The organism is Algoriphagus halophilus (genome assembly GCF_900129785.1).
Lineage (GTDB): Bacteria > Bacteroidota > Bacteroidia > Cytophagales > Cyclobacteriaceae > Algoriphagus > Algoriphagus halophilus.
In genome coordinates this window covers 1-230,686 of the sequence record NZ_FSRC01000002.1, presented here as the reverse complement: position 1 = coordinate 230,686, position 230,686 = coordinate 1, and the positions used below count along the sequence as shown (strand labels likewise).

210 protein-coding genes and 3 tRNA genes (1 of these 213 cut by a window edge) are annotated in these 230,686 nt (G+C 39.5%); 105 read left to right on the top strand and 108 right to left on the bottom strand.

The features are described from left to right. Together BUR11_RS12990 and BUR11_RS12985 are read left to right on the top strand one after the other, a co-directional pair. A protein-coding gene (locus BUR11_RS12990) for a VOC family protein (protein WP_159439227.1) crosses the window boundary here: on the top strand, window positions 1-290 show its 3' portion. Its footprint begins 913 nt before the window's first position; 290 of the gene's 1,203 nt are visible here — the last part of the coding sequence; its start codon lies off the left edge, out of view; the stop codon is at window positions 288-290. A 203-nt stretch (window positions 291-493) separates the two neighbouring features. Next, window positions 494-2,176 carry a DUF885 family protein gene (locus tag BUR11_RS12985; RefSeq protein WP_074225423.1) on the top strand — a complete coding sequence of 561 codons (1,683 nt, stop codon included), beginning with the start codon at window positions 494-496 and terminating at the stop codon, window positions 2,174-2,176. Between the two features lie 66 nt (window positions 2,177-2,242). Here BUR11_RS12985 and BUR11_RS12980 read toward each other — a convergent pair whose 3' ends face one another. The 13 genes from BUR11_RS12980 to BUR11_RS12920 form a co-directional block, all read right to left on the bottom strand. Then, on the bottom strand, window positions 2,243-3,022 hold the full coding sequence (locus tag BUR11_RS12980; RefSeq protein WP_084560979.1) for a Spy/CpxP family protein refolding chaperone: 780 nt from the start codon (window positions 3,020-3,022) through the stop codon (window positions 2,243-2,245). A gap of 13 nt (window positions 3,023-3,035) precedes the next feature. Continuing rightward, window positions 3,036-3,347, bottom strand: a complete 312-nt coding sequence (locus BUR11_RS12975; protein ID WP_074225422.1) for a hypothetical protein — start codon at window positions 3,345-3,347, stop codon at window positions 3,036-3,038. Next, window positions 3,337-3,831 (bottom strand): RNA polymerase sigma factor, encoded by a 495-nt coding sequence (locus BUR11_RS12970; protein WP_074225421.1) that lies wholly within the window; start codon window positions 3,829-3,831, stop codon window positions 3,337-3,339. Before BUR11_RS12970 ends, BUR11_RS12975 begins: the two co-directional genes overlap by 11 nt. Before the next feature lie 87 nt (window positions 3,832-3,918). Next, entirely contained in the window at window positions 3,919-4,596 is a 678-nt protein-coding gene (locus BUR11_RS12965; protein ID WP_074225420.1) for an outer membrane beta-barrel protein, read from the bottom strand. 35 nt (window positions 4,597-4,631) lie between these two features. Beyond that, on the bottom strand, window positions 4,632-7,403 hold the full coding sequence (locus BUR11_RS12960) for a TonB-dependent receptor (RefSeq protein ID WP_074225419.1): 2,772 nt from the start codon (window positions 7,401-7,403) through the stop codon (window positions 4,632-4,634). A 40-nt stretch (window positions 7,404-7,443) separates the two neighbouring features. After that, the gene (locus BUR11_RS12955) at window positions 7,444-10,104 is read right to left on the bottom strand and encodes a carboxypeptidase regulatory-like domain-containing protein (RefSeq protein ID WP_074225418.1); all 2,661 of its coding nucleotides are present in this window, start codon (window positions 10,102-10,104) and stop codon (window positions 7,444-7,446) included. A gap of 81 nt (window positions 10,105-10,185) precedes the next feature. Beyond that, window positions 10,186-10,386 (bottom strand): hypothetical protein, encoded by a 201-nt coding sequence (locus BUR11_RS12950; RefSeq protein ID WP_074225417.1) that lies wholly within the window; start codon window positions 10,384-10,386, stop codon window positions 10,186-10,188. 11 nt (window positions 10,387-10,397) lie between these two features. Beyond that, window positions 10,398-11,936, bottom strand: a complete 1,539-nt coding sequence (gene gltX, locus BUR11_RS12945; RefSeq protein WP_074225416.1) for a glutamate--tRNA ligase — start codon at window positions 11,934-11,936, stop codon at window positions 10,398-10,400. Between the two features lie 169 nt (window positions 11,937-12,105). Continuing rightward, entirely contained in the window at window positions 12,106-12,396 is a 291-nt protein-coding gene (locus BUR11_RS12940; protein ID WP_074225415.1) for a hypothetical protein, read from the bottom strand. A gap of 478 nt (window positions 12,397-12,874) precedes the next feature. After that, a complete protein-coding gene (gene rplS, locus BUR11_RS12935; protein WP_008198488.1) occupies window positions 12,875-13,240 on the bottom strand; it encodes a 50S ribosomal protein L19 in 366 nt (121 codons plus the stop codon). A gap of 84 nt (window positions 13,241-13,324) precedes the next feature. Continuing rightward, complete coding sequence (gene trmD / locus BUR11_RS12930; protein ID WP_074225414.1) at window positions 13,325-14,008, bottom strand: tRNA (guanosine(37)-N1)-methyltransferase TrmD; 684 nt, start codon at window positions 14,006-14,008, stop codon at window positions 13,325-13,327. Between the two features lie 3 nt (window positions 14,009-14,011). Continuing rightward, complete coding sequence (gene rimM, locus BUR11_RS12925) at window positions 14,012-14,542, bottom strand: ribosome maturation factor RimM (RefSeq protein ID WP_074225413.1); 531 nt, start codon at window positions 14,540-14,542, stop codon at window positions 14,012-14,014. 15 nt (window positions 14,543-14,557) lie between these two features. Next, window positions 14,558-15,136 (bottom strand): 30S ribosomal protein S16, encoded by a 579-nt coding sequence (locus BUR11_RS12920; protein WP_074226123.1) that lies wholly within the window; start codon window positions 15,134-15,136, stop codon window positions 14,558-14,560. A 264-nt stretch (window positions 15,137-15,400) separates the two neighbouring features. Between BUR11_RS12920 and BUR11_RS12915 the strand changes: the two genes are divergently transcribed. Then, window positions 15,401-15,472 (top strand) — tRNA-Arg (locus tag BUR11_RS12915). A gap of 66 nt (window positions 15,473-15,538) precedes the next feature. Here BUR11_RS12915 and BUR11_RS12910 read toward each other — a convergent pair. The 10 genes from BUR11_RS12910 to BUR11_RS12865 all read right to left on the bottom strand — a co-directional run bounded on the left by BUR11_RS12910 (window position 15,539) and on the right by BUR11_RS12865 (window position 27,085). Continuing rightward, window positions 15,539-17,485, bottom strand: coding sequence for an amylosucrase (locus tag BUR11_RS12910; RefSeq protein WP_074226122.1), 1,947 nt, complete (start codon window positions 17,483-17,485; stop codon window positions 15,539-15,541). Between the two features lie 20 nt (window positions 17,486-17,505). Beyond that, complete coding sequence (locus tag BUR11_RS12905) at window positions 17,506-18,987, bottom strand: MFS transporter (protein WP_074225412.1); 1,482 nt, start codon at window positions 18,985-18,987, stop codon at window positions 17,506-17,508. A 270-nt stretch (window positions 18,988-19,257) separates the two neighbouring features. Beyond that, a complete protein-coding gene (locus tag BUR11_RS12900; RefSeq protein WP_074225411.1) occupies window positions 19,258-20,139 on the bottom strand; it encodes an SMP-30/gluconolactonase/LRE family protein in 882 nt (293 codons plus the stop codon). 117 nt (window positions 20,140-20,256) lie between these two features. Beyond that, a complete protein-coding gene (locus BUR11_RS12895) occupies window positions 20,257-21,144 on the bottom strand; it encodes a sugar phosphate isomerase/epimerase family protein (protein ID WP_074225410.1) in 888 nt (295 codons plus the stop codon). Between the two features lie 12 nt (window positions 21,145-21,156). Next, on the bottom strand, window positions 21,157-21,960 hold the full coding sequence (locus BUR11_RS12890) for an SDR family NAD(P)-dependent oxidoreductase (RefSeq protein WP_074225409.1): 804 nt from the start codon (window positions 21,958-21,960) through the stop codon (window positions 21,157-21,159). A gap of 1 nt (window position 21,961) precedes the next feature. Further along, entirely contained in the window at window positions 21,962-22,996 is a 1,035-nt protein-coding gene (locus BUR11_RS12885; RefSeq protein ID WP_074225408.1) for a zinc-binding dehydrogenase, read from the bottom strand. 3 nt (window positions 22,997-22,999) lie between these two features. Continuing rightward, complete coding sequence (locus tag BUR11_RS12880) at window positions 23,000-23,707, bottom strand: orotidine 5'-phosphate decarboxylase / HUMPS family protein (protein ID WP_074225407.1); 708 nt, start codon at window positions 23,705-23,707, stop codon at window positions 23,000-23,002. Window positions 23,708-23,869: 162 nt separating this feature from the next. Further along, complete coding sequence (locus tag BUR11_RS12875) at window positions 23,870-25,207, bottom strand: PEGA domain-containing protein (RefSeq protein WP_074225406.1); 1,338 nt, start codon at window positions 25,205-25,207, stop codon at window positions 23,870-23,872. Window positions 25,208-25,300: 93 nt separating this feature from the next. Next, on the bottom strand, window positions 25,301-26,371 hold the full coding sequence (locus BUR11_RS12870; protein ID WP_074225405.1) for a dipeptidase: 1,071 nt from the start codon (window positions 26,369-26,371) through the stop codon (window positions 25,301-25,303). A 3-nt stretch (window positions 26,372-26,374) separates the two neighbouring features. Continuing rightward, the gene (locus BUR11_RS12865; RefSeq protein WP_074225404.1) at window positions 26,375-27,085 is read right to left on the bottom strand and encodes an SAM-dependent methyltransferase; all 711 of its coding nucleotides are present in this window, start codon (window positions 27,083-27,085) and stop codon (window positions 26,375-26,377) included. A 99-nt stretch (window positions 27,086-27,184) separates the two neighbouring features. On the opposite strand from BUR11_RS12865, the gene BUR11_RS12860 reads away from it, so the two are divergent. Then, complete coding sequence (locus BUR11_RS12860; RefSeq protein WP_234982166.1) at window positions 27,185-28,513, top strand: amidohydrolase family protein; 1,329 nt, start codon at window positions 27,185-27,187, stop codon at window positions 28,511-28,513. Between the two features lie 44 nt (window positions 28,514-28,557). On the opposite strand, the gene BUR11_RS12855 is transcribed toward BUR11_RS12860, so the two are convergent. Together BUR11_RS12855 and BUR11_RS12850 are read right to left on the bottom strand one after the other, a co-directional pair. Next, a complete protein-coding gene (locus BUR11_RS12855) occupies window positions 28,558-29,316 on the bottom strand; it encodes an alpha/beta fold hydrolase (RefSeq protein ID WP_074225402.1) in 759 nt (252 codons plus the stop codon). A 106-nt stretch (window positions 29,317-29,422) separates the two neighbouring features. Next, on the bottom strand, window positions 29,423-30,142 hold the full coding sequence (locus tag BUR11_RS12850; RefSeq protein ID WP_074226121.1) for a pyridoxine 5'-phosphate synthase: 720 nt from the start codon (window positions 30,140-30,142) through the stop codon (window positions 29,423-29,425). Window positions 30,143-30,201: 59 nt separating this feature from the next. On the opposite strand from BUR11_RS12850, the gene BUR11_RS12845 reads away from it, so the two are divergent. From BUR11_RS12845 to BUR11_RS12835, 3 genes are read left to right on the top strand one after another with little or no spacing between them, the layout of a single operon-like run. After that, window positions 30,202-30,654: a GatB/YqeY domain-containing protein gene (locus BUR11_RS12845; protein WP_074225401.1), complete on the top strand. Its 453-nt coding sequence runs from the start codon at window positions 30,202-30,204 to the stop codon at window positions 30,652-30,654. 1 nt (window position 30,655) lies between these two features. After that, on the top strand, window positions 30,656-31,201 hold the full coding sequence (locus tag BUR11_RS12840) for a CvpA family protein (protein ID WP_074225400.1): 546 nt from the start codon (window positions 30,656-30,658) through the stop codon (window positions 31,199-31,201). After that, window positions 31,185-31,751 carry an anthranilate synthase component II gene (locus BUR11_RS12835; RefSeq protein ID WP_074225399.1) on the top strand — a complete coding sequence of 189 codons (567 nt, stop codon included), beginning with the start codon at window positions 31,185-31,187 and terminating at the stop codon, window positions 31,749-31,751. The genes BUR11_RS12840 and BUR11_RS12835 overlap by 17 nt, the downstream gene beginning before the upstream one ends. Before the next feature lie 2 nt (window positions 31,752-31,753). Here the strand turns inward: BUR11_RS12835 and BUR11_RS12830 are convergent, their stop codons facing one another. Both BUR11_RS12830 and BUR11_RS12825 read right to left on the bottom strand, forming a co-directional pair. After that, complete coding sequence (locus BUR11_RS12830) at window positions 31,754-32,407, bottom strand: LolA family protein (protein WP_074225398.1); 654 nt, start codon at window positions 32,405-32,407, stop codon at window positions 31,754-31,756. A 35-nt stretch (window positions 32,408-32,442) separates the two neighbouring features. After that, window positions 32,443-34,827, bottom strand: coding sequence for an FtsK/SpoIIIE family DNA translocase (locus BUR11_RS12825; RefSeq protein ID WP_234982165.1), 2,385 nt, complete (start codon window positions 34,825-34,827; stop codon window positions 32,443-32,445). Between BUR11_RS12825 and BUR11_RS21275 the strand changes: the two genes are divergently transcribed. Next, a complete protein-coding gene (locus BUR11_RS21275; RefSeq protein ID WP_234982164.1) occupies window positions 34,811-34,984 on the top strand; it encodes a hypothetical protein in 174 nt (57 codons plus the stop codon). The genes BUR11_RS12825 and BUR11_RS21275 overlap by 17 nt on opposite strands. A 29-nt stretch (window positions 34,985-35,013) precedes the next feature. Here BUR11_RS21275 and BUR11_RS12820 read toward each other — a convergent pair whose 3' ends face one another. From BUR11_RS12820 to xerD, 4 genes are all read right to left on the bottom strand, one after another. Continuing rightward, window positions 35,014-36,054, bottom strand: a complete 1,041-nt coding sequence (locus BUR11_RS12820; RefSeq protein WP_074225396.1) for a quinone-dependent dihydroorotate dehydrogenase — start codon at window positions 36,052-36,054, stop codon at window positions 35,014-35,016. A gap of 106 nt (window positions 36,055-36,160) precedes the next feature. Next, window positions 36,161-36,709, bottom strand: coding sequence for a hypothetical protein (locus tag BUR11_RS12815; RefSeq protein ID WP_074225395.1), 549 nt, complete (start codon window positions 36,707-36,709; stop codon window positions 36,161-36,163). Window positions 36,710-37,097: 388 nt separating this feature from the next. Then, window positions 37,098-37,664, bottom strand: a complete 567-nt coding sequence (locus BUR11_RS12805; RefSeq protein WP_074225393.1) for a TlpA family protein disulfide reductase — start codon at window positions 37,662-37,664, stop codon at window positions 37,098-37,100. A 56-nt stretch (window positions 37,665-37,720) separates the two neighbouring features. Next, a complete protein-coding gene (gene xerD, locus BUR11_RS12800; RefSeq protein ID WP_074226120.1) occupies window positions 37,721-38,626 on the bottom strand; it encodes a site-specific tyrosine recombinase XerD in 906 nt (301 codons plus the stop codon). A gap of 244 nt (window positions 38,627-38,870) precedes the next feature. On the opposite strand from xerD, the gene aroQ reads away from it, so the two are divergent. The 4 genes from aroQ to BUR11_RS12780 all read left to right on the top strand — a co-directional run bounded on the left by aroQ (window position 38,871) and on the right by BUR11_RS12780 (window position 41,621). Next, entirely contained in the window at window positions 38,871-39,284 is a 414-nt protein-coding gene (aroQ, locus tag BUR11_RS12795; protein WP_074225392.1) for a type II 3-dehydroquinate dehydratase, read from the top strand. Window positions 39,285-39,296: 12 nt separating this feature from the next. Then, window positions 39,297-40,352 (top strand): aminotransferase class V-fold PLP-dependent enzyme, encoded by a 1,056-nt coding sequence (locus BUR11_RS12790; RefSeq protein WP_074225391.1) that lies wholly within the window; start codon window positions 39,297-39,299, stop codon window positions 40,350-40,352. Between the two features lie 174 nt (window positions 40,353-40,526). Then, a complete protein-coding gene (locus BUR11_RS12785; protein ID WP_074225390.1) occupies window positions 40,527-41,117 on the top strand; it encodes a MarC family protein in 591 nt (196 codons plus the stop codon). Between the two features lie 36 nt (window positions 41,118-41,153). Beyond that, on the top strand, window positions 41,154-41,621 hold the full coding sequence (locus BUR11_RS12780) for a ribonuclease H family protein (RefSeq protein WP_074225389.1): 468 nt from the start codon (window positions 41,154-41,156) through the stop codon (window positions 41,619-41,621). A gap of 55 nt (window positions 41,622-41,676) precedes the next feature. Here the strand turns inward: BUR11_RS12780 and BUR11_RS12775 are convergent, their stop codons facing one another. The 4 genes from BUR11_RS12775 to yihA form a co-directional block, all read right to left on the bottom strand. Then, the gene (locus BUR11_RS12775; RefSeq protein ID WP_074225388.1) at window positions 41,677-42,798 is read right to left on the bottom strand and encodes a sugar phosphate isomerase/epimerase family protein; all 1,122 of its coding nucleotides are present in this window, start codon (window positions 42,796-42,798) and stop codon (window positions 41,677-41,679) included. Between the two features lie 83 nt (window positions 42,799-42,881). Further along, entirely contained in the window at window positions 42,882-43,181 is a 300-nt protein-coding gene (locus tag BUR11_RS12770; RefSeq protein WP_074225387.1) for a hypothetical protein, read from the bottom strand. 37 nt (window positions 43,182-43,218) lie between these two features. Continuing rightward, the gene (locus BUR11_RS12765; RefSeq protein ID WP_074226119.1) at window positions 43,219-43,641 is read right to left on the bottom strand and encodes a DUF5606 family protein; all 423 of its coding nucleotides are present in this window, start codon (window positions 43,639-43,641) and stop codon (window positions 43,219-43,221) included. A 39-nt stretch (window positions 43,642-43,680) separates the two neighbouring features. Beyond that, a complete protein-coding gene (gene yihA / locus BUR11_RS12760; protein ID WP_074225386.1) occupies window positions 43,681-44,292 on the bottom strand; it encodes a ribosome biogenesis GTP-binding protein YihA/YsxC in 612 nt (203 codons plus the stop codon). 121 nt (window positions 44,293-44,413) lie between these two features. Between yihA and ubiE the strand changes: the two genes are divergently transcribed. The 8 genes from ubiE to BUR11_RS12720 all read left to right on the top strand — a co-directional run bounded on the left by ubiE (window position 44,414) and on the right by BUR11_RS12720 (window position 50,996). Then, a complete protein-coding gene (gene ubiE, locus BUR11_RS12755) occupies window positions 44,414-45,136 on the top strand; it encodes a bifunctional demethylmenaquinone methyltransferase/2-methoxy-6-polyprenyl-1,4-benzoquinol methylase UbiE (RefSeq protein ID WP_074225385.1) in 723 nt (240 codons plus the stop codon). Then, a complete protein-coding gene (gene porT / locus BUR11_RS12750) occupies window positions 45,085-45,891 on the top strand; it encodes a type IX secretion/gliding motility protein PorT/SprT (RefSeq protein WP_074225384.1) in 807 nt (268 codons plus the stop codon). The genes ubiE and porT overlap by 52 nt, the downstream gene beginning before the upstream one ends. 102 nt (window positions 45,892-45,993) lie before the next feature. Continuing rightward, window positions 45,994-46,752, top strand: coding sequence for an SDR family NAD(P)-dependent oxidoreductase (locus tag BUR11_RS12745; RefSeq protein WP_074225383.1), 759 nt, complete (start codon window positions 45,994-45,996; stop codon window positions 46,750-46,752). Then, complete coding sequence (locus tag BUR11_RS12740) at window positions 46,749-47,516, top strand: M15 family metallopeptidase (RefSeq protein WP_074225382.1); 768 nt, start codon at window positions 46,749-46,751, stop codon at window positions 47,514-47,516. The genes BUR11_RS12745 and BUR11_RS12740 overlap by 4 nt, the downstream gene beginning before the upstream one ends. 38 nt (window positions 47,517-47,554) lie before the next feature. Continuing rightward, window positions 47,555-48,289: a ThuA domain-containing protein gene (locus BUR11_RS12735; RefSeq protein WP_074225381.1), complete on the top strand. Its 735-nt coding sequence runs from the start codon at window positions 47,555-47,557 to the stop codon at window positions 48,287-48,289. 77 nt (window positions 48,290-48,366) lie between these two features. Beyond that, the gene (locus tag BUR11_RS12730) at window positions 48,367-48,948 is read left to right on the top strand and encodes a NifU family protein (protein ID WP_074226118.1); all 582 of its coding nucleotides are present in this window, start codon (window positions 48,367-48,369) and stop codon (window positions 48,946-48,948) included. A 14-nt stretch (window positions 48,949-48,962) separates the two neighbouring features. Next, on the top strand, window positions 48,963-50,036 hold the full coding sequence (locus tag BUR11_RS12725; RefSeq protein WP_074225380.1) for a DUF3810 domain-containing protein: 1,074 nt from the start codon (window positions 48,963-48,965) through the stop codon (window positions 50,034-50,036). Window positions 50,037-50,096: 60 nt separating this feature from the next. Further along, on the top strand, window positions 50,097-50,996 hold the full coding sequence (locus tag BUR11_RS12720; RefSeq protein WP_074225379.1) for a M23 family metallopeptidase: 900 nt from the start codon (window positions 50,097-50,099) through the stop codon (window positions 50,994-50,996). A gap of 2 nt (window positions 50,997-50,998) precedes the next feature. Here the strand turns inward: BUR11_RS12720 and BUR11_RS12715 are convergent, their stop codons facing one another. Next, on the bottom strand, window positions 50,999-51,895 hold the full coding sequence (locus BUR11_RS12715) for a DMT family transporter (RefSeq protein ID WP_074225378.1): 897 nt from the start codon (window positions 51,893-51,895) through the stop codon (window positions 50,999-51,001). Between the two features lie 106 nt (window positions 51,896-52,001). Then, window positions 52,002-52,991 (bottom strand): tRNA dihydrouridine synthase DusB, encoded by a 990-nt coding sequence (dusB, locus tag BUR11_RS12710; protein WP_074225377.1) that lies wholly within the window; start codon window positions 52,989-52,991, stop codon window positions 52,002-52,004. A 38-nt stretch (window positions 52,992-53,029) separates the two neighbouring features. Here dusB and BUR11_RS12705 point away from each other — a divergent pair, with 38 nt between their 5' ends. The 6 genes from BUR11_RS12705 (at window position 53,030) to BUR11_RS12680 (ending at window position 57,642) form a co-directional block, all read left to right on the top strand. After that, the gene (locus BUR11_RS12705) at window positions 53,030-53,974 is read left to right on the top strand and encodes a CPBP family intramembrane glutamic endopeptidase (protein WP_074225376.1); all 945 of its coding nucleotides are present in this window, start codon (window positions 53,030-53,032) and stop codon (window positions 53,972-53,974) included. Further along, window positions 53,958-54,164, top strand: coding sequence for a putative signal transducing protein (locus BUR11_RS12700; protein WP_074225375.1), 207 nt, complete (start codon window positions 53,958-53,960; stop codon window positions 54,162-54,164). Before BUR11_RS12705 ends, BUR11_RS12700 begins: the two co-directional genes overlap by 17 nt. Next, complete coding sequence (locus BUR11_RS12695; protein ID WP_074225374.1) at window positions 54,148-54,987, top strand: phosphatidate cytidylyltransferase; 840 nt, start codon at window positions 54,148-54,150, stop codon at window positions 54,985-54,987. The genes BUR11_RS12700 and BUR11_RS12695 overlap by 17 nt, the downstream gene beginning before the upstream one ends. Window positions 54,988-55,057: 70 nt before the next feature. Next, a complete protein-coding gene (locus BUR11_RS12690) occupies window positions 55,058-56,335 on the top strand; it encodes a Glu/Leu/Phe/Val family dehydrogenase (RefSeq protein WP_074225373.1) in 1,278 nt (425 codons plus the stop codon). Window positions 56,336-56,408: 73 nt separating this feature from the next. Next, window positions 56,409-57,068 carry a phosphatidylserine decarboxylase family protein gene (locus BUR11_RS12685; protein WP_074225372.1) on the top strand — a complete coding sequence of 220 codons (660 nt, stop codon included), beginning with the start codon at window positions 56,409-56,411 and terminating at the stop codon, window positions 57,066-57,068. A 70-nt stretch (window positions 57,069-57,138) separates the two neighbouring features. Further along, window positions 57,139-57,642: a hypothetical protein gene (locus tag BUR11_RS12680; RefSeq protein ID WP_074225371.1), complete on the top strand. Its 504-nt coding sequence runs from the start codon at window positions 57,139-57,141 to the stop codon at window positions 57,640-57,642. On the opposite strand, the gene BUR11_RS12675 is transcribed toward BUR11_RS12680, so the two are convergent. From BUR11_RS12675 to BUR11_RS12655, 5 genes are read right to left on the bottom strand one after another with little or no spacing between them, the layout of a single operon-like run. Continuing rightward, window positions 57,639-58,112 carry a Clp protease ClpB gene (locus BUR11_RS12675; protein ID WP_074225370.1) on the bottom strand — a complete coding sequence of 158 codons (474 nt, stop codon included), beginning with the start codon at window positions 58,110-58,112 and terminating at the stop codon, window positions 57,639-57,641. The genes BUR11_RS12680 and BUR11_RS12675 overlap by 4 nt on opposite strands. Next, a complete protein-coding gene (locus BUR11_RS12670) occupies window positions 58,109-58,621 on the bottom strand; it encodes a hypothetical protein (RefSeq protein WP_143185988.1) in 513 nt (170 codons plus the stop codon). Before BUR11_RS12670 ends, BUR11_RS12675 begins: the two co-directional genes overlap by 4 nt. 56 nt (window positions 58,622-58,677) lie before the next feature. Continuing rightward, window positions 58,678-59,361, bottom strand: coding sequence for a tRNA (5-methylaminomethyl-2-thiouridine)(34)-methyltransferase MnmD (gene mnmD, locus BUR11_RS12665; protein ID WP_074225368.1), 684 nt, complete (start codon window positions 59,359-59,361; stop codon window positions 58,678-58,680). Continuing rightward, entirely contained in the window at window positions 59,358-59,840 is a 483-nt protein-coding gene (gene ispF, locus BUR11_RS12660; RefSeq protein WP_074225367.1) for a 2-C-methyl-D-erythritol 2,4-cyclodiphosphate synthase, read from the bottom strand. The genes mnmD and ispF overlap by 4 nt, the downstream gene beginning before the upstream one ends. Further along, entirely contained in the window at window positions 59,837-61,078 is a 1,242-nt protein-coding gene (locus BUR11_RS12655; protein ID WP_074225366.1) for a M16 family metallopeptidase, read from the bottom strand. The genes ispF and BUR11_RS12655 overlap by 4 nt, the downstream gene beginning before the upstream one ends. A 203-nt stretch (window positions 61,079-61,281) precedes the next feature. Here BUR11_RS12655 and bshC point away from each other — a divergent pair, with 203 nt between their 5' ends. The 10 genes from bshC to BUR11_RS12600 all read left to right on the top strand — a co-directional run bounded on the left by bshC (window position 61,282) and on the right by BUR11_RS12600 (window position 77,650). Continuing rightward, a complete protein-coding gene (gene bshC, locus BUR11_RS12650; protein ID WP_074225365.1) occupies window positions 61,282-62,841 on the top strand; it encodes a bacillithiol biosynthesis cysteine-adding enzyme BshC in 1,560 nt (519 codons plus the stop codon). Then, on the top strand, window positions 62,838-63,410 hold the full coding sequence (locus BUR11_RS12645) for a 5-formyltetrahydrofolate cyclo-ligase (protein WP_074225364.1): 573 nt from the start codon (window positions 62,838-62,840) through the stop codon (window positions 63,408-63,410). The genes bshC and BUR11_RS12645 overlap by 4 nt, the downstream gene beginning before the upstream one ends. Before the next feature lie 26 nt (window positions 63,411-63,436). Beyond that, window positions 63,437-63,934 carry a hypothetical protein gene (locus BUR11_RS12640; RefSeq protein ID WP_084560976.1) on the top strand — a complete coding sequence of 166 codons (498 nt, stop codon included), beginning with the start codon at window positions 63,437-63,439 and terminating at the stop codon, window positions 63,932-63,934. 576 nt (window positions 63,935-64,510) lie between these two features. Then, window positions 64,511-67,708 carry a SusC/RagA family TonB-linked outer membrane protein gene (locus BUR11_RS12630; protein WP_074225362.1) on the top strand — a complete coding sequence of 1,066 codons (3,198 nt, stop codon included), beginning with the start codon at window positions 64,511-64,513 and terminating at the stop codon, window positions 67,706-67,708. Between the two features lie 19 nt (window positions 67,709-67,727). Next, window positions 67,728-69,371 carry a SusD/RagB family nutrient-binding outer membrane lipoprotein gene (locus tag BUR11_RS12625; RefSeq protein WP_074226116.1) on the top strand — a complete coding sequence of 548 codons (1,644 nt, stop codon included), beginning with the start codon at window positions 67,728-67,730 and terminating at the stop codon, window positions 69,369-69,371. Window positions 69,372-69,390: 19 nt separating this feature from the next. Further along, entirely contained in the window at window positions 69,391-70,335 is a 945-nt protein-coding gene (locus tag BUR11_RS12620) for a hypothetical protein (protein WP_074225361.1), read from the top strand. A 464-nt stretch (window positions 70,336-70,799) separates the two neighbouring features. After that, complete coding sequence (locus tag BUR11_RS12615; RefSeq protein ID WP_074225360.1) at window positions 70,800-73,592, top strand: 2-oxoglutarate dehydrogenase E1 component; 2,793 nt, start codon at window positions 70,800-70,802, stop codon at window positions 73,590-73,592. A gap of 69 nt (window positions 73,593-73,661) precedes the next feature. Next, window positions 73,662-75,188, top strand: coding sequence for a 2-oxoglutarate dehydrogenase complex dihydrolipoyllysine-residue succinyltransferase (gene odhB, locus BUR11_RS12610; protein WP_074225359.1), 1,527 nt, complete (start codon window positions 73,662-73,664; stop codon window positions 75,186-75,188). A 148-nt stretch (window positions 75,189-75,336) separates the two neighbouring features. Continuing rightward, window positions 75,337-76,734: a dihydrolipoyl dehydrogenase gene (lpdA, locus tag BUR11_RS12605; RefSeq protein WP_074225358.1), complete on the top strand. Its 1,398-nt coding sequence runs from the start codon at window positions 75,337-75,339 to the stop codon at window positions 76,732-76,734. Between the two features lie 142 nt (window positions 76,735-76,876). Next, a complete protein-coding gene (locus tag BUR11_RS12600) occupies window positions 76,877-77,650 on the top strand; it encodes a Rossmann-like and DUF2520 domain-containing protein (RefSeq protein ID WP_074225357.1) in 774 nt (257 codons plus the stop codon). Here the strand turns inward: BUR11_RS12600 and BUR11_RS12595 are convergent. The 5 genes from BUR11_RS12595 to BUR11_RS12575 all read right to left on the bottom strand — a co-directional run bounded on the left by BUR11_RS12595 (window position 77,647) and on the right by BUR11_RS12575 (window position 83,874). Next, window positions 77,647-78,501, bottom strand: a complete 855-nt coding sequence (locus tag BUR11_RS12595; RefSeq protein ID WP_074225356.1) for a pirin family protein — start codon at window positions 78,499-78,501, stop codon at window positions 77,647-77,649. The two genes, BUR11_RS12600 and BUR11_RS12595, sit on opposite strands and share 4 nt — an antisense overlap. A 67-nt stretch (window positions 78,502-78,568) precedes the next feature. After that, the gene (locus BUR11_RS12590; RefSeq protein WP_074225355.1) at window positions 78,569-79,861 is read right to left on the bottom strand and encodes a Zn-dependent hydrolase; all 1,293 of its coding nucleotides are present in this window, start codon (window positions 79,859-79,861) and stop codon (window positions 78,569-78,571) included. 122 nt (window positions 79,862-79,983) lie between these two features. Then, on the bottom strand, window positions 79,984-80,985 hold the full coding sequence (locus tag BUR11_RS12585) for an acyl-ACP desaturase (protein WP_074225354.1): 1,002 nt from the start codon (window positions 80,983-80,985) through the stop codon (window positions 79,984-79,986). Between the two features lie 264 nt (window positions 80,986-81,249). Beyond that, window positions 81,250-82,137 (bottom strand): NHL repeat-containing protein, encoded by an 888-nt coding sequence (locus BUR11_RS12580; protein ID WP_074225353.1) that lies wholly within the window; start codon window positions 82,135-82,137, stop codon window positions 81,250-81,252. 6 nt (window positions 82,138-82,143) lie between these two features. Continuing rightward, window positions 82,144-83,874, bottom strand: coding sequence for an alpha/beta hydrolase-fold protein (locus tag BUR11_RS12575; protein WP_074225352.1), 1,731 nt, complete (start codon window positions 83,872-83,874; stop codon window positions 82,144-82,146). A gap of 173 nt (window positions 83,875-84,047) precedes the next feature. Between BUR11_RS12575 and BUR11_RS12570 the strand changes: the two genes are divergently transcribed. The 4 genes from BUR11_RS12570 to BUR11_RS12555 all read left to right on the top strand — a co-directional run bounded on the left by BUR11_RS12570 (window position 84,048) and on the right by BUR11_RS12555 (window position 90,821). Further along, a complete protein-coding gene (locus BUR11_RS12570; RefSeq protein ID WP_074225351.1) occupies window positions 84,048-85,295 on the top strand; it encodes a dipeptidase in 1,248 nt (415 codons plus the stop codon). An 84-nt stretch (window positions 85,296-85,379) separates the two neighbouring features. Then, a complete protein-coding gene (locus BUR11_RS12565; protein ID WP_074225350.1) occupies window positions 85,380-85,883 on the top strand; it encodes a hypothetical protein in 504 nt (167 codons plus the stop codon). Between the two features lie 172 nt (window positions 85,884-86,055). Beyond that, entirely contained in the window at window positions 86,056-89,406 is a 3,351-nt protein-coding gene (locus BUR11_RS12560; RefSeq protein WP_143185986.1) for a DUF1553 domain-containing protein, read from the top strand. Window positions 89,407-89,408: 2 nt separating this feature from the next. Further along, a complete protein-coding gene (locus tag BUR11_RS12555) occupies window positions 89,409-90,821 on the top strand; it encodes a DUF1501 domain-containing protein (protein ID WP_074225348.1) in 1,413 nt (470 codons plus the stop codon). Window positions 90,822-90,825: 4 nt separating this feature from the next. Here BUR11_RS12555 and BUR11_RS12550 read toward each other — a convergent pair whose 3' ends face one another. After that, entirely contained in the window at window positions 90,826-92,382 is a 1,557-nt protein-coding gene (locus BUR11_RS12550; RefSeq protein WP_159439226.1) for an FG-GAP repeat domain-containing protein, read from the bottom strand. Window positions 92,383-92,481: 99 nt separating this feature from the next. Here BUR11_RS12550 and BUR11_RS12545 point away from each other — a divergent pair, with 99 nt between their 5' ends. Both BUR11_RS12545 and clpB read left to right on the top strand, forming a co-directional pair. Next, window positions 92,482-93,951: a c-type cytochrome domain-containing protein gene (locus BUR11_RS12545; protein ID WP_074225346.1), complete on the top strand. Its 1,470-nt coding sequence runs from the start codon at window positions 92,482-92,484 to the stop codon at window positions 93,949-93,951. 227 nt (window positions 93,952-94,178) lie between these two features. Continuing rightward, window positions 94,179-96,797: an ATP-dependent chaperone ClpB gene (clpB, locus tag BUR11_RS12540; RefSeq protein WP_074225345.1), complete on the top strand. Its 2,619-nt coding sequence runs from the start codon at window positions 94,179-94,181 to the stop codon at window positions 96,795-96,797. 61 nt (window positions 96,798-96,858) lie between these two features. Here the strand turns inward: clpB and BUR11_RS12535 are convergent, their stop codons facing one another. After that, on the bottom strand, window positions 96,859-97,611 hold the full coding sequence (locus BUR11_RS12535) for a carboxypeptidase-like regulatory domain-containing protein (protein WP_074225344.1): 753 nt from the start codon (window positions 97,609-97,611) through the stop codon (window positions 96,859-96,861). A 74-nt stretch (window positions 97,612-97,685) separates the two neighbouring features. Between BUR11_RS12535 and BUR11_RS12530 the strand changes: the two genes are divergently transcribed. After that, window positions 97,686-97,868 carry a CPXCG motif-containing cysteine-rich protein gene (locus BUR11_RS12530; protein WP_074225343.1) on the top strand — a complete coding sequence of 61 codons (183 nt, stop codon included), beginning with the start codon at window positions 97,686-97,688 and terminating at the stop codon, window positions 97,866-97,868. A 38-nt stretch (window positions 97,869-97,906) separates the two neighbouring features. On the opposite strand, the gene BUR11_RS12525 is transcribed toward BUR11_RS12530, so the two are convergent. From BUR11_RS12525 to BUR11_RS12500, 6 genes are all read right to left on the bottom strand, one after another. Continuing rightward, the gene (locus BUR11_RS12525; RefSeq protein ID WP_074225342.1) at window positions 97,907-98,323 is read right to left on the bottom strand and encodes a carboxypeptidase-like regulatory domain-containing protein; all 417 of its coding nucleotides are present in this window, start codon (window positions 98,321-98,323) and stop codon (window positions 97,907-97,909) included. A gap of 69 nt (window positions 98,324-98,392) precedes the next feature. Further along, on the bottom strand, window positions 98,393-100,621 hold the full coding sequence (locus BUR11_RS12520; RefSeq protein ID WP_074225341.1) for a S9 family peptidase: 2,229 nt from the start codon (window positions 100,619-100,621) through the stop codon (window positions 98,393-98,395). A gap of 161 nt (window positions 100,622-100,782) precedes the next feature. Then, the gene (locus BUR11_RS12515; RefSeq protein WP_084560975.1) at window positions 100,783-101,145 is read right to left on the bottom strand and encodes a carboxypeptidase-like regulatory domain-containing protein; all 363 of its coding nucleotides are present in this window, start codon (window positions 101,143-101,145) and stop codon (window positions 100,783-100,785) included. An 80-nt stretch (window positions 101,146-101,225) separates the two neighbouring features. Beyond that, complete coding sequence (locus tag BUR11_RS12510) at window positions 101,226-103,403, bottom strand: DUF5916 domain-containing protein (RefSeq protein WP_074225339.1); 2,178 nt, start codon at window positions 103,401-103,403, stop codon at window positions 101,226-101,228. Between the two features lie 64 nt (window positions 103,404-103,467). Beyond that, a complete protein-coding gene (locus tag BUR11_RS12505; RefSeq protein WP_074225338.1) occupies window positions 103,468-105,867 on the bottom strand; it encodes an outer membrane beta-barrel family protein in 2,400 nt (799 codons plus the stop codon). A gap of 187 nt (window positions 105,868-106,054) precedes the next feature. Further along, a complete protein-coding gene (locus tag BUR11_RS12500) occupies window positions 106,055-107,035 on the bottom strand; it encodes a calcium/sodium antiporter (protein WP_074225337.1) in 981 nt (326 codons plus the stop codon). A gap of 199 nt (window positions 107,036-107,234) precedes the next feature. Between BUR11_RS12500 and BUR11_RS12495 the strand changes: the two genes are divergently transcribed. After that, window positions 107,235-107,816 carry a DsrE family protein gene (locus BUR11_RS12495; protein ID WP_074225336.1) on the top strand — a complete coding sequence of 194 codons (582 nt, stop codon included), beginning with the start codon at window positions 107,235-107,237 and terminating at the stop codon, window positions 107,814-107,816. A gap of 242 nt (window positions 107,817-108,058) precedes the next feature. On the opposite strand, the gene BUR11_RS12490 is transcribed toward BUR11_RS12495, so the two are convergent. The 6 genes from BUR11_RS12490 to BUR11_RS12465 all read right to left on the bottom strand — a co-directional run bounded on the left by BUR11_RS12490 (window position 108,059) and on the right by BUR11_RS12465 (window position 118,149). Further along, entirely contained in the window at window positions 108,059-108,844 is a 786-nt protein-coding gene (locus BUR11_RS12490) for a hypothetical protein (protein WP_074225335.1), read from the bottom strand. Continuing rightward, window positions 108,841-110,238: a mercuric reductase gene (locus BUR11_RS12485; protein ID WP_074225334.1), complete on the bottom strand. Its 1,398-nt coding sequence runs from the start codon at window positions 110,236-110,238 to the stop codon at window positions 108,841-108,843. The genes BUR11_RS12490 and BUR11_RS12485 overlap by 4 nt, the downstream gene beginning before the upstream one ends. 124 nt (window positions 110,239-110,362) lie before the next feature. Next, on the bottom strand, window positions 110,363-110,944 hold the full coding sequence (locus tag BUR11_RS12480) for a hypothetical protein (RefSeq protein WP_074225333.1): 582 nt from the start codon (window positions 110,942-110,944) through the stop codon (window positions 110,363-110,365). 109 nt (window positions 110,945-111,053) lie between these two features. Then, entirely contained in the window at window positions 111,054-113,978 is a 2,925-nt protein-coding gene (locus BUR11_RS12475; RefSeq protein ID WP_074225332.1) for a S9 family peptidase, read from the bottom strand. Window positions 113,979-114,307: 329 nt separating this feature from the next. Next, the gene (locus BUR11_RS12470) at window positions 114,308-116,005 is read right to left on the bottom strand and encodes an amidohydrolase (protein ID WP_074225331.1); all 1,698 of its coding nucleotides are present in this window, start codon (window positions 116,003-116,005) and stop codon (window positions 114,308-114,310) included. 56 nt (window positions 116,006-116,061) lie between these two features. Continuing rightward, complete coding sequence (locus BUR11_RS12465) at window positions 116,062-118,149, bottom strand: T9SS type A sorting domain-containing protein (protein ID WP_074225330.1); 2,088 nt, start codon at window positions 118,147-118,149, stop codon at window positions 116,062-116,064. Window positions 118,150-118,238: 89 nt separating this feature from the next. On the opposite strand from BUR11_RS12465, the gene BUR11_RS12460 reads away from it, so the two are divergent. Continuing rightward, window positions 118,239-119,534 (top strand): UDP-N-acetylmuramoyl-tripeptide--D-alanyl-D-alanine ligase, encoded by a 1,296-nt coding sequence (locus tag BUR11_RS12460; protein ID WP_074225329.1) that lies wholly within the window; start codon window positions 118,239-118,241, stop codon window positions 119,532-119,534. 50 nt (window positions 119,535-119,584) lie between these two features. Further along, window positions 119,585-120,262, top strand: a complete 678-nt coding sequence (locus tag BUR11_RS12455) for a DUF2461 domain-containing protein (RefSeq protein ID WP_074225328.1) — start codon at window positions 119,585-119,587, stop codon at window positions 120,260-120,262. On the opposite strand, the gene BUR11_RS12450 is transcribed toward BUR11_RS12455, so the two are convergent. The 7 genes from BUR11_RS12450 to BUR11_RS12420 all read right to left on the bottom strand — a co-directional run bounded on the left by BUR11_RS12450 (window position 120,257) and on the right by BUR11_RS12420 (window position 123,622). Next, window positions 120,257-121,066: a Cof-type HAD-IIB family hydrolase gene (locus tag BUR11_RS12450; protein WP_074225327.1), complete on the bottom strand. Its 810-nt coding sequence runs from the start codon at window positions 121,064-121,066 to the stop codon at window positions 120,257-120,259. The two genes, BUR11_RS12455 and BUR11_RS12450, sit on opposite strands and share 6 nt — an antisense overlap. 89 nt (window positions 121,067-121,155) lie before the next feature. Then, window positions 121,156-121,428: a hypothetical protein gene (locus tag BUR11_RS12445; RefSeq protein ID WP_074225326.1), complete on the bottom strand. Its 273-nt coding sequence runs from the start codon at window positions 121,426-121,428 to the stop codon at window positions 121,156-121,158. A 17-nt stretch (window positions 121,429-121,445) separates the two neighbouring features. Continuing rightward, window positions 121,446-121,880 (bottom strand): hypothetical protein, encoded by a 435-nt coding sequence (locus BUR11_RS12440; RefSeq protein WP_074225325.1) that lies wholly within the window; start codon window positions 121,878-121,880, stop codon window positions 121,446-121,448. 26 nt (window positions 121,881-121,906) lie between these two features. Further along, window positions 121,907-122,332, bottom strand: a complete 426-nt coding sequence (locus BUR11_RS12435) for a hypothetical protein (protein WP_074225324.1) — start codon at window positions 122,330-122,332, stop codon at window positions 121,907-121,909. Between the two features lie 186 nt (window positions 122,333-122,518). Further along, window positions 122,519-122,592, bottom strand: a tRNA-Ala gene (locus BUR11_RS12430). 99 nt (window positions 122,593-122,691) lie between these two features. Continuing rightward, a complete protein-coding gene (gene recR, locus BUR11_RS12425; protein WP_074225323.1) occupies window positions 122,692-123,318 on the bottom strand; it encodes a recombination mediator RecR in 627 nt (208 codons plus the stop codon). 10 nt (window positions 123,319-123,328) lie between these two features. Beyond that, the gene (locus tag BUR11_RS12420) at window positions 123,329-123,622 is read right to left on the bottom strand and encodes an ATP-dependent Clp protease adaptor ClpS (RefSeq protein WP_074225322.1); all 294 of its coding nucleotides are present in this window, start codon (window positions 123,620-123,622) and stop codon (window positions 123,329-123,331) included. Window positions 123,623-123,674: 52 nt separating this feature from the next. Between BUR11_RS12420 and BUR11_RS12415 the strand changes: the two genes are divergently transcribed. Continuing rightward, window positions 123,675-125,117, top strand: a complete 1,443-nt coding sequence (locus tag BUR11_RS12415; protein ID WP_074225321.1) for a sodium:solute symporter — start codon at window positions 123,675-123,677, stop codon at window positions 125,115-125,117. Here the strand turns inward: BUR11_RS12415 and BUR11_RS12410 are convergent, their stop codons facing one another. Next, window positions 125,118-125,456, bottom strand: a complete 339-nt coding sequence (locus BUR11_RS12410) for an MGMT family protein (RefSeq protein ID WP_074225320.1) — start codon at window positions 125,454-125,456, stop codon at window positions 125,118-125,120. It lies immediately after the preceding gene. Continuing rightward, on the bottom strand, window positions 125,437-126,330 hold the full coding sequence (locus BUR11_RS12405; protein ID WP_074225319.1) for a mechanosensitive ion channel family protein: 894 nt from the start codon (window positions 126,328-126,330) through the stop codon (window positions 125,437-125,439). The genes BUR11_RS12410 and BUR11_RS12405 overlap by 20 nt, the downstream gene beginning before the upstream one ends. A 59-nt stretch (window positions 126,331-126,389) precedes the next feature. Here BUR11_RS12405 and BUR11_RS12400 point away from each other — a divergent pair, with 59 nt between their 5' ends. The 3 genes from BUR11_RS12400 to BUR11_RS12390 are packed head-to-tail and all read left to right on the top strand — an operon-like array spanning window position 126,390 to window position 127,996. Beyond that, window positions 126,390-127,067: an SDR family NAD(P)-dependent oxidoreductase gene (locus BUR11_RS12400; protein WP_074225318.1), complete on the top strand. Its 678-nt coding sequence runs from the start codon at window positions 126,390-126,392 to the stop codon at window positions 127,065-127,067. Window positions 127,068-127,078: 11 nt separating this feature from the next. Beyond that, on the top strand, window positions 127,079-127,540 hold the full coding sequence (locus BUR11_RS12395; RefSeq protein WP_074225317.1) for a nuclear transport factor 2 family protein: 462 nt from the start codon (window positions 127,079-127,081) through the stop codon (window positions 127,538-127,540). Continuing rightward, window positions 127,541-127,996 carry a hypothetical protein gene (locus BUR11_RS12390; protein WP_074225316.1) on the top strand — a complete coding sequence of 152 codons (456 nt, stop codon included), beginning with the start codon at window positions 127,541-127,543 and terminating at the stop codon, window positions 127,994-127,996. Here the strand turns inward: BUR11_RS12390 and BUR11_RS12385 are convergent. Continuing rightward, a complete protein-coding gene (locus tag BUR11_RS12385; RefSeq protein WP_074225315.1) occupies window positions 127,993-128,409 on the bottom strand; it encodes an META domain-containing protein in 417 nt (138 codons plus the stop codon). The two genes, BUR11_RS12390 and BUR11_RS12385, sit on opposite strands and share 4 nt — an antisense overlap. A gap of 415 nt (window positions 128,410-128,824) precedes the next feature. On the opposite strand from BUR11_RS12385, the gene thrA reads away from it, so the two are divergent. Genes thrA through thrC form a run of 3 tightly spaced genes read left to right on the top strand, consistent with a single transcriptional unit; the run spans window position 128,825 to window position 133,515 of the window. Further along, window positions 128,825-131,275: a bifunctional aspartate kinase/homoserine dehydrogenase I gene (thrA, locus tag BUR11_RS12380; protein ID WP_074225314.1), complete on the top strand. Its 2,451-nt coding sequence runs from the start codon at window positions 128,825-128,827 to the stop codon at window positions 131,273-131,275. Continuing rightward, complete coding sequence (locus BUR11_RS12375; protein WP_074226115.1) at window positions 131,275-132,213, top strand: homoserine kinase; 939 nt, start codon at window positions 131,275-131,277, stop codon at window positions 132,211-132,213. Before thrA ends, BUR11_RS12375 begins: the two co-directional genes overlap by 1 nt. A gap of 3 nt (window positions 132,214-132,216) precedes the next feature. After that, window positions 132,217-133,515: a threonine synthase gene (gene thrC / locus BUR11_RS12370; protein WP_074225313.1), complete on the top strand. Its 1,299-nt coding sequence runs from the start codon at window positions 132,217-132,219 to the stop codon at window positions 133,513-133,515. Window positions 133,516-133,521: 6 nt separating this feature from the next. On the opposite strand, the gene BUR11_RS12365 is transcribed toward thrC, so the two are convergent. Then, window positions 133,522-134,496 carry a polyprenyl synthetase family protein gene (locus tag BUR11_RS12365; RefSeq protein ID WP_074225312.1) on the bottom strand — a complete coding sequence of 325 codons (975 nt, stop codon included), beginning with the start codon at window positions 134,494-134,496 and terminating at the stop codon, window positions 133,522-133,524. A gap of 157 nt (window positions 134,497-134,653) precedes the next feature. On the opposite strand from BUR11_RS12365, the gene BUR11_RS12360 reads away from it, so the two are divergent. The 3 genes from BUR11_RS12360 (at window position 134,654) to BUR11_RS12350 (ending at window position 137,951) form a co-directional block, all read left to right on the top strand. Next, on the top strand, window positions 134,654-135,133 hold the full coding sequence (locus BUR11_RS12360) for a DUF4199 domain-containing protein (protein ID WP_074225311.1): 480 nt from the start codon (window positions 134,654-134,656) through the stop codon (window positions 135,131-135,133). A 78-nt stretch (window positions 135,134-135,211) separates the two neighbouring features. Further along, window positions 135,212-136,909, top strand: coding sequence for a 1-acyl-sn-glycerol-3-phosphate acyltransferase (locus BUR11_RS12355; protein WP_074225310.1), 1,698 nt, complete (start codon window positions 135,212-135,214; stop codon window positions 136,907-136,909). Beyond that, window positions 136,887-137,951, top strand: coding sequence for an NAD(P)H-dependent glycerol-3-phosphate dehydrogenase (locus tag BUR11_RS12350; protein WP_074225309.1), 1,065 nt, complete (start codon window positions 136,887-136,889; stop codon window positions 137,949-137,951). The genes BUR11_RS12355 and BUR11_RS12350 overlap by 23 nt, the downstream gene beginning before the upstream one ends. Window positions 137,952-138,020: 69 nt before the next feature. Here BUR11_RS12350 and BUR11_RS12345 read toward each other — a convergent pair whose 3' ends face one another. Together BUR11_RS12345 and fbp are read right to left on the bottom strand one after the other, a co-directional pair. Then, a complete protein-coding gene (locus BUR11_RS12345) occupies window positions 138,021-139,196 on the bottom strand; it encodes a PQQ-dependent sugar dehydrogenase (protein WP_074226114.1) in 1,176 nt (391 codons plus the stop codon). A gap of 74 nt (window positions 139,197-139,270) precedes the next feature. After that, on the bottom strand, window positions 139,271-140,305 hold the full coding sequence (gene fbp, locus BUR11_RS12340) for a class 1 fructose-bisphosphatase (protein ID WP_074225308.1): 1,035 nt from the start codon (window positions 140,303-140,305) through the stop codon (window positions 139,271-139,273). Window positions 140,306-140,361: 56 nt separating this feature from the next. On the opposite strand from fbp, the gene BUR11_RS12335 reads away from it, so the two are divergent. Both BUR11_RS12335 and BUR11_RS12330 read left to right on the top strand, forming a co-directional pair. Then, window positions 140,362-141,639, top strand: a complete 1,278-nt coding sequence (locus tag BUR11_RS12335) for an aspartate kinase (RefSeq protein WP_074225307.1) — start codon at window positions 140,362-140,364, stop codon at window positions 141,637-141,639. Between the two features lie 69 nt (window positions 141,640-141,708). Then, window positions 141,709-142,827 carry a Gfo/Idh/MocA family protein gene (locus BUR11_RS12330; RefSeq protein ID WP_074225306.1) on the top strand — a complete coding sequence of 373 codons (1,119 nt, stop codon included), beginning with the start codon at window positions 141,709-141,711 and terminating at the stop codon, window positions 142,825-142,827. 8 nt (window positions 142,828-142,835) lie between these two features. Here BUR11_RS12330 and BUR11_RS12325 read toward each other — a convergent pair whose 3' ends face one another. From BUR11_RS12325 to BUR11_RS12315, 3 genes are read right to left on the bottom strand one after another with little or no spacing between them, the layout of a single operon-like run. Beyond that, window positions 142,836-143,342, bottom strand: a complete 507-nt coding sequence (locus tag BUR11_RS12325) for a GNAT family N-acetyltransferase (RefSeq protein ID WP_074225305.1) — start codon at window positions 143,340-143,342, stop codon at window positions 142,836-142,838. Further along, the gene (locus tag BUR11_RS12320; RefSeq protein ID WP_074225304.1) at window positions 143,332-144,207 is read right to left on the bottom strand and encodes a fructosamine kinase family protein; all 876 of its coding nucleotides are present in this window, start codon (window positions 144,205-144,207) and stop codon (window positions 143,332-143,334) included. The genes BUR11_RS12325 and BUR11_RS12320 overlap by 11 nt, the downstream gene beginning before the upstream one ends. Then, window positions 144,200-144,685, bottom strand: coding sequence for a low molecular weight protein-tyrosine-phosphatase (locus BUR11_RS12315; protein WP_074225303.1), 486 nt, complete (start codon window positions 144,683-144,685; stop codon window positions 144,200-144,202). Before BUR11_RS12315 ends, BUR11_RS12320 begins: the two co-directional genes overlap by 8 nt. A 191-nt stretch (window positions 144,686-144,876) precedes the next feature. Here BUR11_RS12315 and BUR11_RS12310 point away from each other — a divergent pair, with 191 nt between their 5' ends. From BUR11_RS12310 to panB, 4 genes are all read left to right on the top strand, one after another. After that, a complete protein-coding gene (locus BUR11_RS12310) occupies window positions 144,877-146,127 on the top strand; it encodes a 3-deoxy-D-manno-octulosonic acid transferase (RefSeq protein WP_074225302.1) in 1,251 nt (416 codons plus the stop codon). Then, window positions 146,117-147,040, top strand: a complete 924-nt coding sequence (gene rsgA / locus BUR11_RS12305) for a ribosome small subunit-dependent GTPase A (RefSeq protein ID WP_074225301.1) — start codon at window positions 146,117-146,119, stop codon at window positions 147,038-147,040. The genes BUR11_RS12310 and rsgA overlap by 11 nt, the downstream gene beginning before the upstream one ends. A 61-nt stretch (window positions 147,041-147,101) precedes the next feature. After that, window positions 147,102-147,593: a phosphoribosyltransferase family protein gene (locus BUR11_RS12300; RefSeq protein ID WP_074225300.1), complete on the top strand. Its 492-nt coding sequence runs from the start codon at window positions 147,102-147,104 to the stop codon at window positions 147,591-147,593. Window positions 147,594-147,596: 3 nt separating this feature from the next. After that, window positions 147,597-148,418 carry a 3-methyl-2-oxobutanoate hydroxymethyltransferase gene (panB, locus tag BUR11_RS12295; RefSeq protein ID WP_074225299.1) on the top strand — a complete coding sequence of 274 codons (822 nt, stop codon included), beginning with the start codon at window positions 147,597-147,599 and terminating at the stop codon, window positions 148,416-148,418. Window positions 148,419-148,471: 53 nt separating this feature from the next. Here panB and BUR11_RS12290 read toward each other — a convergent pair whose 3' ends face one another. From BUR11_RS12290 to BUR11_RS12270, 5 genes are all read right to left on the bottom strand, one after another. Continuing rightward, window positions 148,472-149,680 carry a glycoside hydrolase family 57 protein gene (locus tag BUR11_RS12290; protein WP_074225298.1) on the bottom strand — a complete coding sequence of 403 codons (1,209 nt, stop codon included), beginning with the start codon at window positions 149,678-149,680 and terminating at the stop codon, window positions 148,472-148,474. Then, on the bottom strand, window positions 149,677-150,966 hold the full coding sequence (locus BUR11_RS12285; protein WP_074225297.1) for a glycosyltransferase family 4 protein: 1,290 nt from the start codon (window positions 150,964-150,966) through the stop codon (window positions 149,677-149,679). The genes BUR11_RS12290 and BUR11_RS12285 overlap by 4 nt, the downstream gene beginning before the upstream one ends. Window positions 150,967-150,976: 10 nt before the next feature. Then, window positions 150,977-152,893 (bottom strand): amylo-alpha-1,6-glucosidase, encoded by a 1,917-nt coding sequence (locus tag BUR11_RS12280; protein ID WP_074225296.1) that lies wholly within the window; start codon window positions 152,891-152,893, stop codon window positions 150,977-150,979. 339 nt (window positions 152,894-153,232) lie between these two features. After that, window positions 153,233-153,309: transfer RNA gene (locus BUR11_RS12275), tRNA-His, on the bottom strand. A gap of 77 nt (window positions 153,310-153,386) precedes the next feature. Further along, on the bottom strand, window positions 153,387-154,730 hold the full coding sequence (locus tag BUR11_RS12270) for a dihydroorotase (protein WP_074225295.1): 1,344 nt from the start codon (window positions 154,728-154,730) through the stop codon (window positions 153,387-153,389). A 47-nt stretch (window positions 154,731-154,777) separates the two neighbouring features. Between BUR11_RS12270 and BUR11_RS12265 the strand changes: the two genes are divergently transcribed. Then, window positions 154,778-156,151: a DEAD/DEAH box helicase gene (locus tag BUR11_RS12265; protein ID WP_074225294.1), complete on the top strand. Its 1,374-nt coding sequence runs from the start codon at window positions 154,778-154,780 to the stop codon at window positions 156,149-156,151. Window positions 156,152-156,190: 39 nt separating this feature from the next. Here the strand turns inward: BUR11_RS12265 and BUR11_RS12260 are convergent, their stop codons facing one another. Then, window positions 156,191-157,687, bottom strand: a complete 1,497-nt coding sequence (locus BUR11_RS12260) for a M28 family peptidase (protein ID WP_074226113.1) — start codon at window positions 157,685-157,687, stop codon at window positions 156,191-156,193. Between the two features lie 275 nt (window positions 157,688-157,962). On the opposite strand from BUR11_RS12260, the gene gcvP reads away from it, so the two are divergent. Continuing rightward, window positions 157,963-160,860, top strand: coding sequence for an aminomethyl-transferring glycine dehydrogenase (gcvP, locus tag BUR11_RS12255; RefSeq protein ID WP_074225293.1), 2,898 nt, complete (start codon window positions 157,963-157,965; stop codon window positions 160,858-160,860). Between the two features lie 51 nt (window positions 160,861-160,911). Here gcvP and BUR11_RS12250 read toward each other — a convergent pair whose 3' ends face one another. The 3 genes from BUR11_RS12250 to BUR11_RS12240 form a co-directional block, all read right to left on the bottom strand. Continuing rightward, complete coding sequence (locus BUR11_RS12250; RefSeq protein WP_074225292.1) at window positions 160,912-161,220, bottom strand: hypothetical protein; 309 nt, start codon at window positions 161,218-161,220, stop codon at window positions 160,912-160,914. 91 nt (window positions 161,221-161,311) lie between these two features. Beyond that, entirely contained in the window at window positions 161,312-162,190 is an 879-nt protein-coding gene (lipA, locus tag BUR11_RS12245) for a lipoyl synthase (RefSeq protein ID WP_074225291.1), read from the bottom strand. A 54-nt stretch (window positions 162,191-162,244) separates the two neighbouring features. Then, on the bottom strand, window positions 162,245-162,973 hold the full coding sequence (locus BUR11_RS12240) for a hypothetical protein (protein ID WP_200800408.1): 729 nt from the start codon (window positions 162,971-162,973) through the stop codon (window positions 162,245-162,247). A gap of 71 nt (window positions 162,974-163,044) precedes the next feature. Between BUR11_RS12240 and BUR11_RS12235 the strand changes: the two genes are divergently transcribed. Together BUR11_RS12235 and sdaAA are read left to right on the top strand one after the other, a co-directional pair. Continuing rightward, window positions 163,045-163,449, top strand: a complete 405-nt coding sequence (locus BUR11_RS12235; protein WP_074225290.1) for an OsmC family protein — start codon at window positions 163,045-163,047, stop codon at window positions 163,447-163,449. Window positions 163,450-163,487: 38 nt separating this feature from the next. Beyond that, on the top strand, window positions 163,488-164,396 hold the full coding sequence (gene sdaAA / locus BUR11_RS12230) for an L-serine ammonia-lyase, iron-sulfur-dependent, subunit alpha (protein WP_074225289.1): 909 nt from the start codon (window positions 163,488-163,490) through the stop codon (window positions 164,394-164,396). On the opposite strand, the gene BUR11_RS12225 is transcribed toward sdaAA, so the two are convergent. From BUR11_RS12225 to BUR11_RS12205, 5 genes are all read right to left on the bottom strand, one after another. Then, a complete protein-coding gene (locus tag BUR11_RS12225; RefSeq protein WP_074225288.1) occupies window positions 164,385-164,843 on the bottom strand; it encodes a hypothetical protein in 459 nt (152 codons plus the stop codon). The two genes, sdaAA and BUR11_RS12225, sit on opposite strands and share 12 nt — an antisense overlap. Continuing rightward, entirely contained in the window at window positions 164,840-165,778 is a 939-nt protein-coding gene (locus BUR11_RS12220; protein WP_074226111.1) for a calcium/sodium antiporter, read from the bottom strand. Before BUR11_RS12220 ends, BUR11_RS12225 begins: the two co-directional genes overlap by 4 nt. Window positions 165,779-165,786: 8 nt before the next feature. After that, window positions 165,787-166,437, bottom strand: coding sequence for a uracil phosphoribosyltransferase (upp, locus tag BUR11_RS12215; RefSeq protein WP_074225287.1), 651 nt, complete (start codon window positions 166,435-166,437; stop codon window positions 165,787-165,789). A 60-nt stretch (window positions 166,438-166,497) separates the two neighbouring features. Beyond that, window positions 166,498-167,790 (bottom strand): OmpA family protein, encoded by a 1,293-nt coding sequence (locus BUR11_RS12210; protein WP_074226110.1) that lies wholly within the window; start codon window positions 167,788-167,790, stop codon window positions 166,498-166,500. A gap of 120 nt (window positions 167,791-167,910) precedes the next feature. After that, window positions 167,911-169,191 carry an OmpA family protein gene (locus tag BUR11_RS12205; protein ID WP_074225286.1) on the bottom strand — a complete coding sequence of 427 codons (1,281 nt, stop codon included), beginning with the start codon at window positions 169,189-169,191 and terminating at the stop codon, window positions 167,911-167,913. 172 nt (window positions 169,192-169,363) lie between these two features. Here BUR11_RS12205 and BUR11_RS12200 point away from each other — a divergent pair, with 172 nt between their 5' ends. From BUR11_RS12200 to BUR11_RS12160, 9 genes are all read left to right on the top strand, one after another. Continuing rightward, complete coding sequence (locus tag BUR11_RS12200) at window positions 169,364-170,272, top strand: M20/M25/M40 family metallo-hydrolase (protein ID WP_074225285.1); 909 nt, start codon at window positions 169,364-169,366, stop codon at window positions 170,270-170,272. Between the two features lie 10 nt (window positions 170,273-170,282). After that, on the top strand, window positions 170,283-170,819 hold the full coding sequence (hpt, locus tag BUR11_RS12195) for a hypoxanthine phosphoribosyltransferase (RefSeq protein WP_074225284.1): 537 nt from the start codon (window positions 170,283-170,285) through the stop codon (window positions 170,817-170,819). Between the two features lie 15 nt (window positions 170,820-170,834). After that, entirely contained in the window at window positions 170,835-171,407 is a 573-nt protein-coding gene (locus tag BUR11_RS12190; RefSeq protein ID WP_074225283.1) for an adenylate kinase, read from the top strand. 72 nt (window positions 171,408-171,479) lie between these two features. Next, window positions 171,480-172,475: a GTPase ObgE gene (obgE, locus tag BUR11_RS12185; RefSeq protein WP_074225282.1), complete on the top strand. Its 996-nt coding sequence runs from the start codon at window positions 171,480-171,482 to the stop codon at window positions 172,473-172,475. A gap of 76 nt (window positions 172,476-172,551) precedes the next feature. Further along, window positions 172,552-173,118, top strand: a complete 567-nt coding sequence (locus tag BUR11_RS12180; protein ID WP_074225281.1) for a nucleotide exchange factor GrpE — start codon at window positions 172,552-172,554, stop codon at window positions 173,116-173,118. Window positions 173,119-173,125: 7 nt separating this feature from the next. Beyond that, window positions 173,126-174,235 (top strand): molecular chaperone DnaJ, encoded by a 1,110-nt coding sequence (gene dnaJ / locus BUR11_RS12175; protein ID WP_074225280.1) that lies wholly within the window; start codon window positions 173,126-173,128, stop codon window positions 174,233-174,235. Window positions 174,236-174,316: 81 nt separating this feature from the next. Next, the gene (locus BUR11_RS12170; protein ID WP_074225279.1) at window positions 174,317-175,204 is read left to right on the top strand and encodes a hypothetical protein; all 888 of its coding nucleotides are present in this window, start codon (window positions 174,317-174,319) and stop codon (window positions 175,202-175,204) included. A gap of 18 nt (window positions 175,205-175,222) precedes the next feature. Beyond that, a complete protein-coding gene (locus tag BUR11_RS12165) occupies window positions 175,223-176,116 on the top strand; it encodes an ABC transporter ATP-binding protein (RefSeq protein ID WP_074225278.1) in 894 nt (297 codons plus the stop codon). After that, the gene (locus BUR11_RS12160; protein ID WP_074225277.1) at window positions 176,109-177,419 is read left to right on the top strand and encodes an ABC transporter permease; all 1,311 of its coding nucleotides are present in this window, start codon (window positions 176,109-176,111) and stop codon (window positions 177,417-177,419) included. Before BUR11_RS12165 ends, BUR11_RS12160 begins: the two co-directional genes overlap by 8 nt. A 46-nt stretch (window positions 177,420-177,465) precedes the next feature. Here the strand turns inward: BUR11_RS12160 and BUR11_RS12155 are convergent, their stop codons facing one another. After that, entirely contained in the window at window positions 177,466-177,936 is a 471-nt protein-coding gene (locus tag BUR11_RS12155; protein ID WP_074225276.1) for a Dps family protein, read from the bottom strand. Between the two features lie 143 nt (window positions 177,937-178,079). Here BUR11_RS12155 and BUR11_RS12150 point away from each other — a divergent pair, with 143 nt between their 5' ends. Both BUR11_RS12150 and BUR11_RS12145 read left to right on the top strand, forming a co-directional pair. Next, the gene (locus BUR11_RS12150) at window positions 178,080-179,315 is read left to right on the top strand and encodes a sensor histidine kinase (RefSeq protein ID WP_074225275.1); all 1,236 of its coding nucleotides are present in this window, start codon (window positions 178,080-178,082) and stop codon (window positions 179,313-179,315) included. A 273-nt stretch (window positions 179,316-179,588) separates the two neighbouring features. Further along, window positions 179,589-181,169: a peptide chain release factor 3 gene (locus tag BUR11_RS12145; RefSeq protein ID WP_074225274.1), complete on the top strand. Its 1,581-nt coding sequence runs from the start codon at window positions 179,589-179,591 to the stop codon at window positions 181,167-181,169. A gap of 42 nt (window positions 181,170-181,211) precedes the next feature. Here BUR11_RS12145 and ade read toward each other — a convergent pair whose 3' ends face one another. After that, window positions 181,212-182,834 carry an adenine deaminase gene (ade, locus tag BUR11_RS12140; protein ID WP_074225273.1) on the bottom strand — a complete coding sequence of 541 codons (1,623 nt, stop codon included), beginning with the start codon at window positions 182,832-182,834 and terminating at the stop codon, window positions 181,212-181,214. Window positions 182,835-182,965: 131 nt separating this feature from the next. Here ade and cmk point away from each other — a divergent pair, with 131 nt between their 5' ends. The 9 genes from cmk to BUR11_RS12095 all read left to right on the top strand — a co-directional run bounded on the left by cmk (window position 182,966) and on the right by BUR11_RS12095 (window position 190,737). Continuing rightward, window positions 182,966-183,673, top strand: a complete 708-nt coding sequence (cmk, locus tag BUR11_RS12135; protein ID WP_074225272.1) for a (d)CMP kinase — start codon at window positions 182,966-182,968, stop codon at window positions 183,671-183,673. After that, window positions 183,654-184,550, top strand: a complete 897-nt coding sequence (locus tag BUR11_RS12130; RefSeq protein ID WP_074225271.1) for a 4-hydroxy-3-methylbut-2-enyl diphosphate reductase — start codon at window positions 183,654-183,656, stop codon at window positions 184,548-184,550. The genes cmk and BUR11_RS12130 overlap by 20 nt, the downstream gene beginning before the upstream one ends. 137 nt (window positions 184,551-184,687) lie before the next feature. Further along, window positions 184,688-186,040: a Na(+)-translocating NADH-quinone reductase subunit A gene (locus BUR11_RS12125; protein ID WP_074225270.1), complete on the top strand. Its 1,353-nt coding sequence runs from the start codon at window positions 184,688-184,690 to the stop codon at window positions 186,038-186,040. Window positions 186,041-186,044: 4 nt separating this feature from the next. Then, window positions 186,045-187,247 (top strand): NADH:ubiquinone reductase (Na(+)-transporting) subunit B, encoded by a 1,203-nt coding sequence (locus BUR11_RS12120; protein WP_074225269.1) that lies wholly within the window; start codon window positions 186,045-186,047, stop codon window positions 187,245-187,247. Further along, window positions 187,234-187,998 (top strand): NADH:ubiquinone reductase (Na(+)-transporting) subunit C, encoded by a 765-nt coding sequence (gene nqrC, locus BUR11_RS12115; RefSeq protein WP_074225268.1) that lies wholly within the window; start codon window positions 187,234-187,236, stop codon window positions 187,996-187,998. The genes BUR11_RS12120 and nqrC overlap by 14 nt, the downstream gene beginning before the upstream one ends. Window positions 187,999-188,028: 30 nt before the next feature. Beyond that, window positions 188,029-188,712 carry an NADH:ubiquinone reductase (Na(+)-transporting) subunit D gene (locus tag BUR11_RS12110; RefSeq protein ID WP_074225267.1) on the top strand — a complete coding sequence of 228 codons (684 nt, stop codon included), beginning with the start codon at window positions 188,029-188,031 and terminating at the stop codon, window positions 188,710-188,712. A gap of 16 nt (window positions 188,713-188,728) precedes the next feature. Next, window positions 188,729-189,340, top strand: a complete 612-nt coding sequence (gene nqrE, locus BUR11_RS12105; protein WP_074225266.1) for an NADH:ubiquinone reductase (Na(+)-transporting) subunit E — start codon at window positions 188,729-188,731, stop codon at window positions 189,338-189,340. 132 nt (window positions 189,341-189,472) lie between these two features. Beyond that, entirely contained in the window at window positions 189,473-190,096 is a 624-nt protein-coding gene (locus tag BUR11_RS12100) for a 3-keto-disaccharide hydrolase (protein ID WP_074225265.1), read from the top strand. A gap of 80 nt (window positions 190,097-190,176) precedes the next feature. Then, a complete protein-coding gene (locus BUR11_RS12095) occupies window positions 190,177-190,737 on the top strand; it encodes a DUF502 domain-containing protein (RefSeq protein ID WP_074225264.1) in 561 nt (186 codons plus the stop codon). 35 nt (window positions 190,738-190,772) lie between these two features. On the opposite strand, the gene selD is transcribed toward BUR11_RS12095, so the two are convergent. The 7 genes from selD to BUR11_RS12060 form a co-directional block, all read right to left on the bottom strand. Continuing rightward, window positions 190,773-191,813: a selenide, water dikinase SelD gene (gene selD / locus BUR11_RS12090; RefSeq protein ID WP_074225263.1), complete on the bottom strand. Its 1,041-nt coding sequence runs from the start codon at window positions 191,811-191,813 to the stop codon at window positions 190,773-190,775. Further along, window positions 191,785-192,840, bottom strand: coding sequence for a tRNA 2-selenouridine(34) synthase MnmH (gene mnmH / locus BUR11_RS12085; RefSeq protein ID WP_074225262.1), 1,056 nt, complete (start codon window positions 192,838-192,840; stop codon window positions 191,785-191,787). Before mnmH ends, selD begins: the two co-directional genes overlap by 29 nt. A 67-nt stretch (window positions 192,841-192,907) precedes the next feature. Further along, on the bottom strand, window positions 192,908-193,228 hold the full coding sequence (gene trxA / locus BUR11_RS12080) for a thioredoxin (protein WP_074225261.1): 321 nt from the start codon (window positions 193,226-193,228) through the stop codon (window positions 192,908-192,910). Window positions 193,229-193,359: 131 nt separating this feature from the next. After that, window positions 193,360-197,646 carry a DNA polymerase III subunit alpha gene (gene dnaE, locus BUR11_RS12075; protein ID WP_074225260.1) on the bottom strand — a complete coding sequence of 1,429 codons (4,287 nt, stop codon included), beginning with the start codon at window positions 197,644-197,646 and terminating at the stop codon, window positions 193,360-193,362. A gap of 88 nt (window positions 197,647-197,734) precedes the next feature. After that, window positions 197,735-198,379, bottom strand: coding sequence for a 16S rRNA (guanine(527)-N(7))-methyltransferase RsmG (gene rsmG, locus BUR11_RS12070; RefSeq protein ID WP_074225259.1), 645 nt, complete (start codon window positions 198,377-198,379; stop codon window positions 197,735-197,737). Next, window positions 198,379-198,990, bottom strand: coding sequence for an RNA polymerase sigma factor (locus BUR11_RS12065; RefSeq protein ID WP_074225258.1), 612 nt, complete (start codon window positions 198,988-198,990; stop codon window positions 198,379-198,381). The genes rsmG and BUR11_RS12065 overlap by 1 nt, the downstream gene beginning before the upstream one ends. Continuing rightward, window positions 198,981-200,117, bottom strand: a complete 1,137-nt coding sequence (locus tag BUR11_RS12060) for a glycosyltransferase (RefSeq protein WP_074225257.1) — start codon at window positions 200,115-200,117, stop codon at window positions 198,981-198,983. The genes BUR11_RS12065 and BUR11_RS12060 overlap by 10 nt, the downstream gene beginning before the upstream one ends. 122 nt (window positions 200,118-200,239) lie before the next feature. Between BUR11_RS12060 and tgt the strand changes: the two genes are divergently transcribed. From tgt to BUR11_RS12045, 3 genes are read left to right on the top strand one after another with little or no spacing between them, the layout of a single operon-like run. Then, window positions 200,240-201,370, top strand: a complete 1,131-nt coding sequence (gene tgt / locus BUR11_RS12055) for a tRNA guanosine(34) transglycosylase Tgt (protein ID WP_074225256.1) — start codon at window positions 200,240-200,242, stop codon at window positions 201,368-201,370. Window positions 201,371-201,373: 3 nt separating this feature from the next. Then, window positions 201,374-202,447 (top strand): LptF/LptG family permease, encoded by a 1,074-nt coding sequence (locus tag BUR11_RS12050; RefSeq protein WP_074225255.1) that lies wholly within the window; start codon window positions 201,374-201,376, stop codon window positions 202,445-202,447. Beyond that, a complete protein-coding gene (locus BUR11_RS12045) occupies window positions 202,448-203,362 on the top strand; it encodes a DMT family transporter (RefSeq protein WP_074225254.1) in 915 nt (304 codons plus the stop codon). Here BUR11_RS12045 and ispE read toward each other — a convergent pair. Further along, on the bottom strand, window positions 203,359-204,168 hold the full coding sequence (gene ispE, locus BUR11_RS12040) for a 4-(cytidine 5'-diphospho)-2-C-methyl-D-erythritol kinase (RefSeq protein ID WP_074225253.1): 810 nt from the start codon (window positions 204,166-204,168) through the stop codon (window positions 203,359-203,361). The two genes, BUR11_RS12045 and ispE, sit on opposite strands and share 4 nt — an antisense overlap. A 530-nt stretch (window positions 204,169-204,698) precedes the next feature. Here ispE and ilvD point away from each other — a divergent pair. From ilvD to truA, 11 genes are all read left to right on the top strand, one after another. Then, window positions 204,699-206,378: a dihydroxy-acid dehydratase gene (gene ilvD / locus BUR11_RS12035; protein ID WP_074225252.1), complete on the top strand. Its 1,680-nt coding sequence runs from the start codon at window positions 204,699-204,701 to the stop codon at window positions 206,376-206,378. Window positions 206,379-206,382: 4 nt separating this feature from the next. After that, window positions 206,383-208,077 carry a biosynthetic-type acetolactate synthase large subunit gene (gene ilvB, locus BUR11_RS12030; protein WP_234982162.1) on the top strand — a complete coding sequence of 565 codons (1,695 nt, stop codon included), beginning with the start codon at window positions 206,383-206,385 and terminating at the stop codon, window positions 208,075-208,077. A 9-nt stretch (window positions 208,078-208,086) separates the two neighbouring features. Continuing rightward, window positions 208,087-208,587, top strand: coding sequence for an acetolactate synthase small subunit (gene ilvN, locus BUR11_RS12025; protein ID WP_074225251.1), 501 nt, complete (start codon window positions 208,087-208,089; stop codon window positions 208,585-208,587). A gap of 188 nt (window positions 208,588-208,775) precedes the next feature. Then, entirely contained in the window at window positions 208,776-209,819 is a 1,044-nt protein-coding gene (gene ilvC / locus BUR11_RS12020; RefSeq protein WP_074225250.1) for a ketol-acid reductoisomerase, read from the top strand. An 18-nt stretch (window positions 209,820-209,837) separates the two neighbouring features. Further along, on the top strand, window positions 209,838-211,346 hold the full coding sequence (locus BUR11_RS12015; RefSeq protein WP_074225249.1) for a 2-isopropylmalate synthase: 1,509 nt from the start codon (window positions 209,838-209,840) through the stop codon (window positions 211,344-211,346). A 4-nt stretch (window positions 211,347-211,350) separates the two neighbouring features. Continuing rightward, entirely contained in the window at window positions 211,351-212,760 is a 1,410-nt protein-coding gene (gene leuC, locus BUR11_RS12010; protein WP_074225248.1) for a 3-isopropylmalate dehydratase large subunit, read from the top strand. Between the two features lie 10 nt (window positions 212,761-212,770). Beyond that, complete coding sequence (leuD, locus tag BUR11_RS12005; RefSeq protein WP_074225247.1) at window positions 212,771-213,361, top strand: 3-isopropylmalate dehydratase small subunit; 591 nt, start codon at window positions 212,771-212,773, stop codon at window positions 213,359-213,361. A gap of 6 nt (window positions 213,362-213,367) precedes the next feature. Further along, window positions 213,368-214,954, top strand: a complete 1,587-nt coding sequence (locus BUR11_RS12000) for an alpha-isopropylmalate synthase regulatory domain-containing protein (RefSeq protein WP_074225246.1) — start codon at window positions 213,368-213,370, stop codon at window positions 214,952-214,954. Further along, window positions 214,923-215,990 carry a 3-isopropylmalate dehydrogenase gene (gene leuB, locus BUR11_RS11995; protein ID WP_074225245.1) on the top strand — a complete coding sequence of 356 codons (1,068 nt, stop codon included), beginning with the start codon at window positions 214,923-214,925 and terminating at the stop codon, window positions 215,988-215,990. The genes BUR11_RS12000 and leuB overlap by 32 nt, the downstream gene beginning before the upstream one ends. Before the next feature lie 180 nt (window positions 215,991-216,170). Continuing rightward, window positions 216,171-217,376 carry a CehA/McbA family metallohydrolase domain-containing protein gene (locus BUR11_RS11990; RefSeq protein ID WP_074225244.1) on the top strand — a complete coding sequence of 402 codons (1,206 nt, stop codon included), beginning with the start codon at window positions 216,171-216,173 and terminating at the stop codon, window positions 217,374-217,376. Window positions 217,377-217,420: 44 nt separating this feature from the next. Further along, window positions 217,421-218,206 carry a tRNA pseudouridine(38-40) synthase TruA gene (gene truA, locus BUR11_RS11985; RefSeq protein ID WP_074225243.1) on the top strand — a complete coding sequence of 262 codons (786 nt, stop codon included), beginning with the start codon at window positions 217,421-217,423 and terminating at the stop codon, window positions 218,204-218,206. 68 nt (window positions 218,207-218,274) lie between these two features. Here truA and BUR11_RS11980 read toward each other — a convergent pair whose 3' ends face one another. The 7 genes from BUR11_RS11980 to BUR11_RS11950 form a co-directional block, all read right to left on the bottom strand. Further along, window positions 218,275-218,772, bottom strand: a complete 498-nt coding sequence (locus BUR11_RS11980; protein WP_074225242.1) for a GNAT family N-acetyltransferase — start codon at window positions 218,770-218,772, stop codon at window positions 218,275-218,277. Window positions 218,773-218,853: 81 nt separating this feature from the next. Beyond that, the gene (locus BUR11_RS11975) at window positions 218,854-220,221 is read right to left on the bottom strand and encodes a Gfo/Idh/MocA family oxidoreductase (protein ID WP_074225241.1); all 1,368 of its coding nucleotides are present in this window, start codon (window positions 220,219-220,221) and stop codon (window positions 218,854-218,856) included. 100 nt (window positions 220,222-220,321) lie between these two features. After that, a complete protein-coding gene (locus BUR11_RS11970) occupies window positions 220,322-221,689 on the bottom strand; it encodes a Gfo/Idh/MocA family protein (protein WP_074225240.1) in 1,368 nt (455 codons plus the stop codon). A gap of 114 nt (window positions 221,690-221,803) precedes the next feature. Next, window positions 221,804-222,193 carry a hypothetical protein gene (locus tag BUR11_RS11965; protein WP_234982161.1) on the bottom strand — a complete coding sequence of 130 codons (390 nt, stop codon included), beginning with the start codon at window positions 222,191-222,193 and terminating at the stop codon, window positions 221,804-221,806. Window positions 222,194-222,313: 120 nt separating this feature from the next. Further along, the gene (locus BUR11_RS11960) at window positions 222,314-222,802 is read right to left on the bottom strand and encodes a hypothetical protein (protein ID WP_143185982.1); all 489 of its coding nucleotides are present in this window, start codon (window positions 222,800-222,802) and stop codon (window positions 222,314-222,316) included. Window positions 222,803-222,894: 92 nt separating this feature from the next. Continuing rightward, on the bottom strand, window positions 222,895-223,965 hold the full coding sequence (locus BUR11_RS11955) for an Ldh family oxidoreductase (RefSeq protein WP_074225237.1): 1,071 nt from the start codon (window positions 223,963-223,965) through the stop codon (window positions 222,895-222,897). A gap of 75 nt (window positions 223,966-224,040) precedes the next feature. Next, complete coding sequence (locus BUR11_RS11950) at window positions 224,041-224,988, bottom strand: Ppx/GppA phosphatase family protein (RefSeq protein WP_074225236.1); 948 nt, start codon at window positions 224,986-224,988, stop codon at window positions 224,041-224,043. A gap of 259 nt (window positions 224,989-225,247) precedes the next feature. Between BUR11_RS11950 and BUR11_RS11945 the strand changes: the two genes are divergently transcribed. The 5 genes from BUR11_RS11945 to BUR11_RS11925 all read left to right on the top strand — a co-directional run bounded on the left by BUR11_RS11945 (window position 225,248) and on the right by BUR11_RS11925 (window position 230,238). Beyond that, window positions 225,248-226,831, top strand: coding sequence for an acyl-CoA carboxylase subunit beta (locus tag BUR11_RS11945; protein WP_074225235.1), 1,584 nt, complete (start codon window positions 225,248-225,250; stop codon window positions 226,829-226,831). Window positions 226,832-226,869: 38 nt separating this feature from the next. Continuing rightward, on the top strand, window positions 226,870-227,934 hold the full coding sequence (locus tag BUR11_RS11940; RefSeq protein WP_074225234.1) for a M42 family metallopeptidase: 1,065 nt from the start codon (window positions 226,870-226,872) through the stop codon (window positions 227,932-227,934). Window positions 227,935-227,995: 61 nt separating this feature from the next. Further along, on the top strand, window positions 227,996-228,760 hold the full coding sequence (locus BUR11_RS11935) for a helical backbone metal receptor (protein ID WP_074225233.1): 765 nt from the start codon (window positions 227,996-227,998) through the stop codon (window positions 228,758-228,760). Window positions 228,761-228,883: 123 nt separating this feature from the next. Beyond that, entirely contained in the window at window positions 228,884-229,645 is a 762-nt protein-coding gene (locus tag BUR11_RS11930; RefSeq protein ID WP_074225232.1) for a 3-keto-disaccharide hydrolase, read from the top strand. Further along, entirely contained in the window at window positions 229,642-230,238 is a 597-nt protein-coding gene (locus BUR11_RS11925; protein WP_074225231.1) for a 3-keto-disaccharide hydrolase, read from the top strand. The genes BUR11_RS11930 and BUR11_RS11925 overlap by 4 nt, the downstream gene beginning before the upstream one ends. Window positions 230,239-230,686 lie beyond the last annotated feature (448 nt).

Below are 230,686 nucleotides of genomic sequence, written 5' to 3'. Positions count from 1 at the left end.
ATTATAAAGACATTCTTCCAATGGAAAATTTCATGACTCAGAATCTCGGTTTGGAATTGTCTGCGGATCAGGGTTGGGCAAAAATATATCGTCTATCGGATAATAGTTATGTGGGTTTGGTAGACGAAATGCGTGGGATGAACTCTTTTTCTGAAGAAAAATTAGTGGAAGTAAAAATTGGATTGTCTGATTCGGATGGATGGGAAACCTATCTTAAAAAGAAGGATTCTGACTCCACACGTAGGTCTAATACTTTCAGCGATTTGGGTGGGTATCTATTTCGCTTTTAAAGCATCAATCCATTCATAATCAGGAGGTAGTATACTTGTTGGCCTGCTTCATTTTAATTCATGTCATCTAGAGTTCTACAGTTTTGACTTAATCATACATGAAAAATTTTTTCCTAAAAACTGAAAAAATGACGCTTATCAAATATTCCCCGAGTTTCGGATCAAATGAATTAATTTAAGGAATTAACCTAACCATCAACCAAATGAAGAAAACACTACTACTCGTATTATTGAGTATGGTTTTGAATAGTATATCTGCCACAGAACTAGTTCAGACCATTGAAACTTACCAGGCTGACTGGGGTGCTTTGAGGAGGTTATACACGAATAACTTGTCTCTTGAATACTTTGATCGAATTGAAGAATTCAACACCAACTACCTAAATGACTTAAATAAGTTGAATTACAATAGCCTATCTGAAGACGGCAAGATTGATTACGTCTTGTTCAGAAATTTTTTGGAAAAGGAATTGGCTGAATTAGATCTGGAGCGAAGAGCCTTTGAAGAAATTTCTTCCGTGGTGGCTTTTGGAGCGCCGCTTGAAGAGTTTGCGGTAGGAAGGAGAAGAGCGAAAACTCCGGATTCCCAAGCCTTGGCAGCTACGTGGAATGAGGTAGCCAAAAAAGTAGATGCTCAATTAGCAGCACTTCCTAGTATGCCAAAATATACCAGTTGGCAAAAAGCAGATTTGGCTGCAGAAGCGGTTGAACGATTGAATAGAGTAGTTGGAGAAGCTTACTCCTACTATTATGATTATGATCCCATGTTTACTTGGTGGATGCCTGAACCTTGGAAAAAACTGGATGAAAGCATGAAGGCTTATGCCAAAGCATTACGTGGGCATTTTACCAATTCTGTGAAGGATGATGGAAGTGGGATTATCGGAAAACCTATTGGGCGTGAGGCATTATTGAATCAGTTGGCCTTCGAAATGATTGCTTATAGCCCGGAAGAATTAATCGCAGAAGCAGAAAAGCAATTTGAATGGTGTGAGGCAGAAATGCTGAAAGCATCTAACGAATTGGGATTTGGCGATGATTGGAAAGCTGCCTTGGAGATGGTCAAAGAGACGTATTTGCCGGCCGGGGAATGGCCTGCAGAGGTGATTCGACTAGCAGAAGAAGCTACCGAATATGTAGAAAAAAATGACTTGGTGACCGTGCCTCCAATGGCAAAAGAAACTTGGAGGACCACCATGATTTCTGCTGAGAGACAGCGAGTAAGTCCCTTCTTCTTGGGAGGTGAGACCATTCAGATTTCCTATCCTACTTCTGAGATGAGCCATGAAGAGAAAATGATGAGCATGAGAGGGAATAATCCTCATTTTTCAAGGGCAACAGTGCAGCATGAATTGATTCCTGGACACCATTTACAGCAGTTTATGAATCAAAGAAACATGACGCATAGGAGGATGTTCAGAACTCCATTTTGGACAGAAGGATGGGCTTTGTATTGGGAGTTTGTTCTTTGGGACAGAGGTTTTCCAAGAGATGCGAAAGATAAAATCGGGATGCTATTTTGGAGAATGCATAGATGCGCCAGAATTATCTTCTCCTTGAGCTATCATCTGGAAGAAATGACTCCACAAGAATGTATTGACTTGTTGGTGGATAAAGTAGGGCACGAAAGAGCCAATGCGGAAGCGGAAGTCAGAAGATCTTTTGAAGGAAGATATGGTCCGCTTTATCAAATTGCCTACATGATTGGGGCGTTGGAAATTTACTCTATGAGAGACGAAGTGGTCAATTCTGGTAAAATGGGAGAAAAGGAATTTCATGATTTGATTTTAAGTCAGAACGCCATGCCAATTGAAATTTTGAGGGCGAAAGTGACTGGGAATCCTTTGAAGAGGGATCATAAAGCTAGTTGGAAGTTTTTGGATTAATCAAATCTCCCTCATAAAAAAGGAACCCATTTGGGTTCCTTTTTTTAATTATAAATCAACCAAATATTATTTAGGCTCGTTTTTAAGTTTGATGACGATAGCACCATTTTTAGCTTTTTCTCCAAACTTTTCAATAGCTGCATCGCCTTTTAACACAGAGATACTTTCAATGTTATTCGGTTCGATATCCTTAATTTCTTTGATGGGTTTCATGCCGTTTTTTGTATCTAGAAAATACATTGGCTCATTCCCATCTTTGGCGCTGCCTGCTACACGAACTGATACACTAGGGCTTACTGCGCCTCCTCCCTTGATGCTTGTGGCTGCTGGATATCCGATCACTTTTGTTTGGGAAAGACCATTTTGGCCGAATTGAATGGCTTGTCCTCCTGTCATCGACTGGACACCAGAAACTCTACCAAAAATTAAATTTGGGGAAGATTGAAGACTTTCTTGCTGCTCTTCGGTCAACTCATTTTTAATGGAGACCAGGTTGTCCAATTGCAATTTCTTCAACTGGTTTTCCAATTTCAGCACTGCATCCATCTGTTTTTGGACTTCCGCTTGATCGATTTTCGGTTGATCCAGTAAGTTTTTCAATTTTAAAGTGGCCGCATCTAAGTCCCATTTAAGTGTGCTGAATTCTCCGGCATTTTTGCTGTAGGCTTTTTTGATATTGGCGACCTGAGCATCTGTTAGCTCCAATTCTTCTCGCATTCCCATGATTCTATCAGCAGAATATAGATTCCTTTGGAAAATATCCTGATTGGAATAAACAGAGGTGGCTACCTGCCCCTGGGCCATTCCGGCACCTAGGATAAAAAAGAGGATGAGTAGGTATTTCATAATATAAGTTGGTTTAGAAGTCAGTAAGTAAAGAGGCAGTGGGAGATTCCCAAACATCCAAATAGGTAGTTTCTTCAATGATAAATTCTTGTTCATTGTTTTCATCTTCCTGAAGTGTGATAATTAAAACTTCTTTCGGTGCTTCAGGAATTGGTTGAGGCTCGTTCATAATCAAGCCTAGCAATGCCAAAGAGGCTGCAATCCCCGCCGGAATCCAGAAATTGATTTTTCTTGTTTTATAGCTTGGGTAAGGAGGGATTTCCAATTGTTGATCTTGCTCCTTCATATTTTCAAAAAACCTTTTCAGTTCTGCGTTATCTTCCATAGTGCTCCTGTGTTTGGGTTTTTGTAATGATTTCCTTGAGTTTCTTTTTACCGCGATCGTAATGTGTTCTTGCGGTTCCTAGTCCGATTTGTAGAACTTCGGCACTTTGCTCTATTGTCATCTGATGATAAAATACCATCAGTAGTACCTCCTGTTGCATTTTGGGTAATTTCTTGATTAACCCTTGGTAATCCGTCTGATCCATTTCCTCCTGTACATCTGGTACTTCATAGGACTCTTCCAAGGATACCAATTTGCCGGAGGCCCTTAATTGATCTATGGAAGTATATCGAATAATTGAGAAAAGCCAAGTCTTTGCCTTATCAATATTTTTCAGCTTTGCTTTTCCTTCTAAGATTTTTAAATAAACCTGTTGAAGAACATCCTTGGCTAATTCGTCATCAAATGAACAGCACTGCCTTGCCCAGATGTAAGCATCCCTGTGGTAGGTTTGGAGAATATGGTCAAGTTGCTGGCGATTCATTTACATAGGTTAGTCGGATATTATTCGGGATATATGACAATGGGTTTAAAAAAAATAAAAAGTTTCAGCCAATTCTTATCAGCTGAATTATTTTGGTGTCACTTTCACCTTGGCATCCTTGATTTGAAAAAGGTATGCAAGAGTGAATTCCAAAGTGGTGAAATTTAAATCAAAGATCCTTTCTTGGGATTCTGGATTGGTAAAATCATAACCAAACCGTACCTCTCCAGCAATGGTACTTTTACCAAAAAGTTTAGAAATACCTGCGCCGGCGCTTAGTCCATACATTAATTTTTTTGGATTGTCATCGGCCCCTCCATAAGTGGGGATTTCAGGAGGCGAGCTATCTATAATATCCCTCTGGATATCATTTGCACTCAATAAGTAACCAAGATGTGGTCCGAATTTGATTTGAAATCTTCCGGATCTTCCTATAAAGAAGCTCGCCATCATGGGTATTTTCAGGTAATCAAGCTGAGTTTCATTGCTCAAAATAGCCCCTTCTGTATCTGTAATGCTCTGGTTGTAACCAGTAGACAGATATTGAACATTCAATTCAATTCCTGCATTTTTTGCATTGAAATGTTCGAAAACAAAAGCGAAAGTAGGAGCAGAGAGTCCGTCAACGGAAATGCTTCTGATATTCAAGGCAGGGATGTAAGAAAAGGAGGAGGTGGTATATCCTCCTTTGATTCCAATACTTGTCTGTGCGTTTAGAGAAAAGGAACTGATCACAAGGACCAATGCCAAAATAATTCGGTTCATGCTCAAAATTAAAGAAATCCAACTAGCACTCGTAATTATTTGGAATTGATCGTAAAAGAACCGGATAATCCCTGTCCATTTACCCCTAGGCCTTTTACATATACACTCATAGGGCCTCCATTCTCATTGGTGTAAAAGGTGATGGTGACTGTTCCATTATCATCCGTAACTAAATATGGATTCCAGTATAAAGTTTGTCTTTTGTCAATCAAGTCAGGATCGTTTTCCTGCGAATAATCCATTACATAAATGGGCTTATAAGTGGTATAACCTTCGACAGTATAAGTATTCAAGCCTTCTCCAGACATCAATGGATTTTCTGCATTGGGATCATATTCCTTCAGATAAACAGCAATTACACCATTTCTACCCTGATCACCTAGCATAGATACCGTTCGAGTTACCACTTCCACTCGGTCAATGTCCTGAACATTAATATTCCTTAAATTATCAGCAGCGGTAGTAGCACCTGTTTGTGCCAATATTGTTCCATTCACCATTACTAATGGCTCTAGGTTTCCATTTGCTGAAACAGCACCTCCTCTCAACCTGATTTGTTGCTGTCCAGAGGCTCCCGCTAAGGTTACTCGCATACTTGGAACATTCCCTGCCAAACTATTGACCAAATCAGCGGTATTGCCAGTGGCCATTAATTTTTCTCCGGGTACAATATAGTTTGGAGTGCCATAGAGGGCTTTTTTCTCAGTTTTTTCTTTTGCTTCTTCTTCCTCGGGAGCATCTTCTTGTTCTTCTAATAACGGTGGTTCAGGTCTGATAGAAGTGGATACGGTTTCCTTTTTTGGGAAATATGCATTCGTTGGAAGTGCTACTGGCGCCTTTAAATCATCTATTAATTTTACGGTGCCTGCTGTATTTCCTTTTTTGTCCGTGGCTTTAAATGCAAGTTTTAAAGGGCCGTAAAACTCCATTTCTTCCATTGTGAATTCTCCATCTCTATTGGATTCTAGGTCCACCATTCCCTCAAAATCGTTGACAAAGGCCGTAATCAAGGCAGAAGTGGGTTTGCCTTTATCATCGGTTACAAAGCCCTCCAAGGAAAGAGATTTTTCTACCGGATAAGTAAAACGGTCCAATCCCATGCTGGATGGAATGGATTCAAGTTGGAAGTCAGTACTGATATTACTTGTTTCCTCAATAGGTAAAACCTGTGTTTGATCTACTACAGCCACAGAAATATTGGAAGAAAGAGGCATCTGTTTTTCAGAAAGCGTTTTAATTGTCAAAGTGACTTTTTCTTTTTTTCCATAATCCTCCTTATCGGCCGTTACCGCGATTCCAGTAGGCTCTCGAAATTCTCTGGATTCAAATTCTACCACTCTTTGGTAAGGAGTTAGTATGCTGACAGGTTCCACAAAATAATGGTTAGGGCCATAATTTTTTTGCCAATTGGTATAGGCTCTTAAGAAATAATTTTCCTGAGAAAGCGTGTCAGGAAGTGAGAAATTTCCAACAGCAATCCCATCTCGTATTGGAAGCTTCTTTTCAATAATCAAATCTCTATTTTGATTAATCACTTCTACATACAATACCTTGCTAAGTTCATCCCGTAAGTATGGATTCCCATATTTAAAATAGGCCTTTAAATAGAGTTGATCTCCCGCGTAGTAGTAAGGTTTGTCTTTATGGACAAACACTTTCTCCTGATAATTTGCGGCTGTTTTTTCTAAGTCTTGAAGTTGGATGGCTTTCTCTGCATCATAATCCAAAGGAAGTAGAGTAGAAATTCTTTTCCGATCCATATCTCCTGAGAATACCAAATCCTGAGGGTTTAAGACCATTCCGTTTTCCTTGACACGCACCGTGTTTTTATACACTTCTAACCAGGAAACAGGGTAAGGAGCATCCTTATAAGTGTTGACTTGAGAATATCCTTTTTGGTAGTGAATCTCAATTCTTCCTTTCAAATTGATCAAATACTCACCCTCTTTATTTGGAGCAGGTGTGACCAAATTATCTGGTTTGTAAGGCACTACTGATTTACCCAATTCGTTTGCGAAAATATCTGAGCGCATATTCATGGACGGAGACCCTCCTGGTTTATCACCGTAGAGGAAGAATCCTTCTTTTTCTTGATCACCAGTGATCATCGCTCGAAACATATTCATTGGAGATTTTCTGTAGACCTCAGCTCGGTTATTTTCCCAGGTACTACGTTGATCCTCTGTTTCTGGAACCATTTCTTCGAATCTGGCAGCACCAGCGATTCTATAGTTGGTAGGAGAGTCAAAAAACTCTTTTAAGTCAAAGCTGATTTTGTAGCCTAAATAATTATTGGTGATTTCTAAAGGAATCCCAGCCGTGGCTTGGAACGTGTTTTTCTCTTCGGGTTCAGGGAAATCGATCACCCAAGGGTTTTCAATAGTTGACTTACTGGCAATTTCGTCATTCCCTAAAAAGAGATTTTCAAATTTTCTAAGGTCTCTTTCCCAACTTTTGTCTCTAGAGGCTTTGATTTCCACATCGCTCAATTCCTGAGCAAAAGGTTGCATATTTAAGTTGACTGTGGAAGTGCCTCCTGGGTTGAGTGTTATTTTTTTGGTTTCAGCTACATAGCCGATAAAGGAGAATCCAATTTCCAAAGGGCCTGGTTCCAGATTTGAAAGAACGTATTTCCCATCCATGTCAGTGACTGTAGCGATGGTCGTATTATTGATAAATACATTACAAAAAGGCAAGGTTTCACCTGTTTCCGCATCAGTGACGACTCCAGTGACTGTGCCTGATTGGGCAAGAACCAAAAAGTGAATTCCAAGGAATACGAATAGGGTTGTTAAAATGAACTTCATGTTCTTTGTTTATAGTTGGGGTTTAAACTTTAAAAGTAAGCTATTGTTGATTAATGACGAATTTACCTTCCACCGGTTGTCCATCTGCTGTAATTCCTTTGATTTCCACCCACATTGGCGCAGCTGATTCTGAACTTTTAAATTGAATTGCTTGGGATAGTTCTTCTGTATTGGTGATTACTTCTGGATTCCAATACAAGGTAGGTTTCAACCCCCTCAACAAAGGATTGAGCTGTTGTTCCTCCACCACTTCTTGAAAAGATTTTTGTTGTTGAAATCCTTGAAGTTTGAAAGGAGTAAAATTATTTCTGATGGCGTCATTCGCCTTTTGAAGTTCTTCTCCAGTTTTCATGAAAATAGAGATAATGCCATTTCTTCCTGCTTCACCTAACATAGGGACGGTTCTTTTGATGACTTCCACTCGCTCAATAGCAAAGACATTGATTCCGGATATAATATCCGTTGCGGTACGGCCGGCAGGACTCCCCCCGCCGATCATAGGTCCTGATGGAGGATTCACAGGTACACCATCAATCATAACCAAGGGCTCACCTCCGTTTCTAAATCTGATGGATGGAGGGTTTCCAGTAACGCTCATTCCAGCCACCTGGCCTGCTAATAAATAAATGAATTGAGATGTGCTGCCATTCAATTGTAATTTGCTAGGGTCAACAGAACTATCAGGCTGTCCATAAATCATGGGGCCTGTTGGATCTGATTTCTCCTCATCAATCACAAATTCATCCAACAAAATCTCGCCCTGCTCCATGTTAGCCTGTATTTCCTGTGCCGTCAAAGGAGGAACATTATTGGATGTCAGTTTTGGGAAATTAAAATGAGTGAGAGGGCCCTCTAGGTGATAATCTTCTACTTCCAATGATATTTGCCTGATTGGAAAACCTTCTTTCGAAGTACCTTGTACCGCAATTTCAAATTCACCTTCAAAGGAGAGCTGAGGGATTTCAAATTCTCCATCCTTCCCAACTTTATACTTTTCTATGTTTCCCAATCCATTGATTAAGGCAGTTACGTTCCCTTCTATGGGGTTCTTATCAGTGTCCTGGATTTCTCCTTTTACAGTAAATCTACTTTCTATAGGATATTGGTATTTGGTGAAGTCCGTGTCAATTGGAACAGGAGAGAGCTCAAAACTTTCCTCAATGGTTTTTGAAGAGTTTACAGGATTACTTTGACTTAAATCCAATACCCTGATCGCTAGATCAGAAGCAATGGGTCTTCCCTGATCATCTCGAACCATTACATTTAAGTTGACTAGTTCTCCTGCCTGATATACTTGTTTGTCTGAAAAGATACTTACTTTTTTTGCCAGTGTTTCGGGAGTTGAGTTCAATGGTCTTAAGCTGGGATCTAGAATTTGAATAGGAAGTATTGTTCCTTGATGATTACCATAATTAAGGCTCCATGAGGTATAGGCCCTTATGAGATAATTTTGCTGATTCAGCCCTACAGGCAATTCTATTGAACCGAATGCTTTACCCTGGTTAATCTTGAAGATTTCATGGATTTCCTGGTAGCCTGTTGTATCTAAAATTTCTATGTGGAGTACTTTGCTCAATTCTGGTCCCAATAATGGGTTGGCATAAATCATATTGGCTTTGAAAAATAATGTCTCCCCTTTTAGGTAATGACTTCGATCCGTCTGCAAAAACACTTTTTCTTGCATGACTTGGGCATTCTTTTCAATGTTGGCCAATTGAAGGGTTTTTTCGCCATTGAAATTTCTTGGCAATTGATCTAAGGGATGGATCTCTGAAAAGCCTCCCTCTAGCATCAGCTGATCTTCAAAAACCACGGCTCCTTCAGACCTTACGGGAAGCTGGTCATCAGAATAACTAATCGATCCTTTTCCTTGGATAATAAAAGGCTTAGGAAAGGTTAAAAGATATTCTCCCGGATATTTACCAAAGGCTACCTGAATTCCTTCAGGTTCGTCCGAAGTACTGATTTCTCCAGTCAGCATTTGCCTTAATGTGAAAGCTGGGGAATTCAAGAAAATCTTTTCCCGCTCTGAATTTCTTGCTTCAATTAATTCAGGTACCTCATTGATTAAATCCAAGAAGGCAAGTTCGATTTGATCAGTTGAAATTGGGTCTTCAAGAGATTGAGGTTGGTCAAAATACAAGGTGAAAAGGAAGCCCGTTTGATCATTGATGAAAATCAGGTATCCATTGGTGTCGACCATCAGCTCATTTGAATTATCCTTTTCAAAAAACAGCAATCCTTCCGGGTTTAGAAGCCGTAGCTGATTCTGATACTTGCTGGTGAATAAAAAATGGGAGGTAAAATCTTCTATTAATTTCTCTCTCTTTTTTTCTGTCAATTTTAAGGCAGGAGGAGCCATTATTTTGGTAGGCAAAAGCGAAAAGTCAAAGTTGGGTACCTGTGTTTTCTTAAGCTCTATGACTTGTTGAATTTTCTCAAAACCTTCACCGATCAATGCAATTTCCCACCTTCCGGCAGGCATATTTGGAATAGTGAAGCGGCCTAGGGAATCTGAAAAAGTTTGGAAGGTAGAATTAGGGACAAAAACATGAATGTCTTTCAGGGCTTGCCCGGTTGATTCATCTGTGATTGTACCTGAGAAGTTGATATTTTGCCCGTAGAGGTGTAATGGAGCAATTAAAAAAAGAATACAAAAGAAAATTCGTCTAGAAGACCAAAAATGAATATTTCGAAACATTATGACAATTTAGTTTTCTAAATAAAACAAAAAAGCTCCAAATAGGAGCTTTTAGTTATGTTAAAATTTATTAGTGAAATTTCATTCTTTTTTACCTTCATCTGTGTCCAGATCATCTCTGTCTTTCAGCTTCTTATCTTCTACATTCTTATTTAAGAATTCATTGATTTTATCAATGGAAAAGCTGGATGAAATTTCTCCAAATGAATTAATGTCCATTTTGAATCCTTTCAAATCTTCATGCACTTTTGGATCGGTATCTTTCTTCTTTTTTTTGGCCATCGTCTTATGGTTTAGGCAATTACTGGAAGTGTATTTAACGCAAATTGAATGCGGTTGGACACTTCTTGAGCACCTAAAATAGCAAAAACTTCCATCAAATCCGGCCCAGCTCCCGATCCAGTTACTGCAAGTCGTACTGCTTGCATTACTTTCCCTAGCTTAATGCCTTCTACTTCTGCGGAGGCGCCCAACATGGTTTTGGCCGTTTCTGCGTCAAAAGTTCCTTCATAATGGGTAATTGCTTCGGAATAGTGTGTCAATACTTTTACAGCATCTCCATTCCACTTTTTAGCGGCTACGTCTTCATCGAATGAAGTTAAAGGAACAAACAAGAATTTACTTTCATTCCATAGATCCTGAGGGAAAGTTATCCTGCCTTTGGTTAATCCGGCTGCTTGTTCTGCCACTTCTTGTTTTAATTCAATTCCTTCTTTGGAGGCATCTTCAATGATGTAATTGGCAAGTTCCTGGTCACTTTTAGCTCTCAAGTATTGCTCATTGTACCATTTAGCTTTTTCTATATCAAACTTGGTTCCTGATTTGCCAATTCGTTCTACTGAGAACGCTTCTACTAATTCTTCTAAAGAAAATAGTTCTCGATCATCGCCTGGGTTCCACCCTAGGAATGCTAAGAAATTTACAAATGCATCAGGTAAATATCCTTGCTCTCTAAATCCAGCAGCAGTCTCTCCTGTTTCTTGATTCTCCCAATTCAATGGAAATACAGGGAATCCTAGCTTATCTCCATCTCGCTTGGAAAGTTTTCCGTTTCCATTGGGCTTTAATAAAAGAGGTAAGTGAGCGAATTGAGGCATGGTATCTTCCCAGCCAAAGAACTTATACAACAACACGTGTAATGGAGCCGAAGGCAACCATTCTTCTCCTCTGATGACATGGGTAATTCCCATTAGATGATCATCCACGATATTTGCTAAATGGTAGGTAGGCATTCCGTCAGACTTCATCAAGACTTTGTCGTCCAAGGTGCTGGAATGGACCATCACCCAACCACGGATCATGTCGTTTAATCTTACCTCTTCTTTTCTAGGGATTTTTACTCGTATTACGTAAGGATCTCCTGATGCTAATCTTGCTTTTACTTCTTCTTCAGGAAGAGTAAGCGAGTTCTTCATCTGAGTTCTAGTGATACTATTATATTGGGGTTGAACTACCCGAGCAGCGGTTAGACGCTCACGCATCGCTTCCAACTCCTCAGACGTATCAAAAGCATAATAAGCATGGCCAGCTTCCACCAAATCCAACGCATATTGCATGTAATCAGCTTTTCGTTCTGATTGTCTATAAGGTCCGCAGTCTCCAGGTTTCCATGGGCTTTCGTCAGCAGATATTCCTAACCAAGCCAATGATTCCTGAATGTATTTTTCAGCGCCGGGAACAAATCTCATTTGGTCTGTGTCCTCAATTCTCAACAAAAACTTTCCTCCCATTTTTCGGGCAAAAAGGTAATTGTAAAGGGCAGTACGTACACCACCAATATGTAAGGGGCCGGTAGGGGATGGGGCAAATCTTACGCGAACTTCTTTACTCATGCTTTGCTAATTATGCTTTCTGAAACTGGGTTTCAGGGATTTTTCATTCATTCAGGCTGCAAAGATAAGGAAATGTATGCCTTTACGTAAAGGGCTGCGGATAATCTTGTTTGGAATGGAAGTAATGGGAAAAGGATGAGATACTTTATCCTAGTAAAAAAAATCAGTTCTATTCTTTTTGGATAACCTTTCCCAAATAGCCCAAAAGAAAGAAAAAGGCAATGGCAATGATGCCTGGTACAGCAAAGATGAGCATTTGCCAAGTGTTTGAATTGCTGGACCAATTATCATCATGTCCTGAGTAATGGTTGGATACTTCCCAATCAGGCAATAAATCCAGATAGGATAAATAAATCAAATACACCGATAGGCAAAGGATTAAGACAGATAAAACCTGAAAGACACGGATAGCAACATGGGCCAATCCTTTTGCCGGATCTAGGGTGTTTAAAGAATTCATGTGGTAAAAAGTTTTAGTGAAACTAGATAGTATCGGTCAGATTGTCAATGGTTTAATTATTAAAACGAGTTAAATTCATTTTAGATGCAAAAAGAGCTTGATTGTATTTAAAACGAGCTGATCTTGGTATTTATTACCAAAGTTATACGAAAGTGTTTTTTCTTGCGGCCATTTTATCCATATCAGGATGGGCTCTATTACTTAAGAATATTTGAACCCTTCAATTTGAGTAAATGCCAGAGAATAGCGTTTTTCTAGACTATTCAAGATTGGGGTAAAGTCATTTTTGCAGGTTAAATTAGCAAAGACAATGGAAGTTTTCTTTAAAAAATGGTGTCTGCAAATAGGAGAAGCAGTTTTAAATTAAATAGTTTGAGACTATGATAAAATCCTTCTAGGTTTAGAAAACCTCAAAGGTTGAGCAATAAAAAAAGGAACCCATTACTAGGTTCCTTTTTTATGGAAAGAGCAATTGCTCTTAGTGTTTCACTCTGATTTTCTCCTTGATACGTGCAGCTTTACCCTGACGGCCTCTCAAGTAGAATAGACGAGCTCTTCTCACTCTACCTTGTCTCAATAGATCGATTTGCTCTATTGCTGGAGAGATGATAGGGAAAATACGCTCAACACCGATACCGTTAGAGATCTTTCTTACTGTGAAAGTTTCGCCATTGGTATTTGGGTTTTTACGCTGGATCACAGTTCCTTGGAACTGCTGAACACGCTCTTTGTTACCTTCTTTGATACGTACGTGTACGTTGATGGTATCACCAGCTTTGAAAGTAGGGAACTTAGCTCTAACCTCGCTGTATTCCGCCTCTACTATTTTAATTAGTTCGCTCATAGCTTTATCTTTTTATGCTTTCGCTTTTTGCCATCTCAGTGGCTTATTTAATTACTTCTCGTTCGATGCTGTATCGAAGTTCCCTTACTCCTGTCCGCCGAGCAGATCAGGTCTTCTTTCTTGGGTCCTACGAACCGACGCTTCAAATCTCCATTCATTTATCTTGGCTTCATGGCCTGAAAGCAAAACATCAGGGACTTTCATTCCTTCATATTCTGCAGGCCTTGTATATACTGGTGGCGCCAGTAAGCCGTCTTGGAAAGAATCTGTCAAAGCAGAAGTTTCATCATTCAATACTCCCGGAATCAATCGAATGACTGCATCAGCAACTACCGCTGCGGCCAATTCTCCTCCGGACAATACGAAGTCTCCAATGCTGATTTCTTTGGTGATGAATTTTTCTCTCACCCGCTCATCTATTCCCTTATAATGACCACAAAGGATCAATAGGTTTTTTTTAAGCGAAAGCGCATTGGCCATGGGTTGATCAAAAGTAGCTCCATCAGGCGTCATGTAGATGATATCATCATAGGTACGCTCTTGTTGAAGTGCTTCGATGCATCGAGCTATTGGCTCGATCATCATGACCATCCCTGCTCCCCCTCCAAAAGCATAATCATCGACTTGCTTTTGCTTGCCCATTGCATAATCTCTCAAATTGATCACACGTATGCTTGCCAGTCCTTTGTCTTCCGCTCTTTTCAGTATGGAATGGGAAAAGGGACTATCCAACAATCCAGGAACCACGGTGACTATATCAATGTGCATGGGTCAGTCTTCCAGATAAATTTCAAGTAAACCTTCGGGTAATTGACAGAAAACTTTTTTTGCTGCCTTGTCCACCTGTTGGATAATTCCATCTTGAATGGGTATCAAAACTTCCTTACCCTGGTGCGTCACCCCGAGGAGATCCTGTGTTTCCAGGTCATAAACAACCTGGACAGTTCCTATCAAACCTTTGGTCTCATCAAAGACCTCAAATCCGATCAACTCGTGGAAATAATATTGGTCATCTTCCAGTTCGGGAAGTTCAGTGAGTGGAAGATAAACTTCCGAACCTACTAATCCTTCTACTTGATCGAGCGAATCATAATCCTCAAATTTTGCCAATGCTTTATTTCCGGGTTGGAGTACAAAGTGCTCCAGGAAAAACGGCACTAGCCGGGATTTTTGCTCAAGGAAGAGATGTTCTAGATTTTCATAATCCTCTGGATTATCTGTATCCAACATCACGACCACTTCTCCACGCAGTCCATGAACTTTGGCTACATAGCCTAATTGAAAGCATTGCTCCTTGTTCATGGGGAGATTTTTTTATTAAGCTTTTGCTTCGTCGCCTTCTGCGGAAGCCTCAGGAGCATCAGTTGCTTCTTCTTCGCTTGCTTCTTCAGCAGCAGGATTGTTTGCAGCCTCAGCAGCAGCTAGAAGAGCTTTTTGTTCTTCTTCTCTTGCTTTGATAGCGTCCAATCTAGCCTGGTTCTTAGCTGCTTCAGCATCCAAAGCCTTCTGACGTGCGTCAGCTTTTGCTTTATTGATACCTTCAGTTTTACCAGCGATTTTCGCGTCTTTTTCGCTTAACCAAGCTTCAAATTTCGCGTCTGCTTGTTCTTGAGTGATTGCACCTTTCAATACACCAATTTGAAGGTGTTTTTTCAGCATGATACCTCTGTAAGAAAGCATTGCCTTTACAGTATCGGTAGGCTGAGCTCCATTCAACAACCATTTTAGAGCGCGCTCATTGTTGATGTTAATAGAAGCAGGATCTGTGTTTGGGTTATAAGACCCGATTTTTTCGATGAAGCGTCCATCACGTGGAGCTCTTGCATCAGCTACAACCACGTCGTAGATAGCCATTTTCTTTCTACCTCTTCGTGCTAATCTGATTTTTACTGACATAAATTTGTTGTATTTAGTGAGTGGATGGAACCCGTCCATCCTAATTTTGGAGTGCAAAGATAGTGTAAATCCTTGTAAAGCCATAAGTTGGCTAAAGAATATTTGCCAGAAAGTGGACGTTTCTTTTATCTTGCAAGTCGAATTGGGAGTAATTCGACTATTTTGCTTGAAAAAGACTGGAAATAGGCTTAATTAACCATTCCAGATAAAAAAGGGTTTCCAATTTGGGACAAAATCCTTTTCTTCGAATAAGTAACCTTTTCTGGCCCTGTAGTTCAACGGATAGAACAAGCGTTTCCTAAACGCTAGATCTAGGTTCGATTCCTAGCAGGGCTACTTTTTCTTTTTTTAATTGATTGGATAGAGTTTTAATTAAAAAATCCTCCGATTTAGAACCAACGACTAACTGATTGGCTCAAATAGGTAAAAGGAATAAGGCTCCATAATCAGATATTCATGGTCCATTCCAATTTCAAATTCCTGTCCACTCCAATGATCCACTAGTTTTTCAGGTACTGGTCTAATTTCTTTAAATGCGAACCAAGTTAAAAAGGATGTTTCAGCACTGAAATTAAAAATCCCGTACAATTTTTTACCTCCAAACTGGCGCAAAAAACCTGCAACATGGATGTTATGTGGTGGAATCCAACTTAAGTTTTTATGGTCAGCTACCACATTCAGTTTTTTCCTTAGTGAGATCAATTTCCGTGTCCCTTCAAAAATCTCATATTCAACACTTCCTTTGTCTTTTCGTTTTTCATTTTTTTTCCAATCTATAATAGGGCGGTGCATCCATCGGTTATCATAACTTTTTCCAGGATCATCCAAATAGCTGTAGTCATTGGTATAGCCTAGTTCATCTCCATAAAAAAGCATGGGAAGACCACCAATAAAAAATGAATGAGCCTGCATCATCAATATCTTTTGGATGGATCGTTGGATGCTGAATTCATTTTGGTCATTTATGGCTTTTTCAAGTCCACAAAGGGAGGCTAAAGAACCACTGATTCTGGCATCTCCAGTTTTGGGATTGGAAGAAAACAAAGCTCCTATTGAAGGACTATGTGGATGTATTCCTGTGAAATAATTTTTCAAAAACTGTCGGTGTTCGTATGGGTTTTTACCAGCCTGTTCGATCATATAATCATCATAACCTAATCCTATATCATCATGACAGCGGGTGTATGTAATCCAACTGGTACCTTCAGGCTTTTTGAGGATTTCATGTTGGGCAGCAAGCATGACCTTGGTTTCGCCTGATGCTAACATGTCCCATTGAAGCGCCATTTGAGTGGCATTGTATGCGAAATCGCATTCTTTGGCCAAAAAATCTCCCGTCCCGAAATAGTTGATAATTTCTTTTGGGGCCACGATCGCTTCCCCTAAAAGGGCCATCCCAGGTGTGGCGACTGAGACACATTGTTTGATAAGCCTGAGCAGCGTATGAGCCTGAGGTAAATTTTGGGAGCTGGTTCCGGTTTGCTTCCAAATAAAGGCAGGAGCATCTATTCGAAGTACATCCACTCCGAGATTGGCATAAAACAGAATGTTGTCCAACATGGCGCGAAATACATTGGGATTCATATAATTCAAATCCCATTGATAATTGTGGAAAACGGTCATTACCCATTTATTGCATTCCGGTATGAAGGTGAAATTACCTGGAGAGCTTTCGGGGAATATTTCTGGCATGGAAGCATCGTACTGGTTAGGGATCCAACGGTCGTCATACATGTAGAAATAATTCTGGAATTCTGGATCTCCTTTTTTGGCCTTTTCGGCCCACTCATGTCGATGGGAAGTATGGTTTAATACGATGTCCAGCATTAAATACATCCCTTTCTTTTGCATGGATTTTCGCAATGCAACCAGTTCCTCTAGCGTTCCATACCGCTCATCTACTTTTCGGAAATTTGATACTGCATAACCCCCATCACTTTCACCTTCGGGACTTTCAAACAAAGGCATGAGATGGAGGAAATTCACCCCTAACTCTTCAAAATATCCCAATTTTGATTTCATGTTTTTCAACTGCCCAGCAAATCTGTCTACATACAAACTCATTCCCACTAGCTCGTTACTGAGAAACCAGTCTCCAGTTTTTCCCTTTTCAGCATCTCTTTTTATCAAATCTTTCCCTCTTTCTGAGTTTGCTTTGGCTAGGGACAATATGAGTTGACCAAAACTCTGTTGCGCCCCGGGAGTTCGACCATAAATCTCATTATACAAGTCTTTTATAGTATCTATGGAATTGGAAAGTCGAAAGAAAAACGTGGAGTTTTCTTTTTGCGAAAAACCATTTTTTGATAAAATATCAACAGCAAAGGAATAAGCAGGTTGATCCATCATATTCATCGGGTGATTAATTATTAGTGTCCAATAGGGCCAGGGGTAGGGCCATCAGTAATATTTTTATTTTCTTTAATTCGAAGGACAGCCAAAGCTCCTATGAGCAATAGAATTCCTGCAAAGGAGATTGCAGTCCCTGGATTATTGTTTAATAATGTCTTGGAAATAAATCCAAAACTTAAGGTTTGGAGAATCATCGGGATCACAATCATCATATTGATGATTCCCATGTATACTCCATATCGTTCTTTCGGAATTTCGTTGACAACCAAAAGGTACGGGACCCCCATCATACTTGCCCATGCGATTCCAAATCCTGTCATCGGAGCAAATAGTAAGTATTTGTTTTCAATATGAGGAAAAGCAAGTAATCCTACTCCGGCCATGATCAGGCAAATGAAGTGTACTTTCTTTGGGCCAAATTTCGTGGCCATTCTTGCCAAAAAGAAGGCAGAGAGAAAAGTAACTACATTGTACCATCCATTGACAAGTCCTGTCCAACCTACGGCTTCCTCATACAATGATTTGTTTTCTAGAGGGGCAGTGTTCCAGACAGATTGGGCAATACTTTTTGCTGCGTTTTGCCAATAACAAAATAATGCATACCACTGGAAAAGGTAGACTAAAGCCAGTTTCCACATCACGGAAGGCATTTGTGTCAATGCTTCGATAATTTCAAGGTTTTGGGCAAAAACTACTTTTAAAGTAGGGTGATTTTCAGCCCAATGAATTGTCCTTCTGATGATTTTACGATCAAATAAAGCTGGGATAACTAGAATGAATAAGACTAAATAGGCAAATAGGGTGGTGAGAATAGATAGGAAAAATTGGATGGCAGGATGTGGCATGCCTTTATTCCTTTCATTTAAAATCTCCAATTCTTTTTCTGAAGGTGGGTATTCTGGAGTTTTGGAAATACTCCAAATTACCGATCCAATGGAGCAAATCGTCCCTAAGAAGAAAGACGCATACACCCAAACAGGCAGTGAACCTGCAATTCCTGGAATGTATTTTTGGAATATGAATAAAGAGATGTTAGCTAATGTAATGCCCAGTCCTGTGAAGAAACTTTGAGTTAGAAAACCTTTACTGTATTGTTCATCAGGAAGCACATCCGCGATCAAAGCCCGATAAGGCTCCATAGCTGTATTATTAGCGGCATCTAATACCCAAAGCAGACCAGCAGCCATCCAAAGAGAGCTACTGAATGGGTAGAAGAAAAGGCAGATACTACACATCAATGCCCCGATGAAGAAAAATGGTTTTCTCCTTCCAAACCGAGGACTCCAGGTACTGTCACTGAGAGCTCCAATAATAGGTTGAATTAACAAGCCGGTCATGGGGCCAGCGAGATTTAAGATGGGGATTTCATCTGGTGCAGCTCCCAACATATCATAGATGGGGTTGACTGCACTCTGTTGTAAACCAAAACTGTATTGAATCCCAAAAAAACCAACATTCATGTTGATGATCTGGGAAAAGGAGAGCTTGGGCTTTCTCATTGAATTAATTTGAGTTCGGCAGATTGGGTTTTTTGAAAAAAGAGTCAGAGCCCTTTAAATCAGCATTCAAAATACACATTTAACTCTTCAATCAAACAAATAGAGCCTGTCATTCAATTCTATCCATCTAACTGATGTTCAATAGGAATATTAAAAAAGTGCTATTTCAAACGGTTGAAATGAAAAAAATATCCCCAAGACTATTTTATGTTTTTTTCAATTTTCTAAAAACTCTTCCATTTAGCACTCATAAATCGATGGATTTCCGATTTATTTGAGTTGTGCAGGATTTGGCAGAAAGCCTTTTGTATTTGTCTTTACCAAAAATGCATCGCCACTTTGAGGATACTCTTTTAATTGATCTTGGGTTAGATTTTCTTGGGCTGTAGTAATCAATAGATGGTCTTGGTCTTTTCCTCCGAAACAACAGGAAGTCACATGAGGAACCGGAAGTTCTATTTTGTCTACTAATTCTCCAGAGTTTGGGTTCCATCGATAGACTCCCGAACCACCATAATGAGCAACCCAGAGCATCCCTTCCTGATCGATACACATACCGTCTGGCGTTCCGATGTCTTGAGGTATTTCCACTGCTATTCTTTTTAATTCAATTGCCCCAGTGTCTATGTTAAAATCAAATTCCTGTATTTGTTGGGTTGGAGAATCAATAAAATAAAAAGTTTCGGAGTCTTTGGTCCAGGCCATTCCATTGGAAATGGTCAGATCGGAAAGTTTCTTTTGAGGTATTAAATCTTGATCTATACAATAAAGTGAACCTGCGCCTTTAGTGAACTTAGTGCTTAAAGTTCCTATCCAAATCCTGCCTTTAGGGTCTACTTTGCCATCATTGAATCGATGAAGGCTTTCTTCTGGTTCAACTTCCAAAAGCCAAGTCAATTCTTTTGTTTCCAGGTTGTAGCGTGCTAGTTTCCGGTCCAATCCTAATATTAAATTGCCGTCATTCCCCTCCAAAACAACAGCTGGCCTGTAAGGAAATGAAATTGAATTTGTTTTTCCAGAGCTAATTTTATGTTCAAAGAGTTTCCCATTTTCAATATCAACCCAGAAAAAGCTTTGTCGGTCATGATGCCAATAGGGGCCTTCACCTAGAAAGCATTGGGAGGGAACGGAAGTGTAGTTATAGGTCTTCAATGTTGTTTAGGTTAAATGTTTTATAAACCTTCGAGTTGATTTTTTAGTCGTACCTCCTTCAAAATGACGCCTCAAAGGTTACGAAAATATCGTATTCCGTATTTCTCAATTCGCATATCATTGATGCCAATACTGAGCTATTTTTTTCTTCAAAAACCCTACACTTCGCTCGAGCTGATCCATCCCATCAACCCCGTCTTCAATGCTGATCCAAGAGTCAAAGCCCACTCTTTTTAATTCAGAAAAAATGGCATCGTAATCATTCATGCCTTGGCCGATTTCTCCATGACTTAGTCTTTTGGCATAGCCTTGTGCTCCTCCTTCTTCTTTTCTCAGATCTTCTATAGTACCATTTTTCAGATACCGATCACTGGCATGCATGGTGACTACTCTTTCTGATACATCATACAATAAATCCAATGGATCTTCCCCTGCTAAATAAGTATTGCTGGGGTCGTAGTTTACACCGAAATAGGGATGATGAATGCTATTGACCAGTTTTGTGAAAATCTCTCTTTTTTGTGCAAACTCAGGGTACTCCCAAAAATCATCTTTGTAATGGTTTTCTATAATCAAGGTAATTCCTAATGATTGAGCATAAGGGAGACAGGTCTCGATACATTCTTTAGCTAATTTGATTCCTTCCTCGACTGATAATTCAGGTCTATATTGACCGGAAAGAACCCGACAATATTTGCCTCCCAATTCATCGGTCATTTCTATCCAACGCTTTTGCTTTTGTATCTCTTTTTCCCGAAAAGCCTTGTCTCGATGTGTGAAGTCTGGAGAGCAGCACATCATTGGAATGACCATTCCTTTATCCTCTACCATTCTCCTGAATACAGGCCAGTTTTTCTTGTTTTCCATTTCCAAAAAACCTGCATACCACTCCAGCCCATCAATGTCCAGGGGAGCAGCAAGATCAATCCATTCGGAAATTTTCATGGACCCGTCTTTACAAAGGGCCTGCATAAATGCTTTTGGGAAGGCGGCTATTTTAGGCATTTGAGTTTCGTGTTAATTCTTTTTATGAGGGATAGTAGTCGAATCTTTTGGGATATTTCTGCCAATCATCGGGAATTGTTCCAAATCAACCACTTGCCCACTGATTGGACCACTTTCATCAGAGAGCCAATAAATCGTTGCCGCTGCTATTTCCTCAGGCCAAATGATTCTTCCGGCAGGAGCGTACATTTTAGATAATTCCTTGTACCAAGAATCTGCGAGTCCATGTTCTTTTTTACGTTCAATCTCTTTTTCTGTAAGTACCCATCCAGGATTTATTTGGTTGACTCTCACCCCATTTTCTCGAAATAAAGAATCCCCCAAATTCCTAGTCATGGTCATTAACGCTCCTTTGGAAATACTGTATGCCAACAAATTATCCTCACCGCTCCACGCATTGATTGAGCCAATATTGAGCACTGCCCCTCGACTTTCAATTAAATATGGAAGAGCTGATTTGATCAAAAATAAAGGAGCAAATGTATTAATGTCTAGTATGCGGTTTAAAAATGCTTTGTCTGTGTTGTGAATAGTAGAAGCTGCCACGAGTGCAGCATTGTTCACAATAGCATCTAATCTTCCCCAAGTTGCCATGGCTAAGTCTACTAAACGTTGTCCAGCCCCTTCATTAACGATGTCTTCAATGTGTAGCTTGGCTTGTTCAGCTCCAATCTCCTCAACCACCTGAATCCCTAAATCTTCTTCCAGTCCATGAATGATAACTTTTGCACCTTCTTCAACAACCTTCTTGGCAATAGCTTTACCAATACCCATGGTACTTCCAGTGACGATGATGACTTTTCCTTTGAGTCTCATATTAAACAGGTTTTAAAACTGATTTGACAACTTGACCATGATGCATTTTTTGAAATGCTTCTTTCCATTCGGTAATAGGCCAAACACCTCCAATAATGGGTTTGACATCCAAAGCTCCACTGGCAAGCAAGGCTATGACACGTTCCCAAATCGGCCAGTTGTGGCTAAAACTTCCTTGAAGTCTTACATTTTTCTGAATGATAGGATCCAAGGAAAAATTGCAAGGTTGAGGTCCCCAACCCACTTTCGTGATTTGACCATTTGGTCGAACTAATTTCATGGCTATCTGTAAGGTAGCACTTACCCCTGCAGCATCAATGATTAAATCAGCTCCTAATCCATCTCTTTTTCTAGCCCAATGTTCGGCATCTCCTATAATCACTTCACAACCGTACTTTCTGGCAATTTCTAATCGACCTTTATCAGCTTCTAATCCCAATACAGCTACTTCGGCTCCACAAAGTCTAGCCACAGCTGCACAAAGAATCCCTATCGTTCCAGGGCCAATGACAATTACCCGATCTCCAGGTTTTATGGAAGAATTCCCAACTACAGCGTTATAAGCAACACAACAGGGTTCGGTCAGGCAAGCTTCTTCAAAAGAGAGATTCTCTGGGACGGTATGAAGACATCTGGCAGGAACTCTAACAAAGCGTGTCATCGCTCCATTTACCCCATATCCAAACCCCTTTCTAGTAGGGTCTAAATTGTATAAGCCAATTTTGCTCATGGGGTTCTGCTTGTCTATCACTGCTGCAGTTTCACTGACTACTCTATCTCCAACCTTCCATCCAGAAACTTTATCTCCAATAGCGGCTATTTTCCCTCCGAATTCATGGCCTAACACCACCGGATAGTTTACCGGCCAACTGTGATCTGAAGTCCATTGATGAAGATCACTGCCACAAACTCCTACATTCTCTACTTCCAGTAATACATCTTCTTCTCCAATTTCAGGAATGGAGATTTCTCTGATTTCAACTGAATATTTTTCTTCAGCATAGTTTACTACTGCTGCGGATTTCGTGCTGGACATGATTTAGGGTTTTGTAGGTAAAACAGTTTCTTGACTATGGATAGCCTCACAAATCATCTTGAGGGAACTTTCCAAATCTCCACTTGCAGTTTTGAATGAGTCTGCATCGATGGTCAATGGTGCTCCCAAGACCACTAATGGAGCCCCATATTGAGGGCATTTAATGGCTTGTTCTAGGGAAAGTCCTCCCACTGCCTGAACTGGAATATTAACAGCTCCCACTACTTCTTGAAGCTGATCAAGAGGACTTGGCATTCTTCTACCAGAAGCAGCTATACCCCTTCTTTCATCGTACCCAATGTGATGGATCACATAATCACAGCCTAAGTCTTCTAAAAATTTCGCTCCTTCCACCATATCGGGAAAGACCATATTATCTCCCATGACTTTTACTCCGAAATCTTTCCCAGCCTGTACCACACATTTGATGGTTTCCTCATGGGCTCTTGCCATGACGACCACGTGGGTAGCCCCTGCTTTAGCCATCATCTCCGCTTCGAGGTAGCCTCCATCCATGGTTTTGAGGTCTGCAACTAAGGGGACGCCTGGAAATGCTTCTCTGAGTTTTCTGACGCCATGAAGTCCTTCTGCTAAAATTAATGGAGTTCCTGCTTCTAGCCAGTCTACTCCTGCACGAATGGCCATCTCAGCGGTTTCCAGGGCTTCATCGATATTTGTAAGATCCAAAGAGATCTGTACAATAGGTTTCATATGTTTTGGGTTTAATTGGAAAAATTAGATTCTTAATATAACCCATTTTTGAAAGTCTACTTTCTGTCTCTTACCTGAACGGTAATTATTTCTAGGGATTTTATCGATTCAGGCAAAAAAAAACTCAGCCATGGAGGGCTGAGTTTAGAATGGTGGTTTTTTTTATTGTTGAAGTCTTGCTTGTACTTCCTCGATTAGACCCTCATATTTTTTTAGGATACGAGCCCAATCTTCAAATTTCTCATCGTCTTTTACGGTTACTGAGTTTTGTCCGTCGAGGTAGGCCTCTTGGCTAATTAACTTGATTGCGTAGGCCAATTGGTCTGAATTTCCGCCACTACTAACAATTACCCTTGTTCTGATGACACTGGACTGGAAATTCTGAACCTGCCATGAAGTAGTCAGATAACCTGTGTTGTAGTCAACGGTTTCTAATATGTCGAAGTACCTGGTGATAATCGAGCTTAAAATTCTCCAAGCTTCTTCAGAAGTGTATTCCGTATTGACAGGGACAGTGATTCGTACATTTGCCAAGTCTGAAGATACAGAAGAGGTGTAGGCCTCGTCTACATTCATTTCTATGAAATCCGTCACAGGAGGTTCCTGCATATTTGGTTGGTTGTAATAATTTTTGATGTAGCGTACGTAACCATCTTTAGAAACACGAACTTCCACACTTCCATTTTTAGGAACCTTCAAGTCATAGCTACCTGTACCTACTCTCTTTCCTGCAATTTCAATGGCAGCATCATTTGGGTTGGTCGTAATCTTCACCAATCTGTCTTCCAATTGAGCGATTTCTCTTACCGGTGGTTCTGGATCAGTATCAGGTTTGTTACAGAATACTTTGGTGTATTCAACATATCCGTCTTTGTTGACTGTAACAGTTACGCAATCATTCAAGGGGATTTTGATGTCTTGGTTTCCTCTTCCAACGCTGACTCCATTTGCAGTGACCACCCCATCTGCTGGAGTTACTTCCAGTCTAACTTGGCGATCCTTCAACTCAAAATAATCCTTGGAAGGAGGGGTTTCCCGGTCAGGGGAATTGTAATAACTTTTCGTAATGGGCGCAAACCCTGGTTTTTTTACTTCTACCGTGTGAAAACGGTCTTTTTGAATGATCAGATAAATAGCTTTGGTCCCGATCATTCTTCCATCCACGTAGATTTCTGCATCATAGGGTTCGGCTGTAATCTCAACTCTTCTTGAGTCTAAAGAAACATATTGCTCTTTATCCCACTTCAGGTCTTTGTTGAATTCTTTAATGACAGGTTCGTAACCTGGCTTGGTTACCTTTATTCTATTTCTACTGTCTTTTTCAAGTTTGTACTCTATAGCTCCTGTTCCGAGTTCCTGTTTGTCAGAGTCATCATAATCATTCAACAAGATGAATTTAGCATCTGAATGATTTGCAGTAATCTGAAGTTTTTGGGAATATGAATAAGTAAGGGTAAGAAGAAATAATAAGGTAATGGTGAGTAAATTTTTACACTTCATAAATTGGTGGTTTGCGTTTAGCTTTCGCTAAATAATTCAATATGAAGTATTAATGCAATATATTCTCAAAGGAATTGTCCAATTATTCCCCAATTAAGCCCATACTTTTTTTAAAAAATTCAACCAATTTCCATGCATTACCTTTGCCACATCCTGGTCTGAGTAGCCTCTTATCCTCAGTAAATCAGGGACTTTGTCCAAATCTTTGATGGACTCTAAGTCATAAGGAGCTTGCTCTTTTCCGAACGCCCCATCCAAATCCGAGCCAATTCCAATGTGATTGGCATTTCCTGCCACCTGGCAAATATGATCCAAATGATCTAAAACGGTATTCAATGTTACATCACGTTCTTGCGGAGTAGTTTTCCCTCTTTCCCAATCAGGACTAAGCATCCAGGCATCCATAGCACCTCCTATTACAGCACCTCTTTCAATCAATGCTTTAATCATTTCATCCGAAAATTGTCTATTGTGATCAACCAAGGCGCGGCAGTTATTATGGCTTGCCCATACAGGGCCTTGATAAATATCCAAGGCTTCCCAAAATGCCTGATCGCAAAGATGGGTAGCATCCAAGATGATTCCCAATTCATCCATTTTTCGAAGTAGCTCTTTTCCATTTTGATTTAGTGGAGCAGAGGCATCTGTTCCGTGGGCATATCTTCCTGGGCCGTAGTGAGCTGGTCCCAAGGCTCTTAATCCATATTCATAAGCTTTTTCCAAATAACTCACATCGATAATGGAATCTGCGCCTTCCAGAGATAATATAAAACCTATAGGCTTTGCAGAATTGTCTTGCCCATTCTCCCAAAGAGCTAGATGCTGGTTTAATTCCTCCAAATTTTGGATTTGAGACATTTCTCCTTGATCCACCATTGCTTGATACCAAGCTAATTGTCCTTGGGTTTGTGCCCATGCTTGAGCTGGAGAATGCCATCCTGGCAAAGAATTGTCTGGGGCTACATACCTTGCAATTTGGGTGGCTACGACTAAGCCAATGTTCCCTTTTCTAAGCTCAGGTAGTGAAACTACTGCATTTCCACGATCAGGTTTATCCTTTAATCCAACTTCTCTAGCATTGATTTCAGAAACTGGGCGAGTCAGATCCCGGTTCCATTCCAATGCATTCATACTTAAGTCCAAATGGGCATCTATTGTAAACATGTCTTAGAAACTTTGAAGGATAAAAACTGTCGGAATTTTGTGTAAGTCAATTGGGAGTTTTTTCCATTCTCCAATGGTTTTGGTGAGGATCAGCTCATCCATGGCCGTTATGTTTTTTGCAATGCAAAGTTTGGTATTTGAGGAAAGTGTTCTCAAACAATCCTCTAACATTTGGTTATTTCTAAATGGAGTTTCCATAAAAATCTGGGCTCTCTTTTCTCTTAGGGATTCGGACTCCAATGCTTTTAATGCAGCTGCCCGGTCTTTTCTATCTATGGGGAGATAGCCATGGAAGGCAAAAGATTGTCCTGAAAAACCTGAGCCCATTAGTGCCAAAAACATTGAACTAGGTCCGGAAAGTGGGACCACCTGAATTCCTTTTACGTGCGCATGCGCTACTGCCAAAGCTCCTGGGTCTGCAATTCCTGGACATCCAGCCTCTGAAATGATTCCCATATCGGCACCATTAAGGAGAGGTTGCATTAATCGGTTGATCATTTCAGGTTTTGTTTTTTTATCCAAAATCTCCATATGGATTTCCTCAATATTTACTCCCAATTTCAGGCTGCTGATATAACGCCTTGCAGTCCTTAAATTCTCTACCAGGTACACCTTGGTATGTTTGACCACCTCTTTGATTTGAGGGCTGATCACCTCATTGGCAGTGTTTTCTGCAAGTACATTGGGGATTAGAAAAAGTTTTCCTTTGGGCATTTTTTTGAATTCATTCTGATATTGCTCGAAAGGTAAGGTTAATATGGCAAATTCATTAACTTAATAGCATACTAGAAAGAAGGTCTATTTATGAAAAGAATGAAGTTTTTGTTTTCAGCAGTATTTACCCTTATCTGTTTTTCTTCCTTTTCCCAGAATATGAAAGCCCTGGTGGGAGGAACGCTCATCGATGGCTTTGGAGGTGTCCCAATCCAAAATTCTGTGATCTTGATTCAAGATGAAAAGATTGTTGCTGTAGGTCAGGAAGGAAGTTTGGAGGTGCCGGATGGAGCGGAAGTGATTTCGACGGAAGGAATGTCTGTGATGCCGGGATTATGGGATATGCATGTCCATTTAATGATCAATGGTCATAGTGATTATACACATTGGGATAGTACTTATATAAATGTGTTGGACCCGGTAATTATGCCAGCCTCTGCCCATCAGTTATTACTTGCAGGGGTAACTAGTGCCAGAGACTTAGGAGCACCATTGGAAGCCAGTATCAATGTTAGGGATAGAATCAACAGAGGAGAAATACCAGGACCAACGATTTATGTTTCTGGTCCCTTTATTCAAAAAGCTCCTTACCCAAATACAGAAGCATTCCGTTGGGGAATAAATGGGGTAGCTGATGCGAGGGCGAAGGTTAAAAAGCTGGCAGATGCCGGGGTAGATGTGATCAAGCTGATTGATCAAGATCAGATGACATTGGAGGAAGCACAGGCAGTGGTAGATGAAGCTCATAAATATGGTTTACCGGTGGTAGGGCACTCACATCGGCCTGAGGAAATTAGAATAGGCCTTAAAATAGGAGTGGATTGTTTCGAACACACTGGGTTATCTTCTGCGCCGGAATACCCTGAAGATATTATGCTTATGATTCAGGAAAGAGCTGCCAAAATGAATATGGGGCCATTGTTTTGGACTCCCACGGTAGAAGGCTTGTATAATTATGAATCAGTTAGAGATAATCCAGAAAAATTAGATGATCCATCCTGGCATTTGGATCTACCGGATTCTATAATCGCAGATATCAAAGCTTCATTAAAATACCCAGGCAGAATGCCTTATTTTCAATTGACACCCGTGAGGAAGCCTACTTTGGAACGCAAATTCAATCAACTTAAACAAAGTGGGGTAGTGATGTTAATCGGAACGGATAGCGGAATTCCAATGAAATTTCATAGCCAAAGCACATGGAATGAATTGGATGTGTGGGTAAATGAATTTGGGTACGACCCTATGTTAGCAATTAAATCCGCAACCTATTGGCCCTCCGTTGCCATGGGAGTTTCAGATCAGGTAGGAACAATCTCAGAAGGGAAAAAGGCAGATATTATCGCAGTAAGAGGAGATGTACTAAGGCATATCAGCCTCTTGCAGGATGTGGACATGGTAATCAAAAATGGTAAGCGAGTAAAATAAAGCAGATGATAAAAGAGCTGTTCATTAATTGAACAGCTCTTTTTTTAATTCATGAAATTAAGGACTTCAGCAATGACTGATTCGGGTTGTTCTGCATGCAACCAATGACCTGCATTGGAAATAAATTCCACTTCGTATTTCGGGAAATGTTGCTCAATATCAGACAAGTCTGATTGTTGGATATAATTCGAGTTTTCTCCCGCAAGAAATAGGGTCCTACCATCATACAGTTCACCTTCTTCTAAGGCTTTTCCCACCTCCTCGATATTTTTGGTAATCACTGGTAAATTGATTCTCCATACAAAACCGTTAGAGTCTCTCCCTAAGCTTTTAAGTAGAAACTGACGGATTCCCAACTCCGGGATATAACCTGCCAAGATATCATCGGCTTCTTTTCTGGATTTAATAGAAGATAGATCAATGGCATTTAAGCCTTCTAAAATTTTCTGGTGATGGACTGAGTAATATCTCGGAGAAATATCTGCTACAATTAACTTCTCCACTTTTTCGGGATAGGTGCATGCAAACTTCATTGCTGTTTTTCCTCCCATTGAATGTCCCATCAAATAAACCATGTCCAGTTTCTGGTCATCCAGAAGCTCTTTTAAATCTTCCACCATGACTTTGTAATTCCACTCATCAGCGTGCGGAGAATCTCCATGGTTTCTTTGATCTACTAAATATAGGGTGAAATGATTTTCTAAACCTTTGGCAATACTGAGCCAATTATCTGCGGAACCAAAGAGTCCGTGAAGGATCACAAATGGTTTGCCAGTTCCTAATTTTTTAAAGTTTAATTTCATTTTGAAATACGAATTACGAAATGTGAAAAAGGAAGTCTAGGTTATTTATTAGGGGAAGAATTAATATCTCTTTGTTGATTACTGACCACTGTCAACTGATTACTAATTACAAAACTTCCAACTGCCTCCTATACATTTGAATAGTGTTTTCCAATCCATAATAAAGCGCATCACAAATTAATGCATGTCCGATGGATACTTCATCTAAGTAGGGGATGGATTGCTTTAAAAATGCCAAGTTATGTAGATCCAGGTCGTGTCCTGCATTGAGCCCTAATCCTAATTCTTTTGCGATCTCTGCAACTTCCACATAAGGCTTTACTGCCATCTCTTTGTTTTGAGGATACCCAACTGCATAGGGCTCTGTGTATAGCTCAACTCGATCTGTCCCAGTTAATTTCGCTGGTTCAAAATATCTGACTTCGGGATTGATGAAGATAGAAACCCGAATACCTGATTCCTGTAACTCTGCTACAATGTCTTTTAACATCCCTTGATTTGAGATGGTATCCCAACCTGTATTGGAAGTAATGGCATTGGGTGGATCAGGAACAAGCGTGGCTTGGGCTGGCTTAACCTCCTTTACTAAATCCATAAATCTTTTGTCGGGGTATCCCTCGATGTTAAATTCTGTCGTTACAACTTGGGCTAAGTCATACACATCTTGATGTCGTATATGTCGCTCATCAGGTCTTGGATGTACGGTAATTCCTTGAGCACCAAAGCGCTCAGCATCCAGAGCTACTTTGACTACATCCGGGTTGTTTGCCCCTCTTGCATTACGCAATGTGGCGATCTTATTAATATTTACGCTCAGTTTAGTCATTTCCGGGTCGAAAAAGGTATTTTTGTTTGATTTTAACCAATAACACAAACTTAGGGCTTATGAGTTTAAAGCAGAAAGTAGATAGTGAAATTAAATCTGCAATGATCGCTAAAGATAAGGATAGATTAAGAGCATTGAGAGCTGTGAAATCTTTAATCCTATTGGAAGAGACAAAAGGAGGAGCAGCTGGCGAGCTATCTGAAGATGAAGAAATGAAAATCTTGACCAAAGCTGCCAAACAAAGGAAAGATTCTGCAGATATCTACAAGGAGCAAAACCGAGAGGATTTATATGCTGTGGAAATGGCAGAACTTTCGATTATTCAGGAGTTTTTGCCAAAAGCCTTGACTGACGAAGAGTTAACTCAGGCGATTCAGGAAATAATTGCTCAAACTGGAGCTTCCAGCCCAAAAGAGATGGGAAAAGTGATGGGAGTAGCCAGTAAACAATTAGCAGGAAAAGCAGATGGTAAGGCTATTGCAGATAAGGTGAAAGCATTATTGAATAGCTAAGTTGAGTACAGTAGACATCATATTGCTAGTCATACTTGTTCTTGGAGCTTTCGAAGGCTATAGACAAGGATTCCTGATGGGAGTCCTTGGCCTTTTTGGTTTCGTAATTGCCATTATTTTGGGGATTTACTTCATGGACCCAATGACGGATTGGTTACAGGAAAATGTAACCGAATTCAATTTAGGCTATCCCATTCTTGGCTTTTTTGTCATTTTTATACTCACCTTGGTTTTAATCAATTCCGTCGGTTGGGTATTGAAAAGAGCGATGGATATGGTTTTGTTAGGGTCATTGGATTCTGTGGCGGGGGTATTTCTTGGGGTTGTGAAAGCCGCATTTTTTATCAGTTTGTTCTTCTGGCAAGCAAGCCTATTTAAATTGGATTTACCTAAACAATGGACTGCAGAATCTGAATATTTGGGCTTTATAGAACCAGTTGCTCCGGCAATTGTAGAGGCTATTGAACCATTTTTCCCGAAAGTGGAGGAGAATCTGGAGAGGTTGGAGGAAATTGTAGATGAAATATTAAATGATTCTGCTGATTGATAATTTTGATTCTTTCAGCCATATGTTGGCCGACTTGGTTCGTCAGGCAGGGGTAGAATTAAAAATTGTAAGAAACGACACCTCACTTGAGGAAATACAAGCAATAGAATTTTCTGCTTTAATTCTTTCTCCTGGTCCTGGTAAGCCTGACCAGGCAGGGAACTTAATGCAGATTTTTGAGGAATATTATAAAAAAGTACCTGTTTTAGGAGTTTGTCTTGGTCATCAGGCAATCGGAGAGTTTTTCGGGGCCAAGTTGGTGAAAAATGAAATTCCGATTCATGGTAAAGTCCATCAGGTAAGAAAAACGGCAAATCACCCATTTATGGAAGGTATGCCCGAATGCTTTAATGTCACCCGATACCACTCCTTACAATTAGGAGAAATCCCTACTACGCTAAAAGTATTATTGGAAACCCCAAAAGGTGAAGTCATGGGACTTGTTCACCAAGATCTGCCTATTCTGGGGATTCAATACCACCCGGAAGCATTTTTAACTGAATATGGATTAAAGCTTATCCAAAACTGGGTAAAGACTTTTGATGCCTAAGTTTATCGAAGATCAATGATTTCTACCCCTGCATGTTTTTTGGGGTCAAACACAAAATTGGAATCAGGAAGGCTTGGATCAGGCTTTAGATTTTTGAAGGCATAAGTAAATGAGCCTCCTTGACCGTCAAACATCTCCCAACCTAATAAGTCTTTGGTGTTTTTGTCTATCATCAATTTTACTCTCTGAAAAGGAGCACTGGAGCTCTCAGCATCTAGCTCTACAACATTGGCTTGTTTTCCTTGGTAAGATTTATCTGCTAACAATTTGTAGTTAAAACCCTTTTCATACATCTTATAAATGTTGGTGGGAGTTAACTCTCCTTCCATTTGGGAAACATCATTGATGGTCACTTCCTTGTAAGTAGGAGTTTCTATAAAAGTCCAAACAGTTTTCCCATCATTGAATATTTCTTGATCAGGAAGTTTCAATCTGTATTGGTTCCCTTTAACTGAAATATCACCACTCTGACGGTCGCTGGTACCTGCTTGATCTGAGTAAGTATAGTCAAAGCTAGCTGTGAATCCTTTCATACTCTGATACTTTTGACTCATCCCGTCCAGTACCGCTTTGGCTTTTGGATCTTTTTGAGCAGAAGCTTCAAATACAGAATTTAAAGAAAGAAATAGGGTAAATACTAGGGCAAATCTTTTCATGGAATCTAGGCTTTTAGAACGCTATTTGAAAGCCACTATAGGCTATTCAATAACCGTTCCAAACTAGCTTCATCCTGCACCAAGACTTCTCTGGCTTTTGATCCTTCAAACGCGCCAACAATTCCTGCTGCTTCCAGTTGGTCAATGATTCTGCCCGCTCTGTTGTATCCTAATTTCAGCTTTCTTTGAATCAAGGAAGTACTGCCTTGCTGGTGCATGACAATTAGCTTGGCTGCATCGTCAAAAAGTGGGTCTCTATCTGAAAGGTCCACATCTCCTACCGATCCATCTCCGTCCTCTCCTTCAAATTCTGGAAGTAAGTGTGCATCGGAATAACCTTTTTGCTCTCCAATCCAATCACAGATCGCATCCACCTCTGGAGTGTCTAAAAATGCACACTGGATCCTAGTGACATCTGAACCTAAAGAAAGCAACATATCTCCCATACCGATCAATTGATCTGCACCACCTGCATCGAGAATGGTTCGGCTATCGATTTTGGAAGTAACTCGGAAAGAAAGTCTAGCTGGGAAATTGGCTTTGATGATACCCGTAATTACATTGACAGAAGGTCTTTGGGTCGCCACTACTAAGTGGATACCAATGGCTCTTGCCAACTGGGCTAATCGGGCGATAGGGGCTTCAATTTCTTTTCCTGCAGTCATCATCAAATCCGCCAACTCATCGATGACCAAAACGATGTAAGGCATGAAATGATGGCCTTTTTCAGGATTAAGTTTCCTACCTATAAACTTCGCATTGTATTCTTTTAGATTTCTGGCTCCCGCATCTTTCAAGAGATTGTAGCGGTTATCCATTTCAATACATAGTGAATTTAAGGTGTAAATGACCTTTTTGGTATCGGTAATAATGGCTTCTTCAGCTCCTGGGAGTTTGGCTAAGAAATGTCGTTCAATCTTGTTAAAAAGAGTCAACTCCACTTTTTTAGGATCGACCAAAACAAACTTCAACTGAGAAGGGTGTTTCTTATAGATCAAAGAGGCCAAAATCATATTTAAGCCTACAGACTTACCTTGCCCAGTGGCTCCAGCCATCAGCAAGTGGGGCATTTTAGCTAAATCCGCCACGAATACTTCGTTGGAAATGGTTTTACCTAATGCGATTGGTAAGTCCTTGTCCGAACGCATGAATTTTTCTGTTCCCAGTACCGCTCGCGCAGGAACCAATTCCCTGTTTTTGTTAGGGACTTCAATACCGATGGTTCCTTTGCCAGGAATTGGAGCAATAATACGAATCCCCAATGCGGCCAAACTCAAGGCGATGTCATCTTCCAAATTTTTGATTTTGGAGATTTTTACCCCTGGTTCTGGTACAATTTCATAGAGGGTTACAGTTGGCCCAATAGTAGCCTTGATCTCCTGGATTCCGATTTTAAAGTTTTCCAAGGTTTCAACAATCTTGTTTTTGTTGTCTTCCAGCTCCTGGCGAGAAACCGTCACTTTCTGAACATCGTATTCGTTCAGCAAATCGAGCGTAGGATATTTATATCTTGGTAAGTCCAGCGTAGGGTCAAAAGGATCTAAATTTTCAACTTCGGAAGCTGTTTTTTCTTCTCCAGCAGCTTTGGTTACTGAGAAGTTTTTGTCATCGATAGGACTGGCAGGCTTCTCTACTATTTCATCCAATAAATTGACTTGGGAAATATTGAAGATGTCTTCCTCTTCTTCTATTGGAGCAGGATTAGGTTCATCTACAATTTCCACCTCGTCATTTTTGACTATCCAATCACTTCCATCGTCTTCAAACTCCTCTTCTTCATCCAGTTCTTCTTCAATAAAATCTTCCGATTTTGATTTCTTATTTTCCTTTTCAAATGGGTTTTTGGCGGTATTTATGGCTTCATCCAACTCTTCAGAGGAATCATCCATGTGCTCTGATTTAGCTGTAAACCACTCCAGTTTATCAATGTCAAAGAAGAAGATTACAAAAATCAGCAGGGCTGCACCTATGACAATAAAGGTTCCCCAGCTCAGAAAATCTGCAGATAGTCTAGCCAGCTCATATCCAAAACCACCCGAAAGGAAACTCCAGTAGGAATAGCCTTCAACTAAAATGACGATGTAGCCAGTCAATAAGCCTAGCCAAAAAGTAAAGAATAAGGCAAAAGTGGTGTATCTGGTAAGGGAAATGAGAGAGACTTTGAAACTCCATTTAAATCCCAGAAGAAAAAGAAATGGAGGGAAAAGGAATGCTGCAATCCCAAACCATCGGTAAATCATCCAATGAGCTGCTTGGGCTCCTAAATATCCCAGCCAATTGGTAGAGTTTCTCGCAGTTTCGCGGATTTCGTTATCCACGGGTGCATTCATGACTAAACTCTGATCGTTTGGCCCATTGAGTAAGTAGCTTAAAAAGGCTATGAAAAGGAAAATCCCAATCGACATGAGTAAAATACCCATGGTCAACACCAGCTTGGAGCTTTTGATTTTACCAAAAGAAAACTTGAAGCCTGTTGATTTAGAGGCTGATTTTTTCTTGGTAGTTTCTCCCTTTTTTCTAAAAGTATTGGTCCTAGGTGAATTGGTGGCCATGTATTCCTTTAAAATCCGATTTTAAGATAAGATGATTGGATTGAGTTTAGCACATTACTTAGAAAAATATGCCAATAATCCTTTCTTGATCTTTTTGATCAACCCAGGTCCCTCATAAATCATGCCCGAGTATACTTGAATAAGGCTTGCTCCTGCTTCTAACTTCTCAATGGCATCTTCAGCAGAGAAGATTCCTCCTACTCCAATGATGGGAAACGCCTTGTTTGATTTCTCAGCAAGGTATCGGATTACTTCTGTACTTCTACTCGCTAAAACTTTTCCAGACACTCCTCCAGCTCCAATTGCTTCGACTTGAGATACTGGAGTGGACAATTGTGAACGATCAATGGTAGTGTTGGTCGCAATGACTCCGTCTATTTTTGTTTCCAACACGATTTCTACAATGTCATCCAGCTGTCCTTCTGTCAAGTCGGGCGCAATCTTCAATAAGATAGGTTTGGGTTTCTCTTTTTGATCATTTGCATTTTTAACAGCCTGTAGCAATTGCTTTAAAGGTTCTTTTTCCTGCAGATCTCTTAGGTTGGGGGTGTTCGGTGAACTCACATTCACTACAAAATAATCCACGTAGGGGTGAAGTTCTTCCAGACAGATTAGGTAATCATCCACCGCATTTTCATTGGGGGTGACTTTGTTTTTGCCAATGTTTCCGCCTACAATTACATCTGACTTTCTCTTCTTTAATCGTTCTACCGCCTCTTTTACTCCTCCATTGTTAAAGCCCATTCGGTTTACCAAAGATTCATCCTGAGGAAGTCGGAATAAACGCGGCAGAGGATTCCCGTCTTGAGGTTTGGGAGTTAGGGTTCCAATTTCAATAAAACCAAAACCCAACATGGCCATTTCATCAATTAACTTTGCGTCTTTATCAAATCCAGCTGCCAAGCCTACTGGGTTTTTGAATTTCAATCCAAAGACCTCCCGTTCCAATTTCGGATCCTCTAATTGAAAAGTAGATTTGACAATTGATTTGGCAATAGGGAAATTGAAAGTGAATTTGGTAAGATCAAATGTGAAATGATGGGCATCTTCCGGATTCTTAAGGAAGAAGAGAGGTTTCAGGATGGATTTGTACACGGTTTTGCAGTTCTTTTCAAAACGCAAAGTTAATCATTGAAAGCTTGGAAAATAACAAAAAATCAGATTCTCCAAGATCCGAGATCAATGAGTTCTGAGCTTAACTTTAACAATCACAATCTTTCACCATAAAACTTACTCCTTTATTGATTGCTTTACGAATTGCCTGGCATATAGTGCCAAAATTCCAATAATTCTCACCCCCATCTTTGTCGGGAATTCCCCATGCGTTGATCTCTGTGACGATAGCATTGTCTGAGACGATATTTCCTGAGGTTGTTTCTATCAGTGCTACTGGGAGTGTGGCCGAAATATCCTGATCTGGCGCTGGAGGATTCATTTCATAAACTTCCTGCGCAGTTCTGTAATCCCAACCATCAGAATCTACGGTTTCTCCAAGTGTAATTCCCAAAAAATAAGGATAACCTAAATCAGAATTGACTTTTGCTCGTTGTGCTGGATCATTGAGGTCTTTGATTCCTGCGGAAAGCAATTCGTAGTCCATCCGATCATACAATTCCACTTTTGTAAATCCTTGATCTCGTAACAGGGTCAAGATCTGGCTTTCCAATTGATTTTGCTCTCCAGGTGAAAGTCTGCTAAAACCAGGGTCCCAACCAAGAGGCAAAAGCAATACTCCTTCATATTTGCTCAAGCAAATATGACATTTGAAGCGGGTATAAACTTTTGTGGAAGTGCAGGCTGAAAGAGCTATTAGAATAAATAATATTAGAAATTCCTTTTTCAAAATATTAAGTTCTCAACTTTAATTAATTAGAAACCTCGCTTATCGTTCGATATTTAGCCCATTTACTTAGCAAGCCAACAATTGAAATAATATGAAGGATAATAGCTGATCCTAGGATCAAATCAGTATTAGGTCGATCTGTTATTTTAAAATAAGCTCCGAAAATCAACAGATACACACTTAGAAGCAAAAGTCGAAACATTAGTTTCTGACGATTTGTGAGCTTGTTTAATTGAGGGAAGAGTTTATAAAGCAGAATTATCATGATTTTAAGTAAATAGTGAATGGATTAATTTTAAGAATCAGAAGCAAACTCTAAAATCCTATTTTTGTACCAGTACAAAATTTCAGGCGAAAAAATGGGCATTGATATTAGCTCAACTAGAATTCCGTCTTTGATGATGTAATGAGTAGGCGATATTTCAATCTTGAAGTTTTCATTCACCCATTTTCTTTCGACGCTAGCGGTTTTGTATCCGAAATCTCCATTCTTTGAAAAGTAGCGCTCTATTTTTTGTGGTGAAGACATTGCAAAACTTAAGAATACAATGTCCTTATGATCTTTCAATTCTTTAGTAAGTTTTTTAAGATTTTCTTCTTCTTGCTTGCAACCAGTACAACCTACAAACCAAGTATTAAGCACGATCACCTTTTCTTTCAATTCTGAAAATTCCAGTTTGTTTCCTTCTAGATCCACGTAATCAAACTCTGGGAAATTATTTCCTATCGGCAACCCCTCTGTCAGATTTCTGTGGGTGCTGATAATTTCCTCAGCCTGTTCTGAAGATAATTTATTGTAATCTTGAGCTTTTACAATTGAGAAAATAAAGAGAAAGGCAAATAATACTAATTCCTTTTTCATTGAGGCTAAAAATTACACTCAAAACTAATCTTTTTTTAGTAATCACCAACTAACAACTATTTCCTCGGATGAAAATCTGTCAAAACCTGCCTTAAATAGTCGCGGTCTAGATGCGTGTAAATTTCCGTAGTCGTGATGCTTTCATGGCCCAGCATTTCCTGAACTGCACGAAGATCTGCTCCTCCTTCTATCAGGTGCGTTGCAAAGGAATGTCTGAACGTGTGTGGACTAATATTTTTCTCTATTCCTGCCTGCTCAGCGGTTTTCTTGATGATCAGAAAAATCATCACACGGGTAAGTTTCTTACCTCTTCTATTCAAAAATACATATTCCTCATGGCCTTTGGCGATCGCTTGATGCACACGAACTTCATCTTTGTAGATATTCAAATATTTCAAAGCGTCTTTACCGATGGGGACTAGTCTTTCTTTGTTGCCTTTCCCAACGACTTTCAGAAAACCTACATCTTCAAAAACCTGCCCTTTTTTTAATTCAATCAGTTCCGACACCCGGAGACCGGAGCTATAAAGCATTTCCAACATGGCCCGGTTGCGGTGACCTTCTGGTTCCCCAAGCGGGATGGCCTCTAGAAGTTGGACTATTTCTTCATAACTTAAAGTGTCTGGAAGCTTTCTTCCCAGTTTTGGAGCCTCCAAAAGTTGAGCAGGATCTTCATTAATTTTATCCTCGTACATCAAGAACCTATAAAAAGCTTTGATGCCCGAAATGATCCTTGCTTGGGTGTAGTCAGATATTCCTAGTTTGGCAATTTCATTTACGAATTTGCGTAGGTGTTCCAGCTCCAAGGAAAGAGGACCTAATTCCATGAAATTTACTTCACTGTAATTCGCCAATTTTTCCACATCCCTGCTATAGGCCTCGATGGAGTTTTCACTAAGAGACCGCTCGATTTTTAGGTAATGACGGAATTGTTTGATATGATTTTCCCAGGTTTTTTGCATTGGAGCAAATAAATATTGAAAGTTTGGAAAATTAGGTTGGAAAGTTGGAAGGTTCAAATGTTTAAAGGTCTTAACTTTCCAATCAGAAACTAATTACATTTGAGTTGAAATTTACCAACCGAATATTGTTTTGAAATCGAGCATGAATCAAGAATCAAACATTGGGATGATTATTGCCAAAGTGAGATTCTCCCGATAGAAATCGGGACTGGCTATGTGACGAATAAAGATCAATAATAAACACATGAAAATACTGATTATCAACGGGCCTAATTTAAATCTTTTGGGAAAAAGAGAACCAGAGGTCTATGGAAGTACTTCTTTTGAAGAATATTTTGAAACCTTGAAATCCACGTTTCCTGAAATTCAACTCGAGTATTATCAAAGCAATGTGGAGGGAGAGCTGATCAATAAAATCCATGAAGTCGGATTTAGCTATGATGCCATCTTATTGAATGCAGGAGGATATACCCATACCTCTGTGGCCATTTCAGATGCCATCGCTGGAGTGACTACTCCGACTTTGGAAGTGCATATTTCCAATATTTACAAGCGGGAAGAATTTCGCCATAAAAGTATCATTTCCAAATCCTGTATCGGCATGATTTCAGGGCTTGGACTGAAGGGCTATGAATTGGGAATCCGCTATTTTCTATAAACCTACAAACCTATGTTAACCTTTGCTCCAGGACCTTCTAAGGTCTACGATTCTCTGCCAACTTACCTGCAGGATGCCTATCAAGAGGGGATTTTGAGTGCCAACCACAGAAGTTCGGTATTTATGAATTTGTATCAAGAAACAGAATCTTTGATGCGGGAAAAGCTTTATATGCCAGATGATTACAAATTATTGTTCACTTCCAGTGCAACCGAAAACTGGGAAATCATCACTCAGTCTTTGGTTGAAAAGGCAAGCTTTCATATTTACTCTGGCTCTTTTGGTAAAAAATGGATCGGCTTTGCGAAACATATCAATCCCGCCACAGCTGGAATAAAGATTGAAGCGAATCAAGCGATTGATGTAGCTGGGCTTGAAGTGTCGGAGGAGTTTGACTTGATCGCTTTGACCCAAAACGAAACAGCCAATGCTACCCAAGTTCCGATGTCGGTTATTGAGGCCATCAAAGAAAAATATCCAGAGAAAATGATTGCTGTAGACACTACTTCTTCTATGGCAGGGATAGAATTGGATTTCAGTTTGGCAGACGTTTGGTACGCATCAGTACAAAAATGCTTTGGACTACCGGCAGGATTAGGGATGTTGATTCTTTCTCCAAAAGCCATTGAAAAGTGTGCCGCAAAAGGAGAGAGCGGAAGGTACAATAGCTTAAGTTTTATGCTGGAAAATGCAGAAGGCTATCAAACCCATTATACCCCGAATGTAATGGGGATTTACTTGTTGAATAGGGTTTTGAAAGATTTGGAGGAAATCCAACATATTGATGCCAATCTTAGAGAGCGTATGTTACAATTGGAAAGCTGTATTGCTCATACCAACTCATTAAGGATGCTTGTGGATAATTCCGAAACGAGAAGCGTGACTGTTTTAGCGGTTGCTGGACCGGAGGAGTTAATTGCCACTGTGAAAAAAGATGCTGAAAAGGAGGGCATGCAATTAGGATCAGGATATGGTCCCTTAAAACCAACTAGTTTTAGGATTGCGAATTTTCCAGCCATCACCAATGATGAAATGGATAAATTGATGAGTTTTTTATCGAAGTATTAAATAACTATTGAAGTCACATCGAAGGAAGAGAAACGACAAGGAGAAACCTCATGATTATTCTAAAAATATTGATTGAGGTTTTTCTTACTTCCTGTTTCTGAAATAACATATAGTTCTTTATTTTTTAATTCTAAAATCATATAACACCAATCATAAATTTCATACTTTCGCGGCATGTTTGATGTCAAGGAAATTTTATCTGTTTCACTGATCTTATTTTCAGTGATTGATATTCTAGGTTCTATTCCGATTATAGTCAATTTGCGGAAAAAAGTAGGGCATATCCAGTCCGAAAAAGCCACCTTGGCAGCGGGGATATTAATGATCTTGTTTTTGATTGGAGGGAAGTCAGTTTTGAGCCTTTTTGGAATCGGAGTAGAGGACTTTGCGATTGCGGGTGCATTGATCATTTTTGCGATAGGAGCAGAAATGATTTTAGGAATTGAACTTTTTAAGCCTGATCCAGATGCTTCTGAAGGAGCTTCCATTGTTCCCATTGCGTTTCCATTGATAGCAGGTGCAGGAACTTTGACCACTATCCTTACACTGAAGGCTGAATTTGCCCAACTCAATATTGCCATAGGTATTTTGTTGAATTTGATCTTTGTCTATGGCGTGTTGAAAAGTACCAGTTGGCTGGAGAGAAAGCTGGGTAAGACTGGATTGGATGTGCTGAGAAGAATTTTTGGAATTATTCTTCTTTCCATCGCCGTGAAAATTTTCAAGACAAATGCTTTCCCAATCGGAGTAGATTCCGGAGTTTAAAACTCTTCTCTTGATCATTTTCCTTTTCTTTGTACCATGATTACCATTTACACGGATGGCGCTGCCAAAGGCAATCCAGGGCCAGGAGGCTATGGCGCCGTTTTACTTTTCAACAATAAAGGAGAAATTCTTCGTAAGGAACTTTCTGAGGGGTTTCGATTGACCACCAATAACCGCATGGAATTACTGGCAGTAATCCGGGCTTTACAGGCCTTGAAAGTGACCGGGATTCCTGTACGGATTTATTCCGATAGCAAATATGTAGTAGATGCCATCGAAAAAGGGTGGCTTTGGGGCTGGCAAAAGAAAGGGTTTAAGGATAAAAAGAATCCAGACCTTTGGCTAAGGTATATACCGCTTCATTTAAAATATAAACCCAAGTTTATCTGGGTAAAAGGCCATGCTGGTAATCCTGAAAATGAGCGATGCGATCAACTGGCAGTTGCTGCATCGGAGGGGTATAATTTACCTGCAGATGCAGGCTATGAAGAAAGCCAGCGATAAAAGTAAGGAAGTAAGAAGTGAGAAGGCTGAAATTTTAAACTTCTCACTTCTCAATTTATAATTTGTCCATTGTTTGCAGTGGAATATCTGCTCGGTTTACTTCTAAAAGAGGTTTATATTCTGATTGTGGATATTGCCAGCCTTCATCACCTAATTCATATAGCAAAGGTGCGAGATTCTGAACAGCCGCTTTACAGCCTTGAACAATAGCCCCCATGTTTCCGGTTTGCTTCGATAGCACCGCCTCATTTTCGATTTCAAAGGGACCAGAAAAACCTCTGTCTTTCAATACATTGATAAAAGCCCTCCAATCCATGGAATCTCCCAATCCAAAACCTGGAAGTGTAGCTTCATAATGATGTCTATCCCAAGGGTTAGTACTGGAAGGGATTCCCAACTTCTCTGCCCATTCTGCTTTTACTTCCTGCATGGGATACATATTCCCCCAGAATGGATCTGGGTTGTTTAGAGTAGATTTAACATGGATTCTTTTAAGGCGATTCATATCTGTTTGTCGGATAACAGAAATTGGATCGGTATGTTGCCATATGTCATGGGATGGATCGTAGATTTCTCCATGGTTGAGTTCTGGAACCAATTCATACATGATTTTTCGAGCTGCCAAAACTCCCGTAAGATTGTTGAAGGTTCCGAAGTGTCCTGAACTTCTCCAACCTTCCATCGGGCAATTTTCATAAAGGACGGTGACACCCAAGTTATTGGCATAGCGAATGATAGGCCCGAAAATTCGTTGGTATTCCAATAAATTTTTCTCAAATCCACCTTCTTGATTTCCTAGCTCGTGGTTATAGCCTACAAAGGTTCCTACTTTTACATCGTTTTCATCTCCACCTAACAAATAAGCCATGCGGATCAAGCAAAGCAAGTGATTTTGATTCTTGATTCGCTGAGCCGGATCACCTCCTATCAAATTTTCAAAAGCTCCAATAGAAAGTCGGAGTTTTGCTCCGTTGAACTGCTCAATTAGATATTTTGCTTCTTCTGGACCAAAATTTTCATAGTCCAAATGCGTAGCCACAAAATCGTCCCGGGTTCCATCTTTTCTAAAAACGCATAAGTCCAGACCTTGCACGCCTATTTCCGTCGCTTTTTCTATGGTTTGTTCTAGGTTGAGTTGATCGAAGGCGGATGTCATGATCCAAATCGGATTAGCCATAGGGGTCAGTTTTTAATTTAAAATTGAAAATGTAAGAACAATCTAAATTAATAAATCTCAACTCATAAATCTGAAATCATAAATCAAGAATACCTTCTACGCATCTCTACCTTCATTTTTTGTCGTTCCCACAGTGCACGGGCGAGATCAGGTGCGACTTGGTCCGGTTTGGATTCATGAAGGATTCTTTTCAGCTTTTCTTCTCCCAAATCGACTCGATAGCAAATTTGGAGGAGGCGTTCAAACTCTCTATCCAGCATTTGGCGGATGACTTTGGAAAGAAAATCAATCGCTTTTTCCTCGTCAAAAGCAGTTTTGGCCTCGGGCAACTGAAAATCTTTTTCCAGAAGCTGAAAAGTTTCTTGAATAAGTGAGTTGGCCATAAAATATCAAAAAAGCCCCGCATGGCAGGGCTGTAAATTATTCTTCTTTGTCTTCTTCTTTACTTTCCTCTAAGGTTTCAGGAACCTGAGTTCTGATGATTTTATACCAAGAGATCAATTTTTTGATGTCAGAGGTATAGACTCTGGACTCATCTACTTCTGGAAGTACATGTTTCATGAAAGCTCTTAATTCGGAGTCATCTGGATTGGCATCCAATCCCAAGTCCCCCTGAAATTCAGCCTCGATTTTTTTCATGATGGATTCCAATGGCTCAGCACCTTCCTCAGTCATGGTATAAATAGAAATATCGCTCAGGATAGAAACGCGCTGAGACATTCCTGCTACTAGTTTAGCTTTCTTCTCATCCAAACTTTCCAAGATCACTCCCGATCTAGATGGTTTCAAAACTTTGAATAAACCCGGCTTTCCGGCTACTGTTGCGATGTCTTTAAAATTCATTGGTTTGTTTTTTTCAGGCTGCAAATATAGGATTATCAATTAAATGATTTCCCCAGATTCGTATTCTTGTACCAGTTCTTCTATAAATGTGGTCAATTGTTCTTTTCCTTGCCCATTTTCAGCAGAAGTAATAAAATAATCCGGGGCCTCCTCGAAGATCTCTTCCATTTTTTTTAGAAACTTCCGGATATTTTGATCGGTCTTGGTTTTAGACTGCTTATCCGCTTTTGTAAAGACCAAAGCAGCAGGAACGCCTTCCGTTCCACACCAAAGTAAAAATTCCAAATCAATTTTTTGAGGCTCCAAACGGCTATCCACCAATACAAATACTCCACACAAATTTTCTCTTTTGGTCAAGTAAGTACTGATCATATTTTCCCAGCCCTGCTTCACTTTTACATTGACTTTGGCAAAACCATATCCAGGCAAATCCACCAAATACCAACGGTCATTGATCATAAAATGATTGATCAATTGGGTTTTTCCTGGTTTTTGGGAAGTTTTGGCCAAGTCATTTTTCCCTGTCAGCATGTTGATCAAGGAGCTTTTTCCTACATTTGATCTACCGATAAATGCTACTTCCGCCCGATCAGGTTTTGGACAATTTCCGGGGTTTGTGTTACTGACTACAAATTGTGCTTTTTGGATCATAAACGTGGATTTGTGGCAAAAATACTAATAATAGTTTAGGAATGTCTTTCTCATAAATGGTAACAATTTTCCAATCCTCGGGTTTCTTGAGTATTATTGCGCCTTCAAAGAACGATTCGTGATGTCTGTAGTACCTTACAAAGATAAGCAAGACCCTAAAAAAGCTCAGGTTGCTGAGATGTTTAACAATATTTCAGGCAAGTATGACCTGCTCAATCACGTGCTCAGCATGGGGATTGATATTATTTGGAGAAAAAAAGCCATAAGCTATCTTAAAAAAGATCAGCCAAAACTGATTTTGGATATTGCTACCGGAACTGGAGATTTTGCCATTGAAGCATTAGCGCTTAATCCTGAAAAGGTAATCGGAGTAGATATCTCTGAAGGAATGCTTGCCGAAGGAAGGAAGAAAATGACCAAGAGAGGTCTGGATGATAAAATCGAGCTGCAGCTTGGGGATTCCGAAGGTTTACTCTTTGAAGATAATAAGTTTGATGCTGTCATCGTTTCTTTTGGAGTTAGAAACTTTGAAAATCTGGAGAAGGGACTGGCAGATATGTATCGGGTCTTAAAACCTGGAGGGAAAGCAGTAATTTTGGAATTCAGTAAGCCTAGGAGTTTTCCAATGAAACAGGCTTATGGATTTTACTCCAACTTTGTTCTTCCCCAGGTTGGCAAAATTGTATCCAAAGACAATTCTGCTTATACTTATCTTCCTGAATCCGTTCAGGCCTTTCCTGACGGAGAAGATTTTCTGGCTGTATTGAATAAGGTCGGATTTACCTGTACTCTATGCAAACCACTTACATTCGGCATCAGCTCCATTTATGTGGGCGTGAAATAAGCCTGACAGTATTTTTGATGATGGTCATGACCCTGTCCTCCTTTGGGCAAGGGATGTTTGGACTTACCTCAGGGTCTGGTTCGGATAATAAGACCTTGTCTTATGGGTTTTTTCTGGCCGCACATACCAATGCCTATCAAATAAAATATTCGGATGCCTTTATGAACCCTGCCACAACGAGTTCGGCAGGAGTCAGAGCGGTCTTTCCTAAATATTCCCCAGGATTTTCTTTGGGATTCATTGGAATGTTACGGTTTCATGATCAGGTTCAATTACTCTTTACTCCAAAAGTAGGTTTCTATGAGTATAAGACAGAAGTCAGTTATTTTGGGACAGCGGACTCTTCTTTAGATAATTTTCCTGCAGATGAGGGCAATACATTGAACAATACTACAAGTACTCAAATGCTAACCTCAGAAGCCACAATGGTAGAGCTTCCTTTACTTTTTAAATATCGATCGCAGCGATTTAACAATACTCGAATGTACTTCTTGGGAGGAGCCAGCTATAATTTCCGTACCAAGGCCCAAGACGAAGCGGATATTGAAGACCTGGTGACCACTGGACAGGATGTCTCTTTGGAGATGGGAATGGGGTTCGAGATTTATTTTAAGTACTTCAAATTCGCGCCGGAGATCCGCTTTTCACATGGCTTGAATAATGCCTTTAGAAGGGAGAATACCATCCCCGAACTTGCAGATGCCATTTCTTCCATCAAAAGGAAAAGCATTACACTTTACTTGAATTTTCAGTAGTTTACCTCCATTTGTTAAAAGATAGTTGGTATTTTTTTTGCCCTAATGGAATTGTGTAGTGATTGAATTTTAGCATCCATACAAATCTAATTATCTTTCAGCATGGAAAATAAAATTGCTTTGGTCACTGGGGCGACTTCAGGAATCGGAAAAGCCTGTGCCCTGACATTGGCTAAATTAGGATACAATATCATCGCCACTGGAAGAAGAGCTGATCGATTAAAGGAATTGGCGGCTGAACTTCCAAATGAGGTAGAATACCTTCCGTTAGTGTTTGATGTACGGGATAGGGAGAAGGTGTTGGATATCTTGGGAGCATTGCCTGAGGAGTGGAAGGCTATCGATGTGTTGATCAATAATGCAGGAAATGCCCATGGGCTAGATCCAATTCAAAATGGTAGTTTGGACGATTGGGATGCCATGATGGACATCAATGTGAAAGGATTGTTGTATGTTTCCAAGGCAATCATTCCAGGGATGACCAAGCGAAAATCCGGAATAATTATTAATATAGGCTCTATTGCGGGAAAAGAAGTGTACCCCAATGGAAATGTTTATTGCGGAAGCAAACATGCAGTAGATGCCATTACCAATGGAATGCGTATTGATCTAAACCCTTTTGGACTAAAAGTAATAGCTATTCACCCGGGTTTGGTGGAAACTGAGTTTTCGTTGGTAAGATTTAAAGGAGATGAGAAGAGATCTGAGTCTGTTTATCAGGGATTTGAACCATTGCTCGCTCAGGATATTGCAGACATTGTGGAATTTGCCGTAACTAGACCCCCTCACGTGGTAATCGCTGATGTAGTGGTTTTGCCTACAGCTCAAGCTTCTGCCACCATTGTGAATAAAGAACTATGATTTCATTGAGATCCAATTTCATTTTATTGGTATGTGTGGTAATCCTTTTAGGCTGTAACCAAAAGGAGTTAAGGTCCATTGAAGGAGAACTACAAAAGGAAATAGCGGAACAGTTAAGTGATCATAAAACTACAGTTCAATCCTCTGAAATTCCAGTGTTGGAAAAGCAAATGATTGAGCAAAATTTAGTCAATGTAGAGGAAGTTGTACCTGGGATCAGAGTGGAATTAAAATATTCTACCGAAGATAATTTTTTTGGAGAAGACGTTTACGGAGAATTGATCCATGCATATTTACAGCCAGAGGTAGCGGAAAGTTTGAAAAAGGCTCAGCAGCAGCTACAGTCAGAATATCCGGATTATACCTTATTAATTTATGATGGAGCACGGCCTCTAAGTGTACAGCAAATTCTCTGGGACAACTTGGATAAACCAGATAGCATCAAACCATTGTATGTAGCCGACCCAAAATTGGGAAGCTTGCATAATTATGGGGTAGCGGTCGATCTGACCATTTACGATACTTCTAAATCAGAACCATTGGATATGGGAACTGGCTATGATTTCTTTGGATATGCGGCCTATCCTGATCGTGAAAGCCAGATGTTGGAAGAAGGCGTAATCTCTTCTGCTCAAATTGCAAATAGAGAAATCCTCCGAAAAGTGATGACCAACTCCGGATTTATGGGAATAGGTTCAGAATGGTGGCATTTCAATGCATTTTCCAGAAAAGAAGCCGGAGAGAAATTTCAAATCATTAAGTAAAAATTTATCAAATACCTAATAATCAAATCTTAAAACCAATGAACCTAAAAAAATCTTTGCTCACACTAGGGCTGATTTTCAGTATTGCTTTAGTAGCTCCTGCTCAACAATTCAGAGCTTTGGTATTCAGTAAGACCGCTGGATTCCGTCATCAATCTATTTCCGATGCGGTAGTTGCATTGAAGAAAATGGGGAAAACGCATGTATTCAGTGTATACACCACAGAAGATGCCAGTGTATTTACGGATGAAAACTTGGCGAAATACGATGTGGTGATCCTTACCACTACTACGGGTACCATTTTTAACGCGGAACAAAAAGCGGCTTTCCAGAAATTTGTTCAAAGTGGAAAAGGAGTAGTGGGAATTCACTCAGCAACAGATACTGAATACGAGTGGCCATGGTATAATAAGATGATCGGAGCTTATTTCCTTTCTCACCCAGCTCAGCAAACCCTAAGATTGGAAGTGGTGGATCAGAATCATCCAGCAACTTGGCATTTGCCTAAAAATTGGCTCTGGACAGATGAATTGTATGAATTCAGAGAAATCAATCCTGATATCAAAGTCTTGGTAAAAGCTGATGAAAGTACTTACAAGGTAGCTAAGGGAAATGGAGACAACCACCCAATGGCATGGTATCATGATTTTGATGGAGGTAGAGTATTTTACACCGCTTTAGGACACGTGGAGTCTGCTTGGGAAGATCCTGATTTCTTGAAACATCTTTATGGAGGGATCTGGTATGCCGCTACAGGCCATCCTATGAAATAAGAGATTTCTTGTTGAAATTTGCAGCTCCCGGAACTAAATCCTATGATTTCGGTTTTCTAAACAAAAAAGAGAATACCATGCTAAAAGCACAAGCGAGACCTGTCCATTTATACATGGAGGCTAATCCAAATCCAAACTCTTTGAAGTTTGTCGCAAATTTTATGTTGGCAGAAGATGGAGTAAGTTTTGATTATCCAGATGCTGAAAGTGCAGAAAATAGTCCTTTGGCTCAGGAACTGTTTAATTTTGCAGCTGTTCGGAGAGTTTTTGTTGCATCTAATTTCGTGACTGTCACCAAATCTGAGGATGTGGAATGGTCTGAAGTTCAGAATATATTCAGAGATCATATCAAGGCGTATTTAGAATCAGGGCAGCCTGTGGTAAAGGCAAGTTTTGACAAGGATCCTTTGTTTGATGAGAACGATTCAGAAGTTGTGAAAAAAATTAAAGGTATTCTGGATGAATATATCAGACCGGCTGTAGAGCAGGATGGTGGAGCCATTGTATTTCATTCATTCCATGACGGAGTAGTCAAAGTATTGCTTCAAGGCTCTTGCTCAGGATGTCCTTCTAGCACAGTTACCTTAAAGGCTGGAATACAAAACCTTTTGACCAGAATGCTTCCGGAAGTGAAGGAAGTAGAAGCAGAAGGAATTTAAGTAAATCCGTACTGATGGGGAAAAGAGATTGGACTTGGGTAATTCTTGGTGTAAATGCATTAGGAATTCGATATGTGGCATCTCTCAATCCAGAAGCTACAGATGAAATTTATTCAAGAAAATTCTTTCCGGTAATTCGGAATGTGATAGATCAGACGCTGGGATATTTGCCATTTCCCAGCGTTTATTTTTTTATCATCGCAGTATTTATTGTTTTAGGGATCTATATCTATCGTCTCAGAGAAAGATATGGATGGAAAAGAAAGGTTTTATATTCATTGAGGGCATTGGCCAATGGTTTGGGAGCCCTGATATTTTTCTTTTTAGTGCTGTGGGGTTACAATTATCAGCGCACGCCTATCTTCCAGCAATTAGGTTTAAAAACCGAATCTTTGGATTTGGAGAAGCTGAAGGAGGAAGTAATGATTACCCAGCGATTGGTGGAGCAATATAGAAGATTGATTACCACTGATACGATTGCCATAACTGAAATTTTACCTTATCCCGAGTTGGAAAAGGTAGTGCGGGTTAATATGGGAGAGAATTTGGATATGTTGGGGTTGAATTTTACCGGTAGGCCTAGAACCAAATTATTTCCACCGCCCGGTTTCATGAGAAGAATGGGGATTTTAGGTATTTATTTCCCCTTTACAGGAGAGAGCTATATAGACCCAACTTTGCATCCATTGGAACAGCCTTTTACAGTAGCCCATGAAATGGCCCATAGCTATGGTGTGACCAATGAAGGGGAAGCGAACTTTATTGCTTGGGTAATATGTGGAAACAGTAATGATCCTTTGTTGAAATATTCTGCTCAATTGAGGTTGCTGATGTACCAAATCCGCGATTATTATCGAATGGATCCTGAAGATTACAAAGTGTTTATTCAAGGTCTCGACCTTGGAGTGAAAAAAGACATTCTTTCTATCAGGGAAGCCAGCGAGGCCATTCAACCAATCTCCTATGAATTGAGTCGAAAGTCAAATGATATATTTTTGAAATCCCAAGGAGTAAAAGCCGGCGTGAAAAGTTATCAGCAACTTCCTATGTTGGCTTATGCCTGGAGGAAGAGAATGAATGGAGAATAAATTTGGTTTTATCTTTTTTAAAAGAGATTTTAGTATAAAAACTAAAATCATTTTTGATGCATGAAAAGAATTCAAGTCGCCCTACTTACCTTTTTATTTTGTAGTAAATCATTTGCTCAAATCACTGTTGAGTCTGATAGACAAGCGGATGGATCTGTTGATTTGTCCACGGTCAATACAGCTGAAATTCCTTATACAGTTCTTTTAAATTTTTCCAGTTTGGAAAACTTGAGTACTACTAGCGGGAATGTAGTGGTCGTTGTGGCGATGCCTGGAAAGAATAGGGCCACAACCTTAAAACGAATTCAGGAGAATGCTTCTACCAATTACCGTTATTCCATCAGCTATGTTAAAGGGAATATGTACGGAAAGAATAAGGTAGAACCAACCTATTTTTTTCCTGTACGGGAAGGTGAAAAGATCTTGGCTCAGCCAATGACACATTTAGAAAATAGACTTCAACCCAAGGAGAAAAATAATGATTATGTAGGACTTTCATTTAAGTTGGAAGGACCTACAGAAATTGTAGCTCCTCGAAAGGGGGTCATATCCTCCATGAATATGGGAGTGGCGGGACAGAAAGAGAATCTAGACTTTCAACGGGAAGAGAATTTTATTGAGATCTATCATGAGGATGGTAGCTTCACTAAAATCATGGTTTTAAAAACTGGAAGTCAACAAGTAAAAGTAGGGGATCCGGTGCTTCCAGGGCAGGTAATCGCCACTTCAGCTGGAGAGAATTATAATTCAGGTGCTCATGTCAGAATGGTAAATTTAAAGCCTGCAAAGGATGGGGTGGAAAAACTGAAGTATGAACCTTTTCCTGTAAGGTTTGCTACATCAGATGGCACCATAGAAATCAATCAACCGGAGAGTCTGACAGTGGCCCATCCAGATGAGCTCATTACAGTAGAAATGTCTAAAAGGGAATTGAAAAAATATAAAAGCGAAAAACAATAGTTTTACTTCCTATTCCCATACCAAACTCCCAAAATCACTGCCACGATTCCTACATAATGGCCAACTAATAAAACTTCACCATCTAATACTCCCCACATAATAGCGACGATTGGGATGAGGTAAGTTACCGAGCTGGCAAAGACTGGAGTGACTCTCTTTACCATGACATTGAATATGATGAGTGCCAAGGCCGTTCCTAAAACTCCCAAGAGTGTCAGGTAGCCTAATGCTTTTAATGCACCGGGAACGTTCACCACTTTATATGAGAAATCAGTACTCGTAAATAGAAATACCAGGGCCATTGGAAGGACCATCAAGAGTGATATAGCAGTGATTTCTATAGGCTTTAATAGTTCGAATTTAAACTTGATGATGTTCAAATTGAAGCCATAACAAATACAGGCAAGAATCACGAATAATGCATAAGCGTTGATTCCTGAGAATGCGTTAAATCCTTCCCCTTCTTTAACGGTGACTAGAATAAAAACACCTATAAATGCAATAGCCAAACCAATTCCATTCCTCCTTGTGATCCTGGAACCAAAGAAAATAGCCCCTATTATTACTACAAATAATGGGGTAAGAGCATTAAGTACCCCCGTCAAGGAACTACTGAGCTGAGTTTGGGCTTTGGCAAAAAGAAAAGCAGGAATAAAACTCCCTACCAATCCTACTATGATTAAATAGGTAATCTGGTGTTTGTTGAGGTTTTTTATTCTTGGAAGAGATAAGGGAAGCAGAAATGTCGCTGCTGCTACAATTCTATAAGCACCGACTTCACCTGGAGAGAAGATTTCCAACCCCCTTTTGATGAGGATAAAAGAACTTCCCCATACCAATGCCAAAAGGATAAGCATTCCCCAATTTTTCAGAGATTCATCGTTGGTGGTAGTTTTCATGGATCGTCTGCTTTAAAAAGCTCTTACAAAGGAAGCAAAACCAAATAATATTTGTTTCAAAAAAGTAGGGCTTGAAAAAAATAAATTTCAAGCCCTTTGATGATTTTTAGAAAACGTAGTCGGCATATTGATCCGCCACTTGGTCTAGCAAATGGCAGACATGCTCGTAACTATCTGCCGTGACCATTTCTGTTCGTATCGGTTTGAAGTTGGGCATGCCACGGAAATAATTGGTATAGTGTCTTCTCATTTCCAAAATACCTTGCTTTTCGCCTTTCCATTCGACCGAAAAGTCCAAATGCTTTTTGGTTACTGCGATTCGCTCCTCAATGGATGGGGACTCTAGTTTTTTTCCAGTGGCAAGAAAATGTTTGATTTCATCGAAGATCCATGGGTAACCAATTGCTGCTCTTCCGATCATCATTCCATCCACATTGTATTTGTTTTTATATTCCAGAGCTTTCTCAGGAGAATCAATATCTCCATTTCCGAAAACAGGAATATGAAGGCGAGGATTTTCTTTCACTAAATTTAAATAGCTCCAATCCGCCTCTCCCTTGTACATTTGTTTCCTGGTGCGGGCGTGTATGCTGATGGCTTGAATTCCTACATCTTGTAATCGTTCTGCTACTTCCACGATCCGGATGGTGTCATTATCCCAACCTAATCTGGTTTTAACAGTAACTGGTATGTTGACTGCTTTTACGATTTCAGCTGTCATGGAGACCATTTTATCGATATCCAGCAAAATGCCTGCTCCGGCTCCCTTACAGGCTACCTTATTTACTGGGCAACCGTAATTGATGTCCAAAATATCTGGTCCAGCCTCCGCAGCGATCGCGGCTGCTTCACGCATGGATTCGATTTCATTTCCAAATATTTGAATCCCAATAGGTTTCTCATAATCGAAAATATCGAGTTTTTGGACGCTCTTGGCAGCATCACGAATTAGTCCTTCTGAACTGATAAACTCTGTATACATGAGATCAGCACCATTTTGTTTGCACACGGCTCTGAAAGGCGGATCACTCACATCTTCCATGGGTGCTAACAGCAAGGGAAACTCTCCCAATTCCAACTTTCCTATCTTAACCACTTCTGTATTATAAATTTGCGCGTAAATTTACCTCAAATATGGAGATTTACGAAACCAACTCAGAAATAGCTCAACGGAAAAACTGGCTTTTATCCCTGATTGTCATTGTTTTAGTTGCTATTGGGGTATTAGTTTTATTACAGGGAATCGCTTTGGCCCTTGTTCCGGTCTTATTTAATATCCCAGTAGAAGACCTTTTGGGGCTTATAAATGGAGAATTTGATGTGCCCAATGGTAGAATGGCCATGCTTTTTGTCCAAGGAATTGGATCAGGAATTGGATTTTGGGTGGCAGCTTGGGTAATTACCAGATTTATTGATAAGGCGGACATGCACTGGGATGTCCAGAATTCCAGGTTTCAATGGAATGCTTTGTTAATTGTTCTTGCCATTACTGTTGGCGGGATGTTCTTTAACTCTTTGTTGGTGTACTTAAACTCTAACTTGGCTCTTCCCGAATCCATGGCAGGATTGGAGGCCTGGATGAAAGAAACAGAGGAGCAATTGATGGAATTGACCAAATTTTTAACAGACTTTCAGACGATTCCTGAGTTGGTCACAGGGATTTTAGTCATCGGAGTCTTTGCGGGCATTGGTGAAGAAATGTTTTTTAGAGGTTTGGTTCAGGCCAAAATGCACCGTTACCTAAAATCTGGGCATTGGGGTGTTTGGTTGACAGCCATTATTTTCTCGGCAATTCACCTTCAGTTTTATGGCTTTTTACCCAGAGTTTTCTTAGGGGCTATTTTCGGGTATTTATACCTATTTACCGGAAGTCTTCTTTATCCAATTTTAGCCCATATTTTCAACAATAGCTTTACTGTCATCATGGTATACTTATCCAATCAAGGAATGATTGATTTTGATTTGGAATCTACAGATGATGTTTCTTATTCAGCAGCATTTTTAGGCTTATTGGTACTTGTAGTTGGAATCTATTACCTTAAGAAAATTAATTTGCCCGAAAATGGAAAATTGGATTAAAGTATTTGAAAGTGACATGCAGGTCCGGGCGGAGATAGTCAAGGGAGTCCTGGAAGAAAATGAAATTAACGCAGTAGTTTTAAATAAGAAAGAAACGATCTATCATGTGTTTGGTACTTATGAAGTATTGGTACAGAAGAAAGACTTGCTGCTTGCAAACAATATAATCCAGAATGAGATCACGTTTTAATATAAATAATTACAGCAATCTAGGGCAAAGAGCCATCACCGCATTTTTCGGAGCCTTAGTAGTTGTAGGGGGAAGCATTTATTCAGATTGGACCTATTTCTTCATTTTTGCCGTCATTCTTGGCTTCTCTCAAATGGAGTTTTACAAACTGTCTGGCTTGGATGGAATGTTACCTTTGAAAAGTTTTGGGACCTTTTTGGGCCTCATGATTTTTACCTTGACATTTTTGATAGAAAAAGAACAGTTCCCTCATGAGTATTTGTATCTTATGTTCCCCTTGGTATCTCTAACCTTATTTATTAAGCTGTATCGAAAAACAGACAAAAAACCATTTACTGGAGTTGCCTTTACCTATTTGGGGATTTTTTATGTAGCAGTTCCCTTTTCTTTATTGAATTTGGCGGTCTTTTCTGTGGACCAAGTGTACCATTTTGAAATCCTTATTGGCTGTTTGTTGATTTTATGGGCAAGTGATACAGGGGCTTATTTTGCAGGAACAAAGTTTGGTAAAACGAAGTTATTTGAACGTGTATCCCCGAAGAAATCCTGGGAAGGATTTTTGGGAGGTGCATTTTCAGCGATAGCCGTAGCTTTTGTGTTGGCAAGGTATTTTCATGTAATTGAAGATTGGAAATGGTTGGTCATTGCAGGAATCATTATCATCGCCGGAACATATGGAGATTTGATTGAGTCCTTGTTCAAACGTTCTATAGAAATTAAAGACAGTGGTCATATTTTGCCAGGGCATGGAGGATTTATGGATCGTTTTGACGGATTGTTACTTTCGGCCCCTTTTATTACCGCGTTTTTGAAAATATTCTAATTCCTGCATCTGTATACTGAAAATCTACTTAATTTTGCGTCGAATTTGATATTCTAAATAAAAACCCAATATGGCTTATATCGAACCGGCTCCAATAATGGATAAAGAAAATCCATTGGAGTCAATGATGGAGAGATTTAACATTGCCGCCGAAAAACTTGGTCTTTCTGATGAGGTTTATAGCGTCTTAAAAAATCCCGCTAAACAAGTAATCGTTTCCTTACCGATTACCATGGATAATGGAAAAATTCAGGTTTTCGAAGGAATCAGAGTAATTCATTCAAACATTCTAGGTCCTGCTAAAGGTGGTATTCGATTCGCTCCGGATGTTCATTTGGACGAGGTGAAGGCTTTGGCTGCTTGGATGACCTGGAAGTGCGCTGTCGTGGATATTCCCTACGGTGGTGGTAAAGGTGGGGTTCGTTGCAATCCAAGAGAAATGTCAAAAGGAGAGATTGAACGATTAGTTCGAGCTTATACTTTGGCGATGATCGATGTGTTTGGTCCTGATAAGGATATTCCTGCTCCTGATATGGGGACTGGTCCAAGAGAAATGGCTTGGTTGATGGATGAGTACTCCAAAGCACAAGGGATGACGATTAACGCAGTAGTAACCGGTAAACCTTTGGTATTAGGAGGTTCTTTGGGAAGAACTGAAGCGACTGGTCGTGGAGTAATGGTTTCTGCCATGGCAGCGATGCAAAAATTGAAAATCAACCCTTTCCAAGCAACCTGTGCCGTACAAGGTTTTGGAAATGTAGGATCTTGGGCTGCATTATTGTTGGAAGAAAGAGGTTTGAAAATCGTATCAGTTTCTGATATTTCCGGTGCATACTACAATAGCAATGGGATCAATATCCAAGAAGCTGTAGCGTATAGAGATACTAATAATGGAACCTTGGAAGGTTTCAAAGGAGCAGAGAAATTATCTGATCCAGGTGAATTACTGCTTTTGGATGTAGACGTGTTGGTTCCTGCAGCAGTAGAGGATGTCATTACCATTCACAATGTGGAGAAAATCAAAGCCAAGCTAATTGTGGAAGGTGCCAATGGACCTACTTCAGCCAAAGCAGACGCCATTATCAATGATAAAGGAATCATGGCTGTACCGGATATTTTAGCTAATGCGGGTGGGGTGACCGTTTCTTACTTTGAATGGGTGCAAAATAGACTGGGTTATAAATGGACAGCTGATCGTGTGAACAGACGTTCGGACCGAATCATGAAAGATGCATTTGATCATGTGTATCAGGCATCTCAGAAATATGATGTGCCGATGAGAATTGCGGCATATATTGTAGCAATCGATAAAGTTGCTAAAACTTATACTTATCGTGGAGGGTTCTAATATTTAATCAATCCATCAAATAGTTTATCTTTGAGGCGTGGATTTATCTCCACGCCTTTTATTTGACCCAGATATGACAATACACAGAGAAGGTAGAGTTTTGCTTTTTTGGATGATGATCATCCTTGTAGCGTTGAATTACTTGCTTTATTACTTCATGCCGGAGCAAACAGTATTGCTCAACATAACCATGTTAGGCAGTATTATTATTTATGTGCTGGTTCTTCAATTCTTTAGAAACCCGGTTTTTCCGCTTCCTAATGATGAAAACTTGGTCTATGCTCCAGCGGATGGGAAAGTAGTAGTAATTGAGGAGACCTTTGAGGATGAGTATTTAAAAGAAAACAGAAGGCAGGTTTCTATTTTTATGTCTCCTGTAAATGTTCATGTAAACCGTTCACCGATCAAAGGAGTGGTCGATTTTTTTCAATACCATCCAGGTAAATACCTAGTAGCATGGCATCCAAAATCCAGTACTGAAAATGAACGAACTACCATGGTGATTCGTCATGCTAAAGGAACTCAGATTTTGGTGAGACAAATCGCAGGTGCCGTAGCTAGAAGAATCAAATGGTATGTAAAACCTGGTTCTGAATTGGAGCAAGGTGGAGAGTTCGGGTTTATTAAGTTCGGGTCTAGAGTAGATTTGTTTTTGCCTTTGGATGCAGAAATTTTGGTTGACTTGGAACAAAAAACCAAAGGTGCTAGAACTCCTATTGCAAGATTGAAATAAAAGTAGGGTAATCACATATTGTTTTAGCTGGTGAGTTAGTTATGAATTCATCAACTTATTTAATTTTTTTATGAAAAGGGCTTTAACTTTTTTTCTCTTCCCATTGCTTTTAGTGTTTTTCATTGCTTGCAGTGAGAGGGAAGAACCAAAATCACTTCATATTGGGACTTGGGAAAGCAAAGTTTTTGTTGACTCGCTGAATTATTGGGTGATAGAAACACTTGAATTTACAAGTGACAGCACATTCAATATTCAGACTACTGTACGGTTAACTGAAGATGGAGACGATTTGGGGTATAGAAACATCCTTATGGGGGATTATATCCTCAATGGGCGTGATTTTATCTATTTTATAGAGGAGGGATTTAGGATGAGTAGATTCTACACTACCAGTGAACCACCTTTTTATGTTCCAAAAGATCAATTGAGACCTTTTTTGGTAGATTTTTCTGAGCCAAATGGGCCAACAGAACTTATGTTTTTTGAGGGTCAAAATCAGATGGAGATTTCATATGAATGCCCATCCTTTGATGGAAATTGCCCTATTACAAAAATCTATGTGGAGAGGAATTAAGTAGATTTTTTGATCTTGTAGATCCAATACCCTAGTCCAAAGGTGCTTAGGAAAAAAATCAGCGTAGTCCATTCAAAAGTCCTGCGGGTTTCAAGCATTCCGTTGATGGTTTTGTTTCGTTCTGCCAATGCTCTTTTCAATGCCTGTACATCTTGCTCCAATTTCAAAGTAATGGCCTTATAGTCGTCTCCTGTTTGTGTGGCAACCGTAGTTTCTATATCCCCAATCATTCGAAGTTCATCCATGATCAAATTGTCCTTGGCCAGAATTCTTTCTAGCCATTCATTGGTCTCGATCATGTCTTTTTTGGTGCGATTTCCAAAGATTCCTGACTTTTTACTTTCACTTTTTTTCCATTCAGCAGTCAAGGCATCACGCTCTTGGATCATGCGTTCCAGTTTAGCTTCGCCTGCCTTGGTGAATTGGGGTGGAGTAATGGATAAAATCAGTAATAGAAAGCCGAGTATCATTCTTTTTTTGTGGAAATTGGAATGGAAGACAGTTGTGTAGGTTTATCAAAAGATATTTTATCTCTGACAAAAAGCCAACCAAAAGTGATCGTTCCTATGAAAAATATAAGGGTCGCTAATTCAAATTTGCGTTTTCCCAGCCGAGATGCATTCACTTCATAACCTTTTTGAGTCAATGCATTTTTGAGTTTTTGGATATCCTGTTCTTGTGAAAGTGTGATGGTTTTATATTGCTCATTTTCGGAAAGAATAGAAGAATGGTCAATCCGATCACTTAATTGTAGCTTTTGAATAATGGCATTGTCTTTTTCAATTATCTGCATAGCTAAGCGTCCTTCAGATGAAGGTCGGGATTCTAAAGCCAATTCCATCATTGAGGCAGTGTTTCTCTTGGTCTCTTGAAGTTGGTAGAGTAAGTATTGACGCTCTTTCAATAAATTCTCTACTGGAACCTGAGCAATTATTTGGAAGGGAAGTAAAAACACCCAAAAGAATAAGATACTTTTCATGATAGTAAAAGGTTGGTTTCCCTTCACATTTTCCAAAGCTTATTCCAAATTAGAAATTATTTTTTCCAACCTCGGGTCATTTCCTTTTTACCTGGAGGTCCTGGCAAACTTTCCACTTCTAATCCAATTTCTTTTAGGTCCCTTTTTAATTGGCCTTGGGCACAGTAAGTTGTGAATATTCCGCCTGGGTTCATCGAGTCAAAAACCTTTTGCAAAAGAGGTTTTTCCCATAATTCGGGCTGTTTGCTTGGTGCAAAGGCGTCAAAAAATACCACGTCGCTTGGATATAATGTAACTTCTTCAAGGCTGGTTTTTTCTTTTTTCATATTGAAATATTCTGAAACGATGGCGCCTTTATCCCATTCCATTTTATGTAATTTTTGTAGATATGGTTTATAATGGAAAAAGCCATCATCGAGATCACCGTAATTCAATTGAGAATATATTTCCTCAGAAAGAGGAAATGGTTCGATGGTATGGTATAAAACAGGAATTTGATTTTGTTCTGCCCAAATCAAGGTAAGCCAAGCATTCAGGCCGGTGCCAAAACCAACTTCAAATATCCGTAGAGGTTTTTTGGTTGGATTTTCCATCAACCAAGAATCAATCCCATAAAGCATGAAGACATGTACAGACTCTTTCAATGCTCCATGAAAGCTATGATAAGTTTCTTTAAGCTCTTCATTGTAAAGGGAATGGGAACCGTCTTCGGTTGTGATGATTTTTAATTTGCCGCTCATACATGATAGATTAATGCCACACAATAAGCCGAAATACCCTCTTCTCTGCCTACAAAACCAAGCCATTCGGTGGTAGTTGCTTTGATGGATATTGAACTTTCAGGAATATTCATCACTTCCGCTAGGCATGATTTCATAGTTGGAATGTGAGGATTTACTTTCGGCACTTGGAGACAAATGGTAGAGTCTATGTTGCCTACTTCAAACCCTGCCTCCCTGATTTTTTCCATAACTTCTTTCAACAGTATTTTACTGTCTATCCCTTTAAATTGGGGGTCTTTGTCCGAAAAATGATAACCAATGTCTCTCAGGTTTGCTGCACCTAGAAGTGCATCACAAATTACATGAATTAATACATCTGCATCCGAGTGACCAACAGCCCCTTTTTCATGTTCTAGTTTGATTCCACCAAGCCAAAAGTCATAACCTTCTTTCAGCTGATGGACATCGTATCCCATGCCTATTTTAAATGCGTTCATAAAGGAAGAGATTTATAATGTATGACATTGGAGTTTTCTTCCACTAGGATTTTGGATGACCAACTGGAAATCTCCTCTGCCTTAATTTTTGATTTATTTTCAAACTCAGTCATGTATAATTCCGGACTACCCAAAGATGCGTAATAAGCAAGGTTAAATACCCTGTTTAATAGCTGGATAGATTCATAGGATTTCATGGCTTCGCCTTGATTTTTGATTTTTTGAAGAGATTCTTCAGAGATTTCTTTACTGAGAAATGCCTGGATTTCTTCTTCTAAAGCTTGTTCTCCCTCCTCAGAAGTAACCCCAGAGTCCATTTTTCCTGAAAATACCAAAAGACCTGGATCTACGGAACCCAACACATAAGCACCTATAGAAGCGAAAAGTTTTCCTTTTTTTACAAGTTTTTGCTCCAAAATGGATGATTTGCCAAATCCTAGTAAATCGGATATCAAATCTGCCGCAGCATATCCTTCGGCCAGTTTACCTGGCATTTTGTATGCTTTATAGAGTGCATCTGTAGGAACTTTTGCCTCTATCGTTTTGACGCGCTTCTCTTGTTGAATAGGTTCTGGAACAACAGCTAATAATTCCTGTTTTTTTGATGTGATAGGACCAAACCATTTTTGTGATAGTCTTTCAATTTGGGATTTGGTGACATTTCCGCCCACGACTAAAATGGCGTTTTCTGGGGTGTAATTGGTTTGGTAAAAATCCCAGACATCTTCACGCTGGTAATTTTCAATGTCGCTTAGGTGCTGTCCGATGGTAGGCCACCTATATGGATGTTCCACATAAGACAAGTCTCTTAAGTGATGCCAAATATCGCCATATGGTTGGTTTAGGTACCGTTGCTTATATTCTTCTATTACTACTTTTCTCTGAGTCTCGATGGTTTTATCACTTAATGTGAGTTGAAGCATACGATCAGATTCTAGCCAGAAAGCTGTTTCTATATTGCTGGCTGGAAGGGTGATGTAATAGTTGGTAATGTCTGGACTGGTGAAGGCATTACATGAACCGCCAACGCGTTCTAATTCTCGGTCAAACACGGGTACATTTTTGGAACTCCCGAACATCAAATGCTCAAAAAAATGAGCAAGTCCAGTTTTTCCGGCTTCTTCATTTCTGGACCCTACTTTGTACAGTAAATTAAAGACCGCCATTTTACTGCTCGGGTCTTCATGGACAATTACCTCAAGTCCGTTGTTTAAGAAAAATTGATGGTATGGTAGCATGTTATTTGGCCGACAAAGCTAAGGTTTTCCTGAAATTGGGTGCAACAGAAAGCTTAAATCTCCGTTTGGTTAGTAATATTTTAAATGAATCATCCCAAGAAATTACCGTTAATCGAAGCTTTTCAATTTTTTTACAAAAAAAACCGAACTTTGGTTCAAGACACTAAGTTAGCTTCCCAAAATATACTTCACCCCATCCAACCATGAAAAAACATTGTGTAAGTCTCCAGGAAACAGGACAATTTTCAGATTTTTTTTTGGATTACTTAAATGGGAAGGAGGAATTAAAACCTTTTTATTCGCTTGAGCCAAAGCTGGAAAGTTTTTCAGAGGCGATCAAAAATAAGAATTTCTCTAATAGTGCCCGGGAAACATTGGTGAAGGAGCTTCATTCCCAATATGAAGGAATTGAAATCAGTGAGAAAGTAAAGGCTAATATTCAATCTCTGGCACTTGACCAAACCTTTACTGTCACCACAGGACATCAGCTGAATTTATTTACTGGGCCTTTGTATTTCATTTACAAGATTGTGGCTACTATTAATCTTGCTAAACAGTTAGCTCAAAAGTATCCGGCAAATAAGTTTGTTCCGGTGTATTGGATGGCCAGTGAGGACCATGATTTTGATGAAATCAACTATTTCAAGCTAGATGGTAAAAAATACCAATGGAATTCTGATCAGACCGGTGCGGTGGGGGATTTTAAGTTGGACGATTCTTTTCAATCCTTTTTAAAGTCTGTTTCCTTTGCTCCTGATTTTTTTAAGGAAGCTTATTCCTCCTCCAAAACCCTTGCAGAGGCTGTAAGAAAATATGTAAATTATTTATTTGAAGAACAAGGGTTGGTGATATTGGATGGGAATAGTCAGGCATTAAAAAGTCAATTCAAAGAAGTGATCAAGGATGATCTATTCCTTCATCATTCGAACCAAAAAGCTGAAGCGGCCACCCAAAAGCTGGAAGAGTTAGGATACAAGGGGCAGATTTTTCCAAGAGAAATCAACTTCTTTTACTTACACCAAGGGATTAGGGAGCGGATAGAGCGATCGGGAGATGAGTTTAAGGTCTTGAATACCGAGCTTAAGTTTTCGAAAACTGAACTAGAGAAGTTAATTGAGACAAATCCAGAGCGCTTTAGTCCGAATGTAGTGTTAAGGCCATTATATCAGGAGGTAATTCTACCTAATCTAGCTTATTTAGGAGGCCCAGCAGAAGTTATCTATTGGCTACAGCTAAAAGGAGTTTTTGATTACTTTGAGGTTCCATTCCCTATTTTGCTTCCTAGAAACTTTGCCTTGTTAATTACTCCCCTAATTAGAAAGAAAATAGCTCAATTAGGATGGGATGAGGCCCAAATCTTTGAAGATTATGATTCTTGGAAGAAAGAGTTTGTTCGTTCTGAGGCCAGTATAGATTTGGAACTTCAAGAAGAAAAAGAATTGATTTCTTCATTGTTTGAGAAGAAAGGAGAGGAAGCGGCTTTGCTCGAAGGAAGTTTGAAAGAAGCTTTTGCAGCGGGTAAAGTCAGGTCTCTTAAGATTTTGGACCAGATGAGCCGTAAATTAAGAAAGGCAGAGGAAAAGAAACAGCAGGTCCAACTCGATCGAGCCTTGGCCATCCATGCGTTCACAAAACCAAATGGGGCACCGCAGGAAAGAGTGGTAAACATGATGCAGTTTTATTTGTCCTCACCTGAACTTATTGATGATTTGTTGGCCTGTTTTGATCCTTTGGATTTCAGAATGATGGTTTTAGATCTATGAGTACTGAAAAGGAGCAGATTAGGCAATTATTTAAAGATAAAAGGAAAGCTCTATCTCCTGAAGAGGCGCAGAGACGTTCTGAATTAATATTTAGACAATTTCAAGTTTGGTTCAATTCACACCCCGAGATCGCGCATATTCATATTTATTTACCCATTGCCCATCAAAATGAGATCAATACCTTATTGATCCGTGATTATTTGTTGGGTCGAGGTAATTCTGTTTATACCTCAATAGTTAAATCAGGAACACTTCAGCTGGATACGGTAAAGATTGATTCCAACACCATTTTTGAAATTAATAAATGGGGGATACCAATACCCCAAAATATTAGTGCCATTAGCCCAAATAAGATTCAATTAGTATTAATCCCGCTTTTGGCTTTTGATATAAAAGGTAATCGGATTGGTTTTGGAAAAGGCTATTATGATGTTTTCCTCTCTGGATTAGATGGGGAAGTCCTTAAAGTAGGGTTGAGTTTTTTTGATCCAGTTCCTCAAATTCCTTCCGAAACGCACGATATCCCATTAGATTATTGTATAACTAGCGAAAAAGTTTTTACTTTTTAGCAGTTTTTTATTCCATACTTAAGATAATGATGAAACACTTGTTTGTGGCGGCAATACTTTCTGTTGCCTTTTTTACGGATATTCCGGCGGCAAAGGCTCAATTGAAAGCTTATAATACGTCAATTGGAATTAGAGGAGGGACAAGTGTGGGTGGATCTGTAAAGCGATTTGTGACGGATCGAGATGCAGTAGAGTTGATGGTCTATACCCGTTGGAAAGGATGGGTTGGTAATTTGTTATATGAGCGCCATATGGATATTCGGGAGTTTGAGGGATTGGAATGGTATGTTGGTGCTGGAGGACATTATGGAATGTGGAAAGTTGGGAAAAGTGAGCCGCCATGGGTCTATAAAGCTACCGAAGACTATGCTGCCTATGGATTGGATTTAATCGTGGGACTTGATTATAATATTGACCATTCCAACTGGTTTATCAGCTTGGATTGGAAGCCTTCGTACAATTTTCAAGACTTTACTAACCTTTGGTGGGACGAAACAGCCTTCACTTTAAGATATTCCTTTTAATTTTACGAAATCTCTAGATTTTTAAACCTGTTTTTAAATTTTTGACAAAAAAAGGGAGAGAAAAATAATTTTTTAGACCCTAGGCCATCGGTTTTAGCAGAAATATCATTTTTATCTCTTGTTAAAATAAAATAATGAGAATAAAATTTGGTTAAAATCTGTAACCCATAGAAAAAATTCCTAAAAACGACTATAAATAGGTTGGAAATTCCAGAAAAATTTTTTTTCCAATCTTTAATTTTTTTTTCGAAACCTGATTTTAAAGATTTTTCAGAATAATGTTTTGTAAAAATCAATTATTGCATATAAATCAGTTAAAATTTGTTAAAATGATACAATAAACCAAATTATTACTGTTTGTCACCGCTAAAACAAATAATCAACCGCTAGTTGACGATTTTTCGTTAAAATTGTAATTAAAATAAAAAAATATGGATTAAAGTAATTTTAAAAAACCGAATGTGATTTTATAAACTTAATATTGAACTTTGGTAAGTATTTTTTGTTGGTAAGCACTATTTTGAAATTAAAATCAAATAATTTTTCTTTACGCTTATCAACTAAACTAAATACCTTATGAGAAAAGCTTTACTCTTTGTTGTTGCGCTTTTCACCATGGCCCTCAGTTATGAGGTGTCGGCGCAACAACGGGTAATTACCGGTACGGTAATTTCCGAGGAAGACGGACTAGGTTTGCCGGGTGCAACCGTCCTCGTGAAAGGTACGACAGTGGGTACTACCACCGATTTGGATGGTAATTATTCCATTAACGTTCCTGCGGGTTCTGACGTATTGATTTTCTCTTTTGTCGGTCTTGAGACTGCTGAAGAGACTATCGGTAATAGAACCATTATTAATGTTACCCTGACAACCGACGCTGCACAACTATCCGAAGTGGTAGTAACTGCGATTGGTATCGAAAGGGAGAAAAAAGCCTTGGGTTATGCGGTTACCACAGTAGGTGACGAGCAACTTGAGAATCGTCCTGAGCAAGACGTTGCCCGCGTTTTGCAAGGTAAAGTTCCGGGTGTAAACATTACCTCTACTAACGGTATGTCTGGTTCTGGTACGAACATGGTAATCAGAGGTTACTCTTCTGCTACTGGTTCTAACCAGCCTTTATTCGTTGTAGATGGTGTTCCTTTCAACACAAGTACTAACGCAACCAATGGATTTACTACTGGTGGTGCTACTACTTCTTCTCGTTTCTTGGATATCGATCCAAACAACATTGAGAGCATGTCTGTATTGAAAGGTCTTTCTGCAACTGTACTTTATGGTGACCAAGGTAGAAACGGTGTAATTTTGATTACTACTAAATCTGGTGCATCAAAAAGAAAAGCTGCTGAAGTAACAATCAACCAATCTGTATTCTCCAATACAGCGGCATCATTGCCAACTTATGGAACTACTTACGGTAACGGTTTCCAACAAGCTCCAGGATTCTTCTTCTCTAACTTCGGTCCTAGATTGGATCAGGGGATTCAAGTAAATCATCCTTACGCTTCTTCTTCTGTAGCTTCAGTAAGAGAAGCATTCCCAGAGTTTTGGGTAGATGGAATCGTTGGTGGTACACCTATTAAATATGATTATAAGTCGTATGCGGATCCATCTGAAGTATTCTTTAGAACTGGTTTGATCAGTAATACATCCGTTCAAATTGCGGGTGGATCTGACAGAACTGGTTACAGTGCAAGTTTCGGCTACACCGATGAGGAAGGATTTACTCCAGGTAACGAATTGAAGAAGTATAACTTCGGATTGGGTGTGAATTCAGCGATTTCTGATAAATTATCTGTGAAGTCTTCTTTTACGTTTGCGATCACTGACTTGGAGTCCCCTCCAGTTAACGCAGCGTTTGGTTCTGGACCATCAGGTGGTATTCCATCAGCTTTTGCTCACGTATTGTATACTCCAAGATCTGTGGATTTAGGTGGTCTTCCATTCGAAAATCCAGTAGATAACAGCTCTGTATACTATAGAGGTGGTAATGATATCGTGAACCCATTGTGGTTAGTGAAATATTATCAAAACACTTCTGATGTGAAGCGTTTCTTCAACTCTACCTCTTTAATTTATGACGTCACTGATGATTTCTCTATCACATATAGAATCGGTTTAGATACTTATTCTGAAACCCAAGAGAAAAAATACAACAGAGGCGCTGGATCTGGTAGTGCTGCAATTCAGTCTGGTTTGTATACCACTGCTAACATTGTAAACACGATTTGGAACCAGGATTTGATCTTAAACTGGAAAAAAGATTTCTCAGATAAGTTCGGAATGAGTGCATTATTGGGTGGAAACTCAAGATATGACGTATTCAACAGAACTGGTATTGAATCTCAAAATCAATTGGCATTCGGATTATTCAACCATTCTAACTTCACAAGTCAATCTTCTGGAGGCTTGAATTATAATGAAGAGCAAAGAAGAATGGGAATTTATGCCAACTTGACATTTGATTATGCAAATTATTTGTATTTCAACCTTTCTGCTAGAAATGACTGGACATCCACTGTAGAGAAAGATAATAGAAGAATCCTATATCCAGGAGCTTCTGTTTCCTTCATTCCAACTACTGCATTTGATTGGAACTCATCTACTTTGAATGACTTGAAATTGAGATTAGGTTACGGTACTTCTGCCGGTTTCCCAAATCCATATAGAACTAGAAATATCTTGAACCAAGATCCTCAGGCATTCTTAAGAGGTGGTCAATTGACTCAAACTCACTCTGTAAGTAATAGATTGGGTAACCCTAACTTGAAGCCAGAGCTTCAGGAAGAATTGGAATTTGGTGTGGAAGCAGTAATGTTTAACAACAAATTGAGATTTGATCTTTCTTTGTATGAGAAGAATACAAGAGACTTGATTACTTCTGCACCAATTGATCCATCTACTGGATTTACTTCTACTGATATTAACATTGGTAAGATTAGAACTAGAGGGGTTGAATTCCAGGCTACAGTTACTCCGGTTTCTACAGCTTCAGGGTTTACTTGGAATTCTACCATCAACTGGGGTCTTTATAGATCTGTAACTGTTGAATTGGGTGAAGGTCTTGAAGAAATCGTAGTTGCTGGTTTTACTACCCTAGGTAACTTCGCTATCCCAGGTGAGCCTTTCAATATTATCAAAGGTTCTGGATTTGAAAGAGATGAGCAAACTGGTTTACCGATCATTTTATCAACTGGTCTACAGAAGCAAGATGCTGATCTTCAGGTCTTAGGGGACCCTAACCCAAGATGGAATGGTTCTTGGATTAACACATTTACTTTCAAAGGATTTACTTTGAATGCAATGTTGGAGTACAGACATAAAGGTGCAATATTTTCTAACACAGTTACTGGAACCCTTGCAAGAGGTGTGACCAAAGATCCAGTGGTAGATAGAGAAATGACCTTCATTATGCCAGGTGTGAAAGAAGATGGAACTCCTAACGATATTCAAATCACTGCTTCTGATTACTTCTTTGGTGGTTATCACCTAGGTGCGGATGAGGCAAACGTATTTGATGGTTCTATGATTCGTCTTCGTGAAGTATCATTGGGTTATGAATTACCTACTAGCTTGATGGCGAAAACTCCATTTAAGAGAGCTTCTATCGCAGTAAGTGGTAGCAACTTATGGTTCAGAGCATTGAACTTCCCTCCAAACATGAACTACGATGTGGACGTGTTGGGTACTGGTGTTGGTAACGGTCTAGGTTTCGACTTTGTGACTGGTCCTAGCTCCAGAAGATTTGGTGGAACTGTAACTCTTGCATTCTAATCCCAAAACTGAAACTACTATGAAAAAATTAATATATAGTTTGTTGTGTGCAGCAACCATGTTATTTGCGACGTCTTGCGACTTAGATTTGCTAGACAACCCAAATGCGGTAACTTCATCAACAGCTTCTCCTGATTTCCTACTTAATAGGATTCAACTTGATTACAAAGATTTTTATCAGGGTATTTCTAATACAGGAATGTCATTGACAAGAATCGTAAATCAAGGTAGTGCATTGTATGAAAACGCTTATACAGTTCAGTCTACTAACGGATGGTGGTCCAACTCTTATTCAAATATTCTTGCTGATATTGCTTTCCTAGAGCCTTTAGCTGTAGAGGGTGATTTGCAAAAGCATTTGGGTATTGCGAAGACTATTAAAGCAATGGTATTATTCCATTTAGTAGATGTGTATGGAGATGTACCTTATTCTCAGGCAATTGATCCTGCAAACTTCAATCCAGAAGTTGATCCAGGTCAGTCTGTATATGAGGCAGCTGCTACATTATTAGACGAAGCTAAAACGCACTTTGCTACTGCTGGTTCTGGTTCTCCAAATGATTATTTCTACGGAAGAAACTATACCAAATGGACTAGATTGGTAAATACCTTGAAACTTAGATATTTCTTGAATCTTAGATTGACTCAAGAAGGTGCTGCTAAAGCTGGAATCGATGCGTTGAAAGCAGAAAACAACATGCTGAAAGTTGGAGATGACTTCATCTTTAGATTCGGTACTTCTACTGCCAACCCAGATTCTAGACATGGCAACTTTGCTGGAACTTATACTTCTGGTGGTGGTACTTATCACTCTACTTATTACATGTGGCATATGACTGAAGCCAAAGGTTTTGATGATCCAAGAGCTAGATTCTACTGGTATCGTCAAGTTTTGGTGAATTCAACTAACGTGGATGAGATTGAGTGTATTGCTCAAATTGCTCCTCCTCATTACCTAGCTGGTGGATTTGTCTACTGTCTTCCTGGTGAAAGAGGATATTGGGGTAGAGATCACCTAGACCCAGACGGTGTTCCACCAGATGGATTGAAAAGAACAGTATGGGGTATCTATCCTGTAGGTGGAAGATTCGATGATGATTCTGCTACTCCTGTGAATAACCCTACTTTAGGAGCTCAAGGTGAAGGTTTATATCCTATCATGTTAGCTGCATATGTTGACTTTATGCTAGCGGAGGCTGCCTTAGAAATCGATGGCGATGCGGCTGCTGCAAAAGACTACATGCTATCTGCTATTGAGAAGCATATGGATTATGTGACAGGCTTTGCCTTAAGTACTCGTGAAGCTGGTAATATCAACAGTTTCTTTGAGTCACAAGATACTTCTCTAGAGGAGGACATCGAAGCATACCTAGGTTATGTAGGTGCGGAATTTGACAATTCTTCTAACAAGATGTATGTCATTGGACGTGAGTACTGGTTGTCTCTTTTCGGGAATGGTGTAGAAGCTTATAACTTGTATAAGAGAACTGGTGAGCCTGGAAATATGCAACCTGGTCTAGAAGCTAACCCAGGTAATTTCCCAAGATCTTTCTTGTATCCTAACAACTACATGGTTACCAATACAAACGCAACTCAGAAGTCTGGGCTTGATGTTCAAGTATTCTGGGATAATAATCCTGCAGGTAATTCTTGGGTTTACTAACCAAAAAAATTGAGATAATATGAAAATGTTAAAATATACTTTTGGTTTATTGCTTGGTGCCTTAGTATTCCTAAGCTCTTGTAGAGACTTTGTAGAACCAAATATCCCTTATTCGGAATTTGATACTGCGGCTTACTTGAGAACCATTGCGAGAACCAGTACCACTTTCAACTACTTTAGTTTAGGTAGTTCGAAATTCGCCTTAACCCTCGAGGCTGTGGATATAGAGGATGGCGCTACAGTAGAGACTGTAGAAATTAAGGTGCAGCATAGAAGATTGATTCCTGGTGTTGGATTGGAGTATACTCCTTCTGAGCCTGTATTGATCAAGACACTTTCTGCTTCTGATTTTGCTCCAAATACAGAGTCGAGATTCTTAAGAACTTCTTTTGAAATTTCTGCTTCTGAAGCTATCTCCGCTGTGGGCCTTACTCCAGGTGATATCGAAGGTGGTGATGTTTTTGAATTCAGTTTAATCCTGAATGATAATAAAGGAAGATCATTCAATAGAGAGAATGTTTCTGGAAACGTATCTGGTGCTCCATTCTATGATTCACCTTTCCAATATTTTGTTAACGTGATTTGTCCTTCTGACTTAGGAGGTACTTATGAATTCACTGCTACTAATATGGATTCTATCTATGGTTCTTGTCCTGGTACTATTTCTGGTACCACTACATTTACTCCAATTGCTAGTTCTCCAGGAGCCTATTCAATTACTGATGGAACCTTCGGTTTCTGGAATTGCTATGGTGATTCATGGGGAAGTGGTAACGTAAGAATCAATGATGCTTGCGGTAACTTGACTATGACAGGATCTGATAAATATGGTGCTAGCTATTCCATGACTGTACTAAGCAGTACTCCAGAGGAATTAGTATTCACTTGGTTGAACTCTGATGGTGAAACTGGTGAAGTAACACTTAAGGCTCAGGCTGGAAAGCCATTGCCTCCTCTTATGTAATAAGCAGTAAAATCTAACTTATATTAAGCGGTGCTAATTTAGCACCGCTTTTTTTTATGTTTAATTCTGTGCTTTAGATCAATTCATTATTCAGGTTCTCGTGGTCATAATGATTCCGATAGGCTATTATTTTAATAATTAAATGCCTTTTTAGTCCTTTTTGATTGCCATTTGCAAACTGGTTAAGAATTTTTAGTTTACATCAGACTAACGATATTTTTCAAAATCTTCATTGGGGTAATATTAAATCACCAAACAATATTGGGGTATTTTAGGTTAATCTAATGGCATTAACTGCTGAATAGGTTTTGTTTATTCTCTTACAAAATATCCTTCTTAAACGCAGTAGGTCTCTGATTTATAAAGATATTTGGTAATATGAAACATATATTTGTAAATGCAAATATGCAGTTTTTTTATATCAACGTAACCCCATAGTTTTGTGGAGATCTGAATAACCCATCATGGATAAATTTTCATTTATTGCCAACGCTCATGTATCCTATATCGATGAGCTATACGCTTCCTACAAAAGCGAACCTAATTCAATTGACCCTAGCTGGAAAGAGTTTTTCGAAGGTTTTGATTTTGCATTGACGAATTACGATGTTGAATCTTCGGACGCAACCCCTTCTTCTAATGGAAAGCCTCAACCAAAAAATGGTTCATTGGCTACTCCAGGTACCATCATGGACATGGAGCAACTTCCAAAAGAAATAAAGGTGAGAGCCTTGATTCATGCATATCGGTCTAGAGCTCATTTAAGATCCAAAACTAATCCTGTAAGGGAAAGAAGAGATCGAAAAGCACTAATAGATCCGGAATATTTTGGATTGGGAGTAGAGGATATGAATACCGAGTTTCAGGCAGGTAATGAAATTGGTATAGGAAAAGCGAAGCTTTCTACCATCATTGATTCTTTGAAAAAAATATACGAAGGTCCTATTGGGTTTGAATATTTATATATCCGTGATCCTGAAATGCTGGACTGGTTTAAGACTAAGGTTGAAAAAGAAGCTTTGGCCTTCAATCCACAAGTTGAAGAAAAGAAGAGAATTCTTTTTAAACTGAATCAGGCGGTTGTTTTTGAAAACTTCCTTCATACCAAATATTTAGGGCAAAAAAGATTTTCTCTTGAGGGTGGTGAAAGTACTATCCCTTTCTTGGATGCTGTGATTACTACCGCTGCTTCACTTGGAGTTGAAGAAGTGATGATAGGGATGGCTCACCGAGGTAGATTGAACGTGTTGGCTAATATCATGGGTAAAACCTATGAGCAAATTTTTTCAGAGTTTGAGGGCACTGCAAAGCCTGATTTGACGATGGGCGATGGAGACGTGAAATATCACATGGGATACTCTAGTGATATCGTGACTCCGGATTCTAAAAAAGTTCATTTGAAATTAGCTCCTAACCCTTCCCACTTAGAGGCTGTTAACCCTGTGGTAGAAGGATTTATTAGAGCAAAGATTGATACAGAGCATAAGGGGGATAAGACAAAAGCACTTCCAATATTGATCCATGGTGATGCGGCTGTGGCTGGTCAAGGTATTGTGTATGAGGTAACCCAAATGGCCGATCTTAAGGGGTATAATACAGGAGGTACTATCCATTTTGTGATCAATAACCAAGTAGGTTTTACCACGGATTTTGATGATGCCAGATCCTCTATCTATTGTACCGATGTTGCGAAAATCATTGATGCCCCTGTGATCCACGTCAATGGTGATAATGCAGAAGAGGTTGTTTTTGCAGCGAAACTAGCTGCAGAATTCAGACAGAAATTCAGCAGAGATATTTTCGTGGATATGGTGTGTTATAGACGTCATGGACATAATGAGTCTGATGAACCTAAATTTACTCAACCGGAACTTTACAACTTGATCTCTAAACATCCCAACCCGAGAGAGATTTATGTAAAAAGATTGACTGAAAGAGGAGATATTGATGCCAAGATTGCCTCTCAAATGGATGCTGAATTCCGTCAATTGCTTCAGGATAGATTGAATATGGTAAAAGAAAAGCCATTGCCATATCAAGCAACCAAGTTTGAGCAAGAATGGGGTAACTTACGAAGATCAACTCCAGCTGATTTTGATCAATCTCCTGAAACCGGGATTGATGAAGGTACCATTAAGGTAGTGGCAGAAGCCTTGACCACTATTCCTAAAGGATTTAAGCCGATCAAACAGATTGAGGCGCAAATGAAGCAGCGTAAAGATATGTTCTTTAAATCCAAAGAGTTGAATTGGGCTGCGGCAGAATTATTGGCTTATGGTTCCCTACTCACTGAAGGGAAACAAGTAAGAATTACTGGACAGGATTGTCAAAGAGGTACTTTTTCGCATAGACATGCGGTGATTCATGATGCGAACACCAATCAACCTTACAACTCTTTATTAGAGATGAAGGAGAGAAAAGGATTGTTCCAAATTTACAATTCCTTGCTTTCAGAATATGCTGTACTTGGCTTTGAGTATGGCTATGGAATGGCTAACCCTAACTCATTGACTATTTGGGAAGCACAATTTGGAGATTTTGCCAACGGTGCTCAAACAATGATTGACCAGTTTATTTCTTCTGGTGAATCAAAATGGCAGCGAATGAATGGTTTGGTTATGCTACTTCCTCATGGATATGAAGGTCAGGGGCCTGAGCACTCCAATGCCAGACCTGAGCGATTCTTACAGTTGTCTGCCGAATACAACATGGTGGTGGCCAATATCACGGAGCCTTCCAATTTCTTCCATTTGTTGAGAAGACAGCTTGCTTGGGAATTTAGAAAGCCATGTGTGGTTATGTCTCCAAAATCATTGTTGCGTCACCCAAAAGTGGTATCTCCTATTTCTGAGTTTACATCCGGTTCATTCCGTGAAGTAATTAAGGATACAGCAGTGGATGCCAAAAAGGTAAAACGTGTTATTCTTTGCTCTGGAAAAATTTACTATGATTTGGATGAAGCTAGAGAAAAAGAAAAAGTAGAAGATGTTGCGATTGTAAGAATTGAGCAAATTCACCCACTTCCAAAAAAGCAGATTGTAGATGTTTTGGCAGAATATAAAGGAGCTGAGGTAGTATGGGTTCAAGAGGAACCAGAAAACATGGGATACTGGAATTATATCCTAAGATTGCTTTACAAAGAGCTTCCAATGGATGTCATTGCTAGAAAATCATCTGCTTCACCTGCAACAGGTTACAATAAAGTCCATGTGGAAGAACAAAAAACAATTGTTGCTAAAGCTTTAAAACTGAAATAATCCGAAATAATCATATCATTTTGTTCCAACTCTCACTATTGAGATAGTAAGAGTAAAAAAGAAAAACTCATGAGCAAAGAAATTAAAGTGCCTGCAGTAGGCGAATCCATTACCGAGGTTACCGTTGGGCAATGGTTTAAAAATGATGGAGACCAGGTTCAAATGGATGAGATCCTTTGTGAATTGGAATCTGACAAAGCTACTTTTGAACTGCCTGCAGAAGCAACAGGAATATTAAAGATTAATGCACAGGCAGGTGATACCTTAGAAATTGGAGCCGTTATCTGTACGATCGATGAGGAAGGCGTTGCGGCTACTTCCTCTCCTTCAGAAGCACCTAAAAAAGAGGAAACCAAGAGTGCAGGACCTTCCACTACTGGGGAAGTTAAAGAAATGATTGTACCAACAGTAGGAGAATCCATTACAGAGGTAACTCTTGCCAATTGGTTGAAGAATGATGGAGATTATGTTGCCTTAGACGAAATTATTGCTGAGGTAGACTCTGATAAAGCAACGTTTGAATTACCTGCAGAAGCTTCAGGGATTTTAAGACATGTTGCTCAAGAAGGAGATGTGTTGGAAATTGGAGGATTGATCTGCAAGATTGAAGTGACTGAAGGAGCGCCTACAGCAGCAGCAGAATCAAGTGCCCCAGAAAGTGGTTCACCAGCAGCAGTCTCTGGATCTACAAATTATGCAACTGGACATGCTTCACCAGCAGCATCAAAAATATTAGCAGAGAAAGGTATTTCTCCTGAATCTGTATCAGGCACAGGCAAAGACGGTAGAATCACTAAAGAGGATGCCCAATCTGCTCAGAAAGCAGCTCCTGCATCAGCCCCTGCCAAAGCAGCTCCTGCACCAGCGGCAGAAGCACCGGCTCCAGTATTAGGCTCTAGAAATGAAAGAAGAGAAAGAATGTCTTCTCTTCGTAAAACGGTTGCCAAAAGATTGGTTTCCGTGAAAAATGAAACGGCTATGTTGACCACATTTAATGAGGTGAACATGAAGCCGATCATGGATTTGAGAGCTAAGTTCAAAGAACAATTCAAAGAGAAGCATGGAGTAGGTCTTGGATTCATGTCCTTCTTTACCAAAGCAGTCTGTGTAGCTCTTCAAGAATGGCCAGCAGTGAATGCCAAGATTGATGGAAATGAAATGGTCTTTAACGACTACTGTGATATTTCAATCGCAGTTTCTGCTCCAAAAGGATTAGTTGTGCCTGTCATCAGAAACGCTGAGGCAATGAGCTTTGATCAGATTGAAAAAGAAGTGGTGCGATTGGCTGTAAAGGCTAGAGATAACAAGCTTTCTATTGAAGAAATGACTGGAGGTACCTTTACCATCACCAATGGTGGAGTATTTGGATCCATGATGTCTACTCCAATCATCAACGCCCCTCAATCTGCAATTTTGGGAATGCACAATATTGTGCAGAGACCAATGGCGGTAAATGGAGAGGTGAAGATTCTTCCAATGATGTACGTAGCATTATCCTATGATCATAGAATCATCGATGGTCGTGAATCTGTAAGCTTTTTGGTAAGAGTAAAAGAGTTACTGGAGGATCCGACTAGATTGTTGTTTGGAGTTTAAAAAGTATCTAGTCACTAGTACAGCGTATCAAGTATGGGGAAATTCAATAGAGCTCGTTGTTTATTCCCCATCTTGGTACTTAAGTATATAAATTGAATGGAAGTACAGGTCTTGATACTTGCTACTTGCTACTAAAATCTAAAGAAAAATGTACGACGTAATAGTTATCGGTTCCGGACCTGGAGGATATGTAGCGGCAATCCGTTGCGCGCAACTAGGAATGAAAACCGCCTTAATAGAAAAATATTCCACATTAGGAGGTACCTGTTTAAATGTTGGATGTATCCCTTCCAAAGCATTATTGGATTCCTCCGAGCATTATCATAATGCTGCACATACTTTTGAAACCCATGGAATTGGCCTGAGTAATTTGAAAGTTAATTTGAAGCAAATGATCACTCGTAAAAACGATGTGGTGAAGCAAAATACAGACGGTATCCAATACCTGATGAAAAAGAACAAAATTGATGTTCATCAAGGATTGGGCTCTTTTGTCAATTCAACTACCGTCAAAGTAACAAAGGATGATGGTTCTTCTTCTGAAATTGAAGGAAAGAACATTATCATCGCCACTGGCTCGAAGCCATCTTCCTTGCCATTTATCAAATTGGATAAGGATCGGGTAATTACTTCTACGGAGGCATTGAACCTAAAAGAGATTCCAAAGCATTTGGTCGTGATTGGAGGAGGGGTAATCGGTCTTGAGCTCGGATCTGTTTATGCAAGATTGGGTGCTAAAGTTTCAGTGATTGAGTTCATGGATTCTTTGATCCCAACCATGGATAAAACCATGGGTAAAGAACTTCAAAAGTCTTTGAAAAAATTAGGCTTTGAATTCTATCTAAAACATAAAGTAACCTCTGTAGAGAAGAAGGGTAAGGAAGTAACCGTAAAGGCTGATAATGCCAAAGGAGAAACCATTGAAGTGAAAGGTGATTACGTCTTGGTTTCTATTGGAAGAAGGCCTTATACTGAAGGGCTGAATGCAGAAGCAGCTGGAGTGAAGTTGACTGAACGTGGACAAATTGAAGTAAATGATCATTTACAGACCAATGTGCCAAATATTTATGCGATTGGGGATGTGGTAAAAGGAGCGATGCTTGCTCATAAGGCGGAAGAAGAAGGAGTTTTTGTTGCTGAAACTTTGGTAGGCCAAAAACCACATATCAATTATAATTTAATTCCTGGGGTAGTGTATACCTGGCCAGAAGTTGCCGCAGTAGGATATACTGAAGAGCAATTGAAGGAGAAAGGAATTAAATACAAAGTGGGTAAATTCCCTTTTATGGCATCAGGAAGAGCAAGAGCTTCTATGGATACAGATGGCTTGGTGAAAGTTTTGGCGGATGCTGAAACAGATGAAATTCTTGGTGTGCACATGATTGGGCCAAGAACTGCTGATATGATTGCAGAAGCTGTAGTAGCGATGGAGTACCGAGCATCAGCAGAGGATATTGCAAGAATGTCTCACGCACACCCAACCTATACAGAGGCTTTCAAAGAAGCCTGCTTAGCAGCCACTGACAATAGATCGTTACATATTTAAGAACATTAATCTTTACCTAAAAGCCATTCCTAGCTCAAGAGGAATGGCTTTTTTTATTTCAAAATAGGCTCTAATTAACTAGATGAGGTCTTCTTGAATAGCCTCTCTTTTCATTGTGCTTATTTTTTACCTTATTTCGTTTATGAAGTTTAAAGTAGCCATTCTAGGTGCTGGGAATGTGGCTTGGCATTTAGCTCCGGCAATTGAAGATGCAGGACATGAAGTGACAGAGGTGTATGCGAGGGATCTATCAAGTGCCAGAAAAATAACGGAAAGGGTATATGCTGCAGAGCCAAAAGATGAACTGGATTTTTCTGATTCTGAGGCAGAGATTTTTATTTTGGCAGTAAGTGATCAGGCAATACCTGAATTGGCAGATTCAGTGATTTTACCTGAAGGAAGTATTTTGGTACATACCTCAGGGGCTATGTCTTTGGATATTTTAGGCTATAGTTCTGCAACTTACACAGGGATTTTTTATCCATTACAATCATTTACCAAATCCAGAAAAATGGAATTTGAAGATGTAGCATTTTTGCTGGAATCTGATGATGAAGAATCGCTTCAAAAGCTTCGGAAGTTGGCAAAAAGCTTGAAATCCCAATATTACAATGTCAGATCCAAGGATCGGTTAGCCATTCATATCGCAGCTGTTTTTGCAAGCAATTTCACCAATCATATGATTCGAATGAGTGAGGAAATCATGCGAAGACAGGGCTTAGACTTTGAAATGTTGAAACCATTGATTATTGAACAAATATCCAAAGCATTACAAATTGGAGCTAAAAATGCCCAGACTGGACCAGCTAGTAGGGAAGATTATGAGACCCTGGAAAACCATCATAGATTTTTGGACTACAATGAGTCATTTGCTGAAATCTATAGACTGATTTCCCAGGATATCATTGATAGTTAATGATTCCAAGAACCAAATTTACCATTTCGGTAATCTTCATAGGCTTGGTGGATCTCCTCCTCAGTATTCATGACAAATGGACCCTGGGCTACCATTGGTTCATTAAAAGGTTGGGCGTGACCCAAAATTAAAATGGCGTCGGAAGATGCTGTGACTTCTAAATCCACTTCCCCGGATTCAAATTCCACCAAGTTTCTAAACGGTACAGATTGTCCATTTACTTTCAATTCTCCTCTAACAATGTAGAAAAAGATGTTATCTGATGCAGGGATTTGTTTTTTGAAGGTCCCTCCTTCTTTGATATAAATAGTGCTCATGGTAAGCGGAAAAGATTCTTTAAAGGCTCCTTTTACCCCATTCCACTCTCCGAAAAGCTGTTGAACCGTTACTTTCCCTTCATCCAATGTAAAGCTGGGGATTTCCTCTTTTTGGAGTCCAACATACAAGGGGTCCGTCATTTTTAATTTAGCAGGTAAATTCAACCAGAGTTGGAGGATCTCTAAATCGCCTCCATTTTTCTTGAATTCTGAACTGCTGACTTCTGAGTGAATTAACCCGCTGCCTGCAGTCATGTATTGTACTCCACCAGGACCTATGACGGATTCATGTCCAGAGGAATCCAAATGCATGATGTCACCTTCCAAAATAAAAGTAACCGTTTCCATTCCTCGATGCGGGTGTGGACCAAAAGGTAACCCATTATTGGGAGCAGGGTAGGTTTGGAAACCATGATGGTTCAAAAAAATAAACGGATCAATTTGTTGAAGCTGCCGAGTAGGCATTGGACTATAGGTAATAAGGTCCGCTATGGGTCTATATTCACCGGGATGTATTTTCTTGATTTGAGACATGATGAAAATTTTTGATGTATATACATTAAATGAATTTAAGATGAAAAAAGTTTAGCGTTTGATCATTTTATTGAAGCTGTTTATCCAAGGCTAAAATTGTTTTTAATAACACATTGGCTCCATTGGCAATATCTTCCGGGGAGGAATACTCTTGAGGTGAATGACTGATCCCATCTTTGCTAGGAATAAAAATCATCCCTATTGGTGCAATTCGGGCCATTTCTTGAGCATCATGGCCTGCGCCGCTGGGTAAATGCATGCTGCTTAGGCCTAATTCCTTAGCAGATGATTCTATGACTTTTTGAATTTCCGGATTGGCCAAAGCGGGTTTACTGGCCACTTCGATATGGTGCACACTGACTTCCGTACCACTTTCTTTTGCTAGCAGCTGAGCTTTCTCTTCAATAGCCTGATACACCTGATGGATTTTTTCTGAAGACAAGTCACGGATTTCTACATTCAATTTCACCTCTCCAGGAATTACATTTCCAGCTCCAGGAAAAGCTTCGATTTTTCCTACCGTGGCGACTTGTGCTCCATCGTAGGAATTGACAATTTCATTTACAGCAAGAACTAACCTTGCTGCTGGGAGCATGGGGTCCTTTCTCATATTCATTGGTGTGGTTCCCGCATGGTTTGCAAATCCCTTAAAAGTAAATTCATACCACTCAATCGCGACTATTCCTTCTACCACCCCAATGTCTATTCCCTCTCGATCCAAATTGCCTCCCTGTTCGATGTGTAATTCTAAAAATGCGGCGAGATCTCCTTTGTTTCTTTTGAGCTCCATGATTCGATCTGGGTGGCCTCCAACTGCTTTGATGCCTTCATACTGAGTCAAGCCACTGGAACTTTTGACCTGTAAAGCTTCTGTACTTAATTGGCCAACTAAAGCTCGGCTGCCTACTACGCCTCCTTCTTCATTGGTGAAAAGAATCACTTCAAGCGGGTGGTCGGTATTTACTTGGTTCTCAAAAAGTGTTTGTACTACTTCTATGGCACTCAAGGAACCCACAGGGCCATCGTAATCACCTCCATTAGGGACTTCATCTAAGTGTGATCCAAATGCAATAGGCTTCAGGTCGGGCTTTTTCCCCGCCTTTTTTCCGATCAGATTTCCCGCATAATCCACACTGACGTCCAATCCTGCCTGAAGCATCAATTCTTTGACATAGGCTCTAGCTGCAATATCATGTTTACTGTATGCTACACGATCAGAACCCCCAGCTTGGTTCTTGCCGTAGGTAGCAAGTTGTTGGATCGAATTGGAAAGTCGTTCCTGATTTACTTTTAGATCGGATTGGGCTCGGGTCATTCCGATTGTGATCAGAAAGAGAAAAGGTAGGATGATCTTTTTCATAGGTGATGTACTGAGGTAATTGTTTGGAGTAAAAAGTTACGTGTTTCTATGGATAAGGTAATAAAAAAACCTCTCCAGTAATGAAGAGGTTTTTCCAATTGGTTTATCAATTTGAGAGTTGATTATTTTAACCAAGCAAGTTGGATTTCATCAGGAGCTTTCATTCGATCAGCTACCCTCATGTATCTTTCTGCTAGTTTGGAAAGGTATATTTGTGCTTTGGATGCAGCATCATTCAAGCCGGTCAAGTTTTCTATTTTCCAAAGTTTGACCAAGTGATCGATGATTCTGGCATAATCCCACCCGGTATAGATTCCCACTTTTTGTGTGATTTCAGAAAATCTGGTGTAAATAGATGGATTAGGGCCACCTTCTCCCATCAACACGGCTGGCATAACAATTTGCTTTTTCATCATTTTCTCAAAAGCAAGAATGGCTCCGTTAGGGTCGATTTCAAAAATGCTTGACATGAATGATTTATAAGCTTTTTCATGTCTCGCTTCATCACCAGCGATCGTCTTACAGATTCTGGAAAGGACTGGGTCTCCAGCTTTGTCTGCAAGTTTACCTGTATTTACGTGAGATATTTTTGTAGCTCTTTCCTGGAAAGAGGTATAAATCATGGCCTGATAAGGGTCACTTTCCGACTTCGGGTCAAAACCATTAGTCAATAATCTATGGATCGTGATCTCTACTGCTTTCATGTCCACACGACCTGTCATATACAAGTATTTATTCAACAGATCTCCGTGTCTATTTTCTTCTGCAGTCCAAGCTTTTGACCATCTTACCCAACCAGAAGGGGAAAGTAGGCTTCTATCTTCATTGATACCTTCTAGTAAATTAAAATAGGTTTGATAGGAAGGTAGAGCTTCCTCAGTGATCATATTTCCTACCAAAGAGGTCAGAACTGTATCAGGGATTCCTTCCGCTCGTTTTTGTAATGCTTTGATTTCGTCGTGGATATCTGGATTACCAAAATCAGGCAAAAAGTCAGAGGGCTGCCAGCAGGTTTCCGGGTCTACCAAAATATTTTCAACGGCTTCTCCCACTTGGCCATCTAATTGGGAGATGACCTCCATGTTTTTCTCCAGCTCGTAATCTATTGGTTTTACATTTTTCATAATAATACTTCTTAGGGTGAAGTGATTGATTCGGTTTTTAGACAGTATCTAGTAAAAGACACTTATTTTATCTAACGTATAAATCTTCCACAAGATACGGACAAAAAACCAGATAAGGAGATTTCAAACTTGACATACGATTAGTTTCTTAATTGACAGATACAAAAAAGGGGCTGTTTCAATAATCGTATTGTCACATTGAGCAGTGTCAAAATGTGAAAACATCAATTAGGATACAACCTCTTTCTAAATTTGGAATACCTTTTAATAATCTAATTTATAGGCAACTACTTTATTTTTAAAGAAAGTTGGAACTAAAATTAAATTCTCCTCGGGAATAAAACCAATATCTGCTGTGTTGGATTCTATATCTTTTGTATCCAAAAGAAGAGTTTCCCCATCTCCACTCACAAAATAGATTTCCCCTACCCATCTTGAGGCAACATAATTCCCCTCACCCAAGATGATCAAACCGTCTCCTCCAGTGACAGTTCCATTGATGATTTCAGAACCTCCATCTGGTAAAAATCTTTTCAATCCTGACTCATCCAAACCATAAATATCACCATTCGAATCAACCGCTACTCCGTTCAAGGAGGCGTTTCCTTCTGAAATAGTAGTGACAGTACCTTCATCCAAAACGTGTAACAACCCTTTGTTCATTCCTGAGAAATAAATTTTGCCTTCGTATTGAGCCACATCATTTAAGAATTCAGCTCCTTCTACTGGGTATTTATTTGAGATTGTAGCAGATTCTATGTCAATCTCCACCAATTGATCTATATCTGTGACATAAAGCTTTCCATCTGATATAGCCATTCCTTTTGGGGCATTTAAGCCAGTTACCCAATCTTGAGTGACGATGGTTCCATTTTTATCAATGATGGAGATTGAGCCTTTTCCATCCTTATCCGTAGGAGTTCCTTCAATATTGGAAACATATATTTTGCCTGTAGAAGAGTCGTATAAAACAGATTCACATGTAATAAGAGTTTCTGGTGTCTCCCAAACCATTGTGAGTGTGGGAGTTTTGGCATCTTCCACTACCATTGCTTCAGATTCGTTGGATTCTTCTGTTTTTTGGGGACTACATTGAGTAAGAAGTAAAGTAGCTCCCAAGCCGTAAAGACATGTTTTTAATACACTTTTCATATTCTATTAATTTTTAGTGATTGTCCAATTTTGTTGATTAAAATTGGCAGGTGCAGAGGCCTTGAAACGGTCCTCGATTTTATCCAAGTACATCGTGTTGTATCGGAGTCTGGAAATGTAATTTGGGAGGGTAGGATCTCCATTCCAACAATGCTCAGCACGATCTCCATAGGCCACTTCCCCATTATAGTAAGGATTTTGGGTTTGTTCCAAAAACTCTTCCGTGAGGTATACCGCATTGTTTAAATAGTAATTATCCATATCTCCACAATAAATATTTACTTTCCCTTCTAATTTTGGACCTAAGGTTTCCCAGTCTCTTTCCATGATATAACGAAGGTCGTAATTCTCTTTCCAATATTCAGCAACCTGGGGATCAATTTCACCCGATTTTTTATCCCAAATTGGTTTGGGGTAGCCATCTTCTCCTACAGGGGAATATACTGCCTGCCAAATATCAAATTGCTCCCCTGATCTAGTTTGTACCCCGCCAATCGCTAATTCTCTATGGTTCATATCTTTCACCATGGAAGAAACATGACCTAGGTAATCCCGATGGCCAGGACGCAAAATCTTTTTAAAGTCCCCATCCTGATAATAGGCATTTTGGTCCTCATAAAGATTAATGGTAGTAAAAGCCCTAAAATCAATCGGGTCAGGACAGGCTGCGAAGCAACCATTGTATTCATCTGGATAAAATACCTGAGCAGCTAAAGCTTCCCAACCACCTGTGGACCCTCCATATAAAAATCTGGCCCAACCTTCTCCAATTCCCCTAAATTCTTTTTCTATATAGGGGATAAGTTCATAAGTAATGGCATCACCATAAGGTCCTATATTCTCGGAGTTTACGGCATAGCTGTCATCGTAAAATGGATTGGCGTGCTGAATCTCAATTATAATAAACCGTTTGAAGTCAGGTGAAACCCATTTTTGGTAAAAATCATAGGCTTCTTGTTGTTGAATTTTCTCATATCCATAAATTCCAAAACGAGCAGAATAATCGTCTTCACTTAAATTTGGGTCTGGTGGACTGGTACGAAATCCCCCAAAATCACTAGGGAAATGCCCATGGAATACCATCAAAGGATAATATTGATTGGGATGATCATCAAAACCCTCAGGTAATAAGACATGAGCACCTAAAAACATGTCTCTTCCCCAAAACTCAGACAAGAGTTCGGATTTCATCTTGATATGCTTGATGTATTTAGTGTCCTCTGGTTCTACTACTGGAGGAATTTCTTGATCTATAATAAGCTGAAAGTCGCTCCCTTTTTTCCAATCAATGGAGAGGGGTAATGAATAGATGTTTCCTGGAGTGCTTGCCCATTTTCTACCTTCTCCTTGGTCCATGGCAAGTTTCACTTGGTGGCCATCTGCCCTCTCGAAAGTTTCGTACTTGATAAAGAATGCCTGTACCAAATAGTTCCCTTCCTTTAAATTAGAAAGTTGTTCTATTGGGTATCCAAAACTATCCATTTTGAACTCAATGACAGACCCGGGTTCAAACGACTCTACATCCATTCCGAAAACTTGGGCAGTATTCACGTTGTCAGAAAGAGAAAAGCGGGGCTCTCTTGACTGGTCTTTTGAGAAAAATAAGAGTAATCGCCCATCAGAAATATACTGACCCAGTTCAGAAGCTATTTCAATTTTTATTTCAGGTAAATCATCATTGCTACTACAAGAGGATAGCAGCGCTGAGAATAAGATTAAATAGATGAGTTTTTTCATTTGATGGTGGTTTTTCTATTAAAAGTTAACGATTAACTGTTAGATGAAGCAATTCAAGGGTGAAAAATGAAAAGATATGACTTCCTAGATGGATGAAATGGCCTTTAGTGGAATTTTTTGAAAGGAGTCATAAAAACAAAGTATCTTTCTTTCTTTAATAACTACCAACCAATATGAAGAAAAGCTATTCCCTATTATTAATTGGCTTAATGGCTTGGGCTTGCCAGCCAAAAGAAGCAGCAGTAGATTACACCAGTATGAGTGATGAAGAGCGACTGAAAGTCGCTACAGAAATTGCACATAAAACGATCATGGTAGACGGGCATGTCGATTTGCCTTATCGAATGAAAGTTGGCGGATTTACCTTACAAAGAGAAATTCTTGATGTTTCCGTAAGAACAGATGGCGGGAATTTTGACTACCCCAGAACCAAAGAAGGAGGGTTAGATGCTCCCTTTATGTCTATCTATATCCCAGCAGGAAATCAACAAATCCCTGGAGCCTCCAAAGCATTGGCGGATTCCCTGATTCTTATGACCGAAAGGCTGACAGAGACTTTTCCTGACAAGTTTGCCATGGCTTATAGTCCAGCAGACATCGAGGCCAACTTTGCTTCGGGTAAAATTTCTCTTCCTATGGGAATGGAAAATGGAGCAGGATTGGAAGATGATATTGCCAATGTTGAATATTTTCACAAAAGAGGGATTCGATACATCACACTAACCCATGGAAAGGCAAACCTTATTGGAGATAGTAGTTATGATACAGTAAGGCTTTATAATGGTCTTAGCGAATATGGGAAACAAGTGGTTCAAGAAATGAACCGAGTAGGTATTATGGTAGATGTTTCTCACGTTTCTGATGAAACATTTTTGGATGCTTTGGAAGTGACAAAAGTACCGGTTATAGCTTCTCATTCCTCAGTAAGAAAATTTACTCCTGGATTTGAGAGAAATATGAGTGATGAACTGATCCAAGCCATGGCCAAGAATGGTGGAGTGATGATGATCAATTTTGGGGGAAGTTTCATTGACTCCGCATATGCAGCTGGGTCTGCTAAAGTGCGAGAGCATATTGTCAACTGGCTTGCTGAGAATAACCTAAGTAGAAGCGATTCAGCCGCTCAAGCTTATATCACCCAATATACTGCTGCAAATAACCCTTTTCCAACTGTACAGAAAGTTGCCGATCATATTGACCATGTAGTAGCCTTGGTAGGTATTGACTATGTGGGGCTTGGTTCTGATTTTGATGGAGTGGGAGATTCCTTGCCTACCGGACTGAAAGATGTTTCCATGTATCCTAATCTGATAGCTGAACTTTTGAAAAGAGGTTATTCAGAAGAGGATATCGAGAAAATATGTTCGGGGAATATTTTTAGGGTTTGGAGGGCAGTGGAGGAATATGCTCAAAATCAATAAGGTTAGAATTTAATAAAAAGGCATTTCGTTTTATGAAATGCCTTTTTATTAGTATAATTATTCACCAATTCTAACAAATTTTATATGAAGTTTTTATTTACATCTCTGCTTATTCTTTTGATTTGTATTCAAGGATTTTCACAAACTCAGGGAGCCCAGAGTATATTTTCTACGGGTGTGAGTGGTTGTTATTCTGATTATTATATTACTTTCCATGATCGAGGAGCCTATGAAATTCCTGATGGAGAGCATGAAGCGGTTTTGGTGGTCATAAACCAAGGGAAAAGTGAATGCTATATGGCTAAGGCCAATGTGAAAAATGGTCAGTTAGTTTCACCTACCACGATCCAAAAAGCGGATGGGACATACATCCCAGTAGCCAGGATGTTTAAGGCTTTGGACCAAGACTGGTTGGAAGAGCAGGATTTGGAAACTCTATACACTATCACTGATGGAATGAGTAATGTTTTTCAGACTCAAGAAAAATATCATGTTCGTTTATTTTTTCACACATTTATCCATCCGGATCATGGGGGTAATAAAAAAGCTCCACCGGCTAGTGTCTTATTGAAATCCGATGGAATGTAAGAAAGAAAACCTCTAGAAATAAAATCCCCCCAAAAGTATCATCTTTTTTGGGGGATTTTTTTTGAGTTTATATATTCTACTACATCTTTAATTGTATTTTTTAAAGATAATTATTTACCTATTTTTCAGTGAATTAAGAGTATTTTACTAAATTGGATATAAATATTTTTTTATGAACCCAAATAGCTTTTCATCGTCTCGATTAACGGCGAAAATCCCCATGCTTTCTTTGTTAGGTCTCTTGTTGGTTTTTGGCTGTCAGCCTTCATTACCAGAGGAGGTGGAGTTGGCATATGAGACTTTACCAGAAAAAATAGATTATAATTTCCATGTTAAACCAATTTTGGCTGACCGTTGCTATGCTTGCCATGGTCCAGACGAAGGATCCAGGAAAGCGGGATTGAGATTGGATATTGAGGAAAATGCGTTTATGAAGTTGTCCTCTGGAAATACGGCATTTTCAAAAGGAAGTCTAGGAGGTAGTGAAGTGTATCACCGGATTATTAGTCTAAATCCTGAGACTGTTATGCCTCCGCCAGAATCGAATCTCACTCTTACTCCGGCCGAAATTGCGACCATTGCCAAATGGGTGGAGCAAGGAGCTGAATGGAAAGAGCATTGGTCTTTTTTGAAAGTGGAATCTCCTGCGATTCCTGAAGTTAAAGAGGACTGGAAAAGGAATAATGAGATTGATTATTTTGTTCAAGCTGAATTGGGAAGACAAGGACTTTCTCCTAACCCTCAAGCAGACAAAGAAAGACTTTTGAGAAGAGTGACGATGGATTTGACAGGACTTCCACCTACCATCCAACAGATTGATGATTTTTTAAATGACAACTCTGAACGTGCTTATGAGAAGGTAGTGGATCGACTGCTTGCATCCCAAGAGCATGCGGAACGGTTGACCATGGAATGGCTGGATATAGCCAGATATGCCGATTCTCATGGAGTTTCATTTGATGGTTATAGGGAGGTTTGGCCTTACCGGGATTGGGTGATTAATGCCTTTAAAAATAATATTCCTATCAGTGACTTTATTACCAAACAAGTTGCTGGAGACTTACTTCCAAATGGAACTACTGAAGATAAATTGGCTACGGCATTTTATAGGCTCAATCCCATGGAGGCTTCAGCAGGTTCAATCCAAGAAGAATACAGAGTAGAATATGTGGCTGAAAGAACCGCGACAACTGGTACAGCTTTTCTGGGCCTTACCATTGGATGTGCCAGATGTCATGACCACAAATTTGATCCAATCAGTCAAAAGAATTTTTTCCAACTATCTGCATTTTTCAACAGCATAGACGAATTTGGATTGGGCCCAACCGATTTGAATAGAGCTCCCACCTTGATGCTTTTTAAGGATCATCAAAGGAAAAGTTTGGACTCCTTGGATCAATTAATTCTTCAAAAAGAAAAGGTTTTAAAAGAATATCAAGTGAATGAAATCAAGGATTATGTGGCGACAATATCTCCCGATAAGTTACTTCCAAAAGAAATTGCTTCATATTCGTTTGAATCTTATGAAAAGATAAAAAAGGAAAAGAAAAGAAGAAACCCATTTGCTGAGGAAGAAGCAGAGGAGTACAAGACTAAAACCGCAAAGGAAAAAGCTAAAATTGATTCCCTGAAAAAGGCTAACAAAAAAAAGAAAAAAGAATACGAGGAAATCTTGATCCTTGATAATAATAAAAATGCTGAGGCAACGCTAGGTGTAGAATTGGTGAATGGCTGGAAAGGGAAAGGGTTATTATTTGATGATGATTATGATTATGTCAATTTGAATAAGGTTGGCTTTTTTGATCAATATGATTCATACTCTGCAAGTGTTTGGATTAAACCTCAAGAAAATGAAAAGAGGCATATTCAAAACATCATTGGAAACAGTAATAATTTCTTAGGATTTTACCGAGGATGGGAAATGTTTTTGGATTCCGCAAACCATCTATCTGTACGCCTCATTCATAGACTTCCCGATGATTATCTGGAAGTGAAAACGGAGGAGCCTGTGAAATTTGAGACATGGACTCAAGTAGGGTTTTCCTATGATGGAACTGGGAAAGCAGCAGGTCTTGCACTTTATATGGATGGCGAGAGTCAGCAAGTAAGAGTTGTTTCAGATCAACTTTCACGGAGTATTTTACCTATTGATGAATACACGGCCAAAATTGATACCCTGCCAGTTCGATTAGGAAAAAGCTATCGTCTTTTTTCCTTTGATCCTGGTATTTATAAAGGATACATGGATGAGGTAAAACTCTTTGATCGGGAACTTACTAGTTTGGAAATGGCAAGCTTAGTAGGAAATTCTTCCATTCAATTGTCTTCTGAAAATTCTAAGGAATATCTATTAGCAAAGGAGCAAAAAGCCATTCAACTCAGGAATGATATTCGCTCTCTAAGAAAAGCGAAATTGGAGATTTTGGAATCGACCCAGGAAGTGATGGTAATGGAAGATATGCCTGAACCCAGGCCTACCTTCTTGTTGAAGAGAGGAGTTTATAATGATTATGGAGAAAAAGTTTTACCAAGTACTCCGGAAAATGTCCTTCCTTTTCCTGAAGATTATCCTCAAAATAGGTTAGGGTTGGCAAAATGGATCATAAATCCTGACAATCCTCTGCCATCAAGGGTAATCATTAATAGGTATTGGCAAATGATCTTTGGAACAGGAATCGTTAAGACTTCTGGAGATTTTGGGATTCAGGGAGACCTGCCTACTCATCCTGAATTATTGGATTGGTTGGCGTATGAGTTTATGGATAGTGGTTGGGATTTGAGGGGTATGCTGAAATTGATGGTGATGTCCGCTACCTACCAACAATCTTCTTTTACTGATCCTGAGAAGTACGAGGCTGATCCTGAAAATAAATATTATGCCAGGTCAAGTAGTTATAGACTTCCCGCAGAATTTATCCGAGATAATGCCTTGGCATCCAGTGGTATTTTAGATAAAAAAATCGGAGGGCCAAGTGTAAAGCCGTATCAACCAGAAGGATTATGGGAAGAATTGGGGGATTTCTCATTCAAGTTACATAAATACAAACAGGATACAGGAAGTAACCTCCATCGGAGAAGTCTCTACACATTTACGAGAAGATTTTCTCCTGCACCCTACATGGTCACCTTCGATGCATCCAACAGGGAGATTTGTATTACGAAAAGAGTTAATACAAATACCCCACTTCAAGCGCTTAATTTGTTGAATGGACCTCAGTTTATAGAAGCTTCCAGGTTTATGTCTGAACGGGTAATCAAAGAGGAAGAGACTTTGGAAGATAGACTTAAACTGAGTTTTCGACTGGCTACAGGAGTTACTCCAAATGAGAAATTACTGGCTACCCTAAAAGAATATTATGAAAGTGCCTATTCGCATTTTCAGGAAAATCCTCTATCAGCTGATTCTTTATTGGCTGTGGGAGAATTGCCAAGAGATTTAGCGCTGGACAAAACGCAAACTGCTGCTTTGACCTTAGTGGCAAATTCAATTTTAAATTTTGATGAAACCTATATGAAAAGGTAACCATGGGACACAATCATATACATATACCTTTAACTAGGAGAGAGTTTTTGACAAAAACATCTTTGGGGATGGGAGCTGTTTCGCTCGCCTCCTTATTGAATCCTACCTCGCTTTTCGCATTTGGAAATAAACCTCATTTCGTCCCAAAAGCTAAAAGAATCATATACCTCTACATGGCAGGGGCCCCTTCCCAATTGGACTTATTTGATTACAAGCCTCAGTTGGTTAAAATGAATGGAGAAAATCTGCCTTCAAGCGTATTTGGAGATCGATTGACGGGAACAGCAGCTACCCAGAATTCTTTCCCCATGGTTGGGACACGTTGGAATTTTAAGCAGCATGGAGAAAGTGGGATGTGGATGAGTGATTTGCTTCCGAACATGTCAAAAATCACTGATGAGTTGTGTAAAATTCAGTCCATGCATACGGCCTCTGTTCAACATGAACCTGCGCAGATGTTTACTAATACTGGATCTGAACTACCTGGAAGACCTTCTTTTGGGTCTTGGATCAGTTATGGTTTAGGTTCTGATAATGAGAATTTACCTGCGTTTATTGTCTTGAAAACCGAAGGGTTGGAAGGTGGCTTTGCAGGATTATATTCCAGCGCATTTTTGCCGGCTGAGCACCAAGGAGTGCGGTTTCGTGGAGGAAAAGACCCTGTTTTGTATTTGACGAACCCTCCTGGGGTCACAGAAGCAGCAAGGAGAGAACAGCTGGACTATTTGAAAAAAATGCAGGAAGGTGCTTTTGAATTTTGGGAAGACCCATCTATCAAGGCAAAAATGGCTCAATATGAAATGGCTTTTAGAATGCAGACTTCTGTTCCGGAAGTGGTAGATACCAAAGGTGAGCCAGATTATATTTATGAGCAATACGGGGAGGATAGCAAAAAGTCGGGGACCTTTGCCAGTAATTGTTTGTTGGCAAGGAGATTAGCGGAACGAGGGGTGAAATTTATTCAAGTATACCATGGGGGTTGGGACCATCATAATGATTTGCCTAAAAGTATTGCGAAGCGTGCCAAAGAGGTAGACAAAGCGAGTGCCGCCTTAATTATGGACTTAAAACAAAGAGGTTTATTGGAAGATACTTTGGTGGTGTGGGGAGGAGAATTTGGTAGGACCTGTTTTTCGCAAGGAGAGCTGACCAAGGATAATTTTGGAAGGGATCACCATCCAGACGCCTATACCATGCTTTTGGCTGGAGCAGGAGTGAAAAAGGGGGTGACTTATGGAAGAACAGATGACTTCGGCTACCATGTGGTAGAAAACCCTGTACATGTCCACGACCTCAATGCGACTTTACTTCATTTAATGGGATTGGATCACGAGCGGTTGACTTATAAATTCCAAGGTAGAAGATTCAGATTAACTGATGTGGAAGGGAATGTTGTCAGGGATATTTTAAGCTAAATTTTCAATTAACCTTTCTACAGGCTTGGTTCCCCGCTGCATCAGTGGCGCAAATTTCTATAGGTTTGTCGGATTCTAATTCTGAGAGGTCGGCAACCCATAAATATTCTCCATACCAAGTCATCGAAACTTTATTTGTGTCTGAGATCACTACCACCTCTCTCCAGTCCTGCGGCATGCTAGGACTTTTATTGTCGGTTATTCGAGCAAAGACTTTTCTTGTTCCTACAGCTGAGGTTGTCTGTGCAACATGAGAAATAATAGGCGGAGCTACATCTGCTTGGATTTTTTTGCCAATATAGATTCGTTCTTCTATGGATTCTTCCCCCTCTCCTTGTCCCATAATAATATCCATTCGATGGTCATTGTTGAGATCAGCGAAGACTAAGGAAAGTGTATGAGGGGTGGGATCTCCAGAGAGAATGCTTTCTTGAAGTTTAAATTTTCCAGTTCCATCATTGATCAACAATCGGTCTTCTCCGGTGAGCGAACTAAGGATAAAATCAGGGTCACCATCGGAATCATAATCCAAAAATGCGACATTGTTATCGTCCTCCCCTGGATTGTCTTGGTCCAGCCAAAGCCGAGAGGTAGCATCAAGGAATCGCTTAGCACTGTCATTTAGAAAAATATGCTCACGTCTGGACCAAGATTTTCCATCCACAATTTCCCCATCGTTAACAGTGACTAGGTCCAGGAATCCATCTTGATTGATATCTGCAATTTCAAATTCATAATTATTGGTATATGCGGGTAATATCCTTTTGTCATTGAAATGCCCTTTTCCATTATTTTCAAAAATTCGACTGGTACCACAACGTTTACATGATATGGCAATATCTAAGTCAAAATCATTATCGAAATCAAAGAATTCCAAGTCCCAGGAGAATTGGATTAGAATGTCTGGCATTTGGGAATCTGTAACATCTTCAAATTTTCCAAATCCGTCATTAAGCCATAATAGAGTTTTGCCTCCTTCATTATTCATATTGGAGCCGGGACCCCAATCAGATAAAATTACATCAAGGTCTCCATCTCCATCTACGTCTCCAAATTCCAAATCTCCTACACTTGCCTCCAAATTGGGAAGGTGGGTATCCGTAACTCTGAGAAATGAACCATTTTGCTGCCCAAGGTATAATTCACTTTGGGTTTGAAAAGTGTTTCCTACTAATAAATCTGTAAAACCATCTTGGTTTAAATCACTGGCTTTAATCACTCTAGCATAGAATTTATCCTCACCAAAGACTTGTTTGGTGATTTCTAGAAATGGCGTGTTTGCACCTTGGTTTATAAATACCCTGCTAGACTCTAACGTGCCCGGCTTAGAATAATCTCCCCCATTCGCGAAAATCAGATCTACCTTACCATCCTGATTGAGGTCTGCTGCTTCGACGCGATTTGTCCATTCTGCTGTTTTGGGTAAGTAGATATCCGTTTGGTCTTCCCATAGATAATCAGTTGAGTTATTCGGAGTGAGCTTTTCCTTTGGCTTATTGCATGAGAATAGAAAACAAAAAATAGAGCCAAGAAGAATGAATGATTTGAAAAAATTGATCATTGGGAATAACATTATCCAAATTTAATTTAATCTACAAGAATTTGTATTACATAAATGTAAGGTACAAATGTTATCTTTAAATAAGTCAATTTTAAATGTATGTTGAATATCTTTTTGCAATCAGATTCCACCTTATTTTTTGGGCGTTTTCATTCATTAATAGTCCATCTTCCTATTGGCTTTATTCTCCTGGGAGTAGCAGTCTTTCTTTTGTCACTTTTTAAGAAGTTTCGTTTCTTATTGACTTCCCTTCCTTTGATCCTACTATTGAGTGCTATTAGTGCAATTTTAGCAGTGGTGTTCGGTTTTTTTCTTGCCACTGAAGGAGGGTATCCCGAAGAAACCCTATCCTGGCATAGGTGGATGGGAATTGTCGTTGCCCTACTTTCTGTTGCTTCATTGCTATTGATCTTAGGATTTTTCGATAAAAGTTCATCTGGGATACTGCTTAGGGAGCGATTGAATATCCGTTTTCTTGATTCAGAAATTAATAAACAGAAAAAAAAGCTTGGGTTTTGTTTGGGGATGTTGGCCATCAGCATTTCTGTTACAGGACATTTGGGAGGGAATCTCACACATGGTGAAGGATACCTTTTTGATTATGCCCCTTCCTTTATTCAGGAATTAGTTTCCAATGCTGAATCAGAGAAAGGCAACTTTTCCTTTCCTGAGGATGCAGATTCTACTTTGGTATTTGAACATATAATCCAGCCAGCATTAATTCAAAAATGTGCCTCCTGTCACCAGGGGGAATCAAAAAAAGGAGGGTTGAGTATTATGACATTAAAGGATTTGAAGGTAGGGGGAGAGACAGGTCCTGCGATTGAGGAAGGCTCTTTATCGACCAGTGAATTGTATCAGCGGGTGACATTGAATCCTGAAAGTAAAAAGTTTATGCCCCCCAAAGGCGCGGGACTTTCTTATGGAGAAATAACCCTGCTGAAGTATTGGATTGAAAATGGAATTGATCAACAATTAAGTGTGACGAGTGAAGAGATTCCTAAAGAAATCAAAGAATTGATCGAAAGTACCTATGGGCTTTCTACTAGAAAAAAGGCTCATTATGAAAAAGTAAAAGTAGCAGCTGTTCCTGAAACAACTTTGAATGAGATCAGGGGGAAAGGGTTTAGAATTGCTACGTTATCTGAAGAAAATAATTTTTTGGAGGTAGTCGCAATCGGGAAGTTGAAAAGTGAAAATATTGAGGCATTAAAAGAGATTGGAGAGCAAATCACTTGGCTTGACTTGGGTGAGTCAGATATCAAAGATGAATCCTTAGGGATCATTGCAGAATTCCAGAATCTCACAAAATTATTGTTGGATAATAATCCCATCACGGATAAAGGTGCCTCAGCTTTGGGGAAGTTGAATAACTTAGAAACTGTCAACCTTTATAACACCTCTGTAGGGGATTCTACACTTAATTCGCTTGCTCAAATTAAGAGCTTGCAAAGTGTGTATGTCTGGAATACAAAAGTCAGCAAGGAATTAGCTAGACAGTTGGAAGAAGAGCACCCTAACTTAGCTATTGATATTGGAGACTTGGCCGAAGTCAAGGAGCAAAAGTAGGTAGTAAGGATCTGTTATCTTAACTTTCTTTTTTAAGAGTCTAGAATATTTTACTGTCAAAAAATCCGATTTTTTGAATAAAAAGCATATTTATCGGTCATAATGACTTGAAAATGCACTTGGAGTTGGATTTGCTAAATAAAAAATGTGTTACATCCGGGAAAGGAGAAATGTGAGAAATTCCTGATGTACTCATTCAAATTAGAAACATAAAAAAACCAACTATAATGGATTTCAAACAATTTACAATCAAGTCCCAAGAGGCGATTCAGAAAGCGGTGGAGTTGGCATCAGCTGCAGGTCAGCCTAATATCGAGCCCGCTCATATACTAAAAGGAATTTTCTCGGAGGATGAAAATGTGACCGATTTTTTATTCAAAAAACTCGGTGCAAATAAGCAATTGCTCAATCAGAAATTGGATGAGCAGTTAGAGCGTTTGCCAAAGGTAAGTGGTGGACAACAACCTTACCTAAGTAATGCTGCCAACCAAGTATTGACCAAAGCAAAAGATTATTTGAAAACTTTTGGGGATGAATATGTGGCAATTGAGCATTTACTATTGAGCATTCTGGCGGCAGGGGACCCTGCTTCAAGGATTTTAAAAGATCAGGGGATTTCCGAAAAACCTTTGATCGAGGCAATTAAAGAACTTAGAAAAGGTAATAAAGTGACAGACCCAAATGCAGAAAGTAAATATCAGGCTTTAGAGAAATATTCTAAAAACCTGAACGAAATGGCTAAGAAAGGGAAAATAGATCCCGTTATTGGTCGTGATGAAGAAATTAGAAGGGTTCTTCAAATTTTAGCAAGAAGAACTAAAAATAACCCCATCTTATTAGGTGAGCCCGGTGTAGGTAAAACTGCCATTGTGGAAGGCTTGGCCCAGCGAATTGTATCTGGTGATGTTCCAGAAAACTTAAAATCAAAAACCTTGATCTCTTTGGATATGGGTTTGTTGGTAGCTGGTGCCAAATACAAAGGGGAGTTTGAGGAGCGATTGAAAGCGGTAATCAAAGAAGTGACAGATGCAGAAGGAGAAATTATTCTTTTCATCGATGAGATTCATACACTGATCGGAGCAGGAGGTGGAGGTGAGGGAGCCATGGATGCGGCTAACTTGTTGAAGCCTGCCTTGGCAAGAGGTGAATTACATGCAATCGGTGCTACGACACTCAAAGAATACCAGAAATATATCGAGAAGGATAAAGCATTGGAAAGAAGGTTCCAGGCTGTCATAGTGGATGAGCCGGATGCTGCAGATGCCATTTCCATCTTGAGAGGTATCAAAGACAAATATGAATTGCACCATGGGGTAAGAATCAAGGATGATGCCGTAATCGCTGCTGTGGAGCTTTCCCAAAGATACATTTCGGATCGTTTCCTTCCAGACAAGGCCATTGACTTGATGGATGAGGCCGCAGCCAAATTGAGAATGGAAATAGACTCCCTTCCTCAGGAACTGGATGAATTGAATAGAAGAATCATGCAGTTGGAAATCGAAAGAGAAGCTATTCGTAGAGAAAAAAATAAGGATAAGGAAACCGTCCTTAGCAAAGAATTAGCAGAGCTTTCTGAGAAGAGGGATAGTGTGAAAGCAAAGTGGGAAAGTGAAAAAGCGGTCATTACTGGTATTCAGCGTGAAAAAGAGAATATTGATAAATTCAAATTAGAGGCTGAACAGGCGGAGCGTGCCGGTGATTTCGGGAAAGTAGCGGAGATACGATATGGTAAAATCGGAGAAGCAGAACAAAAGCTAGAATCTTTCAAAAAGCAATTGGCTGAGATGCAATCCGGCTCTCCTTTGTTGAAAGAAGAAGTAGATCATGAAGATATTGCCGCGGTAGTTTCTAAATGGACTGGCATTCCTTTGTCAAAAATGATCCAATCTGAGCGAGAGAAGTTATTGCACCTGGAGGAAGAATTAGGCAAGCGAGTGGCTGGACAAAAAGAAGCAATCACTGCCTTATCTGATGCGGTCAGAAGAAGTAGGGCAGGCTTACAGGATCCGAAACGTCCAATTGGTAGTTTCATCTTCATGGGTACCACTGGGGTAGGTAAGACAGAATTGGCCAAAGCCTTGGCTGAGTACTTATTCAATGATGAAAATGCCATGGTAAGAATTGACATGTCCGAATACCAAGAAAGGCATGCAGTGAGTAGATTGGTGGGAGCGCCTCCAGGATACGTGGGATACGATGAGGGAGGCCAATTGACTGAGGCAGTAAGGAGAAAGCCGTATTCTGTGGTCTTGTTGGATGAGATAGAAAAAGCACATCCAGATGTATTCAACATCTTACTTCAGGTTTTGGACGATGGAAGGTTAACGGATAATAAAGGTAGAATTGCGAGTTTCAAGAATACCATCATCATTTTGACTACTAATATCGGGTCCAATTTGATCCAAGAGCAGTTTGCTGAAATCGAGGAATGGAACAAAGAGGAAATCATGGAAAAAACTAAACAGGAGGCTTTTGATTTATTGAAGCAGTCTGTGCGACCTGAATTCCTAAATAGAATTGATGAGGTGATTATGTTTGAACCATTGAATAAAAAGATCATTCGAAAAATCGTCGATATTCAGTGGAGAGAAATTCAAAAACGACTTGCTGAAGCAAATATTGAAATTGAAGCGACTACAGAAGTTCTGGATTATTTGGGAGAAGTTGGTTTTGATCCCAATTTCGGAGCTAGGCCATTGAAAAGAACTATGCAGCGTCTGATTTTGAATGAATTGTCTAAGCAGATTCTTGCTGGATATATCAAAAATGATTCAGCCGTATTGGTTGACTTAGATGCTGATAAGCAGGTGTATTTTAAAAATATAGATGCTCCTGTTGAAGTGTAATTATAAAATAGGTTAGGTTAAAACCCTCGGAACGTTTAGGTTTCGAGGGTTTTTTTGTGGTTTAAGAATGTTGGTGAGATTCATTTCCACAGCTTGCTTTATCTTTTTTTCTAAAAATGCCTTTGACTTTTTGCCAAAGAGTTGGTTTGATGTAAATAACTTCTCCTAAAATCATATTTTCATCTTCTTCTATTTCAATTTCACCCAATTGGAGAGGTAGTTGGGTGTCATAAAATATAACTTCTTTAACTTTAAAACCGATAAATGAAACTATCAGAGAATTCTTTTGATTTACCAGTGAGTCTGAAATCTCTAACTCAAAATACCCATCAATATCAGTTGAGACTCCGGATTTTTGCCCTTTTATTTGAACTAAAGCACCGGGTATAGGCTCTTTATCTTTAAAATAGTACCTTATTATACGGCCTTTAATGGTTTTATTTTGTGCTTCGGTAGGATCTAAAGGCAAAGGATCATTCATTTCACCAAATACCTTCTCAATCCTCGGTTTAAGAGTCGTTTGAGCCTCAGCAGGAATTGCCAATCCTAGAAACCCTAAAAAACCAAATGCCCATAAACCTGGGGAACAGACTTTTCTGGGAGGAATTTCTTGAACTTCCAATTGGTTTGGTCTAAAAATCCCACAGGTTTTTCCAGAGTTCTTTTTAATGAAATCTAGCACTTCTGTATTACTCATTCCGCGGAAGTCAAGTACTTCTTTTTGGCAAGAGTTACAGAAGCCTCCTTTACTTGTTGGGGTAAAGTTAGAAGGGTTTTCAGAACAAGGTTTTGGTATCGAAATTTTTTCAATCATTCATATAAATTAAGAATTTCTTTATAAGTTCTCTTTAAAAATGGATTCTTGTCTTCTTTTAAATCAGAAATACCATGCTTGAACATTACTTTCAATGTCCCTATTGTCTCGCTGAGATATCAATTCTGATAGATCCCTCTGTTTCCAAACAACAATACATAGAAGATTGCGAGGTCTGTTGCAATCCTATTGAATTAAAAATAGAAATCGAGGAAGGAGAGATCCTTTTATTTGATGCAAATTCAATAGAACAATAAAAAAACCTAAAACGATTTGTTTTAGGTTTTGTGTCATTTTAATATGCTCTTTCCAAGGTTACTATTTCTAGGATTTTAGGAAGCGTTTTTAGGTTTACTGTAATCTCTTTTTCTTCAAACCCCTCTTTATTGAATTCCAACGTCACTTCATGTTGATTAACATTACTTAGGTCTAACGTGAAATTCCCAAAGGTGTCTGTACTTGTTTCAGTGGAGGTTCCTTTCACGGATACCACGGAACCGATCATATCCCTTGAAGCGCAGATCACTTTGCCATTGACTACCTGGTTTTTATGCTTGGTAGTTTGGGCGTCATGGGCAAAGGTCATTGAAACCAAGGTAAGCACAGGAAATAATGCTGAAAAGAGTACTATTCTAGTTTTTTCAGGAATTGAAGGAAAATTCAGCAATCGTTTCAATCCACTGGTTTTGTGGTGATTTGTTAGTTGGTTCATAGATCTACTAATTTCTCATACGAATGAACAAAAATTAGTTTGACTTTCAAATAAACGATTTCTAAATATTTAATTTACTGGAGTATGCTCCATTAAATAATTTGTCAGTAAAGTGTAAAGATGCAAAGAGGTGCCAGCTCCCTCATAAATCCCATGGGACCTATTCGGGTATGGCATTACCTGGAATTGTTTATTGTGTTTGATAAGCTCATTGATCAACATTTCCGCACTTTGATAATGTACATTGTCATCACCGGTTCCATGCACTAATAATAGATTACCTTCTAGGTTTTTGGCATAAGTGATAGGTGATCCTTCTATAAAATCTTCTAAATTTTCCTTGGGTAAGCCCATGTATCGTTCCTGATAGATATTGTCATAAATCAACTGGTTAGAAACCGATGCTACGGACATTCCGGTTTGGTAAACTTCAGGGAATTTAAACAATAAGTTGAGTGTCATGGAGCCACCTCCGCTCCATCCCCATACAGCCACTCTGTTTTCATCTAAATAGGGAAGTTTTAAAATTTCCTGAGCAGCCAATCCCTGATCCTGGGCGTTAACTTTGCCTATGTTTCTATAGATGATTTTTCTCCAAGCGCTTCCTTTAAGGGTTGGAGTTCCCCGGTTATCCATGTCGATAATGACATATCCTTTTTGAGCAAGCATGATATTGAAAAGCCCTACTTGCGTGTCAATGGCCACAGCTCCCCAAGGTTCTCCATAGACATGGAAAAGAACCGGGTATTTCTTTGTCTCATCAAAGTCGATTGGGTAAATCACTCGTGCATCAAGGGTTACTCCTTCCGAGGTGGTAACCGTTGTGAATTTTATTTCCGGTAGTGCTAGTGAAGCGAGTTTTTGTTTATAGGCATTGTTTTCTACCAACGTTTTGATGGTTTCATGTTTTGGAAGACTTACTAGTCTCACGGTGAGTGGATCTTCTGTGCTCTGATGGTTATGAACTGCCACTTGACCATTTGGAGCAATATTATAGGTATTGACTCCGGAGTACGAAGCAGGTGTGATTTTTCGAAGCTTTCCTTTTCCTGCCAGGTCAATCGCATATAAATAACGCTGGGTAGGATTATCTGGAGAAGCGATGAAATAGACTTCTTTGTCAGTAACACCCCCAAAAGAAGCCACATCAAATTCACCTGGAGTAATCAAAGTTTTTTCTCCGGACTCTATATTCACCTTATAAATATTCCTCCAAGCATCATTTTCAGTCATGCGCAAAAATGCCTTGCCATCGTCTACCAAAGGCAAACTATTATCACTCCAGCCATATCGAGACAAATCGGGGTAAGCCAAGTCAACCCAGGTCTCTTCAGTTTCCACATAAACCTTTTTCAAATCAGCATTCGAAGGCCGATAAGTCCAGATGGTCAATTGGTTTTGCATTCTATTCATCTGTTGGATCAACAATAAATCTTCATTGATCCATTGCATGCCAGGGAGGTAATTTTCTTTTTCACCACCAGGAATTGGAATCCATTGGGTCTTTTTTGAATCCATATTAATCAATCCGATTTTGGCACCAGCAGGCTCTTCTCCCACTTTTGGATACTGCAATGGAATAGGTCTGGAATAGACAGAATCAGTATTGTTGATCATGTAAAAAGTGCCAATATTCGAGGCATCGATCTGCCAAAATGAAATGTATTTGGCATCAGGACTCCATGCAAATCCATCACGCTTGCCAAACTCTTCTTCATAGGCCCAATCAAAGGTACCGTTAATAATTTTGTCAGTCCCATCCGTGGTTAATTGAGTGACTTTTCCGGTTTCAAAATCCTCGAGATATAAATTGAACTTCTGCACATAGGCCACTTGTGAGTTATCTGCCGAAAACTTTGCAAACATCAGCGAGGAAGGCTCAAATTGAGTTCCTAGTTTCTTCAATAGTTTTTCGTTCAGATCATATACATAATAGTCTCCTTTGGTATTGGATCTCCAAACTCTACTTGAATTAGTAAATATCAAAACCTTACTACCATCTTCGGAAAGACTAAAGGATTCTATATTAATGTGTTCTCCATTGACAATAATTCCCGGCACATAAACTGATTTTTCCAGTGTTTTGCTGTCCCAACGAGTCAAAGCATTGCCATTTTCCACGGTGACGTAAGCCGCTCCACCTTCAATCCATTGAATAGGCTGAAGACTCTCTTGACGAAATTCGTTTGAGGCGTAGATTCTTTCCAGACTAAGTAAATCAGAGGTCTGGGCTGAGGCCGAATTGTAAATTATCGTACATAGAAAACTTAAGAAAAGAAGTTGTATTGGAAATCGCATGGCGTTTTTATTGGAAATGTAGTCTTAAAAATAAGATAATATTGGTAGACTTTCCCTTTGATGTTAATTCAAAAGAAAAACAGGTCAATCATGACCTGTTTTCATTTTTTTGATAATTATACCAAGGTATTTAGAAGAGGCTTCTGTTTACAAAGTCAGAACTAAAATGCAGCATCTTTTAATTTGATTTGACCATAGCTTTTCGGCAAATCTTTTAAAATTACTTCCATTTCTTTTCGAGCTGTACCCACAAAACCAAAAACCAATGTTACTTGCTTTTCTGTGAATTGAGTCAAGTCCAATTGGAAAAACCCATTGATATCCGAAACGGTTCCTGTGGTGGTTCCTTCTACAATGATAGTGGCTCCTGGTATTGGGCGGCTTTCTTTATTTATTATCTGACCTTTTACAATTGGCTTTGTAGGTGGTTTTGGGAATTTCTGTGCTTGTACTTCATTCAATATAGAAAAGCATACAAAAATGCCCAGGCAAATGAAAAGCTTACTTAGGGATAATCGTCTCATGGCAGCAATAAATTAAAAGTGTCTTTTAATTTAACTAAATTTTATTGTTTGCCATAGCTTCAAGTTGAGAAGGTCCTATCTTAAATATTCCACCAATAGGTAAATTTCAGCACCAAGGATCTGTTTTTTGTATAAAATGGAGCCGGTAGATAATTGTCAGTATACACTAGGAATAAATCTGAAGCAGGTTTAAATCTCCATTGAAAGCGCGTATTCAGGTTAATATTTTCGATTTGCTCATTGTACTGAACAAAAGCAGTAAAAAACAAGGTGTTGGTCATTGTGACATCAACTCTAGGTCCGACCAACCAAAAATTGGTGCGATTCCATGGTTCTGGAAGATGAATATCATTGTAATTGGCACTCATTGCGATGCTGACATAAGGCTGAAATCTGTACCCAATATCTGCTGTAACATTATAACGTTTTCCATCTGCATAATATCCTCCAAATCTAGAGGTAAATGCATACGTGAACACACTTTGAGGTTTGGAAGTAAATTCAGCACCGACAGCATACCATTGGTGTTCTGTACCCCTAGCCAGGGTATCTCCACTATAATTTGTAGGGTCAAAAGGGCGTTGCAATTTGACAAAATCTGTGGCTACCCATGCCTGGAAAGTACTTTGGCTTCTCCATTTTACATTGTAGGCCAAGAAAGTGGTGTTATCCGTCTTTTCTCCATCTATATTAAAGAAATATCTGATTCCAGCCTTTGGCCCATGGTTTAGGATTTTATCACTTTTTGGGAAGAACAAATAGCTGACTTCGGGATTGATTTTATAAAATCCGTTTCTTGGCACATATCCTACTTCAGCTGTATAGTTTTTGGAGACATATTGATGCTCCCAGTTCCAAGTCAAATTACCTGAGGAATATTTGAGGTTGGCTGCATGTACAAAACCATTGTCAATAGTTTCGGGACCAAAACTTTTCATAAACATGGCCTTTCCAGTCCATAAATTATTGGAGGATGCCAAGTTGTATTCAATCCCCGCATTCCTGTTGAATTGAGAGTAGATAGGGTTTTCGCTGTCAGGGTCAGGATTGTAATTCAAGGATTGTTTGTTAATAAACATCCCCGTAATATTTGATCTGGCTCCTACCTGTCGTTGTACTGAAACGACCGTAAAGTTTTGGGCCGGTAAGGCATCTTCTTTCACTTCGCCAGTTTGCATATTCATGGCACCCACTCTCCAGTTTTTGTTGATTTTCCCACTAAGTCTTGCTCCAAATTGAATGGGGGCATTCAAGCCAATTCTTCTTGAAAAGAAAGGGCGAATAGTTTCATACCCAAAACTTGCAAAGAGGTCTCCATTTTCTAAGAAAAATTGTCTTCTTTCTGGGAAAAATAGCTCAAAGCGATCCAAGTTAGTGACTTGCCTATCCACCTCTACTTGAGAGAAATCAGGATTGACCGTTAAATCCAAGTTGAGTGAAGAGGTTAATCCAATTTTTGCATCTAATCCTACTTCTCTTCTGTATTCAGTTTCTCCACTTCCAGCCACGTCAGTTCTAAATCCTCCCAGAGCATAGGGAATAACAGAAATATTAGCCCCCGTTTGTGGAGGAGCTTCATCCCAAATTAAAGACCCAGTATAAGCTAAAGAAGCAGAAGGAAATTGTCTTGGTACAGGAGCCCATCCTGATTTTTCTGTGGTTTTTAGGTCTAGCCTAGAAAAGTTAATGCCCCATTCTGTAATGCCCTTTTTGTAGCGGATGGATTTGAATGGGATTGCAGCTTCAAAAATCCATTTATCCTCATAATTGGTCACTTTGGATCTCCATTTATTATCCCAGCTTAAGTCCACACTTCCACCATTGTACATGATTCCATCCCATTGAGCTCCGGCCGCATTGGCACCAAAAGAAAAGCCATTGGTTTGGTCGTCGAATGGATCCATGAACAACAAGAAGTTATCATTTTTTCCAAATGAGAAATCTCTTCGAAGGGATTCTACCATATATGGACCTTCTACCGCATGGTGATTGACTACGATAAGATAAAGTGTTTCCTCATCGTAAGTCATCCGTACATCTGTTTTCACTCTGGCAAAACTGGTGTCCATAGGAGTGATCATAAAGAAGTCTGTAGCGACTTCCGCATCTTTCCAGGCCTGTTCATCCAAAACCCCATCTATGATTATTTCAGAACTCGCTTTTTGGATATGCAGTTGGTAGGATGAATTTATTTTTTGGGCTTGAAGAAAATGAGTGGTACCGAAAAGGATCAGTACCAACAACGAGGATTTCCACATGAGGTAATTAGTTTTCCTGTAAATCGATGATTTACCAAGGAGATGTAATGGGCTTATTTTTAATTTATTGTCTTAAACGGTAGCTCATCGTCAGATTTATCTGTCTTCGGATAAACTGTGAGTTTCCTTCTGTAAAGAAGTTTTCACCTTCGATTATATATCGATTTCTACGGGAATTGAATATATCATTGGCAGTGAGTATCAGGTTTCCACGTTCCCCAAAGATGCTTTTTGAAGCGGAAAGATCCATAAAGAAAATCCCTTTTCTGATTCCCTGAGCAGTTTTCTGCCTAGCATCGTAGTTTGCGCGAACTTGAATATCGAGTCCATTGCTTAAAGTAAATCGAGATGTTTGCCTTAAAAGCCAACTATAGGTTTTAGCCTGAAAATCAGCTTCAATATTACTTCCGTCAATATCTGCATGAAAGAAGTTTAAATTTAGATCTAGCTTCCACCATTCGTTTACTCTATAATCTGAACTGAATTCTACTCCGAAGGATTTTTCACCAGTTAAATTGTAAGGTGCCGTAACAGAAAATCCATCATCATTTACGGTTCGGATGCGTTCAATTTTGTCAGTTGTGTTTCTGAAATAAACGGTAGAGAAAAGTGTCCCTTTTTCAAAATATTTGATATGTCCTAATTCAAATGCATCCGTGAATTCAGGATTCAAATCCGGGTTGCCGCTAAAGAAATTTCGTTGATCTGAGAAGGTCACATAAGGACTGAGATCATTGTAAACAGGTCTTCGAACTCTTCGGCTATAACTTAATTGAAAAGCATTTTCTGATGTAATATTATAGGTCAAGTGGGCACTTGGGAAAAGGTTAGTGTATTTCCTTGGATTCCGTTCATTTGTTTCTACCAGAATGGTTTCCACATCCGTATGTTCTACTCTCAGGCCTCCTTGATAGCTCCATTTACCAGTTTTATTTCCCAAAATCCCGTATGCAGCCAGGATGTTTTCATTGTAAAGGAAAATATTGTCTAAGCCGGGGAGTGGGATCAACTCTCCACTTTCATTTTCTTCTGAGACTACGAAGTCATTTTCCATTTCACGGAAGCTGGTACGCAAACCGGTTTCAAATTTCCCCTCTTTTGCAAAAGGCTTGACATAATCCAATTGAAGTAAATACTGATTTTCATATTCATCGTTCAATGATGTCTGAAGTAGATCGGAACCAGGGATCAGTTGATCATCAGGTGTATAAGCCGACTCTGTGAATTTTTGGTCAGATCGCTCCCAATAGTTCAAATAAGTAAATGCAGTGGTGAGCTCATGACCCTTCTGCTCAAAACTTTTTTTGTAACTGACAATCACTTCTGAATTTGGCTCTGCCTCAGTTTCATCTTGTTGTCTCAGCGAATAGCCTAAATAAGTATCAAAATTATTTAGATAATCTTCATATCGGATATCGGTGATGCGTCTTGCATCACTTCTTCTCCATAAATAAGATGCTGTCAGAATACTTTTTTCATTAAAATAATAATCAAGTCCTCCTCTGATATTATTATTGAATCCTTTGAGAATTCCTGCATTATTCTGACTTAAAATGGAAGTTGTACCATCTTCGTTATAGACTTCTTGATATAATTCGTTTACGTTTGGCTGATGTCTACGAGCGAGGCTATAATTGATAAACCAGTTGATTCTATTTTTTCGGTAGTTTAGATTTGTGGAAAAACCCAAATTCAGAGGAGTGCCGACAATCACTTCAAAAGATCCGTTGAACCCTTGATTATTATCTTTTTTAAGGACGATATTGATGACGCCTGCCATTCCTTCTGCCTCATATCGAGCTGATGGGTTGGTGATTACTTCTACTCGTTCGACCATGTTGGCTTGAAGCTGCCTAAGTCCGGCTCCTCCTTTAAAACTTACCAATCCAGAAGGTTTCCCATCAATTAGAATTCTTACATTTGAAGAACCTCGAAGCCTAACATTCCCTTCGGGGTCCACTGACACAGATGGTAGGTTCATCAAAATGTCATTTGCAGTACCACCCGCATTGGCAAGGTCCTTTCCTACGTTGAAAACCCTTTTGTCGAGCGATAATTCCATCAATGTTTTCTCGCCTTGAACCACTACTTCATCCAGGTCACCAGCAGTACTTTCTAGTTCAATGGTTCCCAGATCGATCTTGTTGTTTTCTCTAGAGAAGGTGAGCATCTCACTTTGATAAGATTCAAATCCCATGAATTCCACCAAAGCATAGAACTTTCCATTCGGTAATTCAATGGAAAACTTCCCATTTTCCTCAGAAATCCCTCCAGCCACTAAACTGTCTTTTGGGGAATAAATAGCAATTGAAGCAAATCCTAATGGGTTTCCGGTAGATTTTTCTTGGATGTTCCCTGTGAGTTTGGCTGTGTTTTGTTGAGAAAACCCGATTGAGCTTAAAAGTATTGCAAATAGAATTAGAGCTCCGAATTTCCCCAAACTGATTTTTGGGAATGTAATCATGAGAAGAAGGCTAGGTTTGACTTTTGGGTATACCCAAATCAAATTATGAATTGGGGTAATTAGCTGAAAAGATATTCTGAAATACTGAGGATTCCTGATAAAAATTGATCAAAGGCCTAAAACTTAGGATGGAAAGAAAAATACAAAGAATGCTAGTATTCGCTTGGAAAAACTATTTGTTTGAATATTAGAATATGGAATCATTGGACTTGGAAATTTCCTTCAAAACTAGGAATGTAGTATAAGCCAAGTAGACTAGAAGTAAGATGGCCGCTTCCCATCTGTCAAGACTTTTTCTTTTCCCAGTAAACATCGCTAGAAATAGGAAAATGGTACCTCCTATAAGGATATAAATGTCAAGATTGAAACTTTGTTTGAACTCTAGTGGACGAATAATCGAACTGACCCCCAGGATCAAAAAAAGATTGAAAATATTGGAGCCGATAATGTTTCCGATGGCGATGTCATTATTCTTTTTCATGGAGGCTACCACTGAAGTAGCTAGTTCTGGAAGTGAAGTCCCTGCCGCTACAATGGTTAACCCGATGATTTTTTCGCTTACTCCTAAAGACTGGGCCATGGAAACCGCATTGTCCACTACGAGTTTGCCTCCAACTACAAGTCCTGCAAGCCCTATGAAGATCAGCCCCCAGATCTTGAAGTTGGAGTAATCCTTTTGTGCAACCGACTCAATAGTTTCTTCAGATTTTAATTGAGTGAACACATAAAAAAGAAATCCGGCAAAGAATCCCAATAAAATGAGTCCATCCAAACTTGATAAGAATGGGTTGGGGCTCGAAAAATAATCATTGGCAAATACTAAAAGAACAACGGCTGCTAATAATGAGAAGGGGATTTCCTTCCAGACGGTACTTGACTGAACCGAAAGTGGCGTGATTAATCCTGCAATTCCTAGGATGATAAACAAATTGAAGTTGTTTGAACCGATAACATTACCAAAAACAATGTCTGGATAACCTCCCGAAGCAGCCACAGAATTTACGACTAGTTCCGGCGCTGAGGTTCCAAATGCAACGATGGTCAGGCCTATTGCCAAGTCAGAAACGTTGTATTTCTTTGCCAAAACAGAAGCCCCATCCACCAACCAATCAGCTCCTTTTACTAGGAGTATTAGTCCAATGATCAATAAAAATAGTGAAAGGATCATAAAGATTTAAAGTAGCCGTTTTGATATGAAATATGGGGCAAAAGTAGGTTTAATTATATGGATTTAAATCAATGGCTTTTGAATAATTTTTGGAGCTAATCCAGATGAATTTTGAAATCAATTTATAAAAGAAGTTCTAAATAAGGTGAACTGATCTTTTTTATGTTTATTTTTCTAATCAGCTTCAAATCAAATTTTTATGAAAAAGTTTATCCCCTCATTATTGATCCTGTTTTTTGTCTCAACTCTGCACAGTTTTGCCCAAGGAGATATCCCTCCCCACATCAAGGAAAAAATTACTTACCCAGTATTGGATTTTCATCCATGGGTAGGTGTGATGCCTGTTCAAGATCCACTAATGACCTATAATCCAGCATTGGACTATAAAGTAGCCATTGATTTGTATGGTACGATCAAGGATTCAACATCCATTCATTCTGCTATTTTGGAAGTTGCTAGAACATACAATTTAAATATTGCCAATGGGGTACCTCCTGAAAAAATAGAAATTGCTGCGGTGATTCATGGAGGTTTGGTACAGGCAATCCTGAATGAGGAAAACTACGAGAGTAAATATAGTCAACCGAATCCCAATTTAGCAGCCATCAAAGCTTTGGAAGAGGTGGGAGTGAAGTTCTATGTATGTGGGCAAAGCATGGGTTTTTATAACCTAGATGCTTCTAATATTACTTCTATGGTAAATATGGCAGTCTCTGCAAAAACTACTTTTATTACTTTGGGCCAGATGGGTTATTCCTATCTGAATGTTAGTGAGGATTAAAAATAGAAGAGGCTGTCTCAAAAGTCGACTATTTGTCAGCCTGAGCACTGGAGCGACAAGAGTCGCGTATATCGAAGGCTTAATTGAGCAAATTAAGCACATTTCGATCCCGTACAATTGTCGGGACGCTCAATGTGACAAAAATTATTTATGAGAGAGCCTCAGCCTCTTTTTTTATTCCAAACCTATTTACTGGTCAAATTTCAATGGCCTCCTGTCTTGAAAAATTTTTTCCTTCTAATTCAATTCAGTTTAAATGGAGAGGTCGCTCTGTTTTTGTACCCATGTATACTTGCTGCTATAAATAAAACACTGGCACTTATCAGGGCTGTCCACTGAATGGCTGGAATGCTTTCCCAATGTCTGACCGCTATGGCAATAAAAGCCCAGACACCTACCATAGCAAATTCCCTCATGTTTCTAGTGTAAATCATAAATAGATTGACCAGTGTTCCTATTGCAATCATGATGATGGTCCATGTAATCTCAGTGAAAGGACCTGTCCACCCGATTTTAGCAAGGTAGGCCGATATATTGGCAATGGTAGCCACTGCGATCCAACCGCTATAGATACAAATTGGCCACCAAAGCCAGAAAATAATAGGTCTAGGTGCATTCCATCGCTCCATATTGGTGTTCAAGACCACAATTAAGAGCGAGGCTAGAATTCCCAACATCACGACCACGCTGATGCCAGTATACTCCATCAACCAGGTATAGATCCATAGCCCATTACCTATATTAGCCAATATTAAATAAGGACCAACTTGCGAAAGGAAATCTGAATCTTTGGTTTTACTGAATGCCCTGGAAATGAAGAAAATTGCCTGAGCCAAAAGCGATAAAAAGATAATCCCCCAAATAGAAAATGCATATCCGGCAGGGGTGAAAAGATTCTGATATTCGGAGCTTAAGGTGCTTACTGTATTGCCATTCAAGCCTTTTACCCCTACTGAATAATTCCAATAAATGACAAAAAGCAATACCAAGAAATTTAGAATAGCATATAGTTTAAAAGACTTTTTCATGATTCGGATTTTAAGGGTTTCACTTGTTGCAGTAAAGTAGGAATCAACTCTGTGACAGTTGGGTGAGTTTGGACTGAATTCATCAATGTTTTATAACTCATTTTACTATACATGGCAGTCAGGAATACCCCTATGATTTCATCTCCTCCTATTCCCAAAACTGTGGCACCCAGAATTTGTTCTGTCGATGCATCTACTATTACTTCCATCTTTCCTTTTGTTTCATCTTTTTCTCGAGCGCGATTGATTTGCGACATTTCCATTTCGGCATACAGGATTTTCTTATTTGATTTTTTTGCTTGAGAAATGTTCATTCCGGCTCTTCCTAAAGGTGGATCCGTATACAAAGCGTAATTGAGAATTCGATCACTCACTTTTCTTGCTTTGTTACCGAATAATTGATTTTTGAGCACTTCAAAATCATGGTAGGAAGTATGGGTAAATACTCCTTTTCCATTGCAATCCCCCAAAGCATAGATTCCTTTTACACTCGTTTCCAAGAGGTCATTGACTTGCATGAAGCCTTTCTCGTCTACCTCAAGTCCCGCGGCTAGGGGATTGATCAAGTCAATATTAGATTTTCTACCCGTTGCCAAAAGCAAGTGAGAACCTAATGCTTGTTTCTTTTCGCCTCCACAATTCATCAAAACTGTTAATCCTCCATTTGGATTGTTTTTACCTTCGAGGCAATGGGAATTGCACAAAACATTAATTCCTTCTGATTCCAATATTTTGCGCATTCTATCCGAGATATCAGGATCTTCCTTCGAGATCAATCGATCGCTCATTTCAATAATCGTGACTTTGCTTCCTAGCCTTCGGAAGATCTGCGCAAATTCCAATCCTATATAGCTTCCGCCTATAATCACTAAATGATCGGGTAATTCCTCTAATTCAAGAAGACTTTCGTTGGTGAGGTAGTTTACATCTTCGAAACCATCAGGGATTCTTGGTCTAGTTCCTACATTAATAAAGATTTTTGGGGCAGTAAGGATTGCAGATCCAGCCTGTATGGTGGTTGGGTCCAAGAAATATCCTTTTGCTTGAAAGGTATTGATCCACTTTTCTTTGCGAATTCCTTGTACTAAACCGTTATGAGAAACTGCGACGATTTTGTCTTTTCTTTCTTTTACTTTTTGTAGATCTATTTTATCCAATTTGGGGTTAGGAATTCCCAAATCGGAAGCGTTTTTTATTTCCCAGGCGCGCCGAGCGCTTGCCACATAAGCTTTCGTTGGGGTACAGCCAGTATTGACACAAGTCCCTCCGAATTTTCCTTTTTCTACCAGAGCAACATTCAAATTTTGCTCTGCTAAGGCAAATGCAAGAGGATTTCCGGCCTGGCCTGAACCGATGATAATGGCATCAAAAGTCTGTTTTTTGGCGTCTTTCATAGAAAAATTGATTCAGTTTCCTGATTATATCTTCCTATAATTTACAAAGATGAGACCATGAAAAAAGGTGCCATGGTAAATTGGCTCCCTAATCTATTTTTTGAAGGATGGAATCAAGTGGTTTCTATTTCTTTTTTGGAATGGCATTCCGAACATTTCCGTGAAATTCATTGATAGCTTTGGTATGGAAATAAGGGTAGATGATTTTGTCCCGAAACCAAGATCCACTTCTATAAAAAGTTTTATGAGAGACTTCTGTCTTTCCGTTTGGTAAAGATTTAAAGGTTATGAACTGACTTCCTTCTGATTTTGAATTTTCCAAATAGCAGATTCGGATCAGTTTTTTGTTTTTATCCACTTCCATCACCTCATGGCCCACTGTGAGTTTTATGGCGCCAAAGAATACGTGGAGGTTAAGGATTATCACCTGACCAACTCCCATTCCTCCTAAATATTCCTGTCCTGGGAAAACCTCTTCTCCCGTTTCTCTAGAATAAAGTTGATTGAAATGAATCATCCTGCCAGCCCACGCCTTGGCTGGATCAATAGTCACATAGGTGTCCCAAACCTGATCGAAGGGTTGATCATAAATATATTTTTCGAAATGCTCGTGATAATTAGGATCTGACTCTGAATAACAAATGGAACGCAGTTGAGAGTACGGAGAAGAATAGGAAGCAGTTTGCTCCTCAATTGGAGAATTCATGAAATATTGTAATCCTTTTTGAAATGGATTTAAAGAAAGTTATTGTGCCTGGTTTTGCCAAAAAATAATAAAAAAAGGAGCCCTAATGGACTCCTTCATTATGTTGAAATTAGAAAGCTCTCTCTTCTAGGTGTTCATCCAAATCCAATTTGTTGATTCCTTTGGAAAGCCAATCTGGAGCTTCTTCACCTTTCAAGTGATGGTTAAAGAACTCCATCATTCTGACCGCATAGTCTTTTCGGTTTTCCGGTTTACCTAAACCATGGTTTTCTCCTTTGTATTGAACTAAAACCACTGGCTTTTTTAACCTTCTCAAAGCCGAATAATATTCAATTCCTTGAGTAAAGTCTACTGCTCCATCTTTGTCATTATGCAACATCAACAATGGAGTGGTCACATTTTTTACATGGTATACAGGGCTGTTTCGCTCATAAGAATCCCAATTTTCCCATGGACCTCCGGTAAATCTACCTTGCGAAGCTTCAAAGATGGACATGTTTCCTCCCCCTGAGTTCCAATAGATCAAATCATACATTGAAATCATATTCGTCAATGGTGCTCCTGCTGCCGCTGCTTTAAACATATTGGTTTGAGTAATGAGGAAAGCTGTTTGGTAACCTCCCCATGAATGTCCATGGATACCAATGTTGTTCTCGTCAATGACTCCTGTCTCAATCGCTGCTTTTACTCCTGGGATAACACACCAAACTGCAGACATGCCAGGATCATCCATAGTGTATACAATGTCTGGAATAAATACTGCAAATCCATTGCTGGTGTACATATTAGGATTCCAACCAGTTCCACTGAAACTAGGCTCGGACCAATTGTGTCTGGTCTGAGACAGCTTTTCATAATAGTAGATCATGGTTGGGTATTTTTTACCTTCCTCATAACCAGCTGGTAAGAATAGGGTGCCTTGAAGTTTCACTCCTTTGTCTGAAACATAATCCACTAATCTGGTACCCGCAGACCAAGAATATTTATCATAGTCTGGAGCATTTTCAGTTACCTGCTTTCCTTCAGACAAGCTTGCATCTGTCACATAATATTGTGTCGGCTCGTTGAATGTTTCTTTGGTGTAGATATATACAGGCGCTTTGTCTGCCTTTTGAAGGCCAGCAATATAGGCGTCTTCCCAAATCAGTTTTTCGGAACCGGCAGCTAAACCATTCTTTTTAGCAGGGTTGATTTTAGCAATCCCACTTTTTTTAGTCCATTCTCCATACATACGGAAATACTGAGGTTGACTCAGGTCAAATCCTTTTTCTTCAGGGTCCAGCCTAAATCGATATTGATATCGTATGCTTTCTTTCCTTCCGTCCTGAGTTAAATTAATTGCTTGTTCTTTTCCATCCTCCACAGGAATCTGCCAAATGTCCCAACCATCGTTGATTAATACATATTTGCTGTCGCTGGACCAGCCCAAAAAGCTTTCCAAAGGTTTTTTGACATTGTGGTCGTCATCCTCATTGACAAAAGTAACAGGTAGGCTACCTGTAAGATTTTTCTCCTCTCCACTCGCGATGTCGTAGATATAGTAATTGCCATCATAGCCATAATTCAATTTAGTGCCATCAGGGGAAGGTCTAGGATAGGAAGAATAGCTAGGCAAATAGAAGTTCTTGAAAAGAGTAGTCTTCTCTCCGGTCTTTAGGTTTACCAAATAAAAGTCTCGGTAATTTTGGCCATTCAAGTTGATGTCCAATTCATACTCCTGCATATCAGAGCCGACCGCATAATGTTCTTTAGGCAAAATGCTGAGATCTTTCATGCTGCTATCTTGAAGAGCGATATGTTTTTTCGCAGCTACATCATACATGGCCCAAAAACTGTAATTTTTGTCCATGTTTTCCATCACTTGTTGTCTGGATTGTAGGCGACTGTCATTCCAGTGCCAAATGGTCATATCTGGTTTGTCGGCATCATTTTTTTGTGGAGCGGCTTTGGTAGTGTCCAACTTGGCAATCGCTTTTTGCAAATCTTTGATGCTATGAATAGAGGTGTCAGCCATGATCTTTTTCATAGCCTCTGATTCTGCTCTTGCCACAGAATCCTTATCCAATTCTTTCTTGGCTTCTTCTTTTTTAGCTAATTCCAAGGGATGAATTCCGTAGAATAATCTCGTCAAATCTTCAGACCACATGGGTCTTCTGTTGGGGCTAATGGTATAATCCTGATCAAACCCGGTGGAGTCTTTTGCCGGATCATAAATCGTCACTTGTGGGGAGGAAGGGTTTTTAACCCCTATGACTTTCCCCTGGTCAGACTTATACTTCTTGTCCTCCACCATCTTCAATGCTGCAAATGCATCCCCTTTTTCAGTCCAGTTTAATGACTTGTAACTCGCTTTGTCATTGTCTAAAACTTGGGTACTGTTTGTAGCTAAATTGAATAGGTAAATTCCGTTTCCAGACTTATTTGCCGCATCAACTGTATAGGCGAGGTAGGTTCCTGGTTTATTGAAAGAGAATTCCAATACATTCCCCAAGGTTAAAGCTTTTTCTGTATTTAGATTATAAATCAATAGATCTGATCCTTTGGCATCTCCATTTCCATCTTTTGGAAGATTAATAGCCAGGTAGGAAGAACCTTCATTGTTGAAAGAGAAAGTGCTTACTTTTTCCCAAGTCTTTTTTTCATCGGTTCCAAGTTTTACTAAATGCAATTTGTCAGAAAGTGGTTTGCCCTTGGATTTTTTGTTTTTTTCCTTTTCAGCAAATTTTGGATCTTCTTTGAATGCGATCCATTTGGAGTCTTTACTAAAAACTACTTGTTGCCCAGTTACTCCCCCTATATCATAGGATTTTTTGCTTTCTTCATCTCCGATTTTCTGCACATGGAGTTTTCCATCTCCTTCCAATTGGACGATGGTGTAAGCTATCCATTGGCCATCTGGAGAAACGTCAAATCCTCCACGATTCAGGTACTTCCAGGAGGGGATATCCTTCCAAGTGATGGGTTTTAGGTCTTGGGCATGAGTGCTAATAGCCAAAAAAGCCAGCACCCAAAAAAGTGATAAAATTTTTCTCATGGGATTGGATTTATATTTAAGCAGTTAAAATAGGAAAAAAATGGGAAGTAATGAGGTTGCCAGCAGATGGGAGGCAGTTCTTAAGTTTTTTTTGGATTTAAAATGGTTAAATGAAGAAAAGGGGATTTCAATCCTAAAGACATAAATATTGTTTTAGTTGTGTGACTTGTTAGTTTTAATTGTTAGTTTTTTCTTCCAATAGGTCTGGTTGGCTAGAGGGTTTGATGTCTATTACGTTGGGAGACCAAAATTTTTGACAAAAAAACCTGCCTCGTAACAAGCAGGTTTAAGATTTAGTCGAAATTTTCAGACTTACGATTTCATCATTCTTATTTCTGATAAACTATTTTTCCTCCGACTACAGTCATCATGACTTTTGCTTTTAGAATCTCATCCTCAGGAATTTCCATGATATTTTGATCAAAAACTGTAAAATCAGCAGCTTTGCCCACCTCAATAGAGCCTTTGAAGCCCTCTTCGAATTCTGCATAAGCTCCAGATAAAGTATAGGCTTTTAAGGCTTCTTCCCGAGAAAGTTTTTGACTGGCTTCATATCCTCCATCAGGTGTTCCTGCAAGTGTTTTTCGGGTAACTGAGGCATAAAAAGAAGGGATTGGGTCTAAAGGCTCTACTGGAGCATCGGTACCATTGGTGACTACCGCCCCTGTTTGAAGAAGTTTCTGCCAAACATATGCGCCATCCACAATTCGTTTTTCTCCCAAGCGGTCGATTGCCCAAGGTCTGTCCGAACTCAAGTGAATCGCTTGCATGGCAGCTATGACACCCATTTCACCAAAACGTGATATGTCTTCCGGATCGATATGCTGAGCATGTTCAATTCTAAATCGTAGGTCATTTTTATCGGGGAATTTCCCAAAGGCTCCTTCGTATTGGTCGAGGACTTCTCGATTGGCACGATCTCCAATAGCATGTGAATTAACCTGAAAGCCTGCTGGGATCGCTTTTTCTGAAACTTGTCCTACCGCTTCCATAGGGAGCGTTTCATGGCCAAAATGCCCAGGGCGATCTGAATATTCTTCTAACAACCAAGCGCCTCTGGATCCCAATGCGCCATCACAGAATAGTTTGATGGATCTTACAGATAACAAGTGGTCTGAACTATCAATCCTAGGGCCTTGTTTATACCAGTTTTCCAATAATTCTGGATCGCTTCCCGCCAGCATCACATACATTCTGGCTGTTAATTTTCCTTCTTTCTTGAATTTTTCAATCAGGTCAATCGTAGATTGTCCACTCCCGGCATCATGAAAACTGGTAATTCCTTTTTCTGCCAGTTCCTGAAGAGCCAATGTTAAGGCTTGTTCAGCGCGCTCTGGTGTTTCTGCCGGTACTAGGTTTCCTACCAAAGAGGAAGCCCTTTCGGTCAAAACTCCAGTAGGGTTTCCTAGTTCATCTAAAATAATTTCTCCTCCTTCTACTTCTCCTGGTCTTTCTCCTTTCAAGTTATTGATGCCCGCCAATTCCAATGCTTTTGCATTAGCAAAAGTCGCATGGCCTGAAGCATGTCTTAAGAATACGGGGTTGTTAGGGGATACTTGATTCAACAAATCGTTAGTTTGGAATCCTTTTACCATTTTATCAGGTTTTTCCAGCCATTTATCCTGATGCCATCCACGTCCTGTGATCCATTCTCCAGGTTGGGCTTTAGAAACTGCTTCCGCTACTTTATCAACCAATTCATCATAGGATTGTACATACATAAGGTCCAGTTCCAGTTTGTTGTATCCAATTCCCATCAGATGGGCATGGGATTCTATGAACCCTGGAGTCATGGTCCTACCTGTCAAATCAACAAGTTGAGTTGCTTCGGAAATATAATCAGCCATTTCACTGCTACTTCCCAAAGCTAGAATTTTACCATCCTTTACGGCAACTGCCTCCACGATGGGATTAGCTTCATCTACCGTATAAATCTTTCCATTGGTAAGGATCAAATCTGCTGATTCTTTTTTGGAACAACTTTGAATTAGGATCCCTAAAAGGATGAAAAAAGCAATATGTTTCATAAGGTGGTGGGTTTAATGGACTGAAGCTACTCTTTTTGTACCGAAACCCAAAGGGATTACTTCATCCAGATTTTTCTGGAAGTAGTGAATTTTCCATCCACTTCTAATTGTAAAATGTACAAGCCTGGCGTCAAGAAACTACCTTGAATTTCCAGCTCTTGATTGGATTTAATCTCAATATTTTCTAAAAGTACTTGCCCTAAAGCATTCACCAACCTTCCTTTTGCAGGTAAATTGGATAGGATTTTAATTGGCCCTTCGCTCGGATTAGGGAAAAATCTGATCTGGAATTCATTTTCGTTAGGAGGGGTAGGGCTTTCTTCTGCCTTTAGATAGATGAGACCTCCTGCACGGGTTCCTAAAATCAAATCGGGATTTCCTTCAAAAATAGGCCTTACCAAGGCAATCCAAGTATTTCTGCCTAATCTGGTAGGATGGTTTTCTTCAGAGATTTTAATTTGAATATCAGTCCTTGCGGCAGAGTTCATAAAGTTGGTGATCTTTATCAGCAGGCCGTTTTGATCTACTGCATACAGGTCTGGTAAAGTCTTCCCATCCACTGCAATGGTCAAATTTCTATTAGCAGGATTGTCTTCAAAACCTAAAAAATCATCCTCCACGAGCATGGACGTTTTTTTTGAAAAATCCATTTGGTAGAGATCCAAACTGCCATTTTGGGCAGCTACTAAAAGATAATCCCGTTCCTCAAAGTGGAAGAATTGTAAATAATCCCCACGATTTGGCTGATAGCCTTCCCATTCGGTTGGTAAAAATTGGCTTTGGTCTTCGTTTAGTTCATAGATTGATTGGGAGGGAATTCCATTGATATATCTGATCCCAGAAACCAAGTTATGATGAACTCCATCTATATCATTAAACAGGATGTTTTGGGCATCGATCAGCTCCAATTCATCCAATGGGGTGTTTAATACATCTAGTTTTTGGAAACTGCCCTCGTCTAATTCAAAAATGGATTGTTTACTGATGATTTGTCCATTGATCAATTGATTGGACAAGGCGAAGATGGAACCTGCGTTTTTATTTCCGATATAGATGGGTCTACTGTTTTCTCCCAAATCAATCATTTGATCTTGAAGAAATCCATCCATTTCTTGCCCGTTCCTATCCAATTTTATAAGGGATTGCTGGAAGTCAATCCCATAATTTATAGCCGATTCATTGGTGTTTAGACTAATGATCAACTCCTCATTAATTTCTTGAGCAGCATGAAAAATAGGGAATTCAGGCAGCCTTCCATAGGTAGAGAGTTCATTGGTGAAATTGGAGAAAAGTGCATTTTCTTCATCTCCCTGATTGGGTAGAAAGTAGAGGGTACTACATTCATCTCTACCCAACACTAAATCGGAAACACCATCCCCATCAAAATCCCTATAAAGAATAGAATGTCCTCCTGCGTGCTGAATTCTATCATTTTCATCAGAAAGGGTTCGCAAATCTATTCCAGAACAAGTCGCACCAAAAGCTATATCCCCGCAACCACAAAATTCAAAATTGCCCCAGTGGGTTTCAGGAAATGCAAATCCATCAATATCAGGACTCCCTTTTCGATCCATACTGGTGTTTTCATAAAACTCCAGGTAGTCCCCTGATGCAAAATTGAAAATGACCAAATCTAAATCCCCATCCCCATCCAAATCCTGAATGAGTGGAGTGTCCAAATTGTTCGCCTGGATATTTCCAGAATTATCAATTTTCAAGAAATTTTGAGCTACTTCCCAAAAAATAGTACTCCCTATCGAAGTGTTTTTATAGGCTTTTATACCTAGCGGAGTGGAGGTGAAAAGGTCTTTCTTGCCGTCGAAATCAAAATCGGCCAAAATCAGAAATCCTGCAATATCCGATGGAAAGAAATAGCTGAGTTCGGGAAGGTGAGTAAAAGTGTCTCCAGATTTCTTGTATACCTGAAGTTGACGGGAATTGATGTCCCAGATCACCCATTCTTCTATCTCATCTCCATCCAAGTCAATGGTTTGAATCTGTGCTGAATTAATTCCTCCTGAAAATGGTGAACTCAAAGTGGTTCCAGACTGGTTGACCGTCAGAGAATAATCAAAGGAATAAATTTCTTGGGCATGAATACGAAAGGTGAAAAGTAGAAATAGACAGAATATAGGTTTTCGCATCGTGAATCAAAGAAATCTAAAATTAATACGGATGTATCACCTCAAAGATGTGAATGATTCGTTTATTTTGGGAGTAAAATTCCTTTAAAATGAATCTTTCTATCCTTTACCAGCTATTCAAGAAAAGTACAGGAGTCAGTACCGATACCCGGAAAATCGAACCCGGAAATGTGTTTTTCGCATTAAAAGGCCCGAATTTCAATGCTAACGAGTTTGCTCCTAAAGCCCTGGAAATGGGTGCTTCGTTAGTGGTGATAGACGATCCAGCCCATTTTGTAGAGGATGATGAGCGTTACTTTCTGGCAAAGGATGCTTTGAAAATGCTTCAGGATCTTGCGAATTATCATCGAAAGCAACTGACAATCCCAATAATTGGTTTGACTGGTTCGAATGGAAAGACCACTTCTAAAGAGTTGTTGAATGCAGTCTTGAAAACCAAGTACAAGACGGTAGCCACGTTGGGCAATCTAAACAACCATATCGGGGTTCCTTTGACGTTACTGTCCATTCCAGAAGATGCTGAAATTGCCATCGTGGAAATGGGTGCCAACAAGCAAGGGGATATAGAAGAGCTTTGCGATATTGCCAAACCTACTCATGGCTTTATCACAAACATAGGGAAGGCACATTTGGAAGGAATGGGTGGACCTGAAGGAGTATTGAAAACGAAAACGGAATTGTTTCAGCATTTGAGAGTAAATAGAGGAACAGTTTTTATCAATTCTCAGGATCCGATTTTATCCAATATGGCAAAACGATTCGATCATCCTGTACTATACCCAGCAAAGGGGGATTTTTGTGAGGTAGGATTTGTAGAGGCTAATCCGTTTGTGAAATTCACCGTAGAAGGAGGAAATGAGGAGTATTTGAGCTCTTTGATCGGAGCATATAATTTTGGAAACATTGCCACAGCGCTAACGGTAGGAAAGTTTTTTGAAGTACCTATGGATCAGGCGGTGGAAGCGGTGGTGGCTTATAAACCATCTAATATGCGATCTCAATTGATCGAGAAACGTAGTAATTTAATTATTCTAGATGCCTACAATGCGAACCCTTCCAGTATGGAAGTAGCTATCCGTACCTTTGGTAAAATGACGGGTAGAAAGCACAAAATGATCATTTTGGGGGATATGTATGAGTTGGGAGATCATTCTGAAGCAGAGCATGCAAAGCTCGGCGAAATCGTAAGTGAATATCAGATAGATAAAGTGTGTTTTACTGGGAAAATGATCGTGTCGGCTTTGACAAAAGCGCCAAAAGCATTGTACTTTCCAGATCCATTTTCTTTCAGAAACTGGCTTCAGGATAGCCAGCTGGAAGATTATCTGATCCTCATCAAAGGGAGTAGAGGAATGAAGTTGGAAGGGTTGGTAGATTTTATCTAAACCAAAAATTCTTTGTCTCGGTTAATAAACCAATAAAACTTTTGAAAGCTATGCGACTTTATTTAGAATTCTTATCAGAACTTGCTCAAAACAACTCAAAAGAGTGGATGGATACTCACAAAAAGCAGTATTTGGAATGCAAGGAGGAGTTTTTAGAAGATGTGGCTGTAATTCTAAAAGGATTGGCAGAATGGGAGCCTGCTTTTGAAGCATTTAAACCCAAAGATTGCGTGTTTAGGCAAAATCGAGATGTGCGTTTTTCTGCGAATAAAGACCCTTATAAAATCAATTTTGCAGCCTATTTTTCACCTAAGGGGAAAAAGTCTGAAGGACCGGGATATTATCTGCATATCCAGCCTGGACAATCATTTTTAGGAGGGGGGATATATATGCCTATGGGGGAAACCTTGAAAAAAATTCGCAAGGAAATTGATTATTCGGGAGCTGAACTTAGCAGGATCGAAAATGAGGCTTCGTTTAAGAAAGCATTTGGAGAGATTCAGGGAGAGAAGTTAAAAACCAGCCCACGCGATTATGATGCGGGGCATGAATTCATCGAGTATCTAAAACTGAAAAGCTTTACGGTGACGACTCCCTTGAAAGACCAGGAAATAAAAAATGGTCAATTTATTAAACGTGCTTTGGAGGCTTTTAATACCATGAGGCCGTTTCAGGAATTTCTTTCCAAAGCAGTGGAAGAAGTGGAAGATGGTTCTGGGTTATTATAAGAACAGTTTTTCCAAAGTGGCTGCAACTCCATCCTCTTTATTATGTAGGGTGATTTCCTTTGCAACCGCTTTTACTTCAGGGCGGGCATTGGCTACCGCTACACCATAGCCTACGGATTGTAACAGGTCAATGTCATTGTAATTATCCCCAAAAGCAATGACCGATTCCATTCCAAAATCGAATGAGTGTTCCAGGATTTTTTTCAATCCAGTGGCCTTTGAAATTGCTTTGGGGGCTATTTCCAGATAATTGTCATTAGACCGATACAAATGAAGATCTTCCGAATTCTCGAAATGGAGTTCTCCGAAAAGCCATGAAATTTCCTGGGAATCCCCCATGCACATTACTTTATGAGCTCCTGAATTGTCTTTCGCCCAGAGTTCAAGGACCTCTTGAGTAGGTAACCAAATGCAATTGGTTTTGGTATTCCTGATTTCTCGTTGAGACCAATAATCATCTTTCTCTTCATACCAATCTTCCCCTTGGTATAGGCTGACATGGATATTGGTGTTTTTGGTCAATTCCAAGATCTTACTTACCAGAGCTAAAGGAATTGAAACAGAATCCAGGATTTCACCTTGTGCACTCAAAACATAACCACCATTATAACTAACCAAGGGTTGGTCAGACTTTCCAAGGTCTCTCACTAAGTGACGCATGGCATTGGGCATTCTTGAACTTGCAAGAATGACGGGGAAATCCGGGTGAAATTTACTTACTATCGCTTTTAGGCGTTGAGATAAGTCACGTTCTGAATTGAGTAAAGTTCCATCTACGTCAGAACAAAAGGCTTTTATTTTCATGTGGCTTTGCACGGTTTTGAAAGGTCACATGGAATCTAACAAACCAAACCATTTGGTCAGGTTAATTTTCAATCACATGCTGGATTTCGTTAATCGAATTCGGACCAGTCTATTTCATCGGCAAAATTGGTGAATACTCCAAAACCAATAATAGCGATGACAATCATGACAGCAGCGAAAATAACAAGTTTCACAATAAGTTCGGCTTTCGCCCAATTTGCTTTGTCAGGATCCGTGTTACTATCCACAGCCCATACAATTAACATGATGAACCCAATTAATGGAAGCCTTTTAATGATCACTGAGATGATCCAGTCTCCAAGTGTGGTTTTTGGCTTTTTGAACTCAGGTGGCATTTCCATAAGATTAGTAGGTTAGATTAAAAGTCTTTGGTATCGAAAGTATATTCTTGCATCGCAATATTCTCAGGATTGTTTGGGTCCGTCTGAATAAACTGTACTGTAATCTGTCGATAATTTTCAGAGTTTTCAAAATCTCGCAGATAGATTTCTGCACAGTTTCTGGCAAGGACTTCGGGTTGATTGCCAAGTTTCACAGGATCTCCATTTTCCAGTTTTAAAAAAATTGTGGATTCGGTATGATCATCGACAGTCGAACTATTGAGTGCTACACTCATTCCTTTAAAATCCCCAATTGCACGTATTTCTTCTGAGGGCATAAATCCTTCCCCCATCATACTTTCCATTCCTTTGAAGGCAAGTTTTGCAATGTTTTCAGGGTTGCAAGAACAAGATGAAAGAAATAGCCAAGAACATGCTAAAATCGAAAAAAGCGTGAAAATTGATTTTTTCATGAGAAAAGATTTAGAGCAAGATACAATTACTCATTTACCTTTTCAACATGCAGTTGGATGTTATAGTCTTTTTCTTGGTAGGACTTAGTCGTGTTGGGGTAAGGGCTGACGTCTTTTAAAGAGAAGCGATAGGCATCCACTTGCACTTCAGAAGGTATATTTCTAAAAGTTGGATAAGTACTTAATAAATAAGCTTCTTCATTTCCGTCTACCTCAATAAGCACTTCCAATTCAGCAAGACCCTGCCAAATACACACTACATTTTCAGGACAACGGGAGTCCTCTATGATTTTTGAGAAGGTGATAGAAATAGGAGCCTCGCAAAAACTAATGGTTTCATGGAAGGCAATGTTTACTGGTTTGCCTAATTGAAAGGTCTCACAAGGAGATTCACTTTGACAGGAAGTAAAAATGAATAGGAAACAGGTGGATAGAAAGAAATGATTTTTCACAGGATTTTTCGATGCTTAAACTAACTACGTGTGAAGCAGTGGAATAGCTACTTTCGAAATGTATAAATTTTAAAGAGGGGAAAAATAAAATTTATTTGGACAACTCATCATGGCAAATCGATGTCCTAGGTTTGATAAAAAGAGATTGAAACAAAAAAGCCTCACAATTCTGTGAAGCTTTGAAAGTGGAGAATACCGGATTCGAACCGGTGGCCTCTACACTGCCAGTGTAGCGCTCTAGCCAACTGAGCTAATCCCCCAAATGTAGCGCTCTAGCCTCCTCGATGGCTATCGGGATGAGCTAATCCCCCAAAAGGTTTGCAAATATAGAAAGGGCTTTTTACTGAACAAATAAATAATTACTCGGTCGAGTAATTAATTCTGGTCATAATACTTCTTCCTAAGGTTACTTCATCGGTATATTCGAGTTCACCCCCAACAGGGATCCCTCTTGCGATGGTACTTACTTTAATCCCTTTTTCTTTTAGTCTTTTGGCCAAATAAAAGGAGGTAGTATCCCCTTCCATAGTAGCGCTAAGTGCTAAAATGATTTCCTGGATGGGTTCTTCCTCGTCTTCTTGAGATAAAGAAACTCGTTCCAATAGAGATTCAATAGTCAACTCTTCAGGACCAATTCCTTGAATTGGAGAAATGACTCCTCCTAAAACGTGATAGGTTCCTTGATACTGGTTGGTGTTTTCTATCGCTAAAACATCTCTAATATCTTCTACTACACAGATAACTGTTTTGTCTCTGCGCATGCTGGCACATATCTGGCAGATTTCTCCGTCTGAGATGTTATGACATTTTTTACAATACTGAACTTCCTGCCTCATTCTTGTTAAAGCGAGCGTCAGGGCTTCAGTATGAACCTCATTTTGTTTTAATAAATGTAGGGCCAATCGTAATGCTGTCTTTTTCCCTATTCCAGGTAATCTGGAAATTTCTGTGACAGCATCTTCAATTAATTTGGAAGGGATATTCACTCAGTTTCGATTATACGATTGCAGCTTGGATTCCAGCGTCTAAAATAGCCTCGCACATCGGCTTAAGCTCTTCTACACTTCCTTTTTTTACCGCACATTTTCCTTTGAAATGGATGATCAAAGTACATTGCTCGGCCTGCTCTGGGCTATGCTTGCAAACTTTTACCAGAATGTTAGCTACATGGTCGAATGTGTTGACATCGTCGTTATAAACGATGAGGTCCGAAGAATCTAAATCTACCGCTTCCTCCAACAATACATCGGTCTCTTCCTCAAATTGATAAGTCATGTTCAATCGATTCATTTTGCAAAATTAATAATAATGGACAAATTAGCGGCTAATCCCAACCGCATTTATGAATTCACAGGTAGTTCTAGTCGTTATTTCCTGCTATTTTTTACTGCTTTTTTTGATTTCCTGGTTTACTTCCCGCAAAATCACTGCCGACACCTTCTTTACAGGAGATCGACAATCTCCATGGTTTTTGGTTGCTTTTGGGATGATTGGAGCCTCCCTCTCTGGAGTGACATTTATCTCTGTGCCAGGAGAGGTAGGTAATTCTAACTTCTTTTATTTCGAAGTTGTTTTGGGTTATACGCTTGGATATTTCACGATTGCCAAGGTGCTCTTACCTCTTTATTATCGCTTAAATCTCGTTTCAATATACTCATATTTAGAGGATAGGTTTGGTTTTTGGTCTTATAAAACGGGAGCCTTTTTCTTTATCCTTTCCAGAACAGTAGGCTCTTCTTTGCGTGTGTTTTTGGTTGCCTCCGTACTGCAATTGATTTTATTCGATTCTTTGGGAATACCGTTTTGGGTTTCCGTATTGATTACCGTTGGATTAATTTGGCTGTATACCTTCCGAGGGGGAATCAAAACGGTCGTTTGGACGGATACGCTTCAGACATTTTTTATGCTGGCAGCAGTAGTGGTCAGTATTGTTTTGATTGGGAATGAGTTAGAACTATCAGGGATTTCCGAATATTTCAAAGTGATATCAGAAGATTCCCGCTCGACTATTTTCAATTGGAACTGGAAAGATGGTACCAATTTCTTCAAACAGTTTATTTCAGGAGCTTTCATAACCATTGTCATGACCGGGTTGGATCAGGATATGATGCAAAAGAATTTGACCTGTAAAAACATTGGAGATGCGCAAAAGAACATGTTTTGGTTTACCATCTGTTTAGTGATTGTGAACTTGCTATTCTTAGGGTTGGGAGTCATGTTATATCTCTTTGCGGAAACAAAAGGGATTACGTTGCCTGCAAGGACAGACGAATTATTTCCTTTGTTAGCTACTCAATATTTTACTCCATTTGCAGGAATAGTTTTCGTATTGGGGATAACGGCGGCGGCCTATTCCAGTGCCGATTCTACCTTAACCGCATTGACCACTTCATTTTGTGTGGACTTTCTTGAGTTGGAGAAAAAGTATCCAAAAGAAAAACAGGTAAGGGTAAGACAGAAAGTACATATTATATTCACATTTGTAATGTACTTCGTGATTCTTGCTTTCTATTGGATCAATGATCAAAGCGTCATTAATTCGGTGTTTGTGATAGCAGGTTATACTTACGGTCCTTTGTTGGGCCTCTATTCTTTTGGCTTATTTACAAAGATGCAGGTGAATGATAAATGGGTGCCTTATATTGCAGTAGCGGCTCCTACTTTAACATATCTTATTGCGTCCAATTCAGAAAAATTACTCTGGGGATATAAGTTTGGTTTTGAAGCCCTGATACTAAATGGCTTGCTGATGTTTTTAGGCCTTTGGTGGGTTCGTAAAAAATGATCAGATTAAAAGTTCCTTTTCTGGATCCCAAAACACTTGGTCAAAATTCTTGATTTTATCATTTTCAACGATCACTCCCTCTTTTTCTAAAGCTTCTTGCATGGCTGTTGGGGTAGAGAAATGGTGTTTACCTGTCAACATGCCTATCCTATTTACAACCCGGTGAGCAGGAACATCAGGTAATGAATGGGCTGCATTCATAGCGTATCCCACCATTCTTGCTCCACTTTTCAACCCTAAATAATGGGCTATGGTACCATAACTGGTAGCTCTACCTTCGGGAATTTCCCGAACCACCTGGTATACCAAATCAAAATAATTAGGCTTCTCGTTCTTCATGAAATAAATTTATAATCGCTTGATTGATCGTTTTTCTAACTTTTGATTCAACTTCCTTTTCTCCTGTTTTGATGGGGAATTGAAATCGGATAAGCTGGTATTCTGATTTCCTCTCCAAAACACTTAATTGAGCCCCTTTGAGGTAAATATAATCGGAATAAAGCCCCAACTTGTCAATTAATCGCCGTTCAATCTCATCTAAAGGAAGGTCTGATTTAGTGGACACTTCAAAATCAAAAACCAGTTGATGCGCGTTATTTCTACTAAAGTTGACAATCTCTGAAGCCAAAACCATGGAATTCGGTACTATGATCGTTTCTCCAGTTTCATTTTTAAGGACTAGGTTGATCAGTGTGATGTCTCTTATGAAACCCGTGTTTTTCCCAATTTGGATTTTGTCTCCAATCTCCAACTGATCCGAGAACATGATGATGAGGCCATTTGCAATATTGGTAATGTAATCCTTGGTGAGCACTGCGATGGCGGCCGCCACAATGGTTATGCTCGTTAAAAATTCCAAGGGCCGAATTCCCAAAGCAAGCATCAGTGAAATCAGTAGAATGATCACATTGAGAATCCAGGTGATTCTTCCGATTCCAATTACAAAGTTGGGTTGTACTTTTTCATCCTTGGTTTTTTTTAAGTAAAAACGTAATGCTGCAAATCGTCCAAGAGAAATGATCAAATTCCCGCTAAGTAAAAAAACACTCGCTCGAATCAGATTATTGATGGCTGGGTAATTATCTAGGAATGGACGTAACACCGTGTTGCCCACGTAGATATAGTCAAGTGAGATAAGTAATAAAAGCTTCAAGACAAAATTTCGCCTTTTTACGTTCTCCTTACTTTGAATGCTTGTTTTTAGTTGATTCATGCCTAATTCTAAAAATTAAGGGTAATTTTAGGAATAATCGGACAGAGATTTTCATAAGTATGAGCAGAAATATAATAATTACAGGCGCAAGCGGGAATCTAGGTTCTGCAGTGGTCGAAAAATTTAAAAGAGAAGGATACCATATCATTACTTTGACTCATCCCAGTAAAGATGAATTTATCGAAGAAGCAGACGATAGCTACGAGGTAGATGTCACTAATGAAGAAGAAGTACAGGCATTTGTAGCTGAATTTCAACTTCAGTATGGAGAATTGGATGCATTGGCCTTATTGGTAGGGGGATTTTCTATGGGAGGGTTTGATAAAACCAGTCAGGAAGATATCCAGAAGATGTTCCAACTGAATTTTTTCTCTGCATTCCATCTGGTCAAAGGGTTTTTACCAATTATGAAAAAACAGCAGAAAGGCACGTTTTTGTTTGTTGGAGCTCGACCTGCTTTAGAGCTATCTTCTGCCCCAGATATGCTAGCTTATTCATTGAGCAAAAGACTAGTGATCACCCTTACGGAAATTCTTGGTGAGGAAATTAAAGATTCACCTATTCGTTCACACGTATTTGTTCCAAGCATCATTGATACTCCTGTGAATAGAGAGTCTATGCCTGATGCCGATTTTACAAAATGGGTACGTCCCGATGAAATTGCGGAAGCCATGCATTATGCAGTAAACACATCTGCTTTACGAAATATGACCTTTAAGCTTTACGGAGAAGTTTAAAACTTAAATTGATGAAAACAAAGCTACTTTTAAGTATTTGTCTGCTGATGTCTGTTACATTCTTGTCCAAGGCACAATCGGAAGAAGAGGCAGTTAAGGAAGTAATCATCTCTATGTTTGATGGAATGCGTGCTAAAAATGCCGAGCAGATTATTTCGGCTTTTTCAGAAGATGCGATTATGCAGACCATCCAAAATAAACCGGAAGGTACAGTGATTGGAAATAACACCGTAGCTGAATTTGCTAACAGTATAGCTTCAGTTCCGGCTGAAACCTATTTGGATGAAAGATTGACGGATTTCGTCATCAAGGTAGATGCAAACATGGCAACGGCATGGACTCCCTATCAGTTTTATGTCAATGAGAAATTCAGCCACTGTGGAGTGAATTCATTCCAATTGGTCAAATTTGAAGGGGAATGGAAGATCGTCTACATCATCGATACAAGGAGGAAAGAAGCCTGTGTAGAATAAATGAACGGTTTTAAACATCAAGTTTTCCAGGCGGCGATTGACTTGCTGGAAGAAAGAAAATCTTTGTTGGCAAATGAGTTGTCTTCTCTTCAATTAAGCATCAAAGAAGAAACTAAGAGTTCGGCCGGAGATAAATACGAAACCGGACGAGAAATGATGAGGCAAGAAATTGGGAAGGTCGAAAATCAATTCAAGCAGAATCAGCAATTGCTTCAAGAATTTCAACATTTACTAAATACTTCGAAGGATTCAGAGAAAATCACGGAAGGTTCCTTGTTGCAGTGGGGAGAGGATTTATTATTTATATCCGCTAGTTTAGGCGAATTAGTGGTAGATGGTAAAAAGGTGTTTTTATTAAGTAAAAATTCTCCTTTGGGCCAAGTTTTAATGGGTAAGACAAAAGGTCAAGAGGTGAGTTTCAGGGGAAAATCAAAAAGGATAAATGAGGTGTATTAATTTTGAGGAATAAACGTCATCAAATCACCTGCTGGCCCTTTTAATATTAGTTTATTTTGATTCAACTCAAAGGAATGTACCATTCCTAAGGCTTGCAGAAACTCATCTTCTTTCACATCGGGACAAGCTTTTCTGGTCATTGCTCCTGGATCTAGTTTTAAGTCCGAATCTTCCAAGCTATAGATTCCAGAAAAGTTATTACAGCCTGTGAATCCACTAAGTGTACCGGTATCATTGAAATTCAAAGTTGGTATGCTTTCTGGGAACAATTCTGAAATAGCCGAATTTCCATTTAACTCCTGAAGTATCCACGTGACATTTCCTAACTGGTCCATGGCTGTTTTTTGGATTGTCTTACATTCAACCAGGAGAAACACCAACAAAAAAATGGGGAATAGTTTAAAAGCCTTCATAAAATTTGTGATTATTGCTCGATCAATTTAAAAAATTTTCAGCCCAAATACTCTTTCGGGTTTGATTAATAAATCAGATAATACTTAGTGTGAAAAGCTCAATTTGATAGAATTTTTATCGATTTCTTAAATAAATAGTAACTTTTTTGAAAAACTCTAGGGGATTGTTTGGCATATCAAAAATTTGGCGTTAAGATTGTCGTGTCAATTCTTCGGATATGGTATTTGCAGCAAACACATCATTAACAGACAACCTGTACATTTTACGTGGAGCAGTTGCGCGTACATCTTTTTTCATGTCTACAGGAATTTATACCACCATTACGGGGTAATCCCGTGTTTTAATTATTAGTACCCGCCCCTTTGGCCGTATATTGGCCCTCTTTAGTTCAAATAACTCATTACAAGATTCTTTATGAAAGTCATCAAGTTTGGTGGTTCATCCGTAGCGAACCCCGAAAACATCCAGAAAGTATTTTCCATTATTCAGGAAAAGCTCAAGAAACATGAAATAGCCATTGTTTTTTCTGCATTTGGTGGTGTCACGGAGAGTCTGTTGAAGATTTCCCAAATGGCTCGAGAAGGAGATCAAGCTTACAGGGATATGCTTCAAAGTTTAGAAGAGAAGCACTTGGATATGGTAAGGCAGCTTATTTCTGTCCAAAATCAGTCCACCGTCATGACCTATGTGAAAGTTCGATTCAAAGAGCTGGAAGATTTGTTTCATGGTACCTTCTTGATCAAAGAAAATTCTCCTAGAACATTGGATTATGTAGCCAGTTTTGGAGAGCGATTATCTGCTTTTATTTTATCAGAGTCATTAGCAGGTAAAGGGTTGAAAACTCAGTTTTTAGATGCCAGAGAAGTAATTAGAACCAATGATCGATTTGGTCAGGCAAAGGTCGATTTTGAAACTACCAACGCCTTGATTAGAAGTTATTTTGGGAAAAATGATGGAATAAAAGTAATTACTGGCTTTATCGCCTCTACCTCAAAAGGCGAGACTACTACCTTAGGAAGGTCTGGTTCAGATTATACTGCTTCTATTTTTGCAGGTGCTTTAGAAGCTGAAGATTTAGAAATATGGACTGATGTTTCAGGGGTATTGACCTCTGATCCCCGATTGGTTTATACAGCGTTTACTGTTCCTCAATTGAGCTACAATGAGGCGATGGAACTCTCGCATTTTGGAGCAAAAGTAATATTCCCGGCTACCATGCAACCTGCCATGAAGCGGAATATTCCCATCTATATCAAAAACACCTTTGAACCTGAAAATCCAGGTACCAAAATCAATAGCGAGGTAACCAAAGAGGCTTTGATCAAGGGAGTGAGCTCCATGTCCAACATTTCTATTGTGACTGTACAGGGAGCAGGATTAATTGAGTCAGTTTCTGGAACCAGTAGAGTTTTTAAAGCTTTGGCAGATGCAGAGGTAAATATCGTATTGATTTCGCAAGCATCTTCTGAACACAGCATCTGTTTGGCCATCAAAACTGACGAGGCCTATTTGGCAAAAGAGGCAGTGGAAAAGGAGTTTCACTATGAGATAAAGTCTGGTGAAATGGAAGAAGTCAACTTACTGCACGGTTTCTCAACAGTAGCGGTAGTAGGTGAAAATATGAAACATAACCCAGGTGCTTCGGGAAGAATGTTCCGTGCATTGGGTCGTAATAACATTAACGTAGCGGCAATTGCTCAGGGAAGTTCTGAATTGAATATCTCTGCGGTAATTCCTCAGGCGGATTTACAGAAAGCGTTGAACGCATTACATGAGGCATTCTTCCTTTCTGAAAATAAGGTGCTGCACGTGTTCTTGATAGGGACTGGTTTGATTGGGCAGGCATTGATCAGAATGATCGCCTCCCAGCAGGAAAAGCTTCAGCAGGACAGTATGCTGGATATCCAAATCCACGGGTTGGCCAATAGCCGGTATATGGCTTTCCATGAAGATGGCTTTGATTTGAAAAACCCTTACCAGCTGAGCGAAAGTGACGAAAAGATGGATTTGAATAAATTCATCGAAACGATGGAACACATGAACTTCTCCAATTCAGTGATGGTGGATTGTACTGCATCTTTGGAAGTGGCCAATACCTATTCTAGAATTTTGGAAGCTAAAATTGGAATCGTCACTCCAAACAAAAAAGCCAATTCGGGATCCATGGATCAGTATTTGGCCTTGAAAAAAATCGCCAAGAAGCGAGGTGTGAAATTCCTTTATGAGACCAATGTGGCAGCAGGTCTTCCCGTAATCAATACGCTTCAAGACTTAATGCTTTCTGGTGACCGTGTCATCAGAATCGAGGCAGTATTGAGTGGGTCTATGAATTTTATTTTCTCCGAATTTGAAAAAGGAGCATCTTTTTCCGAGGTAGTAAGAATAGCAAAGGATAAAGGATACACAGAGCCAGATCCTAGAGATGATTTGAGTGGTATGGATGTAGCACGTAAAATTTTGATCTTGGGTAGAGAAGCTGAGCAAACGTTAGAATTTGATGCAGTGAAAGTAGAGGGGATGGTGCCAGACGATTGTGTGGTTACAGCTTCTGTGGAGGAGTTTTTTGAAAGGTTAAAAGCGCATGACCAGGAATTTGAAAAGGTTAGAAAATCAGCTCAAGAAAAAGGGGAGAAACTAAGATTCATGGCAACTCTTGAAAATGGCGCTGCCAAAGTCGGATTAAATTCCTTAAAGGTGGATCATCCATTTAGCAGTCTGCAGGGAAGTGACAATATGATTTTGTTGACTACCGAAAGGTACCATGATTTCCCAATGATCATCAGAGGTCCAGGAGCTGGTGCGGATGTTACTGCAGCAGGAGTATTTGCAGATGTAATTCGAATCGGTAACTATACTCGAGAATGATGCGGTCTGTAAAAGCTTTCGCTCCAGCTACGGTAGCTAATGTTTCCTGTGGCTTTGATATTTTGGGTTTTCCAATCGATGCCATGGGAGATTATGTTGAAGTAACTCGTAGAGATCGTCCCGGTCTAAGAGTGGTTTCTATTGAGGATGATGGAGGGAAACTTCCTTGGGAAGTAGAAAAAAATACCTGCGCAGTGGCTATCCAAGCAATGCTAGAAAGCTACGGAAAGCAAGTTGGAATGGATATCGCGTTGAGGAAAGGACTTCCATTAGGCTCCGGAATGGGCTCCAGTGCAGCGAGTGCAGTGGCAGCTTTAGTGGCGGCCAATCGACTTTTGGGTGATCCTTTTGAACGTAAAGATTTATTGCCCTTTGCTATTGTGGCTGAAAAAGCTGCATGTGGTGCAGGGCATGCAGATAATGTTGCGCCAAGTTTATTGGGAGGATTTGTATTGATCCGAGATTACCATCCTTTAGATGTTATAAAATTACATGTACCTAAAGGATTGTATTGTACCTTACTACATCCCCATTTTGAGTTGAATACTTCTGATTCAAGAAGTGTTTTAAGAGATTCTATTCCCTTAAAGCATTCAACTATCCAATCAGGAAATGTTGCTGGGTTTGTTTCGGGATTATACCAAGAAGATTTTGAATTAATATCCAGATCTATGCGGGACGTGATTGCTGAACCTTACAGGGCCGTATTGATTCCGGGATTTTATGAAGTTAGAGAATCCTTGAAAGCGGCAGGAGCTCTTGGGATGGGGATTTCCGGTTCGGGACCTACTCTTTTTGCTTTGTCAAAAGGGTCAGAACAAACCGCTGCCATGGCCAAAGCCGCAGAAGAAATTTATGAAGGAATAGGTCTAGGCGTGGATGTGTATTTTTCTGCCATCAATACAGTAGGGGCCTATGTGCTCGAAGAAAAGAATTAAACTATGAAATTTTATAGTACAAACAATCCACAGCATCAAGTGAGCCTGGCAAAGGCAGTGATCAAAGGTCTTGCTCCTGACCAAGGCTTGTACATGCCCGAAAAAATCCCTACGCTTTCCAAGGATTTCATAGCAAATATTTCAGGCTTGAGTTTCCAAGAGGTCGGCTATCAGGTGATGGGAGCTTTGTTTTCTGAAGATTTGACGAAAGAAGAAATTAAAGACTTGGTGGATCATACCATAGTTTTTGATGCTCCTATCGTCCAAGTAGAGGAGGGGATATATAGTTTGGAATTGTTTCATGGACCAACTTTGGCTTTCAAAGACTTTGGGGCAAGATTTTGCTCTAAGTTGATGAGTATGCTTTTGACAGGCTCAGATAAAAAAGTTCGTGTGTTAGTAGCGACTTCTGGAGATACCGGGAGTGCTGTAGCCAATGGGTTCTTAGGAGTGGAGGGAGTTGAGGTCATTATTTTATTTCCAAAAGGGAAGGTAAGTGAATTACAGGAGAAGCAGTTTACGACCCTTGGAAAGAATATTAAGGCATTAGAAGTAGAAGGTGTATTTGACGATTGTCAGAAGATGGTCAAAGAGGCGTTTCTAGATAAAGAATTGAATGAGAAACTATTGTTGACCTCAGCAAATTCAATCAATATAGCTCGTTGGATTCCGCAGGCATTGTATTATTTCTATGCTTATTCTAGACTACCTAAAACAAATGAAAAAGTAGTTTTCTCCGTTCCAAGTGGGAATTTCGGAAATATTGCTGCGGGCATTTTAGCTCAGAGAATGGGCTTGCCAATAGATATGTTTGTTGCTGCGACCAATGTCAATAAAGTGGTTCCTGACTATTTGAGAGGTAACCCATTTGAGGCTATGGCTTCCATTCCTACCATCAGCAATAGCATGGATGTGGGCAACCCGAGTAACTTCCCAAGATTATTGGTCCTTTACGGGAATAATGAAGAAATCCTGAAAGAACAAGTAAAGGGTTATTTCTATACCGATGAAGAAACAGTAGAGGTGATGAGAAAAGTAAAATCCCTAGGATACACCTTGGACCCACATGGTGCGGTGGGTTATAAGGGGTTAAAAGATTTTATGGCTGAAAATCCAGGCTACCAAGGCGTGTTTTTGGAGACCGCTCATCCTGGTAAATTCAGGGATGTAGTGGAAGAGGCATTAGAAGAGTCCCTGGTGTTGCCCGAGCGACTAGCAGCTTTTATGACTGGCCAAAAGAAGGTGGAGCCTTTGGAAAATGACTTTCAAGAATTTAAAAAGTATCTAATGAGCCTAGATTAAGGCTCATTATTTTTTTCTCTCAATAGTATAACTGACTAGATTGGCCAAGGAAGTTTTGTATGCAGAATCAGGGAATGAATTCAAGATGTCCAAAGCTTCTTGGTAAAATTGATTCATGATCTTTTTGGCATATTCCAATCCACCGCTTTGCTTGACATATTGGATCACTTCATTCACCGCTTTTTTATCCTCACTTCGGTTTCTGATTAAGCTGATGATCCTTCTTTTTTCCAACCAGTCACTTTGATTCAATGCAAAAATTAAAGGTAAAGTCATCTTCTTTTCTTTGATGTCTATGCCTACTGGTTTTCCGATTTCATCCTCACCATAATCAAAAAGGTCATCTTTGATTTGAAACGCCATTCCCACTTTTTCTCCGAAATTTCTCATTTTTTCGATGGTCTGTGGGTCGCTCTGATTGCTGGATGCTCCCACTGCACAGCAGGATGCGATGAGACTTGCAGTTTTTTGTCGGATGATTTGATAATACACCTCCTCCGTAATATCAAGTTTTCGTGCTTTCGCAATTTGGAGGAGCTCACCTTCTGACATTTCCTTAACTGTATTGGAAACTATTTTCAAAAGATGGAAGTCTTCATTGTCTACACTCAAAAGAAGCCCTCTTGAAAGTAAGTAATCTCCCACGAGCACGGCAATTTTATTCTTCCATAAGGCGTTGACAGAGAAAAAGCCTCTTCGGTAATTGGCATCATCTACCACGTCATCATGAACTAGGGTAGCAGTATGCAAAAGTTCAATCAAAGCAGCACCTCGGTGGGTAGACTCATTGATGTTTCCTGTGACTCCGGCTGTTAGAAATACAAACATTGGGCGCATCTGTTTTCCTTTGCGCTTCACGATGTAATTCATGATATGGTCAAGAAGTTTGACCTTACTTTTCATAAGCCCTCGAAACTTCTGTTCGAATTCTGCCATTTCGGCTTCGATGGGAACTTGTATTTGCTTGAGGTCTGCTTTCATCCGGTAAATTGTGTCGTAAAATTAATACCCTTTCTTTCATGGACAAGGATTATGCTTAGCATAGGCCAAGATTCATGAAGATTGTATTACTTTTTCGACTTTTTTGTATTTTGTATAGATTGAACTACTGCTATAACTTCTCTTTATCCTATCTGTTATGAAAAACATAAGCATTGAAATTAAGTGGGCGATTATTTTCGTTCTCATGTCTTTGGCCTGGATGGTCCTTGAAAAATCTTTGGGCTGGCATGATGAGCATATTGATCAGCACGCTGTATTCACGAATTTTTTTGCGATCCCAGCCATTTTAGTATTTGTATTTGCTTTGCGTGATAAAAAGAAAAGTTATTACAGAGGAAATATTACGTATCTACAGGCATTCTTATCTGGCTTAATTGTTTCCTTGATCATTATGGTGCTGACGCCTTTTGCGCAATATATTACTTTAGAATACATTACCCCTGATTACTTTACGAATGTTATCAAATACTCGGTAAGCTCAGGTGAGTTGACCCAACAAGAGGCCGAAGATTGGTTTAATCTTCAAAGTTATATAGTTCAAGCTACCATAGGAGCCTTAATCATGGGGGTAATCACCTCAGCAATTGTGGCTATTTTTATAAAATCCAAGAAGTAGTGAGGAGATGATCAAGTAAGTGGGGTTGAAGCTAAAGGCTTTTGTTATCTTTGAAGCGTTTTTAAAATTGAATTCCACTTGGAGGAGAAATATCTAAAACATAAGTACGATCCAATCATTCCCAGTAAGAATGAGTGGCCGGTAGTCAAACTGGCTAGGGAACGTAAAGAGTTTGTCAAGAAAGTTTCAGATTTGGCCGAGGATAGGATTCTGGATCTTGCCGACCAAAACCCTGATATTCTAAAAGAGGAGTTGGAAACAACTCTGTATAGAGAGAAGTTGCGGATTAAACAAAACCCATGGGTTGTTGATCCGGATGATGAAGGGTCTTTTTGGGGAGAGGTAAAAGCATCCTTACTTCAAATCAATACCTCTACAGATCTTTCTAAAGATAAAAAGCTTCAGGGTTATAAATCAATTTTAAATAGAATCACCTCCCGTTATGCTGAAGAAATAGCAAGTAATTTCAAACATACCCACTATAAGTTTACCCGAAGTGTGGTGACATTTGGGTTTTCAAGATTGCTAAATGCAGCACGAGTAAAAGGCTTTAAATCCATTTTTAGTAACCAATATACCCTTCAGGATAAAATTCAAATCACTGGGGAAACAGACCAATTGAGAGACTTGGCGACCAAAGGAACCGTTGTGATGGTTCCTACCCATTTCAGCAACTTGGATAGTATTCTCATCGGTTGGACTATTTCAGTTCTGGGCTTGCCTCCCTTTATTTATGGTGCTGGATTGAACCTGTTCAATATTTCTATTTTTGCCTATTTTATGGACTCCCTTGGAGCTTATAAAGTGGACCGGCGGAAAAAGAATTTATTGTATCTGGAGACCTTAAAGACCTATTCGAAAGAAGCGATTAAGTTTGGATGCCATAGTCTATTCTTTCCTGGGGGAACAAGGTCTAGAAGTGGGATGATTGAATCGCGTTTGAAACTCGGGTTGCTAAGCACGGCGATTGAAGCGCAAAGAGCCAATTTCCAAGATCAGAAAAATGATATTTCCGGTAAAGTGTTCATCGTTCCAGTCACGATCAATTACCATTTTGTTTTGGAAGCTCCAAGCTTGATCCGGGATTATTTGAGTATTACGGGCCAAGAACGGTATTACAAGGAAAACGATGAGTTTTCCAACTCTTATAAAATTTCAAAATTCCTCTTCAAGTTCTTTACCAAAGGTTCGGATATCTCTGTTTCTATTGGAAAAGCGATGGACGTGCTAGGTAACTATGTGGATGAAAATGGAGATAGCCTAGACAAAAAAGGGAGGAAGATCAATACCCGGGATTATTTTGTTTCTGACGGCGAGGTAACTGTAGATCATCAGCGGGAAGAGGAGTATGCCAATATGCTTGGTAGAAGAATCGTGGAAGAATTTCATAAAATCAACCGCGTCTTCAGTTCCCATTTAGTGGCTTTTACAGCCTTTGAAATGATTAAGGATTCCAACAAAAAACTGGATTTGTTTGATTTAATCCGTTTACCAGAAGAGGATATTGCGATTCCTTATGAGGAGTTTAAAGTCAATTGTCATCGGGTGATGGACCGGGTGTATGAGCTGAAAAGTCAAGGATTGATTAATGTGGCTCCCCATCTTCAGGATGATATGGATGAAATCATATCGCATGGGTTGGATAATGTGGGGATGTACCATGCCAAGCGACCTTTAATTAGGGATTCCAAAGGCGATATTGTTACAGAGGATATGAGCTTACTTTATTTTTATCATAATAGATTAACCGGCTATGGTCTCGAAAAACTCTTCTAAACCTCAAGAAAAATGTATAGGGGTAATCGGAGTGGGAAGCTTCGGTACTGTGATAGCCAATATGCTGGCAGAAAAAAACCAAGTAATGGTTTATGCTAGAAAAGAGGAAGTAGTTCATGAAATAAACTCCCTTCATTCGGCACAAGGAAAAACACTTAATCCCAAAATCAAAGGTACTAGTAGTCCAAAAGAAATCTGTGAAGCTTGTGAGGTGTTGTTTTTGATGATTTCTTCCTCTGGATTTCAAGATGTAGTCCAATCCTTTGCTCCACATCTTTTTCCATACCATTTAGTGATTCATGGTACCAAAGGGCTCTGTCTAAATTTGGAAAAAGGGCAGACTTTGGATTCAGTTAAAAAAATAAAAAGGTCTCAAATCCTGACCATGAGCGAAGTGATCTTGCAAGAGACAGTGGTTGTGAGAGTGGGTTGTTTGGCTGGTCCAAATCTTTCTAAGGAATTGACGCAAAGTTTACCTGCGGCTACAGTCATTGCGAGTAAATACAATGAGGTGATTTTGGAAGGGCAAAGTTTGTTGCGCTCTGAGAAATTCCAGGTGTATGGAAATTCTGATATTATTGGAGTGGAGTTAAGTGGGGTCTTGAAAAACATCATTGCCATAGCTGCTGGTGCATTAGCAGGTTTAAACCTGGGAGAAAATGCCAAGGGACTACTCATTTCAAGGGGTATGGTGGAGATGGTTCATCTCAGCAATGCACTTGGAGGTAGTGTCAAATCTGTGATTGGATTGGCAGGAATAGGGGATTTGGTTACGACTTGTAATTCAGTTAATTCAAGAAATTTTACCGTCGGATTTAGACTGGCAAATGGGGAAAAGTTGGATGAAATCCTTGCGAGCATGGATGAGGTTGCAGAGGGTGTCAATACCATTCGCGTGATAAAAGCATTCTTGGAAACCGCGGATTTAAGAGCGCCAATCACCGAATACCTATATCGGGTTTTGTTTGAAAATTATGATATTAAAGAAGCACTTCAGTTTTTGATGAAGTACCCCTTTAATGTGGATATTGACTTTGTTTGATGAACCCAAAAATGAAAAAGGCTTCTGAAAATAACTTTCAGAAGCCTTTTTGAAAATGGTTTTCAGGTATTATCTGATAGGGATGATTTTTACCATTAGGCCTGTCCCTTCAGTAACAGCATAAAGATAACCATCAGGACTTTCTTTTACCTGTCTTACTCTTCCTATGTCTTGAAGCATGATTTCTTGAGAAAGAGCTTTGTCCCCATCCATATCCACTCGATTGATATGCATTTTCGCTAATGCTCCTATCAAAATATCGCCTTTCCAAGCTGGATATTTGTCTGAAGTTACCATGGTAATGCCCGCAGTTGCAATAGAGGGAACATAGTAAGTAACTGGCTGTTCCATCCCTTCTTTTTCAGTGATTTCTGTAAGCGTGGTACCGTCATAGTTTTTGCCATAAGAGATCACCGGCCAGCCATAGTTTTTACCTTTTTCGATCAGGTTTAATTCATCACCTCCCATTGGGCCATGCTCTGATTCCCAAAGTCTGTTATTTTCTTTGTCAAAATAGAGTCCTTGTGGATTTCTGCTTCCGTAGGACCAGATAGTAGGAATTGCTCCAGGGCTGTCTACAAAAGGATTGTCCTCAGGAATTCTACCATCATCATGAATCCTGTGGATTTTTCCGTGAGAGTTAGTTAACTCTTGAGCATTCATAGCGGGATTAAACCGGTCACCACTTGAATAAAATAAATATCCATCATTGTCAAAAACTATTCTGCTTCCATAATGATTGCCACCTTTCATAGCAGGTTGGGACTGGGTTAATTCTTCTTGATCTACTGCATTATATCCGTCAAGCCTAAACCTCATAATTGCAGTAGTGCTTTCCTCTTCTGTTATTGGTTTCGCATAGCTAATATATATCCATCCGTTTTCACCGTAATTTGGATGAGCTTGAATATCCAGCAATCCGCCTTGTCCTTTAGTGGATACCTCAGGAAGACCTTGGATTTTTCCTCCTGTAAATTGGTCGTCTTTGAAAACCAGGATTTCCCCTCTTTTTTCAGTGACCAACATAGTGCCGTCACTTAACCAGGTCATGCCCCAAGGATTTTCAAATTCTGTGTAAAGCGTGTCTACGTTGAATAATAATTTCTCTGACTGTACCGCATACGTTTCATCAATTGGTTCAGCAGGCGCTTCTTCCGATACTGTGGCTTTTTGTTCGCAGGAAAAAAGTAAAGCAGTACCGAAGGCTAGGGCGCTTATTTGGGTAAATGATTTTGATAGGATCATAGAGTAAGTCTTATTTTGAACCATGAAGATAAGATAAGTTTATCTTAAAATGGATTTCAGGATGTAGGTTTGCTTTAATTGGTCGAAAATTCAGTTTTGTTGGAAAATTGCAAGGCTTCAGCTACCATGTTTTTGGATCCGATCAACAAAGGAGTTCTTTGGTGGAGGCTAGTAGGTTGAATTTCAAGGATTCGTTTATTTCCATCTGTAGCCACGGCTCCTGCCTGTTCGGCGATGAATGCAAGAGCATTGGCTTCATACATTAACCGTAATTTTCCATTTGGATTCTTTTTGGTGGCAGGATAGATATAAATTCCTCCTTTCAACAAGTTTCGGTGAAAATCTGCTACTAGACTACCGATGTATCGTGCCGAATATTTTTTCACCTTACAATCATCGATGTACTCCTTTATCCCTGGATTCCAATCTTCCTGCGTTCCTTCATTGATGGAGTAAATAGATCCTGATTCAGGAGCTTTTATCATCGGATGAGAAAGAAAGAACTCCCCAAGTGAGTGCTCGTAGGTAAATCCATTGACTCCAAATCCAGTAGTATAAACTAGCATGGTGGATGAACCATAAAGAACATATCCAGAAGCTACCTGTTCGGTTCCTTGCTGCATGATGTCTTCCTCTAGAATAGGGCTTCCAACAGGGGTTTTTCTCCGATAGATGGAAAAAATAGTCCCGATGCTAATATTGACATCAATATTGGAGCTACCGTCTAAAGGATCGATCGCTACAACATATTTTCCGGATTTATTATTTAAATCTATCACTGCGTCCTCTTCTTCGGAAACTATGGCACAGACTTCGCCACCTTTACTTAATGCACGGATAAATCTAATATTGGCAATGACATCGAGTTTCTGTTGTTCTTCACCTTGTACATTGGTTTGGCCAAAAGCACCTCCAATGTTGGAAAGTCCAGCTCGATTGGTCTCTCTGTTGACGATCTTTGAGGCTAAAGCGATATCTCTCAATAGCTGGGAAAGTTCTCCAGAAGCAAATGGAAAGTCGCTTTGTTTTAATTTAATAAATCGGTCTAGTGTGGTGCCTACTGAGTAAGCTAAGCCGCTTTGATCAGGCTGGTATGATGAAATTTTCATGTGTTAGAAAAGTACAAAAATGGATTTGACATATACTAAATTAGAAATAAATATTCATGGCAAAAATGGTTGTTTATAAATTTGGAGGAGCCTCAGTCAAAGATGCTGATGCAATCAAAAATTTGGCTGAAATTCTCCGTAATCGATTGCGAAGAAATATGGTGATTGTTGTTTCTGCCATGGGTAAAACAACGAATGCGTTGGAATCTATATTGGAATTGAAACTCTCCGGAAATGACTATTCTTTGAATAGTGCAAAAATAAAAGAATTTCATTTTCAGATTTGTTCTGAACTATTTCCAAACGGACACCGGATTTTTTTATTGTTAGAAAATCTGTTTATCGCATTGGAGAAAAGGCTTGAATTTGACCTGAACAAGGAGATTTATGATGAATATTACGATTCGGTAATAGGGTATGGAGAACTATTGTCTTCTAGAATTGTAATGGAGTATCTCTGTTTAGAAGGAATGATTACTTTATGGAAAGATGCACGGGAATTCATCAAAACCAACAGTGACTTTCGTTTTGCAAAAATTAATTGGTCTTTGACGAAGGCTTTTTGTCAAAGCCAACTGAGACCTTTGTTGGAAACCTATCCAATCGTGACGCAGGGGTTTATTGGATCTAATGAGCAAAACCTTCCTACTACCTTAGGGAGGGAAGGGTCCGATTTTTCTGCAGCAATTTTAGCGACTTCCTTAAATGCTCAGTCAGTTACTATTTGGAAAGATGTGCCAGGTGTGCTGAATGCTGACCCAAAGAGGTATTCCGATACGGTATTGTTTCAGGAAATCGGATATGAAGAAGCTGCGGAAATGACCTATTATGGAGCTTCGGTAATCCACCCGAAGACGATCAAGCCTTTGGCGATCGCTGGGATCCCGCTTTTTGTCAAATCATTTTTGAAGCCTGATTCTGATGGTACCAAAATTCATCAAACCGAACATACAGTTCAAGTTCCCACTTACATTGTAAAAGAGAAGCAGCTCTTGGTAAGTTTTAAGGTGACAGATTTTACTTTTATTGAGGAGAAACAGATTCATCAGGTGTATGAGCAGTTAAGAGCATTAAAACTTAGGGTGAATATGCTGCAGATTTCTGCGATCAGTATTTCTTTGGTGATGGATTCTCAGCTGTTTATGCTCGAGAAATTGTTGACCAACCTGAAGCCCTTTTTTGAAATCAGGTATAATGAGGGGCTGGAATTACTCACGATTTTGCATCCAGGACAAATTTCTATCGCGGAGCATTTGGAAGGATATGAAGTCCTACTTGAACAAAGTACCCGGAATACCATTCAGGTAGTGAGGAGAAAAAAGGTGGAAAATTAGCCTTTATCAGGTTCTTTTGTCTGATTTTGAGTATTTTCAAAAACAAGATAACCCCCACCTCAGATTTCTATGAAAACCAGAAGAATTTTCTTACAAAAGGCAGGCATATCAGCTTTAGCTTTGAACCTTTCACCTTTTTCTCCTCTATTGGGAGCAAATGAAGAATTAAACATGAATGCAATGGACGAAAAACCCTTAAGAGTAGCCATCATGGGATTAGGCAGTTATGGCAGTCGTGTTGCCCGTGCAATGAAAGATTGTAAAAGGGCAAAATTAGTTGGAGTAATCAGTGGAACTCCTTCCAAAATTGAAGCTTGGCAAGAAGAGTACAATATTCCTGCAAAAAACTGCTACAATTATGAGACCTATTCCCAAATTAAGGATAATCCGGATATTGATGCAGTTTATGTAATTACTCCCAATGGACTCCATAAGGAACATGCGATTGGAGTGGCAAATGCAGGTAAACATGTGATTTGTGAAAAACCAATGGCAGTGAATGCCTCTGAAGCAAAGGAAATGGTGGATGCATGTAAGGCTGCTGGAGTAAAATTACTGATTGGATATAGGATGCATTTTGAGGCCAAAACCCAAGAAGTGATTAAAATGAGGATGAATGGGGAATTTGGAAAAATCTTGTTTTTTCAGGGACTTAGTGGTTTTATTATAGGTGATCCTACCCAGTGGAGACTCAATTATGAGCTGTCAGGGGGAGGAGCTATGATGGATATTGGGATATACTCCATTAATGGAGCAAGGTATATGATAGGAGAAGAACCTATTTGGGTAACTGCTCAAGAGACCAAAAATAATCCTGAGAAATTTAAAGAGGGGGTAGACGAAACGATTCAATTTCAGTTAGGTTTCCCAGGAGGTGCTGTAGCGTCTTGTCTATCTACTTATAGCATGAATAATTTGGATAAGTTCTTCCTGAATGGCTTAAATGGTTTTGCAGAAATGCAACCTTCTACAGGCTATGGTCCAATTGAAGGTAGAACCCACAAAGGTCCTTTGAACCATCCGCATGTCACGCATCAAACCACCCAAATGGATGAAATGGCCGCGATCATTCTGGATGGGAAAAAGCCTTTGGTTCCAGTTGATGGAGAGGAGGGCTTGAAAGACATGGTGATTATTGATGCAATTTATAAAGCAGTAAAAGAGGGAAGGAAAATTTCTTTGGTCTAAAAAATTGCTTAAAGTGGTCGCTGCACAAATATTAAGTCCAGCCATTGATCAAATTTCCAGCCTACTTCTTTAAATCTTCCAACTTCCTGAAAGCCTAATTTCCTGTGGAAATGAAGACTATTAAGGTTGCTTGCATCTATTCCACCAACCATGAGGTGAAACCCTTTTTCTTTGGCGTGGGAAATCAATTCTTTCATCAATGAATACCCTATTCCTTTTCCTCTAAATTGGGGATGGATATATACGGAATGCTCTACAGTAAATTGATATCCTGGTTTTGGCCTAAAGGTACCGTAGGTCGCGAAGCCTACAATTTGGTTTTCTCGTTCTGCAACCAGAATAGGAAACCCTGCTTTAGCTTTTTCTTGGAACCAGTAGTTTTGGAATTCTAAGGTTTTGGGGGCATAGTCATAATTGACTGTGGAATGCTTGATTTCATGGTTGTTGATTTCCAAGATTGCCTGAAGGTCTCTTTCTAAGGCAAATCGAACCTTTGTCTCATTTTCAACGGACATATCTCAATATGATTCTTTCAATTCCGGGGAGATAGGCTGTCCCGAATAGGTTCAAATGAACAAGCAAAGGATATAAATTATAAATGCCCATTCTGGCTTCAAAATCAGGTTCCAATGGTATAATGGATTCATAGGATTGATAAAATCGAGAATCAAATCCTCCAAAAAGTCTGCTAAAGGCGATGTCCATTTCCCTATGACCGAAATAAACGGCAGGATCAATCAAGCAAGGTTGACCTTCCGGGTTACATAATACATTCCCTGACCATAAATCTCCATGGAGTAAAGAAGGTTTTTCGGGGGGGATGATTTTTTCTATCACCTGGTATATCGATTGGAATTTTTTTAAAAAATCCAAAGGGATTAACCTGTCAAAATAGGCTTTGCCTAGTAAGGGTTCTAATCGTTGTTCAATGTAAAAGTCTACCCAACTGGAAGTTTGTAGATTTCTTTGATTTAAGGTGGCGATATAATTGTCCTCTGAGAGTCCAAATGATTTACTTGTTTTTAAGTGTAAATCAGCCAATCCAAAGCCCAGAGTTTCCCAGTAATCTAATTGATATCTACCAGAGGGGATGAATTCAGATAATAAAAAATTATAGTCTCCAACCCTTCCACAACCAAATGTTTCAGGAATTTGAAGAAATGTGTTTTTTCTTAAGTAATCTAGCCCTTGAGATTCTTTGTGGAGGATATCTTTCTCATGGTCAAAGTTTAATTTGAGAAAGAAGTTTCCATCGTTGGTTTCAATGCGTATTCCTTGGTTGTGGTTACCTGCCGCAACCAAAGAGGCTGATTTTAATTTTACCTGTGGACCCAGGCTTTGATAAAGTACTTTTTCATAGATATCATTCAAATCATACATAGAGTTGATGTGTCTCTATTACTTTCTCAAGGAACTTATCGATTGCTTTATCTAAAATTTTATAGATTTCTTCGAAGCCTTCCTCACCCCCATAATAAGGGTCTGGAACAGACTTACCCTCGGACCCTGGGACAAAATCTCTCATGAGATGAACCTCTTTGTCAGGATATCCAAACCTAACTTTCATATTGTTTAAGTTCCTGAGATTGTTATCATCCATGGCAAGGATGTAATCAAAATCCCTGAAATCCGTTCTGTTGACTTGTCTTCCTCTATGGTTGATAGGGAGCCCATATTTTTTTCCAATCAATATGGTTCGTTCATCTGGAAGCTCTCCAATATGAAAATCTGATGTGCCAGCACTATCCGATTTAAAAGTCGTGGGAAGATTCGCTTCTTTGATTTTCGCATCAAAAATAGCTTCCGCCAAGGGCGACCTACAAATATTACCTAAACAAACGAATAAAACTCTAATCATATCTCAATTACTCCGACCGATTTTTTTTTAAAAAACAGATGCTTTTGAAAGTACTTAATTTTAAGGTTAAATGCACGTGAGAATTTTTATTTTTTTAAGTCGAAATAAAAATAAAAGCATTTTTAATGGATTAATTCAAACCCTTGGTTAGTCATGCTAAAGATGTCATAGCGTTTGGCTACTTTTGGCAAATGAATTTGCTGTATAGAATAGCGATCGCACTGATAACCTATTTATTGCCTTTAGTTGGCTTATTTAGTGCAAAGATTAACCATTTTTTAAAAGGGCGAAAGGGTCTGCATAAGAATCTGCAAAATTTCAGATCGAAAAATCCCGGAGATTTGGCTTGGTTTCATGTTGCGTCCTTAGGAGAATATGAACAGGCAAAGCCGGTAATAGCCAAATTAAAGCAAGAAAAACCTTCTCTATTTATTTTGGTAAGTTTCTTCAGTCCATCGGGATACGATATTGCGATTAGGAAATCTCAGGCTCATGTAGATTACATCACTTATATTTCCTTAGATAGAAAATCATGGGCTTTTGAATTTGTAAGCATCTTAAATCCGAGTATTGCTTTTTTTGTAAAATATGACCTATGGTATCATCATATTTTGGCTTTGTCCCAGAAAAAGGTGCCTATCATTCTTTTTTCAGCTTCATTCAGGCCAACTCAAAAGTATTTCAAGTCAGATGGTTTCTTTAGAAGCATATTATTCAAACTGGATCAAATATTTACTCAAAATCAAGCTAGTCTGGACCTTTTAGAGCACATAGGGTATTCAAATGGGATTTTGGCAGGGGATACAAGATTTGACCGAGTGGTGGAAACTGCCCGCTCTCCAAAGACTTTCCCTGAAATCGAATCTTGGGCCCAAGATAAAAAAGTCATGGTATTGGGATCAGTTTGGGAAGAGGATATGGAAATCCTCATTCCACTTATGAATCAGGTAAAAGATTATTTATGGATCATAGCACCTCATGATTTGTCTCCTGAGCCTATGGCTGCTTGGGCGAATTCAATTCAACTTCCTTCCACCAAGTATTCTGAGACTAAGGATTTTGAAGGAAAGCAGGTGTTGTTTATCGATAATATTGGGATGCTTTCTTCTTTGTATCAGTATGGAGATTTTGCTTATGTGGGAGGAGCTTTTGGAAAAGGACTGCATAATATTCTAGAACCATTGGGGTTTGGAATTCCTGTACTTTTCGGATCATTGAAAAACACCTCGAAATTCCCTGAATCAGAGCAAAGTGTGAATGAAGGCTGTGGTTTTGAAGTAAAAAATGCGGAGGACCTAAAAAAAGTATTTGAGGAATTGCAAGTAGAGGAGTTTTACCAGAAAGCGAAAGAAGCCTCGAATCACTGGGTTTCTGCCAATATAGGAGCAGCAGAAAAGATAATCAATCGGGTTTTGTTAAATTATCCACTCAATGGAAGGTAGAGTTATAAAGTCAACAGGCAGTTGGTATGTCGTCAAAACCGACTCAGAATTTATTTCTGCAAGGTTGAAAGGCAAGTTCAAGCAGGAGGATTTGAAGTTAACGAATCCTATTGCGGTGGGGGACTGGGTGACTTTATCGAAAGAAGAAAACCAAGAAACAGCGATAATTTCTGCGATACATCCTAGAGAAAATTATGTGATCCGTAAATCCACACGCAAACAGCATTTCTCACATATCATTGCCAGTAATGTGGATCAGTCCATGTTGGTAATAACTATGAAAAAGCCAAGGACTTCATTAGGTTTTATAGATCGATTTTTGGTAAGTACTGAGAGTTTTAGGATTCCGGCGATTTTGGTTGTGAATAAAGTGGATCTTCTGGAAGGCGAGGATGCGGAAGATTGGTTACTTGATATCCATGAGATTTATGAACCATTGGGGTACCAAGTGATTGAGATTTCAGCTATAAATGACAAAGATTTATTGGATAAATTTCATCCCTTACTTCAAGGTAAATCTACATTGATAGCGGGGCATTCTGGCGTAGGCAAATCAACACTTTTGAATAAGCTTGTTCCTGAGGCATCACAAGACACCAAGGAAATTTCGGGGTTTAGCGCTAAAGGTGTTCATACTACAACCTTCGCTGAGCTTTTTCCGGTGAAGGGGGGAGGAGATTTGATTGATACTCCTGGAATTAAGGAGTTTGGTATTTTGGATGTAGAGGACTATGAGTTGTCACATTATTTCCCAGAGATGAGAAAATACCTCGGTGAATGTAAATACAATAATTGTCGGCATATCAACGAGCCTGGCTGTGTAGTTCGGAAGAAAGTAGAAGAAGGGTATATCCATCCTTATCGATATCAGAGTTATCTCAACATCTTGAATGAGGAGGATTCCTACCGTTAAGCATATCTTAATTTTGAAACCTTAGAGAATTGGTCTAATTTTCAAATTATAATTTTATCCTATGAGCGAAGTACTCAATCATCATCAGATCAAGAAAAAAATCACCCGGATGGCATTTGAGATTTATGAAAGAAATCTCAATTCCGCAGGAGTAGTTTTTGCGGGAATCACAGGAATGGGAACCATTTTAGCGGATTTATTAGCCCAGGAATTACGAACTATCTCTCCATTAACTATTGAGGAGATAGAAGTTATTTTGGATAAAAGTAATTTACATTCAGAGGAGATTGAATTGTCTGAAGAGATCGAGCTTTCCGGAAAAACATTAATCCTTGTGGACGATGTGTTAAATACAGGAAAAACACTTGCCTACGCGATGAAACCTTTTCTAGACAAAGAATTATATAAGATGGAAATAGCGGTACTGGTAAATAGAAGCCATGGCCAATTTCCAATCAAGCCGGATTATACGGGTTATGAACTCTCAACTACTCTTAATGAGCACATCAAGGTAGATTTTTCCGGTGACCAATATTCTGTCCATTTACTTTAAATCATGTCTGTTCATTCTTCAGCAAATATTAAAAGAATCACTACTCATATCCTTCAGGAAATGAAGAACCGTGGTGAAAAAATATCTATGCTTACTGCCTATGATTTTTCGATGGCAAAAATCGTAGATGATGCAGGAATTGATATTATTCTGGTGGGAGATTCCGCTTCCAATGTGATGGCAGGTCATGAAACCACCCTTCCGATCACTTTGGACCAGATGATCTATCATGCATCTTCTGTAGTGAGAGCTGTCAGCAGAGCCTTTGTAGTGGTCGACATTCCTTTCGGATCCTATCAGGGGAATAGTTCTGAGGCTTTGCGTTCTGCTATTCGAATCATGAAGGAGTCAGGAGCTCATGCCATTAAAGTAGAAGGCGGCGCTGAGATTAAAGAATCTGTAGTGAGGATTTTGAGTGCTGGTGTTCCAGTCATGGGACATTTGGGCTTAACTCCTCAGTCAATCTATAAATTTGGGACCTATAGTGTCAGAGCTAAAGAATCTGCAGAAGCACAAAAATTGCTAGAAGATGCCAAGCTGTTAGAGGAATGTGGATGTTTTGCCATTGTGTTGGAAAAAATACCTGCCTCTTTGGCTAAAAAAGTAGCAGAATCAGTGTCAATTCCAGTCATTGGAATCGGAGCAGGAGGAGATGTAGACGGTCAAGTGTTAGTGGTACACGATTTATTAGGAATCACCCAAGAGTTTAAGCCTAGGTTTTTGAGACAATATGCGGATTTGCAATCAGTTATGATGGATGCATTTACCAATTACATCAAGGATGTAAAAAGTCGGGATTTCCCCAATGAATCTGAAAGTTATTAAGATTGAAAAAATGAAAGGCCGGTAAATCCGGCCTTTTTTAGTTTATATGGCATTTAAGCCTCTACAGATACGCTGGATTTTTCTTTCAGTCTGATCATAAAATCACTGAGTACATTCATGTAATTGATGAATGCATCATAGGGGGAATCATAAGGGCTAAAATAGGAATGTATATCTCCGTCAGAGAAGAATTTGGTACACATGTAATAGAAGTGGTCAGAGGTCTGTAAATACCTCCAGTCCCTTTTTATTTCTTCATCCTCAATGGTGTTGACCAACTTTTCAAGGTCATATAATCGATCGAATGCTTCGTCTTGTAAATCATTTCCGAGCCAAGCGGTTAGATCCCGTTCTTCATCTGCCCATGAGATTGGAATCGGAACATGGATTTTGCCAACAGGTGGGATTTTTGAAGCTATTTCTGAAGGAGTAGAGAAAGAAAAGTTAGTCTTTGTAAATACTGCCTCAGGAAGGTGTTTCATGAAATCAAAAATTCCTGTCTCAGCCCACTGGTGTTCTCCAAAGGTTTCGTAATCCATGAAAAGGTTCAGCGTTTCTTCCTCATTGGGAATCGCATTGATCCAATTGATGAATTTCTCAGTAGTTAATGGGTAATCATCCCAAGATTTATTGCCAAACCTGAAGGCGATGTCATCACTCAGTTGGAAATTTTTCAATAAAACTTTCAGCTTAGGTTCAATGCTATTTACATACACATAATTAGGGCTTTTCCATCCCAGAATATGTTTGGCGCCTTCCGTTAACATGGCATCGTAACCTAATTCGGATACCATTGCCCCAATTTCGTCAGAATAGATTAATTCAGTATTTCGGAACACCTTTGGAGTATAGCCATTAAATAACTCCTTGATTTTTGCTTGGTGTTTGTGGACCAAGTCTTTAAACTCATCCTTGCTTTTTAGAGAAGCTAAGGAGTGGGAATATGTCTCGTTTAAAAGTTCTACATGACCCGTATTGACCAGTTTCTGGAAGCTTTCCAGCACATCTGGAGCATATGCCTGCATTTGGTCCATGAACGTTCCTGAAATGGAAAAACTTACTTTGAATGCTCCATTGTAGTGATGGATCAAATCAAGGAGTAATGCATTCATAGGTAAGTAGCACTTCTGAGCTACTTTTCTCATAATGGACCGATTGCTGAAATCATCCCAATAATGATGATCTTCACCAATATCAAAAAAGCGGTAAGGTTTAAGGCGAAAGGGTTGATGAACTTGAAAATAAAAGCAAATAGTTCTCATGATCTTTGGGATAAAGTTTTTTCGTATACGGTAACAAGCTTAGCGGCTACATGTTCCCATTTTAATTTCTTCAATTCTTCACTTCCGAGCTCTTTAAACATTTGGGATATACCCTTGTAGTGCAAAAGAGCAAAAATGGCATCGGCCATCGCATCAATATCCCAAAAGTCAATTTTTATAGCATTGGTCAAGACCTCAGCTACGCCTGACTGTTTTGAAATAATGACTGGGGTATTATGTCGCACAGCCTCCAAAGGGGAGATTCCAAAGGGCTCAGAAACAGATGGCATGACATATACATCCGAGATAGCATACATGTGATCCACATCTTTACCTTTGAGGAACCCTGTGAAGTTGAATTTGGTGGCAATTCTTAATTCAGCTACACGATCGATCATTCTATTGAGTAAATCTCCAGATCCTGCCATTACAAACCGAACGTTTGGATCTCGGTCGATGACTTTCTTGGCAGCTTCTACAAAGTATTCAGGGCCTTTTTGAAAAGTAATCCTTCCCAAAAAAGTCACGATCTTCTCAGGTACTTTTTTCTTAAAAGTGGATTCAATAATACTGGCATCCAACACGGCATTGTGCAATACTGAAACCTTTTCGGCGGGGATCCCATATTTTCTGATGATAATATTTTTGGTTAGCTGACTTACGGCAACCACATGATCAGCGGCTTGCATTCCAGCTCTTTCAATATCATAGACCACTTGATTGACGGATTCTCCAGACCGATCAAACTCGGTAGCATGTACATGGGCTACTAATGGTTTACCACTTATTTCCTTAGCTGCAATTCCTGCAGGAAAAGATAGCCAATCGTGGGCATGGATTAATTCAAAATCACTTCTATCTCTGGCAATTTGAGCTCCTGTCAAGGCATATCTGGAAACTTCCTCCATTAGATTTTTCCCGTATTTTCCACTGAACTCGTACTTCGTGGAAAAAATACTTTCATCTACATCTGTTCGATCATGGATGGCATAGTCTGTGAATTTCTTATACTCTTCTGGACCCAAATAAGGAACTAAAAAACTACTGACTTCTAAATAGGTTAAGTTCTTCCAAATTGATTTGAATCTTTTTTCTCTATAATCAATGGTGACGTCACTCGCATTTACAAAATCAGCCATGGGTTCTTCATCCCCCCAAAGCTTTGGGACCACAAAAATAATGTCTTGATTATGGTGGCAAAGACCTTTTACCAAACCATAACAAGCAGTTCCAAGTCCTCCAGAAATATGTGGTGGAAATTCCCACCCAAACATTAATACTTTCATAAAAAGTTGATTATATCTTTTTGACCAAATCCATCATACGAAGCAATTCTGCCACACTCCAAGCTTGCGAAATAGCCCCTTTTGGCCTGTGAGGAGGGTCTCCATCATACAATTCTGCAACTGTACCCACACCATATTGGGTCATTACCCCATCAAATCCTTTAATTATCTTTTTGATAAAGTTAAAAGAAGATTTACCGTGAAGTTTTATATATCCTTCTACAAAATGACCTAGAGGCCAAGTCCACACAGTGCCATTGTGGTAGGCTTGATCTCTTGTGATTTGGTCACCAAAATAATATCCTTTATAGGAATAATCGTCAGGGGAAAGAGATCTAAGCCCCCTTGTGGTTAGTAATTTGGATTTAACTATTTCTAGAACCTGGTCATTTTGGGATTCGCTAAGCATGGTATAAGGAAGGGAGGTAGCAAATACCATATTAGGCCTAACTGACCAGTCCTTTTGATCTCCATTAACTACATCTGCTAAGTATCCATGTTTTTCTGACCAGAACTCTTTTACAAAGGAGGCTTTCGTTTTTTCTGCAAGAGCAAGAATTTTTTCATCTCCTGTAAGTTCATGGTAAAAACAAAGTGCATTGTACCAAAGTGCTTGGATTTCTACTGGGCAGCCCATTCTAGGAGTAACGGGGCCTTCAGGGGTGACAGCGTCCATCCATGTCAGAGCTTTCCCTTCCTCCCCACCATATACTAAACCATTGTCCTGAACTTTAATATTGAAATCTGTTCCATTGATATAGCCCTCAATGATTCCTTGCATCTTCCCTAAGTATCGATCCTTGATGGTTTTTAAGTCATTGGTGTAAATCACGTATTGCTGCAATGACCAGAAATACCACATAGGCGCATCGATGGAATTCATATTGGTCATGACTCCACTACCTACATTTGGGAATAGAGGCCCATGTAGGTCTTTGGACATGCTGTCCATAATGTCTAAAAATGTCTGGTATTCACCTGAGGGTAATGTTAATCCAGGTGCTGCGACAAAAGTGTCTCTTCCCCACCATCCAAACCAAGGATATCCAGCTATTATCCTGGTGTCTCCATTTCTTTTTCTAATAAATTGTCCCGCTGAATTTTTCAGACAGTTTTCAAAGTTGTTTCTTGGGATTCTTCTTGCAATTTCTTTTTTAAAAGCTGCTTCTCTAGTCTTAGGATCAGCTTCTGTCAGTCCTGCAGAAAGAATTACAGACTCTCCCTTAGTAATATCAAATTCAAAATATCCCGGTACATATAAATCCTCTTGGTAGTCATATCCACGTTCTCGTTCCTGGATGTATTCTATGTTGTAATACCAATCTGGAGCAGGTATAAACTCTCCTTTTTTGGAAAGCTGCATGTAGAGAGGGTCATATTTTTCATACAATTGAAATTTGACCCCATTGGGTACTTTGTTGAATTTTTTATTGATAAAAGTATTTGCTTTCATCAAGTTATGGTAGGGTCTGAAAGCAAGGAAAGGAGCCACCCGAATCTTAGTAGGAGAATGCGCGTCCAACAAGGTATATCGAATCATTACTCGATCCCTATTGGTGTCCAAAATCAACTCTTTCTGAAGAAGAACACCACCAACTCGATAAGTCAGTTTTGGGATCGGTTCGGAGTCAAAATCTTCCAGATATTTATGACCTCTGGGCGAATAATTGCCAGGAAATTTACTGATCCCCAAATTGAAGCTTGCCCCATGCTGAATCACTGTTTCGTGCACATTAGACAACATGACATGATTTTGGGAATCAATTTGAGGTTGGGGTACCACTAGAAGTCCATGATATTTTCGAGTATTGCACCCTATGATGGTAGTACTGGTGTAGGTGCCAGCTCTATTGGTTCTGATGATTTCACGGTCCAGAGAATAATTTAAATTAATCAGCTGGGTTTTATCAAAATGGATGTAACTCATAATAAATCATTGAATAGATTTAAAAATAGAGTTTTGTATCCATAAGAAAAATATTATAGAAAAAAATAAAGGTTATGTTTCCATAACCTTTTGTTTTTTTTAAGATAATCAGGAATGAACCCCCTCTTTTTGGAATTCTTCAAAATTTTTCAGGGATTCTTCAAATTTTGAAATGTAATTTTTAGTCATCCTTACATTGGTGCGCTTCACTACCGGGAATTTCGGATAAGATTGGAACAAAGTAAACATAGCAAATTGGTTTAGTTTAACGTCGAACGGACAAATGTTATGCCAGTTAAAGCTTCTTAAAACAAGAAAACCCCTCGATATGAGGGGTTTTGGGGTGAAAGACCGGGTTCGAACCGGCGACCTCTGGTGCCACAAACCAGCGCTCTAACCAGCTGAGCTACAATCACCATTTTTCATTTGAGAGACTTGTCTTCCAAATGGTCTGCAAAAGTAATTATTAAGATATTCCAGTGCAAGGTTACGGTTAATAATTTCTTAAAAAACTTATTCGCTCACCTTTTTTCTCTTCATGGAATTTTCCTTCTTCGTACGCCAAGTGTCCAGAAACGATCGTATGTGTCACTTTAGATTTGAATGTATGTCCCTCAAAAGGAGACCAGCCACATTTGGAAAGAATATTGCTTTTTTCAACGGTCCAAGGGGCATTTAAATCCACTAATACTAGATCGGCAAAATAACCTTCCCGGATATATCCTCTATCCTTGATTTCAAAAAGGATGGCCAGGTTGTGACACATTTTCTGAACAATCATCTCTAGACTGATTTTACCCTCATGGTAAAAGTCCAGCATGGCAACTAAACTGTGTTGATTCAATGGGCCGCCTGAAGGAGCTTTGGTATAAGGTTGAGCTTTTTCTTCCAAGGTATGAGGAGCATGGTCTGTAGCGATCACGTCAATGGTTCCATCTAAAACAGCATTGAATATTGCCTCTCTGTCTTTGGCGGTTTTTACAGCAGGATTCCACTTGATCAGGTTTCCCTTTTCTTCATAATCCTCTTCCGAAAACCACATGTGATGAATACATGCTTCAGAAGTGATTTTTTTATCTTTTAATGGAATGGAATTATCAAAGAGTTCAAGTTCCTTGGCAGTACTGATATGAAGTATATGGAGTTTGGTACCGTATTTTTTGGCCATGGCTACGGCTCTGCTAGAGGCATCGTAACAAGCTTCCTCGGACCTGATTTTTGGGTGGAATTTGACAGGGATATCATCCCCATATATTTCTTTAAAAGAATCCAGGTTAGCCTTAATGATATTGTCATTTTCACTATGAATCGCAATCAAGGTTTTACATTTCTCAAAAATCTTTTCGAGTACATGTGGATTGTCGACCAACATATTGCCTGTTGAGGAACCTTGAAAAACTTTGACCCCGCAGACATTAGAAGGGTCAACTTTTAGTATCTCTTCCAGGTTATCATTGGTGGCTCCGAAAAAAAAGGAATAATTCGCCAAGGAAACTTCTGATGCTCTTTTGTATTTTTCTTCCAAAAGTTCAATCGTGGTAGATTGAGGGATGGTATTGGGCATTTCCATATAGGTGGTGGTTCCACCAGCAACTCCCGCTTTTGCTTCCGTATATATTTCCGCTTTATGGGTCAGTCCGGGCTCCCTAAAGTGGACCTGATCATCAATTAATCCTGGAAGTAAATATTTTCCTTTCGCATCAATATGGGTGTCAGCGGCCTCAGAGCTTAAATCTGACCCAATTTTGGCAATTCTTCCATTCATTACTAAAACATCACCCGGACTTATCCGGCCTTCATTGACTATATTTGCGCCTGTGATTAATATACTTTTCATCGATTTATCAGATTCATTTACAAATTATACCATAAAATTAGCGAATCATGAGCAATGAGGCCTTAGGTTTTGAAGCATTTAAGCTAAATCGTCAATTATTAGACGCAATTGCTGAGGCTGGATACACTCATCCAACCCCCATTCAGGAGAAATCCATTCCTCTTGCCTTAGCTGGACATGATGTTTTGGGGATAGCTCAAACGGGAACCGGCAAAACGGCAGCCTATGTGCTTCCTATTTTAATGAAAGTAAAATACGCACAAGGAATGCACCCAAGAGCGCTGATTTTAGCTCCTACTAGAGAATTGGTGATGCAAATAGAGTCTGTGGTAAAGGACCTGGCGAAGTACACTGATCTCCGCCTTGCATGCCTGTATGGTGGGCTTGGTCCCAAAACACAAATCGAAACTATCAAAGCCGGGGTAGATATCATAATTTCTACTCCTGGGAGATTTCTGGATATTTACAGGAAGAATGAACTCTATACCAAGGATCTTAAAACCATGGTGTTAGATGAGGCAGATAAAATGATGGATATGGGGTTTATGCCTCAGATCCGATCTATTTTGGAAGTGATTCCTGTCAAAAGGCAGAACCTTCTTTTCTCAGCGACATTTGGAGGAAGGATTGAGAAATTGGCTCATGAATTTTTAGAATTTCCTGAGCGAGTAGAAGTAACCCCACAAGCCACTACAGCCGAAACTATAGGTCAGGTCAAATACCATGTCCCAAATATCAAAACCAAGATCAACCTCTTGGCGAAGCTTTTGGAGGAGGAAACGGTTAACAGAGCGATTATCTTTACCAGATCTAGGAAGAATGCAGAAGAAGTCTTCCATTTCTTGGATCGCAGGCATTTTGGGGAAATCAGAGTTATCCATGCGAATAAAGGGCAAAACACACGAATTAATTCCATGGAAGATTTCAAGGGTGGAGAGGTTCGGATTTTGGTGGCAACAGACGTGGCCTCTCGTGGTCTGGATATTAGTATGGTCTCTCATGTGATTAATTTCGATGTGCCATTGATCTATGAAGACTATGTTCACCGAATTGGAAGGACGGGAAGAGCTGAGCAGGAAGGGAAGGCCATTACTTTCGTAAATCCTGCAGAAGAGTACCATTTTGAACGGATTGAAGAAATCATTCGGATGAAAGTGGAAGAGTTACCAATCCCTTCAGGAGTAGATATCACCAACACGCCGTTTGAAGAGAAGCAGGCTTATGCAAGAGAACTTGATCGTTTGAAACAACGGGATGATCCAAATTACAAAGGGGCATTCCACGAAAAGAAGGAAAGAAAAAAAGCGAATCCTTTTACTGAAAAAGCAAAAGAGGAGAAGAAACGGGGCAATAAAAATTCGAAGGCGAAAAAGAATAGAAATCAGTTGAAGCAAAAAAATCAACGCAATAAAGGAAAGTAAAGAAAAAGCCTCGGAATTTATTTCCGAGGCTTTTTGAATTTATCTGGTTCCTCTTGTATTGGTACCGTCTACACGAATTTTATTTTCTCTATTGGCAAGATCCCAAGCTGTATAGAAAATCAGTTTCGCTCTTTTGGCCATCAATGGGAATTCGATTTTATCTACGGTGTCAGTTACTTGGTGATAATCATCATGAACACCATTGAAGAAAAAAGCAACAGGTATATTGTGCTTCGCAAAGTTGTAGTGGTCTGATCTGTAGTAGAATCTGTTTGGATCGTCTTCAGCATCATATCTGTAATCCAAGATCAAATTGCTGTACGTGATGTTGTTGTATTCCAAGATTTTTTTCAGATCTGTAGATAACATCTCCGAGCCAATTACATATACGAAATCTTTGTTTTCTGCATCTTGGTATTCGTAATCAATTCTACCCACCATATCTATATTGATATCTACAATGGTGTTTTCCAATGGAAGAATTGGGTTTTCGGAATAGTACTCAGAACCCAACAGGCCTTTTTCTTCTCCAGTCACGTTCAAGAATAAGATAGATCTTCTTGGTTTGATACCATCTTTGGCAGCAGTTGCAAATGCTTCTGCAATTTCCATGACAGAAACAGTACCAGAGCCATCATCATCTGCACCATTGAATACTTCTCCAGTGCTGCTAACCCCTACGTGGTCGTAGTGAGAAGAAATTACCACGATTTCATCTTTTTTGTCAGTTCCTTCTAAGAAAGCTAGGATATTGGAAGACTCCACATCTTCTACTTTCTTTTTGATTTGGTAGTTGGCTTTTTGAGACTTGATGGATTCAGGATTGGATTTAGCAGCTTCTTTCAATTCTTCTACAGAAGTTTCGAATAACTCTCCCATTTTATCAGAACTTACCATGAATATAGGTCTTTGCTCTACTTCTTTAGGGAACCCAATTCTTCCTTTTCCTGCTAGTGTTTTGTATCTATTGGCGATTCGATCAAAGTTGGCCTGACCTTCCATGGATACGATCACAATACCTGCTGCACCAGCATCCATTACTTTTTTGACTAAGTCATTGGAGCGTACACCTACAGCCCAAATACCAACTAGTTTATCAGTAACGTCTACTTTTGCTAAATTTTCATCAGACACTAATCCAAGAAAAACTAACTCAGATTTGGCTGCTTTCTTCATGTCGCCATCACCGGTAAAAACAAAGTCTTCGTTATTGACTAATTTATTTTTACCGATTTTCAAGGATACATCTTCAAAGGAAGTACTGACCAATTCCACTTTTTGAAGGTAACCGCCATCAACTGGACCAGTCAATCCTAGATTTTTGTAAAAATTAACAATGTATTCTGCTGCCATTTTTTGTTCCTCTGAACCAGTATCTCTGCCCTTCATCTCATCAGAAGCGAGGTAAGTCAAGTTTTTGGTAAGATCGGCAACGGTGATGGTATTGGCATATTTCACCTGAGCAGGTGTTTGTGCCAAAGACGGAAGCGAAAGCCCAAGAGCTAAAGCGCCTGTCAATAACAAGCTTTTATTCATCTTGATTATAATTAGGGTTTTATGTAAAACTTTTTTTGATACGTGAAATTTCAAAAATAAGCTGAAAATCAGCATCAAATCCTTTGTTAAAGTATTTTCCGGCCCAAAACTAGATATTTTTTTAACCCTTCAAACAACCGTCTGTAAATAAGAGTTAAAAGCTTGATAAAATATTGAAAATCTAAAAAGCTTTATCTGTCAATATATTGTACCTTTGCACTTTGAAAAACAAGGGCATGTTTTAACCCAAATATTCATTCTTCCCTACGTTCTTTATGAAGATCAATCTTTCAAACGCAGTAAAATTCGAAAACAGGCATAACGGTCCTACTGACGCAGAGATCGTCGAGATGTTAGAAAAAGTCGGAGCTTCCTCAATAGAAGAGTTAATCGACGAGACTGTTCCAAAATCCATCCAGTTAGAGAAGCCACTTAATCTTCCTTCTGCTCAGTTAGAGACAGATTTCTTGGTTGAATTCAAAAAGCTTGCTTCCAAAAACAAAGTCCTTAAATCCTTCATTGGTTTAGGATACTATGACACTTTTGTGCCAAATGTGATTTTGAGAAATGTGCTGGAAAATCCAGGATGGTATACTGCCTATACGCCCTATCAAGCAGAGATTGCGCAAGGTAGATTAGAGGCGCTGATTAATTTCCAGACCGTAGTGATGGAATTGACAGGAATGGAATTGGCAAATGCCTCATTATTGGATGAAGGTACTGCAGCCGCTGAAGCCATGGGGATGTTGTTTGCGGTTAAAGCAAGAGAGAAAAAAACTGCTACCAAGTTCTTTGTTGATGAAAATGTGTTTCCTCAGACGAAAGCGGTTCTTGAGACAAGAGCTGAGCCAATTGGGATTGAAATCGTCTATGGTTCTGTTGAAGAATTAGACGTTACTGATCCAGAATTATTTGGAGTTTTATTCCAATACCCTGATTCTGATGGTGTAGTTAGAGATTATAGCGCAATTGTAGCTGCTGCTAAAGAAAATAAAGTCCATACTGCTTTTGCTGCAGATTTATTAGCGTTGACCATTTTAACCCCTCCGGGAGAAATGGGAGCAGATGTGGTGGTAGGAACTGCCCAAAGATTTGGCGTTCCAATGGGCTATGGTGGACCGCATTCCGCCTTCTTCGCTACAAAAGAAGAGTTCAAAAGACAGATCCCTGGTAGAATCATAGGGGTTTCTTTGGATAGAGCTGGTAACAAAGCATATAGAATGGCGCTCCAGACGAGAGAGCAACATATTAAAAGAGAAAAGGCGACTTCCAATATTTGTACTGCCCAGGTATTGCTTGCTGTGATGTCGAGCTTTTATGCAGTTTACCATGGACCAAAAGGGCTTCAGAATATTGCATTGAGGACTCATGGTCTTGCAAAACTTACCGCAAATGGATTGAAGGAGCTAGGATTTGAAGTGTGTGAGAAAGAGTTTTTTGATACCATTAAGGTAACGCTAAGCTCTCATGACCAAGCCCATTTTTCTGCGATTGCAGTGGGGGCAGGTATGAACTTCAGATATGCCAAGGATGTGGTTTATATTGCTTTTGATGAGACAAAATCATTGAAAGATGCTCAAGAGGTAATTAATGTGTTTGCCTCTGCGGCAGGAAAAGACCCTGTTTCGTTAAAAGAAAAATCTGATAGCCTTGAAGTCGAATTCTCTGAAAGTTTGACTAGAAAATCAGAGTACTTGACTCATCCAGTGTTCAATAGTTACCACTCTGAACACGAAATGCTACGCTATATCAAGCGTTTGGAAAACAAAGATCTGTCTTTGGTTCACTCCATGATTTCTTTGGGATCTTGTACGATGAAATTGAATGCTACGGCGGAGATGATTCCTGTAACTTGGCCTGAATTTGGTCAGATGCACCCATTCACTCCAATGGCACAAACAGCTGGTTACCAAGAATTATTTGCTAATTTGGAAAGATGGCTGTCTGAAATTACCGGTTTTGCTGGAACTTCCCTTCAACCAAACTCAGGAGCGCAAGGAGAATTTGCAGGTTTGATGGTGATCAGAGCATATCATCAAAATAGAGGTGAGGCACATAGAAACATTGCATTAATTCCAACTTCAGCTCATGGAACTAACCCCGCCTCTGCTGTCATGGCCGGAATGAAAGTGGTATTAGTGAAGTGTGATGAAAAAGGAAATATAGATCTTGGAGATCTTAAAGCAAAAGCTGAAGCTCATTCAAATGATCTTGCTTGTTTGATGGTTACTTATCCATCAACTCACGGAGTATTTGAAGAAGCCATCAGAGAAATTTGTGCTACGATCCATGATAATGGTGGTCAAGTATACATGGATGGAGCCAACATGAATGCTCAAGTAGGATTAACCAGTCCAGGAAACATTGGGGCTGACGTTTGTCACTTGAACCTACATAAGACCTTTTGTATTCCTCATGGAGGAGGAGGACCAGGTATGGGACCAATCTGTGTAGCTAGTCATTTAGTTCCTTTCTTACCTGGAAACCCACTGGTAAAAACAGGAGGAAAAGATGCGGTTTCATCAATTTCTGCTGCTCCTTATGGGAGTGCCAGTATCCTACCAATTTCTTATGCTTACATCGCAATGATGGGTGGAGATGGTTTGACCAATGCTACCAAAATGGCAATCTTGAATGCAAACTATATCAAAGAAAGACTGAGCGGTCATTACCCAATCCTTTATACAGGAACAAAAGGTAGAGCGGCGCACGAAATGATTGTTGACTGTAGAGCATTTAAGGAAGTCGGAGTAGAAGTCGAGGATATCGCTAAGAGATTGATGGACTACGGATTCCACGCACCAACTGTATCCTTCCCTGTAGCAGGAACTTTGATGATTGAGCCAACTGAATCAGAGACAAAAGCAGAGTTGGATAGATTCTGTGATGCTTTGATTTCTATTAGAGCTGAAATTAAAGAGATCGAAGAGGGTAAAGCTGATAGGGTAAACAACGTGCTGAAAAATGCTCCTCATACAGCCAATATGGTATTAGTAGGAGAGTGGGACCTTCCTTATACAAGAGAGAAAGCCGTATTCCCAATTGACTATGTGAAGGAAAATAAATTCTGGCCTACCGTTAGAAGAATTGACTCTGCTTATGGTGATAGAAACCTCGTTTGTAGCTGTATTCCTGTGGAAGAATATGCAAGTGAAGAGTCCGAACTAGCATAGGTTCAAAACTTAATAGTTATAGAAAAGGCTGCCTTTGGCAGCCTTTTTTTGTTATTCTACGGTTAGTGGTTTTTGTTCACTCAATTCAATTTCGAGGCCTCCTACTTTGCTGGCAACGAGGTTATACATCCAAGCAAAAAGGGCCCCAAAGAGAAAACCTATTATTCCATAAAAGATTGGGATTCCAAGGATAATAATAAGGATAAAACCACTTCCAAAAGGTAGCCCTGCAGCTTCTGTTCCTATAAAAGCCAATACAAAAAGCCCGTAAGGAATTCCTATAATAGCGCCGATCCCAGCTAAAGTCAGTCCATAAATTCTAGCAGCGGAGCCAATCCCGATTTTTTTAATTACTTGCATAAAAATCTTTTTAAAGTTTTAGTTTAAAAATATAGGCAAAAAAAAAGCACATTATTGAAAATGTGCCTTAATTAATTCGTTTTGAAGAAATTTAAACGTTTACATGTCTTTCTGCATGATAGGATGAACGTACCAAAGGTCCTGATTCAACATATTTCAGTCCTCTTTTTAAACCTTCCTCTCTGTACATGTCAAACATGTCCGGATGAATAAATTCAGCCACTTCAATATGCATTTTTGTAGGTTGAAGGTATTGTCCTAATGTCAGGATATCGCAACCATGTGCTGCTAAATCGTCCATTGCTTTAAATACTTCTTCTTTCGTCTCCCCTAATCCCAGCATAATCCCAGTCTTTGTTCTTTTTCCATACTCCTTAGTGAGTTTGATTTGCTCCAAGGAACGGTCATATTTTGCTTGAGGACGTACTCTTCTATAAAGACTGCCCACTGTTTCCATATTGTGAGAAACTACTTCTTGGCCACCATCTATCATTCGATACAAGGCATCCCAATTAGATTTTACATCTGGAATAAGCGTCTCTATAGTAGTGGAAGGGGAAAGTTCCTTGGTCTGTACTACCGTTTGGTACCATATCTCAGCTCCTTTATCTTTCAATTCATCCCTATTGACAGAAGTAATTACTGCATGCTTTACTCCCATCAATTTGATGGCTTCAGCCACTCTTCTTGGTTCATCTGTGTCGTATTCCGGCGGTCTACCTGTGGCTACAGCACAGAAAGAACATGACCTGGTACATACATTACCCAAGATCATAAACGTAGCGGTCCCTGCTCCCCAACACTCTCCCATGTTTGGACAGTTACCACTTTCACAAATTGTATGAAGTTTATGTTCGTCTACAAGTTTTCTGACTTTGGCATATTCTTTCCCAATAGGAAGCTTTACTCTCAACCAATCAGGTTTTTTTCTGCGAGTTGCCTCTTCGGAAATAACAGGTAATTCGATCATGGAATTGTGATTTTTTGCAAAGTTACAGCAGTAGGTCGTAAAACCCAATTTGTATCACTTTCTAAACCCGTAATAAAAGGTGAAATAAACAGATTGGAAGAGTTGCCTATTTTCTGCTGTTGGAATTAAAGGTATTTCCTTGGTAAACCCTTCAAGCATGTATCCTAGTTCCAATCCGGTAACATTACTTCTAAAAACCCCGAATTCGAAATTTAAAGCAGCTTTTACATTAGCTCCAATTGCTAATTCTGATTGCCCAATCCCTTGAAATAATCGCCCGGTTCCCAAAATATTAAATCTACTTTGATGTACTTCAGGATCATATTGTTCGGATACTGTTTCTACCCTGTTTAAAGCATATTCAATATAATAGGGGGCAATTAAGCCAAGCGAAGGCCCAAAGGCTGCAAGTGCAGAAACCTGTACCCCCTGATTTGGGGCTTTTTTAAATAAAACTATTTCTCGTCCATACTGAGGACGAATAGAATAGAGGTAGTTTGATTTTCCAAAAATGTAACTGTTTCCCAAAACCGTGTTGTAACGGACTTCTTTTGGATTTTTTACATTCGATAATTCAATCGACCAGAAACTGAATTGTTCATCGGTAATTCTTGTTCCTACTTTGAATACAAATCCTCCAATAAGCCCACCATTGGTGTTCTTGTTTACTCCAAAGAGATATTCTTTGTCATATTCATAATTACCAATATCATCTCTTTGTGCGAAAGTGTCTATCGCAACAAAAATGAAAAGGAGCGGAAGAAGTAATTTCAGCTTGGTCATTCGAAAAGGTCGAAAATATTGCCCTATTTTGTGGTTACAATTATTTAAACTGATTTTAAAAGTAAGAGTTTATGCCAACTATAAAAAGTTCGTATTTAGGAAATTTGAGAACTAATTCAGAGCATCTTCAATCTGGAACAACCTTAATGACGGACGCTCCCGTTGATAATAATGGGAAAGGGGAGAAGTTTTCTCCTACCGACTTGGTATCTAGTGCCTTAGGAAGTTGTATGGTGACGATTATGGGTATTGTAGCAAACCGGGAAAATGTGGAATTGGATGGGTTAACTTGGGAGGTAACTAAAATTATGAGTGCCTCTCCAAGAAAAATTCAGGAAATAATAATTGATTTTCATTGGGAAAATCCGGTTTCTAACACAGTGATGATCCAAAAGTTGAAAAATGCTGCTCGAACCTGCCCTGTAGCTTTGAGTTTAGATCCTGAGATAAAACAGACCATAAATTTCAATTTCTAAGCAGGCAAAAACTATTTTAGAAATTAAACGACATTAGTATGTGTTACCTTTTTGAATCATTCAAAGGTTGGAAAGCCTACTGTGAAGAAAAAAAAGTTTCTCTACATGATTCAGTGATTGAATACGAAGTAGAGCAGAAAAACGCCGAATCCCAGCAAATCAAATCAGGAATTCTGAAGGCCTATCAGGTAATGAAAGATGCTGTAAAGACTGGTTTGGAGGAAGAGATGACTTCAAGGTCTGGCATGATTAACAATGGTGCAAAGAAAGTCTTTAACCACCCTTTGACAGTTCTTTCTCCGGAATTTCAAAAATTGATTGCTCGGGCCTTGGCTGCGAAGGAAGTAAATTCCTGTATGGGTAGGGTAGTTGCTGCACCTACTGCAGGCGCTTCAGGGATTTTGCCTGGTACCTTGGTGACATTACAAGAGATACATGGTTTAGAAGACGAGCAAATAGTAGAAGGTTTACTTGTAAGCGCAGGAATCGGTTTAATCATTGAGGAAAAGGCAAGCCTTGCCGGAGCTGTTGGTGGATGTCAAGCCGAAACTGGATCTGCAGCTGCAATGGCAGCGGGAGCCATGGTTTATTGTCTAGGAGGAACTACTGATCAGGTTTTTAATGCAGTAGCCATCACGATTCAATGTATGCTTGGACTAGTTTGTGACCCTGTTGCTGGCTTAGTGGAAGTTCCCTGTGTGGTGAGAAATGCAAGTGCGGCTTCAATTGCCTTTAGCTCTACCCAGATTGCCGTTGCAGATGTGAGTTCTGTAATACCCGTAGATGAATGTATTGATGCTATGGGAGAAATAGGAGCCTCTATGGAAAGTAGGTATAAAGAAACAGCTTTAGGAGGTTTAGCTGCCACCCTAACGGGGCAAGAAATATCCAAAAGGGTTTTGATTCAAGACATTGAGATCTTGCCTGATGATGAATTACTCGAGTAATTTATGAAAGAAAGGGATATTTAATAATTGATCAATACTTAAACAAAAAACAGTCGCCCAGAAGAGACTACTTAAAAGCATATTTAGATAAATATGCCTTTTTTTTGCCCCAAACGAAACCATGATCAAGGTGCCTCCAATCGGGGTTAAGACTAAGGGGGTTATGATTGCAATTCCTACCTCTCCATATTTTTTCCAGACCTTTACAAGTGTTCTGTTTTTTTTGGAGAAAATGGGTTTCTTTTTGCTAAAGCGGAGTTTTAAATATTTTTTGAACTTGTTTCCCACCAAAGTGAATAGGAACACACTTGTCATCATTCCTGCCACGGTTACAGAAATGGATTCTATAACTCCATATCCAGCTGCCGATCCGAGCACGGGGCCGGCGATGAACTTGAAAAGACTTAAGAAATAAATTCCTAGAAATGTGATCAGTGAGTCACTCATAATAAGAAATACATATAAGCCCCATAACCAATAAATAGAACGGCTCCTTCGATAAAAGAGATTTTCATTTTAGTTCTAATTAAGGGGAATAAAATCAAGGTAAATCCTATCATCCAAAGGTAATCGGATCTTAAAAAATCTTCAGATACGGCAATAGGTTTAATAATGGCAGTGATGCCTAAAATAGAAAGGATATTCATGATATTGCTTCCTAGTATATTTCCAATTGCCATATCGGTTTTCTTGGACAGGGCAGCCATGATGGAAGTAATCAATTCAGGTAAGCTTGTGCCAATAGCTATAATTGTTACACTGATTACTCTTTCGGAAATACCAAATTCTCTAGAAATTTTGATAGCGTTGTTTACCAATAATTCTGAACCAAAATACAAACCGACAATTCCCCCTAAAAATAAGGTGATAGCCAAAAACCAGCCATAGCCTTTTACCTGTTCAATTTCCTCTTCACCTTCCGTACTGTCCGTCAAGCCTCCTTGGCCACTATTTCTAAATAAATAGATGTTGAATCCAATGAATAAAGAAAACATGACGATCCCTTCCCATAAGCCTATTTCACCATTATAGCTTAAGGCATAGAAAAGTAAAGTGACTAAGACAGTAATGAGGTAATCAAATCTTAGGGTGCTTTTACGAATTAATATTGGATAAAATAACCCGCTGAGTCCTAGTACCATGCCTATGTTGGCAATATTTGAGCCTACTACATTGCCTATAGAGATATCGCCATTCCCTTTCAAAGCTGCATTGACACTGACCAAAAGTTCTGGTGCAGAGGTCCCAAAAGCAACAATGGTAAGACCGATTAACCCAGCACTCATACCAAGCTTAACAGCAATGGCCGCAGCTCCATCTACTAAAATTTTACCGCCATATAATAAAATAACCAGGCCAAGACCCAAAAGAATGTAATCCATCATAGAATTTAAAGTTTCGGTCCAAATGCTAAATCCCCAGCATCACCTAAACCAGGAACGATATAAGATAAATGGTTCAGTTTTTTGTCAAGAACTCCTAGCCAAAAGGAGCATGGGATTTCTTTTAGGTTATTTTGAATGTGCTCGATTCCCTCTGGGGCAGCGAAGGCAGCTGCAATGTGTATTTTTTTTGGTTTCCCATTTGCCAATAATGCATTGATTGTTTTAATAAATGACTTTCCAGTGGCGAGCATAGGGTCTGCTATAATTATTTCCTTACCTTCTAAAGAGGGACTGGCTTGATATCCGAGATTGATTTTTATTTCTCCATTTTCCTGTTCCTCCTCACGAAATGCTCCGATAAAACCACTTTCTGCCTGATCAAAGTAATTTAAAAAACCTTGGTAGAAAGGAAGTGAGGCTCTTAATATCGTAATGATAACCAAGTCAGAGGTGATTTTTTTTGAAGGAGCGATAGCTAAAGGCGTTTTTACTTCAATGTCATTGAATTCTAATTCTTTGGAGATTTCATACGCAAGTATTTCTCCCAACCGTTCCAGATTTTTTCTAAATCGCATTCTATCCTTTTGAGTTTCAATATCACGAAGCTCATTGATGAAATGATTTGCAACTGAAGGCGTATTAGAAAGTATGAACATGTTACGAAGATAAAATAAAACCCGGCTCTTTTGAAACCGGGCTTTATCAAGTTTTAATACTTACTTTATTTCGAAGCTTGCTCTTCTGGCCATTTGCCTTGCATCAGCGGAAGATTTGTCTACGCTAGTATCTTCTCCATATCCTTTGTAAGATAGTCGGCTTGCGTCAATTCCAGCTGAAATAAGAATGTCATAGACGCTTTTTGCTCTTTTTTCAGAAAGTTTGATATTATAATCCTCCGGACCTAATTCATCTGCATATCCTTTCACCTCAAGAGAAATCCCTGGGTTTTTCTTTAAGAAATTTGCTACATAATTCGCTGCGGAAATAGAATAGGCAAGAGGAGTCGAGCTATCAAAAGCAAAATAAACATTTACATATCCATCATTGATTGCTTTCTGAAGGTAATCCACTTGTTCAACTACCTCTTCCACCGGGCATCCATTTGTTGAAGCAGGGCCTGGTAAAAAAGGACATTTATCTAGATGGTCAGGAGTACCGTCTCCATCTGAATCCAAAGTTACTCCGTGAAAATCAACTCGTGCTTCGGCAGGTGTATTAGGCTCTTTATCCAAGTAATCAGGAATTCCGTCTCCATCAGAATCTTTTAACATGTCTTTGATTCCGTTGATTTGAGTGGCAAGTTCCTCTTTTGTTGCATATTTATCTGCCGCAATAAACCAATCTGCGTGCTCCTCTGCAGAACCCAAATAAACATTAAGTCCCAATGTACCAGTCCACCATGTTCCTGGCGCATGAACAAATGGATTTTGAGTTAAATCATCAGGCTGAATTTTGGCGTTATAAGCATTTCCATCAAAGGTGTAGGTTTGTCTCCCATTATAGATCACCGATACATCGCCTGTAAGTGCAATTCGATTACTTAGTTTAAATAGGGGTTTAATACCAGCAATGATATTGTATTGATACTCAGGAACCTGGTTTAAAACCGTCTGGTTAAAACTCATTCTCCCAAATCCAGCTCCTAAGTGCCCCAATAAGCCTATCCTTCTAGAAAAGGCTTCAAAATTCAAAATCCGTCCCCAATTTACCACGCCTTGAACATCAGCTCTCAAATAATTGGTTTTGAATTCAGGACTTTCATTTTTTACCTCATTAAATGAGCCAAAGCCTATATCTCCTTTAAAACCAAATTTTTCATTTATCATATACCGGGCTCCAAAATCAATATGGCCAACATTTAAAGTTGGACTGTAGAATCCAGGCGTAAGCGGAGACATAGGCTTATTGAAACCAAAGTTTGTTTCAAGAGACCATTTGTTAAATTCTGATTGCGAAAACGCAGAAAATCCAAGGCTAAACAGGATGAAAGCCAATAGATATTTTTTCATGAAGGTGTAATTTTTAGGGTGTGCGACAAAAGTAGAAAAAATCATACCATTCTTGATAAATATTTTTGGCAAAAAAAAAGCCCGGATCATCCGGGCTTTTAAATTTTATTTGAATAAAACTTACTTCACTTCGAAGCTTGCTCTTCTTGCCATTTGTCTTGCGTCAGCAGAAGACTTGTCAACGCTAGTATCTTCTCCATAGCCTTTGTAAGAAAGTCTTGAAGCATCGATTCCAGAAGCAATTAGTAAGTCGTAAACAGCTTTAGCTCTTCTTTCAGAAAGCTTCATGTTGTAATCTTCAGGACCTAATTCATCAGCATATCCTTTGATCTCAACACTAACACCTGGATTCTTTTTCATAAAGTTAGCTACATAGTTAGCAGAGCTAGTAGAATATCCTAGTGGTTTAGCGCTATCAAACGCATAATAAACATTTACATAACCATCATTGATAGCTTTCTGCAAGTAATCAACCTCTTCAACTACTTCTTCAACAGGACAACCATTGGTAGATGCTGGACCTGGAAGGAATGGACACTTGTCCATGTGATCAGGAGTGCCATCACCGTCAGAATCCATGGTAGTACCATGAGAATCAACTCTTGCTCCAGCTGGAGTATTTGGTTCTTTATCTAAGTAATCAGGAATGCCATCACCGTCAGAATCTTTCAACATGTCTTTGATTCCGTTGATTTGAGATGCCAATTCTTCTTTAGTAGCATATTTGTCAGCAGCGATATACCAGTCAGCATGTTGCTCAGCAGAACCCAAGTAGAACTGAAGACCTAAAGTACCAGTCCACCATGTTCCGTTAGTTCCATAAAAACCATTGTCAATTGCTGGTCTTAAAGCACCATCACCATCCCAAGTAACAGTCTGACGACCATTAAGGATTGTGCTGATGTCAGCAACTAATGCTACACCATTTCCTAACTTAAACTGAGGAGTAACTCCGAAGATGAAATTATAAACATCGTCAGTGAAATCATTGTAAGTATTTTCATCAGGGTTTACGTTACCAATACCCGCTCCGCCGTGAAATAATAATCCAAAAGATCTAGTGAATGATTCAAAGTTCATTACTCTACCAAGGTTCACTACTCCTTGAAGGTCCAATCTGTAATATTTAGTGTTGAAAGATGGAGATTCATCTTTAACCTCTTTCATAGAACCAAAACCATAATCAAGCTTAAGGCCGAATTTCTCATTAAACATGTAACGAGCTCCGAAATCAACATGACCAAGATTTAGGGTTGGGGAAAGAAACCCTGGAGATAGAGGCGCCATAGGCTTATTAAAGCCGCCATTAACTTCCAATGACCATTTGTCGAATTCCTTCTGAGCATTGGCGCTGAATGCCAAAGCTCCAGCCATAAGTGTTGAGAGTATTAGTTTTTTCATAACAAAAAATTTTTGTTCAAATTTTAAGTGTTTGATTGATGTGATTACAAATTTATAAACTTTTAACTTACTGCAAATCTAGATGAATTATTTAATTCGCAATTCCACTGATCAAATAATTCCTAACATTTTTACAGTCTATTGACAATAACAGCACATATTTAATGCCAGAATGAAAATATTAAATGAATTATTAGAATTGAAAGGTGTTTCTGGAGACGAGTCCGCAACAACCCAATTCTTATACAAATATGTCGAAAAACAAAAGAAAATATGGAATGTTTTGCCAAAAATATTTTTCGGCGAAGATTTTCATGACTGTTTACTTTTGAAATTCGGCAATCCAAGGACTGCTGTTTTTGCCCATATCGATACTATTGGTTTTATGTCAAGATACGATAATCAATTGATTCCGGTTGGGGGTCCTGAAATTATTCCTGGAACTTGGTTAGTGGGTGAAGATAGTTTGGGGGCCATTAGATGTAGACTTCAAGGGGATGAGGAGGGAATTTTCCACGATTTTCCTAGGGGGATTGAACCAGGGACTTGCTTGTCATTTGAGCAGAATATTCGCATTGGTTCTGAATTTATTGAAGGGGCCTATTTAGACAACAGGTTGGGTGTTTATAATGCACTTAAACTATGCGAAACGCTTGAAAATGGGTGGGTTGTATTTTCTACTTATGAAGAACATGGAGGAGGAAGCATGCCCTTTTTACTGAAATTTATCCAAGAAAATTCTCCCATCAAGCAAGCTTTGATATCAGATATAACCTGGGTGACGGAAGGAGTAAAGCATCATGAGGGAGTAGCTATATCTATCCGTGATAAATTTATTCCAAGAAGGAAGTTTTTAGATAAAATAATTTCAATTGCGAAAAAAAGTCAGGTGCAATTTCAACTAGAGGTGGAGAATTATGGCGGAAGCGATGGAAGAGAGATACAAAACTCTCCTTACGCAATTGATTGGTGTTTTATAGGCGCGCCAGAAGATCACGTTCATTCACCAAATGAAAAAGTGTCATTGGCGGATTTGAATTCGATGATAGAATTATATAAAATTTTAATGGAGAAACTTTAAATCAAGAGCGATGGCTATAAAAATAAAAGACAAAGCATTTGTTCCTTTTATTAATGAGAATCAATTAAAGCAAAAGATTTCCCAAGTTGGGGCTCAGATCACGCAGGATTATTTAGGAAAGGACGTGGTTTTGTTAGGAGTGCTGAATGGATCTTTTATGTTTATGGCAGATCTCTGTCGTAGCATAGATCTTTCTGTTTCCTGCACTTTTGTTAAAATTAGTTCCTATCAGGGAACGAAAAGTTCAGAAAAAGTAACCGCTCTTTTAGGTATTCAAGAAAATTTAGAAAATAAAAATGTCATTATCGTCGAGGATATAATTGACACTGGAATCAGCATGGATCACATGTTAAAGCAGATTTATGACTTCAAACCAGCAAGTGTTTCTTTGGTAGCTTTGCTGTTTAAACCAGAAGCTTTTCGGTTTAATTATCAGATTGATTATGTCTGTTTTGAAATTCCCAATAAATTTGTCGTCGGCTATGGCCTTGATTATGATGGTTTAGGTAGAAATTTAAAAGAAATCTATCAACTTGATACTCCTTAATTAATAAGATCAGGAATGTATAATATCGTTTTATTTGGCCCTCCAGGTGCGGGCAAAGGCACTCAAAGTGAAAAATTAATCCAAAAATATGGACTTACCCATCTTTCAACAGGAGACTTGTTCCGAAAACACTTAGGTGAGGGGACAGAGTTAGGCCTTCTTGCAAAGAAATATATGAATGAAGGACATTTGGTTCCAGATGAGGTGGTTATTAAGATGGTAGAAGAAAAAATCAGTGAGACCCAAGATTCCCAGGGTTTTATTTTTGATGGATTTCCTAGAACTACCGCTCAAGCTGAGGCTTTGGATAAAATGCTTGCCAAGCATGAGCTGGAAATCTCAGGAATGATCGCTTTGGATGTGCCTCAGGATATTCTCAGAGAGAGAATTAAAGAAAGAGGAAAGACTTCCAATAGAGCAGATGATCAAGATGACGAAAAGATTACTACGAGGATTCAAGTATATATGAATGAAACTCTTCCAGTAGCATCTTATTATGAAAAGCAGGGAAAGTTTCAGAAAATCAATGGAGTAGGAGAGATAAGTGAAATCTTCAATCAAATCACTTCCGTGATTGATAGCTACTGATTGGCTTAATTTTCCTAATTTTGCAATCCACATTTGGCTAAGCTTCAATGCTTAGCCTTTTTATTTTAAACAATGGCAGATTCAAATTTCATAGACTACGTAAAGTTTTGTTCCCGATCAGGTGCTGGAGGGGCAGGTTCACTTCATTTCCGTAGGGAGAAGCATGTGCCAAAAGGTGGTCCTGATGGAGGTGATGGAGGAAGAGGTGGGCATATTATCCTTAGGGGGAATTCCCAGCATTGGACTTTGCTTCACTTGAAATATAAAAAACATGTGATTGCCGAATCAGGTAAAGCAGGCGAAGGAGGTAGAAGGTCAGGAGCTGATGGAAAAGATATGATTCTCGATGTTCCTTTGGGCACAGTTGCCAAAGATGCTGAAACAGGGGAAAAAAGATTTGAAATTACCGAGGATGGTCAAGAAGTGATTTTGACGAGAGGAGGAAGAGGAGGATTAGGGAATGATCACTTTAAGAGTTCTACCAATCAAGCGCCTCATTATGCCCAACCAGGTGAAGAAGGGATTGAGGAGTGGATAATATTGGAACTTAAACTGCTCGCCGATGTTGGTTTGGTAGGTTTTCCAAATGCAGGAAAAAGTACATTACTGTCATCTATTTCTGCAGCAAAGCCAGAAATTGGGGATTACCCTTTTACTACACTTGTTCCGAATTTAGGAGTTGTAGGTTATAGGGATGATAAATCCTTTGTGATGGCCGATATCCCCGGGATCATTGAAGGAGCGGCTGAAGGAAGAGGGCTAGGTATCCGGTTTTTGAGACATATTGAGCGAAATTCCATTTTACTCTTTATGGTTCCTGCAGATGCTCCAAGCATTAAAGAACAGTATTCCATTTTATTGAATGAACTGGAAAAGTACAATCCTGAGCTCTTGGACAAACAGCGGTTACTGGCAGTTTCCAAAGTAGATATGCTAGATGAGGAGTTAATGAAAGAAATGGAGGAAGATTTGCCTGAAGGAATTCCCTCTGTTTTTATTTCTTCTGTCAGTCAATACAACTTAGATAAGCTAAAAGACATGATTTGGCAGGCCATCCATAAGGATTAAAATGTCAGATTGTCAGTTTGAATAGGATGGCAATAATATTGTTAAATGGCAGGTATCAACTATTGCGAATTTTAAAATGAAAAATAAAGAACACGAAGATAAAGAAATGGACCAGGCAGAGGAGCAATTAGTAAAAGAGTCTCCTGAGGAGCAAGTAAGTTCAGAGAACTTGGGAAAGGAAGAGGTCGTTTCCGTTGAAGATAAATTAACTGCAGAAGTTGCTGAATTGAAAGATAAATATTTAAGGTTATATTCTGATTTTGAAAATTTTAGAAAAAGGACTTCAAAAGAGCGATTGGATTTAATTACGACGGCATCTGAGGAGGTGCTTAGAGATTTGATTCCTGTGGTGGATGATTTTGAAAGATCCTTGAAAGTTTCAGGAAATCATGAAGAGAATTCCAAGGAAAACGAAGGCAACTTCTTGATCTATCAAAAATTGATGAGAATTTTGGAAAGCAAAGGGTTAAAGCCAATGGAAGATTTGGTTGGTAAGCCTTTTGATGCAGATACCCAAGAAGCAATAACCCAGATACCAGCACCTACCGAAGATTTAAGCGGTAAAGTAATTGATGTAGTTGAAAAAGGATATACACTTGGCGATAAAGTCGTAAGATTTGCCAAAGTGGTAACTGGAGCATAAAGAAAATATGGCAAAAAGAGATTATTACGAGGTATTAGGAGTGTCTAAGTCTGCATCTTCCGATGAGATTAAAAAGGCATATCGAAAACTTGCAATTAAATATCACCCCGATAAAAATCCGGACAATCCAGAAGCGGAAGAAAAGTTCAAAGAAGCTGCTGAGGCCTATGAAGTTTTGAGTAACCAGGATAAACGTCAGCGATATGATCAATTTGGTCATCAAGGTGTTTCCGGTAATGGCGGCTACGGTGGAGGTATGAATATGGATGATATATTCTCTCAATTCGGCGATATTTTCGGAGGAGGAGGTTTCGGGTCCTTCTTTGGTGGAGCAGGAGGTGGCGGAGGTCGCAGAACCAAAAAGGGTACTAACCTTCGCGTTAAGTTAAAATTGAATCTTGCTGAGGTAGCAAACGGTGTCGAGAAAAAAATTAAAGTTAAAAGACATGTCGTAGCCCCTGGAGTTACTTTTAAAAATTGTTCGACCTGTCAAGGTACAGGACAAATCAAAAAAGTAGTCAATACCATGTTGGGCCAGATGGTTTCAGCAAGCAATTGTAATGTCTGCGGTGGAAGTGGACAGATCGTTGATAAGAAGCCAGCTGATGCTGATGCAAGAGGCTTGATTGTTAAGGAAGAAGTTATTTCTATCAACATTCCAGGTGGTGTTGCTGAAGGGATGCAGCTTAGCATGTCTGGAAAAGGAAATGAGACTCCAGGAGGAATCGCTGGAGATTTATTGATCGTTATTGAAGAGATTGAAGACCAAGTTCTTCAAAGAGATGGCAATAATGTTATTTTCGACTTATATGTTTCCTTTATCGATGCGGCATTAGGCGCTTCTATAGAAGTTCCTACCATAGACGGTAAAGTGAAAATCAAAATAGAACCTGGAACCCAGAGCGGAAAAATGCTTCGTTTGAAAGGAAAAGGTATCAAAGATATCAATGGTTATAGTAAAGGTGATCAATTGATCATGGTCAATGTTTGGACTCCGACCCAGTTATCCAAAGAAGAAAAGCAATCTTTGGAAGATCTTAGATTTTCGGAGAACTTCAGACCCGACCCAGGAAAATCAGACAAAACTTTTTTCGATAAAATGAAAGAGTTTTTCTAAAAATTCAAATAGCCAGAAGCAATTCTGGCTTTTTTTATATTTTTAAAGAACCTTTTTAAAGTCGCCTCGTAACCTATCCGTATGCTTAGAAAATTGTGTCTGCTGTTTCTGGGAATCATTGGAAGTGTAGGTGTGAGTTGGGCACAGCTAGTTAAAGAATTCAAGATTAGCGAGAAAAAGGGCTATGATATGGTCCATTTGAACTTTTCCTCTTACAAAAGTACCACTCTTGTCAAGCGGGTAAGGTCCATGGAGCCTCTATATATCCATGGTCATCTTGAACAGACGAATATCCTTCCAGTGTTTTCTTACGAAATCAAGAATAATATTCTTGAATCTTCTTTAATCCATAAAAATGTGGAGGCGGATAACCTCGGAAAAAGTATTACTTCCAAATTATTTTCAGGAAATAGTTCAGATTTTGATCATACATGGGATTTAGGATTGGCATCCAACTTCCTATACAATTTGGAATTTAATCTCGGAATGGGCAAAACTGAAATTGACCTAGCCCAACTCCCAGTAAGTAAACTGAAAGTGCATAGTGCCAGTGCAGATGTTTTGATTCATTATGGATCCAAGGATCCTAACCAGGTTCAGATGGACACCTTATTGGTGACTTTGAATATGGGTACTATTGAATTGGATGATGTAAATTTTTCGAATGCCTCCAAAATGATTTTTGAAGTGAATTATGGTTCACTCGATTTAAACTTTTCCGATGCAATGCCTAATAAGTGTCAGGTAATTGCTGCTGTTGGAGCAGGTTCTCTAAGATTAAATTTACCAGACGATTCTTATCCGATCAAAATCCGGATGAAAACAACCGCAATGTGCAGAACCACTCTTCCAAAATATCTTAAATCTATCGATAAACACACCTATATTACCAAAGGCTTTAAGGAGTCAGATCCAAGATTGCTTGAACTTATTCTTGATGTTGCAGTTGGGTCTTTAACGATAGAATAGAAAAGTATTTTTGGCTATATGCTTCAAATAAAGAACCTCAATAAATCTTACGGTACCAATGTTGCCCTTAGGGATATAGACCTGTCTGTTTCCAAAGGCGTGATTTTTGGCCTCTTGGGACCAAATGGAGCTGGGAAAACCACCTTGATTAGAATCATCAACCAAATCATTGAAGGAGATTCTGGAGAGATTTGGATCGGTGGAGAGTTATTAAATCCTTCCCATGTTGCCAAAATTGGTTATTTACCAGAGGAAAGGGGGCTTTATAAAAAAATGAAGGTTTGGGATCAGCTGATGTATTTTGCCAGATTGAAGGCACTGAGTCATTCCCAAGCCAAAGACAGAATAAATTATTGGTTAGAGAAACTGGATATTGGTAGTTGGAGAGAGAAAAAAATTGAAGACCTTTCAAAAGGCATGGCCCAAAAAGTCCAATTCATTTCTACCATCATACATGAGCCACCTTTGTTGATCTTAGATGAACCATTTTCCGGCTTCGATCCTGTGAATGCAGAATTGATTAAAAATGAAATTTTGGAACTAAAGGAAAAAGGCACTACGGTTATTTTGAGTACTCATCGAATGGAATCCGTAGAATTGCTTTGTGATCAAGTGGCCATGATCAATCGTTCCAGAAAGATTTTAGATGGAACCATACGCGAAGTCAAAAAAAGTTTCAGACCTGAAGTATATAGTATTTCCTTAGCTGATTTGAAAGACCTACTTCCACATGAATGGATTATCAAGGAAGAAGATGGGATTTATAACTTCACCCTTCCCCTTAGTGGGAAAACTCCGAATGAACTATTAAGCGAGCTGATGCAATATGGAGAGGTTAGACAATTTCAAGAAGTCGTTCCAAGTATGGAGGAGATTTTTATTCATCAAGTAAAGGCAACCCAAAATGGATAAAATCTGGTTGGTCATCCAACGTGAATATTTAGCAAGGGTCAAGAAAAAATCATTTTTGCTTGCCACTTTGATTACCCCCTTAATCTTTCCAGCAATTATGGGAATATTTGTCTGGATTTCTTTGGGGGAAGAGGATTCTCAATCATTGAGAATTATCGAGGTAGTGGATGAGAATAAGATGTTTTTCCTGGAAAGTTCTGAGCAGTACGCATTTTCATTTTCAGACATTGACAGGGAAGAAGCTAAACAATTGGTTCAAGAGGGTGATCGATATGGTTTTTTATATATTCCCAAGTTTGATTTGAAAGATCCGGAAGGGATTGTCTTTTACGGAGAAGACAATCCTAGCATGAGTTTGATTTCCTATTTAGAAAATAACCTGAGAAAGAAAATAGAGGAACAAAGACTTTTTGAAAGTGGTATTGATCCTAAGGTGATTAATGAAGTACGAACCAAAGTAGGAATACGATCTATTACATTAAACGAGCAAGGTGAAGAAACTATCAATGATGCGACCGTCAATTATGCACTTGGCTTTCTCACAGGCATCCTTATTTATATTTTCATTTTTGTGTATGGTAATCAAATCATGCAGGGAGTGATAGAAGAAAAGTCCAGTCGAATCGTAGAAATTTTGGTTTCTTCCTTAAAACCATTTCAACTGATGCTTGGTAAAATCGTTGGGATTGGTGCAGTAGGTTTGACTCAATTTTTAATTTGGGTAGTATTAATCGGAACCCTATCTACGATAGTCATGGGGTATTTGGGAATGCAAATGCCTCAGCAAGCAGCTTTGGAAATGGCTAATCCAGAACTCGCATCCACAATGACTCCAAGTAGCGACGTGGCTGAGATTATGCAAGTGCTTTCAGGGATTGACTTTTTAGGGTTAGTATTAAGTTTTCTATTTTATTTTCTGGGTGGTTACCTATTATATGGTGCGTTGTTTGCCGCCATTGGTTCTGCCGTGGAAGCACCCTCAGAAGCCCAGCAGTTTATGTTCCCGGTGACCATTCCATTGATTGCTGCTTATATGGGATTATTTGTGTTTGTCTTGAATGATCCAGATAGTTCAGCTTCCTTTTGGTTGTCTGTGATACCTTTAACCTCCCCAATCGCCATGATGGGAAGAGTGAGTTATGGGGTGCCTTGGACAGATTTAGCGCTCTCAATGGGATTACTGATAGGAGGGTTTTTATTTACAACCTGGATGGCAGGAAAAATTTATAGAATTGGAATTTTGATGCATGGTACAAAACCTTCTTATAAATTGCTGTGGAAATGGATTAGAACTAGCCAATAAAAAAATTAAACAAAAACACCTGGCATTTACCCGGTGTTTTCGTTTTTTATCTTAAGTAAGCTGAAAGCATCCAGATTACCTTTTCTTTGGAGGTAATGTAATCACTCATCAAAGAAGAAGTTCCCTCATCGTTGGAGCTAGTTGAAGCTTCTAGGGTTTCTCTTTCAATTTGAAGCAAGGTTTGAAGATTGCCTTTGACAGTTTCTACCATCACGGTAGGATCCTTTACCTCTTTTGCTTCTTTGATTTTTGAAGTCTCAATATATTCCTCAAAAGAAGACAAAGGTCGCGCTCCAAGCGTAAGAATTCTTTCAGCTACTTCATCAATACTTGTATTAGCCTCGTTATATAATTCTTCGAATTTCGCATGAAGTTCGAAGAAGTTTGGTCCTGAAACATTCCAGTGGAAATTTCTTAGATTTTGATAATAGACCTGATAGTTTGCTAATAATTCATTTAGCTTTTCTATCAAGATTTGACTTTCTTTTACCTCTAATCCGATTTCGTTCGTTTTCATATTTATTACTTTGTTTTTCTCTGATTTATTAAAGTATAAATTTACGATCGGGCTAAAGGAAAAGCCAACTGATAATTTCTATAGGGAAGTTATACGATCTATCGAATTCTTCAGTTTGTACCTTTAAGTACTTATTTGCATTCATGAAAAATCGTTTTCAAGATCTTACCACACTAGACCTCTATAAAAACAGGAAACAAGTCAAATGGCTGGTAATTGCTGTTTCAATCATCATTGGTGGAGGTTCTATTTTTTATACCAATGTACTGGTAGAGGAGTTGAGAGAACGTGAAAGAAGGCAAATAGAATTACTGTCTTCTGCTCTTGAATATGCCGCGACAAATGTTGAAAACCTGACCTTTATCAATCAGGAAATCATTCAACAAAATTATTCCATTCCCATTATTATGGTGGATGCCGCCGGTGAACCTATAGAGTTTAGAAATATCCCATTTAAAGCCAAAGCTACAAGTACCGATTCTGTCAAAACTTTGGAGATGGAATTGGTAGAAATGCAAGCGGAATACGAACCTATTTTGCTTCAGGAAGCGGACATTCTCGTCTATTATAGAAACTCAGAGCTCCTGACTAATTTAAAATATTACCCCTATGTACAGTTAGCGGTCATTTTGCTTTTTGGGGTGCTGGCCTATACCCTGTTCAACCAAAGTAAGATTTCTGAGCAAAACCGGGTTTGGGCTGGATTGACCAAAGAAACTGCCCATCAGCTAGGAACTCCAATCGCCTCTTTAATGGCTTGGATCGATTATTTGCGGAACTCACCAGTTTGGGAGGAGAATAAGGAAATCATCACGGAGATGGATAAAGATGTGGTGAAGTTGAGGATGGTGACCGAGCGGTTTAGTAGTATTGGTAGTAAACCTGTGATTCAACCAGGCAACTTATACTATAGTCTTGAGGAAACGGTTAATTATTTAAGGCCAAGGATTTCCACAAAAGTTGATCTGACCATCAATTCCGATACCAGAGATTTGGAAGCAATGATGAATAAGCCCCTATTTGAATGGGTGGTGGAAAATATCTGTAAAAATGCAGTTGATGCCATGAAAGGGAAAGGCTCCATCACCATCGATGTGATTCAGGATTCCGAGAAGTTTGTGATTATTGACATCACCGATACCGGAAAAGGCATGGATAAAAAAATGTACAAAAAGGTTTTCAACCCAGGTTTTTCTACACGACAAAGAGGGTGGGGCTTAGGTTTGACCTTGGCCAAAAGAATTATTGAAGGCTACCATGGGGGTAAGATTTTTGTTAAACACTCAGAGGTGGGGGTTGGAACTACCTTTAGAATCGTGCTTCATTGTAGTGCTGAAGGAGCATCCCAATTTATCACTGAAGGAATTCTTGAGTATTGACGAATTACGATGTTTGAAGTACGGTTTACGAGCCCTATGAAAACTTTGGTTATTTTGGATAAGTAACTTTTTAATGATGAATTTTGAAAAAAGCATAAATCCCAATTAAAGCTTCATTTTTCATAAAGCTCACTATTGTAGAACGATGTTGCCGCTATCAATAATCTCGCATATCGTATTTCGTAAATCTTACTTCCATGAATTCTACTTTCGAACTTCTGTCTAATTTTTAGTGGTTTTTACCTACCTTTGCCCCCTAATTTGATATCTCCCATGAGTTTGACTGACGAAATAAAGAAGCGCAGAACCTTTGCCATTATTGCTCACCCGGATGCGGGGAAGACAACATTGACCGAGAAACTGTTATTATTTGGAGGAGCAATCCAAACAGCTGGGGCAGTAAAATCCAATAAAATCGATACTGCTACCAAATCTGACTGGATGGCGATAGAAAAGCAAAGAGGTATCTCTGTGGCTACTTCCGTCATGGGTTTTGAGTACAAAGACATCAAAATAAATTTGCTCGATACCCCGGGGCACCAGGATTTTGCCGAAGATACTTACAGAACTTTGACTGCTGTCGACTCGGTAATCATGGTCATTGACTGTGTGAAAGGAGTGGAGATGCAGACAGAGAAGTTGATGGAGGTCTGTCGAATGAGAAATACTCCTGTGATTTGTTTTATCAATAAACTCGATAGAGAAGGACGTGATCCCTATGAGTTGATAGAAGAAGTGGAGCAAAAGCTGAATATTCAGTGCCATCCGCTTTCCTGGCCTATTGGGATGGGAAAAAGCTTTAAGGGAGTGTACAACCTATTCGATCATAAATTGAATTTGTTTACCCCTTCTCAGCGAAAATTGAGTGATGTGCGTCAGGTTTTTGAGGATGTTCAGGATCCTGAATTGGATGAATTGATTGGGAAAAATTTCGCGAATCAGCTTCGCGATGATGTGGAATTAATCGAAGGGGTTTATCCTGAGTTCAACACCCAAGAATATTTGGAAGGGAAAGTTGCTCCGGTATTTTTTGGTTCCGCAGTAAATAATTTCGGGATTAACGAGATGCTGGATACGTTTATCAAAATTGCTCCAGCGCCTAAAAGCCGAAGAACAGAAGACCGGGAAGTGCTCCCTGATGAGAAGAAATTCTCTGGTTTTGTATTTAAGATCCACGCCAACATGGATCCAAATCACCGAAACAGAATCGCTTTTTTAAGAATCTGTTCAGGAAAATTTGAAAGAAATAAGCCTTATAACCACGTTCGAGGTCCTAAGCCATTAAGATTTTCCAATGTGACTCAGTTTATGGCTCAGGATAAAGAGATGATCGACGAGGCATTTCCAGGTGATATTGTGGGATTGTACGATACGGGAAATTTGAAAATCGGGGATACCTTGACAGATGGGGAAAACATGCAGTTTGTGGGGATCCCAAGCTTCTCTCCTGAGATCTTCCGAGAGGTGGTGAATAAGGATGCCATGAAAACCAAGCAATTGGAGAAAGGGCTTCAGCAATTGATGGAAGAAGGAGTAGCTCAGCTATTTACCTTTGATATGGGGTCCAGAAAAGTTGTTGGCACGGTCGGTCAACTTCAATTTGAGGTAATTCAGTTTCGTTTAAAAAACGAATATAATGCCACGGTGGAGTTTCACCCGATGAACCTCTACAAAGCCTGCTGGATCACTAGCAAGGACAAAAAGCAGTTGGAAGAATTCGTGCGTTCAAAAAACCGACATATCGCCCATGACAAAGATGGAAAGCTGGTTTTTATGGCCGAATCAAAAGCCTGGCTTCAAATGGTTCAGGACAATTACCCGGAGATAGAGTTTCATTTTACTTCGGATATTTAAAATTAAACCCTTCGGATTTTCGAAATCTTGAGGGTTTTTATTTTAAACAAACACCTCAGTAAACTCAAACCTTTGCCCATTAAACAGCCCCTTATCGCTTAGCTTCAAATCAGGAATAACGAGTAAAGCCATAAAGCTTAAAGTCATAAAAGGAGAGTTTAGGGTTGAGCCCATTTCTTTGGCAAGTCGATCGATTCGTGTGTAGGCACCCGCTACTTCATAGCCATCCGAGGCTGACATAATTCCCCCGACAGGAAGTGGAAGGATTTCTTCTTTATCTCCAGATATAGCTGAAACTCCTCCTTTGGCTTCGATTATTAGGTTTACTGCTTTACAAATGGATGCATCATCGATTCCTACTGCAATGATATTATGTGAATCATGTCCGACAGAAGAAGCGATAGCTCCTTTTTTTAAGCCAAAGTTCTTGATAAAAGCTAAAGCTGGCGGTGCATCTTCATAGCGGTTTACCACAGTGATTTTTAGAATATCATTTGAAGGATTTGATTCGGCAAATCCATTTTTAATCAGGATTTCACCGGAAATTTCTGGTGTGATCAATTGCCCATCCAAGGCTTCGATGACTCGCACTTTGGAACTATTGGCTTGGATCCGAAAGGCTTCTGGTTTCTTGATTGAAGTATGAAAGTTGTTGATGCTCTCATTCTTGATTGGGTTGATCAGCGTCTTTCCAGCTTCCGCTACTTTTTCTCCATTAATATAAGTGTTGATGACTTTGAACTCTTTCAGATCCTTGACCAAGATAAAATCTGCAGGATCGCCTTCTCTCAATTGCCCAACTTTTAAAGAATAATGTTCAATTGGCGTCATACAAGCTGCTTTCAATACATCGAAAACATTTTTACCTTTTGCGACAGCACGGGCAGCCAATTCATTGATATGGGAAATTGCCAGATTGTCTGGGTGTTTGTCATCCGAACAAAACATGATCCTATCTGGATACACATCTATCAGGTCGATCAAGGCTTCAAAATTTTTGGCCGCAGAGCCTTCCCGAATGGCGATTTTCATTCCCAGCTTTAATTTTCCAAGAGCCTCTTCAGCTGTAAAGCATTCATGATCTGTACTTGGGCCTGCCGAAACATACTTTTCTGCCAATTCTCCTTTCAATCCCGGGGCATGTCCATCGATGGGTTTATCGTATTTCTTCGAAATCCGAATTTTCTCCATCACTAATTCGTCTCGGTTTACCGTGCCTGGCCAGTTCATCATTTCTGCTAAGTAGTGGATTTCAGGTCTGCACATCAGAGTTTCTATGTCTCGGGCATTGATTTCCCCTCCGGCAGTTTCAAATGGGGTAGCGGGAACGCAGGAGGGGGCTCCAAAGTAAAATTTGAAAGGTACTTGTTTGCCATTATCAATCATGTACTCCACGCCTTGCATTCCACATACATTGGCTATTTCATGTGGATCAGAGACAGTAGCCACTGTTCCATGGACTACTGCTAATCGTGCAAATTCGGAAGGAACCAGCATGGAACTCTCCACATGCACATGAGCATCTATAAATCCGGGCATTAAAAAGGGAAGGCTAGGATCTGGATCAATTGGGGTAATTTGATGGATTTTGCCTTCTTGAACTTCCAACGAAACGGTATAAATGTCCTTTTTGGGAATGTCAACAAGCTGACCTTTAATAATCATGATGTAATCAATTAAAAATAGGACAAGGAACTCAGGAATTCATGAGGTCTTTGCTCTGTTGGGGATTGGTTTAGATTAAAACTACTATATTTGTGCCTTAAATAAAAAGCGGATTAAAGCAGGTTTTTTGAATGAGTAAAATCGTCATTGCAATTGATGGATATTCAGGATGTGGTAAGAGTTCGACCGCTAAGGCAGTTGCCAAAGAATTAGGGTATACCTACATAGATACAGGTGCTATGTATCGAGCGGCAACCTTACATTTTTTAAATAACTTTGTGACGATTTCAAATCCGCATGAGGTGGATAAAGCTTTAAAAAATCTTCATATCAGCTTTCATTACAATCCGGAAACAGGGCAGCAAGAAACCTTTCTAAATGGGTTGAATGTAGAAAGTGAAATCCGCAAGATGAAAATCTCTTCCAAGGTGAGTGAAATTGCCGCGATCAAGGAAGTTCGCAAAGAACTTGTTGCTCAGCAAAAAGGATATGGTAAAAAGAAGGGTGTCGTGATGGATGGAAGAGATGTAGGTTCTGTTGTATTTCCAGATGCAGAATTAAAAGTGTTTATGAGCGCAAATCTGCAGACTCGTGCCGAAAGGCGTCAACAAGAGTTGCTTGAAAAAGGAGACATGGTAGATTTGGAAGAAATTAAAAATAACCTGGCGAAAAGAGATGAAATAGACTCTTCTCGTGAAGTAGGCCCATTGATCAAAGTATCTGATGCCATAGAAATCGATACCAGTTACTTGACCTTTCAGGAACAAGTGGCTCAAATTGTCGACAAGGCAAAGCAAATCATTGAAAAAGAAAAAAGCTATGCAGGTAACCATAGATAAAAATTCTGGTTATTGCTTCGGAGTTGAATTTGCCATCAAAATGGCAGAGGATGAAATGGAGCAAAGCGAAAAGCTTTATTGCCTCGGAGATATCGTGCACAACGATATGGAGGTGAAACGCTTACGTGAAAAGGGGTTGGTGGTAATCGATCGGGATGAATTGCAAGATCTCAGCGATTGCAAAGTGCTGATTCGAGCCCATGGTGAACCCCCTGAAACGTACAAGACCGCCATTAAAAATAATATTGAATTGATTGACGCTTCCTGTCCTGTCGTCTTAAAGCTGCAACATCGAGTGAAAACAGCTTTTGATAGAATGGAAAGAGAGAATGGTCAGATTGTGATTTATGGCAAAAAAGGGCATGCAGAAGTAATCGGCTTGACTGGACAGACTTTAGAGAAGGCAATCGTAGTGATGGAAGAAAGCGATTTGGATAAAATCGACTACACCAGACCTGTGACCTTGTTTAGTCAAACCACCAAAAGCACCAAAGGATTTTACGAATTATCGGGAAAAATCGAAGATAGAATCAAGAAAGCCAATTCAAATTTTGAGGAGGTTCCATTTAATGCCAATGATTCTATTTGTAGACAAGTTTCCAATAGAGAACCACAATTGCAGAAATTTTCACATGATAATGATGTGATCTTATTTGTGTCAGGAAAGAAGAGTTCCAATGGTAAAGCACTTTATCAAGTTTGTCTTAATGAAAACGAGCGAAGTTATTTCATTGAAAATGAGACAGAAATGAATCCTGAGTGGTTCAGACCAGAAGATAAAGTTGGTGTTTGCGGAGCCACTTCGACCCCTATGTGGTTAATGGAACAAGTGAAATCTCATCTTGAATCAATGGAAGAAAGTGCCTTGCCGATCTGAGACAAATAGTACCTTCAGAAATAATTGGCAACCATTCTCTTAAAAAGTGAAACATAATATCCCATATACTCCCTAAATAAAAATTGTATTTATTAGATTTGGGGCGTTTTTCAAAGGCTCAAAGTTCAAAAACAGATATGTCTAAAATAGTGAAGCTTAAGAAAGGTTTTGATATCAAACTGGTAGGAAAGGCTAATCAGGAGTTAGCTGATTTTGCGCCAGCTCAAACCTTCGCGATTAAGCCGACGGACTTTATAGGTCTTCAGAGACCAAAAGTACTTGTCAACGAAGGAGATACCGTAAAGGCTGGTACTCCCATCATGTTCGATAAAGCCATGGATCAGGTAATCTATGCTTCTCCGGTTTCCGGTGAGGTAGTAGAGATCAAAAGAGGAGAGAAGAGAAAGCTTCTTGAGATTAAGATCCTTGCTGACCAAACCATTACCCATGAGGATTTAGGTAAAGCTGATGTAGCTTCTCTTGATAGAGATGCATTGGCAGCCAAGATTGCTGGGTCTGGAGTTTGGCCAAATATCATTCAAAGGCCTTATGGGGTTGTAGCTAATCCAACAGATACTCCAAAAGCGATTTTCGTATCAGGTTTTGATACCAATCCTTTGGCTGCTGATTATGGCTTTACCCTGAAAGGAGAGGAAAAATATTTTCAGGCGGGTATTGATGCCCTAGCAAAATTGACGACTGGGAAAGTTCATCTAAACCTAGATGGTGCTTCTACCCCTCCGGCAGTTTTTGCAAATGTTAAAAATGCGGAGATCAACAAATTCTCAGGTCCACACCCTGCAGGCAACGTAGGAATCCAAATTCATCACCTTGATCCTATCAACAAAGGAGAGATTGCTTGGACAGTAAATCCTTATGGTGTGGTTCAGATAGGTAAGTTGCTTTTGGAAGGGGTTTATGATGCTTCTAAAGTAATCGCGATTACTGGTTCTGAAGTAACAAAAGCGGCTTATGTGAAAACATTTAGCGGTGCTTGTGTGTCTACCTTTACGAAGGGTAATCTGAATTCAGGACATGTAAGAGTGGTGTCTGGAAATGTGCTTTCTGGTGAGAAAATTTCATTAGATGGTTTTATTGGATTCTACCACAATCAAATTACAGTAATTCCTGAAGGTGATTACGAAGAGTTTTTGGGTTGGCTTAAGCCTACTACCACAAAACTTAGCTTCAGCAAAGCATTAGGGATTTTCTCTTTCCTTCATAAAGGAGAATTTAAGGTAGATACAAATACACATGGTGAAGAAAGACCATTTGTTGTTTCCGGTGTATTTGAAAAAGTACTTCCAATGGATATTCTTCCAACCTATCTTTTCAAGGCAATCGTCTCCGAAGATTTTGATGAAATGGAAGAGCTAGGGCTTTATGAAATTATTGAAGAAGATGTAGCCTTATGCGAATTTGTAGATCCTTCGAAGAATGATTTGCAGGAACTGGTAAGAAATGGGATTGAATTATTAATGTATAGTTAAAAATATGAAGGCATTACAAAACTTATTTGATAAGCTTAAGCCGAATTTCGAAAAGGGTGGAAAATGGGAGAAATTCTACACGCTTTACGAAGGTCACCGGACGATTGCTTTTGCTCCTGATTTGACTACAAAGGCAAAAGGTGCACAGATTAAAGATGCTGTAGATTTGAAGAGAGTGATGATCACGGTGGTAATCGCCATGATTCCAGCACTTCTTTTCGGGATTTTGAATGTAGGATATCAACATTTTCTTGCAGTAGGAGAGGAAGCTACCTTTTTGGATAAAGCGCTTTTCGGTGCAATGGCTGTTCTACCTACACTAATCGTTTCTTACGCGGTTGGTCTATTAACTGAATTTACTTTCTGTGTAATCAGAAATCACCCTATTAGTGAAGGTTACTTGGTTTCAGGGATGTTAATCGCGCTAGTGATGCCTCCTTTTATTCCATTGTGGCAAGTGGCGCTAGCCACCATTTTTGCAGTGGTTATTGGTAAAGAAGTATTTGGTGGTACAGGGATGAATATCTTGAACGTAGCGATGACTGCTAGAGCATTCTTATATTTTGCTTACCCAGCTCAAATCTCTGGAGATCAAGTTTGGACTTACTTAAGTGATTCGACTGCAGTGGATGGTTTCTCTGGGGCTACTGCACTTTCAGTTGCTTACAATGCAGGAGTTGAAGGTACACAGACGGCTGTGGAGGCTTTAAATGCACATAATGCTTCTATTGGTGGAGATTTTAGTTTCATGAACATGTTCATGGGATGGATCCCAGGCTCCATTGGTGAGACGTCTACTTTAATGGCCCTTGTTGGAGCTGTGATCTTAATTGGTACAGGAGTGGCAAGTTGGAAAATTATCGTTTCTGGATTTGCTGGAGCTTATATCATGGGAACAATTTTGAACCTACTAGCTGTGAATGAATACATGGCTTTACCACCTCAATACCATTGGGTAATGGGAGGTATGGCTTTTGGTTTGGTATTTATGGCAACTGATCCCGTATCAGCGGCTCAAACGGAAACGGGTAAGTGGATTTACGGAATGTTGATCGGTGTATTGACGGTGATCATCCGTGTTACCAACCCTGCTTACCCAGAAGGAATCATGCTTGCAGTATTGTTTATGAACGTATTTGCTCCGCTGATCGATTATTATGTAGTAAAAGCTAACAAAACAAGGAGGTTACAACGTGCAACAGTCTAATACATATATTATTACTTTTTCTGTAATCCTTACCGTAGTATTGGGTTTACTTCTTTCTGGAACCGCACAATTATTGGGTCCTAGACAGCAGGAAGCCATTGCATTGGATAAGAAAAAGCAAATCTTAGGTGCGGTAATCAGCGGCGAAGAAATTGCCGCCATGACACCTCAGGAAGTAAATGCATATTACAGCAGCCATATTGGTGCTACCGTGGTAGATATCAATGGTAAAGAGGTAACTGAGAAAGATGGAGTTGCTGTTTCTGCTGAGAATGTGGATGTAGCAAAGAATTATAAACTACCTGCTGAAGATAGACTATACCCAGTGTTTATCTATCATGAAGAAGGAGATGATTCCAAAGTGAAATCTTACATCCTTCCATTATATGGTGCGGGTCTATGGGATGCTATTTGGGGTTACCTTGCTTTAGATACAGATATGAATACCATTGGTGGTATTACTTTGTCTCATGCTGGAGAAACTCCAGGCCTTGGTGCTAGAATCACCACTCCAGAAGTTCAGTCTAGATTCTCTGGAAAGGAAATCTATGATGAATCGGGTCAATTGGTTGGGGTACAAATGCAAAAAGGAGAAGGCAAAGATTATTCTTCTGAACCTCACAAAATTGATGGAATGTCTGGTGCTACTATTACTGGCACTGGTGTAAATAACATGGTGAAAAGTTACTTGGGACATTATAAGGCTTATATCGAGTCTAAGAAATCTTCTCAGGCTGTAGCCGCTCTTTAACCGAATTACAACTCACTGAAAATAATCAACATGAGTGCTGAAACTTTAGAAAAAGCGATAGAGAAAAAGCCGGCTGAGGCCCTTCTTTCAAAGCGTCGCAAAAAATTAGTAACAGATCCTTTGGTAGATGAAAACCCAATTACCATTCAGGTTTTGGGAATCTGCTCTGCCTTGGCGGTAACTACACAGATGAAGCCAACTTTGGTAATGGCTATTTCTGTAATTTTCGTAATTGCGATGTCCAATTTTGTTATCTCCTTGATGAGAAATACCATCCCTAGTCGTGTACGAATTATTGTACAGCTTGCAGTGGTAGCGACTTTGGTAACCTTGGTAAACGAAGTATTGAAAGCTTTTGCATACGATATGTATAAAGAACTTTCTGTATTCGTAGGTTTGATCATCACCAACTGTATTGTAATGGGTAGATTGGAAGCCTTTGCTTTGGGAAATAAACCATATGATTCTGTATTAGATGGTTTAGGTTCTGCATTAGGTTATTCTTGGATCATCTTAACTGTGGCTTTCTTTAGAGAGCTTTGGGGTTCAGGTTCTGTCTTTGGTATTCCAGTTTTTGATGCTGTTTCAGGTGTTTTTGGACCTGATTTCAAATTGGCTACCAATGGTTTGATGGTATCTCCAGTTGGAGCATTTATTATCTTAGGATTGATTATCTGGGTACAACGTACCAAAACAGGTTATGTTGAACACTAAAAACCAGTAAAGAAAAATGGAATTATTTAACTTAGGAATTCGGTCGATCTTTATCGACAATATGGTTTTCGCTTACTTCCTTGGAATGTGTTCTTTCCTGGCGGTATCCAAAAAAGTGAGTACAGCAATCGGTTTGGGAGCTGCAGTTATTTTCGTTTTGACAGTAACTGTACCAGTAAACTGGTTATTGAATGAATATGTATTGAAAGAAGGTGCTCTTTCTTGGGCCATGGCAGATCTTGCTTCTGTAGATCTTTCCTTCTTAAGATTTATCATGTTTATCGCAATTATCGCTGCGATGGTTCAATTGGTAGAGATGGTAGTTGAGAAATTTGCTCCTGCTCTATACGGTGCTTTGGGTATTTTCCTTCCTCTGATCGCAGTAAACTGTGCGATTCTTGGTGGATCCCTTTTCATGGCTCAGAGAGATTATACTCTTGCAGAATCTGCAGTTTATGGATTCGGTTCAGGAACTGGTTTCTGTTTAGCGATTGTCGCACTTGCAGCTATCAGAGAAAAATTAAAATATTCGAATGTTCCAAATGGTTTGAAAGGTCTTGGTATTACCATGCTTTTAACCGGATTGATGGGAATGGCATTTATGTCATTCATGGGAATCGATTTGTAAAATCAGCGAAAACGTTCGTTTAAAATACTTAAAACCCGAAGAAGTAATTCTTCGGGTTTTTTATTTGTCGAGTAGGGAGATATTCACGATTTGGCTTTAAATTTCTGTTCTAATCTAATTCGCACTGTAATCATGAAAAACACATTTTTAATAGCACTGTTCTTTTTAGCCTCATTGAACCTATCAGCCCAAACAGGGGAATGGGTGGAGCTATTCAACGGTAAAAACTTTGACGGTTGGAAGATTTCTGAGAATCCAGATTCTTTTACTATTTCGGATGGAATCTTGAAAGTTGAAGGTCCAAGAGGCCATATGTTTTATATGGGGGAAGTTGGGGACCATGACTTCAATAATTTTGAATTAATTGTTGAATTGAAAACAATGCCAAAGGCAAACTCTGGGATTTTCATTCATACTCAATACCAAGAAAATGGATGGCCAAGTATCGGGCACGAAATCCAAGTAAACCAAACACATGGTGACTGGAGAAAAACCGGAAGTGTATACTCCTTCAAAGACGTTAGAGAAACATATGTGGAGGATGGAGAATGGTATACCGAACATATCATCGTAAAAGGGGATGAAGTAACTGTAAAAGTGAATGGAGAAACCATCAATGAGTATGATGAAAGTAAAGATAGAGAAGGAGACTTAGGTACCAAAAAATTGGATCATGGCACGATTGCCCTACAGGCACACGATCCTGGATCTGTCATTTATTACAGAAGTGTGAAAGTAAAAATCCTACCTGATTGATTATTTTAATTTCAATCTTAGGAACCTTATTAAAATCCTGATTATTATTGAGTAATAATCAGGATTTTAATTTTAAAAGTATGGCATTTACTTACAAGCGCATTCTATCGTATTTCTTAAGAGGCTTGTTATTTGTTACCCCAGTTGTAGTAACACTTTACATTATCATTCAAACCATCTTATTTTTAGATAATCTGATTCCTGTGCCAATCCCTGGGATTGGAATATTGATGGTGTTGGCGCTAATCACCTTTGTTGGATATTTGGCAAGTTTATTCTTTGCCAAGCCCTTATTTGATTGGCTAGAAAAAGGACTGGTAAGAATTCCATTGGTAAACCTGATTTACACCAGCATTAAGGATTTGATGGGGGCATTTGTGGGGGAAAAAAAGAAGTTCTCATCTCCCGTAAAAGTTCAGATTTCTGACACCTTAATTCGCTTAGGCTTCATTACCCAAGATGACATGTCAATGGTAGGGGAAGTAGATATGGTTGCTGTTTATTTTCCTCATAGCTACAATGTGTCTGGAAACGTGTTTTTGGTACCAAAAGATAAAGTGACTCCACTTTTAGGAGTGAAAAGTTCAGATGTGATGAAGTTCATGGTTTCTGGAGGAGTTTCGCCTTTAGGAAGTCTTTAAAGTAGATGTAGAGCCAATACTCATTGGCCCTATATTTATTTCACTTCTACAGTAGCTTCTGATCTAACTTTAAATCTCCCGATCTCCCATATTACTTGATTTTGCTGCTTCATAGCATCCTCAAACCAAGTTTGATTTTCTGGGTCTACAGCTAATAAAAGACCTCCACTAGTTTGAGGATCGCACAATTGGACAAGATCCATTCCTACCACTCCTGTAGTTTTAGAACTATAGGCATTCCAGTTTCTGTAGGTATTGTCAGGAAAAATGAATTGCTTGATATATTCTTGGACCCCTTTGATCATCGGCAGTTTGTGAAGCTCAATTTCAGCACTAAGATTTGCCGCCTCACACATTTCTATTAAATGTCCAAGTATACCAAAACCTGTGACATCAGTCATGGCATGGACCTCCTCATGATTCCCAATGATTTCACCTATTGAATTCAAACGACATGCCGTATCTATTAGAAGCTGATAGTCTTCTTCTTGTATTTTTTCACGTTTGAGCGCTGTTGCCAAAACTCCAATTCCTAGTGGTTTGGTCAAATAAAGTAGGTCTCCTGATTGAGCCCCTTGATTTGTTTTAATTTTTCTAGGGTTAATTGTTCCATTGACAGAGAGCCCGAAAATGGGGTCTTTTGCTGCGATAGAATGACCACCTGCTAATTCAATTCCAGCAGTTTTACAAATGCTTTTGGCTCCCTCCATTACTTTTGCTGCGAGTTCTGGAGCTAATTTTTCTACTGGCCAGCTTAAAATCGCATTGGCAAAAATGGGTTTGCCTCCCATGGCATATACATCAGAAATCGCATTGGCGGCAGCGATTCTTCCAAAGTCAAAGGGATCATCTACTATGGGGGTAAAAAAATCGACAGTGTTGATCAATGCCAAATCATCAGAAACTTGGTAAACAGCAGCATCATCCTTGCCCGAATTACCTACTAAAAGTTTTGGGTCGCTTTGAGAAAATGATTGGCTTGAAGAAAGAATTTGATCCAAAATAGCTGGTGCAATTTTGCATCCGCAACCTGAACCTTCACTCCATTCAGTGAGCCGGATTGATTTGTTTTCCATTCAGTAGGTTTTTTATATTTATTAATAGTTGGCAGGATTTCTCAATATCCAATCCTGTCAAATCCAAAGTTTGAATTGTTTTTGGATTGTGTTTATCCAAATCAAACTGATAAGATTTGTCATAATAGATCAGCATATTGGAAATCCAGGATTCATGTTGATCATTGATAATGTCTTCAATTGCCTGAGTAGTCCTCAACCCTCCTAGTTTCTTTTTTAACCTGGTAACAGCGGCAATTAACTCTTCTTTTGGAAGGGTAGAATAGATTTCCTTTATTAAGCCAATTCGTTCTTCTTCGGATTTTTTAATATCGATCAAAGGGGCGCTTTCCATGCATTCAAAAAATTTATCATTAATGATAATTTTTCCAATGCGTTGGCTCTCATTCTCTAACCAAATGACCTGATTGGGATCTTTTTGGCGTAATTCTTCTGCCATCAAGTTTTCAAATTGCTCTACGCTGGGTTGAGGCTTTTGCCCGATGCCTCCAAAAGCCGAACCTCGGTGATTTGCGATGGCTTCCAAATCCAAAATTTGTTCACCATAGGAAGTCAAGACATTTAAAAGACGGGTTTTCCCCACTCCTGTTTTTCCGCCTAAAACAAGGAGGTTCCAATCTCTTCTTACCAATTGAAATGTAAAGGTTCTATAGGCTTTATATCCTCCTACTAATCGGTATACTTGAAAGCCGATCATACTGAGTAGCCACGATAAGATTTGGCTTCTCATTCCACCTCTCCAGCAATATATTAGTACTTTTTTTTCAGGGAAATTTTCAACGGCGGTATTCTGGATTCTGTAGAATCTTGGCCCAACTAATTTAAATCCTTCAATGGTTGCCTTTAAAGAGCCTTCCTTTTTATAAAGAGTACCTACTCTGATTCTTTCCTCATTGGTAAGTATGGGCAAATTGATAGAACCAGGGATGTGGCTTTGCTGAAATTCATTTTCGCTTCGTGCATCCACGATGGGAATTTGCCCTCTCAGCTCCCATAATTCGTCTAAAGAAATTAAATGTTCATTCATGGAACCATTAAGATAAAAAAAAGCCGCAAGGAATTCCTTACGGCTTAACTTCTATTGTTTCGCTTTATTAAAGCTGAGCATCTAATTTTTGAGCCAATACAGATTTTGGAACAGCTCCAACTTGTTTGTCTACAATTTCTCCACCTTTAAAGAATAATAGTGTAGGTATAGATCTGATTCCGAATGCTTGTGCTACAGAAGGGTTTGAGTCGACATCTACTTTGCCGATCACTGCTTTTCCTTCATAATCACCTGCTAATTCTTCTACCACAGGACCAATCATTTTACAAGGTCCACACCACTCTGCCCAGAAGTCTACCAAAATTGGTTGTTCTGATTTGATTACTTCTTCGAAATTAGCATCCGTGATTTCAATTGCTTTTCCCATTGTATGTTTAGTTTAATTTTGCTTAATTTTTCCAAATATATGAGCAAAAGCCGATTGAAGGATAATAAGTTCCGATGGATTTCATTTTTTTATCTATTGCCCATTGATAAAATTAATAGGCAGTCAGAACTTTAGATTACTTTATAGACGACTTCTGGAATTTCTTTCAACTCATTAATCATCTCAGCGCTAGGATCAATGGAGAATTTTTTAGAGAAAAGCTCCAATGAAATATTCTCTTTTCTATCTACCACATCAAAATACAGCTTCGCATCCCCCTTGTATTTCTCGGTAATGGACTGCAGTTTTTCCATTAAATCATAAGTCAAATCATCCAAGTCAATATTCACACGTAATCCTTTGACCATTTTACCTCGAACTTCACTCAATAACATGATATTGGTGATTTTAAACTCCAGCTCGTTTTCTGCCCACTTTTTACCGACCACTTGCCCGGTTAGGAATAGAAACCATCCCGTCATGAAGTACTCTTTAAACTTCACATAATCCTCTCCAAATAAGAAGAAAGTGAACCCTCCATGGTAATCTTCTAACGTTAAAGTGCCAAAAGGCTTTCCATTTTTAGTGGTTCTATGTGCAAAACTGCTGACTGATCCAGCAATCTTTAGTTCTTTTTTGTTTTTGAGACTTTCCAGATCATTTAATTCTGGAAGGTTGGCATTGGTAAAGGATTCTATTTCCAGTCGGTATTGATCAAGGGGATGCCCGGAGATATAAAGGCCTACCACCTCTTTCTCTATGTTTAATTGTTGTAACTGGGAAAAAGGCTCCATGGGTGCCACTGATGGCAAAGGAATATCCATGCTGCCACCACTTCCACCAAATAAACTTACTTGGGCACTTTCTTCTTCCTGCTGCACCTTTTGGGCATATTTTGTAGCCTTTTCAATCAGGGTTAAATCACCATCTGCCGCTTCTAGGTATTGTCTTCTATGATGCTCTTTAAAGCAATCAAAGCCACCTGCCATGGCTAAAGCTTCCATGGTTTTCTTGTTTAGAGCTTTGGAGTTGACCCGCTTCGCAAAATCAAAGATGTTTTTAAATGGTCCGTTGGCCTCTCTTTCTTTGATAATTTCATCTACCGCAGCAGAGCCAGCTCCTTTAATTGCTGCCATTCCAAATCGGATTTCTCCAGCTGCATTTACCGTAAATCCATTTTTCGATTCATTGACATCAGGGCCAAGTACAGGAATGTTTGCGCGTTTACATTCTTCCATAAAGAAAGTGACCTGAGTAATGTCATTCATGTTATTACTCAATACCGAAGCTAGGTATTCCGCAGGATAATGTGCTTTTAAATAAGCAGTCTGATAAGCAATCCAAGCATAGCAGGTGGAGTGAGATTTGTTGAATGCATAAGATGCAAAGGCCTCCCAGTCAGTCCATATTTTAGCTAGTTTTTTTGCGTCATGACCTTTGGCAGATGCCTGTTCAATGAATTTAGGTTTCATTTTATCCAAGACATCCTTTTGCTTCTTACCCATCGCTTTACGGAGAACGTCAGCCTCACCTTTGGTGAATCCCGCTAGTTTTTGGGACAACAACATCACCTGCTCTTGGTAAACCGTAATACCATAGGTTTCTTCCAGGTATTCCTTCATGTCCTCCAAATCGTATTCGATTGGTTCTAGGCCATGTTTTCTCTTAATGAAGGAAGGGATGTAAGCCAAAGGTCCTGGTCTATACAGGGCGTTCATGGCAATTAAGTCAGCAAAAACAGTTGGTTTCAGTTCTCGCATGTATTTCTGCATCCCAGCAGATTCATATTGGAATATCCCTACGGTCTCACCTCTTTGGAAAAGCTCATAGGTTTTTTCATCATCGATAGGGAAATTATCGGCATCCAATTCTATCCCATGCCTTTCTTTGACAATTCGAATAGCGGTCTTGATTAAGGTAAGGGTTTTAAGACCCAAGAAGTCCATCTTCAAAAGCCCTGCAGACTCTACCACTGAGTTGTCAAACTGGGTACAGACCATGTCTGAATCCTTCGCCAAAGCCACAGGTACGAAGTTGGTAATATCGTCAGGAGTAATGATCACTCCACAGGCATGAATTCCAAGGTTTCGAACAGAGCCTTCCAACATGGTTGCTTGATTGATGGTTTTGGATAAATCATCCTGCCCTTTGGAAATCCGGATCAATTCCTCTGCCTTAGCGATCAACTCACCTTGTCCTTTTAATTTATCGGATAAAGCGGCTCTATTTCCAGCCATCCCAAACAATGCCTTCAGTTTGATGTCAGGGACTAGATTGGCCAATTTTCCGGCTTCCGCCAATGGTAAATTTAAAACCCTAGCAGTATCCCGTATAGCTGATTTTGCAGCCATGGTACCGTAGGTGATAATTTGGGCTACTTGGTTAGAACCGTATTTTTTGATCACGTAATCAATTACCCGTTGCCTTCCTTCATCGTCAAAGTCAATATCAATATCGGGAAGGGAAACCCTGTCAGGATTTAGGAATCTCTCAAAAAGGAGATCATACTCGATAGGGTCCACATTGGTGATTCCAATACAGTAAGCTACAGCTGATCCTGCAGCTGATCCCCTTCCTGGGCCGACCGAAACCCCCATTTTTCTAGCCTCACCTGTAAAGTCTTGGACAATTAAGAAGTAGCCAGGATACCCTGTTTTTTCAATGGTGGCCAATTCGAAATCCAGCCTTTCTTCAATTTCAGGAGTGATCTCCTTGTACCTTTTCCGTGCACCTTCGTAGGTGAGGTGTCTTAAAAATGCATTTTCACCTCTTTTTCCTCCGTCTACTTCATCTTCTGGATGCTTGAATTGCTCTGGAATATCAAACTTTGGAAGCAATACTTCTCTTGCAAGTTTATAAGCTTCAATCTTGTCGACGATTTCCTGAGTGCATTCAATTGCTTCTGGTAAATCGGCGAAAAGCTTCTTCATTTCATCGGGACTTTTGATATAGAATTCGTCGTTTGGAAAACCATACCTAAATTCTCTTCCCCGCTTCCCGATGTATTTTTTCGGTTTTTCTACCAATTCCCCGTCTTTTACACACAATAACACATCATGGGCTTTGGCATCGACCTTTTGATTATAATAAGTGTTGTTGGCAGCAAAATATTTTACATCATGCTTTTTGGCGAAACCCAACAACACTTCATTTACTTTTTCTTCTTCTGGAACCCCATGTCGGTTGAGTTCTACATAAAAGTTTTCACCAAATTGTTCTTTCCACCATAGGAATGCTTCTTCTGCCTGGGTTTCTCCGACATTCAAAATTAGGAAAGGGATTTCTCCCCAAAGTCCACCGGTGGTGGCGATTAAGTTTTCTTTGTATTCCACCAATACTTCCCGATCAATTCTTGGGACGTAGTAAAAACCTTCAATGTTGGCGTAGGATGCCAGTTTTGCGAGGTTATGATAGCCTGCCTTATTTTTGGCTATCAATACTGTCTGGAAACCATCGTCTTTATTGGACTTGTTCTTCCTGTCCCTGCATAGATTGAATTCACAGCCTAGAATAGGTTTGATTTCCTTGGCCATGGCCTCCTTAACGAAATGGAAAGCCCCCATCATATTGCCATGATCAGTTAAGGCAATGGCACTCATTCCCAGCTCTTTTGCTCTACTGACCAATGCGGGGATTTCAGAAGTTGCCTGTAAAACGGAATATTGGCTATGTACATGTAGGTGAGTAAAAGGGACATCGGTTAAGTCTGAAATATCCGCTTTACCTGCTTGTTTTAGAATATCTTTGGCAGCGGCCTTTTGATCATCTTTTGCTTGGGCAAAATTTGCCTCTGCAAGTTTGGGAGCCTCATAGATTACTTGCTCAAGTGTCAGTCCAGCTTCTGGTGGTTGGACACCCTGAGTGATCAACCCAAAGAAACAACGGGCTGTAGCATCCACATCATATGCAGCATCGTGGGCATCTCCAAAGCCTTCCCCAAAAAGTTTTTGATGCAGTTCGGTAAGTGTAGGCCATTTGTATTTTCCACCTCTACCTCCTGGGATTGCACAAAATTCCGTAGATATATCTTTGGTGTCGAGTTGGGTCGTGGTCAAAGGCATCGGAGCCTCGGCACGAAGAAATTCAGAACCAACGACGTTGATATCAAATTCAACATTGTGCCCGACTAAATATTGTGCCTGCCTAACATCTCCTTCGAATATTCCGAGGATTTGCTTGAGGTCATGTCCCTCCGCCAACGCTCTTTTGGTAGAGATGCCGTGTACCTTCTCGGCATTATAAGGAATGGTAAATCCCTCCGGCTTGATAATATAATTATGATTGGAAATCAGTTTTCCCGTCGCGTCATGCAGCTGCCAAGCTAACTGAACCAGTCGGGGCCAGTTGTCCACATCGGACATAGGGGCATTGTAATCGCGAGGTAAACCTGTGGTTTCGGTATCAAAAATTAAATACATACAGCTTGGGAAATTGAGCCTTCAAATTAGGGCTAATCTTGTAAAGCTGCCAGTACTTCTGGTGCTAATTGTCAGAGATTATAGAAAATTACCTTTTGTCCTCCCAAGGCATGTATACGACCTTCTTGGTCTCAAAAAAATCTTCCTTGAAATAGTCTTCTAAATGATAAACCACATAGGATTTTCCAAGTTCCTCCAGTTCTTCATCCACATCTCCTCCTTTTAAATACAGGATGCCGTTGGGATATTCATTGAAGTCTTCTTTGCGGATTTTATTTTTTACCCAAGGATAAAAATTGATCATTCGGGTAACTGCACGACTGACCACAAAATCGTATTTCCTAACCAATTGCTCAGCTCGGGTTTGCTGAGCTTCTACATTGGAAAGCTTCAGTTGTTTGGCGACATCTTTTACCACGCTGATTTTTTTACCTATGGAATCTACCAGATGAAAATGCGTGTCTGGAAATAAAATGGCTAGTGGAATTCCTGGGAATCCTCCTCCTGTCCCAATGTCCAATACTTTGGTGCCTGGCTGAAATGCCATCACTTTGGAAATCCCCAAGGAGTGTAATACATGGCGAACATAAAATTGGTCCATATCTTTCCGACTGATCACATTGATTTTGGAATTCCAGTCAGAATAAATTTCGCCAAGTCTTGAAAACTGCTCTACTTGTTTTTCAGATAATTCTGGGAAATAAGCTTGAATAAGTTCGACTCCAGGGTTCATTAAATATGTTTTTCTTTGCCAGATGCTATTTCATATAGCAGCTCTCTGGAACGGTGTAATTGTGCCTTGACAGTACCAAGTGGTTTTTCCAATTCTTGGGCAATTTCTTCGTACGATAATTCATCAAAATAACGGAGCTGAACCAGCTTACGATATTTTGCAGGAAGTTTATCAACAAATATTCTTACCATTTCGATTCGCTGGGATTTGATGAATTCATCTTGTGGATTATTGTCATCATCCTCAACGTCGATATTTACTGAATTACCTCCATCATCCGTTAAAGTGTTGTTTAAACTCATGGTTTTGAGTTTTTTCTTTCGGATAAAATCAATGGTATTGTTAGTCGCGATTCTAAAAAGCCAAGTACTAAACGTGTAATCCTTTTTGAAACGATCCAGATTTTTGAATGCTTTGGCAAAAGCCTCCATGGTCAAATCCTCTGCATCATCTGCGTTTCGGATCATTTTCAGGATCATGAAATAAACGGCTTTTTTATACCTTTTCATCAAACTCGCATAGGCTTGTTGATCTTTGCCTTGGACCGCTTGATCGATCAAAGCAAAATCCTCTAGTGCTTTATTTGAAAAACCTCGTTCGTTTATTTCCATTGGATGTCTTTTGCCTGGTGGGAAATAGTTCCCAAAACCCAAAAGTAACCTAAATACAAGAAATCATGCATCCAGCTATTTTTTGGAGCTTTAGTCCCTTGGATCTTTTTACTAGCTGACGCAAAAACACGGACAACTATAACAGACCTTAATAGAATAATACCGAAAACAATTAAAAATTGTTCCCAACTCTGCCCAATTCCGAAATAAATCAGCAATCCTATACCACTTAACCAGAATAATGCATGAGAAAGAGAGAAGAATCCAATTTTTTGTTTGTCTTCTGATCGATAATATTTTCCTGCATGAAGGTGTCTTTTCTTCTGCACCATATATTCTTTGAAAGTGACTTTTGGTTTGGAAGTGGTATTCGCCTCTGGATCCAAAACAATCGCTGTGTTTTTTCCTGTAGCATATTGGTTGACAAATAAATCATCATCTCCCCCTTCTACATGCCAAAACCCTTTAAATGCTTTTACCTCCATGAAAAAACTCCTTCTATAACATAAGTTTCTTCCGACTCCCATAAAAGGGGCCTTCCAAAGACCAAAAGATAAGTAATAAAGGGCAGTTAATAGTGTTTCATATTGGATCCAATTGTTAAGAAACCCTTTTGCTTTTTCGTACCCAGAAAATCCAAGTGCAAAAGTTTTTCCTTCCTGACGGACAGGAGCAGTCATTTTGCGAATCCATTGATCTGAATTTGGGATGCAATCTGCATCTGTCAATAGTATCACATCATTTTTAGAAACTTTAATACCCAGTGTCATGGCAAACTTTTTGGCAGTAACATGGGCAGGGGTGTACTTGATAGTAACGGAGCGAAGCCTTGGGTAGATTGACATCATTTCTTCTAAGAGTCGCTTCGTTCTATCTGTAGACCTATCATTCACGATCATTACATCAAATGTAGGGTAGTCTTGATCGAACAGTTTAGGGATCAAGGTTTTAAGGTTTTTGAACTCGTTGTGTGCTGAGACGAGAACAGTAACCCCTTCTTCCTTTTGAGGGTCCGAATTTGCCTTTTGAGGCTTTGAAAACGCGGTGCGCCCAAATATTATTAGCAGGTAAATTACCTGAATAAATATTCCCGCACCGAAGAAAAACCAAAGTAAAAATAGGCCCATAGGTCAATTTTGCTGGGCAAATATAAAATCAAATTCAGCAAGTCATTTAAGAATAAGCGTATATTTTTGTAGTCAAGATCATACATTTTGCGGATTGCCTCTACAACTCTGCGTTTTAACCTATGAAGTTTACCTTATCTCATCAAGATTCTAAAAGTAAAGCCAGAGCCGGGTTAGTTAAAACTGACCATGGTGAAATAGAAACTCCTATTTTCATGCCTGTGGGGACCGCTGGTTCCGTAAAAGCAGTGCATCAGCGCGAATTGTTGTATGATGTCAAAGCAGAGATCATTTTAGGGAATACCTATCATTTATATCTCCGGCCAGGATTGGGTATTCTGGAAAAAGCAGGTGGTCTCCATAAATTTAATGGTTGGTCAAAGCCAATATTGACAGATAGTGGAGGGTATCAGGTTTTTTCTCTTTCAGGAACAAGGAAGATTAAGGAGGATGGGGTGATGTTCAAATCCCATATTGATGGTTCCAAACATCATTTTACTCCAGAAAATGTGATGGATATCCAGCGTACTATTGGGGCTGATATCATAATGGCTTTTGATGAATGTACTCCTTATCCTTGTGAATATGGATATGCAAGGAATTCCATGGAAATGACCCATCGGTGGCTGAAGCGTTGTATTGAAAGATTTGACGCTACAGAAGGAAAGTATGGGTATAGTCAAACGCTATTTCCAATTGTTCAGGGTTCTGTGTATAAAGATCTAAGACAAAAGAGTGCTGAGTTTATCGCCAATACTCATCAAGAAGGGAATGCCATTGGAGGGCTTTCCGTAGGTGAACCTGCCGAAATGATGTATGAAATGACGGAGTTGGTGACGGATATTTTACCTACTGATAAACCTAGGTATTTAATGGGAGTGGGCACTCCAGCTAATATTTTGGAGTGTATTGCTTTGGGAGTAGATATGTTTGATTGTGTCATGCCTACCAGAAATGCCCGAAATGGAATGCTGTTTACTTCTGAAGGGATCATTAATATCAGAAATGAGAAATGGAAAGATGATTTTTCCCCTATAGATTCAGCAATTGGAGGGCATGTCAGTACATTTTATTCTAAAGCCTATTTAAGACATTTAGTAATTAGTAAAGAGATTTTGGCCGCACAGATTGCCAGTATCCATAACTTGAGCTTTTACCTATGGTTGGTGAAACAAGCGAGGGAACATATCCTTGCAGGAGACTTTGCCGTTTGGAAAGATCAAATGGTGAAAAAAGTTAGTACCAGATTGTAATCCATGAAACTGCTCGACAAACTAATCATTAAGGATTTTTTGAAGACCTACTTTTTTGTAGTTGTCATGTTGGTCCTTATTGTGTTGGTGCTGGACTTTACTGAAAAGAATGATACCTACATTCGTAATAATGTTCCTACCAAGGAAATTTTACGATATATGGGGAATTATGGATTGTATCTCAATAATCTACTAACCCCAATTACTGTATTTATTTCTGTTATTTTCATCACTTCCAAAATGGCGGGAAGGACAGAAATCATTGCAATTTTAAGTTCAGGGGTAAGCTTTCCGAGATTATTGAGGCCATTTATTTTTGCAGCCATGATGATTGGAGGCGTCAGTTTTTTATTGAATGGATGGGTGCTTCCTGTGGCTACTGCTGGTGTAACAGAATTCCGTGTCAGTTACTTGGATAAGAAGAATACTTCCTCTGAAACCAATCAGCACATAAAAGTGGGGGCGGATTCATACGCATATCTCAGTAGGTTTTATAAAATAGGGAATACCGGATATAGCTTTACACTGGAAACCATCAGAGACGGGAAATTGATTGCTAAACTTTCTTCCGATCGAATTGAGTGGGATACCGCAAAGAATGCCTGGACATTAAGAAATTGGAGGCTGAGGGAACTGAAGGAGAAAGGAGAGGAGTATACTGTTGGGGAACGTAAAGACACCACATTATCTATAACTCCCAACGATTTTGATTTGCCTGATAATCATCATGAAACACTAAAGCTTCCGGAACTAGGTAGACAAATTAGGGTGCTTGAAGAACGAGGAGCTGATAACGTGGCATTCTACAAAATTGAACGATATGTGCGATTCATGTCTCCTTTTGCAGCCATCATATTAACATTTATCGGCGTGATCATGTCGGCTAGGAAAACAAGGGGAGGTTCAGGGTTTCAGATTGCCATGGGATTTTTGCTTGCATTTATTTACATCCTTTTATTTATACTTTCCAGGACCTTTGCCGAAAATGGGGCGACCTATCCGATACTTTCTGTTTGGTTGCCAAATATCGTATTTGCCTTAACTGGATTGGTGCTTTATAAAACTGTCCCAAGATAAATGACTGCCTCGATAAAGGATTATTTGATGCTTCATTTCATAGTGCTGATTTGGGGTTTTACAGCAATTTTAGGTTTGTTGATCAGTCTTCCTTCCATCGAACTGGTTTTTTACAGAACCTTAATAGCCACAATAGGAGTCGCATTTCTATTCCTACTTAAGAAGAAAAGGCTAATTATTAAGCCAAAAGACATGCTCCAAGTGACAGGGGTGGGATTTATTATCGCTACTCATTGGATTTTATTCTTTTGGTCAGCCAAAGTTTCCACCGCTTCGGTGTGTCTTGCGGGTATGGCTACTACTTCCCTTTGGACCGCTTTTGTAGAGCCAATTTTCAACAAGACCAAAATCAAATGGTATGAAGTGGCTCTTGGCTTGATGGTAATTTCCGGATTGTTGGTGATCTTCTCTTTTGAAGGTGGGTATTGGTTGGGATTGGTAATGGCACTTGCTTCTGCATTTCTTGCTGCAGTGTTTTCGGTGATCAATGGAAATCTCACGCAAAAACACAGTCCCTATCAAATTACCTTTTATGAGATGGCAGGTGCTTGCTTATGTTCTGCGCTGTTTATGCCGTTTTATTCGTTATTCATCAGTGATGGGGGAGTGAAGCTTAATTGGGAAGGTTACGATTGGTTTTGGCTTCTGATTCTTGGAGGAGTGTGTACAGTATATGCTTTTTCAGTATCAGTAGAATTGATGAAACGCTTATCGGTGTTTTCAATTAATCTGACTATTAACCTGGAACCAGTTTATGGAATTGTGCTTGCTGTAATGGTTTTTGGAGAAAGTGAAAAAATGACACCTGAATTTTATTTAGGTACTGGAATTATATTGGTTTCGGTGTTGTCCTATCCTGTACTAAACTATTTTAACCGTAGGAGAAAATCGAAGAGAATGACTGGTATCTCTTAGAGCTCTGACTCAAAAACGAAATAGTCGCTTTCCCATTCTATTTTTTCAGGCTTATTTTCAAAGAGCCCAAATACGGAAGATCCCGAACCAGACATAGAGGCATAGAAAGCTCCTGCCTCGTACAATTGCTCTTTAATGACTTTGATTTCCGGATGAGAGTTAAATACGCTAGCTTCAAAGTCATTTGTCAACTGATCTTTCCATTTGGAACGATCCTTCAATACCTCCTTCAAAGATGTTTCCGGGATGGCTGGAGTTACTCCACCATAGGCTTCTTTCGTTCCAATATGGACTCCAGGATTGATCAAAACCAAATGGGTGCCTTTCAGATCAATAGTTACATCCTCAAGTATCTCTCCTCTTCCAGTGGCAATTTTTGGAGTATTTTCTATAAAGAAAGGGCAATCACTTCCCAATGCAGCGGCATACTCTTCCAAAAAGAAGTCGTCTAAAATCAAATCAAACAGGTTGTTCATCAGATTCAGGGCAAATGCGGCATCTGCAGATCCTCCTCCTAAACCTGCTCCCATGGGGATGTTTTTATGCAGATGGACATTGATTTGGGGAAGGTTAGGGAAATCTTTCTTGAGTAATTGATAGGCTTTTAAGATGAGGTTATCCTTTGGGTTTCCAGGAATTGGTAGCCCGCTGCTGTTCCATGAAGATTTCTTATGGTCAATAATTATTTCCAACGCATCAAAAAGTGGAATGGGATACATGCAGGTTTCAATCTCATGATATCCATCTTTTCTTTTGGAAGTAATGTGGAGGCCTAAATTGATCTTGGCGTTGGGAAAGCAAATCATAGAAATGTAAAGGATTTGTCCAAAATTAGAAGATTCTTGGTCTTGCAGGAAAAAGATCAGACTTTTTACTAAATAACTTTAAATGATCTTTCTTTTTAAAAGAAATGATGCTTTAATTAGAATCTGTTTAATAGAAGGCAGAGATTTTTAAAAATTTTCACAAATAACTGAAATCAGTACAAAATTTTGAAAATTGAAAAAACGGCAAATCTATTTCTTAAAAAACGGCGTAAAATTCTTTTCTTGTAGAATTTAAAATTGAAAAATCGGAATTTACTTATATAAAATATCTGGCAAATAGTGCTGAGGTAAAATTAAATATTGTAAGTCTGAAATTTCAGTTTTAAGTTTGTGTAGAAATTAAAATCGATTCAAGAAATCATTCGACATAACTATGTTTAAAGTAGTCATTTTGCTAAGCTTAATTATTCTCATTGGATGTTAAATGTGAGGCACTAGACTATTTATAATGAATTAACCAAATCTAAAGTGCCTCACTAAACCTGAGGCACTTTTTTTTACACTCTATTATGACCCTGAAAAAACACAGTTGGGAAATCAGCGAAAATCCGGAGCATCCGGCCGGAATGGCTATGTTGTATGCCACCGGCATGAGCGATAAAAAGATGAAACAGCCATTTGTAGGGATAGCGAGTTGTGGCTATGAAAGTAACCCCTGCAATATGCACCTGAACGACTTTGCCGGTCTGATCAAAGCCTCCTCCCAGGAGCAAGATCTGACCGGTTTAGTTTTTAATACCATCGGGATATCTGACGGAACAACTATGGGGACGTTAGGTATGCGTTACTCATTGGTTTCCAGAGAGATCATTGCGGATTCCATAGAATCATTTATCATCGGTCATTCTTTTGATGGATGTATAGCGGTAGCAGGTTGCGATAAGAATATGCCTGGTGCTTTGATGGGGATGATCCGTACAAATAGACCTTCTATTTTACTTTATGGAGGAACCATAGCATCTGGACATTATAAAGGTGAGAAACTGAATATTGTATCTGCTTTTGAAGCATTTGGAAAGCGTGTCAATGGGGATATTTCAGATGAAGATTATGATGGAGTAATAAGAAATGCTTGTCCTGGCAAAGGGGCTTGTGGGGGTATGTACACTGCCAATACCATGTCTTCAGCTATTGAGGCCATGGGGATGTCCTTGCCTTATTCTTCTTCCTATCCTGCAAATTCTCCAGAAAAATTGAGAGAATGTCAGGAGGTTAATAAATACATGAGAATCTTGCTAGAAAAAGACATCAAGCCAAGTGATATCATTTCTAAAAAGAGTATCGAAAATGCAGTGACGGTAGCCATCGCATTAGGAGGAAGTACCAATGCAGTGATGCACATCATTGCGATTGCCAGAACTGCAGGGGTTGATTTTAATCTAGAAGATTTCAAAGCGATCAATGCTAAAACTCCTATGATTGGTGATTTCAAACCTTCTGGGAAGTATATGATGGAGGATTTGCATGAGCAAGGTGGTCTTCCAGCCTTTATGAAGTATATGCTTCAAAATGGGTTTTTGCATGGGGATTGTCTAACTGTTACAGGTAAAACCTTGGCAGAAAACCTTGAAAATGTGGAGGCGATTATTCCTTCTATGGTCAATGTGATTCACCCATTGGAGACTCCAATTAAAGCTACTGGACATCTTTGTATACTTTCCGGAAACCTAGCGCCAGAAGGTGCTGTGGCTAAGATCACTGGAAAAGAAGGGAGCTCTTTTACAGGCCCTGCCCATGTTTTTGATTCAGAACAAGATGCCAATGACGCCATCAGGGATCATAAAATTGAAAAAGGAGAAGTAATCGTGATTCGTAATATCGGACCGAAAGGCGGTCCCGGTATGCCAGAGATGCTGAAGCCTACTTCCATGATCATTGGAGCCGGTTTGGGATCAGATGTTGCATTGATTACAGATGGAAGATTTTCCGGTGGAACACACGGTTTTGTAGTAGGACACGTTACTCCAGAAGCGTTTTGTGGAGGACCTATTGGATTGGTGAGAAATGGAGATGTTATCACCATTGACGCAGATAATTTAAAACTTTCAGTAGCGATTACTGATGAAGAACTGGCCGAAAGAAAGAAAACCTGGAAGCCAAAAGAGATCTCTGATTTGCAGGGAACTTTGAAAAAATACAATAAACTTGTTGCCACCGCATCCGAAGGTTGTGTAACAGATAAATTCTAAGCCTATGAAAGACTTGATGATCCGAGGAGCAGATGTCGTAGTCAGAACTCTCATAGAGGAAAATGCCGAGATTATTTTCGGATATCCTGGAGGAGCAATCATGCCAGTGTATGATGCACTGTATGATTATCACGATCAAATCAAACACGTTCTTACCCGCCATGAGCAAGGTGCAATTCATGCTGCACAAGGGTATGCGCGAGTCTCTGGGAAAGTCGGTGTCTGTTTAGCAACATCAGGACCAGGGGCTACTAATTTGATTACAGGATTAGCGGATGCATTGATAGATAGTACACCGTTGGTGTGTATTACTGGACAAGTAGCTGCACACTTATTGGGTACTGATGCTTTTCAGGAAACTGATGTAGTAGGGATGTCTATGCCTTGTACTAAATGGAACATCCAAGTGAGAACTGTGGAAGAAATAGCTCCGGCAATTGCCAAAGCATTTTTCATAGCGAGATCAGGAAGGCCAGGACCAGTATTGATAGATATAACTAAAAATGCCCAGACTGATTTTGGTGAATTCAATTACGTGCCTTGCCTAGGCTTCAGATCGTATCAGACCAAAATTGAAATTAATAAGTCTGATATTCAGAAAGCCGCAGAAATGATTGATTCTGCTGAAAGACCTTATGTGCTTTATGGACAAGGGGTAGTTCTAGGTAAAGCGGAAGAAGAATTCAAAGCATTCTTGGATAAATCGGGCATTCCTGCAGCTTCTACCTTATTGGGATCCGGTGCTTTGCCACAGGATCACCCTTCTTATGTGGGGAAACTAGGAATGCATGGGAATTATGCACCGAATATCCTTACCAACCAATGCGATGTTTTAATTGCTGTTGGAATGAGGTTTGATGATCGTGTGACCGGGGATGTAAAACGCTATGCTAAGCAAGCGAAGATCATCCATCTGGAATTGGATCCAGCAGAAATCAATAAAACCATAAGATGTCATCATTCAGTTTTGGGTGATTGTAAAGATAGTTTGGCCTTATTGACGGAGGCGGTTGCCGCAAAATCCCACCAGGATTGGTTGGAGAAATTCCGTGAATTGGAGCGTGAGGAAAATTCAGCAGTCGTACAGCATGATATTACTCCTACCAAAGTGGGACTTACCATGGGGGAAGTAATTTATCAAGTGAATCAATACAAAGCAGACGATGCTGTATTGGTCACAGATGTAGGCCAGCACCAAATGATTGCCTGGAGATATTTCAATTATAAGAAGTCTCGTACTCAGGTGACATCTGGAGGATTAGGAACTATGGGTTTTGCATTGCCTGCAGCCCTTGGGGCTCAAATGTTTGATTTTTCCAGACAAGTAATTTGTGTAGTTGGGGATGGAGGGATCCAGATGACTATTCAAGAGTTTGGAACAATCATGCAGACCAAAGCTCCTGTAAAAATCATCTTGCTGAATAATAATTATTTAGGCATGGTGAGACAATGGCAACAAATGTTCTTTGATAAGCGCTATTCATTTACTGAACTGGATAATCCTGAATTTGTGAAGATTGCAGAAGCCTATGGCATCAAATCCCAAAAAATATCCGACAGATCAGATTTGAATGAGGCAATTGAAGATATGTTAATTCATGATGGGCCGTACTTCTTAGAAGTGGTGGTAGAGAAGGAAGACAATGTTTTCCCGATGATCGCAACGGGCTGTTCTGTAGAAGAGGTAAGACTAAGTTAATTCCGGCCTATGAAACGTTATACCATTTTTGTGATTACCGAAAATTTTATCGGTATTCTCAACCGCATCACCATCATCTTTACTAGAAGAGGAATCAATATTGATGCTCTTACTGCCTCAGAAAGCAGAATCGAAGGAATTCATCGGATTACGATCGAGGTGACAGCCAGTGAAGATACTGTCATCCAATTAGTGAACCAGATAGAGAAAATCATCGACGTGATCAAAGCATTTTATCATGAAGATGATGGGGTGGTGTATCAGGAGATTGCACTCTATAAAATTCCAGTATCGAAATTGGATGGTGGTCTGGAAAAAATAATTCGTCAGCACAATGCAAAGATTATTGCGGCCGAGCCAGAGTTCGTCGTGCTTGAATTATCTGGTCACAAAGAACAAACGCAGGAACTTCTAGAAATATTAAAAGGATATGGTCTTTTGGAGTTTGCCCGATCAGGTAGGGTAGCAATAGCCAAAAGGATGCATACCATCGATAGTTACGTAAAATAAATCAAATCAAATCAAACCTATGAAATCGAGATGTGACAAAGACTTCTCTGAAGATTTTTTGTCCATTTAGATTCCATGAGAAATTTTAACAAATAAATAAACTCATGAGATGAGGACTTTGAAAAATAGGATCAATTAATTTTGAACCCTGAATTTCAAAGAATCATTGAAAATCAAATTTTAAGAACATGAAATTAAAATTCGGCACAGTAGAGGAGAATGTAGTTACCAGAGAAGAATTTCCTTTGGAAAAAGCTAGAGAAGTCCTAAAGGATGAAGTTATTGCGGTATTAGGCTACGGGGTTCAAGGACCTGGTCAGGCACTAAACCTGAAAGACAATGGCTTTAACGTGATTGTAGGACAAAGAAAAGGATCAAAAACTTGGGATAAAGCTGTTGCTGATGGCTGGGTGCCAGGTGAGACCTTGTTCGAATTGGAAGAAGCTTGCGAAAGAGGTACAATTCTTCAATTCCTTCTTTCTGATGCTGGTCAGATTGCTCTTTGGCCAACAGTTAAAAAACACCTGACTCCAGGGAAAGCATTGTATTTCTCTCATGGATTCGGCGTGACATACAAAGATAAAACAGGAATCATCCCTCCCCCAGATATCGATGTGATCTTGGTGGCACCAAAAGGCTCTGGAACTTCTTTAAGAAGAATGTTTGTAGAAGGAAGAGGCTTGAATTCGTCTTATGCAATATATCAAGATGGAACTGGTAAGGCGAAAGACAGAGTTATAGCTTTGGGAATTGGTGTAGGATCAGGTTACTTGTTTGAAACTGATTTCTATAGAGAAGTTACTTCCGATCTTACAGGAGAAAGAGGTACATTAATGGGAGCGATTCAAGGGATTTTTGCTGCACAATACGAAGTGTTGAGAGCAAATGGCCATACCCCATCTGAAGCATTCAATGAAACAGTTGAGGAGCTTACTCAATCTTTGATGCCATTGGTAGCAGAGAATGGAATGGACTGGATGTATGCTAACTGTTCCACTACAGCTCAAAGAGGAGCTTTGGATTGGTGGAAGCCTTTTAGAGATGCGACCAAGCCGGTATTTGAAGAATTATATAATAGTGTAAAAACTGGTCAAGAGGCACAGAAGTCAATTGATTCGAATTCGAAAGAAGATTATAGAGTGAAATTGGAAGCTGAATTGAAAGAGTTGAGAGATTCTGAAATGTGGCAAGCAGGTGCTGTCGTCAGACAATTGAGACCAGAAAACAATTAAACCTAAAACCCAAGAACAATGAGTGAAAAGCTATGGATATTTGACACAACCCTAAGAGACGGGGAGCAAGTTCCAGGGTGTCAACTAAATACCCAGGAGAAAATTGTGGTGGCGAAAGCTTTGGAAGAACTAGGTGTAGATATCATCGAAGCCGGCTTTCCAATTTCCAGTCCGGGAGATTTCAACTCGGTGGTGGAGATTTCAAAGGCAGTTTCAAACCCAATCATTTGTGCCCTCTCGAGAGCCGTTGAGAAGGATATCGAAGTAGCAGCCCAGGCACTCAAATTTGCTAAGAAAGGTAGGATTCACACTGGAATCGGTGTGTCTCCTTACCATATACAATATAAGCTACGCTCTACGCCGGATGATATCATCCGGCGCGGGGTGGCAGCTGTTAAGTTTGCAAGACAATTTGTAGACGATGTAGAGTTCTATGCAGAAGATGCAGGACGTTCGGAGCCAGATTTCCTTTGCAAAATCATTGAAGAGGTAATTAAAGCAGGGGCTACTGTGGTGAATATTCCTGATACTACAGGATATTGTTTGCCTGAGCAATATGGTGCGATTATTTCGAATCTTAAGAATAATGTCCCAAACATAGATAAGGCGATCATCGCCACACATTGTCACAATGACTTGGGAATGGCTACTGCTAATACGGTTGCCGGAGTTCAACAAGGTGCCCGTCAAGTAGAAGTAACAATTAATGGAATTGGGGAAAGGGCAGGAAACACTTCTATGGAAGAAGTAGTGATGGCTATCAAATGTCACCAATCCATCCCTGTTCATACTGAAATCGTTACACCTCTAATTTACAAAACCAGCCGATTAGTTTCTAAGCTGATGAATATGCCTGTGCAACCGAACAAGGCTATCGTTGGTAGAAACGCATTTGCTCATTCATCAGGTATTCACCAAGATGGGGTGTTGAAGCATAGAGAAAACTATGAAATCATCGATCCAAAAGATGTTGGAGTAGAAGAATCAACCATTGTTTTGACGGCTAGATCTGGAAGAGCAGCTTTGAAGCACCATTTGGATGCTTTGGGTGTTGAATTGGAAGGAGATGCATTGAGAGAAGTGTATGAGGCGTTCTTGGTTCTTGCCGATAGCAAAAGAGATATTGGAAGAAAAGACTTGATGGGCTTGGTAGGTAAATATTTAGAAGAGTCTAATTTTATTGAGCTTGGAGATGTTTCCTATTCTTCTAATGGAGCTATTCAAGCAAAGGTTTCCTTGACTATTGGAGAGGAACAACATCAAGCGACTTCTCATGGAAATGGTCCTGTAGATGCTGTATTGAAAGCAATTGATAAAATTGTGAAACCACAGGTAGATCTGGAAGAATTCTTGATTCAGGCAATTACCCATGGTAGTGATGATGTGGCTAAAGTACACATGAGATTGATCAAAGGAGATAAGCCTTATTATGGATTCTCTTCTAATACGGACATAGTTTTGGCTTCTGCCCAAGCTTTTGTTGACGCGCTAAACAAAATACCAGTCAAAGAATATACGACTGCTTAAAATCATGGAAAAGACAACATTATTCGATAAAATCTGGGATGCTCATGTGGTACGTTCCGTACCTTCAGGACCAGATGTATTCTTCATTGATAAGCATTTTATCCATGAAGTTACCTCTCCTGTGGCATTCCTAAATCTGGAGAAAAGAGGGGTTTCAGTAAAATATCCTCACCGTACAATTGCTACTCCAGATCATAACGTTCCGACAATTGAGCAAGATCAAACGATCAAGGACAAATTGTCAAGAATGCAAGTTGAAAAACTTAGAGAAAACTGTAACAAGTATGGAATCGAATTGCATGATCTAGGCTCTGCCCATCATGGAATTGTTCACGTCATTGGACCTGAATTGGGTATTACCCAGCCAGGAATGACCATTGTTTGTGGAGATAGCCATACTTCTACCCATGGTGCGTTCGGAGCGATCGCATTCGGTATTGGTACTTCTGAAGTAGAAATGGTATTTGCTACTCAGTGTATCATGCAGTCTAAGCCTAAGAAAATGAGAATCACCGTAGACGGGGAATTGGGAAATGGAGTAACCTCCAAGGATATTATTTTATATATCATCGCTAAAATTTCTGCTGCAGGAGCCACAGGTTACTTTGTAGAATATGCAGGAACTGCTATTCAAAGTTTATCCATGGAAGCAAGAATGACCATTTGTAACATGTCAATTGAAATGGGTGCAAGAGGTGGATTGATCGCTCCTGATGAGACGACTTTTGAATACCTAAAAGGAAAGCAATATGCTCCAAAGGGAGAAGATTGGGATAAAGCAGTGGCAGAGTGGTCTCAATTGAAAACAGACGAAGGTGCTGTTTTTGATAAAGAATATCATTTTGATGCGGCTGATATTGAACCAATGATTACCTATGGAACCAATCCAGGTATGGGGATCAAAGTTCTTGGAAATATTCCTACTACGGAAGGAATGGAAGGAAGCAACAAAACTTCTTACTTGAAATCTTTGGAATATATGGGTTTTGTACCAGGTGAGCCTGTGAAAGGAAAGAAAGTAGATTATGTTTTTGTTGGGTCGTGTACCAATGGTAGAATTGAAGATATCCGTGCGGTAGCAGGTTTTGTGAAAGGTCATAAAAAAGCAGATAACATCACTGCTTGGATTGTTCCTGGATCAAAAGAAGTGGAGAAAATGGCCCAAGAAGAAGGCTTGGTGAAAATATTGGAAGAAGCAGGATTTGAGTTGAGACAACCAGGATGTTCTGCATGTCTTGCAATGAATGATGATAAAATTCCAGCAGGCAAATATGCAGTTTCCACTTCCAACAGAAACTTCGAAGGACGTCAAGGACCAGGTGCCAGAACAATGTTGGCTTCTCCTTTGACAGTTGCTGCAGTAGCTGTAACCGGTAAAATCACCGATCCACGCGAAGTGTTTGTAGAATCCTAAAAGAAAGAAAATGGCTTACGATAAATTCACCGTTTTAACGAGTACGGCAGTTCCTTTGCCTACAGAAAACGTAGATACAGACCAAATCATCCCTGCTCGTTTCCTAAAGGCAACAGAGCGTGAAGGTTTTGGTGACAATCTTTTCCGTGATTGGAGATATGATGTAGAAGGAAATCCAAAAAAGGATTTCGTTTTGAACGACCCCACTTATTCTGGTAAGATTCTAGTAGCGGGGAAAAACTTTGGATCAGGATCCAGTAGAGAACATGCAGTTTGGGCCATCTATGATTATGGGTTCAGATGTGTGGTTTCCAGCTTCTTCGCAGATATTTTCAAAAATAACTGTCTGAATATTGGGGTATTGCCAGTGACGGTTTCCCCGGAGTTTGCAGATAAATTATTGGATGCGATCACTGAAAATCCAGAAACGGAAATTGAAGTGAGCATTCCTGCTCAAACAATCACCTTGCTCTCTACAGGAGAGACGGAGTCTTTTGACATCAATGCCTATAAAAAGGATAATATGCAAAATGGCTTTGACGATATCGACTACTTGCTGAGCATGGAGTCTGAGATCGATGAGTTTGAAAAAACTAGATAAGAGTTGATGAATCATCAGAGACGCATAGAAATAATGGATACAACACTGAGGGATGGAGAACAGACCTCAGGTGTTTCCTTTTTGCCTTCTGAAAAGCTACAAATTGCTAAGCTACTTTTGGAAGAGCTCCGGGTAGATAGGATTGAAGTGGCTTCGGCTCGCGTTTCTGACGGAGAGCTGGAGGGAGTACAAAAAATCACCCATTGGGCAGCGGAAAAAGGCTATTTGGATCGTGTGGAGGTGTTGGGTTTTGTAGACACTCCGGCATCAGTCAACTGGCTTATTCAAGCAGGTGCCAAAGTGATGAATTTATTGACTAAAGGGTCATTGAATCACTTGACGCATCAATTAAAAAAGACCCAAGAACAACATTTCGCTGATATTGCTCAAAGTATTGCCCATGCTCAGGAAAATGGGATCGATGTCAATATTTATCTTGAGGATTGGAGTAATGGTATGCGCAACTCTAAGGAGTATACGCTTGACTTGATTGAATTCCTTTCTAAACAGCCGGTAAAGCGAATTATGCTTCCGGATACGTTGGGCTTATTATCTCCTGAAGAGACCAAGGCTTTTATAATCGAAATTGTAGCACAATTTCCGGATGTACATTTTGATTTCCACGCACATAATGATTATGACCTTTCTGTGGCTAATGCCATGGAGGCTATATTAAATGGTGTGGCTGGAATTCATACTACCGTCAATGGATTAGGTGAACGCGCAGGAAATGCTCCTTTGGAATCTGTGATTGCAGTGATCAAAGATTTTACAGACCTACAGATCAATGTTCAAGAGCAAAAAATCTACAGGGTAAGCAAACTAGTAGAGCAATTTTCTGGGCAACATATTCCCGCTAATAAGCCGGTAGTGGGTGAAAATGTATTTACGCAGACCGCAGGAATCCATGCGGATGGTGATAACAAAAAGAACCTATACTTCAATGACCTGATGCCAGAGCGATTTGGTAGACAGCGAAAGTATGCTTTGGGAAAAACTTCTGGGAAAGCTAATATTCTAAAGAATTTAGAAGAATTGGGTATTTCTTTAGAGAAAGATGAATTGACCAAAGTTACCCAAAGAATCATTGAACTTGGGGATAAAAAAGAGCGCGTTACTACTGAAGATCTTCCATATATCATCTCAGATGTTCTTCAGAATAACTCCATTGAAAAGAATATCCACATAGAGGGATATCATATGACTCATTCTAAGGGATTGAAACCTACGGTTCAATTAAGAATGAAAATACATGGAAAAACCTATGACGAAAGTGCGACCGGCGATGGTCAATATGATTCATTCATGAGAGCGCTTCGCAAAATTTACAAGGGACTAAAAAAAGAGCTTCCTAAATTAATAGACTATCATGTCTCCATTCCTCCGGGAGGAAAAACCGATGCCTTTGTGGAAACGGTCATCACCTGGGATTATGGTAAAATATTTAAAACAAAAGGTCTTGATCCAGATCAGACCGTGGCAGCGATGATGGCCACAGAGAAAATGCTGAATATCGTCGAAACATTTAATCAAAATCCAACCCAAGAAGAATCCAAATTCTATGGAAATGAATATCGCGCTGTTGCCGGGTGATGGCATCGGCCCTGAAGTAATCGACCAGGCTGTCAAAGTTGTAAAAGCAATTGGGCAGAAATTCGGACACCAAATCTCATTTAAAGAAGCAGTAGTTGGAGCGGCAGCAATTGATGCCACTGGACTACCTTACCCAGATTCTACCCATGAAATTGCAGCAGCATCTGATGCAGTTCTCTTCGGGGCTATTGGTGATCCAAAATATGACAATGATCCTAAAGCAAAAGTAAGACCTGAACAAGGACTTCTTTTGATGAGACAAAAATTGGGCTTGTTTGCCAATGTCCGTCCTACATTTACATTCCCTTCTTTGGTACACAAATCACCATTGAAACTGGATAGAGTAGAAGGGGTTGATTTCGTATTCTTTAGAGAGTTGACCGGCGGAGTGTATTTCGGGGAACCTAGAGGTAGAAATGAGCAAGGAACGAAAGCTTTTGATACCAATGTTTATAGCAAGGAAGAGATTACGCGACTTGCCAGAATGGGATTTGAGGCAGCACAGAAAAGAAGGAAATTATTGACTTGCGTAGATAAAGCAAATGTCATGGCTACTTCCAGACTTTGGAGAGAAACTGTTCAAGAATTGGCTCCTGAATACCCAGATGTAAAGGTGGAGTATGAATTTGTAGATGCTGTGGCAATGCGATTGATCCAATGGCCAAAAGCATACGATGTTTTAATTACCGAAAACTTGTTTGGTGACATCTTAACGGATGAGGCTTCTGTAATCTCTGGCTCTATGGGATTGATGCCATCTGCCTCTTTGGGTACTTCCATTAAATTATTTGAACCAATTCACGGTTCTTATCCCCAAGCAGCTGGAAAAGATATTGCCAACCCATTAGCTACAGTACTTTCTGCAGCCATGATGTTTGAATATGCTTTTGACTTGAAAGAAGAAGCTCAATTAATTTCTGATGTGGTAAATCAATCCCTCGCGGAAGGATATGTCACTGAAGATATTGCAGATGGCGGACCATCTTACAAAACTTCTCAAGTGGGAGATTGGCTAGCAGCTAAGATTTTGGCTTAATCAATACCCCCCCCCAACTATAGCTATTCGAGATTTTTAATCTCGATGTTATCAATAAACCACCTCAGGAATGGGGTGGTTTTTTATCATTCCCTAAATGAGAAAAAAGATAATAATAAGCCAACCTTGAATAAGGATCACTTGATTATATTAGAGATTAAACTTTTGAATTAAATAACTATGCGATACTCTCTTTTTCTAATAGCAATCTTTGGTTTGACACTTTTTGCTTGTGGAGAAAAGCCCTCAGAAGAAATAGCTCAAAAAAAGTGGTACAAAGGAAATTTGCATACCCATTCTTATTGGTCAGATGGAGATAATTATCCTGAAATGATTATGGATTGGTATAAGTCACATGATTATGATTTCGTAGTACTTTCAGATCATAATACCTTGGCCGCCGGAGAAAAGTGGAAATTGATTCCTAAATCTCCTTCTCATGAAATGGGCTTTCAGAAATACTTAGATAAATATGGGGATGAGGTGGTATATCGGGAAGACTCTGCCGGGAGGATTGAAGTGAAATTAAAAACCCTTTCTGAATATAGACCAATGTTTGAAGAGAAAGGAGAGTTTTTGATTATTCAATCACAGGAATTGACTGAAAGCTTTGAAAAAAAGCCATTGCACATGAATGTGACTAATATTCAAAAGTTGATTCCTGCGGAAGGAGGGAGTTCAGTATCAGAGATTTTGCAAAATGGATTGGATCGTGTTAAAGCGCAACGGGATTCCACTGGTGTTCCCATGTTTTTACATATCAACCATCCGAATTTTATCTGGGCAATTACGCCTGAGGATATGATTGAGTTAAATGGGGAGCGGTTTTTCGAAGTGTATAATGGTCATCCTCAGGTAAATAATTATGGGGATTCATTAAGACCAAGTATGGAAGTGCTTTGGGACAAGGTCCAATCAGCCTATTTGAGAGCTAACAAGCCATTATTATATGGATTAGCAGTAGATGATGCGCATAATTACCATGTGTTTGATCAAAATAGTAGTAATCCAGGTAGAGGCTGGGTAATGGTGTTGGCCAAAGATTTAAATCCAGAGTCATTAATTGAGGCCATGGAACAAGGAGATTTTTATGCTACTACAGGAGTGACATTGAGTTCCATAGATTTTGATGGGAAAACACTTTATGTGGAGGTAGAACCAGAACCAGGTGTGGACTACACCATACAGTTTTTTGGTACTAAAAAATCTGCCCCTGAGGAAAGCGGCCTGTTGTTGGAGGAAGTAAGTGGAATAAAAGCTGATTTTACGCTGGAAGCAAATGATATGTATGTTCGAGCCAAAATCATTTCCTCTAAGCCCAAAGAAAATCCATATCAATTGGGAGATACTGAAGTAGCTTGGACCCAGCCTGTGGTTTCTAATTAAAAAGGAGAGATTCCTAGTTTACTTGATGGATAGTATATTTGAAAATGCAATCCAGACCCTATTCCTTTTTATTTTCTATCTCCTATTATGGGGCAAGGTATAAAGGTTGGGCTCCTCAGCCTAACCAACCAACCGTTCAAAGACGTTTGGAAAGGGTTTTAAGGCATGTATTGGGACATGAGGATTTTTCTCTGATAGGTGGAAGTCGAACAGATTCTGGGGTTTCTTGCCTTGGAGGCTATGTGCAAGTTTTCCTTCGGGAAAAGGTAGATATGGATTTTCTTTTACCTCAATTCAATGAACATCTGCCTCAGGATATCCAATTGAATCAGGTCAAGGAAGTTCCAACAAGCTTTAACCTCATTCAGTCTGTACAACAAAAGACCTATCGATACTATTTTTCTAACTCTTCATCATTTCATCCTTTTGCTTCTACTTTTATAGTCAATATTCCAAATAAGTTAAGCTGGGAGATGATGAATCAAGCTTGTGAATTGTTTATTGGGAAACACAATTTCAAAGGTTTCTGTAGACCTTCAGAAAATAAAACGGAATACCAACGTGAGGTGATTTCAGCGCGTATAGTTAGTTCCAATGAATTTCAGGGACAATTTTTTCCAGACCAGATCTTTTATTTTGAAATTAAGGGGACAGGCTTTTTACACCATCAAGTTCGTATGATGATGTCTGCCCTTTGGCTGATTGGGAAGGGCGAAATGAAAATCTCAGAAATCGAACAAAGATTTGAGTATCCCGAAAAATATGAAAAATTACCCCCTGCTCCAGCCAATGGATTGGTGCTGTGGGAAACGGAGTTATACAACCTTTGAGTTGTTATACTGCATGTCGAAGTTTTTGGGATTAGGTTGAAGGTTTTATATACTCAAAGGTCAGCTTATTAAAGCTTCATCTCAAATACAAAGTCATCCATCACATAGCCGTTCCCTATATCAATTACTTCACTTTTGATCTTAACGAAGCCCAAGTATTCATAAAATCTGATTGCTCCTTCATTGTACTTATTAACATTGAGAAGAAGACTGGATTGATTTTTCTCCAGCGCTATTTCTTTGATTGCTTCGATCAGTTTTTTTCCAATCCCTTTGCCTTGGGCGGAGGGTAAAATGTAAATCTTATGGATTTTAGTCTTTCCGGGTTCTTGGTCTATTTGAAATCCAGTAAACCCTAATTTCTCTCCCGTTTCTTCAGCGATCAGGAAAGTATGACCTTGTTCCAATTGCTGCTTTTCAAGCATTTTCAAATCATACATCCAATTGAGCATATAGTCGATTTGCTTGGGACTAAGGATATTCCCAAAAGTGTGAGGCCATGTTTGATGGGCAATAGCCTGAACATGGATTAAATCTTCGGTTTGAGCAGGACTTATTTGAATCATGTTTTCTTTTGAAGGAAGCCTAAAAATAATAAAACCGGCCACATCTTTTGTAGCCGGTTTTACGATTGGATCTCAATTTTTCTATACAGATTTTGGATCAGGATGTGTATATCCTTTTCTATACGGTCTTCTCAACAAGGCTGTCGCTTCTTTATCTCCTACCACTGTCATAGTTTTGGGGTCGTATTTCAGAATTCTCCCGCCCAAATCCATCGAAATATTGGCTAGGATACAAGAGGCAGTTGAGATATGACCTTCTTCAATATCCGCAACCGGCAAGGTGTTTTGGTCAATTGCTTTTAACCAATCTTTCATATGAAGTCTTGTCGCAGGCGCAGCATTTAATTCGATGTCAGGCTCATTGACATCTTCAGGGTATTTCTCGCGCTCAAAAAGGCATGCAAAATGGATGGGTTTTTCATTCCTGTCAACAGGGGTAAAGTCTGCCTGCATGGTGCTTCCAGCCAACATTCCCTTTTCTCCAAAAATCTTAAATGCCCAAGGGTATTCTGGATCATCAGGGTTTCCCCAGGTTCGGTGTTGCCAAACGACATTGAGTTCTGGATATTCGAAGATAGCGGACTGAGTATCCGAAATATTCGATTTCCCGTCTTTCTGTACAAAAATACCACCGGTTGAACTTATTTGGGAAGGCCAACCTAGTTTGAGCATCCATCGAACGGTATCCAGCATATGAACGCACATATCACCTGTAATACCGTTTCCATACTCTATAAAGGTTCTCCACCAACGTCTATGAGGAAGTCCATCATATGGACGTAATGGTGCAGGTCCGGTCCATAAATCATAGTTGAAAAAATCTGGAACAGGCTCCACTGGAGGATTGCCATTTGCTCTCATGTGATAATAACAGCAGATTTCTACATGAGAAATTTTACCTAATTTTCCTGAATCAATGATTTGTTCTTTGGCATCGATCAGGTGAGGGGTGCTTTTACGTTGGGTTCCAACTTGAACTTTTTTACCATATTTTCTGGCTGCTGCTACCATCGCTTCGCCTTCTATGACATCTACTGATATTGGTTTTTGCACGTATACATGGGCACCAGCTTTAAGCGCATCTATGCACTGCAAAGCATGCCAATGATCAGGAGATCCGATCAAGACGAATTCAGGTTTTTCCTTTGCCAAAAGTTCTTGGTAGTCTTCGTAAAGAGGTGGGGTTTTACCGGATTTTTGTCTGGTAGCAACCATTTCACCAGCAGCTTGTAGCATGTGTTGATCAGGATCGCTTAATCCTACTACTTCTACATCAGCTACTTGAATTAGCCTGAAAAGATCTGATTTCCCATACCAGCCTGCACCGATTAATGCAACTTTTAAAGGACCATCAGGATTTTTGAAATCCATTCCTAATAATCCAAAACTGGCAAGTGTAGCGAGGGCAGAAGAGCCCTTGAGAAAATCTCTTCGGTTGAGAGCATTCATTGAGTTGGGGTTTGAGGTTTATTGTACCTCTTAAGATACAAAAACCCAAACCTTTACCAAATGGAATACAATGAATGAGGTGTCTGTTTTACCTAGAAAATTAAATGTTATCAGGCTCGGGATGCACATACCCTTCCCGATACGGTCTCCTCAATAAGGCAGTGGCTTCTGGATCATTGAGAACCGTCATGGTTTTTGGGTCATATTTCAAGGGTCTTCCTCCTAAATCCATGGATAGATTCGCTAAGATGCAGGAAGCCGTAGAAATATGTCCTTGAAGTACGTCTGCCACTGGCAACGTATCCTTTTCTATTGCCTGAAGCCAATCTTTCATTTGCTCACGGGTAGCAGGAGCTGCATGAATTTCGATGTCTTTTTCAGTCACATCTTCAGGGAATTGTTCTTTTTCCAAAACTACCGGATAATGAATTGGCTCCCCATTATTTCTTCCTTCCGGGTAAAAATCAGCACGCATGGGACTACCCGCAAGCATTCCATTTTCACCATAAATTTTAAACGCCCAAGGGTAATCTCTGTCAACTGGATTTCCCCATGTCCGATGTTGCCAGACCACGTTGAGCTCCGGAAATTCAAAAATTGCCGTTTGCGTATCAGATATATTAGAAATAGAGGCTTTGTCAATGTAAATCCCACCGGTGGAAGTCACTTGAACCGGCCAACCTAAATCCAGCATCCATCTTACAGAATCTAACATATGAACGCACATATCACCAACAATGCCGTTGCCATATTCCATAAATGCTCTCCAGCCTCTATGAAGGATTCCGCGATAAGGAAGCTTTGGAGCTGGTCCGGCCCATAAATCATAATTCAAATTTGCGGGAACAGGAATCACATCTGGATGACTTCTATTACGCATATGGTAATAACAGCAAACCTCTGCATGGGATATTTTACCCAATTTCCCAGAATCGATAATTTCTTTTTTTGCCTGGACTAAATGAGGTGTACTCCTGCGCTGGGTTCCGATTTGAACTTTTCGATCATATTTTCTAGCTGCAGCCAGAATAGCTTCTCCTTCAATGACATCTACAGAGATGGGTTTTTGCAGATACACATGTGCTCCACTCTTTACTGCATCAATTGCTATCAAAGCATGCCAATGATCAGGGGTTCCTACAAGTACAAATTCAGGTTTTTCTTTAGCTAAAAGTTCTTTGTAGTCCTCATACAGCGCAGGGACGATTTTAGACTTTTGACGAGTAGAAACTAGTTTTCCTGCTTCCTCCAACTGTTTGCTATCTACATCGCAAAGGGCCACTACTTCCACATCCGCCACTTGAATCAATCGGAAAAGATCAGACTTACCATACCAACCGGTACCTATCAATGCGACTCTTAAAGGACCTTCTTGATCTTTGAAGTCCATTCCAAGTAATCCGAAACTTGCTAATGTGAGTAAGGAAGAGCTACCTTTTAAAAAATCTCTTCTGTTGAGCTGATTCATGAATTCTGGGTTTGAATAATTTGTTGCTTTAAATTACAAAAAGCCCTGATTCTAGCAAGGGGAAAAGGAAGGGTAAAGCCCCTAAATTAGGAATGATTAAAAATGGGATTCAATTTATTCTCCTCCCCAGTCCAGCTGTCTACCTTCTTTTTCAACTTCTTTATCCTTACTATTACCTACCGCTATTCCTATAGCCATTCCGAAGGGAATCCCAATTCCTAAAAATGCGAGATTTCCAAAGGAAAGTCCAAACGCCACTCCCATAGGCAAACCAAAAACAGACATTCCTAAAGCCATCCATTGGGTTTGAAAATGATTTTTAGGAAAAATATTGAGTTCCTTTTCCAGAAGTTTTAATATAGAAGTCTTTGCTAATTTAATCTGTTTGATGAGTAAGGGATCCGGACCAGGAAATTCATTCACACCTGTCATTATTTCATTGATTTTGCTTTCTACGGATGCTGGAATTCCTTTTTTTTCAATTGAAATTAATAAAGTTCTCAACTTACTAGCTGGTTTTGCAAGTTTAGGGTTTTCTTCGAAAGAAGGTCGGGAAATAAGAGATTGGATTGGCATTTTCTAAAAATATATATTTTGTAAGATTCTCCATCAAAATAATTTTCATCAAATTAATTCCTTTTTTGAAATAAAAGGATACCCAAAAAAGCCATCATAAATTTCCAAAACAACTTTTTGAGAATTTTCAGATTTGTTTTTTAGATCGCAAGTGAAAATTAGTTGTTTTTCAATCCCATTAATGTAAATAACCACATAAGGGTTATTACAGTTTCCTCTACTTCCTTTTGCTAAGCTACCTTTTTCTTGAACTTTATAAGTAAATGATTTAGAAGTAGATAGTGGAAAAATTTTGTTGATGTATAGGAATGAAAAATAAAAAAGACCTCCTCCAATAACAAACCCAGAAAATAAAATAGATATAGTGGATAAATTATTTCGGAGGAATATCCAAAGTCCTAAAGAAAAAAGTATTGATACGAATGAAGTACCAATAAAAAGAGGTCCCAGAGGAATAATTGTGTTTCGAAATATTAGGATTCCAAAAAAAACTAATACTCCTGAAATAATAATCAAGCAAAAAAAAGTCCAGTCCAAAATGACATTTGCTCTGGTCAGGGGTGTGTTTTTTTCGAAAAAGATATAGGAATTACCTTTTTCGGAATTATATTTTTTCACTTAACAGACCGTTAAAACTTCACTCCAAAACGTTCTCCCAATTCAGTCAAATCTTTCACAACAGGTTCAAGTAAAGGAATTCCTTCTTTCATTCGGACTGCCTCTAATTCCCGCTCAGGATCACCTGGAATTAAGACTTTTTCATTTCCTGGAGTGGGTTTTGCTCCCCTGAAACGACTGATCCAATTATCCATATGGGATTTAAATTCATCTGCCGGTCGGAATGCATCCACTCGCATGGCTCCAAAGAAATGACCTATTCCTTTTCCTACCGGGTTTGGATCTGGCTCCAAAAATGCAACGAAAGGCGGAACCCAAGGTCCATAGTTGGCTCCTGAAAGAACTGCTGAAAAAATATCCACAATCGACCCTAGGGCATATCCTTTATGCGATCCATGTTCACGATCTCCTCCCAAAGGCAACAAGGCACCTCCATCTTTTACTCCATTGGCAGAAGTAGTTGGATTTCCTTCTTTGTCTTGAACCCAACCGGTTGGAGTATCTAAGCCTTTTCGTTGTAAAATCTCCAATTTCCCATTGGCTGCTGTAGTAGTTGCCATATCAGCAACAAATGGAGGTTGCTTGTCAGCAGGAATGGCTACCGAAATTGGATTGGTTCCCAATAGTCTTTCTTTCGAAAAAGTAGGAGAAACCAATGGACTTGCATTGGTTAAAGAGATACCAATCATATCATGTTCCACTGCTTTCATTGCATGATATCCTGCAATCCCATAATGATTTGAATTTTTTACTGATACCCAACCTGTTCCTGCAACTTTTGCCTTTTCTATGGCTACTTGCATAGCAAAAGGAGCGACCACCAAGCCTAGACCTCCATCCCCATCCACTACCGCTGTTGAAGGAGTTTCATAGGTGACTTTGATGTTGGGAGTGGCATTGATTCTTCCTTTTTCCCAAAGCCTTACATATCCTGACAATCTAGCTACTCCATGACTATCTACGCCTCTCAAGTCAGCAGAGAGCAGAACTTCTGTAGCCGTTTTTGCATGATCTTCTGGACAGCCAATTTTAGTTAACATTCCAAAAGTGAAATCTCGTAGTTGTTCGTAAGAATAGGTCATGAGTTTTTGAATTTGGTAAATCGCCTTTTAATGAGCTGATTTTCTAGCAGGAATCGAATAAACCTAGAATTAATGCTAGGCTTTGATTGCTGAGATTTGCTTTAAGACCCTAGAAATAGCTCCCTCTTTGAGGGCATAATGCGAGCAGGTGATGGACCGAACAGGGATATACCTCAGAATAAATTCAATTAAACTGGAAGCAACTACAATCATATCCACCCGCATGGGGATCATTCCAGGGATTTGAAGTCTTTCTTCTTTGTTTTTAGTCAATAACATATCGTGAATTTTTTCAAATTCATCGATAGGAAGTTCGAATACATGTTGCCCAGTCAGTTTACACTGAAGCATGGATTCGTAATAAATATCCGTAAGGGTGTCAAAAGTTCCTGAAGCTCCTACAAGTCCAGTTGGTTTATAAGTCTTAATTGCTTCAATCAAAGATCCAAGTTTGCTTTCCAGATATGATTCAAGTTTTGCCACTTCTTCGGGAAGAATTGGATCATGGTAATGGAAAAGTTCGAGTAGTCTTTGGCCTCCAATTTCAAAACTTTTTTTCCAAAAGACTTCTTGGGAAGTGCCTATGATAAATTCTACGGATCCACCTCCAATATCCATCATAAGCTCTACCTGCCCATTAAGTGACCCTGAAAGACAGATGCCTTCATAGATCATTTGAGCTTCTTCTTCTCCCGAAAGTACTTGGATGCTTATTCCGATTTCTTCCTTCACCTGCTGAACAAATGCAAGACCATTTTCGGCGTTTCGGACTGCACTGGTAGCAAAAGCAAAAACCTGATTGATGTGTTCTCCATCTATCAGGTTTTTAAAATGTTTTAAGGTATGAAAAGCTCGTTTTTGAGCGTCTTCCGCTAAATTATTTTGATTAATCCCACCTTTTCCCAGCTTTACAGGGATTTTTTCCTTGTAAATCGTCTTGAATCCGGACTCATTCAATTCAACCAATAACAAATGAAATGTATTGGTTCCCATATCTATTACCGCCGCCTTTTGGGTATTCATAGGTTGCCAATTTTTGGATGGGCGAATATAGAAAGTTATTTGAAATGAGTGCTTTCCACTTTAATTTTATTCCAAGATTTTTTAAAAAAGGCCAATTTTATTTGAATTAGGTTAAATTGAAGATCAGCTTTCTAGTAAAGAACTTAAAAATTCCTCATGAATAGGTGATTAAAATTTATAGTCGATGGACTCATTATTAAGAGTTTTTTTCCATCCCTGCGAAAGCCTGCTATATTTGAACTAGTCTAATGTATATCGTATGAACGAAAACAATACACCCAAATATATTCTTCCCGGCATTGATGGCAAGATAGAGTTGTTAAAACAGAAAAATGAAGCTGCTTTAAAAGGAGGAGGAGAAAAGAGGATTGAAGCACAACATAAGAAAGGGAAGCTTACTGCGAGAGAACGATTAGAATTATTGTTGGATGAAGGGACTTTTCAGGAATTAGATCGATTTGTAATGCACCGGGCCAAAGATTTTGGATTGGATAAGGAGCATTATTTGGGTGATGGGGTAGTCACTGGGTATGGTGAAATCAATGGGAGGCTTGTCTATGTGTTTTCTCAGGATTTCACAGTGTTTGGTGGTTCACTTTCAGAAACTCATGCCGAGAAAATCTGCAAAATCATGGATATGGCCATGAAGAATGGCGCCCCTGTTATTGGATTGAATGACTCTGGAGGTGCCCGAATCCAAGAAGGAGTCAATTCCTTGGGAGGGTATGCTGATATTTTTTATAGAAATACCTTAGCCTCTGGAGTAATTCCTCAGATTTCAGCCATCATGGGTCCATGTGCAGGGGGGGCGGTTTATTCTCCGGCCATAACAGATTTTATTTTTATGGTGGAGAATACCTCATACATGTTTGTAACAGGGCCTAATGTCGTCAAAACTGTGACACAGGAAACTGTAACGGCAGAGGAGTTGGGAGGAGCATCTGCCCATAGTACTAAAAGTGGGGTAACTCATTTTGCTTGCCCTAATGAATTGGAATGTATTAAACATATCAAAAGTATATTGAGTTACCTTCCTCAAAACTGTGAGGAAGTGGCGCCTGTTTATCCTTACGAATTATTGGAAGATGAAATTAGGGAAGAGCTTAATTCTCTGGTGCCGGACAACCCAAACCATCCATATGATATGCGGGATGTGGTCAAAGGAATAGTTGATGAAGATTCCTTTTTGGAGGTTCATGAAAATTATGCTGATAACATTGTGGTAGGTTTTGCACGTATTGCAGGTAGGAGTATTGGGGTGGTAGGTAATCAGCCTCAATCCATGGCAGGTGTTTTAGATAATCATGCCTCTACCAAAGCGGCAAGGTTTGTTCGAACCTGTGATAGTTTTAATGTGCCATTATTGGTATTGGTAGATGTGCCAGGGTTTTTGCCGGGGACAGACCAAGAGTGGAATGGCATCATTAGTAATGGGGCGAAATTACTTTATGCATTTTCGGAAGCTACTGTTCCTAGAATTACGGTCATTACCCGAAAAGCATATGGAGGAGCTTATGATGTCATGAATTCAAAACACATTGGAGCTGATCTTAATTTTGCTTGGCCAACGGCAGAGATTGCTGTTATGGGAGCAAAAGGGGCTTCTGAGATTATTTTTAAAAGAGAAATTGCCGAATCCGAAGACCCAGAGGCAAAGCTTCAGGAGAAAGTGGAGGACTACACCGAAAAATTTGCAAACCCCTACCGGGCTGCTCACAGAGGATTTATTGATGAGGTGATCATTCCTGCAGATACTCGATCAAAATTAATCAAGGCATATAAAATGCTCGAAAATAAGGTAGATAAGATACCTAGAAAGAAACACGGAAATATTCCGTTATAATTAAGTTTAATCCCAAATTTTACAATAGAATAAAGATTATGGAGTCCAACACCTTTTTATATAGGTATTTAAATAATGCTTCACCAACAGGATTTGAAGCATCCGGTCAGCAGATATGGATTGATTATGTCAAACCATTTGTTGATGATTACTTCACAGATAATTATGGTACAGCGGTTGGCGTGATTAACCCAGAAGCAGCATATAAATTAGTGATAGAAGCCCATGCGGATGAGATAAGTTGGTTTGTCAACTACATCAAAGACGATGGATATATATATGTAAGGAGAAATGGAGGCTCTGATCATATGATAGCTCCTTCAATGCGGGTAAATATTCATACAGATAAAGGAGCAATTCCTGGAGTTTTTGGTTGGCCAGCAATTCATGTTAGGAAAGAAGGCAAAGAAGATGCGCCAACCTTGGATAATATCTTTATTGATGTAGGTGCTAGGTCAAAAGAAGAAGTTGAGGAATTAGGTATACATGTAGGCTGTGTCATTACCTTTAAGGATGAATTAACAGAGCTGAATGGGAAATTCTATTCTGGAAGAGCATTGGATAACCGTATTGGAGGTTATATGATTGCTCAGGTAGCCAAAAAGATCAAAGAATCAGGAAAGAAGCTTCCTTTTGGACTATATGTGGTGAATGCTGTTCAGGAAGAGATTGGGTTAAGAGGAGCTCAAATGATAGCTGCCAATATTAAACCCAATGCGGCCATAATCACTGATGTATGTCATGATACGACTGCACCTCTATATAATAAGGTGACTAGTGGAGATCAAACTGCTGGAAAGGGGCCAGTACTTACCTATGGCGCTTCTGTTCATAAGAAACTCTTGGATTTGATTATTGAAACAGCAAAAAAGAAGGATATACCGTTTCAAAGATCAGCTGCTTCGAGAGTGACTGGAACAGATACAGATGCTTTTGCTTATTCCAACGAAGGGGTGCCGTCTGCATTAATTTCTCTTCCTTTAAAGTATATGCATACAACTGTAGAAACCGCGAGCAAGTCTGATATTGAACAGGTTATTAATCTGATGTTTGAATTCATTATGGACTTTGACCCAAGTTTTGACTTCAAGTATATCAAATAATTTCCTCAGGTCAATTGGGGTAGCTAGAGGAAAATAAACACCCCATTGACACTTTTGGTAGATGTTTTACACTGATCAGCTTAATAGAGAGGTTCATCTTTCGAGTTCTCCAAAAAGGATTATTTCCCTTGTCCCATCCCAAACGGAATTGTTGATGGATTTGGGATTGGAGGATAGGCTAGTTGGAATCACAAAATTCTGTGTTCATCCAAAGGGCTTGACAAAAAGGAAGGCCATCGTAGGAGGAACTAAGAATTATAGGATGGATATGATTCAATCTCTTCAACCTGACCTGATTATTGGCAACAAAGAGGAGAATGACCAAAAGGCAATTGAAAATTTAATGCAGGAATATCCTGTTTGGATGAGCGATGTAAACTCACTCAAAGATTCGATTTCAATGATCCGTAATATTGGAGAGATGCTGGAGGTAGAAGAGAAAGCAGAAAAAATTGCAGTACAACTAGAAACTGACTTTCATACACCATTGGAAAGGAAGGGAACATGTGTCTATTTAATATGGAAAGATCCTTTGATGGTTGTTGGTAAAAATACATTCATTGATCAAATACTTACTTTCGGTGGGTTTGAAAACAGAATATCTGAAAATAGGTATCCGCAAGTCGCCTTAGACGAATTGGTCGGAATACATCCAGATTACCTGTTGCTTAGTTCTGAACCTTTTCCATTCAAAGAGAAACATATTGAGTATTTCGAGAGCTATTTGCCCGAAACCAAGATTCGTCTGGTGGATGGCGAGTACTTCTCTTGGTACGGAAGCAGATTGTTGGGGACCAAACAATATTTGTCAAAGACATTCAGTTGATCAGTATGTATTGAGATTATTCCTTGACTTGAAAAAATAGAGTTTCTTAAATGACTTTATTAAAAATTTCAATTAACTTTTGGGTTTAATTGTAAGGAGAAAAATAAACAAAGAATAGATCATATGAAAAACACAAAATTAGCTTGGGTGGCATTGATAGCCCTAGCTTGGTCCTGTGGGCCAAAGCCAGCTGAAGAAGCTACAGAAACGGAAGTAGTGGAGGAAGTAGTTGTTCCAGACAACACGTTGACTGAGGAAGAAAGATCAGAGGGATGGATGCTTTTATTTGATGGGGTAGACCCTTCTGGTTGGAGAGCATTCAATGGAGATACATTTCCAGATGGCTGGACTGTTGAAGATGGTGCGTTGAAGGCATTAGGAAAAGGAGGAGACATTGGGGGAGATATTGTTTTTGGCCCAATGGAGTTTGAAGAGTTTGAATTGGTATGGGAATGGAAGATCTCTCCAGGCGGAAATAGTGGCGTTTTGTATCACGTAGTGGAAGATCCAAAATACCATGCTCCTTATGAGACTGGACCTGAGTACCAAGTAATCGATCAATTAGGTTTTCCTGATCCTTTAGAAAAATGGCAATCTATCGGTGCTGATTATGCGATGACAGAGCCGGATTATGAGGGGGCTGTTAAGCCAGCAGGTGAATGGAATACTTCTAGAATTATTTTTTCCGAAGAAGGCGCGAGTTATTGGTTAAATGGAAAGAAGACCGTTGAGTTTATTCCATATTCTGAAGAGTGGACTGCTGCACGTAATTCTGGAAAGTGGAATGACTTCCCTGATTATGCAATTTCAAAAACAGGTTTAATATCACTTCAAGATCACGGAGCCGTTACTTGGTTCAAAAATTTAAAAATTAGAAAACTATGAGAAAATTATTGATTGCCGCTTTTTTGCTGGCGTCTGTAAACTTGGCTTTTGCCCAGAAGAAAGTAAAGTTGTTCAATGGAAAAGATCTTTCTGGCTGGACAATCTATGGTACTGAGAAGTGGTATGTGGAGGATGGATTATTAATTTCTGAAAGTGGCCCGGACAAAGGGTATGGATATTTAGGGACTGATGAGCACTACGATGATTTTGAAGTTACCTTGGAGTTTAAGCAAGAGGCAAACGGAAATAGTGGTGTTTTTATTAGATCTACAGTTGACGGGACTAAAGTTTCTGGTTGGCAAGTGGAGGTCGCTCCTCCAGGACATGATACCGGAGGTATTTATGAGTCCTATGGAAGAGGTTGGTTAGTAAAGCCAGATCCTGAAAAAGATAAATATTTAAAGTTCGGAGAATGGAACAAGATGAGAATCGTAGTAAAGGGTGATAATGTTACTTCCTATTTGAACGGGCATGAGATGGTAAACTTCTCAGATGCTAAAATTGGAGAAGGAAAAGGCGGAATCTGCCTTCAGATCCATGATGGAGGAGGAATTAAGGTGTACTGGCGAAACATTGTTTTGAAAAAGCTGTAATTCTCCATTTAATTAGAAATTTATGCCCTGATAAAATGCTTATCAGGGCATTTTTATTTCCTAAAATTTTTATTCTTCTGTTTCAGGGGTTTATGTTAAAGGAGGATATTTTTTATTGAATGATATTGTTGTTACGGATAAAAGTAGGATATTTGCACTCCCAAACGACGCGAACGGCGGAAGAAACGGGGAGGCTGAGATGCCTGAAAATTGAAAGGAAATAAAATTTTGCAAAAGGGTTAGGAAGTCAAAAAAGATCACTTACCTTTGCGCACCCTTCTGCAGGGAAGGGGTTAAAAGTGGAGAGGAACGAGGTTTCTGAAACTTTTAAAAAATAAAAAAGTCAAAGAGTGTTGCGGATTAAAAAAAGCTTCTTACCTTTGCACTCCCTTCAGCAAGGAAGGGAAAAAATTGAGACTTGAAACGAGGGTTTTGAGTGATCGACAGA

Excerpts from the sequence above, each read along its gene's own strand:
- BUR11_RS12390 (WP_074225316.1), top strand. The coding sequence starts at position 127,541 with ATGAACGGTTTTAAACATCAAGTTTTCCAGGCGGCGATTGACTTGCTG.
- BUR11_RS12160 (WP_074225277.1), top strand. The coding sequence starts at position 176,109 with ATGGATAAAATCTGGTTGGTCATCCAACGTGAATATTTAGCAAGGGTC.
- BUR11_RS12335 (WP_074225307.1), top strand. The coding sequence starts at position 140,362 with ATGGCAAAAATGGTTGTTTATAAATTTGGAGGAGCCTCAGTCAAAGAT.
- BUR11_RS12240 (WP_200800408.1), bottom strand. The coding sequence starts at position 162,973 with ATGACCAAGCTGAAATTACTTCTTCCGCTCCTTTTCATTTTTGTTGCG.
- BUR11_RS12145 (WP_074225274.1), top strand. The coding sequence starts at position 179,589 with ATGAGTTTGACTGACGAAATAAAGAAGCGCAGAACCTTTGCCATTATT.
- bshC (WP_074225365.1), top strand. The coding sequence starts at position 61,282 with ATGAAAAAACATTGTGTAAGTCTCCAGGAAACAGGACAATTTTCAGAT.
- BUR11_RS12975 (WP_074225422.1), bottom strand. The coding sequence starts at position 3,347 with ATGGAAGATAACGCAGAACTGAAAAGGTTTTTTGAAAATATGAAGGAG.
- BUR11_RS12180 (WP_074225281.1), top strand. The coding sequence starts at position 172,552 with ATGAAAAATAAAGAACACGAAGATAAAGAAATGGACCAGGCAGAGGAG.
- hpt (WP_074225284.1), top strand. The coding sequence starts at position 170,283 with ATGGCTATAAAAATAAAAGACAAAGCATTTGTTCCTTTTATTAATGAG.
- BUR11_RS12565 (WP_074225350.1), top strand. The coding sequence starts at position 85,380 with ATGAAGTTTTTATTTACATCTCTGCTTATTCTTTTGATTTGTATTCAA.
- BUR11_RS11935 (WP_074225233.1), top strand. The coding sequence starts at position 227,996 with ATGTTTTACACTGATCAGCTTAATAGAGAGGTTCATCTTTCGAGTTCT.
- BUR11_RS12325 (WP_074225305.1), bottom strand. The coding sequence starts at position 143,342 with ATGTCCGTTGAAAATGAGACAAAGGTTCGATTTGCCTTAGAAAGAGAC.
- BUR11_RS12970 (WP_074225421.1), bottom strand. The coding sequence starts at position 3,831 with ATGAATCGCCAGCAACTTGACCATATTCTCCAAACCTACCACAGGGAT.
- BUR11_RS12415 (WP_074225321.1), top strand. The coding sequence starts at position 123,675 with ATGAATTCACAGGTAGTTCTAGTCGTTATTTCCTGCTATTTTTTACTG.
- BUR11_RS12320 (WP_074225304.1), bottom strand. The coding sequence starts at position 144,207 with ATGTATGATTTGAATGATATCTATGAAAAAGTACTTTATCAAAGCCTG.
- BUR11_RS12190 (WP_074225283.1), top strand. The coding sequence starts at position 170,835 with ATGTATAATATCGTTTTATTTGGCCCTCCAGGTGCGGGCAAAGGCACT.
- trmD (WP_074225414.1), bottom strand. The coding sequence starts at position 14,008 with ATGCACATTGATATAGTCACCGTGGTTCCTGGATTGTTGGATAGTCCC.
- BUR11_RS12865 (WP_074225404.1), bottom strand. The coding sequence starts at position 27,085 with ATGCCCAAAGGAAAACTTTTTCTAATCCCCAATGTACTTGCAGAAAAC.
- BUR11_RS12225 (WP_074225288.1), bottom strand. The coding sequence starts at position 164,843 with ATGAGTGACTCACTGATCACATTTCTAGGAATTTATTTCTTAAGTCTT.
- BUR11_RS12360 (WP_074225311.1), top strand. The coding sequence starts at position 134,654 with ATGAAAAACATAAGCATTGAAATTAAGTGGGCGATTATTTTCGTTCTC.
- BUR11_RS12690 (WP_074225373.1), top strand. The coding sequence starts at position 55,058 with ATGGCTTATATCGAACCGGCTCCAATAATGGATAAAGAAAATCCATTG.
- gltX (WP_074225416.1), bottom strand. The coding sequence starts at position 11,936 with ATGAGTAAAGAAGTTCGCGTAAGATTTGCCCCATCCCCTACCGGCCCC.
- BUR11_RS12585 (WP_074225354.1), bottom strand. The coding sequence starts at position 80,985 with ATGAAAAATGTAAAACCAATAGATTACGAGCTGGAGAAAAACATGGAG.
- BUR11_RS12805 (WP_074225393.1), bottom strand. The coding sequence starts at position 37,664 with ATGAAAAAGGAATTAGTATTATTTGCCTTTCTCTTTATTTTCTCAATT.
- BUR11_RS12645 (WP_074225364.1), top strand. The coding sequence starts at position 62,838 with ATGAGTACTGAAAAGGAGCAGATTAGGCAATTATTTAAAGATAAAAGG.
- BUR11_RS12220 (WP_074226111.1), bottom strand. The coding sequence starts at position 165,778 with ATGGATTACATTCTTTTGGGTCTTGGCCTGGTTATTTTATTATATGGC.
- BUR11_RS12875 (WP_074225406.1), bottom strand. The coding sequence starts at position 25,207 with ATGAAGTGTAAAAATTTACTCACCATTACCTTATTATTTCTTCTTACC.
- BUR11_RS12655 (WP_074225366.1), bottom strand. The coding sequence starts at position 61,078 with ATGCTACCATACCATCAATTTTTCTTAAACAACGGACTTGAGGTAATT.
- BUR11_RS12825 (WP_234982165.1), bottom strand. The coding sequence starts at position 34,827 with ATGGGTATTTTACTCATGTCGATTGGGATTTTCCTTTTCATAGCCTTT.
- BUR11_RS12280 (WP_074225296.1), bottom strand. The coding sequence starts at position 152,893 with ATGAGTTACATCCATTTTGATAAAACCCAGCTGATTAATTTAAATTAT.
- dnaE (WP_074225260.1), bottom strand. The coding sequence starts at position 197,646 with ATGTATTTAATTTTTGATACCGAAACCACAGGTTTACCTCGCGATTAC.
- ispF (WP_074225367.1), bottom strand. The coding sequence starts at position 59,840 with ATGAACGCATTTAAAATAGGCATGGGATACGATGTCCATCAGCTGAAA.
- BUR11_RS12940 (WP_074225415.1), bottom strand. The coding sequence starts at position 12,396 with ATGAATTCTTTAAACACCCTAGATCCGGCAAAAGGATTGGCCCATGTT.
- BUR11_RS12790 (WP_074225391.1), top strand. The coding sequence starts at position 39,297 with ATGTTAACCTTTGCTCCAGGACCTTCTAAGGTCTACGATTCTCTGCCA.
- BUR11_RS12680 (WP_074225371.1), top strand. The coding sequence starts at position 57,139 with ATGAAAAGGGCTTTAACTTTTTTTCTCTTCCCATTGCTTTTAGTGTTT.
- ispE (WP_074225253.1), bottom strand. The coding sequence starts at position 204,168 with ATGATTTGCTTTCCCAACGCCAAGATCAATTTAGGCCTCCACATTACT.
- BUR11_RS12400 (WP_074225318.1), top strand. The coding sequence starts at position 126,390 with ATGAGCAGAAATATAATAATTACAGGCGCAAGCGGGAATCTAGGTTCT.
- BUR11_RS12485 (WP_074225334.1), bottom strand. The coding sequence starts at position 110,238 with ATGAAAGACGCCAAAAAACAGACTTTTGATGCCATTATCATCGGTTCA.
- BUR11_RS12985 (WP_074225423.1), top strand. The coding sequence starts at position 494 with ATGAAGAAAACACTACTACTCGTATTATTGAGTATGGTTTTGAATAGT.
- BUR11_RS12095 (WP_074225264.1), top strand. The coding sequence starts at position 190,177 with ATGGCATTTACTTACAAGCGCATTCTATCGTATTTCTTAAGAGGCTTG.
- xerD (WP_074226120.1), bottom strand. The coding sequence starts at position 38,626 with ATGCAAAAAACCTGGGAAAATCATATCAAACAATTCCGTCATTACCTA.
- sdaAA (WP_074225289.1), top strand. The coding sequence starts at position 163,488 with ATGTGTTACCTTTTTGAATCATTCAAAGGTTGGAAAGCCTACTGTGAA.
- fbp (WP_074225308.1), bottom strand. The coding sequence starts at position 140,305 with ATGAAAATTTCATCATACCAGCCTGATCAAAGCGGCTTAGCTTACTCA.
- BUR11_RS12730 (WP_074226118.1), top strand. The coding sequence starts at position 48,367 with ATGCTAAAAGCACAAGCGAGACCTGTCCATTTATACATGGAGGCTAAT.
- BUR11_RS12100 (WP_074225265.1), top strand. The coding sequence starts at position 189,473 with ATGAAAAACACATTTTTAATAGCACTGTTCTTTTTAGCCTCATTGAAC.
- BUR11_RS12725 (WP_074225380.1), top strand. The coding sequence starts at position 48,963 with ATGGGGAAAAGAGATTGGACTTGGGTAATTCTTGGTGTAAATGCATTA.
- BUR11_RS12365 (WP_074225312.1), bottom strand. The coding sequence starts at position 134,496 with ATGAAAGCAGACCTCAAGCAAATACAAGTTCCCATCGAAGCCGAAATG.
- BUR11_RS12015 (WP_074225249.1), top strand. The coding sequence starts at position 209,838 with ATGAGTGAAAAGCTATGGATATTTGACACAACCCTAAGAGACGGGGAG.
- BUR11_RS12250 (WP_074225292.1), bottom strand. The coding sequence starts at position 161,220 with ATGCAAGTAATTAAAAAAATCGGGATTGGCTCCGCTGCTAGAATTTAT.
- BUR11_RS12480 (WP_074225333.1), bottom strand. The coding sequence starts at position 110,944 with ATGAATTCTCCAATTGAGGAGCAAACTGCTTCCTATTCTTCTCCGTAC.
- BUR11_RS12210 (WP_074226110.1), bottom strand. The coding sequence starts at position 167,790 with ATGAAAAAATATCTATTGGCTTTCATCCTGTTTAGCCTTGGATTTTCT.
- ade (WP_074225273.1), bottom strand. The coding sequence starts at position 182,834 with ATGATTATTAAAGGTCAGCTTGTTGACATTCCCAAAAAGGACATTTAT.
- BUR11_RS12515 (WP_084560975.1), bottom strand. The coding sequence starts at position 101,145 with ATGAGACGATTATCCCTAAGTAAGCTTTTCATTTGCCTGGGCATTTTT.
- BUR11_RS12350 (WP_074225309.1), top strand. The coding sequence starts at position 136,887 with ATGGTCTCGAAAAACTCTTCTAAACCTCAAGAAAAATGTATAGGGGTA.
- BUR11_RS11970 (WP_074225240.1), bottom strand. The coding sequence starts at position 221,689 with ATGAATCAGCTCAACAGAAGAGATTTTTTAAAAGGTAGCTCTTCCTTA.
- BUR11_RS12695 (WP_074225374.1), top strand. The coding sequence starts at position 54,148 with ATGAGATCACGTTTTAATATAAATAATTACAGCAATCTAGGGCAAAGA.
- BUR11_RS12475 (WP_074225332.1), bottom strand. The coding sequence starts at position 113,978 with ATGAGAAAAATTTTATCACTTTTTTGGGTGCTGGCTTTTTTGGCTATT.
- BUR11_RS12270 (WP_074225295.1), bottom strand. The coding sequence starts at position 154,730 with ATGAAAAGTATATTAATCACAGGCGCAAATATAGTCAATGAAGGCCGG.
- yihA (WP_074225386.1), bottom strand. The coding sequence starts at position 44,292 with ATGATCCAAAAAGCACAATTTGTAGTCAGTAACACAAACCCCGGAAAT.
- BUR11_RS12125 (WP_074225270.1), top strand. The coding sequence starts at position 184,688 with ATGTCTAAAATAGTGAAGCTTAAGAAAGGTTTTGATATCAAACTGGTA.
- BUR11_RS12780 (WP_074225389.1), top strand. The coding sequence starts at position 41,154 with ATGATTACCATTTACACGGATGGCGCTGCCAAAGGCAATCCAGGGCCA.
- panB (WP_074225299.1), top strand. The coding sequence starts at position 147,597 with ATGTCTGTTCATTCTTCAGCAAATATTAAAAGAATCACTACTCATATC.
- clpB (WP_074225345.1), top strand. The coding sequence starts at position 94,179 with ATGGATTTCAAACAATTTACAATCAAGTCCCAAGAGGCGATTCAGAAA.
- BUR11_RS11925 (WP_074225231.1), top strand. The coding sequence starts at position 229,642 with ATGAGAAAATTATTGATTGCCGCTTTTTTGCTGGCGTCTGTAAACTTG.
- BUR11_RS12670 (WP_143185988.1), bottom strand. The coding sequence starts at position 58,621 with ATGAAAAGTATCTTATTCTTTTGGGTGTTTTTACTTCCCTTCCAAATA.
- leuD (WP_074225247.1), top strand. The coding sequence starts at position 212,771 with ATGGCTTACGATAAATTCACCGTTTTAACGAGTACGGCAGTTCCTTTG.
- ilvB (WP_234982162.1), top strand. The coding sequence starts at position 206,383 with ATGAAAGACTTGATGATCCGAGGAGCAGATGTCGTAGTCAGAACTCTC.
- BUR11_RS12765 (WP_074226119.1), bottom strand. The coding sequence starts at position 43,641 with ATGAATTTTAAAGACATCGCAACAGTAGCCGGAAAGCCGGGTTTATTC.
- BUR11_RS12525 (WP_074225342.1), bottom strand. The coding sequence starts at position 98,323 with ATGAACCAACTAACAAATCACCACAAAACCAGTGGATTGAAACGATTG.
- BUR11_RS12870 (WP_074225405.1), bottom strand. The coding sequence starts at position 26,371 with ATGTTTACAATAGATGCCCATTTGGACTTAAGTATGAATGCATTGGAA.
- mnmD (WP_074225368.1), bottom strand. The coding sequence starts at position 59,361 with ATGAGCGGCAAATTAAAAATCATCACAACCGAAGACGGTTCCCATTCC.
- BUR11_RS12300 (WP_074225300.1), top strand. The coding sequence starts at position 147,102 with ATGAGCGAAGTACTCAATCATCATCAGATCAAGAAAAAAATCACCCGG.
- BUR11_RS11940 (WP_074225234.1), top strand. The coding sequence starts at position 226,870 with ATGGAGTCCAACACCTTTTTATATAGGTATTTAAATAATGCTTCACCA.
- BUR11_RS12640 (WP_084560976.1), top strand. The coding sequence starts at position 63,437 with ATGATGAAACACTTGTTTGTGGCGGCAATACTTTCTGTTGCCTTTTTT.
- BUR11_RS12835 (WP_074225399.1), top strand. The coding sequence starts at position 31,185 with ATGATTCTGCTGATTGATAATTTTGATTCTTTCAGCCATATGTTGGCC.
- lpdA (WP_074225358.1), top strand. The coding sequence starts at position 75,337 with ATGTACGACGTAATAGTTATCGGTTCCGGACCTGGAGGATATGTAGCG.
- BUR11_RS12980 (WP_084560979.1), bottom strand. The coding sequence starts at position 3,022 with ATGAAATACCTACTCATCCTCTTTTTTATCCTAGGTGCCGGAATGGCC.
- BUR11_RS12405 (WP_074225319.1), bottom strand. The coding sequence starts at position 126,330 with ATGAATCAACTAAAAACAAGCATTCAAAGTAAGGAGAACGTAAAAAGG.
- BUR11_RS12465 (WP_074225330.1), bottom strand. The coding sequence starts at position 118,149 with ATGCGAAAACCTATATTCTGTCTATTTCTACTTTTCACCTTTCGTATT.
- BUR11_RS12000 (WP_074225246.1), top strand. The coding sequence starts at position 213,368 with ATGAATCATCAGAGACGCATAGAAATAATGGATACAACACTGAGGGAT.
- BUR11_RS12685 (WP_074225372.1), top strand. The coding sequence starts at position 56,409 with ATGACAATACACAGAGAAGGTAGAGTTTTGCTTTTTTGGATGATGATC.
- BUR11_RS12110 (WP_074225267.1), top strand. The coding sequence starts at position 188,029 with ATGAGTGCTGAAACTTTAGAAAAAGCGATAGAGAAAAAGCCGGCTGAG.
- BUR11_RS11955 (WP_074225237.1), bottom strand. The coding sequence starts at position 223,965 with ATGACCTATTCTTACGAACAACTACGAGATTTCACTTTTGGAATGTTA.
- BUR11_RS12045 (WP_074225254.1), top strand. The coding sequence starts at position 202,448 with ATGACTGCCTCGATAAAGGATTATTTGATGCTTCATTTCATAGTGCTG.
- BUR11_RS12905 (WP_074225412.1), bottom strand. The coding sequence starts at position 18,987 with ATGAGAAAGCCCAAGCTCTCCTTTTCCCAGATCATCAACATGAATGTT.
- cmk (WP_074225272.1), top strand. The coding sequence starts at position 182,966 with ATGAGTAAAATCGTCATTGCAATTGATGGATATTCAGGATGTGGTAAG.
- BUR11_RS12285 (WP_074225297.1), bottom strand. The coding sequence starts at position 150,966 with ATGAAAGTATTAATGTTTGGGTGGGAATTTCCACCACATATTTCTGGA.
- BUR11_RS11945 (WP_074225235.1), top strand. The coding sequence starts at position 225,248 with ATGAACGAAAACAATACACCCAAATATATTCTTCCCGGCATTGATGGC.
- BUR11_RS12965 (WP_074225420.1), bottom strand. The coding sequence starts at position 4,596 with ATGAACCGAATTATTTTGGCATTGGTCCTTGTGATCAGTTCCTTTTCT.
- BUR11_RS12450 (WP_074225327.1), bottom strand. The coding sequence starts at position 121,066 with ATGAAAATAAAAGCCTTTTGTTCTGACGTAGATGGAACTTTACTCAAT.
- ilvD (WP_074225252.1), top strand. The coding sequence starts at position 204,699 with ATGACCCTGAAAAAACACAGTTGGGAAATCAGCGAAAATCCGGAGCAT.
- BUR11_RS12460 (WP_074225329.1), top strand. The coding sequence starts at position 118,239 with ATGAATCTTTCTATCCTTTACCAGCTATTCAAGAAAAGTACAGGAGTC.
- BUR11_RS12615 (WP_074225360.1), top strand. The coding sequence starts at position 70,800 with ATGGATAAATTTTCATTTATTGCCAACGCTCATGTATCCTATATCGAT.
- ilvN (WP_074225251.1), top strand. The coding sequence starts at position 208,087 with ATGAAACGTTATACCATTTTTGTGATTACCGAAAATTTTATCGGTATT.
- BUR11_RS12860 (WP_234982166.1), top strand. The coding sequence starts at position 27,185 with ATGAAGTTTTTGTTTTCAGCAGTATTTACCCTTATCTGTTTTTCTTCC.
- BUR11_RS12560 (WP_143185986.1), top strand. The coding sequence starts at position 86,056 with ATGAACCCAAATAGCTTTTCATCGTCTCGATTAACGGCGAAAATCCCC.
- BUR11_RS12590 (WP_074225355.1), bottom strand. The coding sequence starts at position 79,861 with ATGAAAAAGATCATCCTACCTTTTCTCTTTCTGATCACAATCGGAATG.
- thrA (WP_074225314.1), top strand. The coding sequence starts at position 128,825 with ATGAAAGTCATCAAGTTTGGTGGTTCATCCGTAGCGAACCCCGAAAAC.
- BUR11_RS12580 (WP_074225353.1), bottom strand. The coding sequence starts at position 82,137 with ATGAAAAGTGTATTAAAAACATGTCTTTACGGCTTGGGAGCTACTTTA.
- BUR11_RS12770 (WP_074225387.1), bottom strand. The coding sequence starts at position 43,181 with ATGGCCAACTCACTTATTCAAGAAACTTTTCAGCTTCTGGAAAAAGAT.
- BUR11_RS12620 (WP_074225361.1), top strand. The coding sequence starts at position 69,391 with ATGAAAATGTTAAAATATACTTTTGGTTTATTGCTTGGTGCCTTAGTA.
- rsgA (WP_074225301.1), top strand. The coding sequence starts at position 146,117 with ATGGAAGGTAGAGTTATAAAGTCAACAGGCAGTTGGTATGTCGTCAAA.
- BUR11_RS12630 (WP_074225362.1), top strand. The coding sequence starts at position 64,511 with ATGAGAAAAGCTTTACTCTTTGTTGTTGCGCTTTTCACCATGGCCCTC.
- BUR11_RS12385 (WP_074225315.1), bottom strand. The coding sequence starts at position 128,409 with ATGAAGGCTTTTAAACTATTCCCCATTTTTTTGTTGGTGTTTCTCCTG.
- BUR11_RS12260 (WP_074226113.1), bottom strand. The coding sequence starts at position 157,687 with ATGAATAAAAGCTTGTTATTGACAGGCGCTTTAGCTCTTGGGCTTTCG.
- gcvP (WP_074225293.1), top strand. The coding sequence starts at position 157,963 with ATGAAGATCAATCTTTCAAACGCAGTAAAATTCGAAAACAGGCATAAC.
- BUR11_RS12235 (WP_074225290.1), top strand. The coding sequence starts at position 163,045 with ATGCCAACTATAAAAAGTTCGTATTTAGGAAATTTGAGAACTAATTCA.
- BUR11_RS12855 (WP_074225402.1), bottom strand. The coding sequence starts at position 29,316 with ATGAAATTAAACTTTAAAAAATTAGGAACTGGCAAACCATTTGTGATC.
- BUR11_RS11975 (WP_074225241.1), bottom strand. The coding sequence starts at position 220,221 with ATGAATGCTCTCAACCGAAGAGATTTTCTCAAGGGCTCTTCTGCCCTC.
- BUR11_RS12950 (WP_074225417.1), bottom strand. The coding sequence starts at position 10,386 with ATGGCCAAAAAAAAGAAGAAAGATACCGATCCAAAAGTGCATGAAGAT.
- tgt (WP_074225256.1), top strand. The coding sequence starts at position 200,240 with ATGAAGTTTACCTTATCTCATCAAGATTCTAAAAGTAAAGCCAGAGCC.
- thrC (WP_074225313.1), top strand. The coding sequence starts at position 132,217 with ATGAAATTTTATAGTACAAACAATCCACAGCATCAAGTGAGCCTGGCA.
- BUR11_RS12675 (WP_074225370.1), bottom strand. The coding sequence starts at position 58,112 with ATGATACTCGGCTTTCTATTACTGATTTTATCCATTACTCCACCCCAA.
- BUR11_RS12420 (WP_074225322.1), bottom strand. The coding sequence starts at position 123,622 with ATGAATCGATTGAACATGACTTATCAATTTGAGGAAGAGACCGATGTA.
- trxA (WP_074225261.1), bottom strand. The coding sequence starts at position 193,228 with ATGGGAAAAGCAATTGAAATCACGGATGCTAATTTCGAAGAAGTAATC.
- rimM (WP_074225413.1), bottom strand. The coding sequence starts at position 14,542 with ATGAACAAGGAGCAATGCTTTCAATTAGGCTATGTAGCCAAAGTTCAT.
- BUR11_RS12700 (WP_074225375.1), top strand. The coding sequence starts at position 53,958 with ATGGAAAATTGGATTAAAGTATTTGAAAGTGACATGCAGGTCCGGGCG.
- BUR11_RS12960 (WP_074225419.1), bottom strand. The coding sequence starts at position 7,403 with ATGAAGTTCATTTTAACAACCCTATTCGTATTCCTTGGAATTCACTTT.
- BUR11_RS12955 (WP_074225418.1), bottom strand. The coding sequence starts at position 10,104 with ATGTTTCGAAATATTCATTTTTGGTCTTCTAGACGAATTTTCTTTTGT.
- ubiE (WP_074225385.1), top strand. The coding sequence starts at position 44,414 with ATGTCTGTAGTACCTTACAAAGATAAGCAAGACCCTAAAAAAGCTCAG.
- odhB (WP_074225359.1), top strand. The coding sequence starts at position 73,662 with ATGAGCAAAGAAATTAAAGTGCCTGCAGTAGGCGAATCCATTACCGAG.
- BUR11_RS12505 (WP_074225338.1), bottom strand. The coding sequence starts at position 105,867 with ATGATTACATTCCCAAAAATCAGTTTGGGGAAATTCGGAGCTCTAATT.
- BUR11_RS12155 (WP_074225276.1), bottom strand. The coding sequence starts at position 177,936 with ATGAAAACGAACGAAATCGGATTAGAGGTAAAAGAAAGTCAAATCTTG.
- BUR11_RS11980 (WP_074225242.1), bottom strand. The coding sequence starts at position 218,772 with ATGATTCAAATAAGTCCTGCTCAAACCGAAGATTTAATCCATGTTCAG.
- BUR11_RS12470 (WP_074225331.1), bottom strand. The coding sequence starts at position 116,005 with ATGAAACATATTGCTTTTTTCATCCTTTTAGGGATCCTAATTCAAAGT.
- porT (WP_074225384.1), top strand. The coding sequence starts at position 45,085 with ATGCAAACCACTTACATTCGGCATCAGCTCCATTTATGTGGGCGTGAA.
- upp (WP_074225287.1), bottom strand. The coding sequence starts at position 166,437 with ATGTTCATACTTTCTAATACGCCTTCAGTTGCAAATCATTTCATCAAT.
- BUR11_RS12895 (WP_074225410.1), bottom strand. The coding sequence starts at position 21,144 with ATGCCTAAAATAGCCGCCTTCCCAAAAGCATTTATGCAGGCCCTTTGT.
- BUR11_RS12880 (WP_074225407.1), bottom strand. The coding sequence starts at position 23,707 with ATGAAACCTATTGTACAGATCTCTTTGGATCTTACAAATATCGATGAA.
- BUR11_RS12440 (WP_074225325.1), bottom strand. The coding sequence starts at position 121,880 with ATGAAAAAATCAATTTTCACGCTTTTTTCGATTTTAGCATGTTCTTGG.
- BUR11_RS12920 (WP_074226123.1), bottom strand. The coding sequence starts at position 15,136 with ATGTCAGTAAAAATCAGATTAGCACGAAGAGGTAGAAAGAAAATGGCT.
- leuC (WP_074225248.1), top strand. The coding sequence starts at position 211,351 with ATGGAAAAGACAACATTATTCGATAAAATCTGGGATGCTCATGTGGTA.
- dnaJ (WP_074225280.1), top strand. The coding sequence starts at position 173,126 with ATGGCAAAAAGAGATTATTACGAGGTATTAGGAGTGTCTAAGTCTGCA.
- BUR11_RS12885 (WP_074225408.1), bottom strand. The coding sequence starts at position 22,996 with ATGTCCAGCACGAAATCCGCAGCAGTAGTAAACTATGCTGAAGAAAAA.
- BUR11_RS12570 (WP_074225351.1), top strand. The coding sequence starts at position 84,048 with ATGAAGAAAAGCTATTCCCTATTATTAATTGGCTTAATGGCTTGGGCT.
- BUR11_RS12745 (WP_074225383.1), top strand. The coding sequence starts at position 45,994 with ATGGAAAATAAAATTGCTTTGGTCACTGGGGCGACTTCAGGAATCGGA.
- BUR11_RS12510 (WP_074225339.1), bottom strand. The coding sequence starts at position 103,403 with ATGTGGAAATCCTCGTTGTTGGTACTGATCCTTTTCGGTACCACTCAT.
- BUR11_RS12375 (WP_074226115.1), top strand. The coding sequence starts at position 131,275 with ATGCGGTCTGTAAAAGCTTTCGCTCCAGCTACGGTAGCTAATGTTTCC.
- BUR11_RS12290 (WP_074225298.1), bottom strand. The coding sequence starts at position 149,680 with ATGAGAACTATTTGCTTTTATTTTCAAGTTCATCAACCCTTTCGCCTT.
- aroQ (WP_074225392.1), top strand. The coding sequence starts at position 38,871 with ATGAAAATACTGATTATCAACGGGCCTAATTTAAATCTTTTGGGAAAA.
- BUR11_RS12910 (WP_074226122.1), bottom strand. The coding sequence starts at position 17,485 with ATGATGGATCAACCTGCTTATTCCTTTGCTGTTGATATTTTATCAAAA.
- BUR11_RS12200 (WP_074225285.1), top strand. The coding sequence starts at position 169,364 with ATGAAAATATTAAATGAATTATTAGAATTGAAAGGTGTTTCTGGAGAC.
- BUR11_RS12050 (WP_074225255.1), top strand. The coding sequence starts at position 201,374 with ATGAAACTGCTCGACAAACTAATCATTAAGGATTTTTTGAAGACCTAC.
- BUR11_RS12715 (WP_074225378.1), bottom strand. The coding sequence starts at position 51,895 with ATGAAAACTACCACCAACGATGAATCTCTGAAAAATTGGGGAATGCTT.
- selD (WP_074225263.1), bottom strand. The coding sequence starts at position 191,813 with ATGGAAAACAAATCAATCCGGCTCACTGAATGGAGTGAAGGTTCAGGT.
- BUR11_RS12455 (WP_074225328.1), top strand. The coding sequence starts at position 119,585 with ATGCGACTTTATTTAGAATTCTTATCAGAACTTGCTCAAAACAACTCA.
- BUR11_RS12845 (WP_074225401.1), top strand. The coding sequence starts at position 30,202 with ATGAGTTTAAAGCAGAAAGTAGATAGTGAAATTAAATCTGCAATGATC.
- BUR11_RS12890 (WP_074225409.1), bottom strand. The coding sequence starts at position 21,960 with ATGAGACTCAAAGGAAAAGTCATCATCGTCACTGGAAGTACCATGGGT.
- obgE (WP_074225282.1), top strand. The coding sequence starts at position 171,480 with ATGGCAGATTCAAATTTCATAGACTACGTAAAGTTTTGTTCCCGATCA.
- rsmG (WP_074225259.1), bottom strand. The coding sequence starts at position 198,379 with ATGAACCCTGGAGTCGAACTTATTCAAGCTTATTTCCCAGAATTATCT.
- BUR11_RS12205 (WP_074225286.1), bottom strand. The coding sequence starts at position 169,191 with ATGAAAAAACTAATACTCTCAACACTTATGGCTGGAGCTTTGGCATTC.
- BUR11_RS12120 (WP_074225269.1), top strand. The coding sequence starts at position 186,045 with ATGAAGGCATTACAAAACTTATTTGATAAGCTTAAGCCGAATTTCGAA.
- BUR11_RS12490 (WP_074225335.1), bottom strand. The coding sequence starts at position 108,844 with ATGAAAAAGTCTTTTAAACTATATGCTATTCTAAATTTCTTGGTATTG.
- BUR11_RS12150 (WP_074225275.1), top strand. The coding sequence starts at position 178,080 with ATGAAAAATCGTTTTCAAGATCTTACCACACTAGACCTCTATAAAAAC.
- BUR11_RS12555 (WP_074225348.1), top strand. The coding sequence starts at position 89,409 with ATGGGACACAATCATATACATATACCTTTAACTAGGAGAGAGTTTTTG.
- BUR11_RS12625 (WP_074226116.1), top strand. The coding sequence starts at position 67,728 with ATGAAAAAATTAATATATAGTTTGTTGTGTGCAGCAACCATGTTATTT.
- BUR11_RS12310 (WP_074225302.1), top strand. The coding sequence starts at position 144,877 with ATGAATTTGCTGTATAGAATAGCGATCGCACTGATAACCTATTTATTG.
- BUR11_RS12595 (WP_074225356.1), bottom strand. The coding sequence starts at position 78,501 with ATGTCTCAAATCAAGAAAATACATCCCGGTGAATATAGACCCATAGCG.
- BUR11_RS12830 (WP_074225398.1), bottom strand. The coding sequence starts at position 32,407 with ATGAAAAGATTTGCCCTAGTATTTACCCTATTTCTTTCTTTAAATTCT.
- rplS (WP_008198488.1), bottom strand. The coding sequence starts at position 13,240 with ATGAGCGAACTAATTAAAATAGTAGAGGCGGAATACAGCGAGGTTAGA.
- BUR11_RS12130 (WP_074225271.1), top strand. The coding sequence starts at position 183,654 with ATGCAGGTAACCATAGATAAAAATTCTGGTTATTGCTTCGGAGTTGAA.
- BUR11_RS12740 (WP_074225382.1), top strand. The coding sequence starts at position 46,749 with ATGATTTCATTGAGATCCAATTTCATTTTATTGGTATGTGTGGTAATC.
- BUR11_RS12495 (WP_074225336.1), top strand. The coding sequence starts at position 107,235 with ATGAAAAAGTTTATCCCCTCATTATTGATCCTGTTTTTTGTCTCAACT.
- BUR11_RS11990 (WP_074225244.1), top strand. The coding sequence starts at position 216,171 with ATGCGATACTCTCTTTTTCTAATAGCAATCTTTGGTTTGACACTTTTT.
- truA (WP_074225243.1), top strand. The coding sequence starts at position 217,421 with ATGCAATCCAGACCCTATTCCTTTTTATTTTCTATCTCCTATTATGGG.
- BUR11_RS12265 (WP_074225294.1), top strand. The coding sequence starts at position 154,778 with ATGAGCAATGAGGCCTTAGGTTTTGAAGCATTTAAGCTAAATCGTCAA.
- BUR11_RS12575 (WP_074225352.1), bottom strand. The coding sequence starts at position 83,874 with ATGAAAAAACTCATCTATTTAATCTTATTCTCAGCGCTGCTATCCTCT.
- BUR11_RS12520 (WP_074225341.1), bottom strand. The coding sequence starts at position 100,621 with ATGCGATTTCCAATACAACTTCTTTTCTTAAGTTTTCTATGTACGATA.
- BUR11_RS12060 (WP_074225257.1), bottom strand. The coding sequence starts at position 200,117 with ATGGGCCTATTTTTACTTTGGTTTTTCTTCGGTGCGGGAATATTTATT.
- BUR11_RS12170 (WP_074225279.1), top strand. The coding sequence starts at position 174,317 with ATGCTTAGAAAATTGTGTCTGCTGTTTCTGGGAATCATTGGAAGTGTA.
- BUR11_RS11930 (WP_074225232.1), top strand. The coding sequence starts at position 228,884 with ATGAAAAACACAAAATTAGCTTGGGTGGCATTGATAGCCCTAGCTTGG.
- BUR11_RS11950 (WP_074225236.1), bottom strand. The coding sequence starts at position 224,988 with ATGAATACCCAAAAGGCGGCGGTAATAGATATGGGAACCAATACATTT.
- BUR11_RS21275 (WP_234982164.1), top strand. The coding sequence starts at position 34,811 with ATGAGTAAAATACCCATGGTCAACACCAGCTTGGAGCTTTTGATTTTA.
- BUR11_RS12530 (WP_074225343.1), top strand. The coding sequence starts at position 97,686 with ATGCTTGAACATTACTTTCAATGTCCCTATTGTCTCGCTGAGATATCA.
- leuB (WP_074225245.1), top strand. The coding sequence starts at position 214,923 with ATGGAAATGAATATCGCGCTGTTGCCGGGTGATGGCATCGGCCCTGAA.
- BUR11_RS12330 (WP_074225306.1), top strand. The coding sequence starts at position 141,709 with ATGAAAACCAGAAGAATTTTCTTACAAAAGGCAGGCATATCAGCTTTA.
- BUR11_RS12395 (WP_074225317.1), top strand. The coding sequence starts at position 127,079 with ATGAAAACAAAGCTACTTTTAAGTATTTGTCTGCTGATGTCTGTTACA.
- BUR11_RS12600 (WP_074225357.1), top strand. The coding sequence starts at position 76,877 with ATGAAGTTTAAAGTAGCCATTCTAGGTGCTGGGAATGTGGCTTGGCAT.
- BUR11_RS12850 (WP_074226121.1), bottom strand. The coding sequence starts at position 30,142 with ATGACTAAACTGAGCGTAAATATTAATAAGATCGCCACATTGCGTAAT.
- BUR11_RS12165 (WP_074225278.1), top strand. The coding sequence starts at position 175,223 with ATGCTTCAAATAAAGAACCTCAATAAATCTTACGGTACCAATGTTGCC.
- BUR11_RS12545 (WP_074225346.1), top strand. The coding sequence starts at position 92,482 with ATGTTGAATATCTTTTTGCAATCAGATTCCACCTTATTTTTTGGGCGT.
- BUR11_RS12705 (WP_074225376.1), top strand. The coding sequence starts at position 53,030 with ATGGAGATTTACGAAACCAACTCAGAAATAGCTCAACGGAAAAACTGG.
- BUR11_RS12550 (WP_159439226.1), bottom strand. The coding sequence starts at position 92,382 with ATGATCAATTTTTTCAAATCATTCATTCTTCTTGGCTCTATTTTTTGT.
- BUR11_RS12720 (WP_074225379.1), top strand. The coding sequence starts at position 50,097 with ATGAAAAGAATTCAAGTCGCCCTACTTACCTTTTTATTTTGTAGTAAA.
- BUR11_RS12445 (WP_074225326.1), bottom strand. The coding sequence starts at position 121,428 with ATGGAAATGCCACCTGAGTTCAAAAAGCCAAAAACCACACTTGGAGAC.
- BUR11_RS12500 (WP_074225337.1), bottom strand. The coding sequence starts at position 107,035 with ATGATCCTTTCACTATTTTTATTGATCATTGGACTAATACTCCTAGTA.
- BUR11_RS12785 (WP_074225390.1), top strand. The coding sequence starts at position 40,527 with ATGTTTGATGTCAAGGAAATTTTATCTGTTTCACTGATCTTATTTTCA.
- ilvC (WP_074225250.1), top strand. The coding sequence starts at position 208,776 with ATGAAATTAAAATTCGGCACAGTAGAGGAGAATGTAGTTACCAGAGAA.
- BUR11_RS12735 (WP_074225381.1), top strand. The coding sequence starts at position 47,555 with ATGAACCTAAAAAAATCTTTGCTCACACTAGGGCTGATTTTCAGTATT.
- mnmH (WP_074225262.1), bottom strand. The coding sequence starts at position 192,840 with ATGAATGAACATTTAATTTCTTTAGACGAATTATGGGAGCTGAGAGGG.
- BUR11_RS12775 (WP_074225388.1), bottom strand. The coding sequence starts at position 42,798 with ATGGCTAATCCGATTTGGATCATGACATCCGCCTTCGATCAACTCAAC.
- lipA (WP_074225291.1), bottom strand. The coding sequence starts at position 162,190 with ATGATCGAATTACCTGTTATTTCCGAAGAGGCAACTCGCAGAAAAAAA.
- BUR11_RS12345 (WP_074226114.1), bottom strand. The coding sequence starts at position 139,196 with ATGATCCTATCAAAATCATTTACCCAAATAAGCGCCCTAGCCTTCGGT.
- BUR11_RS12315 (WP_074225303.1), bottom strand. The coding sequence starts at position 144,685 with ATGATTAGAGTTTTATTCGTTTGTTTAGGTAATATTTGTAGGTCGCCC.
- BUR11_RS12065 (WP_074225258.1), bottom strand. The coding sequence starts at position 198,990 with ATGGAAATAAACGAACGAGGTTTTTCAAATAAAGCACTAGAGGATTTT.
- nqrE (WP_074225266.1), top strand. The coding sequence starts at position 188,729 with ATGGAATTATTTAACTTAGGAATTCGGTCGATCTTTATCGACAATATG.
- BUR11_RS12410 (WP_074225320.1), bottom strand. The coding sequence starts at position 125,456 with ATGAAGAACGAGAAGCCTAATTATTTTGATTTGGTATACCAGGTGGTT.
- BUR11_RS12535 (WP_074225344.1), bottom strand. The coding sequence starts at position 97,611 with ATGATTGAAAAAATTTCGATACCAAAACCTTGTTCTGAAAACCCTTCT.